Genomic DNA, 166148 nt, shown 5'->3' with positions numbered 1-166148 from the left:
ATAGGCAAGATGTGGAAGTGGTGTGAGCCATTAAGCTAACTTGTACTAATTACCCGTGAGGCTTAACCATACAACGCCAAACGCGTTTTATGTGATAGTGAAACACGCGAAGAAGTTAATATGACTAAAGTAGATATTACTTAGAAAGACTTAAAAAATATTATCAGATATTTTCCAAATTCAGTTAGTGCGCAGAAATACGTATTAACGCCCAAATTTGCTTGGTGACAATAGCGTTTTGGACCCACCTGACTCCATGCCGAACTCAGTAGTGAAACGAAACAGCGCCGATGATAGTGTAGCATTTGCTATGTGAAAGTAGGACATTACCAGGCTTCAAATTAAAGAAACCCGTTACAGCAATGTGACGGGTTTTTTGCTGTTTGGGATTTAGTAAATAGCCAAGAGTCCATGCCGAACTCAGTAGTGAAGTCAAAGCTTCGACCGATGATAGTGTAGCATTTGTTATGTGACTTTCTACCGCTGTGGGCACTAAGACATTACCAGGCTTCAAATTGTAGAGAGCCCGACTAGAAATAGTCGGGCTTTTTTACGTCTGCAGAAAAGTGAAATATGGGGGAGTAACGAACATTACATACTCGATTCTTCTCCAATTCATCTAAATGTACAAGTTGAGCGGAATAGCTCATTATTCCAGTACTAAAGTTAATAACCAAATTTAAGGGTATTTAAAATAGTCCGTAAGCTTGGGTTTCTTCACTTTCGGATTCTTCTATTTGGGTTGGTTTAAATATCACGCTTGGATCAATTAACACACTGTGCTTTTGTGAAAGCTTGATTAATCCTCGCATCATATTTTTAGTTTGTGGGTCTAGATCAAAACCAACCTCAGTGAGCTTATCCAGTGGCCTTATGTCTTCTTTTTTATAGTCGATATTGTCTTCGACTTTATCTACTAATAAACCAACATGTGGATTTAATCCGTCTTTGGTGGTGAAAACAATAATGGGTTTATAGTCTAAGGTTATTTGCTCTTTAGCTGATTCAAATAAACGCTCAAGCTGAATTAGACTATTACGCTTAATTTTGTCGAGCAGAGCTGATACTTGTTTATGATCACTTTGATTATGGGCTGCTATGGCTGCCTTTGCTGTCTCTAGTAATGATTGGAAAGGCTCGTCAAGCCGAGAGATTGTTAATTTTAAATCTTCATTGTCGGTGTTGAATTCTTTGTAAAACAAAACAAAATCTTGTAGTTCTGCGTCATTATTTGAAATAGAAGCCGAGCTATTTAATACGTTACTTTGAAGGGTATTAAACCAGTTTAATAGTTTGTCTTGCCATATTCTTAGTTGCTTTAGTACATGCGTATTACTTTGTTCAGTTGAGATATTATTTAAAATAATACCTAAATCAAAAACAGGTGTTGGTATATCCATATAATCTTTAACACCAATAAAGCTTTTATTATTGTTTGGTAAAGTTGTTAGATTATTGTCAAAGCGCTCAGTTAATAAAATGTCGAGTATCTTTAGTGAAATTGTTTTGCAGCCCACTTTAAAGTTTATTAATTCCATGCCTTTATCTTAATTTACCTATTAATGCTTTAAGGATAGAACAAATTAAATAAATAGCTTAAAGATGGATAAAATTTAACAGAGATAGGGCAACTAAAGGTTATTAGATGGTACTAGTGAGGTTTTTTATGGCACGTTTAAATTGATTCTCAAGCTGTTTTTTTCCTAATAAACCTAAGTGTTGAATCACTTTTTCATTACTTTCATTTTGAAGCACTAACTTTATTAACAGTTGTTTATCAGACTCTGTTAATTGAGATATACAAGAAGGTGACTGGTTCACTACCTGCCAAAGAGTCGCAGAGATACTAAATTGAGTGAAGTTACTTTTAGTGAGCAGCGCTAGTCGCTCGTGAGTCTCTAGGCTTATTAACTCGTCGCTAAACCCTTCAATTAAAATACTTACAAGTTGCCAATTTAGTGTTTTAAAGTGTGTTAAAAGAGCATAAAAAAAATCGTTTTTAAACTGCTTTTTCAAAGGTTGAATAATTGTACTTTTGTCACTTAAGCATTTAACCACAAGCGCCGAATGTTCAGCGGTGCTTTTATCGCGTTGATATCCCAGTTTTACAGTATCAAACCCTAGGTTTTGCCAAAAATTAAGTAACTGCGCTGTTGCCCCAAAGCTTGCACCAAGCCAACTACATTGGCTTTTTACCTGCGACTCGCAATAACTAAGTAGCTTTTTACCAAGTCCTATATTGTGGGAACTCGGATCAATTGCTATTCGTACAACGCGAGCGCTCAGTTGTGTTAAACAGTCATTATTAAAGCTAAGTTGTGAGAGTGCTTGCGCCATTAAATGTCCTTGCGGACGGCGCTCTCCACTTATAACCTGTAGGGCAAGGTCTTCACTCAAACCACCTTCTATGGCGATTAAGCATACGCCAACTAATTGATTATTAATTTTGCTAATAAATAGCCGTTGCGATGGCGCGTCTAGTAGTTGGCGTAAGTCGTTGACACTACTTTGATAGTGAGCCAGTGCAAGTAGGGCAATAACTTGTTGCAGTAAAGGCTCATTATTACCAAGGGACTGCTGTGTTATTTCACTATGAACTGGCTGCTCTAATTCATCACTACTTAACTCTATATATTGTGCATCGAGTGCTAGTAGTGTGCGAATGTGTTGCTCAAGAGGATCGTGTTTAGCAAAGCGCAGGGGCTCATCAAGCGTTACAACTTTAGAGGCTTTATAGTGTGCTTTAATATAGTTACTGAAGCGAATGGTATAACCCCTACCATTGCCTTCATACCCAACCAGAGTGCTTGCAAATACTATACGAGGGTAATGAGCTAGCATTTGTAGTAATAACGGAACAGGGATTGCTGCAGCTTCATCAACGAGTAGTAAATCGCACTCAGGTAGTGTGTTTAATAACGCGTCAGGTGCAACGTAGTGCAAGTTGGCGAGCTGTTTATGTTCAGCGTTGTATTGAAGGCTTAACTCTTGGGCTAAATGTTTAAAGCTGCTATGGGTCGCTTTAAATTGAGTGCTGCAAATAATTACTTTTTTATCAGTTAGTTCTGCCGCGGCTAAGCCAAGTGCTGCCGACTTACCTCTACCTCTATCGGCATTAATGAGTAAAGGCCTGTTGGCACGGCCGTTAGCTACTTTTACTATTAGCTCAATACAGTTTTGCTGTGGCTCATAATCAATTTTATTATGCATTACATAGCTAGCGTTATTACTAATACAGCCATTTTTTTCACTAAAGTGAAAAGCGGGCAACGGTTTAATAATAGTCGCGAAACGCTGATTAAATATGCTGTAGTTAATGCTCTGACCGTGTGATTGCACAGTACTTAATGCTGGATCTTGCCAAGAGGCTAAATCATTTAATTCGGGCAGTAATAAAAACAGCATACCGCCTGCTTTAACGGTGCCGGTAAGTGCTGCAAGTTTATCAGGGTGTAAACCACTAAAACCATCGTAAACAGCATGAGCAAATTCTTGCCCTAAAATTTGGTGAGTGCGAGTAGGCCAGTACGAATTTTTGATCGCGCACTGCTTTGATACAACAAGTGTATTGTTTTCATCTATTAATGAGTTAAGTAATTCATAACACCAAGCTGAGCTGCCAGTAATTAATACTAGCTGGCGATGATATGCGCCAGCTAGTTGTTGTTCTAACTCATTTAGGTGAGCTTTATACCGCTTGTAATCGTGCATAGGCCGTTACTAACCATTTACTGCCAAGGTCGTCAAAGTTTACTTGTACGCGAGATTGCGCGCCACTGCCTTCGTAATTAAGTACGGTACCAATACCAAATTTAGCATGTAAAACTCGTTGTCCTAAGTTAAAGCCACTGTCTTCAAATGCGGCATGACTAACTGATGCGCTAAAACGTCCGGCGGCAGGTGGGCGAGAAACCTGTGTTTTAATACGGATTTCTTCTACGCAGTCCTCAGGTATTTCGCGTAAAAAGCGTGATGGGCTATGGTATTTTTCTTGCCCGTATAAACGGCGACTCTCAGCATGGCTAATATATAACTTATCCATTGCTCGTGTCATGCCTACATAACAAAGGCGGCGCTCTTCTTCTAAGCGACCCGACTCTTCGTTGCTTTGCTGAGAAGGGAACATGCCTTCTTCTACGCCTACCATAAACACTAGCGGAAACTCTAAGCCTTTAGCTGAGTGAAGCGTCATCATTTGTACGGCGTCTTCGTGTTCTTCTGCTTGTCCTTCACCTGACTCAAGTGATGTATGCGCTAAAAAGCCTTGTAGTGGTGAGCTGTACTCTTCGTCTTCAGGCAGCTCATACTGATCACACGCACTAATTAGCTCTTCTAAGTTTTCTACGCGAGCACGGCCTTTTTCACCTTTTTCGGCTTGGTACATTGCCATCAAGCCTGAGGTTTGAATTGTGTACTTGGCTTGCTCATGCAAAGTTAGATCGCTAATTTTATCTTCTATTTGTTCAACGAGTTCTACAAACTTACTTACTGCACCAGAAGCACGACCAGATAAATGCTGTTGTTCTACAATTGCTTTTGCGGCATACCAAAGCGGTAACGATTCTGCTCGTGCACAATCGCGTATATGGCTCAATGTTTTATCGCCAATACCGCGTGCAGGCGTATTAATTACACGCTCAAACGCGGCATCGTCTTGACGATTACCTACTAGGCGTAAGTACGACAACGCATCTTTAATTTCTTGTCGTTCGAAGAATCGCATACCACCATAAATACGGTATTTTAAGCCTTCTTGTAGCATGGCCTCCTCGAGTACACGAGATTGCGCGTTACTACGGTATAAAATTGCGGCATCTTGTAGGGCATTACCTGCATTTAACCAGCTTCGTAGTTTGCTACTTACAAAGCGTGCTTCGTCTAATTCATTAAATGCTGCATAAATAGAAATTGGCTCGCCGTCGTTACCGTCGGTCCATAAGCTTTTACCCATACGCTCTGAGTTATTTTGAATTAATGCATTAGACGCTTTCAAAATAGTTGCTGTTGAACGGTAGTTTTGTTCAAGACGAATGGTTTCTGCGCTAAAGTCAGTTAAAAATCGTTTAATATTTTCGATTTTAGCACCGCGCCAACCGTAAATACTTTGGTCATCGTCGCCTACAATCATGATACTGCTTGTATCGCCTGCAAGTAACTTTAACCATGCATATTGAATGGTATTTGTATCTTGGAACTCGTCTACGAGCATATGTGCAAAGCGTTGCTGGTAATGACGTAGTAACGTAGGGTTATTTTTTAACACTTCGTAGCTGCGTAGTAATATTTCGGCAAAATCAACTAAGCCAGCTCTGTCACAGGCTTCTTGATAGGCGGCGTAAACACGCAGCATCATTTGCTCGTTAATATCGTATGCTTGAATATCTTTAGGGCGAAGTGCTTCATCTTTTTTGGCGCTAATGTACCAGCCAAATTGTTTAGCAGGCCATTTTTTATCATCGATATTCATCGATTTTAATAAGCGCTTGATCATCCGAAGTTGATCGTCAGAGTCTAAAATTTGAAAGGCTTCTGGTAGGTTAGCTTCACGATGATGAGCACGTAAAATACGATGCGACAAACCATGGAACGTACCAATCCACATACCACCTACAGGGGCTTTTAGTGTTTCTTCAACGCGGCTGCGCATTTCTTTAGCCGCTTTATTAGTAAAGGTTACGGCAAAAATACTGTAAGCAGATGCTTGCTCAACTTGCATAAGCCACGCAATACGATGAACTAACACTCGTGTTTTACCAGACCCAGCACCTGCTAATACCAGCATGTTTTGTAGTGGGGCTGCAACGGCATCGCGTTGTTTGTCATTTAAGCCATCGAGTAATTGTGAAACGTCCATCGTTACGCCTTTTTAATCAATATTGTGGGCAGTATAACAGGTGTTTTTGTTAGGCTAAATAAAATACTGTTTTTATAAACAGCTATTTATAAAATAGCCTTAAAAACGAGTAACTTGATAATTTTTTGAACAAACAAAAAAGCGTAAACGCACAATAAAAATTGCTAATTTGACCTAAAGTTAGCAAAATTTACTAACTCTCTAAATCTAGGGTAATTTAACTAATTGATTTGTAAGCTTTAATAAATTGGCATAGAGTGTGTAAGTAAATAATTATAAAATCAAATAAATACAGAGGTTAGTATGGCAGATCAAGGTTCTGGCGGTAACGTAATCGCAGCATTATGTAATATATTTTTTCCTGGTTTAGGGCAGTTAGTGCAAGGGCGTATTTTAGCGGCTATATTTTTTGCACTCGCTATTATAATAAGTTACGCACTAATTTATGTGCTTGTAGGTTTTGTACTAGTGCCTATTATTTACTTATGGTCGATTATTGACGCAGCGCGTTATAGATCGCGAAGTTAACGGCTTTAAAGTTGAGTAAAATAGCGCCCTTGTGGCGCTATTTTACTTTATATGTCCTGTGGTTTGCGGGCGTTTACGTATATAATTACGCAATTAAAGATTTACAGGCAAACCCTATGGAATATCAATTTATTCGCGACCCTATTAGTGGGCTACGTATTAAAATAAGTAGTGAACACGCTATTATTGGTCGCTGGCTAAACGAAGAAATAGGCAAAGACAAAGTAGCCATGGTGCTAGCGCTTATTGCATCGGTAAGTTCAAGCTATGAGCCGCTAACGCTAAAAGGCCAAGAAATAGATTTAATATTAACCAAAGATGAAGCACTGTTTGAAGCCCATGCGCTTCATCAAGACAGCGAAGACCTAATAGCGTATCAGGATGACGATTTAGCGCTTGAAGAAAATGGTTTAAGTAGTGGTTGTGGCTTTGAAGATTTCATTGATTTAATTGATTCATGGCATGAGTTTACGACGTCACGATAAACATAATTAGCACACTAATAAAAATATACAGCAATGCAAAATCAGCATTTTATCTGTATTATTCTGTTTATAAACTTATTCAAAGTAGAAAGTGAAAATGAGAAATATTGATTTAAAAATTATAGATAAGCGCCTAGGCACTGAATTCCCATTACCAAAATATGCAACAGAAGGTTCTGCTGGTATTGACCTTAGGGCTTGTATTGAAGCCGATCTAGTTTTAGAACCTGGGCAAGTTGAGCTAATTCCATCTGGTTTTGCTGTACATATGAAAGATAATGGTCTTGCCGCTACTATAATCCCTCGCTCAGGATCTGGTCATAAGCATGGCTTAGTCATGGGTAATTTAGTTGGGCTTATTGACTCAGATTATCAAGGGCAAATATTTATTTCTCTTTGGAATCGCAGTAATAAAACATATACAGTTGAAGTGGGTGAAAGAATAGCTCAGCTTGTGTTTGTACCGATTGTACAAGTAGGTTTTAACGTTGTTAACGAATTTGATGCGACTGAGCGTGGTGAAGGTGGTTTTGGTAGTTCAGGTAAAATTTAATTCGAAATATAGAGTAGCAGTTTACTTAGCTGCTACTTGATTTTATAAAAGTATTCGTGACTACCTTGCCTATATAGATTAGGAATGGATTGAACCAGTTCAAAACCTTTGGATTGTAATAGAGGCGATAGTTCACTTTGCCTTTCATTAGATACAGTAATAAATGTTTTATCTGAGTCTAATTGACTTATAGCTTTGTCCATTAGCTTCGAACCAATCCCCATATCTCTATATTCAGGAGCTACGTAAAAGGTTGAAATCTTTTTTTCATCTTCGTGTGTTTTTAATAGGGCGGCGCCTAAGATATGCTCACTATTGTAAGCAAGTAATATACTTCGAGTACCTAAGTCTATATTCCTTCTAACTTTAAAGTTAAGCCAAGAATCAAAATTTGGGTATAGTGTGCTAACATCACTTAAAAAGCTTCGTAATTTAGGGAAGTTTACACTTTCACAATTTTCAATAATGATGGTTGGTTTTATCACTACATTTACTTTATTCATTCGAAACTCCCCTTGTTTTATCTGTTGGCCTATCATCTTTAAACAACAAGTCATTTAAAGATCTTTGATTATAATTACTGCATATTACAGTCTTAGCACATGTTACAGGCTTTTCTACTTTTTGCCAAAAAAAGTTGACTGTTAACCCAGAAATAATACCGATTAGGGCCGATAAAAGCAGTATAGCAATTACTTGTTGTAATCTTATCGGCTTGCTAGAGAATTTCGAAAAAGCAGAGAAGTGATCGATGCCTTCATCATCTTTGTTGAACCAATGATAAATTAATAATGGGTTGCTATACACATTTACTTCATTATCAAGATCAAGATATTTGCTCCATAAATCATTTTCTAATATACGGCACCTTTTATAAGGAGAGTGAGACATCTTATGTTCAGCCCTGCTTTCCTGTATAAGAAAAAAGTGTATTTTTTTTATGTAGCTCGTGTCCTCAAGTTTCTTTCTTATACTAGGCGGTAGGTTTCTTGTTTCATTAACCCTAAAGTCAACTATTTCCATTACTTCGTGATCATTTGTTACTGATTTGAAAGATGGTTTTTCAATAGTCATAAAATTTTGTTTAGAGGATTTATTTAACTCAATCCTGAATCGAAAATACCCATCTCTTCCAGCTTCCAGTTTATTACTAAATAAAAGTATAGGAAAAGTAACAATGCATCCATCTGCTTCTTTTTTAATTTTTATACTCGTTTGTAGCTCAGTAAAAAATCTTATAGGCTGATCATTCTTCTTTGATGAAAAATCTATATCCTTGTAGCTCAAAGTTTCATTTGGACTTGTGGCTTTAATTGGGCAATTAAATACAGCAGATATTAATTCATCTGATTCGCAAACTCTTTTTCCTAACTCAAATTTGAACGGATGATCTTCATTGGTTGCTTCAAATGGAAAATAAAAAGATATAGAATCCAATTTAGTTGCATTTTCTAAGGATTTAATTTGTACGCCTATATCCAGATAACTAATAGGCTTATAGCCAAAAGAGTAAGGTTTTTTAGCCTTTAAAGACCAAAAATTAAAGTGGAGTTCTATATCATATTCTTTAGGTTGCGAATCATTAGATCCATCTAACCAAAAAGCAAGACTCTTTGCCAATTTGAGGTTCCTATGTTTTATCAAAGCAAAACGATTATATTAAGTATTAAACCTGTTTTTGTGCAAGAAATCTACAATAAAAACAAGTTGGTAGAATTAAGAAAGAAAATCGGTAAGAAATTTATATCAGGCAATAAAATAATTATTTATTCAACATCTCCGGTCAAAGCCATCACAGGACAGGCTTTAATAGCAAAGATAGAAAGAGTAAGTGTTGATAATATTATAGGTCAGCATTTAGAAAATGCATGTATAGATGAGAAAGCTTGCCGCGCATATTTTAACGGAAGTGATTTTGGTTTCTTAATTTGGTTAGAAGATGTATTTGAATTTGAAAATGCATTACCGTTATTAGAATTAAAAAGTATTAATTTTTTTGCGCCGCAATCGTTTGCTTATGCGAGTGACACCTTAATAAAAAAAGTGAACGAAAAATGCTTGTTATAGGTCTCTTTGGAATATCCGGTTCCGGTAAAAGTTATGTTACACAAAAAATCAATATTAACAATCTGGTATGTACTCGAGCTTCCTCATTACTGAGTGAAAAAAAGAGGCCAATTAATTTAGAGCTTTTAGACCGTTCAATTATCAATGATAATCAAGTTGCGTTATTAACTCTATTTAATGACTTCAAAGAGTTGCATAGTGGTTGCGATGTTTTGATTGAGTTGCACAATATTGTCGAGACTCTAAATGGCCATGAAGTATTACCTGAGTCTGTGATACATGGTTTGGAACTAGATGCAGCTATTTTTTATGAAGTTAGCCCAAAGCAGCTATTCACACAAAGAGAACTAGATACAAAAAAAATTAGAAAAAAAATAACTTTGAAAGAGTTATCACGATTACAAACACTATCAAAAAGCATATTTCTTAATACTTTTAGCAATACGAATACTAAAATAAAAGTTATCCAAGACAATTATTTGAGTGAATCTTTATTGTTTATCGAGGAGCTTAAGTATAATTTTTAAGAAGATAACGAGCATTTAGTTGAAGTAGTTAAAAGCCTTGATACAGAACATGCAGATTTTGCAAAGTTAGTATACCAAGGCCTTGAAGCGCGTTACCCAAAAATCTAGCCCACGTAAACTGCGTTAAATAATCTTACGATAGTCGGTAACACTCAGGTAATCGGCTATTTCGTTATGTGGTTGCTGGCTATCAGGGTTAGCAACTGCAAGTAAGTGCTCGATGCCGTATTCTCGTGCGGCATTTAATACCGGCACACTGTCATCTACAAACAAAGTGCGCTGCTTATTAAACGCTAAGTCTTTTTGTACTTGGTGCCACAAACTTTGTTGCTCTTTACTTACTCCATATTCATGAGTCGACACTACGCCATCTAGGTAGTTATCAATCGCTGTATGCTCAAATTTAAGCATGACACTCTCAGGGTGGGCGTTGGTAAGTAAAATTAACTCTTTGCCTGCTTTTTTAAGCTCAGTTAAAAAATGAGGTACGTCTTCGCGCATTTTAATTAAATGCTGAGACTCTCGTTTAAGCTCCATTATAGGCAAGCTTAATTGCTGCTCCCAATAATCTAAACAATACCACTGTATTTGACCGCTCACAGCTTGATAGCGTTTTAAAATATCTGCTTTAGCTGCATCTAGGCTAATGCCCCTTGCTAATGCGTGTTGCGCAGGAATAACGTTAAGCCAAAAATGACTGTCGTAATGTAAATCGAGTAATGTTCCATCCATGTCGAGCAAAACGGTATCGATTTTTGACCAATTTAACATAGGAATTTCAACTTATAAGGTTTATTATTGAACTAACTGCCATGATAGCAAATTAACGCCAATGACACAGAAAAAGCACCCAACACCACCACAAATCCTCAGTAACAATGTTGTTGCTAAAAGTCGCCTGTTTACTGTGGAGTCTTTAGAGTTAAAGTTTTCTAATAACGAAAAGCGCCAGTATGAGCGAATTCGCGGCGGTGGCCGGGGAGCAGTGATGATTGTTCCGTTAAGTGCAGATAATGAGTTACTACTTGTACGTGAATACTGTGCGGGCACAAACAATTACCAGTTAGGTTTTCCTAAAGGCTTAATCGATCCGGGCGAAACCCCAGAGCAAGCTGCTAACAGAGAGCTTAAAGAAGAAATTGGCTTTGGCGCTGAGTATTTTAAACCATTAAGAACAGTAACAATGGCGCCGAGTTACTTTAATGCCACAATGCATATTTTATTTGCTAAGCAATTATACCCTCAAACCCTTATTGGTGACGAACCTGAGCCGCTTGTTGTTGTTAAGTGGCCATTAACTCAGTGGCAGTCATTATTAGAGCAAGAAGATTTTACCGAAGCACGCAGTGTTGCAGCTTTGCTATTATTAGATAAGTATTTAGCGTCTGGAGCTGCCGATGAATAAATTAATCGAACCGTGTATTGAATTAGCTGAGCGTGCTGGCGATGCAATTATGGCCATTTATAAAAAAGGCGATATTGGCCAACAAGAGAAATCAGATAACACGCCTGTTACCAAAGCTGATTTAGCAGCAAATGACGTACTGGTTGCTGGATTAAAAGTCTTAGCGCCCGATATTCCTATTATGTCGGAAGAAACACCTATACCAGCACTCGCTGACAGACAAAACTGGCAGCGTTATTGGTTGCTCGATCCGATGGATGGTACAGGCGAATTTATTTTAGAAAGTGGCGACTTTGCAGTAAACATTGCATTGATTGAAAATAACCACCCAGTGCTAGGGGTTATTCATTGGCCTGCCAAAAGTGTGACTTATTTTGCTACAGCTAAAAATGGTGCTTTTAAACGTGAAAACTCAATTGATAAGCAAATATCTGTAGCGCCACCAGAGAACTTAACGCTTGCAGTGAGCCGCCGCCAAAAAATAGAAGCGGTGAGCCAGTATTTAAATAGTCAGTTTACAACGATTGCTGTTGGCTCCTGTTCTTTAAAAGCTTGTATCGTTGCAGAAGGCAAAGCAGATTGCTTTTTAAGAATTGGCCCAACGGGTGAGTGGGATACAGGTGCTTCGCAAGTTATTATTGAGGAAGCCGGTGGCTGTATTACCGATGCAGAATTTAACCCGTTAACGTACAACCAGCGCGAGAGTACTGAAAACCCTGACTTTATAGTAATGGGACATCCTGATTGGGAATGGCAAAAAATGATAAATCCACACCAAAGATTGAGCGCAGAATAGCGCTTTGGTTGCTTTTTGTTCACTTGAACAACATTAAGTAGTTTAAGCCTTGCATTATATGTTTATTCCTATATAGTAGCGCTCTCTTCAAGGCAGGCTCGTAAATATTACGAAAATGTTTTAAAGAAATTACAGGCGCGGGATGGAGCAGTCTGGTAGCTCGTCGGGCTCATAACCCGAAGGTCGTCGGTTCAAATCCGGCTCCCGCAACCAATATTTTTATTGAAATTTGGTGCAATAGGTAGTTTTAAAAGGTCGTCGGTTCACTCTTCACCTTCACAACTCCCGCAACCAATTTCCTTAGGGATTGAGGTTACTGTAAACTCTAACTTAAGAGGTTAAATAAAGTAGTCGATAGACTTAAAATATACAGGCGCGGGATGGAGCAGTCTGGTAGCTCGTCGGGCTCATAACCCGAAGGTCGTCGGTTCAAATCCGGCTCCCGCAACCAATTTTTTATAAAGATTTAGTGCAGTAGGTAGCTTAAAAAGGTCGTCGGTTCACTTTCCACCTTCACAGCTCTCGCAATAAATTTTTAATTGGAAGCCAAGTTGTAATGTACGCAACTTAAAACAAGTCTACAAATTTCAGGCGCGGGATGGAGCAGTCTGGTAGCTCGTCGGGCTCATAACCCGAAGGTCGTCGGTTCAAATCCGGCTCCCGCAACCACTGAAATTAAATATCTAAAAAATTAGAACAAAATCGCACTCTTTATTGAGTGATTTTTTGCGTTTGGAGTTTAATAAATTATTATAAATTTAAATCCACTGTTACTGCGTAAAACACTTTGCACAAGTAAGCGAAGGTCGTCGGTTCGCTTTTTACAAACTCAAGCTCCCGCAGCCACTGAAATTAAATATCTAAAAAATTAAAACAAAATCGCACTCTTTATTGAGTGATTTTTTGCGTTTGGAGTTTAATAAATTATTATAAATTTAAATTCACTGTTACTGCGTAAAACACTTTGCACAAGTAAGCGAAGGTCGTCGGTTCGCTTTTTACAAACTCAAGCTCCCGCAGCCACTGAAATTAAATATCTAAAAAGTTAAAAAAAATCGCACTCTTTATTGAGTGATTTTTTGCGTCTGAAGTTTGGTAAAATTCTTTATATTCTGCTTTATTTAATGACTTTCCTCTAATACCTGTAGCCTTTAACAAATAAATTTTTTAAAAGAGAATTTTATGTTAAAACGGTTAAAATATTTTAAGTAACAATACACATGACAGAACTTTATCACTGGTTTGATTTAATAGGCATTGCGGTGTTTGCTGTATCGGGCACTTTATTAGCGTACGAGAAAAAAATGGATGGCTTTGGAGTCGTAGTTTTAGCTACGGTAACCGCAATTGGTGGTGGTACAGTACGAGACCTAATTTTAGACGCTCCTGTGTTTTGGTTACACGATCAAAGTTACTTTTTAGCCATACTCGCTTCAGTATTTGTTACAACACGCCTTATAAATAAGCAAAAGCCGATACCTCATTATATTTTACAAACAGCGGATGCGTTTGGCTTAGCTTTTTTTGCCGTAATGGGGGCGCAAAAAGCGCAACTTGCTGGTATGCCTGATATGACAGCGGTAATAATGGGTGTAATTACAGGCTGCTTTGGTGGATTAATTCGAGATGTACTTGCCCGTGAAATCCCTATGTTATTAAAAGGTGAGCTTTACGCTATTACCTGCATAGCGGGAGGCACTGTTTATACACTTAGTATTGGTATTTCGTTAGCAACCGAAGTGGCAATGATATTAGGTATGTTAATGACCTTATTACTTCGTTTAGCTGCAATAAAGTGGCAAATCACATTACACGTTTTTAAATATCCTGACTAAACTGGTGTAATCACACCATTTACTAGGATAAGGAATGTCTTTAGCTCGTATATTTTCTCGTGCCCAAGTGGGTATAAGCGCCCCTGAAGTTATTGTAGAAGTTCACCTAGGAAATGGTTTACCCGCTTTTCATATTGTAGGCCTGCCCGAAGCGTCAGTTAAAGAGTCGAAAGATAGAGTGCGTAGTGCGCTCGAAAACTCTCAATTTGGCTTCCCCGATCAACGAATAACCGTAAATTTAGCCCCTGCTGATTTGCCAAAAGATGGCGGGCGGTTTGATCTTGCAATTGCTGTGGGTATTTTAGTCGCCTCTGGACAGATAGTGTGTCCTGATATTCATAAATACGAGTTTTATGGTGAGCTTGCACTTAATGGTGAGGTGCGTGGTGTGAATGCTATTTTACCTTCGGTACTTGCTGCAAAAGAGCAAGATCGCTGCTGCTTTTTACCCTTTGCAAATGACAGTCTAGCAAGCCTAGTTAATGGCGTTAAACGCAAAGCCGTCAGTTCTATTCAAGAAGTGTGGGGGGACTTACTTAATCAACAACCCTTGCCATTAAATATAGAGTACCCCGACTGTACGCAAGCCCCTGACTTTTTGCTCGATTTAAGCGATGTGAAAGGTCAGCCAGGCGCAAAGCGAGTATTAGAAATCGCCGCAGCTGGCGGGCATAATTTACTTTTTTTAGGCCCCCCAGGCACTGGTAAATCAATGTTGGCCCAGCGAATGGCAACTATAATGCCTACTATGTCGGACGATGAAGCTATTTCGACTGCTGCGCTTTACTCTATTATTGGGCAATCTATAGATTTAACTAATTGGCGACAGCGGCCATTTCGTAACCCGCATCATACGTGCTCAGCGGTTGCTTTGGTTGGTGGCTCATCAAACCCTAAACCGGGTGAAATTTCATTGGCACATAATGGAGTGCTTTTCTTAGACGAATTACCAGAGTTTGAGCGTAAGGTGCTTGATTCACTGCGTGAGCCGATGGAGACTGGTACGGTTACTATTTCACGTGCAGCTAGGCAAATGGAGTTCCCAGCGCAGTTTCAGCTTATAACCGCATTAAACCCAAGTCCAACAGGGAGCCATACTGATAAGCGAGCAACTCCCGATCAAGTTATGCGTTATTTATCGCGCGTGTCGGGGCCTTTTATTGACCGTATTGATTTACAAATAGAGCTTCCTCGGTTAACGAGTGTTGAATTACAAAGCACTCAGCCGGAGGAAAGTAGCGCTGAGGTTAGAGTAAGAGTTGAAGCGGCTTATTACCTACAGTTAAAACGCCAAGGTAAGGTTAATGCGAGGCTTAATAATAAAGAAATGAGTGTGCACTGCGTATTAGCGCCTGCAGAGTTGCAGTTCTTAGCCAGAGCAAGCGAGAAGCTGTCTTTATCGCCACGTTCTTATCATCGAGTGATAAAAGTGGCGCGTACTATTAGTGATTTAAAAGGCGCTGAAAATATTAGTTTAAATGAGCTTAAAGAGGCACTTAATTACCGTGCTTTTGAGCGCCTTATTGCGCAATTGACTAAGTATTAAATAGAAAGCATATAACCTTTACCGCGTACGGTAACAATGCGTTTCTGATCTTTTTCGTCATTTAACTTTTTACGTAAACGACCAATAAGTACATCAACAGTGCGATCATTTGGGCTCCAATCTGGCTGGCCTATTTCTTCTGATATTTTTTCGCGGGAAGTTGCTTTACCTGCATTACTAATTAAACAAATCAGCACTTTATGCTCGGCTTCAGTTAAGCGTGATTCAACGCCCGCAGCAGTAATTAATGTGCGGTTATCGGGATGAAGCTTAAAGTCAGCATACTCTATAAACTCTTCGCTTTCGTCGTCTTCTAGGTTAACGGCAACACGCTTATAGAGCGCGCGCATGCGTAGCTCCAACTCAAGTAAATCGACGGGCTTACAAATATAGTCGTCAGCACCTTGAGCAAGACCAGCAATACGATCGGCTTGGGAGTCACGACTCGATAATACAATAACGCCAATATCGGTCAGTGTGTTTAATTCTTTTGCGAGCTGAAGACCATCGCGCTTAGGTAAAACAATGTCAATTATGGCTAATGATATAGCACCGCGCAGGTTTACTCGCTGCTTTACAATGCTAAGTGCATCAGCGCCAGTGGGGTCTACCTCTATTGTAAATTCGGTATCTGCAAAGTGATTTTGGATGCGTTTAACGAGTAGTTCATCGTCTTCAACCAATAAAACATTAATAGCCATAGTACTTTATTTTGAATGCTTATAGCCTTATATGGTAGCACCATTAGGTAAATGCTGAGAAGGGTGTTTAGTCGTTTTAGGTAACTTAATATTTCAAAAGAGAGAAAGGCGTTATGAGAGGATGAGATTAGCACCTTTAAACTAATTCAAAGGTGCTAAATAATTAATACTGCTATTAATAAACCTGTATTAAGTCGTTATTTTTAAGGTCCAGGCTCAGTCATTTTTATACATGGAGTCCCACCATTGAGGCTCGTCTTTTAGTTTTTTATCAAAATATGCGAGCATGGTGTTCCACCAATTAAATCGTTTATCGCGTGCAAAAATTTGGTGGTCGGCGCCTTTGTATTCTATTAACTCTACATCTTTATTAAGCAGTTTAAGCGCAGTGTACATTGTTAAGCTCTCGCCAACAGGTACATTGGTATCGCTATCACCATGAAGAAGTAGCATAGGTGTTGTTACTTTGTCGGCATGAAATACAGGACTATGTTGGCTGTACAGCTCAGAGTTATTCCACGGGAAGCTATTTTTTGATGCTTCGCCAGAATATAAGTAACCCCACCAACCTTCACCCCAATACGAGGTAATATTAGAAATACCCGCATGAGCTATTGAAGCACTAAATATATCGGTTTTAGTTGCTAATAACATGGTCATGAAGCCACCGTACGATGCCCCTAAGTTACCTACTTTTTTACTATCAACATAGTCGTATTTCTTTAAAAAGGCTTGCGTGCCTTCGATAATATCGTCTGCAGTGTAGTCGCCCCAGGCATTAACATGCTGCGCTGAAAACTTTTGTCCAAACCCTGTTGCGCCAGTAGGTTGTACTACATAAACAACGTAGCCATTTTCTGCCCATAAGTTAAACGGGTAACGACCTGTAAAACCACGCGTAACTGGTGAAGTGCCGCCGTAATAATACACGAGCGCCGGGTGCTTTTTAGTTTTATCTAAATTGCTAGGAATATAAACGCGGCCAGTTATTTCAACCCCATGTTTATTTTTAAAATTAAACTCTTCTAATGTAGGGAGTCGTGTATTTGCATAGCTACTTGGTTTTGAATCCCATATTAAATCTATTTTATTTTTACTTACGTTAAGGCGCTTTAGTTGTTGTGGCGCTAAAGCGTTAGTGCCACTTAATAAAATTTCGGTATTACGGTCGTGCGAGTAACTAAATTTTTCAACAATATCCAATCCTGTATTTAACTTTTTAAAGCGCTGTTTACTTAAATCAAATAGGTAAAGTGGTTGAGTGTCTTGCTCTGTTACTTTAATGAGCGCATCGCCGTTTTCTAAAACGTGCAGTTGGCCAATAGCAGAATCGAATTGTTTACTAAGTGCTTTTACGTTTTTACCGCCTTCAGTAAGTAGGTAAAGTTGCCCGTCGTAGTTATTAGCAAGCATTGCTTTTGGTAGAGCTCTACCTGCGCCATTTTTAAAGTCAGGGCCTGCAACTACATAAGTATCTTTATTTGCGTATTTGGCTAAATTAAACGTTTTGAATTTACCAAGCGATGAAAGCTTGTTTGATTTTAAATCGAGTTCGACTAACTCTGTTTCAGGGTGGGTTGATGCTTGCATTGCCATTACTGGGCGGCTCATTAATATTTTGCCACGGTTACTATTTGAATCTTCAAGGCTGTAAGAAAGAGGACCTTGGCTAAGTGCTTTTGTTAAACCACTTTTAGTATCAAGCATATAAATTTGGCTGGTGGTACGTGCATACGACCAGCGATCTTGTAGACCTTTATAGTGCTTGGTTAAGCTGTTAGTGCTCTCAGGTGATTTAGACCAGCTAAACAAAAGACTGGTGTCGTTATAAAAGGTAAAGCCATTGGCTCCTTCTAAATCGTTTGCTAATGTTTTTATTGAGAAGTTTTTACGGTTAAGTTGTTTAAGCTCACCATTTAACAAATACACTAAATATTGGTTATCTGGACTCCAAATAATGTTACTTGGTTGGCCTGCTTCGAAGCGATAAAGCGTTTGATTATCTGCATCTTTAAGTACAGTAACGGTATTTGCTTGGTTTTGTGTTTTATCGCTATAAGTGCGCGTGGTAGTAACGTACTGCTTGGCATTAGGTGCGAGTGATAATTGGCTAATTGTAGGGGCGTCAAACAGTTGTTTTGCAGATAAACGTTTTGTTTGTGAAGTGCTAAGCGTAATTTTATCAACCTCGCTTTTAGGTGCAAAATCAAGCGTTACGTCGCGCCAATTAGCTACTTGCTGAGCTACTATTAAAACAGTGTGAGTACTGTTATTCAAAGCTAGCTTATAGCTATTTTTATCGCCAGTTTGTAGTTCACCATTAATAAATAACTGACCTTGCTCGAGCCCTTTTAAGGTAAGCGTACCTTGTGTGAAGCGGGTTGTTTCAATATTAAATTTTAGTGCTTGTAACCCACCTAGAGTAAGTGCATTAATTTTATTAAATGGTTGCCAATTTTGTTTTTTCCCAAATACAGAAAAGCTCTCTGAGTCTGCTTGTAATTGCGGTAATAGGTTGTTAATAATGGTCTCACCGTGAGGTGTTTGAAAAGGCTTTAACTGCATGTCTTCGGCAAGTGGGCCGATAAATTGAATTTTTGATTTATCCAATGGTGCTGCTATTGCTGCAAAGCTTAAGCTACTAAGCGTTAAAAGAGTTGCTGCGCGTTTGACTAGCTTATTTTGATGACACCAAGGTGCGCTAAATTTCATTATTGTGCCTATTATTATTGGAAGTTTGGTCAAATATAGCATGTATTGTTACTATGCTTACATACCGAATATAGAGGAGAGAAAGTGACTTTACTGATAGTTTATATGGTAGTGGCGATTGTGATATCGTTTTTATGTTCTGTGATGGAGGCTGTGCTATTAAGTATTTCGCCCAGTTATGTTGCATCACTTAGAAAAGAGCATCCTGAGCTTGCTAAACGGCTCGAAAAGCTTAAAAACAATATAGATCAGCCTTTAGCTGCTATTTTAACTTTAAATACAGTTGCTCACACTGCTGGTGCTGCCGGAGTGGGGGCACAAGCTGCCGTCGTATTTTCCGACGCAGCTGTGGGTATTGCATCAGCTATTATGACGTTACTTGTATTAATTCTTTCTGAAATTATTCCTAAAACATTAGGTGCTAATTACTGGCGAGCTTTAACGCCAAGTGTGACCTATTCATTACGCTTTTTAGTTATATCCTTAAAGCCTTTTGTTTGGTTTGCACAAAAGCTCACTAACCTGATGAGGCCAGAGCACAACGAAGCGTATTACATCCGTCAAGAAATAGAGGCTATGGCTGATATAGGCACTGAATCAGGGGCGCTTCATCAAGATGAGTCTGAAATAATTCGTAACCTATTGCACTTTAGACATGCAAAGTTATGCGATTTAATGACACCTCGTACGGTCATTTTTAAAGTTCATAAAGATTTGACTGTTAATCAGTATTTAAACGATCACGGCTCGTCATCATTTTCTCGTATATTGGTATTTGATAAAGACAGCGACGATATTGTAGGGTTTGTGCATAAAAACGATATTATGCTGGCATTTCACCGTTTAGGTACTGATTACAAAATTAGCAAATTGATTAAGCCCATTTATACGGTGCCAACCTCTCAGAATGTATCGTCATTACTGCAAACTCTTTTAACAAAGCGCACACATATATGCTTAGTTGTTGATGAGTACGGTGACGTACAAGGAATTGTAACGCTAGAGGATATGATTGAAGCTTTAATGGGATTAGAAATCGTAGATGAGCGTGACCAATCAACTAATATGCGAGCAGTAGCTAAGCAACGTTGGCACAAACGCTTAGCAAGTAGTGCGCATATAGTCAGTGAAGAAGATAAGCACACTCGGGGTGATAATTAGCTAACAGGCCCCGAGTAAATATTAGTACCGCTTTAAGCGGGGCTGCCATCAGTTCTTAGCCAATTTTTAGCCCAATCTATAAATTCATTTTTGGGTTTAGGAGAGCTATATAGAAAGCCTTGTATGGTTAAGTCTTTTTTATAGTGTTTTAGATAGGCAAGCTCTTCTGGTCGTTCAACACCCTCGGCTACTAAATCTAAATGCTCTTTGTTCGTGATATTAACCAATGAACTAACAATAACCTGAGAAAATAAGTCAGTTTCTATATTACTAATGAGGGAGCGATCTATTTTAATTTCAGTAAAGGGTAGGTTTCTGAGTTGGTTTATATTAGTAAAACCAACACCAAAGTCGTCAAGCGACACTCCAAAACCATGCATTCTTAATCTGTTTAATGTTTCAAGCTGTGCGAGGCTTGAGAGTGCATGCTGTTCTGTTATTTCAATAATAATGTTACTAGGAGTGAGTTGATTAAGCTCTAAAATTAGCAGTAATTTATCTGGACAATTTAGATCATCAAGTTGGATAGGTGATAAGTTAAATGCCATTTTAAAATCGTGACCGAGCTGTGCTTTTATATTTGAAAATTCGCTGGTGGCCTTTTCAAAAAGAGAGAATGTAATTTGATTAATTAAATTGTACTGCTCAGCAAGGCTAATAAAGCGATTTGGTAAAATAATGCTACCATCCTTACTTGATACAATCCGCGCCAGTATTTCAACACTCTCTATTTTATTATTAATCGCATTAACTTTAGGTTGATAAAAGGGTGTTACCTCATCATTTTTTAATGCCTTAATAAGTTCACTTTTTGAGATCAGGCTCTCTCTTAATAAAGTGTGACAATTTAATTTTGCTACTTTGGTAAGTAATTTTCTCATTTTGGATAGTTGAACAGGTTTTGGTATATTACCAATCAGGTGTGCGTTGTGTTGTTTTGCCAGATCAGCTGCTAGGCTAATTACTTTATGGTCCATTTCAGACACAATAATTATTCCGCCTTGATAATTTAATGCTCCGAGATGTCGTATTAATTCCATTCCATCCATTTCAGGCATATTGAGATCGGTGAAAACAGCGTCAAAGCGGTTTATGTCATTGGCTACTTTTTCGAGTGCCTCGGCAGCACTTAAGCAGGTAACAACTTTTTCAGACATATCTAATTCACTGAGTATGGCTTCCATAATTATCAAAATTGCCTTTGAATCATCAACGACTAAAATATTTGGTACCATTTTCTTCATTGTTATCCCTTTCAAAATAAGGCGTATTATTACTATAAAAGTAGTAGTATTTTTTGCGTTTGTCAGTTTTAAATAATTTTATTTAAAAAGTTACTAACTACCGTTACTCGTGTTTTTTAGCCGATTCGGTATACTAACGCCATTGTTTTAAACGGTTTTAATTATGATAAGAATAGATCTTACTTTAGCTGAACAGCCTTTTTCATTTATGGTTTCAGGGCAAAAGATTGTACAAGTTTTTCATGCTCAACAAGCCATTACCTTTGATAATCCTCGTGAAAACTATTATCAATTTACTTACGACAACAAAGTAATAGGTATTGATACAGAGGCAGTGGAAGAGCAAAGCATTTCGCTATTTGTAGATGAGCAATTTGCAACACAACTTGCGTTACCTGCCCCGGTAAATGCAGCACCTAAAAAAGGCTTTTTAGGATTAGCAGCATTAGGTTTTAAGCTTTTTAAAAGTGCCAAGGTAATTAAAGTAGTGCTTGCAGGGGCTTCTGTTGCAGGCTATGCGTGGTTATTTAGTATCGAATTTGCACTAATGCTAATTGGTTGTTTGGTCGTACATGAGTACGGACATGTGCGCGCAATGAAATACTTTGGCATAAAAACCAAGGGCATTTACCTAATCCCATTTGTGGGTGGACTCGCTGTTAGTGACGATAAAATAACAACGCGTTGGCAAGATGTAGTTATATCACTAATGGGGCCTGCATTTGGTTTAATTACTTCTGTATTGGGCGTGGTTTTATATTATGCCACAGAGATGGAAATATTTGCCGGTGTGGCGGTGCTTAGTGCGTTATTAAATTTATTTAACTTGTTACCAATTTTACCGCTTGATGGTGGGCATGTATTAAAAAGTATCAGTTTTTCAATGCGTTCATGGATTGGTTTGAGCGTATGTTTACTCGGGGTACTATTTGGCTTATGGCTGAGTTACACATTTGGTTTGATGTTACTGGTATTCTTTTTGTTTGTCGGTGCGCTGGAGATTGTATTTGAATGGCGAGGCCGTCACTATTCACATTTGATGCCGCTAGATAAATATGGCCAAGGCTTTTCAGCTGTTATGTATGCAGTTGTAGTGGCTGGGCATGTAGCTGTAATGATGCATTTTGCGGATTCAGAGAACCCCATATTAAGCCTGCCGATGACCATTTTATCGAGTTGATAATCTACGATTAAAGAAATATCTCAGTAAGCTGTATACGTAGACAATACAAAAGGGTACCTATTGTCTACGTATAATTAAGCACTATCTTTAAACGGCTTTGTACTTCTTCAACGAGTAAGTCTGGCTGAAACTTAGATAAGAATGCATTACACCCTACTTTTTCTACCATAGCTTCGTTAAAACTACCACTTAAGGAAGTATTAAGGACGACATAGAGATTTTTAAGCCTGCTATCATTACGTATTTCATGGGTTAAGCGATAGCCATCCATTGAAGGCATTTCAGCATCTGTAATTACCATTAAGAGCTCTTTTTCGACATCCCGCCCTTCATCAGCCCAGCCTCTAAGCATGTTAAGAGCTTCTAAGCCATTACTTGCAGGCACAATCTCAATGCCCAGTTGTGACAGCGTATCGCTTACTTGTTTACGTGCAGTGGGTGAGTCATCGGCGTGAAGTATTTTACGTCCTGCAAACTCATTGACGATACCTTGATCAAGTACTCCCTCTGAAATATCTACTTCATATTCAACTATTTCGGCAAGCACTTTTTCTACATCAATAATTTCAACGAGCTGTTCTTGGCCATCGCGCTTTATTTTAGTGAGGGCTGTTAAGTAATGATTTTTACCAACAGAGCTAGGCGGAGGCATAATATCTGACCATGTCATATTGACGATTTGATCAACTTTGCCAATTAAAAAGCCTTGTACGCTTCTATTGTATTCAGTAATAACTAAGTTACAGTCTTCGGCGCATTTTACTGCGGACATAGAAATAGCCTGCCGTAAATCGATTACAGGTATAGATTCACCTCTAATATTCGCAACTCCGGTTATTTTGGAATGAGAATGGGGAATTTTGCTTAAATGTGGCAATTTTACCACTTCCTTTATTTTAAACACATTGAGTGCAAATAAATGCCGGCTATGTAAATAAAACAGTAACAACTCTAAGCGGTTTTCACCAACCAACTGAGTACGTTGATCAACCGAAGCTAAAACACCAACCATAATGAACTTATCTAATCTAATTATTTTATAACTATAGTCTACTATTTTTTAACTTCATAGCTCAGTTATTATTTTTCGATTACAGCTAGTTGTTGCTATGGTGGTATAATTTGCAGTACCGTACTACAGAGTAATTTTACTAATCTATTAGCAATAACTATGCATCATATTTTTAAACGTTTTATCGTGTTATTACGCAGTCATATAGAGCAAGTGAGTTGGCAATCTGTTGCGATTGTTACCTTTATGCATATTATTATTACGTGGTGCTTATTAGTGATCGCAAATGAAAAAGCCTTGATACCCCCAAGTACTTTTTTTTACTATTACGTAATAACAACATCAACGGTAGGTTATGGTGATTTTAGCCCAACGACAGAACTTGGCCGTTGGGTGGTAGCATTAGTACAGATCCCATTTGGTTTAGCTTTATTTGGTGTCCTGCTTGGAAAAACAGGGCAAACAGTTACTTATTTAATTAGGCGCGCTATGACTGGTGATAAAAGTTTTGCACACAGTATTAACCATATTATTATTTTTGGTTGGCACGACACTCGTACAAAAAAGATGATTGATTACATTTTGGCTGACAGGAAGCGAACTGACCGCCGTATTTTACTCGCGGTAACAGAGCAAATGGATCACCCTTTTTTAACTAACGAACATGTTGATTTTGCACATCTAACCAGTTTTACAAATTTATCCGAACTTGAGCGTGTTGCAATAAGTCGTGCCGATAAAGTCATTATTGATGGGCAAGATGACGATCAAACATTTACTACTGCACTGCGTATAAGCCGTTTAGTTAAGGATGATTGCCATATCAGTGCTCATTTCTTAGATGAGACAAAAATAGATATGCTGTTAGAGCATTGTCAAAATGTAGAGTGTAGCAGTGCTAAATCGGCAGAAATACTTGTACGTTCAATGCAAGATCCAGGTTCTAGCCGTGTACAAGAGGAGCTGCTTTCTACACTCCATGGTGATACGCAATTTAGTTTGGCAATACCTAAAGACTGTAAAGATATGGAATTTGGCACTTTGTTTCATCATTTTAAGCTTGAACATGATGCAATATTATTAGGCGTTGCACACAATTTGAGTGCGCAAAATATGGATTTAAACCCACCGCTTGATTACAAAGTAAGTGAAGGTGATATTTTGCACTACATATCTGTAGAGCGAGTATTAAGTAGTGAAGTTGATTGGACAAGTTTGGAACGATAGTTAGCGTACCCAAGGCGATGAAAAAGGCTCTTTTATCAGTGTCGTGACTTTTTGTGACACAGGTTACTTCTTTGCTTTGGATTGCGCCTAAAGACCGAAAGAATAAAGCTAAGTGCTAACCATCTTCACTATTTGCAGCCAGTCATATTCTGTGACTGGCATAACAGATAATCGCCCTGCTTTTTTTAGTGCTAACTCAGTAATTGAATCATTCGCTTTTATATCTTTAAGACTCACCAATTTTTTTAGATGGCTTTGATAGGTTACTTCAACGACAACCCAACGAGGATTTTCGCTGGTGGCTTTAGCATCGTAATAATCACTACTTAAATCAAATTGAGTGGGATCTGGGTAGGCTTCTTTTGTAACTATAGCAATACCCGCTACACCCACTTGTTTACAGCTTGAATGATAAATCATCACCAAGTCGCCAATTTTAACGCCATCACGCATAAAGTTCCGCGCTTGGTAATTACGTACGCCTTCCCAAAGCGTGGTTTGTTTTGGAGCGTTTTTTAAATCATCTAATGAAAACGCATCGGGTTCAGTTTTAAAAAGCCAGTAAGCCATAACAGTATTCCTAACATATATTTACTTCCCACTATTGTATAGTATCATTTGAATATCAGGGTAATGAGGAAGAAATGATGAGCCAAGTATTAGATGATTTATTGTCGTTGTTAACACTTGAAGAAATTGAGCAAGGTTTATATCGAGGACAAAGCCAAGATTTAGGCTTTGGTGCTGTGTTTGGCGGTCAAGTTATGGGGCAGGCGCTTTCTGCTGCCAAAGAAACTCTACCTGAAGGGCGAATAGTTCATTCATTACATTCTTACTTTTTACGCCCAGGCGATCCGGCTAAACCCATTGTTTATGATGTTGAAACTATTCGAGATGGGAAGAGTTTTAGTACACGCCGAGTAAAAGCGATTCAGTACGGTAAGCCTATTTTTTATATGACTGCGTCGTTTCAGGGTGAAGAAAATGGTTTGTCGCATCAAGCGACGATGCCTGATGTTCCCGCACCTGAAGAACTACGTTCATCGCTTGAGTTTTACCAAGATAACGCTTCACACATTCCTGAAGTCATCCGTAATAAGTTTACCCGTGAAATGCCAATTGAAATGCGACCTGTGACATTTCATAACCCGTTTAAGCCAGAAGTTATGGAGCCAGTAAAACATATTTGGTTTAAAGCCAATGGTGAAATGCCGGACGATCAGCGTATCCATAATTACTTATTAGCGTATGCGTCTGATTTTGAGTTTTTACCAACTGCATTACAACCTCATGGTGTATCGTTTATGCAGCCAAATATGCAAGTAGCTACTATTGATCATGCAATGTGGTTTCATCGCCCATTTAGAATGGATGATTGGATTTTGTATTCAATTGATAGCCCAAGTGCGAGCAATGGTTGTGGTTTAGTACGTGGGCAGTTTTTTGATCGCCAAGGCAATTTGGTTGCCTCAACAATGCAAGAAGGGGTTATGCGCCAGCGCTAACCCCTTCTGTAAATGCATTGCTAGTTACACTGGTCTTGTACTATATCGCTGATTGACTGCCAGACGCGTGCTGGCAGTAATGTTTTAAGGTGTGCGTAGGTTTCACATAGCTGTGTGCTACCTACTAAGCCCTCATCACCTTCTGTTATTAATGACTCTCCACGCAAGTTATCGATAAAGCTAACAAGTACTTTTTTGTCAAAAAACTCAGGTGTTTTAATGCCATGCAGTGTGCCTAAACGTTGCGCGAGCACTTGGCTTTCTCTTTCAAGTTCTGCTTTTTCAATGCCATCACTTGTTTGAATAAAACCAATTACAATAGCGTATCGTTGCAGAGTGAAGCTAAGTGCTCGTCCAAGCATTTCAAGCTTAGCTAGGCAGTCATTACTGTTCGTTATATGAATGTTATCGCCATCAAACTCAATTAAATTTTGATCAGCAAAGTTAGCTAAAATTCGTGTTATATAGTTTTCATCAAGAGGCTGTAAGTACCACTCTTTAGCAAATAGCGGATAAAATGTTTTTACAAGTTGCTGGCATTGAGTAATCGTAGTGCTGTGTTGTTTAAATAGGTGCAGTGCAATTAAACTTGGTACTGCGAATAAGTGCAAAATATTGTTTCTATAGTAATTAAATAAGACTTTTTCTTTATCACTAATTGTGATTATTTCACCAAATTCATCACTAATAACTTCAAACTTATTAAGCTTTAATGCATGTGTTAGTAATTGCTCTGGTGTTTCGTCAGGCGCTGTTACTTTATCGCTATAACTGGCATCGCGTTGTAAGCGTAGGTAAAAATCAAGTTGTGCTAAAAGTTTTGGCTTACTCAATGCTTGTTTATCGTTAACGAGTAAAATCATCGCCAATAAGTTAACAGCATTAAGTGCTGCTGCATTATTAATTTTAATCATTACTTGATCAGCAAGTTGAGTTACTTGTGTGCCTAACCATTGTGGCTTTTGTACATCGGTAGGATGTATTGAATCACGCCAATCGGGTTGGTTGTCGTTTAAATACTGATTAATTGAAATTGGATCACCAAAGTTTAGATAACCACGACCATAGTTTTTAAGGTTTTTAATCGCCTTAAAAATACCGAAAATAGATTCTCCTTTTTTATCTTTACCATCCAGCTCTTTAAGGTAAGTGTTTATTTCCATTACATGCTCGTAGCCAATGTACACCGGCACGATAGATATCGGACGGTCTATTCCGCGAAGCATCGCTTGTAAGGTCATTGAAAGCATACCTGTTTTAGGCGGAAGTAAGCGCCCAGTTCGGCTTCGACCGCCCTCCGTGTAAAACTTAACAGAGTAACCTTTAATAAACAGTTGGCTTAAATACTCTTTGAAGATGGCAGAATAAAGCTTATTACCTGCAAATGAGCGACGAATAAAAAATGCCCCCGAGCGTCTAAATATCCCGCCGGCAGGGAAAAAGTTAAGATTGATACCTGCAGCTATATGTGGCGGTACTAAGCCTAAATGATATATTGAGTAAGTAAGGAGCAAGTAGTCCATATGACTGCGATGACAAGGCATGTAGATTATTTCATGGCCTTTATTAGTCAATTCATGAAGTTGTTCTGTGTGTTTAATATTAATACCGTTATAAAGCTTATTCCACAACCACGTTAAAAATCGCTCAGCTACACGTATCATTGCTTCAGAATAATTAGCGGCTATTTCGTCAAGTAACTTGAGTGCATTTTGACGAGCTTCAGTTTGGCTAATATTTTTAGCTTTAGCTTCATCTAGGATTGCTTTTTTAATTGTAGGGGACGCTAATAAAGAATTAAATAATTGTTCACGAGATGGCATTTTTGGGCCAGTAGCTGCGAGCTTTTGACGTTTAAAGTGAACGCGAGCGACACGCAGTAATTTGTGTGGTAACTCACTTACATCGGCTTTCTCGTTTACCAAAAGCGATAAGTCGAGAGGTTGACTAAAGCGAATAAAGTTATCACGTCCTGAAAACAACACGACAAAAAACTTTCTAAACCAACTAGGTGTTACCGAGTGTGTAATTAATGTGCGTAAACCTGGTTTTTCTTTACCCGGATCGCGGCCCCATAAAATTGTAACAGGTACAACTTGTACGTTCTGTTGACCACTATTAATTAAGTGTTCAATAATTTGCTTACCTTGAGCTAAAGCATTTGTTGGTTTAGCTTTGTCGCCAAATAATGGTGGTGGATTTTTGATTCCAATAAAACGATCTAAATGCTGAGAGCCTAATACTTGCTCTTCAATTGGGCTTGGCAAACCATGTTTTTTACATACATGTGTGAGTGCCGCTAAATCAAATCGTGAATTTAAACGCACTATATAAAATGTAGGGTATTCTGGGTTTAGATCATACTGCTCAATGGGGTTCTCTGGCAGCACTTTACTTCGTACTAGTAAGCGGCTAAATCCAGCAGACAAAACATTTAAACAATAATTAAAAATACGCATCGACTCACCATATTGAGAGTATTAAAGGCAAAATTAGCGCAATAGGATACCATAATATCTAAAAATCCTTTAGTTTGCGCTATTGAGTAGTTAACTTATTAATTGACTAATAGTAGAGGTGTTAGTTCAAGTATAGCCAGTGAGTATGTACGGGCGCTTATTTAATCAAATTAGTGGTCATTGTATTGTTTCTAAATAGTTGTTGCATTTATCACCAATACCTCTATAATACGCAGGCTTTCAAAATTCCCTAGGGAACTAGAAAGGATAAATTAAGCTTGGATTTCAAGCTAATAAACAGGAGTTCCGATTTGGAACTCAACGTAGATATAATCAAACAGCCGACATCTTAAGTTTTAAGATTGTTTCGGTCGTTTTTTTATGCTCTTTTAAATGCTCTTTATATTGAGGTTAAGAATGTCAAATCAACGCATTCGTATTCGCCTAAAAGCTTTTGACCACCGTTTGATTGACCAATCAACGGCAGAAATCGTGGAAACTGCGAAACGCACTGGCGCACAAGTACGTGGTCCAATCCCACTACCTACACGCTTTGAACGTTTTACTGTACTAACTTCACCGCACGTTAATAAAGATGCGCGTGATCAGTACGAGATCCGCACCCATAAACGTCTGATAGACATCGTAGAACCAACTGACAAGACTGTAGACGCGCTTATGCGTTTAGATCTTGCTGCTGGTGTTGATGTTCAAATCAGCCTGGGTTAATCGAAAGATTAGAGAGGTTTTAGGAAAATGGCATTAGGTCTAGTCGGTCGTAAAGTGGGTATGACACGAATCTTCACTGAAGATGGTGTATCTATCCCTGTGACAGTTATTGAAGCGACACCTAACCGCATTGCTCAGATCAAATCTGACGCAACAGACGGTTATAACGCGCTTCAAGTAACCGCAGGCACTAAAAAAGCAAGTCGTGTAAACAAAGCTAAAGCGGGTCATTTCGCTAAAGCTGGTGTTGAAGCGGGTCGCGGTCTGTGGGAATTCCGCCTTAACGGTGGTGAAGGCGATTTTGAAGTAGGCGCAGAGCTTACTGTTGAATTATTCAACGAAATCAACAAGGTTGACGTAACCGGTACTTCTAAAGGTAAAGGTTTCCAAGGTGGTGTTAAGCGCTGGAATTTCAGCATGCAAGACGCTACACATGGTAACTCTCTATCTCACCGTGCTCCTGGTTCAATCGGTCAAAACCAATCACCTGGTAAGGTGTTTAAAGGTAAGAAAATGGCCGGTCATATGGGTGCTGAGCGTGTAACGACTCAAAACTTAGAACTAGTTCGCGTTGACGCTGAGCGTAATTTGCTTTTAGTTAAGGGTGCAGTACCTGGAGCTATTGGCGGTGACGTTATCGTTAAACCAGCTGTTAAAGCATAAGTCCTGGAGATTTAGTGATGGAATTAGCAATTAAAGACGCTTCTGGCGGTCTTGAAGTTTCTGAAGCTACTTTTGGACGTGAGTTTAACGAAGCATTAGTACACCAAGTAGTTGTTGCATACGCAGCAGGTGCTCGTCAAGGTACTCGTGCTCAGAAGACACGTTCTGAAGTAAGCGGTGGTGGTAAAAAACCATGGGCTCAAAAAGGTACTGGCCGTGCACGTGCCGGTACAATCCGTAGCCCAATTTGGCGTTCAGGTGGCGTTAGCTTTGCAGCTAAACCACAAGACCACAGCCAAAAAGTAAACCGTAAAATGTACCGTGGTGCGATTAAAAGCATCTTATCTGAATTAGTTCGTCAAGAGCGTTTAATCGTTGTTGAAAGTTTTGCTCTAGCAGCACCAAAAACTAAAGAACTAGTTGCTAAGCTTAAAGAACTTGAGCTTAAAGATGTTCTTATCGTGACTGAAGAAGTAGATGAAAATCTTTTCTTATCGGCACGTAACCTTTATAAGGTTGACACGCGTGATGTAGCTGGTATCGATCCTGTAAGCTTAATTGCTTTCGATAAGGTACTTATTACAGCCGCTGCTGTTAAGCAACTTGAGGAGGCGCTAGCATGATTCGCGAAGAACGTCTTTTAAAAGTGATCCTTGCTCCACATATCTCTGAAAAAAGCACTATTGCTGCTGAAGAAAACAACACTATTGTTTTCAAAGTAGTAAATGACGCAACTAAAGCTGAAATTAAAGTAGCAGTTGAGAAGCTTTTTGAAGTAGAAGTAACTGGTGTTCGCACACTTAACGTTAAGGGTAAAACAAAACGTACTGGCGCACGTTTCGGTCGTCGTAGCGACTGGAAGAAAGCTTACGTTACTCTTAAAGAAGGCAGCGAGCTAGACTTTGTCGGCGGCGCCGAGTAATAAGGGGATAGAATTATGGCACTTCAAAAGTGTAAGCCTACTTCTGCGGGCCGTCGTCACCTAGTTAAAGTGGTTAACCCAGATCTACATAAGGGTAAGCCATACGCACCACTTTTAGAGAAAAACTCTAAATCAGGTGGTCGTAATAACAATGGTCGTATTACGGTTCGTCATATCGGTGGTGGTCATAAACAACATTACCGTTTAATCGATTTTAAACGTACTAAAGATGGCATTCCAGCCACTGTTGAACGTTTAGAATACGATCCAAATCGTAGCGCAAACATCGCTCTTGTATTATATGCAGACGGTGAGCGTCGTTACATTATCGCACCAAAAGGCTTAAAAGCTGGCGATGCAATCCAGTCTGGTGTTGATGCACCAATCAAACCTGGTAATGCATTACCAATGCGTAATATGCCTGTAGGTTCGACTGTTCACAACGTAGAATTAAAACCAGGTAAAGGTGCTCAAATCGCACGTTCTGCTGGTGCATACGTTCAAATCCTTGCTCGTGATGGTCAGTATGTAACATTACGTCTTCGTTCAGGCGAAGTTCGTAAAGTTGAATCTGATTGTCGTGCGACTCTAGGTGAAGTAGGCAATGCTGAGCATATGCTTCGTTCACTTGGTAAAGCAGGAGCAAATCGCTGGCGTGGTATTCGTCCGACAGTTCGTGGTGTTGCCATGAACCCGGTAGATCACCCACACGGTGGTGGTGAAGGTCGTACATCTGGTGGTCGTCATCCTGTGTCTCCATGGGGTAAACCGACTAAAGGTGCGAAGACGCGTAAGAACAAGCGTACGGATAAATTTATAGTACGTCGTCGTACTAAGTAATATTGAGGAATAGCCATGCCACGCTCTCTCAAGAAGGGTCCTTTTATAGACCTACACTTGCTGAAGAAGGTAGAGAAAGCTTTGGAAAGCGGTGAGAAAAAGCCAATTAAAACTTGGAGCCGTCGTTCAATGATCATACCTAACATGATCGGATTGACCATTGCTGTCCATAATGGTCGCCAGCACGTACCAGTTTTCGTTTCTGACGAAATGATCGGTCACAAACTAGGTGAATTTGCACCAACTCGCACTTACCGTGGCCATGCTGCGGATAAGAAAGCGAAGAAACGATAAGAGGGGAAGATAAATGCAAGCATTAGCTAAACATAAATTCGCCTCTGGTTCGGCGCAAAAAGCACGTCTAGTTGCAGATCAGATCCGCGGGTTACCTGTCGATCGCGCACTAGAAATCCTGGCGTACAGCCCTAAGAAAGCCGCTGTATTAGTTAAGAAAGTACTTGAGTCTGCTATTGCTAACGCAGAGCATAACGAAGGTGCTGACATTGATGAGCTTCGCATAACAACGATCTTTGTGGACGATGGTCCTACAATGAAGCGTATTATGCCTCGTGCTAAAGGACGCGCAGACCGCATCCTTAAGCGTACAAGCCATATCACTGTTATGGTTTCAGATAGCTAGGAGTATAAGTAATGGGACAAAAAGTTCATCCTACTGGTATTCGCCTAGGTATATCTAAACCTTGGGTTTCTACCTGGTACGCGAGTTCAAAAGATTTCTCTGCACAGCTTTTTGGCGATCACAAAGTTCGTACATTCCTTACTAAGGAATTGAAAACGGCTTCTGTGTCTAAAATCGTTATTGAGCGTCCAGCAAAATCAATCCGTGTAACAATCCATACGGCTCGTCCGGGTGTTGTTATCGGTAAAAAAGGCGAAGACGTAGAAAAATTACGTCAAGCGGTAACTAAAATCGCTGGTGTACCTGCTCAGATTAATATCTCTGAAGTACGTAAACCAGAACTAGATGCACAACTAGTAGCAGACGGCATTGCCTCTCAACTAGAACGTCGTGTTATGTTCCGTCGCGCTATGAAGCGTTCGGTACAAAATGCAATGCGCATCGGTTCTAAAGGGATTAAAGTTGAAGTTAGCGGTCGTCTTGGCGGCGCTGAAATCGCACGTTCAGAATGGTATCGTGAAGGTCGTGTACCTCTACATACTCTTCGTGCTGATATCGATTACGCAACTTCTGAAGCCTTAACCACTTATGGTATCATTGGTGTTAAAGTTTGGATCTTCAAAGGCGAAGTTATTGGTGGTTTACCACTAGTACAAGAGCAAGAGAAGCCAGCTAAACGCGCACCAAAGAAAGCCAAGAAAAGTGCTAAGTAGAGGTAGCGAGTAATGTTACAGCCAAAACGTACAAAATTCCGTAAAATGCACAAAGGCCGCAACCGCGGTTTAGCGCAAAACGGTAACAAAGTAAGCTTCGGTACTTTCGGATTGAAAGCAACTGGCCGTGGCCGTATGACTGCTCGTCAAATCGAAGCAGCTCGTCGTGCTATGACGCGTCACGTGAAACGTCAAGGTAAAATCTGGATTCGTGTCTTCCCTGACAAACCGATTACAGAAAAACCTCTTGAAGTTCGTATGGGTAAAGGTAAAGGTTCTGTTGAATATTGGGTTGCTGAAATTCAGCCTGGTAAAGTACTTTACGAAATGGAAGGTGTTTCAGAAGAGCTTGCTCGTGAAGCGTTTGACCTTGCTGCTCGTAAACTGCCATTCAAAACAACTTTCGTAACTCGGACGGTAATGTGATGAAAGCTAGCGAACTAAAAGACAAAAGCGTAGAAGAGCTTAATGCTGAACTTCTAGGACTACTTCGTGAGCAATTTAATATGCGCATGCAAGCTAGCACTGGTCAGTTGGCTCAGACACACACGCTAAGAACAGTACGCCGCGATATCGCGCGTGTAAAAACAGTTATTAACCAGAAGGCAGGTCAATAATGAGCGATAAAATTCGTACTCTTCAAGGCCGTGTAATCAGCGACAAGATGGAAAAATCTTTCACTATCGCTATCGCACGTTACGTGAAGCACCCAATCTATGGGAAATTCATTAAACGTACGACTAAGTTACACGTACATGACGAAAATAACACAGCAAAAGCGGGTGACGTAGTTACTATCCGTGAATGCGCACCAATTTCTAAGAATAAATCTTGGACTTTAGTAGACGTTATTTCTAGTCCAAAACTAGCTTAATTTTTTAATTAAATCAGTTTTGTAAAAAAGCCCCGGCATTAGCTGGGGCTTTTTGTGTTTAAGGCACTGTCAATTTTAAAAGTCATAATTCCAACTGGCATAAATCTTTGAGCAATTTAACGAGTTAAATTACGACTATAACGTCGTTAAAATTTTTATTTAGAACAACTAGATAAAATTTTTGCCTAGTTCTTGCTTAATTTTCTTAACGTTAAATAGACCCCATATATAAGTAGATTGGTATAATCTGGGTCGAATAATTACGAAATCTGAAACTAAAAGAGTGTCGCGAATCGTAAAGCATTGAGTTGTTCGCATCATATAAAGAACGTCACGAATAGATATTAAATGTAGTTAAAATATTCGTAATTGATTTTATACTTTCTTTTTTAGAAAAAGCTTATATAGAAGCAGACTTATTAATAGTGTGACAAAAACATATAACGGGGAATACCAATAAAATACGATTTTCTAATCGGCCAGCATTTCGTTGCTCTCTATATATTTTCGCCTTGCCTAAAGCTGAAAATTCAACCTCGAAAGATAAACACGCTCTAGTTTTTATATAAGTTAACCTAAACTCTGGATAATAAATTTATCTCGAGCAGCTACTTTCAGCGCTAACTGCGTTGAATTTACCTACAATAGGCAGCTATTGGCGCGTAAATTCGTCTTGTTTTCACTGAAAATCTCTAGCTAGAGAAATAAATTTAAATATCACCATGATTCAATACGTTAGTAAATCTCTTAACCAGAGTTCAGGTTAAGTTATTTAAAGTGCTTTACCTCAACTTAACTTGAGCTTTTATGATGTGTTTTTTATTTTAGTAATAAGTGATATGTATACCATTCAAAGTTATTTATTAAGCTTAGGGATTACTCAATACCAGCCATCTATCGAGCAGATACAAAATATTGTGAAATTAGTTCAGCACTCTTTTAAATCACCGAATATATTTACGATAAACGCTCTAGATTGGGCTAATAACAATAAGCGAAAACCATTTACGAGTGCTGAACTTACGTTGCTTTCAGGACTGTTGGTTAACGTTGGTTATAAGTTATCAATGTACTCAGCTAAGCAAGTTGTTGTAGTGCATAATCGGCAAAGTCTACTTATTACTTTTGGGAAAAGCGGTTTTAGTACTAAGGATGGCAGTAATGTGGTCTTTCAATAGTGGGTAATAAAAAAGCCTCAGAAAATGCTGAGGCTCTTACTTTATTTATTCGCTATTACCAAATCATCTCTACAAATTCAGGATGGTCGATATATGGATTACGATTACCTTGAAATTCATAAGCGGCTTGGTTGCGATCTAGCTCCATTTGGCTCACAGGATCACTGTTATGCCAGTTGAGCAGCATGGCTACAACCCAGCTTTCAAATACTTGGTTGCGTGAACCGTTAAGTACTGCGTTGCTTGAGGTAGTTATATTTTGCCAAGAGCCAATTACATTTTCGTAGCGTGTTGCCATATAAAAATAAGCGCGTGCAAAGTCACCTTTAAATTCATCAATTGGCTCAAATACAGTACCTGAGTAATTTAATGAGCTTGTAGCTGAACCTAATTTGCTGCCGTTAGTGGATGTAAATGAAGCACTTGATACTTCACCAAATGGATAGTTACTACGCTTTGAGTTTACATAACCATCGGTTGCGTAAATATGGTGAACATCTGAGTTCATAGGTTCAATAGTGCCGCCAAACCAACTTTTCGGAAATGAATGCTCACGGTTGTAACAGCCGCCTTCTCCACTATAGTTACCGCACTGATCGCTCACGGCTGTATAGTTATAGCTGTCTGAACCGTTTGGCTTTTCGCTATACATATCTAAAATACTATTATCGTTTTCAAAGTATTTATCACGTGCTGATGAATCATAAAAATTCCAAATCGCCGAATAACCCTGTGCATTATGATCTTTAGTAATATTATAAAGCTCAGTTTTCAACGCATAGCCAGTTAAGCCCTGTGTCGTTACATAATAACCAGTGGGTGTTGGATTAGTTCCGCCAGAGCCATTACCAGGTTCTGTACCAGAATTTCCTAACTCAAAAGCTGAGCTGTCTGTATTGCTAAAGCTCGCACCGCTGGCAAGAGTGATAGAGCCTTGCTTAAGTGTATAGCTACCATTACCAGTAGAGCAACACATGCCATCACCATAACTATCACTAATTACAAGCGTGTATGCCCCATCAGTTAAGCATATTTGTTCATCATACTGAGTGTTTGACTCATAACCACCACCGTTAGCAATTGAACTACCTTGACTATTATTAATAGACCAACTTGTTTCGCTGCCATAATTATCGGTATTAAGCGTTAGGGTAAGGCTATTGTCAGAACAGCTTGTTGATGAGCCACCATCGCTATTTGGTAAAAAATTATCTACGTAGACAATTTCGCTACCGTCAAATCCACTAACATCATAAAAACGCAGACCCACGTTAATTGTTTTGCTGCTACTTGCTGTGTAGCTATGGCTGATTTTTTGCCATTGATTCGTTTGCGCCTCATTTGAATAGCCTTGGTAACCATCGACATACAAACGGGCTTTAATTTTACCTTCCGTATGGTAAATATCAGCAGAAAAATCGTAAATTTGACCTGCTTCAACAGCAATTTGCTGTAGTAAATCCGTGTTACTTTGCGAACCAGTTGTTACATTTACAGCAGCAGAGCTACTATCGCTTTTCACTGTGCTAGTTGAGCGTGATAAGTTAATACCGCTATCTATAGTAGTCCATGATGCAGGTGTATTTCCTGACCACTGTTCAAAGCTACCATTAGCTACATTGGCCATTACTGGCAGTGAGCCGAGTAATAAAGCCGTACTAAGTAGTTTGTTTTTATATGTCCCGTATGACATGAGTATTCCTATTTTTTATTTTGAATGGAGAATATACCTTATATTAGTTTGGTTACAAAATTGTTAATTTAAAATTCGATAAAAAGCAATAATAAGTCTTTAATCTGTTTTTGAAGGTAATTTTATAAATTAATAACTAAATGGAATATCAAAGCAGATTCTATTCTTTTTTTATCTATGCAGACCCCGTTATCCTACATACTTAGAAAACCTCAACAGATACACTCTGGATGAGGTAAAACTCATTTTTTAACAATACATAAAGTGTATTGTGTTTAATTTTCAGGGTTATGGGGAATCGATTCATGTTGTTAGGTCAACTAAATGCTGCGGCAAGTCCGCTATCGCAAGAGCAAGTACAGAAGCTGCAAGGTTTAGTGGCTGAACTTAATCCAATTCAACAAGCGTGGGTAAGTGGTTACTTAGCTGCTAATGCTAATTCAGCTGCGCTAGGAGCTCCTATTTCAGGCGCACAGGCTAATGGCGATTCTGCAGCACTAACTATTTTATATGGTTCGCAAACGGGTAATGCAAAAGGTGTTGCTACCAAAATGAAAGAGCAGGCCGAATCACGAGGCCTAGCAGTTAAATTGGTTAGCATGTCTGATTACAAACCAACAGCCCTGAAAAAAGAAAAGTTTTTAACTATCGTTGTATCTACTTACGGCGAAGGTGAGCCACCAGAAGACGCAGAAACACTCCACGAATTTTTAGCCACTAAAAAAGCGCCAAAACTAGACGATGTAAAAATAGCGGTTATTGGTTTGGGTGATTCTAGCTATGAGTTTTTCTGTCAAACAGCAAAAGACTTTGAAGAGCGCTTAAATAAACTTGGTGCACAAACTATATATCAACGTGCTGATTTAGATGTAGATTACGAAGATGAAGCTGCAACATGGATCGCCGGTGCACTTGATGCATTTGAGCCAGATTTAAAAGCGCAGCAAGATGCCGCCGGCGGTCAAGCTTTAGCTATGCCTTTTGGTTCACCAACTACCGCTTCAAGCCAATATACAAAACAAAATCCATTTGAAGCAGAGCTTTTAACAGTTCAAAAAATTACCGGTCGCGACTCAACTAAAGATGTACGCCACGTTGAAATTTCACTTGAAGGTTCAGACATTACTTATACACCAGGTGATTCATTAGGTGTGTACTTTTTAAATGACGATGTATTAGTTGATGAAGTACTTACACTCACTCAAATAGATGCAGCAAGCATTGTAAAAGTAGGTGATGAAGAGCTAAGCGTACGCGGCGCACTTATTGAAAAACTAGAGCTGACTCAGTCATACCCAGGTTTTGTAGAAAAATACGCAACAGCAACAGGTACGCCTGAATTATTAAAGCTTGTGGAAGATAAAGCTGCAATGCGTGCGTATATTGAACCTCGCCAGATATTTGATGTAATTCGCCAAAATCCAGCAAAAATTGATGCGCAAACATTAGTCGATTGCCTACGTAAGCTGCAAGCTCGCTTGTACTCAATTGCATCTAGTCAAGCAGAGGTTGAAGACGAAGTGCATTTAACTCTAGGCTTAGTTGAGTTTGATGCGTTTGATAGTGAGCACTTAGGTGGTTGTTCGGGTTACTTAACTCGCCGAGCTGAAGAAGGCTGTAAAGTTAAAGTATTTAGCGAACATAACGATAACTTCCGCCTACCAACTAACGATGATACACCGGTGATCATGGTTGGCCCAGGTACGGGCATTGCGCCGTTCCGTGCATTTTTACAAGAGCGTGATGCGCGTGAAGCACAAGGTAAAAATTGGTTGTTTTTTGGTAACCCACATTTCACTCAAGACTTTTTATACCAAGTAGAAATACAGGGTTATTTAAAATCGGGCCTACTTAATAAAGTAGATGTTGCATTTAGCCGCGACCAAGCAGAAAAAGTATACGTGCAAGACAAGTTGCGCAGTAACAGTAAAGACGTGTTTGAATGGTTGGAAGCTGGCGCTCATTTTTACATTTGTGGTGATGCAAATCGCATGGCAAAAGATGTACACAGCGCCTTGGTCGATATCATCAAAGAAAACACAGGTAAGAGCGATGAAGACGCAGAGCAATACTTAAAAGATTTGCGTAGCGCAAACCGCTATCAGAAAGACGTGTATTAATCACGTTTCTTATTTTATTTAACAGCTAACAGCCGTCACTGTAACAAATTTAGGATTTAAAATGAGCGAACAAGATAAAAACGTAAAGCTTTCTGATAACGAGCGTTTGAAAAGAGAAAGTAACTTTTTACGTGGCACCATAGAACAAGATTTAAAAGACGAAATTACCGGTGGCTTTACCGCTGATAACTTTCAGCTAATACGTTTTCACGGTATGTACCAACAGGATGACCGTGATATACGTGGTGAGCGTGCTAAGCAAAAGCTAGAGCCGCTACATAATGTAATGTTACGTGCACGTATGCCTGGCGGTATTATTAAGCCAGAGCAGTGGTTAGCAATTGATAAGTTTGCTGATGAAAAAACAAGCTACGGCAGCATCCGTTTAACAACGCGTCAAACGTTTCAGTTTCATGGTGTGCTAAAGCCAAACATCAAAGGCATGCACCAAATGCTTGATAGCGTGGGCATAGACTCTATTGCTACCGCAGGTGATGTTAACCGTAATGTGCTTTGTACTACTAACCCAGTTGAGTCTGAGCTACATCAAGAGGCTTACGATTGGGCTACAAAGATTTCTGAACATTTATTACCAAAAACAAAAGCGTATGCCGAAATTTGGTTAAATGGCGAAAAAGCAGAAACCACAGAAGAGCCAATTTTAGGATCTAACTACTTACCGCGTAAATTCAAAACAACGGTAACTATTCCGCCTAATAACGAAGTTGATGTTCACGCTAACGATTTAAACTTTGTGGCTATCGCTGATAACGGCAAGCTTGTTGGTTTTAACGTATTAGTGGGCGGTGGCCTTGCCATGACGCACGGCGATACAGCAACTTATCCGCGTAAAGCCGATGACTTTGGTTTTATACCGCTAGAAGATACCTTAAAAATTGCAGAGCATGTTGTATCTGTGCAGCGCGATTGGGGTAATCGTTCAAATCGTAAAAATGCAAAAACTAAATACACATTAGACCGTGTTGGCGTTGATGTATTTAAAGCAGAAGTAGAAAAACGCTCAGGTGTTACGTTTGCACCAAGCCGCCCATTTGAGTTTACTCATCGTGGCGATCGTATTGGTTGGGTTGAAGGCATTGATGGTAAGCACCACTTAACATTATTTATTCAAAGTGGTCGTATTTTAGACTACCCAGACAAGCCGCTTAAAACAGGTTGTCGTAAAATCGCTGAAATTCACCAAGGTGACATGCGTATGACGGCAAACCAAAACCTAATTATTGCTGGCGTACCTGCAGATCAAAAAGCTGTGATTGAAGAGATTGCACGTAGCCATGGCCTGATTGACGACAAAGATTCGCAGCAGCGTAAAAATTCAATGGCGTGTGTTTCACTGCCAACGTGCCCACTTGCAATGGCCGAAGCAGAGCGTTACTTACCAAGCCTAGTAGAAAAAACTGAAGCATTACTTGCAAAGCACGGTATACCAGATGACAGCATTATTATGCGCGTTGTAGGTTGCCCGAACGGCTGTGGCCGCGCAATGCTTGCTGAAGCTGGTTTAGTAGGTAAAGGTCCTGGTAAGTACAACGTTTACTTAGGTGGTAATTTAGAAGGCACGCGTATTCCTAAATTGTACCTTGAGAACGTAGGCGAAGATGTTTACCTAGACGCATTCGATAAGCTAATTGGCCAGTGGGCTAAAGAGCGCAACGACGGTGAGTGTTTTGGTGACTTTGTTATTCGCAAAGGCATTGTTGCTGAAGTAAAAGTATCAGTAACCGATTTTCACGCTTAATTAAATACCAGCGCTAAGCGCTGGTGAGGTTTGGAATTTACCATGAGTGAATTTAAAAACATTTTACAGCTAGATAAACAAAGCCAAGCGGCTATGTTAGCTGATGCTAATGGTTTACTAGCAAATATGAGCGCAGAGCAGCGCGTTGCGTGGGCGCTTGATAACTTACCTGATACGGCCTTTTTATCATCTAGCTTTGGTATTCAAGCGGCGGTAATGCTGCATCTAATGACCTCACAGCGTCCTGATATTCCTGTTGTATTAACCGATACAGGTTATTTGTTTCCTGAAACGTATCAGTTTATTGAGCAAATGAGCGAGCGCTTATCACTTAATTTAAAGGTGTATAGAGCACAGCTTAGTCCTGCATGGCAGGAGGCTAAATTTGGTAAATTATGGGAGCAAGGCGAAGGTGGAATTAAGCAATATAATCAGCTTAATAAAGTAGAGCCAATGACCCGTGCGTTAAAAGAAATAGAAGCGGGTACTTGGTTTAGTGGCCTAAGACGCGATCAATCATCTACACGTGCAGATAAACAGTTTGTAGAAATTAGTCGTGGCACAGTTAAAGTGTACCCGATCATTGAATGGTCGAATCGCGATGTGTATCAGTATCTTACTAAGCATGACTTACCTTATCACCCATTATGGGAGCAAGGTTATGTGTCGATGGGAGATGTACACACTACGCGTAAATTAGAGCCGGGTATGACAGAAGAAGAAACTCGTTTCTTTGGTTTAAATCGTGAGTGTGGGTTACACATTGATGGCGATGGTATTTAACGCGGCACACGTATAGCTAAATCGAAAATAAAAATGCAGCTTCGGCTGCTTTTTTATTGTGAAAAAATTGCCGGATTAAGTATTTTTAATTAGACTCAAAGGATAAAGGATTAATTTAAAGCAGGAACGCTATGAAATACTTTGCCTATTTAGCAATATCAATCATGACTATTGCGCTCATATCTTTATTTTATTTAAAAAAGCCCGATGGTAAAACATGGCTTTCAGTGTCATCAATGAGTGACAAGTCGCATCATATTAAAGAAAAAATAGCGACGCTCACCGGTAATACATTTGATAATGCTGTACATAACGTAAAGCAAGCAAGCGAAAAAATAGTGAGCTCTACAGCCTCAAATAGTAAAATTTTTAAATGGCAAGATGACACAGGTCAATGGCATTTTTCAGACACGCCAAATCCGCATGCAAAAAGCATTGAGGTTAAACTCAATCCAAAAGATATTACAGTTATTGCCGCAGAAGATACGTCTATTTTAAATAACACTCCAAAAGTATCAAGTATGTCAGCAGCATCAGAAACAATAAGTATTTTAGATCCTGATTCTGTTCAAAAGTTATTTGAAGATGCAGGGAGCGTACAAGATAAACTTGAAAAACGTAACAAAGAAATTAATAGCTTAAGCGGTCTATAATAAAGCTAAGGTTTTTATAGGCACGTCGCGATAACGTTTCTCGGCTTCCATGAATAATATGGTTAAATATATCTTTGTCGAAGTGGCAATAGTACCCCTATAGCAATATATGCAGCCGCGACCATTATCCCCTTAATATCATGCTCAACAGTAAAGTAGCTCGATACAATTAATGTATGGCCAGTCACAAAAAGGCCTCCCTTTATTAAAAGGGAGGCCTTTGTTATTTTTAAAACATACTTTGCTTAATCGAGCATATTACGCAGTACATATTGTAAAATGCCGCCGTGTTTGTAGTAATCCCACTCTTTAGGGGTATCAATACGTACATCGGCACTTAAGCTAACTTTTTTACCTTCAGCATTGGTTGCAATAACGGTGACTTCATCGGTTTTATCATACAAGCCATCAATATCAAATTGCTCTTGCCCTGTTAGCCCATGTGACTCGTAGCTTTCACCTTCTTTAAATTGCAGCGGTAATACACCCATACCAATTAAGTTAGAGCGATGAATTCGCTCGTAGCTTTGCGCTACAACCGCTTTGACGCCTAATAAAAGAGAACCTTTAGCTGCCCAGTCGCGAGATGATCCCGTACCGTACTCTTTACCGGCCAAAATAATTAACGGAGTTCCGTTTTTTTGATACTCCATAGCTGCATCATAAATACTTGCTAAGTCATTTTCTGGCTGGGTACGTGTTACACCGCCTTCAGTTCCCGGTGCTAATAAGTTTTTAAGGCGAACGTTGGCGAAAGTACCGCGCATCATTACTTCGTGATTACCACGGCGTGAACCGTACGAGTTAAACTGGCCTTTATCTACGCCGTTTTCTTGCAGGTATAAACCTGCTGGCGCGTCAGCTTTAATAGCGCCCGCCGGAGAAATATGGTCAGTGGTTACTGAATCCCCAAGCTTAGCTAGACAGCGCGCACCTTCAATCGTCGGAATGCCCGGTGGTTCTACTTTCATGCCATCAAAAAAGGGTGCTTTTTTAATGTAGGTTGATGCATCGTCCCAATCATAAAGTTTACCATCAGGTATTTGAATTTGCTGCCAGCGGCTGTCACCTTCATAAACGTTAGCGTAGCTTCTTGCGAACATTTCTTTAGTCACTGTTTCTTTAACTAAGTCACTAACCTCTTTAACGCTTGGCCAAATGTTTTTAAGGTAAATATCGTTGCCGTTAGGATCTTGCGCGAGAGGTTCGTTATATACGTCAATATCTGTTCTACCTGCAATAGCGTACGCTACAACAAGCGGAGGAGACGCTAAAAAGTTCATCTTAACGTCTTGGTGAATACGCCCTTCAAAGTTACGGTTACCTGATAAAATAGAGCTGACCACTAGTTTATGTTTTTGAATCGCGTCTGATATTTCAGTTGCAAGTGGCCCTGAATTACCAATACACGTCGTACAGCCATAGCCTACTAAATTAAAGCCTAGACTTTCTAGGTCACCCATCAAGCCTGCTTTTTCTAAGTAGTCGGTAACTACTTTAGAGCCAGGTGCAAGGGATGTTTTAACCCAAGGTTTTACATTAATACCTAATTGCTTCGCTTTTTTAGCGACCAAACCTGCGGCTAAAATTACACTCGGGTTCGAGGTGTTAGTACAACTGGTTATAGCGGCAATAACACATGCGCCATCGTTTAGCTCAAACTCTTGCCCTTTAAATTTAACTTTAGCGGCGCCCATAAATTGCGCTTCATCAACAGGTTCATCGGGGTTTGTTGCCGGGCCTTCACTTTCGATACGAGCCTGTTCTTCATCACTTTTATCACGACGAGCCATACGCTCATCTTGAAAGCCTTTTAAATGCTCGCTAATAACTTTGCCAGCCTCATTTAAGGCAATTCTGTCTTGAGGACGTTTAGGTCCTGCAAGGCTTGGTACAACATCATCTAATTTAAGCTCGAGTGTGTCGGTGTAATTTGCTTCATCACCGTCGTTACGCCATAAGCCTTGGTGCTTAGCGTAATCTTCAATGAGTTTAAGTTGCTTCTCATCGCGGTTTGTTAAGCGAAGATAGTTAATAGTTTCATCATCAATCGGAAAAATACCACACGTAGCGCCGTACTCTGGTGCCATGTTAGCTATGGTTGCTCTATCAGCGAGTGGTAAATCGGCAAGACCGTCGCCATAAAACTCGACAAATTTACCCACTACACCATGATTACGTAATATCTCTGTTACTGTTAATACTAAATCAGTTGCGGTGGTCCCTTCAGGTAGGCGGCCGCTTAGCTTCATACCCACTACTTGTGGGATGAGTAAGCTAATTGGCTGCCCAAGCATTGCTGCTTCGGCTTCAATACCGCCTACACCCCAACCAAGCACACCTAAGCCATTAATCATGGTGGTGTGAGAGTCAGTCCCTACAAGCGTATCTGGGTAAGCGAATTTTTTGCCGTCGCGCTCTTCATTAAAAACAACGCGCGCTAAATATTCTAGGTTTACTTGGTGAACAATACCGGTTGCGGGTGGCACTACTTTTAAATTATCAAAAGCGGTTTGCCCCCAACGCAAAAATTCGTAACGTTCTTTATTTCGGTCGTATTCAAGCTTTGCATTTAAATCAAAAGCACCCTCGTTACCATAGCCATCTACCTGTACCGAATGGTCAATAACCAGTTCAGCAGGCGATAACGGATTTATTTTTGCAGGATCCCCACCTAGCTTTTCCATTGCGTCACGCATCGCGGCTAAATCTACAATAGCGGGTACGCCGGTAAAGTCTTGCATAACAACACGGGCGGGAGTAAAGGCAACTTCTGATGCAGGCTTTGCTTGAGGATCCCAATTGAGAAGGGCTTGAATGTCTTGTTCTTTAATGTTTGCGCCATCTTCGTTACGAAGGAGGTTTTCGAGTAATACTTTTAAGGAAAAGGGCAATCGTTTTGCTTTGTCACCAAGTCCTTTTAGAGAATGAATATGGTATTGCTCACCATTAATTGTGAGCTGATGTTGGGTGTCGAAACTATTATTCATTATTTGCCCCTTTATGAATTATAAAAATATTTTGAAGAGTGACCTCTGTAGTGCTTGAGTTGCAAAGTACATACCAGCGTAAAAAACCATACTTAGAGAACGAAATTTATACAGTTACCAAGATAGAGATGATGCTGAAAACTTTATTTTCAAGGATGATTTAAAAGAGGGAGGGGGGCCAAACGTTATTCGGCCCATACTGATACCTACTTGATTAAAAAAATGATCATTTTATCGCATTAAATAGCGCACTCACTGCGTTAAAAATTATTTTTATAGAACAACTATATATCGTAATTTCGCCTCGTGATTACGCTATTTTCTTAGCGTTATAATAGCCCACTAATTTAATGCAATTGGTATAATTACTGTAACCAGCCTTGTTGCGTAACTTTAACACTAACACAAAGTAAAACCGGCCAAAAGTGCCTCTTAATACGGCAATAGTAAATGTAATGATTAACTAAATAGGAATGTTAGAATGCGCAGCTTGTTGATTTATAGTTGGTTTAATTATCATCTTGGGAGTCATTATCTACATAAAAATACAATAACGCCAAGTAAGTTCCATACGAGTTAATGCCTATACAGCAGGTTTAAACCAATGTTGGGATGTATTGACAGGCATGTAACCACCTTATTTTTATTATTTACTAACACGCCCTAGGTTATTGAAGAGTAAAAAGGCCAACTATATAAGTTGGCCTTTTTATATAAAAAGAGGGGGTTTTAAATACTTAACCAAATGAAATAGGACGACGTCCTGTTTTGTCATCTACTTTTGGCTTTTTAGTTCGCTTACGCTTACTTTTAGCAGGCTGAACTGTTGGTTGAGAGACCGCCGGCTTTGGTTCAGTGTGAGTTTGTACAGCAGGTTTTTCTGCAGGGATTGCATCCGCACTTAGTGATAGTTGAAAAAACTCACCATCAAACTCTAACACATCACCACTGTATAATTTTTTCCGTTTAATTGTACAAATTTCATGGTTAACACCCACATAGCCTTCAGTTATTAGGTTTTTAGCTTGGCCGCCACCTTCAACTAAGTTTAGTACTTTTAATAATTTACAGAGCTCAATCGGCTCTTCTTCTAATTCTATTTCTATGTATTCTTCGTTCATATTTGCTCTCGGTGGGGTAACGCACAAGCTTTAGTATAAAGGCTTGCAGCTACTTTTGCACCAAAGCAAGTGACTTTAGCTAATTGTAATAGGTAAATAGTTATGAAAGTTTTTATGTATTTTGTCTGTCTTTAAAAAAACTGAAGCAATTGAAGGTTAAGCTCTGCAGCAGTTAATTTTACGTATGGCCTGCTAATTGCTAAAACTTTGGCGGAATAAATATTTTTCATTAAATGGAGTAGGAAATGGGCGTAAGATTAGCAATGAAAAAAGAGCTAATGGGATTAGATAATTCAGGTATGTTAACTGCTGACGATGTTAGAGAGCACCTTGCTAATTCTGTAAAAAAGCAAGCTGATCAAGATGAGCGCGGTTTTTCTGTAATTTCAAAATTCAATGATACCCATAGCCGTTTAGTTAGTGGTGATGCCACGAGAAAAACAAAACTTGAATTTGAACGTCATCGTTTGTTTAAAGAAGTTTTATATACTCGCAAAAGTGTTGATGCTTGGTTAGATAGCCAAACAAATTAAATTGCCATAAATAGTTACCTTTAATAGACTACAATTGTAATCAAAAAGGGGTAACTATGAAAAATGGAATTTTAATATGTGTGTTGGCATCACTATTAGCTGCGTGCCAACAACCTACCGTGTATGTATTTAGTGAAAACTTGCAAGATGAACAGCGCAATCAGCTCGATGCTGCGCTAAAAGCACAATCGCTCCCTTATGAATATGTTGAGCTGGCAATTCCATCAGAGTTTAGTGAAGCCACATTACTCTTATCAAGCGATAAAATTTACCCAAAAGAGACTGAGAAGTTAGCTACTATTATGCAGGGGCTAGGTTACGAGCCACAAGTTAACTATACAACGCGTTCAAATCATTTTTATGGTGATGGCAATATAGGCTTTTATCTAAAAAATGCAGTGGCGGGTACAACCTTTGTTATGCCTAAAAAGTTACGAACAACTCAATGTAGCGAAGACAAGTACAATGATTTAGCGGTCAAATTTGCAAATGAACATGTTGAATTTACACTACCAAGTGGCGCAATAGTTAGGCTGAGTTGGGAGTATTTATATGGTTACGTTGTCATTTATTACAAAAATTATTCGCAAACATACAGTCACTCACGACCACTTATAAATACGCCCTTTGGCGCCAAACCATCCGATACTTACAGGTTTACAGCTCACGTTAATAACCCCAACTGGCTTGATTGCTCACTACAAATTGTTTATATGGACTGAGTGATAGAGTTAACCGTGGGTTTCTATATGCTCACTTAGTTTTGCAATTCGTTCGCTCATGCCCTCGATAATACGGTCTTTAATTTTTTCACGTATAACATTAGGTAAACGAGTCAATGCTTCAGGAGTTATAGCGAGTACGATAGTGTCGCTTTTAGCTTGGGCATTGGTACTTCTTTGTCTGTTACCAATAAAGGCGCCTTCACCTATAAATTCACCGGGCTCAATAGTACCTAGTTCTAATAAGTGATTATGCTTAAAGACTAAAAGGGCGCCACTTAGTACAATGTATAAATGTTTGTCGTTATCAAACTGCTTAAATAAAAATTGCTGTTGGTTAACTAAATACAACAGGCCAAACGATTCTAATAATATTTGACGTTCGTTGAGCGTAAACTCTTTAAAAAAGTGTAGCCTGTTTATAATTTCCATTTGTTTGAATAATGGAATATGTTCGATTAGCTTCATCAATAACCAAATTTGTTAGACACGTTTAATTAGCTAATATTGCGCTCTTTTAACTTACGGGTCAACGTGTTGCGTCCCCAGCCAATTTTTATAGCTGCATCTTGTTTATGGCCAGAACAATTGGCGAGAGCTGTTTTTATTAGCCGAGTTTCTAGTTGTGCTTGAATATCGGGCCAAATATTTTCTTTGCCTTGTTTAAGTTCGTGGTTAAGCCATTGTTGAAATGCATCAAGCCAATCACCTTCCTCTTGAATTGGCGAGGCATCAAGGATCTCAGGTGGTAAATCTTGTTCTGTAACAAGTTCACCTGGCGCCATCACAGTAAGCCAACGACACGTATTTTCGAGCTGACGTACATTACCGGGCCAATTAAAGAGTTTAAGCTGCTCTGTTGCTTTAGGGCTGAGTACTTTGCTTTCTACTTGTAAGTCTTTAGCGCTTTTGTGCAAAAAATGTTGCGACAAGCGATCAATATCTTCAGTGCGCTCCCGAAGAGCTGGCAAGCGTAGGCGTACTACGTTTAAACGATGAAATAAATCATCCCTAAATTTACCTTGTTTAACTAAGTCTTCCAGATTTTGATGCGTAGCTGCAATAATGCGTACATCCACCTTTATGCTTTGATGCCCGCCCACACGATAAAATTCACCATCGGCAAGCACGCGCAATAAACGTGTTTGCACATCAAGAGGCATATCACCAATTTCATCTAAAAAAAGCGTGCCGCCATTGGCTTGTTCAAAACGCCCTTTACGCACACTATCAGCGCCCGTAAATGCGCCTTTTTCGTGGCCAAATAATTCTGACTCAACAAGTTCTTTTGGAATTGCGGCCATGTTAAGTGCAATAAATTGATTTTCTTTACGTGGACTATGATTATGCAAGGCGCTGGCGACCAGTTCTTTACCTGTGCCAGACTCACCATTTATTAATACACTCATGCTAGAGGCTGACAGTTTACCTATTGCTCTAAATACCTCTTGCATAGCGGGTGCTTCACCAATTATGTGTGCACTTTTAGGTGGGGCCTGCTTACGTTTAGTTTTTTTTGTAGAGTTTGCTCTAAATGCACTTTCAACAAGAGCAACCGCTTCGTTTAAATCAAACGGTTTAGCTAAATACTCAAAAGCACCTTTTTGAAAGGCATTAACGGCCGAATCTAAATCTGAGTGCGCGGTCATTATAATAACCGGTAGCCCAGGGTTTTGCTCTGCAATAAGCTCAAGTAAAGCCATGCCATCCATGCCAGGCATTTTTACATCAGACACCAAAACAGCTGGTTGGCTAAACTTTAATGCACTTAATACATCTTGCGCATTAGCAAAGCTTTCCGTGTTAAACCCTGCTCGGGTAAGTGCCTTTTCAAGTACAAAGCGAATTGAGGCATCATCATCTACAAGCCAAACTGTTTTCATGCAAACTCCAAACATTAATCTGCAAAGGGCAGATAGATATTAAATTCAGTATGTCCAGGCCAGCTATCACATTCAATATAGCCGTCATGCTGATCAATAAGCGTTTGCGCAATAGAAAGTCCAAGTCCTGAACCACCTTCTTTATTGGTGATCATCGGGTAGAACAATGTTTCGCGTATGCTGTGGTCAATGCCTGGTCCGTTATCAGATATTTGGATCAACAAGGCTTTTTTAGGTGCTTTACCTGGGCGACGATGTTGATGGTTTATGCGGGTTTTTATTTTTATTTCACCGCCATCTACAAGCGCCTGTTGGGCATTTCGAACAATGTTTAATACGACTTGTTGTATTTTGCCTTGGTCAATATATACATCAGGAATACTCGGGTCATAATCCTTCACTAAGCCAATATTAGAACAATTATCTAACGTACTTAGCCTGACAACCGACTCTAGGGTTTGATGAATATTGCCATAAGACTTTTGCGGTAGCTGATTTGGCCCTAAGAGCCTATCTACTAATTCGCGCAATCTATCTGCTTGCTCAATGATAAGCTCAGCGCATTGGTCTCTTTCTTGTTGATCAACTTCATACTGCAATAACTGCGCCGCTCCGCGAATTCCACCTAAAGGATTTTTAATTTCGTGCGCTAAGCCACGAATTAAGTTTCGTGCAGCTTGATATTGATGCATTTGGTTTGATGCTTGGTCGTGCTTTATTTCATCATCTGTTTGGCGCCATTCTAATAATATATATAACGTGTCTTTAAATTTAAGCTGTCTTGAGCTGACTGCTACCTTGGCATGACGAGAATCGCTAAAAACCACGTCAGCTCTATGTTGCTGGCAATCAACGCCATCAATTAATGAATACTGTTCAATACGTTTCAAGTCAATAGAATGGTAATTAAAAAGGCTATCGAAAGGTTGATCTAACAAGCGTTTAGTACCAAGGCCAAGTAACTCACTCGTACTGGTATTAGCATAAACAACAGTAAATTTTTTATCGAGCAACATGACCGCTGTTGTTTGGTTTTGCCAGATAGCGTCAAGCAGTTCTGGGCTGAAAATTTCATTATTAATCATAGTTGCACCATTTTAGTGCGCTAATATTTGCAGGCAATTAATATTAATAAAATGCACTGCTGCGCCTCAGTTTTAAACTTAAATTTAGTTCTTGAATGTTATACCAATCTGCTTAATTAAGTGAGCTATTTTGAGGTATGAAAACCGTGTCGATAACAGGGCAAAAAATTCGTTATTTAGTTGTTCTATATCAGAAATTTTTAACACAGTTAGCGTCAAGCTTAAGCCCTCAAATTGATCAAGTATTATTGCGGATTGGTATTAAGCCCTTTCTGCGCATAAAAAACACATAAGGTTGGCTCACGGCAATAATTTGGTTTTTATTATTCAACAGCTTTACTTGCAATGTATGTTCACCGCGTTCAACATCTTTTATAGCAAAGGTTGAATCATGACTAGCAGGGCCATGTGTTTGACCATCAACAAACAGCTGTATTATTAACCCACTTTCGAACCGTGGTGTTATACGGCTGGTAACATATACCGTGCCTGTATTTTCATGAATTGTCTGATTATGCTCTGGTGACAAAATAGCAATGTTAAACGCTGCTTCTTGGGGTTGAGGTTGGTTATTTAAAATATAAGTATTGGTCGCAGGCATTGTAAGGTGCTGACTTGTAAGCTTTACCTCCGTCGCGCCTTTATGCGGTGTATCTGAGAACACTAACACGCCATTTTTATCTTCCCAAGCGTATATTTTTTTTTCAGCAGCATAGCCATAATTACTTAATCCTAAAGTAATTGTTAGTAATAAAATGTAATTATTCACTCGGCGGTCCTGCGTTTTAGAGTAACTTTACTCTAGTGGAGATTGCTTTGATTTACCATTAAAAAAGCCCGCAGAGCAGCGGGCTTGAGAACACACATATTTTTTACAGCTTAATTAACAGCTGTAGTACATTTCAAACTCAACTGGGTGAGTTGTCATGTTAAGTTTTTCAACTTCTTTAGATTTAAGTGAGATATAAGCATCAATTAAATCATCAGTGAATACACCACCTTGAGTTAAGAATTCACGGTCTGCGCTAAGTGCAGATAGTGCTTCGTCAAGTGATGCTGCAACCGTTGGAATTTCTGCTGCTTCTTCAGCTGGTAAGTCGTATAAATCTTTATCCATAGCATCGCCAGGGTGGATCTTGTTTTTGATACCATCAAGGCCAGCCATAAGCATTGCTGAGAAAGCAAGGTATGGGTTAGCTGTTGGATCTGGGAAGCGTACTTCAATACGACGACCTTTTTCAGATGGAACCACTGGGATACGGATTGATGCAGAACGGTTACGTGCAGAGTATGCAAGCATAACTGGTGCTTCAAAACCTGGTACTAAACGTTTATACGAGTTAGTAGAGGCATTTGCAAAAGCATTGATTGCTTTAGCATGCTTAATGATGCCGCCAATGTAGTAAAGTGCATCTTCAGAAAGACCGCCGTACTTATCACCAGCAAAAAGGTTTACACCATCTTTAGCAAGTGACTGGTGACAATGCATACCAGAACCGTTATCACCAACAACTGGCTTAGGCATAAACGTTGCTGTTTTACCGTATAAGTGAGCCATGTTATGGATAACATATTTCATTTCTTGAATTTCATCCGCCTTTAATACCATTGTATTAAAGCGAGTAGCGATTTCGTTTTGACCTGCTGTTGCTACTTCGTGGTGATGTGCTTCTACTACTTGGCCCATTTCTTCTAGCACTAGACACGTAGCAGAACGCCAATCTTGGAAGTCATCAACTGGAGCAACTGGGAAGTAACCGCCTTTAACACCTGGACGGTGACCTGTGTTGCCATCTGCATATTCTTTATCTGAGTTCCAAGCAGCTTGCTTAGAATCAATTTTATACATAGAACCAGACATGTCTGATTTGTATTTAACATCATCAAATACGAAAAATTCTGGCTCTGGGCCAAATAACACAGTGTCTGCAATACCAGTTGAACGCATGTAATCTTCAGCACGCTTAGCAACTGAGCGTGGGTCACGTTCATAACCTTGAAGTGTTGAAGGTTCAACAACGTCACAACGAACAATTAGTGTTGTTTCTTCTGTGAAAGGGTCTAATTTGATAGAGTCTGCATCTGGTAATAAAACCATGTCTGACTCATTAATGCCTTTCCAACCAGCGATTGAAGAACCATCGAACATTTTACCGTCTTCGAAAAAATCTTCATCAACTTGATGATGAGGAATAGAAACATGTTGTTCTTTACCTTTAGTGTCAGTAAAGCGTAAATCAATGAACTTAACGTCATTTTCTTTAATAAAATCTAAAACCGATTGTGACATGTGTCCTCCAAGTGTGGGGTTTTGTTATTGCTGCATAATTGCTTTAGCACTTATTAAGCTGATTTTGTGCCATTTTTATAACTGCATGTTTATAAATTAAAAAAAATAAGTTGTTATAAAATCCAGCGTAGTGGTGCACTGATTTGGTGCGTAAAATATCCCTTTTGGTGCAATATTTACACGGTGCAATTTGCTGATAATTTAATCGCTTAAAATTAGCATAAACTAAATGCAAAAGAGTACCAAAAAGATCGGAAAAATAGCCAAAATGGCTGTTTTTCGAAAAAATATCGAAATTTAATTCATATAATTGTCATATATAAAACAGATACTTAGTGAAAGTATTGAGAAAGTTTTAAAATTTGTATTGGATAAACTTTCATCCATGTCATTAATGAGGGATAATATGCGCCCTTTTAAATCCTATGCTTGGACATCTCGTGAAAACGCAGATGAGTGCGTAGATCTTGCAGGATCATTGAGAATTTAATTTCTCTGAGTAAATATATGAGCATCGAAAAGTTAAGAAATATAGCGATTATCGCGCACGTTGACCACGGTAAAACAACACTGGTTGACAAACTACTTGAGCAATCAGGTACATTAGAAACACGCGGCGGTAACGAAGAGCGCGTGATGGACTCAAACGACATTGAGAAAGAACGTGGTATTACCATTTTGGCTAAAAACACAGCCATTTCTTGGAACGACTACCATATCAATATCGTAGATACTCCGGGACACGCCGATTTCGGTGGTGAAGTTGAACGCGTACTTTCGATGGCTGACTCAGTATTATTACTTGTTGATGCTCAAGAAGGTCCAATGCCACAAACGCGTTTCGTTACGCAAAAGGCATTCGCGCAAGGCTTAAAGCCAATCGTAGTTATCAATAAAATTGATAAGCCAGGTTCACGTCCTGATTGGGTTATGGATCAAATCTTTGATTTATTCGACAACCTTGGCGCAACTGACGAACAGTTAGACTTTAAAGTAATCTACGCTTCAGCAATCAACGGCTGGGCAACACTAGATTTAGACGAGCCATCAGAGAACATGGAACCTATGTTCAAGATGATCGTTGAAGAAGTATCACCACCGGATGCAGATCCTGAAGGTGACTTCCAAATGCAAATTTCTCAACTAGATTACAACTCTTATGTTGGTGTAGTTGGTATTGGTCGTATTAAACGTGGTTCTGTTGCTCCTAACCAACAAGTTACTATTATCAGTGCTGATGGCACTACACGTAATGGTAAAATTGGCGCAGTACAAAGCTACCTAGGTCTTGAACGTATCGAAACTGATAGAGCTTACGCTGGTAACATCGTAACTGTAACAGGTATTGGTGAGCTTAAGATTTCTGACACAGTTTGTTTCCCAGGAAACGTTGAAGCATTGCCACCACTAAGTGTTGATGAGCCAACTGTAACAATGACATTCTCTGTAAATAACTCACCTTTCTGTGGTAAAGAAGGTAAGTTTGTAACGTCACGTAATATCCGTGAGCGTTTAGACAAAGAATTAGTACACAACGTAGCACTTCGCGTTGAAGATACTGCTAGCCCAGATAGCTTCCGTGTTTCTGGCCGTGGTGAATTACACCTAGGTATCTTAATCGAAAACATGCGTCGTGAAGGTTACGAGCTTTCAGTTTCTCGTCCAGAAGTTATCTTACGTACTGTAGATGGCGTTCTAGAAGAACCGTTTGAAACAGTGACTATTGACTGTCAAGACGAGCATCAAGGTTCTGTTATGGAACAAGTTGGCCTACGTAAAGGTGAACTTACTAACATGACTCCAGATGGCAAAGGCCGTATGCGTTTAGACTTCATGATCCCTAGCCGTGGTTTAATTGGTTTCCAAACTGATTTCATGACGCTTACTTCGGGTTCTGGTCTTATGTACCATACGTTCGATCATTACGGTCCTCACAAAGGTGGCGACATCGGTGTTCGTAAGAACGGCGTAATGATTGCAAACGCAACTGGTAAAGCACTTACTAACGCATTATTCAACTTACAAGAGCGCGGCCGTTTATTCATCGGTCACGGTGTTGAAGTATACGAAGGTATGGTTATCGGTATTCATAACCGTGATAACGACCTTACAGTTAACGCCCTTAAAGGTAAGCAGTTAACTAACGTACGTGCATCTGGTACTGATGAAGCGCAAACGCTTTCTCCACACCTTAACTACTCACTTGAGCAAGCGCTTGAGTTCATCGATGATGACGAGCTAGTTGAAGTTACTCCACTAAATATTCGTATCCGTAAGAAACACCTTACAGAAAATGAACGTAAACGTGCGGGTCGTGCACCTAAGTCATAATCTATTAATTTAGAATAATGATTTTAAAAGCCGCTGTATTGAAAAATATAGCGGCTTTTTTGTGTTTGGAAATAAGAGTTCCATGAAATGAGCCGACAGATTTGAACAACACTGTTAGACAGAGCTGTGATAAAAGGTGTTAGGTTCTAGGTGTTTACAGTACATAGTTATATCTAATATGCTTTAGGTAGGTAATAAAAATTATTTTTCATGAGAAATAAACTAACATCGATCAATAATTTTAAACTAAGGAAAGTTCTATGGATAACGAAAATTATCGTGAAAAGTACTGTGATAAATTAAAAGAAGCAGGTGAACTTATTGAACAATATGTTGTTCCTATTTTCTATTTGAATAAGTTCGAACGTCCCGAAATGTTAGCAACGGGCTTTTTTTTAGAACACAATCGAAAAGTATATTTCATAACAGCATCTCATGTTATCGATAACCTTGATCCTACAGAAAGAAGTTTTGTTATTTCAATTAATACAAAAATGCTTTCATTATCATTAGCGGGAGCCAAGAGAACTGTGGCTCAAGAAAGTGAAAGGGCTGATAGTCAATTTGATTTAGCTGCAATTCCAATTAGTTATAAAGTTGATTACTACGAAGAATGCCAAAAATTAGCGATTCCTACCTCTAGAACAACTCTCAACAAAAATTTCTCAAAAGTAGATATGCAACTATTACAAGGCTTTCCATCTTCCAAGAACAAAACTGCAAAGCGCCTTAATAATAAGACTAAAAACTTTTCAGGCGTTTTATGGACATACTCGTTTAATTTTTTTCAAAACTGTAACTTTTCGAACTTCAATAAAGTGCCAGGCTCTCATTATCCTATCCACTGGAGTAAAAAAATTGAAGGTCAAAAGACATTACATCCCAAAGGGTGTAGTGGCGGCCCATACTGGTTTATCCCAAATAAAAATTTAATTAATGAGTATTATTTAGCTGGCGTATTTATTGAATATTTTGAAAAGTCAGAAATAGCTTTTGTAACAAAAATTGAGCACGTAATCGAACTAATAGAGCAATTTGATATATAAAAATTTTTGAATATTCAGGTAGTAGATGAAACCGTGGTTATTACGCGATTTAGAGCTTATTCTCTGTTTTCCTCTAAAAGCGCAGCGCCTCTTAACCTCTTTGTGAATAATTTACTTAAAGATTTTTTGCACAAGTAGAAGGGAATAATAAGTGAAAGATAGAGCTGAAACAGCCGATAACGCAAAGCCCCCGTGTTTGTTGGTGGGGTATTTTTTCGTTGGGTTTCGCTGCGCTCAACCCAACCTACTTAATTATTTATTGGTGTGGGTGGCTTACTTTTTAGGGAGTAGGGTGATTTTGCCAAATACATCTGCATCTATAAAGCCACGATTTCTGTCGCCATTTACTGGTTGTACTTCGTGTGAGCCCATAAAGTGCTCGCGCACGTCGCTGCCATCGTTATCGCAATACGCTAGCATAAAGCCGATTACTTGCTTTTCGCTAAGTGTAATAGGGGTGTTTTTAGCTCCTTCTTTATAATCATTAGGGTAGAGTTTTATTGCTACTTCCCAGGTAATATTAAAAGGCGCGGTGGTGTTGCGCTTCCAGTTACTCACTAGGTGGTCGGTATACAAATGGGCTTGTTTATCAGGTCCGTAATCGGCAGCTTGGTTATCAAGGCCAATGTGGTACGCCAAAGCGGTGTGATTAAATTGGTGGTTTCCACCGGATGCATCACTATCAATAAATACTTCAAGCGCATCGTCATCCCAATATTTATACGTTGGATCTGCGTGTGTATCTATTAAAACGTCATCCACAATATCGGCTTGTAGGTATAAATAGTTTTGATCCCACAATAAACGATAACGCCCTTTAAAGTCGGCATCGTTTGATGGCAGTGTGCCATCCATTAAATAAGGCATGTCGTGCCAAGTTGCTTTATTCCACGCATCTTCTGATACGCCATCAATAGTAATTGGGGTTGATGTATGCTCAACATCAGTGGCCATTGCTGGCGTGCTTAATAAAAAGCTTAAGGCGAGTGCTAATTTTTTCATTAATTTCTCAATCTTATTATGTATTTTTATTGATGTAACACCATCTTAAAGTAGCTAAGTGATTAGTTACAGTGAAATACTTTCGCCTTCGTTTAAAATATACAGCGGTGTTTTAGCATCCATTTTTTTAACCATGTGCAATAAGCGCAGCAAGGCTGAATGACTGCTGTGATCGCCCATTTTCCAACTTGAGTTACCGTACCCCCACGGTATCATTACTCTACAATTAAGCTCTTGTGCTGCGCTTAGTGCATCTTCTGGTGTGGTGTGGACGTAACGGTACCAGTTAGGATCGTCTTTACTGTAGTAAGAAGCGATTGGCATTAAGCAAATATCGATATCGCCGTATTTTTGCTGTATGTCTTTAAAATGTTTTGAGTAGCCAGTATCACCTGCAAAAAATAAAGTGCTACCGTTTTGTTCAAGTAACCAGCCATTCCATAGGTCTTTATCGTGATCTTCGTAAATAAAAGGCACTGAAATACGACTGCTAAAGTGATGTGCAGGTACGCCATGAATTGCTAAATCGTCAATACTCGTTTTTGCATACCAGGCCATTTCGCTAATGTTAAATCCACCTGTTGGGAAGTTATCAGCCATTCCCAGTGGCGTTAAGTAGCGTGGTTTGTTACCTATTTCTGCTATATCTGCTTTATTAAAATGATCATAATGAAGGTGAGAATATATAACGGCATCTAAATTAGTTAGTTCGCTGTTAGTTAGCCAGTCACCGGGCTTACGATAAAACCCTGAGGCAAGTTTAAAGGCTAAATCAACAGGGGAGTCGAACTGCTCTTTTACAGGATCAAACACCACTTGCTGCCCGTTTGGTGTGCTGATCATAAACCCTGCATGGCCAAGCCAGCGAACAGTGTATCCGGTATTTAATTTTGGAGTTACTTGCCCAGCAATATATTGGCAGTTTTCACTTCCTTCTTCACATTGCAAATGAGTGTTGCTTGGATAGCAGTCATTTTCACAACTAATAGGGTACGTTTTTTTGCCTGGGTATAGATTATGGTAGCGCCCTTCGCGCTCACCATCTTTATGTAGTGGTACTACAGTATCAGGCCCTGCGATTCTTTCTATGTGATTAGCAGTTCCGCAAGCGGTTAGTAAGCTAGAGATAGCTAAAAGAGTTAAGGTACTTATTTTCATTGTAGTTTTTTATTTTAATTCTAATTTTATGAAAGTGTACCAAAAACGTTAGATTAATAAGTGGTTAAAAAGTAACAAAAAGTAAAAATAAATAAGCCTGCGAAGTTGCAGGCTTATTTATTTTTGTTCGTTTGTTTGTAATATATTAGTTAGCCTGCGCTATTCATTTGTTCAATAAATTTGTTTGAATCGGCAATCGATTTGTTCATGTCGTTCATTAACACTTGTATGTCGCGTTTAAGGTTAGTGAACTCGCCTTTAATAGCCGATACCGCTTGTGCGTTTAAGTTATGCTTTAAATATAAAACATTATCGTGAAGCGACGTTAATACTGGCTCCATTTTACTCTCTGCGCTGCGCATCGAGCGTAATAGCTGTTCAAATTGACGCTTAGTCGCGGTTAGCTTTTTGCTGCTTTCACGCTTAAGTGATGCGCTTTTGTATTGCTCTAGCTCATCGCTCCACTCATCAAAAAGTGCTTCTGCTACGTCTTCTACTTTATTGATGTTAGTTGATACTTCGTTTGCGGCTTTTAAGCTCGACTCGTAATCGTCGTTTAATTGATTGTAAGTGTCTTGTAGTTCGCCACCATTAAAATCGATTAGAGTAGTTAAGCGCTCTAGTGCCGATTTAAATTCTTCTTGTGACTCTTGCTGCGAGTCTTTGGTTTCTTCTACGCGGTCAATTAGAATATCGCGTTTGTGAACACCCACTTTTTCCATCGCAGAATAATAAGCTGATTGGCAGCCAGTTAAAGTAAGTGTTAGTACAAGCATTGAAACACTAAGTAATGTTTGTTTTTTCATCTGAATTCCTGTTTACGCGTGTTAGTGCTGTAAATTATGGCGCTGATTGTTATTATAATCAAAACCACATAAGCACAAGTCAATTGTATGAATGATAAGCTCTCCAATTACAAACAGCAAGTTAAGACCTTTATACGCCAGCAGCCAAGTTGGTGGATGCAGTATTTTAATCGCTGTATAGATGATCAAATAACGGTTAATGCCGGCTATTTAGCCTATGTTACGTTACTTTCTTTGATACCGCTTATTGCGGTGGGTGTTGCTATATTTTCAGCTTTTCCGGGCTTTGAATCTACTCGCATGGAAATTGAGAGCTTTTTGTTTACCAACTTTGTCCCTACCTCTACCGATGTTATTAGAGAGCATATTAGCTCCTTTGCCGGTAACGCTAATCAAATGACGGCAGTAGGTATTGGTTTTTTAGCTGCAATAGCCTTACTGTTAATACGTAATGTGGATGCCACGCTAAACCGCATTTGGCGAATAAAGAAAAAGCGCCCAATGATGATTTCCTTTGCAGTATATTGGATGGTTTTGAGCTTAGGGCCTATGTTACTTGGTGCCAGCATTGGTGTTACCTCTTATATTGTATCTTTGGTATCGTTTGCTGATCAGGGTATTCCTGGGTTTAGCGGGTTTTTGTTAAAGCTATTGCCGTATGGTATTTCGATGGTGGGCTTTATTATGCTCTACACCTTAGTGCCTAATACGCGCGTATCGTTTAAAGCGGCGATACCGGGAGCATTATTTGCGGCACTTTTGTTTGAGCTAACTAAAAAAGGGTTTGCACTTTATATTAGCCATTTTCCTTCATACGAAGTGATTTATGGTGCAGTGGCGACGATTCCTATTTTGTTTGTTTGGGTGTATTTATCGTGGGTTGTTGTTTTGCTTGGCGCTGAATTTACAGCATGTATTAGCCCAGATGAAATACCAGAAACACCAGAAATTGAGTTTGAAGATGACAAGCCAACAGTAAAGGACACAGTTTAAATGCAAGGGTTAATACAGCGCGTAAAGCATGCCAAGGTAGAAATTAATAATCAAGTTGTAGGCGAAATTAGCCAAGGTATCTTGTTGTTGCTGGGTGTTGAAAAACACGACTATACGCAAACGGCCGATAAGCTTTTACACAAAGTAAGTAACTATCGTATTTTTACTGACGAAAACGACAAAATGAACTTAAGCCTCAAAGATATTAAAGGTGAGTTGCTGGTGGTTTCGCAATTTACCTTAGCGGCTGATACTAAAAAGGGTATGCGCCCTAGTTTTTCATCTGCGGCAACGCCAAGCCAAGCTAATGAGCTTTACGAGTACTTTGTTGCTCAAGCTAAAGAGTTGGGGCTTACAATAGCCACCGGTGAGTTTGGTGCCGATATGCAAGTAAGCTTGTGTAACGATGGACCCGTTACGTTTAACTTATCTGTTTAAGTTTTTTGGTTACCACGACAATATGATTCACGTAGCCCGTAATTTTTTGCGGGCTGACTGTGCAGCCAAACACATCGAGTAATAGCTGCTTAAGTTGCTTTAATTGCGACTCATGTTGCGATAAAAAATTAATAAATAGCACACCGTTGTTATTTAAAGCCAAGTAGATTTTTTTATAAAATGCCTCTTCAAATAAAAATCGAGGTGCGTCTATTTGGCTAAATAAATCTAAGATAATCCAGTCAATATTTTGCGCACTTTTTAAAACCTGTTGTGCATCGGCGCATAGTAATTGATCATTTTTATTTGATGAAAAAAATTGAGTGTAGCAATCAATAATATCAGCGTTTTTTTCAACGGATGTTATGTGTGCTTTGGGGTATTTGTGTTGTAAATAATTACGAATAGCACCGCCGCCAAGGCCAAGTTCTAGCACCTTTTTTGGCGCGCTAAGAGCTTGCCATTGCTTACCTAAGCACAATAAATGTGGAAAAAGTAATAAACTCGGGTCATTTAAATCAATAACAGATTGGAGTGTGTCGTTAATGAGTAACCAGCGCAACTGCTCATGACCACGTATCTGAATGTGATCGCCACTGCATTTATGCCAATAGATTAACTGACCAATGCTGTGGCTATTCTCAATAAACTGATCGCTTAGCAAGCCCGTCAGCGAATTTATATAATTGATTTTTTCTATCATATTCTCAGCATAAACTAGCACCGTTAAATGGCAATGCCTTGTGTTATTAATTTTTAGATATTTTATGGCCATCACCAAAGTCGTATTTGCAGTTTTTTAAAGATGGAGTATGGTATTTACAATAAAAATACCAAGCGATTTAATTATTTGAGCTTTCTAGCTTGTAGATAATCAATATGATTAGTATAGCGCCGTAGCCTTTTTGATTTTTTATTTACGGCTTATATAACAACAGGAGTATGTATGTTTCAGGTAAGCACCCCACAAAGCAGCGAAGATTGGCAAGCGTATTACCAATTGCGCTGGCAGGTATTACGCGCGCCTTGGGGCGAGCCGCGTGGCTCTGAGCAAGATGATATGGAGCAAGATTCTGAGCATCGCTTTATAAAAAATAAAGAAGGTGAAGTGCTAGGCGTAGCACGTTTGCACTTTAACAATCATGAACAGGCACAAGTGCGTTACATGGCCGTTGCTGAAGGGAATCGTAATCAACATATTGGTAGTCGTTTATTACATGAGCTTGAAAAAATAGCATGGACGCAAAATGCTGATGAACTGGTTTTATTTGCTCGCGAACGTGCGCTTGAGTTTTATAAACGCCACGGTTACGAACTAAAAGAAAAAGCACATTTAGCGTATGGCGATGTACAGCATTTTAAAATGGTAAAGCAAAAGCCGTGTGAGCCAGGTTGGTTTCGTCACCCTAATTGGACGCAGGTACTACAAAATACGTGGCGGGAGTCTATTCCAATTAGTGACGCGATGGGCATTAAGGTAGAAAGCTACACCGATTGGCAATTTACAACCAGCGCCGACCTAGACGCTAACTTAAACCTACATAACACTATGTTTGCAGGTTCTATTTATAGCTTGGCCACGCTAACAGGTTGGGGCGCTACGTACTTAGCACTCAAAGAAGCTGGGCTTGAAGGTAATATTGTATTAGCCGATGCTAACATTAAGTACTTAAAGCCGCTTACTACCGACCCACGAGGGTGTGTAGATTTGCAAGCCTGCAAAGGTAAGTTGAGCGATTTAGAAACCGAAGGTAAAGCAAGCTATGTTGTGCCTGTTACTATTTATGATGGTGATAATATAGTTGCGGAGTTTGAAGGGCAGTTTGTAGTAAAAAAATAACTGTTTAGTTGTTCAAAACATTAAAAAGCCAAGCAATGCTTGGCTTTTTAATGCGTAAAACTTAGGGAAGTATTACAGCAGATCGGTTAATAATATACCTACACCAATACGTTCTATATCGGCATTATAGTCAATTAAGCTTTCGCCATAACCATTGAAGTATTGTGCATAACCACGAACTCGGCCCCATAATGGAAATGACCAGTCAAGCTGAATAGCACCACGATTGTCTGAATTTAAGTTATTACGCGACATAAAGCTAAATTCATGATCGTTAAGACGGTATGCACCGCTAAATTCAAAATAGCCCATGTATTTGTATATGTCTGGATTATCGTCGCCTTTAGCTTCTAAAACGTTGTCTTTTTCGTCCTCGGCTATGCGATACCAAGGTTTAAAACTAAAAACAAACCCTTCATTTTCCCAAATGAAATCAGCGTAAATACGGTTCCATGAGCGTGAGTTGGGCTGGCTACGACCATTTGACTGATGTGAAATACCTAAAACAATTGCCATTTCATCGCCCCAAAGTACATTTTCTGGGTCGAGGTAGTTTATCCAAAAAACTTCAGGTTCGTAGTTCGTTTCACGAAATGGTGAGGAGATTTCTGAATTATATATTTGCCAATATGATTGCAGCGTAAAACCAAAAAATAATGCTTGGTCTTCATCTGAAAAATCATCGTACAAAGGTACTTTAATAGAAAGCTGGTACTTTGCCTCTAAGTTATCGAGCGGTTCACCATCATTATCATCAGTTAATTCGTCGAAGCCATCGAAAGGGCGATCATTGGGATGGGATACGTACGAAAGTGGTAAAATATAATTACGTTTATGTGGCGTAATAACATTACGATTTTTTTTACCCACTTCTTCACGTGCTTGGCGTTTATCAAGCGCGGTAAGTTGTTTGTTTTCTTCAAGAGCCGAACATTTTTTACGAAGATCGTCTAGAGTTTGTTTACCGTCTCCACCAATAACTTCGTTTAAAATACACTGTTTTACAAGGTTTATTTCGTTGTCTTGCTCGTTTGTAGCAACCTCTTCTTGTGCTAAGGTAGCTGTACTTATTAAGGCAGAAAGTGTGATCCAGTGGCGCCAGCTCATTGTAGTTCCTTTGTGAGTTTAAGTTATTGTATGCGTTAATTTAATTATAACGTCTTTTAACATATGTAACGGTGAACTTTTACTGAATTTTTTCTTATACTTCGTATTATACGTATTTGAGATAAACACAGATCAAAAGAAAAGCGGCCTGGGCCGCTTTCTAATGCAAATTAACTACTTTAGTTAATTTATACCAATTTTATTAAAAACATGATCATTCTAGCGTATTAAATAACTCACTAACTACGTTAAAAATTATTTATATAGAACAACTATGTACCATAATTTTAGCCTTGTTATTAAGCTATTTCCTTATCGCTATAATAGATCACTAATTTAATGCAATTGGTATTACTCTCACGCAATGAGAAGGGTGAGCTAAAGCTCGAATATGTTAGTAAAAAACTTATAAAGTTCGGTACCTTGGTTAACACTCGCTGAGGCAAAGTGCAAAATAGCAATTGCATCGCAATCAAGAGTGAGTGTTTGCAGTGGCTGCTCGCTTAAGTAGCGCTCCATGCGTAAAATATGTGCAATAGGCTCACCGGCTTTAATGTGCCCGCCAAGTGGGGCTATGTATTCAACCATACCGCCAATAGGGGCGTAATAAGCAAAGTAGTCATCTAAATTACATGCATAGCGAGTGATGTTAGCTGGCGTATGCGGTGCGTTTTGTAATACGCCTTTGTGATTTAAGTAACTTAAAATGCTGTTTGCATCGTTTAGTGCTTCTTTTAAGTCTATTTTTTCTTGGCTGCCTAGCTCTACCGTAAATGCTTCTACAGGTATTGATAATTCACGACCTTGCTCGCTAAGTGCATCACTTAAATGCCACCATGGGCAAAAGTTAGCTTCATCCATAGCGCCGTCAAAATCACTGGGGATAAGCAGTACATGTTCAATATTAAAGTAACGTGCGCTTTCGGTTGCATAGGTTGGGCAGTACAAATGCTTGCTGGAAATAGGACCAGTGTGTAAATCGAGTACTATATCAGCCTGATGAGCGAGTTTTTGTAAGTTAAGCGCAATGCGTTTACCCGTATTGAGTAAATAAGCAGGGCCGTTAAGTTTGCTGTCTACTTCGTCAATAAGCGCCTTTTTGAAGTTACTTTTTAATGTAGCGTCGTCATACTGAGTATGATTTTGCGCAAACTGTGTCACTAAATTTTTATTGTAATGATACATGCGATTCCAATTAGTGCCCGTAATCGGATCGAACCTGCCAAGGGTAAACTCGCCAGATTTTTGATTACAACCAATCGGATTTGCATAAGGTACAAGGGTAATATCGCCATTAAGATTAAGGTGTTTTAATTGCTCAAGCAGCTGAAAAATAACTGCGTTACCTTGCACTTCAGCGCCATGCATATTGGCCTGAATGTAAACACTAGGCCCTGTACCATCGCCTTTTAAACGATACACAGGAACTGTAAGCGGTAAGCCGTTTGCAACCTCCCCTACTACAATGTTCTCTTGGCTGATGTGTGTTGTATTACTCATGCTTATTACCTTAAATAGTGGCTGGCATTTTCGGCTTGGCGAACGCAGGTAAGTTTACCGTTTTGCAATGTGTACTCGCCAGCTAGCTCATGGCATAAAAAATACGGCATACTTTCGGTAAAGCCGTAAGCACCGCATTGGCTAAACACTAGCCAGTCGTGCTCATTTAAATCGCTTGGCAGGTTATGCTCACCTAGACAATCAAGCGCTGTACAAAGCGGGCCGTATAAAGTGACCGCTTGAGTTTTAGCACTGGATTCACGCAGTAACGCAGCAGGAAAATCTTGACTGGTAACAGCAGGGCGTAATAAGTGGTTTATACCGCCGCTTAAAATTACTTGTTCTTGATTATAGTTTTGTTTGCGCTCTACTACTGGGTTTGCGTAATGACCGCATTCGCCCACGGCATAGCGACCAAGTTCCATCCATAATTCTTCTACACCCGCATCATTTTTAATTTTAGCGAGCGCAGCAATTAAGTCATCCCAATCAAGCGTTGCTTCATTTTGTGTATAAGGAATACCTAAGCCGCCGCCTAAATCGAGAATTTTAAGGCTAATATTTAAATCGCTGGCAAGTTGACTAAGTGGTGCAATCATTTGTGACCACAAATCGCTTAGTTTTTGCGTGCTAAGCATGTTGCCCCACTGAAAAATATGTAAGCCGTCAAACTTAAGTGCAGGGTAGTTGGTTACATTGAGTGCTTGCCACTCATCACAACCCAAACCAAATGGTGTGAGGCTGTCGCCGCCCAGTGGGTTTTTTTCACCTTCAGGCCAGCGTAATTGTACACGCAGTAATACTTGTAACTGTGTATTTTGTAATTGTGCTTGTTGGTTTAACCAACGTACTTGATTGAGACTTTCGGCTACGAATATACGCACGCCGCGCTCAATAAAGTGTTTAATTTGTTTAGGGCTTTTTGCAGGCCCTGTGTTGAGCACGCGCTGCGAGCTAATACCTTGTGCGAGTACTTGCTCAAGCTCACCTTTACTTGCTACGTCAAAATTAAAGCCAGCGCTGTCTAAGCTTTGAATTATTTTAGACAGTGGATTTGCTTTTACCGCGTACCATAGTTTTACATCGGTTTGCGCCACTAAACGCGCAAGATGCGTGTTTAGTTGATCTAGGTCGTAAACAAAAAAAGGTGTATCAAGTTGTTGTGTAATAGTATTTACAGCGGTTTTGATAGGCGTGCTCAAAAAGCTCATTATCGTAAAACCTCTTCAAGCAATAACGATGCATCGCTTTTCTCGTCGCGGTATTTAACTATTAACGCACACGACATGCTTAAGCCTTGCTCGCGCGCCCATTCGTTTGACGCAGGGCGAGAGCCCGGTATTACAATGGCGTATTCAGGGATTGGCTCGCCTTTATCAAGTTGGCGCTCGTTTACGCAATCGTATACTGGAATAGTTGCTGATAAACGTACGCCAGGGGCAAGTACTGCGCCTTTTTTAATGACTACGCCTTCAACAATAATGCAGCCCGCACCAATAAAGGCGTCGTCTTCAACCACTACTGGGCTTGCACCAATTGGCTCAAGTACACCACCAAGCTGAACTGCAGCACTTAAATGTACGTTTTTACCTACTTGTGCACACGAGCCAACTAATGCGTGGCTATCTACCATTGTGCCTTCGTCGATATATGCACCAATGTTTACATACGCTGGTGGCATAATAATCGTGCCTTTAGCCACATAAGCACCACGGCGAACACTTGAGCCACCCGGCACCATTCGCACGCCATCTTCAGTATTAAATTCTTGCGGAGCTAAGTTATGTTTATCAACAAAACCACCTGTAAACTCAGTATTAGTGCCATTTTTAAAGGCTTCTAAAATACCTTTTTTTACTTCTATGTTAGCTTGCCATTGGCCGCTTTCGTTTTGTGATGCTGCGCGTACAGCGCCCGATTCTAAATTATTTAATAGTTCTAACCAGCTCATTATAAAAACCTGTATTTAATGCCAAGATAAAATGGTGTTGTTTGCAGTTGTGATGCAATCGGTTTGAGTTAACTCAAGATGTGTTAAAGGTGGACGAAGTTGCGGGCTGCTTAAGCGGCCTTGCAAATGCATCAGTACCTTTACGGGAATAGGGTTTGCGACAGCAAATAGGCTATTAATAGCGCTTGACCACTGGGCAAATAAATTAGGGTGTTGACCACTTAAACAGCGTTTAACAAACTCGTGAGTTTGTTCAGGCCATGCGTTTGCAGCTACCGACACTAATCCTTTTGCACCGGCTTGTGCAAAATAAGGCATTAGCGCATCGTCGCCACTAAAAATAGCTAAATTAGGGGCCGCTTGGCGGTAAGCTTCAAACTGAGCAATACTGCCGCTCGCTTCTTTTAACGCCCATAAATTTTTATTGTTTTGTAAGTTTTGAATTGTTGCCGCTGGGATGCTAACAGCGCTTCGACCCGGTACGTTATAAAGCATACATGGGTGAGCGCTTGCATTAAGTAGGCTTTCAAACCAATGAGTTTGACCTATAGCACCAGGCTTTGCATAAAGCGGTGAGCCAAGTAAAAAGCTATGAATTGGTAGTGTATTACAGTAATTAACCCACTCAATTTGTTGCTTTAAGTTACTACCGCCCACAGCAACCATGAGTGGTACTGTTGGTTTTAGCTGGCATACGTGTTCAACAATGGCTTGTTGCTCTTTTAGCGTTAGTGCTAAACCTTCGCCCGTACTGCCAAGTAGCAAAATACCGTTATGTGCCGCTTCTTGATCGCTAACCAGCTTAGTTAACGTGTTGTAGTCAACATCGCCGTGTTGATCAAATGGCGTAACGAGCGCGGTCCACAGTGAGTAGTCGTTTAAATTGAAGTTGTTGATCATCTCTCACGAACTTATAATTTGTACCAACTTTATTAAAAACGTGATCATTTTAGCGATAACTAATTTAATGCAATTGGTATTATTCGAAGAGTTAAAAAGCTTTATGGAAGGAGCCGCATTAACGTCGTTCGAACTAATAATTCGAAGAGCGAATGGGCTTAAAATAATAGGGCGCACGGCCTTAATATTTAAGACCAGAAGCTCTCCACCAAACTAACAAGCTGCTTTTTATAAGCAGCTATTGGTGACAGTCGCTAGGGTTCAACCTAGTCGCCCGAAATAAACACCTCGCAAAAGTGGTTACTTCTCGGCGTTAATTCCCCTCACGTATGCTTACTGGAGTTTGCGCTCCTAACATACGCTACCTGAATAACGCACCTCTTCTAGCCCTTTGCACCTGTTTGTAGGGTAAAACTTACAAACCTGTGCAATTTAAATAGGGTAATTACGGCAATTAAAGCATTTTAGCCGTCTAGGTGTCAAGCGACTAAATACAGATTAATTCATCGAAAAGAGGGGTGGTTACGTATTAGGTGCTTTTCTCGTACACTAGCAATATAAGTAGTGAGGTATTTAATTAGTATGGAAAAATTTAGCGATATTTATAAGCGAGCGGTAGAGCGAAAAGGCTCTGAAAAAATGCTGAAGTTATTACTTGCAAAACCGCTATCTAAAAAACAACTAAGCACGTTAAGTGACGACGATTGGCTTGAAGAATTTACTCGAAAAGTATTTCAAAGCGGCTTTTATTGGTCAGTCATAAATAATAAGTGGGCAGGCTTTAGAGAGGTTTTTTGGGATTTTAGCGTTGATAAGTTATTAATGATGCCACCCGATATGCTGGAACAAAAAGCAACGGATGAGCGCATTGTTCGTAACTATAAAAAAGTAAAAACAATTACCGAAAATGCTTACATGATCCACGAAATAGCAGGGGAACATGGCAGTTTTAGTCAGTTTGTCGCTAATTGGCCAACAGACGATATTATTGGTTTGTGGGCGTATTTAAAAAAACATGGTTCGCGTTTAGGCGGAAATACAGGGCCTTACGCGTTGCGAGCACTTGGTAAAGATACATTTTTACTATCACGCGATGTAGAGAATTATTTGCGTGCCCATAAAATTATAGACGGCGGCTTACAAACTAAAAAGTCACTAAATGCAGCCCAAGCTTTTTTTAACGAAATGCAAAAGCAAAGCGGCTTAAGTATGCAAGAGTTAAGCTTAATTGTTGCTTATGGCGTAGGTGACAACCGTGTTGGTATAAGTCAGCAATAATAGGAATTACCATGAAATTAGTGCCAAGATACACAGACATTGCGGAAAACTTCGCGATTGAAGATTTCCCTGCAAGTGTCGCCTCTCCTCAGTTATTGCTGTGGAACGAGAGTTTAGCAAAACAATTTAATATTAACGTTGCGGCTGATTTGCGTGCCAGCACTTTTAGCGGTAACGAAAAACAGGCGATTCCTGCAGTAGCACTTGGTTACTCTGGGCACCAATTTGGACATTTTTCACCACGCTTAGGCGATGGACGAGCGCACTTACTGGGCGCTATTAATGATGATAAAAACCAGTTGTGGGATATTCAACTAAAAGGCTCTGGTGCTACTCCTTACTCAAGAGGGGGAGATGGACGTTGTGCACTTGGTCCTGCTATTCGTGAATACGTAATGAGCGAGGCAATGCATGCGCTGGGAGTTAAAACCACACGCTGCTTAGCGGTTGTTGGCAGTGGCGAAACGGTTTACCGTAATCCGCCACAAGCAGGGGCTATCGTTACTCGCGTAGCAACGAGCCATATTCGTGTTGGTTCATTTCAATATTTAGCGACGCAAGGCGATGTTGAAGGGCTTAAAAATTTAGCCGATTTAGCTATAGAGCGACACTACCCAGAAATAACTGATACAGGTTCGCAGCGCTATTTAGCCTTTTTAGGCGCAGTGATTAAAAACCAAGTTAAGCTAATTGTGAGCTGGATGCGTGTTGGTTTTATTCACGGAGTAATGAATACAGATAATACGCTAGTAAGCGGAGAAACCATTGATTACGGCCCATGTGCCATGATGAACAGTTTTGATTTTGATACTGTATTTAGTTCTATTGATAAACAAGGCCGCTATGCATTTGGTAACCAGCCGAATATGGCTAACTGGAACTGTGCCCGTTTAGCTGAAAGTCTGATACCACTAATTCATGACGATGATGAGCAAGCTGTTTCGCTAATGACGCCACATATAAATAGCTTTGCTGAACAGTTTAATACTGAATTTACGGTTATGTGGGCAAAAAAGTTGGGCTTAGTCGGTATTGATGAAAACGATACAAAATTAGTTGCAGAATTGTTAACATTATTAAAAGTTCATGAACTCGATTACACCAATACCTTTGATGCATTAACTGAGTCGTTAAAACAGGAAGCGCTTATTCCTGAAGCATTAGCGCAATGGGCATGTAAATGGCAAAGCCGGGTTGATGGAAATAGTTATACAGTAATGCGAAAAGCGAACCCTCGAGTAATACCACGCAATCACATCATTGAATCAATTATTACTGACTACAGCGAAATGGGGTCAAGTGCGCTATTAAGTGATTTTTTAAAAGTACTGAGCAATCCTTATAATGAAGTGAATAAGCTTGTCGATTTTCAGACGCCTCCTAAAAGTGATCAGGGGTATCGTACTTTTTGCGGTACTTAACTATTAATTTTAGATGTAAGTTTATGATTATAAATATTCATTTTTCATTTTTAGAAGTGTTCATTGATTGAGCAAAATAAATTCTAGTGTTATCATCCATTTTATAAGGATAAGTAAGTTTTGCTGTGTATAAAAGTGCATTTAACTGAATTGTTCCTGTTTTTATCGCAGGCTATCGATTTATAAAAAAACCACAACTATAAATTATTTGCAGAGTAGGTAATATTTTTAATTTCACCTACAATGGGTGGTTGGATGTCGTTATAGATCATTAAAAAATTTATAAACTTTATTATTCGTTAAGTATTGATTAACAAAGGTTCGGTTAGTCTGTATAAAACAGATTGAGCTAGTATTGATTAGCTACAATTTTTAATTGTTAAAATGGGAAGAAAACAATGAAATTAAAATCACTTACAATCGCAATTGCGTTAGCTGCAACTAGCGTATCTACATTTGCTGCAGATAAAGAAGAAGGTTTCTACATTGGCGCATTTGGTGACTACTATGACGCATCTTGGAAAAACATGCGTGCCCAAGCTGGTCTTGATGTAAATGAATCAACTGGTTGGGGTGTTGAAGCTGGTTACCGTTTCAGTGATTACTGGAGCGCACGCCTAGAATATGCAGACATGGATTTTAATGCTTTTGATAAAGTTGCTGGCAACCGCAACAGTATTGATGGCGAGCGTTACGGTATTGATGCTCTTTATCATTTAAATGGCGGTCCTTTCTACGGTCTTTTCGGTATTAAAGAAATGGACGTAGTAGATGACAACACATTCTTAAATGCAGGTGTTGGTTACCAACATTTCATTACAGATGGTTTATTTGTAAATGCTGAAACAGCTGTATACCAAGGTCTTGACCGTGGTTACACAGATGTAGGCGCTAAAATTGGTATTAACTACTTATTTGGCCAAAACTCAGCACCAGTTGAGCCAGTAAAACCAGCTCCAGAAGTAGTTGAAGTTGCAGTTGCTCCTTCAGACAGCGACAATGATAATATTTTAGATGCTGACGATAGATGTCCAAACACGCCAATGACTGACGCAGTTGATGGCACTGGTTGTACTTTATATGAAGATAAAGAAGTAACTGTAAGCTTATTAGTGACTTTCCCTAATAATACATCAGCAGTATCTACTCAGTACTTAAATGATATCGAAAAAGTATCTGAGTTCTTAAAAGAGTACCCAGGTACAACAGTGCTTTTAGAAGGTCACACTTCAGCTGTAGGTAAAGCAACTTACAATAAATGGTTATCTAAAAAGCGTGCTGATGCTGTAGCTAAGCAACTTGTTGCTGATGGTATTGCTCAAGATCGCATTACTACAGTTGGTTTAGGTGAAGAGCGTCTTAAAAATGATGCAAACACTAAAGCTGCAAACGCAGAAAACCGTCGTGTAGAAGCGCATATCAAAACTATCAAAAACGTTAAAGTTTTACGTTAATTAAATAGTTTGTAATAGAAACCCAGCCAAGCGCTGGGTTTTTTTATGTCTGTAATAAATTAATATTGGTTAATGGTAATGATTATTACTTAACAAGTATTCATGGGAATAGTTTTTACTACAACCACTATTCATAGTATTTATAATCGGTATAATCAGTTGCGTAACTGGATGGATTTTCATCTATCCATAAAAGCTTTATAATTACGCGTTAGAATACTATAAGTATTGGGTAACTTATTTGCGCTTGAAGCGCTACCGGATACTTTCACGTCACCAAGAGGGCAATATTGTGCTACAAGAATATCGTAAACACGTAGAAGAACGTGCCGCGTTAGGTATCGTACCAGCGCCATTAGATGCTCAGCAAACTGCTGATCTTATTGAATTAATCAAAACTCCACCTGCAGGTGAAGAAGAATTCATTTTAGATTTGTTTATTCAGCGTATACCAGCGGGTGTTGACGATGCTGCTTATATTAAAGCGGGATTTTTAGCAGCTATAGCTAAAGGTGAAACTAATTCTCCACTTGTTTCTAAAGAAAAAGCGGCAGAATTATTAGGTACAATGTTGGGCGGTTACAATATCGCACCAATGATTGACCTACTTGATGACGAAACACTTGCACCAATCGTAGTTAAAGGCCTTTCAAATACATTACTTATGTTTGATGCGTTCTACGATGTTGAAGAAAAAGCAAAAGCGGGTAATACATTCGCTAAGCAAATTATTGAGTCTTGGGCAAATGCGCAATGGTTTACTAATAAGCCAGCTGTTGCTGAAAAGATCTCAGTTACTGTATTTAAAGTAACTGGCGAGACAAACACTGATGACTTATCACCAGCACCAGATGCATGGTCTCGTCCAGATATCCCACTTCATGCTTTAGCAATGCTAAAAATTGAACGTGATGGAATTACACCAGACAAGCCAGGCGAAGTAGGTCCAATCTCTCAGCTTGAAGAATTAAAAACTAAAGGCTTACCACTTGCATATGTAGGTGATGTTGTTGGTACTGGTTCTTCTCGTAAGTCTGCAACTAACTCTGTACTTTGGTTCATGGGCGATGATATCCCATTCGTACCAAATAAGCGTGTTGGCGGTGTATGTCTAGGTAATAAAATTGCTCCAATCTTCTTCAATACAATGGAAGATTCAGGTGCATTACCAATCGAATTAAATGTTGATGAGCTTAACATGGGTGAGCAAATCGATATTTACCCGTACGAAGGTGTTGTTAAGAGCCACGGTACTGACAAAGTAATCTCAACTTTTGAACTTAAATCTGATGTAATTTTAGATGAAGTTCGTGCTGGTGGTCGTATACCACTTATCATTGGTCGTGGTTTAACTGATAAAGCACGTACATCACTTGGCCTAGGTCCAACTGATGTATTTAAAGTACCAACAGTGACAGAAGTTTCTGAAAAAGGCTTCACACTAGCGCAAAAAATGGTTGGTAAAGCGTGTAACGTTCCAGGTATTCGCCCAGGCCAATATTGTGAACCTAAAATGACAACTGTTGGCTCGCAAGATACAACAGGTCCTATGACACGTGACGAACTTAAAGACTTAGCATGTTTAGGTTTTTCTGCAGATTTAACAATGCAGTCTTTCTGTCATACGTCGGCTTACCCTAAACCAATCGATGTAAACACTCACCATACGCTTCCTGATTTCATCATGAACCGTGGCGGTGTGTCACTTCGCCCAGGTGATGGTGTAATTCACTCATGGTTAAACCGTATGTTATTACCAGATACTGTAGGTACTGGTGGTGATTCACATACACGTTTCCCATTAGGTATTTCATTCCCAGCAGGTTCGGGTGCAGTAGCATTCGCAGCAGCTACAGGTGTTATGCCTCTTGATATGCCTGAGTCAATTTTGGTTCGCTTTAAAGGTGAAATGCAACCAGGTATCACTTTACGTGACCTTGTACATGCAATCCCTTACTTCGGTATTAAAGAAGGTTTATTAACAGTTGAGAAAAAAGGTAAAATTAACGAATTCTCTGGTCGTGTACTAGAAATTGAAGGCGTTGAACACCTAACTGTTGAGCAAGCGTTCGAACTATCAGATGCATCTGCAGAGCGTTCTGCAGCAGGTTGTGCGGTTAAACTTTCTAAAGAGTCTATCGCAGAATACCTAGAATCAAACATTGTTATGCTTAAATGGATGATCTCTGAAGGTTACGGCGATGTACGTACTATTGAGCGTCGTATTACTGCAATGCAAGATTGGTTAGCTAACCCAGAACTAATGGAAGCTGATGCTGATGCAGAGTACAAGCATGTACTTGAAATTGATTTAGCTGAGATTAAAGAGCCCGTTCTTTGTGCTCCAAATGACCCAGATGATGCGCGCTTACTATCTGACGTTACTGGCGAGAAAATCGACGAAGTGTTCATCGGTTCTTGTATGACTAACATCGGTCATTTCCGCGCAGCGGGTAAATTACTAGATGGCTTTAAAGGTCAGTTACCAACTCAACTTTGGGTTGCTCCACCAACTAAGATGGATAAAGACCAGCTTACTGAAGAGGGTTACTACGGTATCTTTGGACGTGTTGGTGCACGTATCGAAACACCAGGTTGTTCACTTTGTATGGGTAACCAAGCACGCGTTGCAGACAAAGCAACGGTTGTGTCTACCTCTACACGTAACTTCCCTAACCGTTTAGGTAATGGTGCAAACGTATTCTTAGCATCAGCAGAACTTGCTGCTGTAGCGGCTATCTTAGGTAAATTACCTACTCCAGCTGAGTACCAAGAGTATGCAGCGAAGATCAATGCAACGGCTGCAGATACTTACCGTTACTTGAACTTCCACCGTATGCCTGCTTACACTAAAAAAGCAGACAAGGTTATTATTCAACAAGCTGTATAATTTTTAAAGTTTGTTTAAAAACCCGCTTCGGCGGGTTTTTTATTGACTAAAATAAATATTAGATAGTTCATGCTTCTTTTTTTGTATTTTTGTATTAACTCTGGCCTTAAGTTGTTTTTAAGTTGAGTAATAAAGCAAAAAATCCTCTCAATATGCATTAAAATCCTCACCAATATTCTCATTATTTTAGGCGAGATTTTATGACAGCATTAAACAACCAGAATTTACTGCAACTACGTTTTATTAACCAAGTAAATATTGATTTGGTTAAGCCTTCTTTTGATAACCTGCCTGCAAATCCATATGCAGATGGTGCTTTTCGTAAACGTCGTTATTCAGTAGTTAAAATGCAAAATGGTGAAATAAAGTTACAAAAAACCAAAGCATTTGTTCAAGACGATTCAATTAATACTTTTCAGGGTAATGTAGAGCGTACTTACGAAAACCTAGAGCAAAGTTTACTTGAATCAGAGGGTATGAAAAATATCGTCAATGAGTTTCGCCAACTTACCGGTATTGATGAGCAGCGCGATATTGAAATTCATCAGTTCCGCATGCTTGCCATTGATAGCGATACACCTGCAGCGCCAGAAGGCGTTCATCAAGATGGTTTTGACCATGTATGTATATGCGGCGTATCTCACGAGAACTTAGAAGGTGGCGAACTGCTTGTATACGAAAACAAGCAAGCTGAGCCTTGTTTTAAAATGGAAATAAAAGACGGCATGTTTGCATTAATAAACGACCGTCAAGTGTGGCACAACGCAACACCGATGAACAAAATTGATGCTAGCAAACCAGGTTACCTGGATTGTTTTGTATTAACGTCTTAAGGAATAAGCATGAACATAACGCAATTACGTGAGCAGTTTCCAGCATTAATGCAAGACGTTGATGGTAAATCGCCAATATTTTTAGACGGACCAGGCGGCTCGCAGGTACCAACATCGGTGCTTACTGCGATGACTGCTTATTTAGGTCATTATAATTCGAACTTAGGTGGCGCGTTTTTTTCAAGTGATAAAACGGTTGAGTTGATGGCGAATGCGCGCCAAGCCGCCGCTGACTTACTTAATGCACCTAGCTCACAACAAATTGTGTTTGGTCCAAACATGACCAGCCTCACATTTAGCTTTAGCCGTGCAATTTCGCGTGATTGGCAGGCTGGCGATGAAATAATTGTAACTAACGCTGATCATTTCTCGAATGTATCGTCGTGGCAACAAGCCGCAGAAGATAAAGGTGTTGTTGTAAATACTGCGCTTATTAACGAAGCTGATTGCAGCTTAGATATGGCGCAGTTTGAAAGCTTATTAAACAGTAATACTAAGCTTGTTGCGGTAACGTATGCGTCAAATACCACAGGTTCAATTAATAATATTAAACGCATTGTAGAGCTTGCTCACAGCGTAGGCGCACTTGTTTATGTTGATGCAGTACATTACGCACCGCATGAACTTGTTGATGTACAAGCACTTGATTGCGACTTTTTAGCTTGCTCGGCGTATAAGTTTTTTGGTCCGCATTTGGGTATGGTTTACGGTAAAAAAGAGCATTTAGATGGGTTTACACCGTACAAAGTTGAGCCAGCTAAAGACATAGCACCAGGTCGCTGGGAAACCGGCACACAAAGCTTTGAAGCAATGGCTGGTTTTATCGCGGCTGTTGATTACATTGCGGCGATTAGTGAGCTTGATGATAGCCATTCACGCCGCGAAAAGTTAAGCATAGCTTTTGCTAAAACTAAACAGCACGAAATGGCGCTTAGCGAACACTTTTTAACGCGCTTAGTTAATTATCCACGCATTAATTTGTTTGGTATTGATGATTTTGATCGCCTTAATGAGCGTACACCTACCTTTGCGCTAACTTTCGAAGGGCTTGAGCCACGCGCAGTTTCAGAATTTTTAGGCAAACAGCATATTTGTGTGTGGGACGGTAACTTTTACGCGCAAGGTTTGTGTAAGCAGTTAGGTGTACTCGACAAAGGCGGTGTAGTGCGTATTGGTTGTATGCACTACAACACCATTGAAGAGCTAGATCAGTTGTTTAATTTATTTGATGAACTGCTCGGTTAAATAATACTGATTTTGGTGCGCTAACTCTTAGGCGCACCATATATTTGTTCTGCTCGATTAAACAGTACCCACGATGTTAAAATATACTTATCGTTTGATACTGGCTTATTGCCTCTATGAGTATGTGTAAAGTAGCCAGGTGCTATTACCATAGTGCCTTTTTTAGGGGCTATTTTACGGTTTTGATAATAAAACTCTGTTTCACCACCTTCTTCTACATCGTTTAAGTAAAACATAAATAGCAACACGCGATGTAATGCTTCATTGTGCTGTAGCTGCGGATAAACTTCACTGTGCCAGTAAGGGTAGCCACCTTTGTTTACTTCGTATTTTTGCGCTTGAATATTGCCAAGTCTAAAAATCTGCTGCACTAAAACGGGGAGTTGCGGCTTTCCTACTTCTTCAAAATTAGCATGAGTTAAATCAACTACTTCCCCCGTTTTTGGATGATATACCTTTAAACCAAACGCCCCAATCATCATAAAAATATGCTCTTCAACATACTTAAAAACATGCTGTGCAGTTGTTTGTTGTATATGTTTTAATTGCTGAGCATATTCGGGGTGATTATTTAAGTGTAGATCGTGGCTGTCTTTTTTCTTTAGATCGACACCGCCCGATGTCACCCCTTGTCTTACATGCGGGCTTTGCGCGAATGTGGTAATAAATTCATCGCAAAAATCATTGCTTAGCGCGTTATCGTATACGCGAATAAAGTCCGTCATGAGTAACCTTTATATAATTATTATTGGATTTTTATGTTTATTGAAAAAGTGATGCCGCGCTTTAGTGAAACTGATGCGCTCGGACATATTAACAATACCGTACTCCCGGTATGGTTTGAAGTTGCACGTGCACCTATTTTTAAGTTTTTTACGCCTGATTTAAATCCACATGATTGGAAGTTGATAATTGCCAAAGTTGAAGTGTCGTTTGTAGGCGAATTATTTTATGGCCACGAAGTAACAGTAAAAACCTCTGTAGAGCATATAGGCACTAGCTCTTTTACGCTTAGGCAAGAAGCATGGCAACATGATAAATGCTGCGCAATAGGTAAAGCCGTTATGGTGAGATACGATTTTATCGCAAAATCAAAGCAGGCCCTTAGTATTGACGAAAAAACAGCGCTTAATGAGCATATATGCCAAAGAAGCTGACCTTGAGGAGCCTATATTTTATATAACCTCCGGCGAAGCTTAATTATTGTAAATAAATAATGGCAGCTGTAAATTTTTATCGAGAAATTTTAACGTATTTAGATTGAGTTACAGGCTTCAGTTATATACTATTTATAATATATATTGTTGCGCCGTCATAACAGAAAATGTTAATTCGGTAATTTGATTGGAGAATACATGTGGTAGCTATTGCCAATAACCAGCTTTTACAAGTTATTCAGCTCAGTGATGGTAAAGATTTAACCGCTGAAATTTTGCCATTTGGTGCAATAATTAAAAGCATAAAGTTTAAAAAGCAAGAAATGACACTTTGCGTCGATGACCCTCAATACTATCTTGAAAACCCATTTTACCTTGGCGCTACAGTAGGTAGATACGCTAACCGTATTGCAAAGGGGCGTTTCAGCTTATCTGGTACGCAGTATCAATTAGAAACGAACAACGGCCCTAATAGCTTACATGGCGGTGTTAAAGGCTTTAATAAAGTACTTTGGCAAGTAACCAAACAAACTGAAAGTGAAGTTGAGCTTTATTATTGCTCGCCCGATGGTGAGCAAGGCTTCCCCGGTGAGTTACAGGTTTGGCAAACGATTAGTGCTAAAAATGGCGAGCTTGCATTACGCTTTAAAGCTACGACTAACAAAGAAACACTCGTTAATTTTACTAACCATTGTTATTTTAACCTTGATGGCAGCGAATCAATTAATGATCATTCTGTTCAAGTAAATACCAGTCACTACCTTCCCATCGATAAAACCAGCATCCCGCTTAATGAAGCGGCATTAGTGACAGGTACTTGTTTTGATTTTACTAAACCAAGTCAAGTTGGGGAGGCATTAAGCGCCATTCATCCTCAGCTAGAAGCTGGAAATGGCTTTGACCACTGCTATATTTTTAATGATGACAGCAGTTTAAAGACGATGGCTACATTAATCTCGCCACACACGAAGGTTAATTTAACGCTCAAAAGCACTCAGCCAGGTATGCAGTTATACACCGCTAACTTCGTCGGTGCGCCGTTTAAAGCACGACAAGCTTTGTGTTTTGAAGCGCAAAATTGGCCTGACGCGCCAAACCGTGAAAATTATCCAAAAGCTAATTTATTACCTGATGAAGTTTATGAGCAGGTTATTATTTACGCATTTTCGTAATTAACTCAATATGTTGATGTTAATTTAAAGAAAATAAAAAGAAAAAATACGGTAATAAATAACGCCCTACAATCAAGGAAAAGGTTGCACTCCAGCTTGATTTAAAGTATTTATAATATAAATAGTATTTGAAACTATTTGCACTACCACAACGACACAACGACTACACACAATCAGGAGTTTTTAAAAAATGATAATTAACAATAAGTTATCGTTCAACAAGAAAACCGCGATCAGTATTGCTATCACTGGCATATTGGCAAGCGGAAACGTTGCAGCTCAAGGCGCTGAAGGCGATACGCCTACAGTAGTAAATGAGGATGTTGAAGTTATCGCAGTAACGGGTATCCGCAGCAGCTTACGTTCATCAATGTTAGATAAAAAAGCATCTAATGTTGTTACAGACGGGATTAAAGCAGAAGATCTTGGTAAATTTCCTGATTTAAACGTCGCAGAATCTCTACAACGTATTACAGGTGTAGCAATTGACCGCAGTGGTGGTGAAGGACAAGCGGTAACTATTCGTGGTTTTGGTCCACAATTTAATACTGTACTTGTTAATGGTCGTCAAATTGCGACAGACAGTGCAGGTCGTGAATTTAATTTTGATGTATTAGCCGCAGATCAAATCACCGGTGCTGATATTTATAAAAGTAATACAGCAACGCTTCAAGAAGGCGGCATTGGTGGTACGGTTAACGTAACTACAGCACGTCCTTTTGATTTTGGTGGTTTACATATTTTAGGTTCAGTTAAAGGTATGTACGAAAGCCTTTCTGAAGAAGTATCCCCATCAACATCATTCTTAATAAGTAATACGTTTAACGATGATAAGCTAGGTGTGCTTTTTGCCATCACTAATCAACAACGTAAACTTCAAAATAACCAAATTTTAACGGCAGGTTGGCGCGGCGGCCAAACAATCTCTAATCCAACTGATGGTGTATTGTTTGAAAATGCCTATATTCCACGTAACTGGGACCAAGTTGTTGATGAGCAAGACCGTGAGCGTACAAATGCAAGTTTAGTACTGCAATATGCGCCATCTGACGATGTTACTATTACTGTTGATGGCATGATTTCAAAATTTGAAGTTGATTCAACAGTACGCGATTTAGCATCTTGGTTCGAACCAGACCGCGTAGGTAGCGCAACGATTGATCCAGAAACAGGCACGCTTTTAACTTTCTCTCAAGAAGTGGGTTTAGGTGCGCCAAGTGGCGACCCTGCAAGTGATTTTGTGTCGCACACTCGTAACTCTCGTGATGTAACTAACAAAGCATTTGGTATTAATGTTGACTGGCAAGTAAACGAGTCACTAAAAGCAAAGTTTGATGTATCTCGCTCAACAGCTGAAAACGACCGTGCAGGTACTGACCGTTTTAATGTTGTAGGTATTATTAATAGCTATAGCTTTGATGGTACAGGCAGTGTTCCTACTGTTCAGCATGACGGGTTTGAAAATGGTTCACTCCCAGATCCTAGCCTTGCGCGCCTTCACTACAATGAAGTCGGTCTTCAGTTTACAGATGAAGATGAAATTACTGAAGTAAAAGCCGATTTTGAATACGTGCCAGATAAAGGCCCTGTAGATCGAATCAACTTTGGTGCTTATCGCCAAGAGCGTGAAAAATCAAGTTTTCAAGTTTATGGTACTCAATGTCAATTTTGTGGTTATGGGACGCAAGCACCACTTGATGCAATTGATTTTGAAGCTTATACAGCGAGTAACTACTTCCCTGGTTTGATCGATACATTTTATAGCTACGATGGTGATAAAATGCTTGATTATTTAGCCGATCAAGGTTTCCCAGTAGAGCCAACATTACAAAATAACCGCTACACAATCAACGAAGACATCACCAGCCTATACATGGACTTTACGCTTGGTTTTGACCTTGCGGATATGCCTGTAACCGTTAACTTAGGTGCACGTTATTCTGAAACTGATATTGAAGTAGCTGCAATACAGAGCTTTATTAGTGATGTAATCCCAACGACGGATGCAACTTTGTTTGCTAACGTATTTGGTCCGGCTACAAGCATTGAACAAGGGACTAGCTACTCAAACTTACTACCATCTTTAAATGTTAAGTTAGAACTGCAAGACAATATGATTTTACGTTTTGCTACGTACGACAGTATTACTCGTCCAACGATGTCGCAGTTATCACCAGCGACTACGTTTAACGAGCCTCGTCGTCAAAACTTAACGGCAAATGGTGGCAACCCTGCTCTTAAGCCATTCCAATCAGAAAACTGGGATATTTCTTACGAGTGGTACTACAACGATGCTAACTTATTTAGCTTTGCAGTATTTAGTAAAGAAGTTGACGACTTCATTGTCACGCTAACAGGTGCAGAAACATTTGAAATGTCTGACCGTTCGGGTCCTGATTTTGCGTGTACTACATGTACAGACCAAGCTGATGATGAACTCAATGGTAGCTCAGAGGTATACACAGTAACTCGCCCTCAAAATGGTGAGTCAGCTAAAGTAACGGGCTATGAAGTTGGTGTGACGCACATATTTGATAATGGCTTTGGTATTATAGCCAATGCCACAGTCGTAGATAGTGACATTAGCGTAGGCGCAGACACCACACAAACATTTGCACTTGAAGGTTTAGGCGATTCGCAAAACTTAATATTGTTTTATGAGCAAGATAACTGGCAAGCACGTGTTGCATTTAACAACCGTGAAGGCTTTTTACGCTTAGTTGATAATGGCTTTAACGGTGAACCAGTGAACGTAGAAACTTACGGTCAGTGGGATATTAGTGCAAGCTACGATATTAACGAAAACTTCACTATTTTTGCAGAGGGCATCAATATTACTGAGGAAGAGTTAGTACAAACAGGTCGTTTTGCTAACCAAATCTATTCAGTAGAAGATAATGGCTCACGTTACGCGTTTGGTATTCGCGGATCGTTTTAATTAATGTTTGAGGCGAACTTCTCGCCTCTTGTTTCATTGCAGCACTTTGGTGCTAATACCAATTAGGTTAATTTAACAGTAATGTATATTAGTTAATCTAATTGGCTAAAATGGAACCACATTAAATCCAAATGCCCTACCGGGCATTTGTTGTATAAAACGTTATCAAAGATACTCAAAGAGTAGTCCATTATGAATAAAACAATAAAAACAATAAAAACAATAAAAACAATCGCAGTAATTGGTGGCGGCACAGCAGGATGGTTGAGCGCTGCAATTATAGCTTCGTATCACCAAGGTAAAAATGGTGATGGCTTAAAAGTGATGTTGGTTGAATCGTCAGATATTCCAACAATTGGTGTAGGTGAAGGTACCTGGCCCACGATGAAAAACACACTTCAGCAAATAGGTTTGCGTGAAGTTGATGTATTTAAAGCCTGTAACGCCACCTTTAAACAAGGCGGTAAATTTGTAAATTGGACGCACGGCAACAACGACTTTTACTACCATCCATTTACTGTACCGCTAGGCTACGGCCGCATAGATTTAGCCCCTTATTTAGATAATGTTGAAGATTTTGCACAGCAAACTAATTTTCAACATGATATTTGCGAAGCAAGCTTAGCCCCAAGAGGTATAGCGCAAGGTGAATATCAAGGTAACTGTAATTACGCTTATCACTTAGATGCCGGCGCTTTTGCAGAAATGCTTAAACAGCATTGTAAAAGTAAGCCTGGCGTAGAGCATATTATTGGTACTGTTGATCAGGTAAAACTTGATGACGATGGTGCAATAAATGAGCTTACTCTAAAAGATCAAACCCGCATTATAAGCGCCGATTTATTTATAGACTGTACTGGTTTTTCATCATTGTTATTAGGCCAAGCGCTCAACGTACCGTTTAAAAAAATGGACCACGTGCTATTTAACGACAGCGCACTGGCGATGCAAGTCCCTTACGATGAAAACGATGACTCCTTAGCCAGCCATACCATAGCAACAGCGCAAAACGCTGGATGGATTTGGGATATAGGTTTAACGCATCGTCGTGGTGTAGGGCATGTATATTCAAGCAAATTTTTATCAGACGATGAAGCAGAGCAAAACTTACGAAACTATTTAGGCGATGCAGCAAATGGTTTAACTGCCCGTAAAATTAGCTTTGAGTCGGGCTACCGTGAGAAGTTTTGGCATAAAAACTGTGTTGCAGTGGGTATGTCAGCAGGGTTTGTAGAGCCGCTTGAAGCAACCGCTATTATGCTTGTTGAAATTTCAGCACGCTTTGTAGCAGAGCATATGCCAGCAGATACACAAGTAATGCCTATTGTAGCTAAACGCTTTAACGAGCAAATGAACTACCGCTGGCAGCGCATTATCGACTTTTTAAAGCTCCATTACATGCTAACCAAGCGCCCAGAACCTTACTGGCAAGCACATGTACATCCGGACACTATTCCACAAACCCTGCAAGAAGATTTACTGCTTTGGGGAAGCCGTGGCCCGCTTATTCAAGATTTTCATGGCGCATTAGAGTTATTCCCAGCCGCCAGCTACCAGTACGTTTTATATGGTATGGGCTTCAAACCAGACTTTACTAAACAGGCTTATTTGTATTCACAAGACGCGCAAGCCAAACAAATAATTGAACGTAACAGCCAGCTTACACAGCAGATGTTGCAAACTTTGCCGCCACACCGCGCTTATATTGAGCAGTGGTTAGCGGCTAACCCAGTTTAAGGATGTGTAACTATGGCTATTAGTGAACTAGTAAACACCAAACACCAAACATTAAAAATTAACCCTAATGCAGGTGTTGAATATGCAAAAACGCAGCATTTAGTTAATTTAAGAGCTAACGAAGTGGCAAAAGCTGCATGCGACTTACCTATATTTTTAGCGCGAAATGCGCAAAACGGCAGTTATACCGTATCGGGTTTAACAAGCTTTAGTGCTGGGCAAAGTTTATTGGTTAATAACAACCAGTGGCAGGCGCTTTACACACCGGTATGTATACAAACTCACCCTCTTTATTTAATGACCCGTGAAGCAAATAGCAGCGACTACTTTATTGCGATTGATGATCAAAGCTCAGCCGTAAATACGCAGCAAGGCGAGGCACTATTTGATGCTAAAGGTAAGCCAAGCTTATTTTTAAATTCGCAACAAAAGCTACTTGAGAGCGATTTAAAAAATGATTATCAAACGTATCAATTTACCCAAGAAGTAGCGCGCTTAGGGCTTATTAAAAACATAGATATTGTATTGCAGTTTGAACAAGGCGAAACCCAAACTATTCAAGGTTTGAGCACCGTTGATGAAGACAAACTGCAAACTTTAGATAGCGATACCGTTGCAAACTTACACAAGCAAGGTTACCTAAGTGTGCTTAACAGTATGCTTATTTCACTGTTTCAGTTAAATGCATTGGTAAAGCTGCACAACCAACGTCCCGAACTTATGCCTTTAAAGCAAATTAAGTTAGAACTAAGTCGAGATGCGCACGCGTTGTAGCGTGCACTTTTTTATTACACAGACATTGCGCGTAACGCGTAGGAGACACACACATGTCAGATAACATTTTACAGCTGGTGGTTTTTGTTTTTGTCACCGCTTTAATTGGTGGCCTTACTTATTGGAAATGCCGAGGCCAAAATCGTAATAACGGACAAAGCCAAACCAAAGAGTATTTTTTAGCGGGCGGTGGCCTTACTTGGATGTTTGTTGCAGGTTCAATAACACTTACTAACTTAAGTACCGACCAACTAGTAGGTATGAATGGTAACCAAATGGCTTTGCTTGTTTGGTGGGAGCTTGCGGCGATTATTGGCTTAATTATTTTAGCTAAGGTCTTCATTCCTGTTTATTATAAATACAACTGTACTACCACCACAGAGCTTTTAGAAAAGCGCTATAACAACAAACATATTCGCGCTGTTATTGGGGGATTATTCTTTTTAGGTAATGCACTTATTTATATGCCAGCGGTTATTTATTCTGGCGCGCTATTTATGCAAACCATGTTTAAGGTTGATATTCCGCTAATGTATATTGCCACCGCATTTGCCATTATTGGTGCTATTTATGCGTTTTTTGGTGGTCTACGTGCAGTTGCAGTGTCTGATACTTACAACGGTTTACTGGTACTGGGTATGGCTGTTTTAGTGGTGTTTTTAGCACTAAATGCGATTAATTATGACTTTACGGGTATTCCTGAGGAGCGCTTAACACTCATAGGCGATGCTGATTCACCTATTCCATGGCCAACACTTTTAACCGGTATGATCTTTATTCAAATGTATTACTGGGGTACTAATCAAACAATTACACAACGAGCCATGGCTGCTCCTAATGTTAAAGAAGCACAAAAAGGTATATTTGCCGCAGCGGGAATTCGTTTTTTAATCGTCCCTGCAATTGTGGTATTACCGGGTATTATTTCGTTTAAACTTTACGGCGATATTGGCGACGCTGCTTATGGTCGAATTGTAGGTGATGTAATGCCAGCATGGTTAACCGGTGTGTTTGCAGCGGCAATGGCGGCGGCAGTGCTGTCTACTTACAACAGTTTATTAAATTCAGCTACAGCACTATACGTGTGTGACATTCACGAAGCTTACTTTAATAAAGAGCCAAGTGTTGTAAAGCTAAGTGGTTACGTAACATTGCTACTAACAAGCTTAACACTGGTACTTGTACCAATTTACCAGCAAGCCGACAGTATTATTAACTTGCTACAGCAATTAAATGGCTTATTAAGTATGCCTATATTCTCAATTTTTGTAGTGGGCTTATTATTTAAAAATGTTGATGCACGTGCAGGTATTGCAGCAGTAATTTTAGGTGTTGTAATGTACGGCATGCTTACGTTTGCAAACTCACCACTACATACTGACATTCATTACATTCACTTAATGCCAATTACACTGATTGTATGTGTAGCTTTTGCATTGATAGTAAATAAAGTGGTATTTGGTTTGAATGCGCAGTGGGCAGGTAAAACACCGGCACTTGATGACGCAGGACAAGTACAAGTACAAAAATAGATTGTAAATAGTTTAAGCTGACAAAATCGGTCATGGGGCAACTCTGGCCGATTTTTTATATATATTAAAAGCAATAACAGAGCTTTAAAGTGAGAGTTGGTTTAATACTCTTTATTACAGTGGTACTTCCAGTGAGTTTATCTGACTATTTGCGATGTAAAGACTATCAAAATCTAATTTGTATGATATATACTATTATTATTGGGTGTCACCATCTGATAGATTGTGGCTCAAGCAAAGAGATACATTTAGTAAATAGTGTAGCTTACTAATTTTCGTTATATTTATAACTCACACAATGAACAAGAGGATAGGAAAATCATGGCCGACACTAAATCATTTTATCGATTAGACAGTGTAAACAGCACCGTTATTTTCGACTGCCAGAGCAAAACACCGGCGTTACTGTACTTTGGTAAACGCCTATCTGAGCAAACAACAGAAACAATGCTTACTCAGCTTGCTACCCGTCAAGAAGTAAAATGTGCCGTGGTTGAAGAAGCGCCTATTTCTCTATCTCCTTTATTAGGCGAAGGCTTTACTGGCGCGCCAGGGCTTGAGCTAGTAAATGACTCAATCGCATGGTCAGTTGGGCCAGAGCTTCAAGAAGTGCGTCAGCCTTCAAGTGCGACTGTTGAGTTTGTAAGTGTAGATAAGCTTCGTGGTATTGAAGTCGTGCACAGCATTACGCTTGACAACAACAGTGACGTACTAAGTGCACATACTGTATTAACTAATTTAGGTGACTCACCACTGGGCGTTAATTTTTGCGCCGCGCCAACATTTCAATTGCCAGATAGCGTAAGCAAAATAGTGAGCTTTGAAGGTCGTTGGTCAAACGAATTCCAGCGTCAATCTGTTGATTTAGTGCTTGGGAGCTTTGTACGTGAAAACCGTAAAGGCAAAACATCACACGATGTATTTCCTGGTTTATTAGTGCATAACGAAAATACAGGCGAGCAACACGGCGAATGTTACGGCTTTCATTTAGGTTGGAGCGGTAACAATAAACTACGCGCAGAACTTTTAGCTGAAGGTCGTCGTTATGTACAAATGGGTGAGCTATTACTTCCTGGTGAGCTTACGCTTGCTAAAGGTCAAACGTATCAAAGCCCGAGCATTTATGGCTCGTTTTCAAGTGAAGGTTTTAGCGCGCTTTCTCGTAATTTCCATCGTTTTGTTAAAGCTAATTTACTTAGCCAAGCACAACGCGAAAAAACGCGCCCTGTGCATTACAACACATGGGAAGGTATTTACTTTGATCACGACGTAGACACGCTTAAGCAACTAGCCGACAAAGTAGCGCCGTTAGGTATTGAGCGTTTTGTACTTGATGATGGTTGGTTTAAAGGCCGCCGTGGCGACAATGCAGGCTTAGGTGATTGGACAGTAGATTACAAAATTTACCCAGATGGTTTATCGCCAGTTATAGATCATGTTAATAGCTTAGGTATGGAGTTTGGTATTTGGTTTGAACCAGAAATGGTTAACCCAGATAGCGATTTATACCGCGCGCATCCAGATTGGGTTTTAGGCTCTCAAAACAACGAACAGTTAAGCTTTAGAAATCAGCTTGTGCTTGATTTAACGCGCTCTGAGGTTGTTGAGTACTTATACAAAGCGATTGACGATATTTTAGTTGAATACCCAACTATTAAGTACATTAAATGGGATATGAACCGCGATATTAACCATGCGGGTAATTTTGATGGCAAGCCTGCTGTGCATCAGCAAACATTAGCACTTTATCGTTTAATTGATCGTATTAAAGGTGCGCACCCAGGGCTTGAAATAGAAAGCTGTTCGTCAGGTGGTGCACGTGTAGATTACGGCGTACTTGCACACACAGACCGTGTATGGACGTCAGATTCAAACGATGCGCTTGATCGCCTTGAAATACAGCGTGGATGTTCGTTCTTTTTCCCATCGTCGGTAATGGGTGCACACGTAGGCCCACGTGATTGTCATATCACAGGGCGTAATGTGAGCATTGAAATGCGTGCTGCGGTATCAATGTTTGGCCACATGGGCATTGAAATGGACCCACGTGAGCTGACCGATCACGAATACAATACACTCAAAGCGGCAATAGTACTTCATAAAGAGCATCGGGAGTTTATTCATAGCGCCGATTTATACCGCCTTGATAGCGACGATTTATCAATTAACTTTGGTTTAATCGATGAGCAAAAAACAAAAGCGTTATTTGCCTATAATAGCGTTCGCGAAACACCGCGTACAGCGCCTAATAAATTACGCTTTGTTGGCCTAGATACCGATGCACAATATACACTTAATTTAGTGTGGCCGGTAAAATTTGAAGAGTATCGCCCATCTTCTATTGCTGTGGTAAATGGTCAAACATTTACAGGTGAAGCGTTAATGCAGTTTGGCTTACAAATGCCAATTTCATTCCCGCAAACATCGCTTATTTTTGAACTTACAAAAGCGTAATTTTAAATATGGGCAGCAAAAAGGGAGCTAATTAGCTCCCTTTTTTAATCTGTCAAAAATAACTTTTTACTACACCAGCTTTGATTCGATAAGCTCAAGCGCTTCTTCTAAAATAGTTTCTACTGCTTTTTTAGCCAGCTCTGGGTTACGTGATTTTATGGTATTTAAAATGTCTGCATGCTTTGCTACATCAGCACCGGGTACACCTTTAATATGGTTAGTGTAGCGAATACTTACACGTAATGCGGTGCTAATAAACTCAGTCAATTGTACAAAAAATCGATTGTTGCTGGCCACTAATATACTGGTATGAAAGGCAATATCAGCTTCGAGAGGATCATCTAATCCTTCATCGGCATCGGCCATACGCGCTAATGCATTATCTATTTCAACGAGTTGTTCAGCAGTTGCATTCACCGCTGCAAGCGCTGCAGCTTGAGGCTCAAGTGCTACACGGACTTGGGTAAATTCTTTTAATAAAGAAAGTGACGGTTTGCTGCTTAAAATCCAACGCAGTACGTCGGTATCAAACATGTTCCAGCTACTTTCAGGTAATACACGAATACCCTGCTTAGGACGCGACGAAATTAATCCTTTAGCAGAGAGCATTTTTACCGCTTCGCGAGTGGCGCTACGGCTCACATCGTATTTTATACATAAGTCAGCTTCCGACGGCAGACCTTCACTTACAGGGTACACGCCACGCACAATAGCAAAACCCAAATCATGGGTTAGTTGGTGTGTTAAGTTTTGACGAGGTTGGCTTTTCATTGTGCGAGTTTCCGAGTTCATATTGCTAGATTATATATCATATATCATATTAATGTACGTAAGGATATGGTATAAACTTTTTATTAGTTAAGTATTTTAACACAGTAATAACAATTTGGTTTGGCCCTTTATGTTGTAAGTATCAGTTTATAAAGGGTTTAAATAAGATTTTATATGTGCTGTATGGAGAGTTGAATTTGAACACCCTCGCTCAATATCATAGTCTTTCTGGTAAAGTTATTTTTATTACTGGTGGTGCATCAGGCATCGGTAGAGCAATGGTCGAATCATTTACTAAGCAAAATGCCAAAGTTGCTTTTATCGATATAGATGACGATGCTGCGCAGGCGCTCATTAACAATCTCCCACAAGCTAACTTATGGTACAGGCAAGTTGATGTAACTGATTCCCATGCTCTGCAGCAATCATTAGTTGATGCGTGTGCTGCCCTTGGTAGCGTCAATGTACTGGTCAATAACGTAGCAAACGATCGCCGTCAACCTAGCGAAGACGTTACAGTGCAAGACTGGGATCAGTGTCTGCAAATTAATTTAAATCCAGCCTTTTTTGCTTCCCAAGTCGCTATGTCATTTATGCAGCGAGAAGGGGCGGGCAGTATTATAAACTTTAGTTCTATCAATGCCATAATGGGCCAACCGCAAATGGCCGGTTACGTTACCGCTAAAGCAGGTCTTATAGGCATGACTAAGGCACTTGCTCGTGATTATGGCGAGTTTGGTATTCGCGTAAATGCTATTTTACCTGGGTGGGTGGCTACCGACCGTCAATTAGCAAGCTGGTTTACAGAGGCTGAGCAAGTAAAATGGATGGAAGCTATGGCGCTTAAAAAGCTAGTTTCACCTGAGGATGTTGCTAATTTAGCGATGTTTTTAGCGGCAGATGAAAGCAGTATGATTACCGGGCAGGGCATTAAAATTGACGGTGGGAGACTTTAAAGTTTGACTACTTCATCTCTTTTTATAGCCGTTGATTGGGGTACCAGTCATTTACGTGCTTATTTGTGCCGCGTTAACGCAAAACAACCGCTTACATTACTTGAACAACGTGATGGGCCTGGTGTTGTAAAAGTTAATCAAGACTTTGAGCAAACGCTTCTTAGTGCTATCGAGCCTTGGAGTCAGCAGTATGGCTGCGTACCTGTATATATAGCAGGGCAAATCACATCAAGCATAGGTTGGTACGAAACGCCCTATTTAGAGTGCCCTATAAACCCTGAGAGTTTGCTCGATGCTGCTATTAGCTTTAATTGTGCAGGGCATACTATTAAAGCGTTGCCGGGTACTAAATGTACCCTACAAAATTCTTTATTTGATGTAATGCGCGGTGAAGAGCTGCAAATTTTAGGGTTTTTAAAACAAAACCCAGAGTATCAACAGGGTAAAATATTACTGTGTTTACCAGGTACACATACTAAGTGGGTACTTATAAACCATGGTGAAATAATCTGCTTTAAAACCGCAATGACTGGCGAGTTATACGATTTACTGTGCCATCAAAGTGTATTGATACCCAGTGACTGTGAAGAGGGCGACTTTGATTGGAAAGCATTTGCTCAAGGGTGCAAACTCACGCTTGACAGTGATAGTGGTAATTTAGCGCATGGTATTTTTAGTGTGCGTACTCGTCAGCTTTCAAAGGAGTTAACACCTGTACAAGCTAAAGCGTATTTATCGGGTGTGTTAATTGGCAGTGACGTACGAGCAGCACGCCATGCCAGTGAGTGGCAGTTGCAAAGTAATACACAAGTTGTGGTAGTGGGAACCAAACAGCTTAATAAATGTTTTTCTACGGCACTTAACCAAATAGGCGTTAAATGTGTTGAGTTTGACATTAAAATGGCTACGTTGAGCGGTTTTAATTTTTTATATCAATCAGCTTAATTAAGTGAGCGATTTTGAAGTAAGAAAATCGGGTCGATAACAAGGTGAGAATTTCGTTATTTAGTTGTTCTATATCAGAAATTATTCACATAGTTAGCGCCAGGTTTAAGCCCTCAAATTGACCAAGTGTTATTGCGGATTGGTATTATATAACCGAGAAAATTAAACCCCTTCATAATGATTAAATTATAAAGGGGTTTCGTAGAAAGCTTTTAGGGCTATTGCAGCCAATTTCTTTAGCGGTTATTAAGCAATTTTGGCCGCTTTGCTTTGTTCAATATAATTATTAAGGGTGGTAGTTTGGGTTTCACTAAAGCGCAGTCCTAACTTTGTGCGGCGCCATAATATGTTATATGCGTTTTGTGCCCACTCTTCATTTAATAAAAAATCGACCTCTGCTGCAAATAAGTTATGCCCAAAATCTTGACCTAAATCGCTTAGTTGTTTTGCATCACCCAAAATATTTATAGTGCGCGTACCATAGGTGCGTACAAAGCGATTTAGCAGTATTTGTGGTAACCAATTATAGGTTGTTTGTAATTGCGCTTTAAGTGCTTCTACAGAGCTAAAATCGCCACCTGGTAACGCACTATGTTTAGTCCAAGCTTCACTCATTTGCGGGTAAAAGTCTTCAAGTTTGTTAACCGCAGCTTCGGCAAGTTTGCGGTAAGTTGTAATTTTTCCGCCAAACACACTCAGTAGAGGTGTTTGTTTAGCATCACTCGAAAGCTCTAGTTTATAATCGCGAGTAACGGCTTGTGCATTAACTGATTCGTCATCAAGTAATGGACGTACACCTGAAAAAGTATGCACAATATCTTGGCGTTTAATCGGAGTTTTAAAGTAGCTATTAGTAATCTCAATAAGGTAATCGATTTCTTCTTCACTAATTTTAACGTCTTGTGCCTCACCTTTGTGCTCAACATCAGTCGTGCCAATAAGTGAGTAATCATCTTCAAACGGAATAACAAACACAATACGCTGATCTTTATTTTGTAAAATATAAGCTTGCGGTTCGTTATGAATGCGTGGCACGACAATGTGGCTACCTTTTACAAGGCGAATATTTTGTGGTGATTTTTCTTCGAGTGCTTCATCAAAAAGCTTAGCAACCCAAGGACCCGCTGCATTTACTATGCCTTTAGCAGCAATACTATAATGCGATTTTGTACTTTGTTGCTCAAGCGTTACTTGCCATTTATCTTGCTCACGATGCGCTTTGACACATTTAGTTTGTGTGGCAATTACTGCGCCTTTTTGCTGCGCTGCAAGGGCGTTTAAAATAACTAAGCGAGAGTCATCAACCCAGCCATCAGCGTATTCAAAACCTTTAGTAATTGAAGGTTCTAGTACGCTATGCTCGCCAAATTTAATGCTCTTCGATGCAGGTAACGTAACTCGTTTTGCTAGGTTGTCATACATAAATAAGCCAATGCGGATCATCCATGCAGGGCGTAAATGCTTTTGATGGGGTAATCTAAACGTAAGTGGCCACATAATGTGAGGGGCATTTTTTAGCAGCACTTCTCGCTCGGCTAAGGCTTCTTTTACTAATCTAAATTCGTAGTGCTCAAGGTAGCGCAGACCACCGTGGATCAGCTTGGAGCTGTTTGAAGACGTTGCAGAAGCTAGATCTGACTGTTCGCACAAAAGTACTTTAAGTCCTCTACCAGCAGCATCTGCTGCTATGCCTGTGCCGTTTACGCCGCCACCGATGACTAGTAAGTCATATTCGTTATCTGCTAATTTCACCGAGCACCCTTCTATTTATAATATAAATAATACATAAAGCATCATAAAGCTGCTGTTTTCATTTGACAATAGAAAACCCAATTTTTTATTTGTTAATTTTGACTCGAATCCACTTTCAATTTGGAGCAGTAAAGTGTGCCTTTTAAATCGAGCATTTAGCTAAGTTAAAAAAGACAAAGTGACTAAAGTATTAGCCTTAGCCACTTAGTATTTACTGCGGGCAATTTTTATTTGTTAAGCACACTTGAGCTACACAGTGCTGCCATTTTGCATATAAATCATTACGCTCATCGGCACTCATAGTTGGCTCAAAACGACGGTCACATGTCCACATTTTCGATAACTGCTCAGTTGATTCGTAAACGCCGGTTTGTAAGCCTGCTAAATAAGCGACCCCTAAAGAGGTGGTTTCGGTCACCGTTGGACGCTCTACTGTTGCACCTAAAATGTTTGATAGGAAGGTCATAACCCAATTGTTTTTTACCATGCCGCCATCTACACGAAGCACACTTGGCCGAAGGCCATCACGCTCCATCGCTTTTTGTAAATCTTTGGTTTGATAACCTACTGATTGCAAAGCAGCCGCAACAATAGTGCTAATTCCTGAGTCGCGTGTAAGACCTAAAATAGCGCCACGTGCATTTGGGTCCCAATAAGGTGCACCTAAACCCGTAAACGAAGGCACTAAAAATACACCATGATCGAGGGGGACATCTTTAACCATCGATTCACTTTCGCCAGCATGACTAAGTAGTTTTAAGCCTTCCACAATCCACTGCATAGTCGCGCCAGCCATAAAGATACTGCCTTCAATGGCGTAAGTTGGTTTGCCGTTTAGTCTATAGGCAACAGTAGTCAGTAAGCGGTTTTCTGAGGTAAGTGCTTTTTCGCCGGTGTTAAGCATTAAAAAGCAGCCAGTGCCATATGTACTTTTTGCCATGCCTTGCTCAAAACATGCATGACCAACAAGGGCTGCCTGTTGATCACCAGCAATACCGCATACACGAATTGGTGCACCAAAAATATCAGCGCTCGTTGAGCCAAATTCGTCAGCTGAGTCCATTACTTCTGGCAGCATAGATTCTGGAATATCGAATAACTCTAGAAGCTCTTGATCCCACTGCTGGGTATGAATATTAAATAACATAGTACGGGATGCATTCGTTGCATCAGTGCGATGTTCTTTACCACCTGTTAGTTGCCAAAGTAGGTAAGTGTCAACCGTACCAAAAGCCAGTTCGCCAGCGAGGGCTTGTTCGCGTGCGCCTTCAACATTATCTAAAATCCAACGAACTTTAGTGGCTGAAAAATAAGGGTCAAGTAGCAAGCCTGTTTTTTCGCTAATAGTTTGGCAAAGTTCATCGGTAGTAAGGCTTTCGCAATAGTCACTAGTGCGTCTATCTTGCCAAACAATCGCGTTATAAATCGTTTTGCCTGTTTTTTTGTTCCATACTAGGGTGGTTTCGCGTTGGTTAGTGATACCTATAGCGATAATTTCTTCAGGCTTTACATCTTGTTTAGCGAGTACTTCGCGACTAGTGCTAAGCACTGTTTGCCAAATATCGTTAGGATCGTGCTCAACCCAGCCGTTCTGTGGAAAATGCTGAGGAAATTCTTGCTGTGCTGTACCAAAAACGTCTGCATCTTTTGTAAACAAGATGGCACGAGAGCTTGTGGTTCCTTGATCAATTGAGAGTATGTATTTGGACATATTTATTAATATTATTTATCTTATATATAGCTAGATTGCCTTTAACGTTAGCTAATGGCAATGGTTTTTCTTAAAATATCTTACTAAAAAGTAAACTCGCCTGTTTTTATTGATAACTTTTAAAAAGCAGGGCGTTTTACTTTGAGTAAATTTTAAGTGCGAGCGCGACTATTTAAGAGATACAGTCGCTTTTAGTGAGTTATTTAACTTGAAATCTGACGGACTATTGCAAGTAAATTCAACGCAGTTAACGCTGAACATAGCTGCTTGAGATAGATTTATTATCCAGAGCTCAGTTACTTAACGTGTGGTTTAGCTTGCTGCCAATCCATACCAGTGGAAAAGCGATTATCAAATCCGTGCCACTGTGGTAGTGGCTTACCATCAACAACAGCTTGGTCGCCGTTTTGTGGTAAATCTAAGTATTTACACTCACTGGCTATACCTTTTACGTGGCAATCCATCATAGCAAGCACAAAGTGTTTATTGATTTCGTTTAGTGTGCGCATAGACCACGATGGCTCGTAGTAATGGCCTATATCTAACTCACTGCTGCTTTGTGCAATAGCAGGGGCTGGGTGTGGTGCAATATTATGGCGCGCATTTTTGTAAGTAAGCATGTACTTATCTTCGCTGCCTGTTTGGTTATAAAGGTTTTTAATGCCTTCATAGCCTGAAATATCATCTAAGTTACCGGCTATATAAAGCGAAGGTACTTTAATATTTGCCATTGCTTTGGCATCAAATATAGCGTGCTGTCCGCCCCACGGTGCAAAGGCAACCATGGCTTTTATACGTGGGTCTACTTTTGGGTTTTGGTATTGTCCACCAGCGCAGCTGTTGAGTAGTTGCTGTACTTGTTTAATTTGAGCTGGGTCTTTTATACCCGTAAACATGGCCGTAGTTTGCTCATTAAAAGCGTAACAACCACCTATCGTATTTACCGCGCCATAGCCACCCATTGAGTAACCAATTACACCAGCGCTTTTGTTATCTACTTGCTTACTTGCAAAGTTATTTTGCTCGTTGAAGTAATTAATAACAAACTGCTGATCGCGAGAGCGATTTATAAGCGTACTGAAAAAGCCTGAGAACGGCGCATTTTTAAAATCAACATCTGCGTTAGTTGAATCAGTATGATCAATCGCTACAACTATGTAACCGTGCGACGCTAAGTGCTCGCCTAAGTAGTACATAATTGTACGGTAACCGGTATAACCGTGCGAAAGCACAATGACAGGGTAGTGCTCTTTACTATTAATGGCGACATCACGCATTGCATCGGCTTGCAGAGTAAACTCTTTACCTGAGCGAGTTTGATCGGTGTAGCTGCTAAGTGGTGCTTTTGCTGTATTTGCAGCCGGATACCACACTTCTACTTTTAAAGGACGATCTTTTTGACCTTGTGTAGCGGGATCAAATTGCGCAGGGTTAACTAAACCAAGTGTTTGCACACCTACATTGTAGCTACCTTTAGCTGCAAGTTCTGGCAGTACTTCGCTAGTGATTGGCGGGTATAGCCGCTCTGGTTTATTAGATTCAGCAACAGCTACACTGGCAGATAAACTGCACGTAGCAAGTAATATAGCTTTTGAAAGCGCCTTGAGTGTGTGTGTCATTGTGTGTCCTTGTTGTGTATTTTTATTTTTTAATTAGTCAGTTCAGCCGACTCGACGGCATTGCTATATTGCAACTGCCATTGTGCTCGTAAGGTATCCATTATGTTCATAACTCGTAAGCTAGTACCGAGGGGCAACACGCTGCTTTGGGTTTGTTTTTGTAATATACACTGCGTGACATGTGCAATTTCAAACTTAAAGTTTTCATTGTCGCTAAAGTTGTATTCAAAGTACTGAGGGTCTTGGTCGTTTGTGTGTAGCTCTAGCGTTTGTGCACCTACAAACTGAGGGATTCGAATATAGCCAAGCTCACCATTAATACATGCTTCTGTTGGGCCATTTTGTTGCAGTGCGCTGGCAAGAGATGCAAATTGCCCGTTACCGTAATCAACTATAGCAGTGCTTCGCTCATCAACACCGGTTGTGCTTTTATGTACAAAGGATTTGATGTGTTCAGGGGCTTTATTAAATACCACATCAGCAATCGAAATAGGATAAATACCTAAATCGAGTAGGGCGCCACCCGCTGTTACAGGGGTCATTAATCGGTGAGTGTCGGCAAAGCTGCCAGGTAAACTAAAGTTGGCATTAACACTGTGCACATTACCAATAACACCTTCACTTAGGAGCTGTTGTAATTTTACTATGGCTGGTAAAAATCGCATCCAAACGCCTTCCATTAAAAAGCAGTTTTGTTGTTTTGCAAGCTCAGTGAGACTTTGCAACTGCTTAGCATTAACGGTAATTGGTTTTTCGCTAAGCACGTGCTTATTATGTTTTAAGCATTGGGCGATAGTTTTAAAGTGTTGATCGTGCGTATTGGCAATATAAATAGCATCTATATTTGGGCATTGCATAAGAGCTTGATAGCTCTCATAGCCTTGAATATTGTACGGTGTGGCAAATTCTTTAGCGCGCTGCATACTCGTTGATGCCGCGCCAATAAGCTGTGCATCACTACAATGTGCAATGCTTTTAGCAAAGGTGTGAGCTATATTGCCACACCCAATAATTCCCCAATTAACCTTTGCCATGCTTATTCCTTAAATTTATTTAAAAAGACGTAATTTGTAATCCTGAACCCGCTGAACATACGTAAATATCAGCATTTAAGCTAAAACGCTCAAAGTAATGCTTTTCTACCGCTGCTTTAATTAATGGTACTTCAGCATCACGACACAAACATACAATTGCGCCACCAAAACCACCCCCTGTCATACGTACTGCGCCGCGCTCGCCCATCGCTTCTTTACAAATTTCTACTAGGCCATCGGTTGCCGGTACGGTTACTTCAAAATCGTGTTTAAGTGATTGGTGCGATGCTGCCATTAGCGTGCGAAGTGCATCCATATCGTTATTTTGCAGTGCAGTAGTTGCTGCAATTACACGATCGTTTTCGCTAATTACGTGGTGTGCACGTTTATATTCGTTTTCGCTTAATGTCGCTTTTACTGCTTGCAGGCCAGTCATGGTTGCTTGGCGAAGTGTTTCTACACCCATTTTTACAGCAGCTTGTTCGCAGTCAATACGGCGCTGGTTGTATTCGCTATCAACTAATTTACGCGGGTAGTTTGAATTAACAATAACAATGTTTAAATCATCTGGTACTTTTACCGCCGTAGTCGCTAAGTTTTCGCAGTCAATTAAAAGTGCGTGACCATTCTCGCCTTTAGCCGAAATAAGCTGATCCATAATACCGCATTGGCAATGCATAAAGTCGTTTTCGGCTTCTTGGCCAAATAACGCAATTTTCTCTGGTGGTAAACCAAGCTGTGCAATATGGTTAAACATACCGCCAACAGCAACTTCGAGTGCAGCCGATGACGACAAGCCACTGCCTTGCGGCAAATTACTATCAATAAGTAGGTCAGCGCCACGTAATGTATGGCCTGCTCGTTTAAGTACAAAAGCCACCGCGCGAATGTAGTTACCCCATTGCGACTGGCCTTCAGTGATTTCTTTATCAACGCTAAAGCGGTCTTGCTCGCCTGGGTAATTTAAAGAGCGCACAGTGATAATATTATCGTCGCGCTGTTTAAACATAACTTGGGTACGAAATGCTAACGAACACGGTAAAACAAAGCCATCGTTGTAATCAGTAAATTCACCAATTAGATTTACACGCCCAGGGGCGGCAGCAATACCTTGTGCAGGCGCGCCATACAGTGACAAAAATTGTTGTTGGAATTCGTTAAGCTTCATCTATGTGTCCTGCTGTATCTTTATAATGTGTGGTACTGGCTGCTTTTAAAATAGAAGCGGCGGTTTCTGCGCTTAAATCGCGTTGGCTTTCGCCTAGCATTTCGTAGCCTACCATGTGTTTTTTAACGGTAGCAGATCGAAGTAGCGGCGGATAAAAATGTGCATGTAAGCGCCAGTGCTGCTCATCAGAGCCTCTATTGGCTGGTGCATTGTGCCAACCCATTGAATAGGGGAAGCTGCAATTAAATACGTTGTCGTATTTAGTGGTTAATACTTTAAGAGCCTGAGCTAAAGAGTCGGTTTGTGCATCGTTTAGCTGGCTAAAGTTTTGAATGTTATCTTTAGTTACTAGCATTGTTTCAAACGGCCATGCAGCCCAAAATGGCACAACCACAAGCCAGTGCTCGTTTTCAAATACTACACGAGTTTGATCTGCTTGCTCTTTTTGCGCGTAATCGGCAAGCAAGGCTGTGCCATGCTTTTCATAATAGGCGAGCTGCTGGTTATCTTCGGCTTCAATTTCCGTTGATAAATGCGAATGCGCCCATACTTGACCGTGAGGATGAGGTTGCGAACAACCCATGATCTCGCCTTTATTCTCAAAAACTTGTACGCATTCGTACTGCTGTGCAAGCTCTGTGTAATTTTGTTTCCAAGTTTTTACTACTTCGTGCAATGCATTTTGGCTAAGCTCTGGTAGTGTTTTATTGTGCTCTGGAGAAAAACAAATTACGCGGCATTCGCCACTGGCTTCGTCGGCAATAAATAAATCGCTGTCTGATTCTAAGCCTTGTAATTGCTCGCTGGCATTAGGTGTGAGTGCGCCAAAGTCATTTCTAAATACATGGGTGTATTTGTAATCTGGGTTACTGTCGCCATTTGCACGGGTGTTGCCAGGACAAAGTGGGCAGCTGTCATCGTGTTTTGGTAATACGTTTTCGTTAACAGCTTCTGTTGCGCCTAACCATGGGCGATTATTACGATGTGGTGACACTAATACCCAACGACCCGTTAGCGGATTTTTACGTCTGTGAGTACTTTCTAATAAAGTCATATTAACTCTCCAACCCACTTGGGTAATTAGTTTGCCAGCGCCATGTGTCGTTTGTCATGTCGCTAAGTGTTAGTTCTGCGTGCCAGTTAAGTGTGTTTTGCGCTTTTGTGGCATTGGCGTAATTACAGGCAATATCACCTGCTCGGCGCGGCGTAATTTGATAAGGAATATCTTTATTGGCTGATGCGCTAAATGCTTTGATCATATCAAGCACAGAATAACCTTGCCCTGTGCCTAAGTTATAAGCATGAAAAGCGGTGTCTGTTTTGTGCTGCATAAATGCCGCAACATGACCCTTAGCTAAATCTAAAACGTGAATATAGTCGCGCACGCCGGTGCCATCTTCGGTGTCGTAGTCGTCACCAAAAATATTTACCACGTCGCGCTTACCTACTGCAGTTTGGGCAATAAATGGCATTAAGTTATTAGGAATACCATTAGGACTTTCGCCTAGTAAACCGCTTGGGTGTGCACCTACTGGGTTAAAGTAACGAAGCGCAATCCCCATAAATTGACTGTTGGCATTACATACGTCTTGCATGGCTTGCTCAACCATGACTTTAGTCCAACCATAGGGGTTAGTTGCGCGTATAGGATGCTTTTCGTCAATAGGGAGGTAGTCTGGCTCGCCGTACACAGTAGCCGATGAGCTAAATATAATATGGTTAACGCCTGCCTCTTGCATGCTCTGTAACATGCTTAATGTGCCCGACACATTATTTTGATAATAACGCAGCGGTTGCTCAGTTGATTCGCCAACGGCTTTTAAAGCTGCAAAGTGAAAAACAGCTTCGGCTTTAGTATGTTTTAGAGCGAGTTTAAATTGTTGCTCGTCTTGAATGTCACCCAAAATAAACTCAAACCGAGTACCTGTAATCTTTTCGAGTTGGTCAAGTACCCGCGCACTTGCATTAGATAAGTTATCATAAATAACAGGTGTAATACCTGCTTCATGCAATGCAATGCATGTGTGGCTACCTATGTAACCCATGCCGCCAGTAACTAAAACTTTCATGTTATTTCTCGAAAAGCATATTTATATGATAAATACTACTATTAAGGAGGTGTAAAAACAATAGTAATGATCTGAGCTAAATTCAAATAAAAGAATAAAAAACATTCGCTCATTAGCTCTTAGCATTATCAATTAATTATATAAAGTGATTCAACTGTGCGGCTAATTATCAGTGTTGTGCAAGGGTGTTACGATAGCTACATAATTTACTTTAAGATTGTAGTTAGGCTTTTTACTACCTTAACGCTGCACTGAGAGGGCATACACATGAAAAAAATCATTTTAATCACCGGTGCAACAGACGGCATTGGTTTAGAGACGGCAAAAATGTTACTGGCCCAAGGTCACACTGTATTACTGCATGGTCGTAATATAGAAAAGCTTAATAATGTACAGTCAATGTTAAACGAGCATTACCCGCAGGCAAGTACTCAAAGCTATGTGGCCGATTTAAGCGAAATGTCACAGGTACATTATTTGGCAGAGCAGATAAGCGCAGATCATAAACAAATTGACGTACTTATTAATAACGCTGGTGTATTCAAGCTTGAAAACGTAACAACACCTGATGGCCTTGATGCGCGTTTTGCCGTAAATACATTTGCACCTTATTTACTGACTAAATTACTGTTACCACTATTAAATAAAAATGCGCGTGTAGTTAACGTGTCATCGGCCGCGCAATCAAGCGTTAACCTTGATGCATTTATTGGTAATAAGGCGCTTTCGGATGGTGACGCTTATGCACAAAGTAAGTTAGCTATTACGATGTGGTCGCGCTATCTAGGACTTAAATTAAAAGAGGTAGGCCCGTTAGTTGTATCAGTAAATCCAAAATCGTTACTGGGTAGCAAAATGGTTAAAGATGCATACGGATTAGACGGTGGAGATCTAAAATTAGGAGCTGATATTTTTTATCGTGCTGCGCTTAGCGATGAATTTAACAACGCCACAGGTTTGTATTTTGATAACGATGCTGAGCATTTTGCACCGCCACATATAGATGCATTAAACGAGACTAAAAACCAACAACTAGTTGATACATTAGATAGTGTTTTAGCACAGCTTAAATTAGGTGAATTATAATCAATACACCTATTACGTGGACTGTTGAGGGCGCAATTAAAGCAGGCAAAAAAGATCAGTTTTTAGTGATCATGGAGCAACTAATAGCCGCAGCAAAAAAAGAAGCGGGTACCATAATGTACGAATGGACGCTAAGCGAAGATGAGTCAAGCGTGCATATATACGAGCGTTATAGAAATGAGGATGCAGCTAAAGCCCATTTAGCACAGTGGGAGACTAATGGACCACTGTTCTTAGATGTTGTTGATATTACTAAAATAACCGTATTTAGCGCGCTTAATGACAACTTTAAAGCCGCTTTTACAGGCCCTGCTACTGTGTTTATGAATCCAGTGGGTGGTTTTGTAAAGTAATATAGATTTTTGATTGAAGACGAGTAAAGAGTTCACTGTTTACAGCGAACTCTTTTTTACTTTTTAGTGTTGTTCGGCTTGAAGTAAACGCTGGTATAGCCAATCTTTTAATTCTGAGCGAACATGCTTTAATTGATGCATTTGTTCATCGCTAATTGGCGCATCTTTAAGCTCCAATACTCTTATTTCTTTGTCTAACTTATCGTATTGTGTTGCCTTTTCGGCAAATTCAGAATCGTCAGTATTGAGTGTTGCAATGGCATTTAAATGATCTGGAAAGTCGTTTGTTAATGAGTGGTCTTCGCCTAACATATTCGCTCCTTAATAGGATATAAATGAGCTCACAAGTAAGTGAGTTGTTTAAGTGAATTATTACCTTCACATAATACACTGGGGTTTAAACAATCATAAATCAACCATTGCCAACTTAATTTGATATAGCGCAAACAACCGCTTTTACTTTTTAGCAGTTATTGTTTTTTCTAATAAGGGACTTCACCAAAGCAGGCAATAAAATGATCGATAAACGCACGTACTTTAGCGGTCAATAATTTATGGCTGGGGTATACAGCTGAAATAGTCGTATTAACTACTCGTGAAAAGCTTAGGGCTTGATATTATTGCTCAAGATGCGAGGAAGTAGAATAACCACAGAAGTTAAGCGACTATGAGTGGAATCAAACTTAAGTAACCTGAACTCTGGGCAATAAATCTATCTTGAGCTGCTATTTTAGTTAAAAGAGCAAGTTTTTAACGCTTTTTGCTAATTTATGTTGGTTAATTAATAGTGGTAGAATGCAGCGCTTAGTACCACTTGTGTGAAGTAGTGGTCAATAATTTATAAGGTCTGTTGTGTAATGCTGTTGATGATCGACAACTACGATTCGTTTACTTACAACTTAGTGCAATATTTTCAGCGTTTAGATCAAGACGTTTTAGTAAAACGTAATGACGAGCTAAGCATTGCACAAATAAAACAGTTAAACCCGAAACACATCGTGTTATCGCCGGGTCCTTGCTCACCTAACGAAGCTGGTATATCGTTAAGCGTGGTTGAGCAGCTAAAAGGGCAATACCCAATTTTAGGCATTTGTTTGGGACACCAAACCATCGCACAAGCTTTGGGTGGTGATGTCATTCGTGCTAAAAAAATTATGCACGGTAAAACATCGCCCATCGTTCATACCAATAAAGGTGTATTTAAAGGTTTAGCCAACCCATTAACGGTATGTCGTTATCACTCTTTAGTCGTTAAAGCACAAACACTGCCTAAAGAGCTTGAAGTAACCGCGTGGAGTCAAACCGAATTAGGTGAATTTGACGAAATTATGGGGTTACTCCATAAAGAGTTAGCGATAGAGGGAGTGCAGTTTCATCCTGAAGCTATTTTAACTGAACAAGGATTAGCACTGCTTGATAACTTTTTAATGCGCTTCTAATTTTTAATACCGATACTTATTTTATATTTACTAATGAATGGATGTTATGACTGAACTTGTAGCGCAACAACGAACAGCTAAAATACTTGACCAACGAGCACATGATTTATTGCTTGGTCATAGCTTTGCGCATCAGCAAATTGGTTTTATTCATACATTAGAAATAGAATATGGCGAGCCAATGAAGCAACGTACGTTGCTTCAAGTTGAGGTCGCAGCACAACATAAACGTCAGCAGAGCAGTACTGCGCATCATAAGTATCGAGCTCAGGCGAGTGAAGTACTTCACAAAGCAATAGAAACAGCTATTTTTAAGCAACTAAGCGACATGGATGCCGTAATCCTAAATACGTTAGGGATTGAAGATGGTATTGCAACTATTCTTGATCTTTTAGCGGTTAAGTCTGCAACTGTAGGGCGGCTAGAGCCTCTAGTAAACGATTTAAGCTGGCTTGGGCGTGAGTTAGTCACACTCGTTAATTTACCTTACTATCGAAAACAGCGTAGTAAAAACACCTCAGTAAAAGTAGATAGCCCCGCGCTTGCTCTGCGCTACATTGGCCTTGATAATTTACAGTTAGTCATACCTACTTTTGCAGTACGTCATTGGATGCCACACAGTACTGAACCATTTTCACTGCTAAAGCGCAGGCTACGTGATAGTGCAATGGCTAATGCGATTGCAGCACAAAAAATAGCGCTAATTAACAATGTAAACGATATTCATGCATTTACCCTTGGTATGCTTTTAGATGTAGGGCGAATCGCATTAGTGCGTTTATATTTAAAAACTTTTGAGCAAGTATGGCAACGTAAAGTACAAATAGCGCGCCAAGAGCAGCGCAAAGACTTGCACACTGCGTTATTAGAATTAAAACCCGACCCGCTTTTTTTAACTACGTTACTTAATAACCAATCTTTAGCTATCAGCGCTAAAGTTATTGAGAAGATGAAATTTAAGTATTTGCCGTTTCAAGGGGTCATGCAGCAGTTGGTTAATGGAGTCGATAAGGGCGATACAATGTTACCTTTAACCGAGGTAATGTTAAAAGCGCGTTGTTACTCTCAATATCTAAATTTAAAAGAACACCAGCTTATTGAATCTGATGAAACAACAGCATGGTTTTCGTACTTTAAGTTCACTAAAACGGAACTAAAAACCCTCGAAACAAGTAATTTTACCAATCTAGCTATTCAAATTGACTAAAAACTTAAAATTTTTGTTAATTTTTTAGCGACTAATCATTCATTCTCACTCTATTGTTATATTGCATATTTAACACTTAAAGTGTGTGCGCCTCAGTGCTCATGCGGTTAGTTGTCTAAAAATGAGCATAATTGACTATGCAAATAGTTATTCACTATCTATGAAATAATATCTTTAGCCCTTTATTTTAAAGGGATACATGAAAGTTTTTAACGAGACAGATTTAAGTAATTCTGAAATAATGTGCGTCTGAAAATTGAACCACAAAGCAATTTTGCGCAATTATCAGGTTACTGATCTTGCCTATAAAGTTGGTTACAAATAGTAACCAAACACCTATTTTGATGTTTTGTGTTGCTCACAATTAAGAGGAAATAAAATGACAGTCAATCGCGAATTATTTGATCACGTAATGGTTCCTAACTACGCACCTTCAAGCGTAATTCCTGTTCGAGGCGAAGGCTCTCGCGTATGGGATCAACAAGGTCGAGAGTTTATCGACTTTGCTGGTGGTATTGCCGTTAACTGTCTTGGCCATTGCCACCCTGCATTAGTAGGCGCATTAAAAGAGCAAGGCGAAAAAATCTGGCATCTATCAAATGTAATGACCAATGAGCCGGCACTTCGCCTAGCTAAAAAAATGGTTGATGCGACATTTGCTGAAAAAGTTTACTTTGCTAACTCTGGCGCAGAAGCAAACGAAGCCGCGCTTAAATTAGCGCGTCGTTTTGCACTTGATAAGTTTGGCGCAGAAAAATCACAAATCATCGCGTTCAACAAAGGTTTCCACGGTCGCACATTCTTTACCGTAACTGTTGGCGGCCAAGCGGCATATTCTGATGGTTTTGGTCCTAAGCCAGGCGACATTGTACATTGTGATTACAACGACCTAGCTGCTTTTGAAGCGCTTATCAGCGACAAAACATGTGCCGTAATGATGGAACCTCTACAAGGTGAAGGCGGTATTGTTTCACCAACTGATGAGTTTGCTCAAGGCGTTCGTGATTTATGTACTAAACATAACGCACTGCTTATTTTTGATGAAGTTCAAACAGGCGTTGGCCGTACTGGCGATTTATACGCATACCAAGGCTTAAACGTAGTACCTGATATTTTAACTACCGCTAAAGCACTTGGCGGCGGTTTCCCTATTGGCGCTATGATCACAACAACTGAAATTGCACAGCACCTTAAAGTAGGCACACATGGTTCTACTTATGGCGGTAACCCGCTTGCGTGTGCTGTTGCAGAAGCTGCATTTGATACGGTAAATACGCCTGAAGTACTTGCTGGCGTAAAAGCAAAAGCCGCATTATTTAATGAACTACTTAGCGCGGTTAACGAAAAATACAACGTATTTAGCGAAATCCGTGGCCAAGGTTTATTAATTGGTGCAGTAGTGAACGAGAAATACAAAGGTCGTGCAAAAGAGTTTTTAGTGGCAGGTACTGAGCAAGGTCTTATGTCATTAGTTGCTGGTGCGGATGTAGTACGTTTCACTCCATCTTTAGTAATTCCTGAAGCGGACATTCGCGAAGGTATGGCGCGCTTTGAAAAAGCAGTAGCAAGCGTAGTAAACGCATAAGCGACTTAAGCCAACCAATTAAGGGCAAGCACCGCTTGCCCTGCAATTCCTATTTACCGTTATTTATAAGGGAGCAAGCGGACTCATGATGATCCTTCGCCCAATCCAGCAAAATGATTATTCAGCATTACTGAAAATTGCCCACGAATCAGGGCATGGTTTTACGTCTTTGCCATTAAACGAAGAACTATTGCAAAAAAAGATTGACCATTCAGTAAGCTCTTTTGCTAAACAAACGTCACAACCTGGTGACGAAGGCTACCTGTTTGTTCTTGAAGATAGCGAAACCGGTGACGTTGTAGGTACGTCTGCAATTGAAGCTGCGGTAGGGCTTGATGATGCATTTTATCATTATCACTTAAGTAAAGTGATTCACTCTTCGCGTACATTAAACGTCTACAAAGCCGTTGATATTTTAACGCTATGTAATGACTACACAGGTGCTACAGAGCTTTGCACATTGTTTTTAAAAGATGGCTATCGTAAAAATTGTAACGGTAAACTACTTTCAAAAGCGCGCTTTATGTTTATAAAACAGCATCAAGAGCGTTTTGCACAAACAGTGATCGCAGAAATGCGCGGTGTGTCTGACGAAAACGGCAGTAGCCCTTTTTGGCAGTGGCTTGAAGAGCACTTTTTCTCAATGGATTTTCCAACAGCCGATTACTTAACAGGTATTGGCCAAAAGGTTTTCATTGCTGAATTAATGCCTAAATACCCAATTTACGTAAACTTGCTAAGTAAAGATGCGCAAGCCGTAATAGGTAAAGTACACGACAACACTCGCCCAGCAATCGAGTTATTAAAAAGCGAAGGCTTTACGTTTAATGGCTACGTAGATATTTTTGACGGCGGCCCAACGGTTGAAGCCAAAGTAGATAACATTGCGACGATTCGTAATGCAAATCACTTTAACGTTGAAATTGGCGAAATGACTGGCGACACCATGGTGTTACTAGCGAACGAAAAGCTTGAAGATTTTAGAGCAACTGTTGCGCCAATGACATTTGACGAGCGCGCAAAAAGCCTTATTTTATCGCAAGAAATAGCAGATGCATTGCATTTGCAAGCTGGCGATATTGTTAGTGCAACCACGATTTAATTTAGGAGAAAGTATATGACTCATCCTGCACAATTTATAAATGGTCAATGGTCACAAGGCCAAGGCACAGAATTTAATTCGCTAAACCCTGCAAATAACGACGTTATTTGGCAGGCATCATCAGCAACTGCGGCGCAAGTAGATACCGCAGTAAATGCAGCGCGCGAAGCGTTTTACGCATGGGCTGATAAAAGCTTTACTGAGCGTTTAGAAATAATTAAAGCATTCGCAGCGCAATTAAAAGAAAACAGCGAAGAGCTCGCTATTACTATCGCACAAGAAACTGGTAAGCCACTGTGGGAAACGCGCACAGAAGCGGGTGCTATGGTTGGTAAAATTGCCATTTCTGAAAAAGCATTTTTAGAGCGCACTGGCGACGTAGAAAACGCAATGCCACTTGGCCGTGCGATGATTCGTCATAAGCCACATGGGGTTGTAGCCGTATTTGGTCCGTATAACTTTCCGGGTCACTTACCTAATGGCCACATTGTGCCAGCACTTTTAGCAGGTAACACGGTTGTATTTAAACCGTCTGAACTTACTCCTAAGGTTGCTGAGCTTACGCTTAAACTGTGGGAAAAAGCAGGCTTACCAGCTGGTGTAATTAACTTAGTTCAAGGTGAAGTAGAAACGGGTAAAGCCCTTGCTGCTCACAAAGGGATTGATGGCTTGTTTTTTACGGGTTCTTCGCGTACTGGTCATATTTTACATGAACAGTTTGCGGGTCAACCGGGTAAAATTTTAGCGCTAGAAATGGGTGGTAATAACCCACTTATTATTACTGACGTTGAAGACACTAAAGCGGTTGTTCACGATATTATTCAATCAGCGTTTATCTCAAGCGGCCAGCGTTGTACATGTGCACGTAAATTGTTTTTACCTAAAGGTAGCAAAGGCGATGCAATTTTAGAGCGCCTTATCACTGCAACTAAAGCGATTAAAGTAGGCAACTACGATGATGCAGAGCAGCCATTTATGGGCTCTATGATCTCATCAGCGGCAGCAGCAGGCATGGTTAAAGCGCAAAACGAGCTTGTTGAGCTTGGCGCTCAAGTATTAGTAGAACTTGAGCACACAGCCAATACCGGTTTTGTAACACCGGGCATTATTGAGTGTACAAACATTAGTGACTTCCCAGATGAAGAGCATTTTGGACCACTTTTAAAAGTATTCCGCTTTGACGACTTTGACCAAGCAATTGATAAAGCAAACGATACAACCTTTGGTTTATCTGCTGGTTTATTAAGTGATAGTGCAGCAGATTATGACCACTTTTTACGTCGTATTCGTGCCGGCATTGTTAACTGGAACCGCCCAATTACTGGCGCATCAAGCGCAGCACCATTTGGTGGTATTGGCGCATCGGGCAATCACAGAGCAAGCGCGTATTACGCTGCTGATTACTGTGCATACCCAGTTGCTTCAGTTGAGCTTGAAAAAGTAGCGATGCCAGCAACGCTAAGTCCAGGTTTAAAAATAGATTAAGTACTACTTAATAACTACAAAAGCAGCTTCGGCTGCTTTTTTTGTATTGCTATCGTGCAAAGCTAGTAATTCGCGTCGCTTTCTGATTAAATCATGGCAATTAATTATTTTAAGGTGGTATAAAAAATGGTTTTAGATAGGCAAGGGTACGATGATTTGATCATGTATCTAACTCAAAATTTAGCATTGTTTGAGAAGCCAGGCGAGATAAAACCAGGTGCCCCAACAGTAATGGAATTAATTGAAGACGTCATTGCGCAAAATGTTATGCTTATTTGTGAGCAGCACACAGAGCTTAATACAGAGCAGCGTAGCTTAATTGTACGCGAAGTTGACGGCATAGTTTACGATTTAGAAGAAGTCCTCAGTAGTATCACCACACAGCCTGTCACGGTTGAGCAGCATGCATTTATAGATGAATTTGCTGGTTTAGTTAAAAACTTATTCGATAATGCAGTCTCGCAACAGTATTAATCAATTGCTTATATAGCCGCCTAGTACATTTTCATTTGCAACTGCGGCTAAGTTGCTTACAATCAAGAAAATATTTTTTTGAGATAAGCACATGCAAGCAAATGTAAAATGGGTTGAGGGCGATACGTTTATCGGCCGTTCTAATTCTAACCACAATGTAGTGTTTGATGGCGGTAGCGATAGTGCCGCGCCAAGCCCTATGGAAATGGTTTTAATGTCGGTTGGCTGTTGTTCATCAGTCGATGTTGTCAGTATTTTAAAAAAAGCCAAACAAGATTTTTCAGACGTGCAAGTACAACTTACTTCAGAGCGTGCCGAAACAGCCCCACGCGTATTTACTAAAATCAACTTACACTTTGTTGTTAAAGGTAATAATGTGTCTGAAAAACACCTTGCACGCGCCGTTTCCCTCTCTGCTGAAAAGTATTGTTCGGTTGCATTAATGCTTGATAAAACAGTAGAAATTACGCATAGCCACGAAGTTGTGCAAGATCAAGCAAAATAACGCTTTTTCCATAAGGAAAATTCGTATAAAATCCGCGAACTTTTCATTCTGCAGGTGCAGAGTTCACTAATTTATAGGTTGGTTTATTATGAACAAACCCTTCGATAAACTTAAACTTCATGGCTTTAACAATTTAACCAAAAGTTTAAGCTTTAGTATTTACGATATTTGCTACGCAAAGACCGAGCAACAACGTAAAGAATATATTGAATATATCGATGAGCAGTATAGTGCAGATAGACTAACCGACATTTTAGGTGAAGTTGTTGATATAATTGGCGCTAACATTTTAAATGTAGCGCGCCAAGACTATGAACCACAAGGCGCTAGTGTAACTATTTTGGTTTCAGAAGAACCAGTAGAAGAGCAGCAAAATTACGATGCTGACGAAGCGCCAGGTCCATTACCTGATTCAGTTGTTGCGCACCTAGATAAAAGCCATATTTGTGTACACACATACCCAGAAGCTCACCCTGATGATGGTATTTGTACATTCCGTGCTGATATTGAAGTGTCTACTTGTGGCATTATTTCACCACTTAAAGCGTTAAACTTCTTAATTCATAGCCTTGAGTCAGACGTGGTAACAATTGACTACCGCGTTCGTGGTTTTACCCGCGACATAAATGGCGTTAAGCACTACATTGATCATGCTATTAGCTCGATTCAAAACTTCATGACAGAAGATACTAAAGAAGCGTACCAAATGATGGACGTGAACGTGTATCAAGAAAACCTGTTCCATACCAAAATGATGTTAAAAGAAACCGACTTAAATACCTATTTATTCGGCCTTTCTACGGCAGATTTATCAGAGGGCGAAGAAGACGAAATTCGCTCAAAACTGACCCGTGAAATGCAAGAAATATTCTATGGCCGTAACCTGCCAGATACAGAATAATAGCAACGAATTAAATTAAAAATGGCGCTCAGTGAGCGCCATTTTTTTTGCTTTATTTTACAAGCAATAATTGTGTTTGTCGGCCATTTAAATACCAGACACCGCTTTTATCAAAAATAGCGTCCTCTTCTAGCATTATTCTTATTTCTTTGTTCCACTGTTTTATAAACACCGCATTGTTGAGCTCAATAGAGTAAGCCGTATTTAAATGCAGCGGATAGTCACCATCTCCCGGTACACCTTGCTGAGAATCCCACATACCTAATGTAGTACCAGCAGCGTGACCATGATAGCCAAGAGGATGAGTATAAATAGTGGGCTTTAATCCCTGAGCAATAGCGGTTTTTCGTGCTGCAGCTAACACTTCATTACCTGTTTTTCCTACCGCAAATTGATTGGTAAATATATCTTGTAGTTTATTACCGCTTTTTAGTGCTTCAACTAAGTAATTAGGCGCACTCGTTTCGTTTTCTTTGAGCACATACGCATGCTGCTGCGTGTCGGTATTTAAGCGTAAATAAGTAATACCAAAATCGACATGAAGTAAATCGCCGGCTTGTATAACGTTATCATCGTAGCCATTGGTAAAGCTTTCTTCATGATTAAACGACTTCGCATCGGCGCGCTGAATAGCAACGCTTGGGTGAAACCATGTTTGTAGTTTTAGCTCTTTTACGCGCTCTCTAAACCACCATACCAAGTCATCGCTAGTTGTTTTACCCACCGTAATTGTTTTACCCGAAAACCCCTCTGCAATAATATGATGGGCAATAGCCACAATGTGTTTATACATTTCAACTTCTTCAGGAATGCGTTGCTCTAACCACGCGACAGCAAGCGGCTCTGCAGAAATTATTTTATTGTGATAATTGGCGGGCAAGTTAGCCATTAAGGTTTTGTAATCGCCTAGCACAAGGCCATCGGCATGTGCCCAGTCGGTAGAAGTATTAAGCGCAATGTTACGAGGTTTGTATTGCTCAATAAGCGTATTGAGTGCCTGCCACTGGCTAGGTTGTGTTTGCTTATCCCAACCTTTTTTAAATACATTACCTATTTTATAAGGTGCAATAGCGTAAGCATCAACCCCACCTTGTTTATTAAGTGCAAATAGCAAAATAGTGGTGCGTCTGGCTGAAAGCCATGTTGCAGGCAGCATTGTTTTTAATATTGGATCTTCATTGTATTCGCGGCTTATAAGAAGCCACATATCAGTGTTGTGCTGCTTCATTAACGAGGGCATTAAGGTGTTAACCCTAAGCTCAGTTATTTTATTAATAAACGCAGCGCGCTCTTTCATTGATAAAATTGTTGGGGGTCCTGAAGCTTGAACTAAAGGGCTTACAAATAGTGTTGCGAGCAAACATGCGCTTATTAGTAATAATTTATTGTATTGCATAGTTGGGCTATTTTTAGGCTAATTTATACTTAACATGCCAGAACCCACACTATAAAAAAATAATTTGAGACAAACCGTACAAACAAAAAAGCCCAGCTAATTAACTTAGCTGGGCTTTTGTGTATATAGCGTATTAATTAATCATGCTGTAAATAAGTGCAAATACAGCAAGTGAGCCAACCGCTAATATAAATAGCGTGCTTAAACGGTTACGGTATTTATGAAGTGCAGGCACTTTATAAACTGCAATCATTGGCATGATGAATAAAATCATCGCAATGATAGGGCCCGATAACTGATCCATCATATCTAAAATACTTGGGTTTTTAACAGCGCAAAACCAAATAGCTAAAAACATAATTAGCACACCAATTTTATCGGCCGCTTTTTCGCTTAAGCTTGTTTGTTTAGTTACTAAACCTGTAAAGCTTTCACGTGCCCCTAAAAAGTGACCCAAAAACGACGATGTAATAGCAATAAAGGCAACAAGCGGCCCAAGTGTGGCAATAAACGAGTTATCAGTAATGTTAGCAAGATAGGACAGAACCGATACGTTAGCCGCTTTAGCAGCGGCCATTTGCTCGCCTGTAAGCGACAGCACGCAAGAGAACACAAATAACAGTACAAAGGTAATAAGTAGTAAGCTAGTGCGCTTTAAAATCGCCTCTGCCTTGCTTGTTGCTTGGTTACCGTAATGGCCGCGTTGCACGTTTACAAAGCTTGAGATAGCCGCTGCGTGGCTAAACGAAAATACAATAATAGGAATCGATAACCACAACGTTTTACCAAAGCTGCCCATTTCAGGCATGCTCATATCGGGCACTTGCCAGCTTGGGATTAAATAAAGTGATAAAAACAATAATATACCCACAAGCGGATAAACTAAGATAGCAAAGGCACGTAGCATTAAGCGCTCGCCGCCCATCATTAAGCTAATCATACCTGCAACTAATACACCCGAAAGTAATACGCGAGAAGGTGATTCCATCCCCATTTGATTAACCATAAAGCTATCCACAGTATTGGTTAAGCCCACACCGTAAATAAGCAAAATTGGGAATATAGATAAAAAGTACAACAAAGAAATTAATCGACCTGCAGTCACACCAAAGTGCTCTTCAACTACATCGGTAAAGTCGGCATCTTTATTTTTCGATGAAAGTACAAAGCGTGCTAAGCCTCGGTGGGCACAAAAGGTCATTGGGAATGCTAAACACGCCATAATAATTAATGGCCAAAAACCGCCAATACCAATATTAATAGGTAAAAATAAAATACCCGCACCAACGGCCGTGCCAAATAGACTTAGCGTCCATTGTGTATCGTGTTGGTTCCATTTTGAGGTAGAAGAGTGTGTGTTATTTATTGGTGCATTTGAAAGCGTTGCACCTTGAGGTGTTGTCATGTGTGTGCTCATCCATTATTTGTAATAATAATTGCGCCGAAGAATATAGTTTTTGACTAAATTTTTCATGTTTTGAGCTGGTTTTAGAATGAATTAGTTGTAGTGGTTTAGTGACTAACTGTCATGAATATGAAACAGCGATTTAAAAGTGAGCAATGTATAAAGTAATAATTATACAATGTGTTGTTTATTTGAACGAAGTAACTGCTGTCAGGTTTTTTTGTATGAAACAAAGTTTTTTATACGCTGCAGATATTACATAATTTATCGCGATAAGAGCTTTAGCTTATTAGAGCGTGTTGATCTTTGGTCGTTGAATTTTCAACAGCATGTTTGCATGTAAGCCAACAAGGTAACGCAGGAGCTGTTACCGAGCTGGCTATGTTATAAATCTCGCGCCGGGATTAAATTTCCCCTAGATAGAACAAACTTTAATCTTGAGAGGTCACAGACCTTAACTAATAGCAAAAGATGATTTTTCATTTGAACTGCAAAGGTTACTTTTATTTACTTCTTTAGGCACTCGTTTTGAAGCCAGTTTTACGTAAAAAGCAGGCAATACAAAAAGAGTAAAAAGGGTTCCTATAAGCATTCCTGCTACTAATATAATGCCAATACTATTTCGGGCTTCAGCCCCAGCTCCAGATACCATTAATAATGGGAAGTGCCCAAGAACAGTGGCAGCAGTGGTCATTAAAATAGGCCTTAATCTAGTTGATGCAGATTCAATTACGGCTTCTATGCGGCTTTTACCTTGCTCTTGTAGGTGATTTGCAAATTCGACAATTAAGATACCGTTTTTTGCAATCAGACCAATGAGTGTGATTAAACCGATTTGAGAATAAATATTGATAGTCGTTAATTCAAAATACGACAGCATCAACGCGCCAGCCATTGCCAAAGGTACACTCCCAATTAACACAACTAGAGGGTCTCGAAAGCTATTAAATTGGATACTAAGCAGTAAGTAAACAATGACCAGTGAAATTAGCATAACGCCTAATAAACTATTACCTTGTTGTCTTATTTGTCTAGACTCTCCGGCATAATCAACAGTGTATGAAGGGGGGAGTAATTCTTTTGCGGCATTTTCTAATGCTGAAAGTGCCTCTTCTTTTGTGGAATTAGGTAATACGGCTCCAAATATGCGAAAGGCATTTTGCTGTCCAAAGCTATTTAATTGTCTAGGAACTGTTGCCCATTTAACTTCAGCTATTGCAGATAATGGCACGCTGGTTCCATTAATTGATTTAATGTTTAAGCTTAGTAGTTTTCCAGGATCTGACTTTACATTTCGGTCAATAACAGGGATTACCTGATAAGCTTTTCCTTGCGCATCAAATCGATTAACGTAGTTATTTGATAAAAGAACACTCAGTTGCTGATTGACATAAGCGAGATCCATTCCTAAATCGGCAATTTTATCGCGCTTTAATTGTAATTGTATTTGGGGTAAATCGATTTTTAAATCAGTGTCTGCGTATAAAAAGTGCCCACTAGCAAATGCTTTACCTATAAGTTGCCCCGCATAGCTTTGCATTATTTCAAAACTATCGCTGGACTTAACGACCATTTCTACATCGAATTGGCCCGCAGTAGGAAGTGGCGCTGGAAGAATGGGCAACGGGTTGACTCCAGGGGTTTTAGCCAAGCGTCCATAAATCTCAGGAAGAATTGATTTAGTAGTGTAATCTCGTTCGCTAGCACTTATAAATTCAATACCGCCAAAAGCACTATTGGTAAAAATGTTCTGCCACATTTGAGTTGTGCCGGGTATTTCTAATAAGCTATCAACCATGCCACGAATGTTATCTTCATTATAAGTTAACGATGACTCAGGGGGGGATTGTACAAGTACAAATATGCTGCTTTGATCCTCAACTGGCGCAAGCTCTTTTTGTGCACCTTGGTAAAATGGTATTATCATAAGGCTTAACGCAATTGCAGCGACAATCACTTGATTTCGCCACGACAATAAAAGAGTAAGTAACAATGCATATTTATTTCTTAGCTGATCAAATACCCAGTTTACTTTTTTTGTTAATTTAGTTTCTTGCCCTTCAGCAGGGATAACATACGCGCTCATTATTGGTGAAAGTGTGAGGGCAACAATGCCTGATATAAGCACTGATATTGCTAGGGTAAAAGCAAATTCTTTAAATAATACGCCGGTAAGTCCAGACAGAAAGCCAATCGGTAAATACACCATTGTTAGTGTGAGAGTCATTGATACAATTGGTACAAACAGCTCTTTGGAGCTTGTGAGCGCAGCGTCAATTTTAGATTTTCCTGCACGAATATGACGTGAAACATTTTCTACAACAACAATCGCATCATCAACCACCAAGCCAACAGAGAGAACAATAGCGAGCACGGTTAGTAAGTTTAACGAAAAACCGACGACATACATTGCGGCAATAGCACCTAATATTGAAATAGGAATAGTCACTAAAGGTACCGCTGAGCTTCTAAATGAACCCATCATAAAGAGAACAACAACGCCTACTAGAATAACCGTCTCAATAAGTGTTTTAAAAATCTCATTTAATGCATCGCGCATATATAAAGTACCATCATAGGCATAACCAATGCTGATACCATCCGGTAAAGTCTTATTAATTTTATCGGTTAATGCGTAAAGTGCGTCACCAACTTCAATTTCATTTGCACCTGGCTGCGGCCAAACTGAAATATAAACAGTATCATGCTGATTTAAGCGAGCACTTACCGTTGGCTGCTCAGAGCCAAGTTCAATATGGGCTACATCTCTCAGATATATAACATCATTATCTATACGTTTTACAATTAACTGCTTAAATTCATCGATACTTTTCAATTGTGTATTAGCGACCAGATCAATTTTTTGTTTATTAGTTTCTATATAACCTAGCGTAGCTATTGTATTATTTGCAGCCAACGCGGAGTAAATATCGTCAGCGCTAAGATCAAATGCTTCTAACTTTGCAGAATTTAAATGCACGCGCATCGCAGGCGTTCTACTGCCTTCAATTGCGACTCTTTGAACACCCTCAATATCTGTAATTATAGGAGTCACTTGCCTTGATAAAAAGTCGGTTAGTTGTGTAAGTGATTCGCCCTGATGCTCTATATTTAAATAAAATAGCGCATGAGGTCGATCGGTGCGCTTAACGCTAACAATGGGATCCTCAGTATCATTCGGGAGCATATATTTAACTTGGCTAAGACGAGCAGTAAGCTGTGATAAAGCCCGAGTACTATCTTCGTTTAAATTTAAGTAAGCTGTTACAGTGCTATTCCCTGCAATTGTGACTGATTCAACATAATCAACACCTGGAACCGTAGCAGAAATACGTTCAATTGGTTCTGTAATAAAACCTTTAACTGTTTCAGCTGATGCGCCTACGTAGTTAGTTGAAATAACTAAAGATGAACTTTCAATTTTTGGAAACTGTAGCACAGTCACCTTAAGCACTGACCAAATCCCAGCAATACAAATAATGGCGGATAAAACGATTGCAAGTGTTGGTTGTGTTATGAATCGATCCATAAAATGATTGTTTTTCATAATGATACCTTAGGAGATAACGTATCTTCCATAGCTACAGTACGCTCTGAATTAAGCAAGTATGCTCTTAAACCGTCACGCAATTTAAATGCTCCATGACTTGCGATTAATGCGCCTGAGGTTAAGCCATTGGTGATCATAACGAGATCCCCAATACGTTCGCCTAATTCAACTTGTGTACGCTTAGCGTATGTTTTTCCTTCCTCGTCTTTATTTAATAAATATACATAGTTCCCTAATTTGCCTTTAATAACTGCTAAATATGGGATCGCAACAACCTCTTTTTTGTTGCCAATAGGTACCTTAATTTTAACGAGTTGATTTGAATTTAGTTTAGTATTTCCTAATGTAATTTTTGCACGGTATTTCAGCTGTCTTGAGTGTTTTGACATTTCTGGTGCAACAGAAGCTACTTGTGCAATTATTTCTGTCTGTGTGTCATCAAGTAGCGTTAATACTACCGGCGTATTAATTGCTAGCTCTGTATAGGTTTGCGGGAGAGAAAAATCGACCCACATATATTTTTCAATACCAATGAGCTGAGTTAGATTTGTATTAGCAGGTAAAAACTGACCGACTTGCAAGTCATGTATACCAACGCGGGCTGTAAATGGTGCTGTAATCACTTTTTTAGCAATTTTAGCTGAGAGTAGGTTTATTTCTGCTTGGTATTGAGCAAGTAAAGCCGTTGATTCATCTAATTGCTGAGCGCTCAATTTATTTGAATTATAAAGGCTTTTATATCTCTTTACGGTGGTGTTTTGTAGTTCAAAGCGTGATTTAGCTATTTGCAGTTGTGCTTTTTCCTCCTCGTGTTCTATTTCGAGTAACGTATCACCTGCATAAGTAATACCGCCAGATTGCAAATAGAGTTTTGTAACTTTACCTGCTGATTCATTAATTAACGATAATGTTTTAGGGGCTTTTACGATACCGCTAATATCTATATGTGACTGATGAGCAACTTTTTCTACATACATAGCTTCGACATTAGCCGATTGTTCATTGCCTATATTGCTGCGCGCATCAATGATGTTACTTTTAACTGCAAAGCTGCCCGCTATTAAAATTGCTAGTATGCCTGTCGTTGTAATCCATGGAATGAAATTCATAATTAGCTCCTTGTGTGCATCTAGTAGGTAATATGCTTGGGTGAAGTTTGTTTATGTAAAGTATCTTTATATAAAGATATATAATTAAAAAAATTTGTCAATAAACTTCACCCATTATTTTTACGCTACTTCTCTTTTATTACTAGATTGCTTTGCATGGGCAACAGCTAAATGCCCTGCAACACGCGCTGTATTGATCAAAACGGCACTGTTAGCTTTAGCTGAACGCCCTTTAGTTACTTCATCAATTGCTTTCATAATGTACTTAGTGACTTTATTTCCACTGATCCCTTGCGCTTGAGCCGAGCTAATTGCCGCGTTGATAGCATCATTAACATCATCACTATCAATGGCATCTTCGAGCTTAGTGGGTGTTGTAATTAATACACTGCGCTTATTATCAAGCAGCCATTGGGTTTCAATTATGTCGGCTAAAATAGATGCATCATCTATCCGTTGTGGTGCTTTATAGCCACTTGAGCGACAGTAAAATGCAGGGAAATCATCAAATTGATAAGATATAATAGGAACATTGTGGGTCTCTAAGTATTCAAGTGTTAAACCTAGATCGAGTATGTTTTTTGCACCAGCACATACAACGGCAACCCGTGAACGTGTAAATTGCATAAGATCTGAAGAAATATCCATCGTATTGTTTGCTCCTCTATGAACGCCACCAATGCCGGCAGATGCAAAAAAGCATATTCCTGCTAACTCAGCTGCAATAATAGATGAGGCAACGGTGGTTGCACCCAATTGCTTAGTCGCTAATACAACGGGTAAGTCACGCGTGCTGACTTTAGGTATATTTGCGGTTGTTGCAAATAACTCAATCTCACTTTCATCCATGCCAATTAGTAATTTACCATTAGCGACTCCAATGGTTGCAGGGATTGCCCCCGATTCACGAACTGCTGCTTCTACTTGTAACGCGGTGTGTTTATTTTCAGGGTAATCTAAGCCATGCGTTATAACATTAGACTCAAGCGCCACGACCGCAAGCCCTAACTCAAGAGCCCGTTTAATTTCAGGCTTAATAACAAGATTTATCTTTGTATTGTTCATTTTATTTCTCCTCTAATAACTTGGTTTTTTAATTAATTTATATTTTTGCTGAATAATATGTTTGTTATAAACACGTTGTCGCCAATTTTTCGGTTGCTCTGCATGCAGTGCGATTGAAATAAAGTCGTTATTGCATTTAAACTCTTTACTTATCAGTGCCGAAATTTTTTTCACGAGCCTATTCTTGGTGGAACTGGATACGTGAGAATCAAAATAATGTATGTTGATATGCGGCATATTGCGTCCTTACGCTATTAATAATGAACGATAGCTCTCGTAAGAACCTTGAGATTGCACAATGCTATTAAACAGCTCATCAACACCTTGATGTTTTAATAATGCGTAATGATCTGCTTGTAAGTGTTGTGTTATCGCTTCTTTTTCGTTGTACTCAGGAATGTTTTCAATAAATGAATAATCATCTCCTTGTGCTTTAAATATCACTTTTGGTGCTTTTACTTGGCGTTCAAGCAACTCTGTGAATGTATATTTAAACTCATAAGTGCGCATTACTACTTCTATGATTTTACTGACAACATCTCGATTCAAAGTGCGATGATTCATACATACAAAGTCAATAAACTGTTGTTTATTAGTCACTGTCGATAAACATTGTTCTAATACCGGGCCTTGTATTTTTTGAAAGAACACTGAAAATAAAATGGTGACAAATGCAGGAGAAGTAAAACAAGGTGTCTGCTCTTTTTGTGAATACTGAGGTAGATTAGGTGAGCCTGGTGCAATGAGATAAAGTGCTTCCACGGTCTCGCCACTTGCTTCAAGTTGATGCGCCACTTCAAATGCAACACGCGCCCCAAAAGAGTATCCCCATAACGTATAAGGACCCGTTGGTTGCTCATTTTTGATTAGCTTGATATCGGCTTCTGCCATTTCTTGTATTGTATCGTAAGGAATTTCGTCAGAATTAAGGCCATGCGCTTGCACCGCAATAAACGTCGCTTCATCGGCCACTTTTTCAGCTAAAGGTTTTAAGCTCATTGGATACCCACCTAAACCAGGCCAGCAGAAAATTCGCGATTTTTGTGTAGAGTTATTTAAATTAATCAACCGACTATGTGAGCTGTTATCGTTTTGCTTTATATAAAGAGCAAGTGCTTCAATCGTGGGGGCTTGAAAGATAGCTTGCATTGGGATACTAATGCTCAACTCTTTATTTAAAGTATTCATAAATGTAACGGCTGTTAAAGAGTTTCCACCACTTTCAAAAAAATTATCTTGGACTGATACTTTGTCCCATTTCATAACATGGAGCCAAATATCAGCTATTTTCTCTTCTAATTTATTTCGAGGCTCAATGTAGGCTGCCTTATTTTCAATATTATTAAGTTTCTCTGAATTTTTTAGAGCGAGATAATCGACTTTCCCATTCGCTGTTTGTGGAAACTCAGCAAAAGTTATAATTTTATTAGGTACCATATAGCTAGGTAGCGAATTTTGTAAATCATGATTCAATATTTCAAGGGGGCCACGCATATGTATAGCGTCTTCTTTCATACCTTCACTGCGTTTTTGCTCATCTGTAATTTTTCCACCAATGCAAAAATAAAATGGTTTCATTGTACAATTCGCATCAGATAAAATTTCTTCAATACGATTGGCTGAAGGTAAATTATTACCAGATTTTGAGCTATAACCAGAAGACATTAAACCTATGTTTAAGTCGTTCATTTGTAACTGCTGTAACTTACGACCTAAATCAATGTAGTGTCGCCAAGCCGTTGTAGAATGATTAAGTAAAGAAATACCAAAAGAAGCTCTATCATAGACTTGCTGATTAATGGCAATCACTTTTTTCTTTTCAATTAGCTGATCAGAAAGGGGTGTCAGCTGATTATCTTGAACGGTGTATTGTCCTGAATTTAAACCATCTACATTTTGAATTTGCACTAAGGTCTCAACATTTGAAAGCGAGTCAGTTTCGCTATGTTGGCTAATATCAAAACTTCCTAAGTAGGCGTCATCTTCGTGAACAGCTAAGTAATCTTGGTATTCATTGTCAAAACTAGCAGCGCCAATTGAAAGGCCAAACTGAGGTAAAATATGATCAAATAAGCCAAGCATATGGCCTGTTTCCATTTCTAAAACTTCTAATATATTATTTTGATATACAGGTTCTATAGCTGATTGTTTACCTAAAAAATGGCAAGTTAATTTAACCGTGCTTACAGGCGCTAATGAGCGTACAAGATGCAGGGTATGTAGTTCAGGGTGATAATAATAAATACCCGATTTTAAATTAAATAAATTATGTATTTCTAAAAATAACTGCGTAGCATACAGGGCGCCTGGAGATGCATAGCCATACTTGGGCAGTAAGCGTTGCTTGCTTTTAAACTGGCCAAAATATCTCATGATTTGACCAAATTCATCATATTCTAATGCGCTGACAGGGCGTGTAGGGATCTCTGATTTTTGTTTTTTGAGTAAGTTAAGTATTTCTTGCTCACACACATTTCCACCATCAAAGTAACGATAAGTTTTACGAGCAAAAACAGTTTCAGTTTGCTCTTTTGATGCATTTTTATTTGGTAAATTAAATACGGGTAAGTTTAACAGCGCTTGTGGTTGTCTAAATCCAGCATTAGAGAGTTGTGCTTTAACTTGTAATTTACTTTTTTTAGATTGATGGTGTTCACTCTGCTTGCCTTGATCCATTAAAGCGGCTTCACGATGATTTAATTCAATGCATGCAATAAGATTTTGAAAACCGGTACGCTGGTCATTTTTTACAACCATTGCGGCATTTTTTATCCAATCATGCTTTTCAATGGCAAGTCTAATTTCATCAAGCTCTACACGGTAACCACGTAATTTAATTTGATTATCGGCGCGACCTAAAAAGTGTGTGTTACCTTCTTTATCACGTTTTACAATATCACCACTGCGATAGAGCGTATTATGCATAGGCTCGCTATTGTGAGGATTAGATATAAATCTTTCGAGCGTTGTATCGTTACGGTTTAAATAACCTCTAGCAACCTGCACACCACTAATATAAAGCTCACCAGATTCACCCTCATCAACTAAGTTTAACTGTTCATCAAGTATATAGTAGTGAGTATTGGCTACAGGCTTACCAATGGTAATTGCATCAAACGCTTGCTCTAAAGTATGAGGCGTTACTTTATGGCTGGATGAATTTATTGTGCATTCTGTTGGCCCATATAAATTGATTAGATCTTTTTCAGGCAGTGTTTCAAAAAATTGTAAGGCGAGCTGTTTAGTAAGCGTTTCACCCCCACTGAACACGTGAGACAATGAGTTGCACAATTGAATACAAGGCGAATCAAGCAAGGCTTGTAAAAGGGTAGGAACACATTGCAAAACGGTCACTTGTTTTTCAATGATTAAATCAATAAGTGCAAGCGGATCGCGATACATTCCTACTTCACTTGTAACAACACAAATACCGATTGCATTAGCTAAAATCTCCCATTGGGCTGCATCAAAGCTAAAAGGCGTTTTTTGTACAATACGAGTTGATTGGCTAAAGCTATGCTCTTCTTTTAGCCACAGAAGCTGATTAACAATACTGCTATGTTCAATGATGACGCCTTTGGGATCACCTGTGCTTCCAGAGGTGTAAATCATATAAGCAAGGCTATCTTGTGATAGTGGCGCATAATATGACGTATTATCATCAACATCATCTATTGAAATTACAGTGATGTCGCTGCTAACCAATGCAGTAATTTGCTCTTTTAAATGTGCTTGAGTTAAAACTAAACGCGCTTTAGAGTCTTTTAGCATATAGCTAATACGTTTTTCAGGGTATTCAGGAGACAGTGGAAGGTATCCGCATCCTGCATAAATAGCTCCCCACACACCAAAAATTAAGTCAGGCGATGGATCGACAAACAAACCAACATATTCACCTTGCTTAGCACCATGCTGATGAAGTAAAGAGGCAATGTTAGCTGATTTTTTATCCAGCATTTTATAGCTCCAATCTCCTTGGTTACTAATTACTGCAGTTTCATCAGGTGTTTCAATAATTTGCTTTTGAATTAAATCAAACAATGTTCGAGTATCACTTTCTCCTAAAAAAGATATCTGATCTTGCTCAAGGTTTTCGGTTCGATTTAGTTGGTTATGTAGTTTCATTTCTATGCCTATTCCTTTATTTAAAATTTTATAGATGACTAATTTTTGAATTGCCTTGTTAAAAATGAGTACTACACATAACTCTCATGTAACAAAGTTAGGTAAAAGATAATACATACAATCTTAATGTCAAGTATCTTTGTGTAAAGATACTTGTTGTGATGAGTCTTGTCGTAGAGGTTGTTGTGAGTTATATTGGTTTATCAATTTAAATTAGAGTAGTAGATATGATGAAAAATGATCTTGTTGACGTCGTTATGGCCCAGTGGAATAAAGAAAGACCTGATTTAGACCCTTCGCCTATGGGAGTTATGGGCCGACTCGTTCGTACCGATGCAATGTTTAGCAAAGAATTACAAACTGTATTTGGCCGTTTTGGCCTCAATGGTGGCGAATTTGATGTATTAGCGACAATTAGGCGTTCAGGAAAACCGTTTACATTGAGTCCAAATCAACTATTGCAGACATTAATGCTAACCTCAGGCTCAATGACAAACCGTATCGATAAACTAGAAGCTAAAGACTTGGTTGCACGCAGCTCCGATCCTAACGACCGTCGAGGCGTTATGGTGTCTTTAACAGAGAAAGGTTTTCAATTGATTGATCAGGTTGTAGAGGAGCATATCGCAAAAGGGCAGTCTTTATTGTCACCTTTAGATAAGTCGGAGCAGCAACAACTCGCAGTATTACTTAAAAAATTACTTTTAGGCCTTTCTAACTCTACTTATAAATAAGGCCTGTTGTCCTTTCAGGAGCAAAATTTGTTCTATCTAGGGCGTGTTGAACTTTGTGGATTAAAATTTGTTCAATCGAGGAGCGAGGTTTGTAACTTGGTAGCTTTGGTAACGCTCCTGCATCACCTTACTAACTTATCTTTATGTAAGAATAAGTAAATTCGCGCAAAGCTTCCGCGCCCTACTCACGGCTTTTATTTACATCCATGTAGCAGCAAAAAGTAAATCGCCCCTAGGACGAACCTAAGGGCTACGGATGTTTGGCATTTACGCTGCATTATCAACTGCTTATGGTGAATAATCACACGACATAAACTCTGCCTCGCCTAACTACCAAACCTACAGCTGCAAAATTAATCACGAAAGCTCAACACGCTCTAATATAGATTCACTTTGTTTCTCAGATAGCGATGCACTTTTATCTACCATTGTAGGATAATCGGTATAACCGGTTTCGTCGCCACCATAAAACGTATCGGGATCTACATTATTAAAAGAAGCATTTAACTTAGTACGCTCTACCAAATCAGGGTTTGCTAAAAAGAGTGCCCCTAATGCCACACCATCGCATAAATTTTCATTTAACACATCTGATGCAATAGCAGGGGTTACAGGGCCATCTTGCCAAGATTTGTGAGGGTTTAATATAAGCTTACCTAACCATTGGTTACGGATCTGCTGGGTGTGCTCACGGTTAGCCGCTTCCATAATATGCAAATACGCCAGATCAGTTGGCAACTGACTAATAAGAGTTTGGTAGAGCACTTCACTGTCTTGTTCAATAATGTCATTGTAAGTATTGTCGGGAGAAATACGAATACCGACTCTTTTAGCACCAATAGCTTGTGTAACAGCCGCCACTACTTTTAGCGTAAATCTTAAACGGTTTTTGACGCTACCACCAAATAGATCGGCTCTATTATTTGTATTGCTTGCCATAAATTGGTGAAGTAAAAAACCATTTCCTGCGTGTATTTCTACCCCATCAAAACCTGCCTGAATCGCTAATTCAGCTGATTTTGCGAAGTCTTCAATGGTTGCTGTAATTTCATCTAATGTCATTTCTTTTGGTGTAGGGTAGCTCTTTGGCCCTGTTGGTGTAAAAGCGTCTCCGGTAGCTTTAATTGCTGAAGGCGCTATTGATTGATGAGCACTGGGGTATAATTCAGGATGCCCAATACGACCAGAATGCATCAATTGGGCTACAATTTTGCCTCCCCTTTTATGTACTGCTTCAGTAATGGGCTGCCAGCTTTTCACATGTTGTAAATTATGTAGTCCTGGGGAATTCATAAAACCTTGACCAACTTGGTTAGGTTGAATACCTTCAGAAATAATTAACCCAGCTGTTGCTCTTTGAGCATAATAGGTTGCCATAAGAGGCGTTGCTAATCCTTCAGCTGTTGCCCTGTTTCTACTCATTGGTGCCATTACAAAGCGATTGCTTGCGTTGATTTTCCCAAAACGAGCTTCTGTAAATAAGTTGTCCATGTTTACTTCCTTTAACTAGTTTTTTTGTTTAATGATGGTTCCAGATTAAAATTGGAACTTGATTTTTTAAACAGCTGTACTTGAGATATAACAATGGCTAATACAATAATGACAGCGCCTAATGTTTGACTCATCGTTAGCCTTTGCGAAAGAATAAAATAACCCAATAATGTTGCTGAGATTGGGCTTGCAAACGATATAAAAGACACCGTAACAACTGGCAGTTTTTCAATAGCTTTAAACCAAACTATATAAGCGAACAAGGCTCCAATGATACTTAAGTAGGAATAACCAATTATATTGTCCACTGTTAGGTTACTAGGTAAGCCTTCTTGTACTAATCCAATCGGGAGTAAAAATAATCCACCTACAACGAGTTGCCAGCCTGTAAAAGTATATAAATTAACGTCAGCAGGCTTGCCCCATTTTTTTGTTAATACTATTCCCGTGGCCATTGAAGCGGCACCAATTAAACCTGCAATAACACCTTGAACAGGTAAATTCATATTTGGTTCTAAGACCAACATCGCGACTCCAACAGCCGCAATTGCACAAGCAATAAATTGCCTTAAATTAAGGGTATCTTTAAAGAGTAGCGCACCAAGTATCATGACTATGATAGGTTGGCACGACATAACAAGTGCAGCTACACCACCGGGTAATAGATAGGCTGCTACAAATAAACAGTAAAAAAAGCCACCAATATTAAGTATGCCAAGCACGATAGAACGCACCCACCAGATGCCTTTAGGTAGCTTTCGACCAATCAGTACTAATAAAATACCAGCAGGTAAAGCACGAAGTGTTGACGCCATTAAAGGCATATCTGGCGGTAACAGCTCGGTCGTTACTATGTATGTACTGCCCCAAATTGTTGGGGCAATCATAGCAACTAACATCCAAAGTATTAGTTGTTTATTTGTCATACGGCCCCCACATCGGTCGTACCGAAGTAGCGATCTCCGAAGTCGCCAATTCCAGGTATCATAAATGCGTTTCCATTTAGATACTCTTCAATTGAAGACGTGACTATTTGAATTTTCTTAAATTGCTGAGTAACTTTTTGAATCCCCTCAGGGGAGCACAAAAGATTAACAAAAATGATATTTTCTTCTAAAACACCAGCATCTATAAGCACCTGAATAGCACAAATTGCAGAGCCGCCTGTCGCCAACATAGGTTCGAATATCAGCACGCGACATTTAGCGATATGATCCGGAAGTTTTGAATAATAAAGAGTTGGCAATTTTGTGACGACATCGCGTTGTATTAAAATTTTTCCAATGGGAATTTTTAAGTCAATATGACGCAGCTCATTTTCCATACTTTCACCAGCACGAACCACAGAAACGGCACATATTGGATCTGCAAACTGCTTGCCTTTGTATGTTTCTCCCACGGGAGTAGTTACATCGAGATCTTTAAATGGTACTAATTCTAAGCTTTTTTCAATCAGCAGACGAAACACTTGATCAGCATAAAAAATGAATTGGCTTTTACTAGCTACCTTGTCACGCATTTTTGCATGCAGGTATTTTAGTCTATTTGTTTGCGGTAACTCGATCACACTACTTGAGAGTATTTGTGAGTCTTCTTTATATATTTGAATAACTTGATTTGCATTCATAATGCTCTCCCTATTTGAGTCTGCCAGATTAGGGGTGTTAATCTGGCAGTGAATTATATTAAGCATTGATCTCCGAAAATGCTTTTTCAGCTTCGCGAATGAATTTCTTCACCTTAGCGGCATCTTTTCTGCCGTCGCTACCTTCTAATCCCGTATGTGAATCAACTGCGGCTGGTTTAACCTTATAGATTGCATCAGCTACATTTTCAGGCGTTAAACCGCCAGCCATCATTAGAGGTTTTGGAGATCGTCTAACAAGTTCAGCGCTTACGTCCCAGTTATGCGTTAAACCAGTAGCGCCTTTAGCACCCGTTTTAGGGTTAAACGTATCAGTGATAAACATGTCAACAAAGTCAGCCATGGTATCAACAATTTCTAACAGCTCTTCAGCATTGTCTTCTTTCACAACAAGGCTTTTTAATAAGAAAAGATCAGGGCGCAGCTCTCTAAGCTTTTTCATTTCTGCCACACTAATATCACCGTGTAGTTGAACTGCTTTTACACCTAGCTCACTGCAATAACCGCTCACTTCTTCAGCATCTACCATATAGCTAATCAACACACCGGCTTGAGGCTCACTTAAGCCTTTAATAATGCTCATTGCATCTGTTTCAGAAATATCATCTTTTCCAGAAGGTAAGCGCAAAGGAAAGCCAAGCCACTCAATGCCAGACTCCAGCATTAGATTTGCTTCTTCTCGGTCGATAATGCCAGCTACTTGAATAATGTTTTTCATAATGTTCTCCAATTTAAAGTTAAAGGGTTGTAAAGAATCTCGACGTAAAGATATGTAAGAATTAACTTTGTGTCAAGTATCTTTATGTGAAGATATTAAATTAATATACGTTTAGCTGTTTCATAGAGTTGCTGAAGACTGATATTTTTATATCGTAATTATTTAAAAAGTTAACATAAGCAATAGTTTAAGTGGGTTTTTGAAGTGGTGCAGGGCGATTGGAAGCTTACTAAAAAATAATTTTCGGCCTTAAAAAAACTTAACGTATTGAGCGTAAGTCTTAAATAAAAACAATATTTAGGCATTTAAAAAATTATATGGTGTGGGTATGGTTATCAAAACGTTAAGTTAACGAGGTCGTAAACGCGGACAAGAACAGTTGGCTTTGTCCGTGCCCCACCAAATTATTTTTAGCTGGTACAATGGCATTTGTATAACTATGTGCAGCAAGGGAGTATATGGAAAAGCAAGAAATAATAAGATTCATTAAGGATATACAATGTAAGTTTCCAGATGTGATCCCGCTAATGGATAAACACGAAAGTTGGGCGCTTACTTTTCGCATGGAAGAGTTTGCAAACTTAACAACTTTTGCATTCAACGAAAATAAAGTCACTAATGCTCTAAAGCACTTGTCATATATGAGTCTAAAATTAGACTCTGCAAGTCCTGCTGAACTTGAGTACATAGACACTTATTACGTTGAGCACTTATTTTGCAAGGCTACTCCCATTGGAATTGAAATAGGTTGGCCACTTGTTCCTGACAAACTTAAAAAACTGTATTTAGATTTTCACGGGCAAGCGCCTAAAATACGTTGAGAATAGAAGCGAGTCGTTTTTATTTAAAAATCAAAATCTGCTCCGAAAAGTTGTTAAGTAGGAGCTATTGATCTGAACTTCATGAGAGATTTTTATTAAACTCCGTTATACTTCTTGCAATTGAATATGCCAAATGAAGTAAATAGGCCGCTAACTGCAATGAGTACAGAAATTCTTTTCCATACTATTTTTCCACACGAAGCCAGTAAAACATGGGTTGTATTTGTCCATGGAGCCGGTGGTAGTTCGGCAATCTGGTTTCGTCAGCTTAAAGCGTATAAAAAAGAATATAATGTGTTGTTGCTTGATCTTCGCGGTCACGGCAAATCGAATAATCTACTACAAAACTTTGTTGATAATAATTATTCATTTAATAATGTCTCTAAAGACATCATAGATGTGTTAGATCATAACAATATTACCAGCGCACACTTTGTTGGTATTTCATTGGGCACAATTCTTATTCGAAATATTGCTGAAATTGCGCCGCAATATGTTTCTAGCATGGTGCTAGGTGGAGCGGTTACTCGTTTTAATACTCGCAGTAATACATTGGTTTATTTAGGTAATACTTTTAAACACTTCCTGCCTTATATGTGGTTGTATCGCTTATTTGCTTTTATTATGATGCCGAAAAAGCGTCATAAAGAATCTCGACTTTTGTTTGTTCGTGAAGCAAAGCGCTTGTGCCAAAAAGAGTTTATAAAATGGTTTAAATTAGCCATGGATGTAAATCCTTTAATGCAATATTTCAAAGAAAAAGACATTGATATTCCCATTCTGTACATTATGGGTAAGGAGGATCATATGTTCCTTGGCCCTGTTAAAGAAATGGTTAAGCGCCATAAAAATAGCGTACTGCAAACTATTCACCATTGTGGCCATGTCTGTAATGTGGAACGTCCTGACTTATTCAATCAGCACTCGCTTGCTTTTATCGCCCAGCAAAATCGTTAAGGGTTGTTGCTTTTAAAAAGCTTTCAGTTAATGGTAGGTAATTAGAAAAAATTTATAACAGCCATCATGAGTAAACTGGAGCAGATTTTTCTTTTGACTTTCGTCCTAAACTAAAAACAAGATCCGAAGGATAATACCCGCAACCAATAGGCCTGAAAGCAATACGCGAGAAGGCGATTCCATCCCCATTTGAATAACCATAAAGCTATCAATAGTATTGGTTAAGCCACACCGTAAATAAGCAAAATTGGGAATATAGATAAAAATCACAACAAGGAAATTAACCGATCTGCAGTTACATCAAAGTGCTCTTCAACTACGTCGGTAAAGTCGTATCTTTATTTTTCGACGAAAGTACAAAACGCGATAACTCTCGGTGGGCACAAAAGGTCATAGGGAATGCTAAACACGCCAAAATAATTAACGGCCAAAAACCGCCAATGCCAATATTAATAGGTAAAAATAAAGTACCCGCACCAATGGCCGTGCCAAATAGACTTAGCGTCCATTGTATATCGTGCTGGTTCTATTTTGAGGTAAAAGAGTGTGTTATTTATTGATGTATTTGAAAGCGTTACACCTTGAGGTGTTATCATGTGTGTGCTCATCCATTATTAATAATAATTGCGCGCAATAATATAACTTTTAACGTAGTTTTCATGCTTAGTTGCTTAGTTGCTTAGTTGCTAAGTGTAATGAAAATGAAACGATGTTTGAAAAGTGAACTGTAGTGGGGGTTGTAATAGTAATAAGCTTAGGCTTTATGCTCTTGCTTATTACTATTATTGGAAATTATTAGCTTTTAATCTACTGCCGAAAGGGCTTTTTGAGCAATTCGATTAACCATTTTAAGTGTTTTTTCGAATACCCACTTAATAAACTCGGCAGATAACTCCTTTATTTTAGTTCTAGCATAACCAGCAAAGGCCAGCATACATGCAAGTAATCCATTTATAGGGCCTGTTAAATCTACAGTATGAAAATTATTATTAGCTAAAATCATCGCAATTTTGTCGTATAAGCTTAAGCCGTTTGCAGTGCCTGATTGTAGTGCGTTTAAAGTGCCAAGTTTTGCTTGACGTAACACAGTCATAAGGGCTTCACTTAAGCGATTCATCCAATATATTGAAGGCTGTACTTGAGTGGCATGAGTAATATCTAAGGTAACGCGTTTAAATGGGTTAAATGTCACTCTTTTATTGATACTATCCCAAGATTGCTTTTGTGAGTTTCGGGTATAGTATTTCATCAAATGATGCCAAGGAGCTATAATTTGATTGTTATCCATTTTATATTCAGGAGCGTTGTAAGGAGCTTGCATGAATGGCCAGAATGGAACCATAGGCACAACATCTCCACCATTAACGCAACGGAAAATGTTTTTGGGCTCCAACGCATTTGTTGTGCTTAATGCAAAGTTTGTTAAGCCTACTTTTGGGGCTCCAAAAGTATATAATTTAACGTCTGAACTAAAACGTCGTTTTGCCCAGTCAGCTACTAATGAGGCAACTGCGCCGCCCAGACTATGACCAACACAGTGAACTGTAGCATTAGGCTTTAATTCACGTAATAAAGGGGCTAATTGTAATTTCAAAGTTTCAAACAAAGTGTTAAACCCTGCGTGTACACTATGCCCACCGTCACATACACTTATATTAGCTCTACAGTCAGTAGATGCATCGTATATTGATGCAGTCCCGCGTATGGCAAGTACTAAATCGTTTTTAAATGGGTTCATGCGACCAGCTGGAGAGGTGCCTTTGCCAACGAGTACAAACCCTGTTTGATGACTTGTAGCATGAGCAATTGCTCCGCCAGAGGTTCCTTTTATCGGACCGTTGGATAAATCAAAGGAAAAAATATTTTCTAAATAGTTTGATGCAATAACTGTGTATCGACCTCTTCGGTCTGGTTTTTTTATATCATAAGAAATTTTAGCAAGTTCAGCGCATAAAATGGGTGATAATGTTGCCACGGTAAATCCTTTTAATTTTGTTTTTCCCAACGAGCAATACTTTTAATGAAGTGCTCATCCAATGAATCTTCAGGGTTTATAAGGTGATGTTTGGTTTCATCATTTGTTAAATCGGCATTTAAATTTTTAAGAAGTCTTTTAAATTCTTTAGGTGTTTTTAGTCCATGCTGAAACCCAATCCACAGATTAAAAATCTTGCCATCTTTTTCTAAGTCTATAATTATTCTAACTACAGGCTCATGAAAAATACTACCAGGTTTGCGAGAGGTTAAAGATTTTTCTGGGAAAGAGAAATAGCCTTCGCTATTAGTATATACACTGTCTAGCTCTTCATCATCATAGGTCAAGCTACGTTCAACGAGCTGATTTGCTAGTGGAATCCCATTGTTTAAAAGTTGACCTGTTACTTCTGGGCAAAGCTCAACTTTATATTTAATTAGACCAAGCATTCGACATCCCTTGTTGATAATTAATAATCCATATTTTGATGATTATCCATAAACAGGATAAAACATCAATGTGTTATTCCATATCATTTAGTTTACCCAGCGACAAATACTATGTGTACCGCTGGGTGCTTCTGAATCAATGATTTGATATTTTATTTCTTTAGTACTTAAATCTGCATTTGAATTCTTTAGCTTTTTTGTAATCCAATTGGGGTTTTAAGTGCAAGTTGAAATCCAAACCACAAAGTATGCTGATAACTTTCAAAGTGAGTCACTATTACGACTCTGATCATTGGATCATAAAATATACTGCCAGGCTTGCGTGATTTAATTGATTTAGCGGAAAATGAGTAAAAACCGAGCTCATCAGTATAGGCTTCATCTATCTCTTTATCTTCTAATGTTAAGCCTCTTTGGATAAGTTGGTTTGCTACTGGTTTACCGTTTAGCATAAGTTGTCCTTTAACTTCCGGACATAGCTCTACTGTATAGCGAATTAATCCGTGCATTTATTATTCCTTGTATAAAATCCATGTATTTATCTTTATCTATAAATAATGTGAAACGTTGATATACGGTATTATTCAATCTAAGAACAAAAATTATCATGGATAGCACTGACTGTTCAAATCGACAAATATAAGGTATACACTGGCAAGGTAACGTATTGATAAGGATATTAAGTTGTCGCAAGTTAAAACTCTCCCCATTACAGCCACACGCTGGCTTTCTCTTTTATTGTGCGCAATTACCGCCGCAACAATTACTGTATTTTTAAGCAAAGTTGGTTTTGTACAAAAGGCATATTTAAGTTGGAGCGCTATTTTAAATGCGAATCCAATCCTACATTACAGCTGTGCATTTTTAGCGGGTATTGGCATAAAGCTCCTGCTTGATAAGTTTTATATATCGCACCCCAAACGCAGTATTGGATTTAACTGGCGATATCCGCCAGTGACAATTGCAGTGTGGTTATCAGTAGCAGGCTTACTTGTTTATCTTTTTGTGAATACGGAATATAGAACGTATTTTCTTGACGATGATCTACTTCTTTCTAGTTTGAAGTATTTACATATCACTCTCTTTTCATCTGCATTATTTGTTTTGTTTCAAGAGACCAAAGAGAAAGCCAAAAAGTTGGGTGACAAGTCATGGTTCATCTTATTCATTATTTTAGTAACACTCTTGCTTGCATCAGGTTGTTACCATACACCATGGCCGATTATCATTACATTTATCCTATTGTACTGTTTTGCGGTTATTTTAAGATTGCTCGCTAACAGCGAAGTAAAAAAAACGTACAACGAAAGCAGCTCTGTTGGAGTTAATTTAGGTGATGATTTTAAGGATCTAGATGATTTCAGAGAGTGGTTCAAAGATGACTCAACTATTAAAAGTAAAGAAAAGTTAGAGCCCGACCTACAGGTGTATGCAAAGCGTATCACCGAGCGACTGCGTAACGGAGGTGATGATTATGAAGAAGACTTGGCGCAGCACATAGCGCTATGTGGACCATACGGTTGCGGAAAAAGTAGCATTGTTGCAGCAATAGCAAGCGAGCTTAAAAAGCCTAAACAGGTAAAGTTGGAGTCATCTGATAAAGAAAAGCTAACAGTAAAACAACAAAACAAGATTTATTGGATACACAGTGATATATCAACATGGGGAGCAGCCAGCGGCAGTGTTGCTCATGTGGTGATCAGTAACATTATTGATGATATAAGCCAGTATATTGATATGTGTGCTTTCCGTGCGCTTCCTAAACACTATACCGAAGCCCTAAAATCAGGTGGTAGTGCATTTCAGTTTGTATCTACCTTGCTCGCAGGCCCTGTTGATATCGAAGAAAGTTTTAAAAAACTCAATGGAGTATTAGAGGAAACTAATCATAAATTATTGATCACCCTGCAAGACGTTGACCGTGGTACTGATGAAGAAAGTGAAAAGCGGCTAAACGATATCGCTGCGCTTTTAGATAGATTGAAAAATGAAGCTTTAAGTCATATCAACTTTATCGTCGCTATGGGAAATGAAAAAGACGTTGCTGCCGAAGTGATCTCAAAAGCGACTGATTATAGGGAAGATATTGCTGCTTTGGACTGTTTTGATTATCTGAATCAATATACTAAGCTCTGCCTGGAAAATGCGTTAAAGCCTAATAAATATAGAAAAATTGAAAGTTATAAAATAATTGGTCACTGGGGTTTGGTAAAGCTAGATGAACAATGCAAAGGGCAGCGTGATAGCTTATCATCTGAATTGAAAAAACTTGAAATATCTACTAGCTATATTGATAGCCATTTAAACTCATTCCGAGTTTTAAAGAAAGTTTTACGTAGAGTGGAGCAAGCTTGGCAACCTGAAAAATTGATGGGGGAAGTTAATTTTATTTCATTGATGATGGTGGCCGCTTTTAGAGAAGTTTACCCCGTTCAGTATTCCAGATATCAAAAGTTAGCAACAAAAGAAAATCAACTATTACATAGATGGTCTGCTCCCAAAAGTCTTGAGTTAAAAATAATAGAGATTTGCAAAAGTAATGATGGTGTTCAAGATGAACAACTAAAGCAATATGTAGGGCATATGCTGAGTATTGACTGGGGTAAGAGTGACGAAGCAAATGCCACAGTTAATCCAAAATTCAACTACTTGCAATCCGTTGGCTGTACAAATAACGCTGTAAATTATTTAGATCGAATTCAACGAGAGGGTTTATCAAGAAAGGAAAAACTCTATGCTACAGAATTAAGTGATCAAATTTTGATTGCAAAAGTAGTTGAGCTAAGAGAGTCGGCTGAAATTCTAGAGTTTTTAGATAAATGGTTTGGACTGGAGCGTGAGTATCGTTTAGGTCTAGAGCGGTTCTTTTTTATACCCGATTGCTGTGATGACCTAACCAAGGGATTATCAGGTTTTTTTGAGGGTCAGAACGATAAAAGAAAGTTAAAATTCAAAAATTTCAGTGAAAATTGTGATATTGAACTTAGTATAGCTTGGCTAATTGCAGAATGTTTAACGTTAGGCAATTCACATGAAGTTTTTAGCTTCTTTTTTATCAGGATCAAGAGTGACGACCAAAGAGCTTCAAACGAAGATCGGGATATATTCTACCTACTAGTTGTTGAAATACTGGGTTTATTACCCAGCACTTCAGAACCAGAGAATATAATGATATTTTTTAGGGAACTAAATAAGGTTGAAAATGAAAAAGCCCACATGTTTTTCTGCCTGTTTTTAATTTCTGCGACAAAGGAAGGGGAGAGAGATTATGATTGTGCTAATAAATGCTTTGAGTTTGACATATCTAATATTAGGGTAGCAGACCAGAAACTAAATGTCTTATTGGGCATTGATTCCAATAAATCGTTAGCAATATCGGTAGATGCAGGTATTGAATTTGATAATGCTGAAAGGTTGAATAAAGAAATAAAAGATATATTCAAATAAAGCACGCGCATGATCTCCATAGCTATCCCCACGGAATACAGAGTTGTAGTCACGGTGCAGCTCTTTTGTAGGTCTGGCTTTAGCCCGACAAAATGACGGGATAAATCCCGACCTACAAATAACTTAACGCTGAGCTGCTTTTGAATTAACAGCTAACAGTTCTGGCTCTTACTCTTCTATCGCACTCACAATAAAATACGGATTTAAGTATTCATCTTTGGTGTTATAAATAAGCGGGCTGCCATCAAGTTGGGTGACTTTAGCACCGGCTATTTCGGCGATGGCATGGCCTGCTCCTGTATCCCATTCACAGGTTGGGCCTAAGCGGGGGTAAATATCAGCGCTGCCTTCGGCGACTAAACACAGTTTTAGTGAGCTGCCTTTAGACACCATTTCAACCTCATCAAAGCGTTTCACAAACTCGGCTAAATCGGGTGATGGGTGAGAGCGGCTGCCTACAACACGAATTAACCCTTTGTTAGGTTTGGTAGTTACCTTAAGCTCAATTCGCTCATCGCCTTTATCTTTAAATGCGCCAATGGCTTCGGCAGCTAAGTACGATACGCCAAGGGCGGGTGCATCAACTACGGCTAAAATAGGAATGCCGTTTTTGATTAGGGCGATGTTTACGGTAAATTCACCGTTCTTTTTAATAAATTCTTTAGTGCCGTCGATTGGATCAACTAACCAGTAGCTTTTCCACGTTTGGCGTATATCCCAGCTTATGTCGGCGTTTTCTTCACTGAGTATTGGAATATCAGGTGTGAGCTGTTGAAGCCCTGCCACAATCAGTTTATGAGCTGCTAAATCGGCGTCGGTTACGGGGCTTTCATCGGCTTTGTACTCAACGTTAAAATCCTTTTCGTAAATTCCCATTATCGCTTGGCCTGCTTTGCGGGCAAGGATGAGGGTTTCTTCTAGCAGTTCGGTTTGATTCATGGGGTTAACCTATATTATGTGCTTTTGTTTTAGATACGTTATCAGTTGTGTAACCGATTGGTCTAGGGTGTTTTTACTTGTATCTAAAATTATTTCTGGATTGTTTGGCACTTCGTAGTTTGAATCGATACCAGTGAAGTGTTTTATCTCTCCAGCGCGGGCTTTTTTGTATAAGCCTTTTGGATCGCGGCTTTCGCATACATCCAGTGGGGTATCGATAAATACTTCGATAAATTCGCCGTCATCTACTAAGCTGCGCACCATGTCACGTTCTGCTCTAAAAGGCGATATAAACGCAGTAAGTACTAACAAGCCAGCGTCGGTCATTAGTTTTGCAGTTTCGCCCACGCGGCGTATGTTTTCAATGCGGTCTTCGTCGCTAAAGCCTAGATCTTTACACAAACCGTGGCGTACGTTGTCGCCATCGAGCAGGTAAGTGTGCGTACCTTGCTGATTAAGCGCCGCTTCTAGTGCGTTTGCTACGGTACTTTTGCCAGAGCCTGAAAAGCCGGTAAACCATAAAATAGCGGGCTTATGTTTTTTTTGCTCACTACGCTGTGCTTTTGTCGTTGCGTAGTTATGCCAAACTATATTTTCATCCATAGTGAGAGTCTCTTATGCTGTGAGCGCAGGTATTAAAACGGAAATACCAGCGGGATCAAGGTTAATACCGTGATTGAATAAATAATAGAAAGGGGTAAGCCCATCACTATGTAATCTTTTAAGCGATAGTTACCCGCGCTATAAACCATTAGATTAGTTTGATACCCAAATGGCGATATAAAGCTGGCTGATGCGCCAAAGGCAACTGCCATAATAAACGGTAGCGGGTCTACATTAAAACCAACCGCGAGCGAGTAAGCAACAGGGAACGACAAGGCAGCTGCTGCGTTATTAGTAATAAGCTCGGTAAATAATACGGTCATTAAAAATATGGCTATAAACGCGCCGTACGGGCCAAAATCCCCAAGTACCATAAACATGGCGTCGGATATTTGCCCGGCAAGTCCGGTGCCTATCATTAACTTAGCAAGGCCAATGGCGCTGCCTACTACCACTAATAACTCGATAGGAAAACGGCGTTTTACTTCGTTAAGTTTTATTGTGCCACTGAGCATTAAGCCAATCAGTAATACTAATAAGCCTTTAACCAGCGGCACTATGCCAATAATGCTTAAACCCAGTACTGCGGCAAAGCACAGTAGCACAATATTTGATTGTTTAGGCGCAAGGTGGGCTTGTAAGTCAAACCCTGAAATATACACAAATTCGCGCTTTAAATTAGGCAAGCTGTAAAAGTTTTTGCCTGGTGCGAGTATAAGTGAGTCGCCAGCTTGTAATTGCACTTGCCCAAGGCCGCCTTGTAAGCGGTCGTGCCCACGGCGAATAGCAATAACGGCTGCATGAAACTGCTCTCTAAAGCGGGCTTCTTTTACGGTTTTGCCAATAAATTTTGAAGATTGACTTACGACTACTTCTACTAAGTGTTCTATGTCTTTTTGATGATTTTCGTGCACTACTTTTAGGCCGTCGAAACGGGTAAGTAATGGCACCGATTTTATGTCACCTACAAACAGCAGCACGTCGTCTTTTTGAATAATTTGCTGTGGAGTGACTGCGCAAATGCGGCTCCCGTCGCGAATGATTTCAGCAAGGAATAAGTCTTTTAAATCACGCAGGCCGTTTTCTTCTACGGTTTGGCCTATTAATTTTGAGCTTGCTTGTACTTTACCTTCTAGGTAAAAAGGCACTACTTCTTGGTCGCTTTTACCGTTGTCGGGTAAGTATTTAAGCATTACTAAAATGGTAATTAGGCCTACGCTTAACGCGCCTAAACCCACTAAGGTAAAGTCAAAAAAGCCCAGCGGTTCCATGCCCGCATCAACAGCAAAGCCATTAACGATTAAGTTGGTTGATGTACCAATAAGCGTAATAGTGCCGCCCAAAATAGCAGTGTACGACAGCGGTAATAATAGCTTTGAAGGGGAGTGATTAGGATTGTCTTTTATCGCGGTAATAAGCGATGCAACAACGGCAGTATTGTTAGTAAACGACGATAAAAAGGCGGTTGATAACCCCAGTTTTGTTACCGACTTTACTAAACTACCTTTGGATAGCGATTGCGCTAACTTTTGAATTAGGGTGGTTTTTTCTATTGCGGTCGACACTAACACCAACAGTACTAAGGTGATAAGCGACGGGTTAGCATAATTAATTAACATGCTTTCAAGATCAATTAATCCGGTTAAATAACTAGTACCAATGGCACTTACAAATAACCATGCTGGATTAATACGGGTGCCAAAAAGGCACCCGACTAAGGTAAGCATAATGCCTGTTAAAACGAGCTGTTCTACCATGCTTTTAAATTCCTAACAGGCTAAAGTTAACTTATAACTTAGAAATATCAAGCGCTTGCCAATGCGGAAAATGCTTGCGTACTAAGCTGTTAAATTCAATTTCAAATTCGCTAAAGTTACTTTGCTGTGCTTGGCTTTGCAGTACTTGCTCAATCATACCCGCAGCAACTGTTAGGTTTGATAAGCGATCGATTAATATAAACGAGCCTGTTTCGTGATTGCTGTGGTACTCGTCTGCCAAAATAGTTTCGGTTAGTTCAAGTGTTACAATCGCAATTTCGTTTAACTGTAATGAGTCGCTAGTGCCGTGCTCAAGCGTGTTCACATCAATTGTGTAATCAATTTTTGTAACAATAGCTGAGGTGTTTTTGCTGCCTAGTTTTAGGTTATAGCTTTTACCTAATACTAATGGCGATTCATGCATCCACACAATTTTAGCTTGCAGCTGGTTGGTAACCACGGCCGTTGAGTTTGCAGGAACGATTACATCCCCTCGGCTAATATCAATTTCGTTATTTAGGGTAACGGTAATTGCTTGGCCAGCTTCGGCGCTGTCTAGGTTGCCATCAAAGGTAACAATTTCTTTAATGCTTGATGTTTTACCCGACGGTAATACTTTTACAGCATCGCCTACGTGCATCTTGCCCGATGTAAGTGTGCCCTGAAAACCACGGAAGTTTAAGTTAGGACGCACAACATATTGCACCGGTAGGCGCGCTTCAAAGCCTGTATCTGTTTCGGCTGCTGGCGAATCTTCTAGTAATTCTAGTAGCGGCTTGTCGGTGTAATACGGTGTATGTGCAGAGCGTGTTACTACGTTGTCGCCTTTAAGCGCCGACATAGGCACAAACTTAATGTTTGATACGTTAAGTTGCTCAGCAAATTTAAGGTAATCGGCCTTAATTTTTTCATACACGGTTTCGTCAAAATCAACGATATCCATTTTATTAACGGCAACAACAAACTGCTTAATGCCCAGCGAGTCACAAATAAAGCTGTGGCGCTTGGTTTGTACTTGCACACCGTAACGCGCATCAACCAAAATAATGGCGACATCACTTGTTGATGCACCCGTTACCATGTTGCGTGTGTATTGCTCGTGCCCAGGTGTGTCGGCAATAATAAATTTACGCTTAGCCGTTGAAAAGTAACGGTACGCTACGTCAATGGTAATGCCTTGCTCGCGCTCAGCTTGTAGGCCATCAACTAATAATGCAAGGTCAAGATCTTCACCTGCATTACCTACTTTTTCGTTATCTTTATGAAGGGCTGCTAGCTGATCTTCATAAATTTGGTGGCTGTCGTGCAGTAGGCGGCCAATCAATGTTGATTTACCGTCATCTACGCTGCCACAAGTAAGCATGCGTAATAAGCTTTTGTCTTGTTGGCGTGCTAGGTAGGCGTCTATGCCTATTTCTTTTACTTCGTTAAATGTATCGTTATTTTGGCTAGACATTAAAAATACCCCTCACGTTTTTTCTTCTCCATTGAGCCGGCTGAATCATGGTCAATAACACGACCTTCACGTTCAGATGACGTAGATAGCAGCATTTCTTCGATGATTTCGGTTAAAGTACTTGCTGTTGACTCAACTGCACCGGTAAGTGGGTAGCAGCCTAATGTACGAAAACGTACAGATTTCATTTGCGGTACTTCACCTTCATTAAGTGGCATACGCTCATCGTCAACCATAATTAGGGTGCCATCGCGCTCAACAACAGGGCGCTCTTTTGCTAGGTAAAGCGGTACCATGTCGATGTTTTCTTGGTAAATGTATTGCCAAATATCAAGCTCAGTCCAGTTAGACAACGGGAAAACACGAATGCTTTCGCCCGGATTAACTTGGCTGTTATAGGTGTTCCAAAGCTCAGGACGTTGGTTTTTAGGATCCCAGCGATGGTGCTTATCGCGGAACGAGTAAACACGCTCTTTTGCGCGTGATTTTTCTTCGTCGCGGCGTGCGCCACCAAATGCAGCATCAAAACCATATTTGTTAAGTGCTTGCTTTAAGCCTTGGGTTTTCATTATGTCGGTATGTTTACCCGAGCCATGCGTAAACGGGCCTACACCCATTTCAATGCCTTCTGGATTTTTGTGTACCAGTAGATCAAAGCCGTATTCTTTAGCTATACGGTCGCGAAACTCAATCATTTCACGAAACTTCCAATTGGTGTCTACGTGTAATAACGGAAACGGAATTTTTGCAGGGTAAAATGCTTTACGCGCTAAGTGCAAAAGTACCGACGAATCTTTACCAATAGAGTAAAGCATTACTGGGTTCTCAAACTCAGCGGCGACTTCGCGCATGATTTTGATACTTTCAGCTTCAAGTTGCTGAAGGTGAGTTAAAGCCATTGTTAGTCGTCCTACTAAAATGATTAAAAGTTACAAATTTAAAATTCGGTTATGTATTTGATACATCTGTTAGCGGCTGTGCAAAGCTGCTTGTTTGCTCGTTTTCCCCAAACCAGGCTAGTTGCGAGTGCAGGGCGGCTACTTCGCCAATAATGAGTAGCGCAGGCGATATAATGCTGTTGCGCTGGATTAAGTCGGCAAGTTCGCCTAATTGGCCTGTTACTACACGCTGATTTTTACGTGTACCGTTTTCGATAATGGCAACAGGGGTGTCGGCTTTGCGACCATGCTTTAAAAGCTCGCTTTGTATGTGCGGCGATTTAATTACGCCCATGTAAATAGCAAGCGTTTGATTTGCTTTTGCCAGCGATTGCCAATCAAGTTCTTGACCGTCTTTTTTACAGTGGCCAGTTACAAATTGAATGGCTTGTGCGTGGTCACGATGCGTTAGCGGAATACCCGCATACGCACTACAACCTGCAGCGGCTGTAATACCCGGTACAATTTGATAATTTACGTTGTTAGCAGCTAGTACTTGTACTTCCTCGCCACCACGACCATAAATAAACGGATCGCCACCTTTAATGCGGCACACTTTTTTGCCTTGTTTAGCAAGGTCGACCAGCATTTGGTTGGTGTCATCTTGAACAACACTATGATCGCCTAAACGTTTGCCTACACAAATAAGGTCAGCATCACGACGCACTAATTCCATAATTTCGTCAGAGACTAAAAAGTCGTATACAACCACATCGGCTTGTTGCATAAGTTGCAGTGCTTTAAGTGTTAAAAGCTCTGGATCGCCAGGGCCTGCACCGACTACATATACTTCGCCTTCAGGTTCTGCTTTAGCATCTAGCATTTGCTCTAGTTGCTGCTGTGCGGCTTGGGTATCGCCGGTTTGTACTTTACTCACGACAGATGAGTCGAACACGCCTTCCCAAAATTGGCGGCGGTCTGAAAAATGCTTAAAGCGTTTTTTTACTTTGCCTCTAAAGCCACCGACAAGTGTTGCAAGTGGGCCAATATGATGCGGAATAAGGGTTTCGAGCTTTTCGCGTAAGCGACGTGCAAGTACCGGCGCTGTGCCTGCACTTGATATAGCTATCGTAATTGGGTCGCGATCAACAATGGATGGAAATATAAACGTACATTTAGGTTGGTCATCAACCACGTTTACAAATACATTGCGGGCATTGGCAAGTTCAAATACGTTGTTGTTTACTTCATCGCGGTCGGTTGCTGCAATAACAAGCATTTTGCCATCAAGGTGCGATTCATCAAAATAAGCATCAATAAGCGTTACTTCATTATTATGTGCATGCTCTTTTAGTTCGTCGCAAAACCAAGGTGCTACTAAAGTAACGCTTGCTCTCGCTTTTAAAAACGCGCGACATTTGCGTAATGCGACCTCTCCACCGCCAACAACCAATACTGGTTTGTTGTCGAGTTTGGTAAAGATAGGTAAATACTGCACGTTAATAAGACCCCTAAACAAATTCAAATATAAGAAAACGCTTTATTCTGATGAGCAGAATATAGCGGCTATCAATAAGTAAAAAATAATTAAAACCAAGTTGATATAACCAAAAGTTATAATAGGTGGGCTTTTTAGGCCTAAGAGTTAGTTAACAAGGGATTACGACGAGTTACAAGTAAAATAATCAGCTTATAGTGTTTGGTTATGAGCTATAGCGAGTTTGATTTAATTTGTTAATATGGGGGTATATTAAATTTTGTACTTATACCAATTGCATTAAATTAGTGATCTATTATAGCGACGAGAAAATAGCTCAATAACAAGGCTAAAATTATGATACATAGTTGTTCTATATAAATAATTTTTAACGTCGTTAGTGAGTTATTTAATACGCTAAAATGATCATGTTTTTAATAAAATTGGTATTACATAGGCAAGGGAGTCTACATGGCACAACAACAAAAAGAAGCTGCATTAGCAGTAGCACTGATGGATTTAACAAGCTTAAATACCAGCGATACAACTACAGACATTCAAGCGCTTGTTAATAGTATAAATCCGACGTTGGGCACGCCTGCCGCCGTATGTGTTTATAGCGACTTTGTTGATGATGCAAAAATAGCACTCGCAGCACGTGAGCTTAACCATGTAAAAGTGGCAACAGTCACTAACTTCCCAACGGGTGATGCACCAATAAGTGATGTAATTAACGAAACACTTATTGCAATAGAGCGCGGTGCTGATGAGATTGACTTGGTTATTCCTTATAAAAAGTTAATCGCGGGCGATGCTCAAGCAGTACTTAGTTATGTAAGTGAAAGTAAAAAAGCGTGTGGGTCGCGCGCCCAGCTAAAAGTAATAATAGAAAGCGGCGAGCTAAAAACTGACGCGCTTATTACTCAAGCCACAGAGCTTGCAATTGAAGGCGGTGCTGATTTTGTAAAAACCAGTACGGGTAAAGTCGCTGTAAATGCCACGCTTGAATCAACAAAAATTATGCTCAGTGCAATTAAAAATACTGGTAAGCATGTTGGCTTTAAAGCCGCCGGTGGTGTTAAAACAGTGGTAGATGCCAGTGATTATTTAGCACTTGCACGCGTAATAATGGGGGATGATTACCTGCAAGCAAAGACATTTAGGTTTGGTGCTTCAAGCTTACTGAATGATGTTTACAAGGTGTTGAATGAAACGCAGCAGTGATGAGGAAAAGCGTCAGTTAGAGCATGATGCGGCTAAATTGTTTTTACGCTGTTATGAGCAACAGCAAGGCATTCATATGCGTAATATTTGGCATAATGAGCCGAATAAACCTGACGTTAGTTGTTATCAAGAGAATGAACAGCTTGATATAGAAATTGCTCATCTATATGCCAGCGAAACAGAAGCGATGGCTGTTTTAGGACGCCCGCTGTCAATGCAAATGCAACGAGATTTGGCAGACGTGGCACAAAAGCCAAGTGAACACAGATTGCGGGCTGCATTAGAGCGGTTGCTGAAACAAAAAGCGAAAAAACGTTACTATTCAGAGCGTACTTGGCTTGTTATTCGTAACGCGAGTACTATTTGGCGCAAAGCTGACTTTGAAGCCGTGATCGATGACCTTAACTTTCCAAGAACCTATCAATTTGAGCAAATTTGGTTAGTGTGTGATTTTTATCGTGGTGAGTTATTACGTGTGGATGAAAAACGGCCTATATAACAGCCGTTTTCAATTTTAAGCTTAAAGCTAATACTGATTAATTAAATTTAAACATGTTGCTTATACTTTCGAGGCTAGATTTGTTCGTTTTGGCAATACAACCACTGTCATCAAGTGACTTTTTGGTTGTTTCATCAGCTAAACCGGTTACTTTGAGTTTTTTGTCTTGCTGATACTCACGAAGCGCGATAACTGTTTTACGATCGTATTCAACATCTTGTGTTTCAAACTCTTCATAGTCAGGCTGATTTCTTAGGTAGCCCAAACAAACTAAGCTTAGGCGTGACATTGCTAAATCCATTTTCTCATAATGCGGCATTCTATGAGTGGGTACATCAACTGTTACAGCGCTCTTGCTGGCTGCTTTTGCGCGTTTAGTAGCTGGTGGCGGCGCAGTGTAACCCGGTGCTAACGTGTTGTTACTGTTATAGCGATAGTAGGTATCTGGAATTTTAGTTTCTAAAAACTCAACTGCTTTAATAATAACTTCACGCAGGGCTTTTTCTTTAGGGGTATCTGACCATCCACTAATATTGCCACCAACGAGTGCGCCACCAAAATTGGTTGCAGCGCCTGTGAAATCAAAATCTTTACTACCCCCTTCAACACTCGTTGCAGCTAAAATGCGTGATGTGCGAGTATCTATAAGGCGTAGATCAATTGCTATATGTGAACCCGAAAAACCGGCAGATACAGAGCTAAATACATCACCGATAAAGCCGCCACTGCCAACACTTGCACCAGAGCTATCGTCATCAAATTCTGTTACCGCAGCAATCACGACTATTTCAGCACCTTCAATCTCGCCATAAGCAGCACCCGATAAAGCGCTAACGCGACCTGAGGCTGCTAGGTCTTGTTCTGATAAAACAGCATCAAGCGCTTGGCGCTCTAAAACAATAAAGCGGTTTGTTGATACTAGAGCCGTAGTTAATTGATCAGCCATACCGTCGCCTATTTCTTTGCGCCACCATTTTGAGTTGTTAGATTTATCGGTAAAGCGTGCAACAGCAATACGAGCTTTAGGGCCATTGTATTGTTCTTGTGCAACTGCATTTATGTCTGGTGAGTTTTGACCTGAAGTGACATTTGTAGAGGTGCTTTGACAAGCGCTCAGAGTGGTCGTTAATAGTGCCGTTAATAATAGTTTTTGTGGTGCTTTTAACATATGACTGTCCTTAATTAATATGCTTAAAGAAAATGTTGTGCATTTCCTTCAATATTTATATTCATGTTAATTTAGTTAAATCAGTAGGTTAAAAATAGTACTGGTGCGAAATATTTAGTCACACAGGCGAAATTTATGAGGATTTTTCACGAAACTGTTTTGGGGACATGTTATATTTTGATTTAAAGCAGCGGGCAAAGTAGCTTTGTGAATTAAAGCCAACTTGCTGTGCTACTAAACCAATCGCAAGCTCACTATTTTTTAAAAGCTCTTGTGCAAATTCTAAGCGAATGTTTCGAATGTAATCGCTTGGTGTTAGGTTGTACAAGGCTTTCATTTTTAATTGTAAAGCGCGAGGGCTAAGATAAAGCGCAGCTGCAAATTCTTCCACGTTAAACGCTTCGTCTTGATAATGCTCTTTTACTGTCGTTTTTACACGCTCGGTAAATACATAATCTTTACTTTGCGCCATTTGTGGGTCGAGCTCGATTGTTTGTGATAAAGCAGGTAGTTGTTGTTTTAAATTTTGATTGAGTACTTCTCTAATCGTTAATAATCCTTGAACGCGGCTTAATAACAGCTGTGGTTCGAAGGGTTTACTTAAATAATCATCAGCAAGTAAGTCCAGGCCCTTTAATTTGCTGCGCGTATCAGCCTTTGCTGAAAGTAATAACACCGGAATATGGCTAATAGCCGTGTCGCTGCGCAGTGCTTTAATAAACTGATAGCCATCCATAATAGGCATCATTACATCACTTATTACCAAGTCAGGCATTTCGCTTTTACATAAAGCTAAACCTAGCTCTCCGTTAACGGCGTTTATACATACGAAGTTGCTAATAAAGAGTGACGTTAGTAAATCACGCATTTCATCGTTGTCTTCGATAATAAGAATTTTATTGTTTTTTACTGCACATAAATTATTGCTTTTAGATACAGCAAGAGCAGTAAGGTCAGAGGTTTCGTCTACTTGAGTTATTGGGAGTGAAATAGTGAAGCAACTTCCTTTGTTTAATTCACTTTTAAGTTCAATGGTTCCTTCATATTGCTCAACTAGCTGCTTTATAAGTGCTAAGCCAATACCGCTACCGCTTTGATTACTCGTATCTATGCGTGTAAATCGTTGGAAAACTGCCTCGAGGTGCTTTTTATCTATACCAACACCAGTGTCTGAGACTATGATGGTTAATATTTGTTTTTGAGTTAATAGCTGAAGTAATACTTTACCTCCGTTCGGGGTGTATTTTTGGGCGTTACTTAATAAGTTACTGATAATAGAAACTGTATGATTTGGCTCTAATTCAATGAGAATATTTTTTTGCGTTAAATCTTCAAGCTCGAACGTAATATTTTTTTGTTTAAATAAAGGAGTGAAATCTTCGATTAATTGTTCAACTACCGGATTTATAGCATAGGGTGTTACGTGTTTCACTGCAGTGCTTGGGCGCTGACTGAGCTGCAAAAGTTGGTTTATTTGATCCAATAGCTTATGGCTATTACGTTGAATCATCGCTAGTTTTTGTTGGGTGTCTGAATCTTTATGACTTTTTAGTAAACTATCAAGTGGCGCTAATATTAAGCTCAATGGTGTTTTAAGTTCATGGCTAACGTTATCTAATAGCTGGGTTTTTAAGCTGCTAAGTTCTCTCTCTTTTAAGTTTGCTTGCTCTGCAACTTTAGCTCTATACCTTGCTGTTATAATTAACCACATTATAAATAATACGATAATGATGTAAGTGACATAAGCAACATTGTTCTTCCACCAAGGTGGAGTAACCGTAAGCGCAACCATCGTTTTATCATCACTCCATTGGCCGTATTGGTCTTTAACTTTTACAATAAAGTGATAGCTTCCTGCGGGAAGTTGAGAATAACTAACTTGCCTCTGGTTTTTGTTTGCGTATAAAAACTGCTTATCTAACCCAGCTAACTTGTAAGCATATTGGTATTGAGAAGGGGGCTCTGCACTGTTTAAAGCAGAAAACTTAAAACCGATAACACCATCTTCTTCTTTAAAAAAGAGTCTGTCTGTATAGCTTATAAGCTTAGCCGCTTGAGTATTGGTTTTTATATATTGCTGCGTCGCGACTGACTGGTTATAAATAAGTAAGTCTGTAATAACGGGTTCTGGAGGTTTGGTTGCTAGAGTTAGTTTTAACGGATCAAATTGATTAAAACCATTAATACCACCAAAAAATAGCTCGCCGTCATTCGCTTGAAAAGCGGCGCCTAAAATAAAAGAATGGTGCTGTATACCGTTTGCGGGTAAAAAATGCTGCATTTGTTGAGTTTGAGGAGCGTAACGGGTTAACCCCTGATTACTGCTTAGCCACAAGTAACCGCTGCTGTCTTGTTTAATTGCAAAAATATTATCGTTAAGCAAGCCATCGAACTCTGTAATGTTTATTACTTTGTTTGTTTGGATATTTAACTTATTTAGCCCGCCAAAAGTACCTACCCATAAAGTGTTTTTATCTTGTAAATGCAAGGATGTAACCATGTCATGCGTTAAACTATTAGGCTTTTTAAGATCGCTTTGGTAATGGGTGAAAGTTTCATCATTTAAAGAAAATTTATTTAATCCTACGCGGGTTCCAGCCCATATCGCGTTGTTCTCACCGTCATAAGTAATACTAAAAACAGTATTATTTGAGATGCTATTTTTATCTGCGCTGTATTTAAAGTGTGTAACTTGCAATGTATTGGGATTAAATCGCGTTAATCCTTCATTACTGCCCAGCCACAAATTACCAATATGGTCGCCCTCGATTGCATAAATACGGTTACTGCTGAGTTGGTGACTTTGCATAGTAAAAGCTGAAAAGCTATCATTAACTGGGTTATAAAGCAGTAAACCACCTCCATACGTGCCTACCCATATGCGCTTATTGGCATCTTCATAAAGACTAAATATATTGTTATTAGTTAGGCCAATATTGTGGTTTTTATCTGCTTTATAGTGTTTAAATCCTGTGTCAGTTTGTTTGTTAAGTCCGTCGCGCGTGCCCACCCAGAGTATGTTGTTACTATCTTTGAGTATTGCTCTTACAAAGTCATTCGAAATCGAAGCCGAGTTATTGCTTTGATGCTTTTGATGACCAAACTGAATCTGTCTTTTATCATAGCGATGTAACCCATAACCATCTGTACCAATCCAAATAATCCCTTTAGGGTCTTGGTAAAGTGACAATAAGTGGTCGTTAGCTAAGCCATGCTTTAAATTTGGAGAGTAAGTAAGTTGCTGAAACTGTTTACTTAATAAAATATCTTTAGTTTGATAATAAAGACCATGGCCATAAGTGCTTACCCATAGGTTTTTTTCATCATCAATAAGCATATCAGTTACCCAAACATTTTTGAGTTGCTCAAAGTTATAAAATGCGAGTGTGTTTAAGTCAAAAACACTTAGACCAGTTTTGCCTCCTATAATAAATTTGTCGTTTGGTGCTTTTTTTAATTGCCAGAGCTGTTTAGGGCTATTAGGTATGTATGTGAACTGATTTGTTTTTGAATCGAACTTAATAAGCCCAATATTACTTGCTAACCAAAGGTTTTTTTTATCATCAAAAAGCATATCTTTAAAAACAACATTTAATTGATTTGTGCTCTGATAAGAAAATAACTCGGTAGTACCTGTTTTTGTATTTAACCGAGTAAGTTGCCCTTTATCGTGACCAATCCAAATTGTTTCTGGGGAGTTAGAGGTTATTGTTGAAATGCGTTGGTTTGTAATAGAGGGGGTTGAATACTGGTTAAAAACACTAAAACTTCCTGTTTCAGTATTTAATAAGTTGAGGCCGTTACTTGTCGTCGCAAACCAAAGTTGGCCGTTTTCTAAATTCAGGCAGTCTGTAATCCAATTCCCCGAAATACTCGATTGTGAAGGATTGAATTTATAGTGTTTAAATTCATATCCATCGAATCGGTTTAAGCCGCCTTGGGTCGAAAACCAATGAAACCCCTTTTCATCAGTGGTACTGCAGGTGATTGAATTTTGAGATAAACCTTGTTCATTTGTATATGTATCTAAGTACAGTGGTAGGGCGAGCGAGCTAGTATGAAATAATAATAAAAGGCTGATGACTTTATATTTTATGATTGTTTTAATTGCTTTCACAGACTTCCTATCTCTTGTGAATCCCTTAGGGCGTGTTGACCTTTGTGGATTGAAATTTGTTCAATCTAGGGGCGATTTAGTCGCGGCGCGAGTTTTGTAGCCTAGTGGGCTAAGTAAAAACCGAGTATCTGGTCAATCATAAACTGCTTTTTAATCAATGTTAAGATTGATTTTTCAATGCAATGTTGAGATTTTGCATTGTGGGTATCTTTTAGGCTTGTGTTAATGAACTGCGTAAGTATAATAGGCATCCACTTTGCAGGGGCGTAGTTCCAATTGGTAGAACAGCGGTCTCCAAAACCGATGGTTGGGAGTTCGAGTCTCTCCGCCCCTGCCAGTTTTACTTGTGATTGAGTAGTCTGAGATTAAAAACCGGTTTAAATTAAGTCTGTTTTTAAGTTTAGATTTTAATGGATTAACCCTGCCGTAGTGTAGGGTTGTTGTGTCTGTAGTTAAGGTAATAATATTATGAGCACGAATGTAGAAACACCATCAAGTGCGATGGAGTCAGTAAAGTGGTTAGTAGCAATCGCGCTACTTGCAGGCGCAGTTGTTGGTAATCATATGTATGCAGATCAATCTGTATTACTACGTGCTATCGGCGTTGTTGTTGCAATAGCGGCCGGATTAGCAATTGCCTCACAAACATTTAAGGGACGTAACTTTCTTGCTTTCGCTAAAGAAGCTCGAATTGAAGTACGCAAAGTTATTTGGCCAACTCGCCAAGAAACTACCCACACGACATTAATTGTAATGGTTGCAACAGTGATTATGGCACTTATCCTTTGGGGATTAGATGGCATTTTATTCCGCGCTGTTGGCTTTTTAACTGGATTGGAGATCTGATCCCATGTCGGATGAGAACGAGAACAAAGAAATTAAATTACGTTGGTACGTAGTACAGGCTTTTTCTGGTTACGAAAAGCGTGTAGCACAAACGTTAATTGAACATATCAAAATTGAAGGTCTTGAAGCGAGCTTTGGTGAGATATTAGTACCAACTGAAGAAGTTGTTGAGATGCGTGCTGGTCAAAAGCGTAAGTCTGAGCGTAAATTCTTCCCAGGTTATGTATTAGTACAAATGGATATGAACGACGCAAGCTGGCACTTAGTGAACAGCACTGAACGCGTAATGGGCTTTATTGGTGGAACGTCTGATCGTCCTGCTCCTATCAGCCCTAAAGAAGCAGAACGCATTCTTAATCGTTTACAAGAAAATGCTGAAGCACCTAAACCTGCTACATTATTTGAACCAGGTGAAGTTGTACGCGTTACAGATGGACCATTTGCAGACTTCAGTGGTGTAGTTGAAGAAGTTGACTACGAAAAAAGCCGCGTAAAAGTATCTGTACTTATTTTTGGTCGTTCTACGCCAGTTGAGCTTGAATTTGGTCAAGTTGAACAAGATAAGTAATTGATTAAAAAAGCTTCGCCACTATTTTTTTAAATTTTGGCACGAAGCTTGAAAAAGGCCGCTGATTATCTTATAATCAGCGGCCTTTTTGTATTAAGGTAAAATTTATTTTTACTGTGCAAAAAGTACGAAACCAATTTTTAAACTGGGAAGCCGTTAGAGTACGCGTCCTCGCGCGCACAAGGCTGAGACCCACCAAATGAGGTATTTATAATGGCTAAAAAAGTTGAAGCTCTAATCAAGCTACAAGTTGCCGCTGGTATGGCTAATCCTAGTCCTCCAGTAGGTCCTGCACTAGGTCAACACGGTGTAAACATCATGGAATTCTGTAAAGCGTTTAACGCACGTACAGAGTCTATCGAAAAAGGCGCTCCAGTTCCTGTAGTGATCTCTGTTTACGGTGACCGTTCATTTACGTTCGACATGAAAACGCCACCTGCTGCTTACTTACTTAAGAAAGCTGCTGGTATCAAGTCAGGCTCAGGCCGTCCTAACACTGATAAAGTAGGCACAGTAACTCGTGCTCAACTTGAAGAGATCGTTGAGACAAAACGAACTGACCTTACAGCTGCCGATATGGACGCAGCGGTTCGCACTATCGCAGGTTCTGCGCGTGCGATGGGCTTGAACGTAGAGGACTAAGAAATGGCTAAATTAACTAAACGTATGCGTACTATCCGCGAAAAAGTGGAAGTAACTAAAGATTACGAAATCAATGAAGCAGTTGCTCTTTTAAAAGAGTTAGCGACAGCTAAATTCGTAGAAAGTGTTGACGTTGCCGTTAACCTTGGTATCGATGCTCGTAAATCTGATCAAAACGTTCGTGGTGCTACTGTACTACCTAACGGTACTGGTCGCGACGTTCGTGTTGCTGTATTCACACAAGGCGCTAACGCAGAAGCTGCGAAAGAAGCTGGTGCTGAATTAGTAGGCATGGAAGATCTTGCTGAGCTAGTTAAAAAAGGCGAGATGAACTTTGACGTTGTTGTTGCATCACCAGACGCTATGCGTGTTGTTGGTCAACTAGGTCAAATCTTAGGCCCACGTGGTCTAATGCCAAACCCTAAAACTGGTACTGTAACGCCTAACGTTGCAGAAGCAGTTAAAAATGCTAAAGCTGGTCAAGTACGTTACCGTAATGACAAGAATGGTATCATCCATACTACTATTGGTAAGGTTGATTTCACAGCTGAGCAACTTCAACAAAACCTTGAGTCACTAATTGTTGCACTTAAGAAGGCTAAGCCTTCTCAAGCTAAAGGTGTTTACTTGAAAAAAGTAACTATCTCTACAACAATGGGCGCAGGTGTTTCTGTTGACCAAAGCACTTTAACTACAACTGTAGCTTAATTTAGTGTTTACATGGCGTGAAATTTGTACTATAATTTCGCGCCATTTTGTTGATTAATTTATTAGTCGGCAAAGTAAAGAATTCGGGTTGAAGTCCATAATTTCGTTAAGCCTTAGGGTTTAACGATAAATTGGGCTTCCGTCCAAGACCGTAGGTGGCTCCGGCCTTAATATTCACCTACGTAGACGGTGTAGACCCCAGATAGATTTTTCCTAATCCTTCTGGCTCTCGCCGTAAAAAGCATCTCTACTTTGTTTGGTAGGGAAGAGTAAAACAGGGGAATCCGATAATCGGTATCCCCATTAAACCAGGAGTAACACCCATGGCTTTAAATCTTCAAGGCAAAAAAGCAATAGTTGCTGAAGTCAACGAAGCAGCCAATGGTGCTCTATCTGCAGTTGTTGCAGATTCTCGTGGTGTAACAGTTGGCGCAATTACTGCCCTTCGTAAAGAAGCTCGTGCAAACGGTGTTTGGATGAAAGTTGTCCGTAACACTTTAGCAAAACGTGCTCTTGAAGGAACAGATTTTGAGTGTCTTTCTGATTCATTTGTTGGTCCAAGCTTAATCGCTTTCTCATCAGAGCACCCAGGTGCTGCTGCGCGTATCTTTTCAGATTTCGCGAAAAAGAATGAGAAATTCGAGATAAAAACGGCCGCTTTTGAAGGAAATGTTGTTAATGCAGCAATGCTTGCTACATTACCTACATACGATGAAGCTGTTGCACGCTTAATGAGTGCTATGAAAGAAGCGTCTGCTGGCAAATTGTGTAAAACAATTGAAGCAGTACGTCTACAGAAAGAAGAGCAAGCTGCTTAATTTTAAGCTGTTTAATCACTTTCGGTGTAAAATTTATTTGGACGTAATGTCCGTTAATTATTAGGAAATTTGTAATGTCTGTATCTAAAGACCAAATCCTTGACGCAATTGCTGAAATGTCAGTAATGGACGTTGTTGCTCTTATCGAAGCAATGGAAGAAAAATTCGGCGTAACAGCTGCAGCTGCAATGGTAGCTGGTCCAGCTGCTGAAGCTGCTGAAGAGAAAACAGAATTTGACGTAATCCTTACTGGCGCTGGCGCTAATAAGGTTTCTGCAATCAAAGCTGTTCGTAGCGCAACTGGCCTTGGCCTTAAAGAAGCGAAAGCTCTTGTTGAAGCTGCTCCTACACCTGTTAAAGAAGGTGTATCTAAAGAAGAAGCTGAAGCACTTGCAAAAGATCTTACTGAAGCTGGTGCTGAAGTTGAGGTTAAGTAATTTAGCTTTTGCTAAGTTCGCTGCCTGAGAAATCAGGCAAGGGCTGGTGATTATTTAATCACCGGCCTTTTTGCGCTATAGAGTGATCCACTCTTTTAGTTCAAATAAAATCTGATTTTTTCTTTACTTTCAACGCTTTATAGTTTGCTAGTGTTAAAGTGGGATCTAATTAGAACAACAGTTAAATGTTGTAAAAATCTTGGCATAGCTGCCAGTTAAGTCTGTTCTTACAAGAACAGGTCGGGTCAAAGATCAGCAAGCTGAGGAACCCCATGGCTTACTCTTATTCTGAAAAGAAACGTATCCGTAAGGATTTTGGTAAACGTCCACAAGTTTTGGATATACCTTTTTTACTGTCTACACAGTTAGAATCGTTTAAAAAATTCTTAGTGCCGGACGCTGATGGCGATCATGGTTTGGAAGCTGCCTTCCGTTCTGTGTTCCCTATTAAAAGCTACTCGGGAAATTCTGAGCTTCAATACGTAAGTTATCGTATTGGTGAGCCAGTTTTCGATGTAAAAGAATGTCAAATTCGCGGTGTGACTTATTCTGCTCCACTTCGCGTGAAACTGCGTCTTGTTGTTATGGACAAAGAAGCTCCAGGCACAGTTAAAGACATTAAAGAGCAAGAAGTTTACATGGGCGAAATTCCGCTCATGACCGATACCGGTACCTTTGTAATCAATGGTACAGAGCGTGTTATCGTTTCTCAGCTACACCGTAGCCCTGGTGTATTCTTTGATAACGACCGCGGTAAAACTCATTCATCAGGTAAAGTATTATATAACGCACGCGTTATTCCTTACCGTGGTTCATGGTTAGACTTCGAATTTGATGCAAAAGATAACTTATATGTACGTATTGACCGTCGTCGTAAATTACCGGCGTCTATCATCCTACGTGCACTTGAGTACTCTAGTGAAGAAATCCTAGAAATCTTCTTCGACAACACGACGTTTGAAGTAGCTGACGGTAAAGTTCTTATGGAACTTGTGCCTTCGCGTTTACGTGGTGAAACTGCCGCTTTTGATATCAAGAGCGAAGACGGTGAAGTATTTGTTGAAAGCGGTCGTCGTGTTACGGCTCGCCACATCAAGAGCATCGAGAAGAAAGGCATTAACCGCCTAGAAGTACCTCATGAGTACATTATTGGCCGTATTATAGCTAAAAACTACGTTGACGAGTCAACGGGTGAAGTTATAGCAAGCGCGAATGATGAACTAACTCTTGAGCTAATGGCTGAATTGGTTAAAGCTGGTTACACTAAAATTGATACGTTATATATCAATGAAGTGGACAGCGGTGCTTACATGTCAAATACATTGAATATTGACTCTTCAAGCAGCCGTTTAGAAGCACTAGTAGAAATTTATCGCATGATGCGCCCAGGCGAGCCACCGACGAAAGACGCGGCTGAAGCCTTATTCCAGAACTTATTCTTCTCTGAAGAACGTTATGACTTATCTACTGTAGGTCGTATGAAGTTCAATAGCCGTGTTGGTTACGATACAGACACAGGCCCAGGCACATTAAGCAAAGAAGACATCGTGTCTGTTATGAAAGTATTAATTGCTATTCGTAACGGTCAAGGCGATGTTGATGATATCGATCACTTAGGCAACCGTCGTATACGTAGTGTTGGCGAAATGGCTGAGAACCAATTCCGTGTTGGTCTAGTACGTGTAGAGCGTGCTGTACGTGAGCGTTTAAGCTTAGGTGACCTTGACGCAATAATGCCACAAGATCTTATTAACGCTAAGCCTATTTCGGCTGCTGTTAAAGAGTTCTTCGGCTCGTCTCAGTTATCACAGTTTATGGACCAAAATAACCCACTATCAGAAGTTACGCACAAACGTCGTATTTCTGCATTAGGTCCGGGCGGTCTAACTCGTGAACGTGCAGGCTTTGAAGTACGTGACGTTCACGTAACTCACTATGGTCGCGTATGTCCAATCGAGACTCCTGAGGGTCCAAACATCGGTCTAATTAACTCATTGTCTACGTACGCACGTACAAATGACTACGGTTTCTTAGAAACACCTTACCGTAAAGTGGTAGACGGTGTTGTAACTGATGAAGTTGATTACCTATCAGCCATTGAAGAAGGTCAGTTTGTTATCGCACAGGCGAATTCAAACTTAACTGAAACCAATGAGTTTGTAGATGAACTTATTCCATGTCGTCACAAAGGTGAATCTACCTTTATGGGTCGTATGGATCAGCAATATATGGATGTATCACCACAACAGGTGATCTCTGTAGCGGCAGCACTTATCCCGTTCCTAGAACACGATGATGCTAACCGTGCATTGATGGGTTCAAACATGCAACGTCAAGCAGTACCAACATTGAAAGCGGATAAGCCGTTAGTAGGTACAGGTATTGAGTTAACACTAGCGAAAGATTCTGGTGTTACTATCGTTGCAAAACGTGGTGGTGAAGTAATGTATGCTGACGCAAGTCGCATCGTTGTAAACGTACATGAAGAAGAACGCGTTCCTGGCGAAGCGGGCATCGACATCTACAACTTAACCAAATACACACGTTCTAACCAAAATACATGTATTAACCAAAAACCAACTTGTATGGTTGGCGAACCGGTTACTCGTGGTGACGTGTTAGCAGATGGTCCTTCGACTGACTTAGGTGACTTAGCCCTTGGTCAAAACCTTCGCGTGGCATTCATGCCATGGAACGGTTATAACTTCGAGGATTCAATCTTACTATCAGAGCGCGTAGTTGAAGAAGATCGTCTAACGACTATCCATATTCAAGAACTACAGTGTGTTGCCCGTGATACTAAATTAGGTCCTGAAGAGATCACTGCAGATATCCCGAACGTGGGTGAATCTGCACTAGGCAAGCTTGATGAATCAGGTGTTGTTTATATTGGTGCTGAAGTTAAAGGCGGCGATATTCTAGTAGGTAAAGTGACTCCTAAAGGCGAGACACAGCTGACACCTGAAGAGAAGCTTCTACGAGCTATCTTCGGCGAAAAAGCGTCTGACGTTAAAGACAGCTCTTTACGTGTACCAAATTCTGTAACTGGTACTGTAATTGACGTACAAGTCTTCACCCGTGATGGTGTTGAAAAAGACAAACGTGCGTTAGAAGTTGAAGATATGCAGCTTCGCGAAGCGAAGAAAGACTTCAACGAAGAGTTCCGTATTTTAGAAGCTGGCGTTTTAGGACGTGCTCGCAAGTTACTTGTTGATGCAGGCTTCGAAGAAGAGAAACTAACGTCACTGAATGCTGAAAAACTACTTACTCAAAGCCTTGCACAAGAAGACAAGCAGGCTGAACTTGAGCAACTAGCTGCACAGTACGATGAGCTTAAAGCTGAATACGATAAAAAGTTTGAAAATAAACGTCGTAAAATTACCCAAGGTGATGACTTAGCACCAGGCGTACTTAAGATTGTTAAAGTATACCTTGCTGTTAAACGTCGTATTCAACCAGGTGATAAAATGGCGGGTCGTCATGGTAACAAAGGTGTTATCTCGACTATCGTACCAGTAGAAGATATGCCTTACGATGATAAAGGTCGTACGGTAGATATCGTATTGAATCCACTAGGTGTACCATCACGTATGAACATCGGTCAGATCCTTGAAACACATATGGGTCTAGCTGCACGTGGTATCGGTGAACGTATTGAAGAAATGATGAAAGAGCAACGTGAGCTTCATGAGCTACGTGAATTCATCAAGCAAGCCTACGAAATTGGTGAATCTCGCCAAGTAGTAGATATTGCTAGCTTCACTGATGACGAAATTCGTCGTCTAGCTGAAAACTTAAAAGGTGGTTTACCAATTGCTACTCCTGCATTTGATGGCGCGAAAGAAAGCGAAATCAAAGACATGCTTGAGCTTGGTGGATATCCTCGAAGTGGTCAGGTTACACTTTATGATGGCCGTACTGGCGATCAGTTTGAACGTCAAGTAACTGTAGGTTACATGTACATGCTTAAACTTAACCACTTGGTTGATGATAAGATGCACGCACGTTCTACTGGTTCTTACAGCCTTGTTACTCAGCAGCCGCTGGGTGGTAAAGCACAGTTCGGTGGCCAGCGTTTTGGTGAGATGGAAGTATGGGCACTTGAAGCTTACGGTGCTGCTTACACTCTACAAGAAATGCTAACAGTGAAATCGGATGACGTGAACGGTCGTACTAAGATGTATAAAAACATCGTTGATGGTAACCATAAAATGGAACCAGGTATGCCAGAATCGTTCAACGTATTGTTGAAAGAAATCCGCTCACTGGGTATCAACATCGAGTTGGAAGAAAATTAAGCCAATTAGGTGCTGCAGTTAACGCTGCAGCATCTGTTACGGCTGAATAGAATGTAGGGACGAGATTACCCGTCCTCAAGATTAACTCCGACAGGAGAGCTAAGGTGAAAGACTTACTTAAGTTTCTGAAGCAACAAAATAAGACCGAAGAATTCGATGCAATTCGCATTGGTCTTGCTTCACCAGACATGGTTCGTTCATGGTCATACGGTGAAGTAAAGAAACCTGAGACTATTAACTACCGTACTTTCAAGCCTGAGCGCGATGGCTTATTCTGTGCCCGTATTTTCGGCCCAGTGAAAGATTATGAGTGTTTATGTGGTAAATATAAACGCCTTAAACACCGTGGTGTGATCTGTGAGAAGTGTGGCGTTGAAGTTACACTAACTAAAGTGCGACGCGATCGTATGGGTCATATTGACCTTGCGAGCCCAGTTGCACATATATGGTTTTTAAAATCATTACCGTCACGTATTGGCTTAATGCTAGATATGACGCTTCGTGATATTGAACGTGTTCTTTACTTCGAATCATTCGTAGTGACTGAGCCTGGTATGACAACGCTTGAGCGTGGTCAACTATTAGGTGAAGAAGAATACCTAGATGCACTAGAAGAGCACGGTGATGAGTTTGAAGCGAAGATGGGTGCTGAAGCAGTTTTAGACTTGCTTCGTGAACTTGATCTTGCTCAATTAATTGCTGAGATGCGTGAAGAGTTACCAACAATTAACTCTGAAACTAAGCGTAAAAAAATCACTAAACGTCTTAAGTTAATGGAATCGTTCCACCAATCAGGTAATAACCCTGAGTGGATGATCATGACAGTACTTCCAGTATTGCCACCTGATCTACGTCCATTAGTACCATTAGACGGTGGTCGTTTTGCGACATCTGATCTAAATGACCTTTACCGTCGTGTTATTAACCGTAATAACCGTCTTAAACGTCTACTAGATTTAGCAGCACCAGACATTATTGTACGCAACGAAAAACGTATGTTACAAGAAGCGGTAGATGCGCTACTTGATAACGGTCGTCGTGGTCGTGCAATTACAGGTTCTAACAAACGTCCTCTTAAATCTCTTGCTGATATGATCAAGGGTAAGCAAGGTCGTTTCCGTCAGAACTTACTTGGTAAGCGTGTAGATTATTCAGGCCGTTCTGTAATTACAGTAGGTCCTACACTTAAGCTTCACCAATGTGGTCTTCCTAAGAAGATGGCACTTGAGCTATTCAAACCATTCATCTATGGCAAACTAGAGCGTCGCGGCATGGCTACGACGATCAAAGCAGCTAAGAAAATGGTAGAACGTGAAGTTCCGGAAGTATGGGATGTACTTGACGAAGTAATTCGTGAACATCCGGTATTACTTAACCGTGCACCAACACTTCACCGTTTGGGTATCCAAGCGTTTGAGCCTGTGCTTATCGAAGGTAAAGCGATTCATTTGCATCCATTAGTATGTGCGGCGTACAACGCCGATTTCGATGGTGACCAAATGGCGGTACACGTACCGTTAACAATCGAAGCGCAGCTTGAAGCTCGTGCATTGATGATGTCAACAAACAACATTCTATCTCCTGCGAATGGTGAGCCAATCATCGTTCCTTCACAGGATGTTGTATTGGGTCTTTATTACATGACTCGTGACCGCATTAACGCTAAAGGCGAAGGCGCGATATTTAAAGATCCAAAAGAAGCAGAAAAAGCATACCGCAGTGGCAATGCAGACCTTCACGCAATCGTGAAAGTACGTATTAGCCAATCAGTTAAAAACGAAGATGGTGTAGTAGAAGATACTATTACTGTTATCGATACAACTGTCGGTCGTGCAATTTTGTCTCTAATTTTACCAACTGGTATGCCGTTTGCGTCAATCAATCAGCCGCTTGGTAAAAAGCAGATTTCTAGCTTATTGAATGAGTGTTACCGTCGTCTAGGCCTTAAAGACACTGTTGTGTTTGCTGACCAAGTTATGTACACCGGTTTCCATTATGCAATGAAGTCAGGTGTTTCTATCGGTATTGATGACTTAGTTATCCCACCGGTTAAAGCACAGATAATTGAATCAGCTGAAGCTGAAGTTACTGAAATCAACCAACAATTCCAATCAGGTCTTGTAACGGCTGGTGAAAAGTACAACAAAGTTATCGATATCTGGTCACGTGTTAACGAAAACTTATCACGTGAAATGATGTCTAACTTGTCGAAAGACACAGTTATCAATGCAAAGGGTGAAGAAGTAGAGCAACCGTCATTTAACTCAGTGTTTATGATGGCCGACTCAGGTGCTCGTGGTAGTGCTGCACAGATTCGTCAGTTGGCGGGTATGCGTGGTCTAATGGCACGTCCAGATGGTTCAATCATCGAGACTCCAATCACAGCTAACTTCCGTGAAGGTCTAAACGTACTTCAGTACTTCATCTCAACGCATGGTGCGCGTAAAGGTCTTGCCGATACAGCACTTAAAACAGCAAACTCGGGTTACCTAACGCGTCGTCTAGTAGACGTTGCACAAGATTTGGTAATCAATGAAGATGACTGTGGCACAGAAGATGGCTTAACAATGAAACCGCTTATTGAAGGTGGTGATGTTGTAGAAGCGCTTCGCGAACGTGTTTTAGGTCGTGTTGTTGCTGAAGATATTGTAATTCCAGGTACTAATACAGTGCTTGTTGAACGTAATATCATGCTAGACGAAAAACTGTGTGATCTTTTAGAAGAACATTCAGTAGATGAAGTTCGCGTACGTTCTGTTATCACTTGTGATAATGACTTTGGTGTTTGTGCTAACTGTTACGGTCGTGACCTAGCACGTGGTCATATCATCAACGCTGGTGAATCAGTAGGTGTTATCGCAGCACAGTCAATCGGTGAGCCAGGTACACAGCTTACGATGCGTACCTTCCACATCGGTGGTGCAGCATCTAGAGCGTCTGCAGAAAATAATGTACAAGTTAAAACTAACGGTACGTTAAAACTGCATAACTCTAAATATGTATTAAATACAGACGATAAGATTGTTATTACTTCGCGTTCAACGGAAATTACTATCATCGATAGTCATGGCCGTGAGAAAGAGCGTTATAAAGTACCTTACGGTGCGGTATTAACAGTTAAAGATAATGCAGAAGTTCAAGGTAACGACATCGTTGCTACTTGGGACCCGCATAGTCACCCAATCGTTCTTGAGCATAAATCAAAAGTATCGTTCAGCGATATTGATGACTCAAATACTGAAGCACAGACTGATGAACTAACTGGTTTAACCCGTGTAGTTGTTAAAGACCTTGCTAAAGTAAATACGAAAGAACCAAAGCTTATCATCGAAAGTGAAGAGCGCGGCTTGCAAGAAACACGTCTTCCTTCATTCACAACGATTGAAGTAATTGACGGCGTTACAGCAAACCCAGGTGACGTGTTAGCACGTATTCCGCAAGAAGGTTCGAAAACTCGTGATATCACGGGTGGTCTACCACGCGTAGCCGACTTATTTGAAGCTCGTAAGCCAAAAGATCCAGCTATATTAGCTGAAGTAACTGGTACAATTAGCTTCGGTAAAGAGACTAAAGGTAAGAAGCGTTTAGTTATTACTCCACCAGAAGGTGATCATTACGAAGAAATGATTCACAAGTGGCGTCAACTTAACGTGTTTGAAGGTGAGCAAGTGTCTAAAGGTGAAGTTATCGCCGATGGTCCTGAATCACCACATGACATCTTACGCTTACGTGGTGTGACTCATGTTGCTAACTACATCGTTAACGAAGTGCAAGAGGTTTACCGTTTGCAAGGCGTTAAGATCAATGACAAGCACATTGAAACAATTATCCGTCAAATGTTACGTAAATGTACCATTATACACGGTGGTGATACTGACTTCTTAGCTGGTGAACAAATCGAAGTGGCGCGCGTTAATATCGCAAACCGTGACCTTGAAAAACAAGGTAAGATCCCAGCTAAGTTTGAAATCCAATTAATGGGTATCACAAAAGCATCACTAGCAACAGAATCTTTCATCTCTGCAGCGTCTTTCCAAGAGACAACACGTGTTCTTACAGATGCGGCAGTGAATGGTAAGAGCGATGAGCTTCGCGGTCTTAAAGAAAACGTAATTGTGGGTCGTTTGATCCCAGCCGGTACCGGTTTTGCGTATCATCAAGAACGTATGGCTCGCCGTAAACAAAGCAAAGTAGTCGTAGAAGAGCAAACAGTAAGTGCAGAAGAGGCAACTCAAGCACTTACAGACGCTCTAAATGCTGATTTGTCTGGAAATCAATAAACTGTTCTTAATCAATAGATTAAGTAATCGTAAGGCAGTTATATGCTGTCTTGCGATTAGTTTAGGTTGACAGGTTAAACTTTGCTCATTAAAATTCCGCCACCCATTTACTTGTGTGCTTAATGCAGGCTCGTAAATAAAGGGCGGATTTTTTATTTTTTTCAGTAGTAATTTTAATTTCAGGAGCTATTTAAATGGCAACTATTAACCAGCTAGTGCGTAAGCCACGCCGTAGCAAGGTTACGAAAAGTAACTCAGCTGCACTAAAAGCGTGTCCGCAAAAGCGCGGTGTATGTACTCGCGTATATACAACTACACCTAAGAAACCAAACTCGGCGTTACGTAAAGTAGCACGTGTACGTTTAACTAACGGTTTCGAAGTAACTTCATACATTGGCGGTGAAGGTCATAACCTTCAAGAGCATAGTGTAATCCTAATCCGTGGTGGTCGTGTTAAAGATTTACCAGGTGTGCGTTTTCACACTGTTCGTGGTGCACTTGACTGTGCAGGCGTTAGCGATCGTCGTCAAGCTCGTTCTAAATACGGTGCAAAACGCCCTAAAGGGTAATTGTATTCCGTTAGTAAGGCCAAGCACTAAATATTTATAATTATTGTTTTGGGTGATTGACTCGAAAGAGCAAACCTGAATAAACCGGAGATACAAAATGCCTAGAAGACGCGTAATCGGTCAACGTAAAATTCTTCCAGATCCTAAGTTCGGATCGGAACTTCTTGCTAAATTCGTTAACATCGTGATGTTAGACGGCAAGAAATCTACTGCTGAAAAAATTGTTTATGGTGCGCTAGACGTGGCTGCTGAGAAATCAGGCAAGTCGCACCTAGAAATCTTTGAAACTGCACTTGATAACATCCGCCCACAGGTAGAGGTTAAATCTCGCCGTGTTGGTGGTTCAACTTATCAAGTACCAGTTGAAGTACGTCCAGTTCGTCGTAACGCATTAGGTATGCGTTGGTTAGTAGACGCTGCACGTAAGCGTGGCGAAAAATCTATGGGCTTACGTTTAGCTCAAGAAATCGTTGACGCTTCTGATAATAAAGGCACTGCGGTTAAGAAACGTGAAGACGTTCACCGTATGGCTGAAGCGAATAAAGCATTCGCTCATTACCGTTGGTAATCTGTCTTTAACCTTTAAGAGGATCATATGGCACGTACAACTCCACTTGAGCGCTATCGTAATATAGGTATTGTTGCTCACGTAGATGCAGGCAAAACCACCACAACAGAACGTGTTCTGTTCTACACGGGTCTTTCTCATAAGATCGGTGAAGTACATGATGGCGCTGCAACTATGGATTGGATGGAGCAGGAACAAGAGCGTGGTATCACAATCACTTCTGCTGCAACAACGTGTTTTTGGAAAGGGATGGATGCTCAATTTGACGCCCATCGTATCAATATTATTGATACTCCAGGACACGTAGATTTCACTATCGAAGTAGAGCGTTCTTTACGCGTACTAGATGGTGCGGTAGTTGTTCTTTGTGCTTCATCTGGTGTACAGCCGCAAACTGAGACAGTTTGGCGTCAAGCGAACAAATACGAAGTTCCGAGAATGATCTTCGTAAATAAAATGGATCGCACGGGCGCTGACTTCTTAGCTGTGGTTAGCCAGGTGAAATCTCGTCTTGGAGCAACGCCTGTTCCAATTCAGTTGCCTGTAGGCGCTGAGGACGACTTTAAAGGTGTTATTGACCTTATAAAAATGAAAGTGATTAACTGGAACGAAGCGGACCAGGGTATGACTTTCTCTTATGAGGCAATACCGGCAGAGCTTCTGGAATTGGCTGAAGAATGGCGCTCTCATTTAGTTGAAAGCGCTGCTGAAGCCTCAGAAGAACTAATGGATAAATACTTAGAAGGTGAAGAGTTAAGTGAAGCAGAAATTAAAAATGCTTTACGTCAACGAACATTAGCTAATGAGATTGTTCCAGTTACTTGTGGTAGCGCATTTAAAAACAAAGGCGTTCAAGCTGTGCTTGATGGCGTTGTTGAATATATGCCGTCACCAGAACAAGTGAAACAAATCCAAGGTATCTTAGAAAATGGTACTGAGGAAGAGCGTCCGGCTAATGATAAAGCGCCGTTTGCTGCACTCGCTTTTAAGATTGCAACAGACCCGTTTGTTGGGACTTTGACCTTTTTCCGTGTTTACTCTGGTACTGTTAAACAGGGTGACACGGTATATAATCCAGTAAAAAGTAAGCGTGAGCGACTTGGCCGTATCGTACAGATGCATTCAAACTCTCGTGAAGAGATCAAAGAAGTTTTCGCAGGCGACATCGCGGCAGCTATTGGTCTTAAAGACGTAACAACAGGTGAAACACTGTGTGATCCGAATTCTATTATTACGCTTGAGCGTATGGAATTCCCTGAACCAGTAATCTCTATTGCGGTTGAGCCTCGCACTATAGCTGACCAAGATAAGATGGGTATCGCGCTAGGAAAACTAGCTGCTGAAGACCCTTCTTTTCGCGTACAAACTGACGAAGAATCAGGCCAGGTTATAATCTCTGGCATGGGTGAACTTCACCTAGATATCATCGTCGACCGTATGAAACGTGAATTCAGTGTTGAATGTAACGTTGGTAAGCCGCAGGTCTCATACCGAGAAGCTATTCGTTCAACTGTTGAAGTTGAAGGGAAGTTTATACGTCAGTCAGGTGGTCGTGGCCAATATGGACACGTTTGGATTAAACTTGAACCGATGGATATCACGGATGATGAGTCACCAATTTACGAGTTCGTTAACGAAACCGTAGGTGGTTCTGTTCCTAAAGAGTTCGTCCCTGCGGTAGACAAAGGTATCCAAGAGCAAATGTCTCAAGGTGTACTGGCAGGCTACCCATTACTTGGCGTTAAAGCGACTTTATATGATGGTTCATTCCATGATGTAGATTCGAATGAAATGGCATTTAAAATAGCAGGTTCACTGGCAATGAGAGATGGGGCGCTTAAAGCTAACCCTGTACTTTTAGAACCAGTAATGAAGGTTGAAGTACTCACTCCTGATTCAAATATGGGTGATGTAGTTGGCGACTTAAACCGTCGTCGCGGCATAATCGAAGGCATGGAAGATGCATTAGGTGGGCTTAAGCAAATTAATGCGCAAGTTCCTCTTTCTGAAATGTTTGGTTATGCGACTGCTTTACGATCTGCAACTCAGGGCCGTGCCTCATACTCTATGGAGTTTGTGAAGTACGCTGAAGCCTCTAAAAATGTTGCAGATACAATAATTTCAGCTCGCGCTGTTATATAATTTTAGCTTGTCTGGCTCAATAGTGAGTCAGGCTTTAATTTCTTTATTAGGAATTTTTTAAGATGGCAAAAGAAAAGTTTGAACGCGTAAAACCGCACGTAAACGTTGGTACAATCGGCCACGTTGACCACGGTAAAACTACACTAACTGCAGCAAT

General features: G+C 39.9%; 140 protein-coding genes, 4 tRNA genes, 1 rRNA gene, 2 pseudogenes and 1 riboswitch. Of the genes and pseudogenes, 85 read left to right on the top strand and 62 right to left on the bottom strand.

The features are described 5' to 3' along the window. The first annotated feature begins 220 nt into the window (after positions 1–220). Positions 221–335: ribosomal RNA gene (gene rrf / locus DC53_RS11990) — 5S ribosomal RNA — on the top strand. Positions 336–689: 354 nt separating this feature from the next. Here the strand turns inward: rrf and DC53_RS11995 are convergent. From DC53_RS11995 to uvrD, 3 genes are all read right to left on the bottom strand, one after another. Further along, a complete protein-coding gene (locus DC53_RS11995; RefSeq protein ID WP_008139408.1) occupies positions 690–1538 on the bottom strand; it encodes a hypothetical protein in 849 nt (282 codons plus the stop codon). Positions 1539–1641: 103 nt separating this feature from the next. Next, a complete protein-coding gene (locus DC53_RS12000; RefSeq protein WP_033029306.1) occupies positions 1642–3711 on the bottom strand; it encodes a tRNA(Met) cytidine acetyltransferase TmcA domain-containing protein in 2070 nt (689 codons plus the stop codon). After that, positions 3689–5854, bottom strand: a complete 2166-nt coding sequence (gene uvrD / locus DC53_RS12005; RefSeq protein WP_002963007.1) for a DNA helicase II — start codon at positions 5852–5854, stop codon at positions 3689–3691. Before uvrD ends, DC53_RS12000 begins: the two co-directional genes overlap by 23 nt. 303 nt (positions 5855–6157) lie before the next feature. Between uvrD and DC53_RS12010 the strand changes: the two genes are divergently transcribed. The 3 genes from DC53_RS12010 (at position 6158) to dut (ending at position 7420) form a co-directional block, all read left to right on the top strand. After that, entirely contained in the window at positions 6158–6382 is a 225-nt protein-coding gene (locus DC53_RS12010) for a hypothetical protein (protein WP_002963009.1), read from the top strand. A 116-nt stretch (positions 6383–6498) separates the two neighbouring features. Next, a complete protein-coding gene (locus DC53_RS12015; protein WP_024590551.1) occupies positions 6499–6867 on the top strand; it encodes a YacL family protein in 369 nt (122 codons plus the stop codon). A gap of 97 nt (positions 6868–6964) precedes the next feature. Beyond that, a complete protein-coding gene (gene dut, locus DC53_RS12020; RefSeq protein WP_033029304.1) occupies positions 6965–7420 on the top strand; it encodes a dUTP diphosphatase in 456 nt (151 codons plus the stop codon). 32 nt (positions 7421–7452) lie between these two features. Here dut and DC53_RS21375 read toward each other — a convergent pair whose 3' ends face one another. Together DC53_RS21375 and DC53_RS12025 are read right to left on the bottom strand one after the other, a co-directional pair. Then, positions 7453–7923: a GNAT family N-acetyltransferase gene (locus DC53_RS21375; RefSeq protein ID WP_050484130.1), complete on the bottom strand. Its 471-nt coding sequence runs from the start codon at positions 7921–7923 to the stop codon at positions 7453–7455. Beyond that, entirely contained in the window at positions 7916–9040 is a 1125-nt protein-coding gene (locus DC53_RS12025) for a hypothetical protein (protein ID WP_033029301.1), read from the bottom strand. The genes DC53_RS21375 and DC53_RS12025 overlap by 8 nt, the downstream gene beginning before the upstream one ends. A gap of 12 nt (positions 9041–9052) precedes the next feature. Between DC53_RS12025 and DC53_RS12030 the strand changes: the two genes are divergently transcribed. The 3 genes and pseudogenes from DC53_RS12030 to DC53_RS22565 form a co-directional block, all read left to right on the top strand. After that, a complete protein-coding gene (locus tag DC53_RS12030; RefSeq protein ID WP_033029299.1) occupies positions 9053–9487 on the top strand; it encodes an ASCH domain-containing protein in 435 nt (144 codons plus the stop codon). After that, a complete protein-coding gene (locus tag DC53_RS12035) occupies positions 9475–10014 on the top strand; it encodes an AAA family ATPase (RefSeq protein WP_033029297.1) in 540 nt (179 codons plus the stop codon). Before DC53_RS12030 ends, DC53_RS12035 begins: the two co-directional genes overlap by 13 nt. Next, positions 10015–10122 (top strand): annotated as a pseudogene (locus DC53_RS22565) (dUTP diphosphatase); the annotation flags it as partial. It lies immediately after the preceding gene. A gap of 15 nt (positions 10123–10137) precedes the next feature. On the opposite strand, the gene yrfG reads toward DC53_RS22565, so the two are convergent. Next, the gene (gene yrfG / locus DC53_RS12040) at positions 10138–10785 is read right to left on the bottom strand and encodes a GMP/IMP nucleotidase (protein ID WP_033029295.1); all 648 of its coding nucleotides are present in this window, start codon (positions 10783–10785) and stop codon (positions 10138–10140) included. 61 nt (positions 10786–10846) lie between these two features. On the opposite strand from yrfG, the gene nudE reads away from it, so the two are divergent. From nudE to DC53_RS12075, 7 genes are all read left to right on the top strand, one after another. Next, the gene (gene nudE, locus DC53_RS12045) at positions 10847–11419 is read left to right on the top strand and encodes an ADP compounds hydrolase NudE (RefSeq protein WP_033029292.1); all 573 of its coding nucleotides are present in this window, start codon (positions 10847–10849) and stop codon (positions 11417–11419) included. Further along, positions 11412–12215 (top strand): 3'(2'),5'-bisphosphate nucleotidase CysQ, encoded by an 804-nt coding sequence (gene cysQ, locus DC53_RS12050; RefSeq protein WP_033029289.1) that lies wholly within the window; start codon positions 11412–11414, stop codon positions 12213–12215. Before nudE ends, cysQ (DC53_RS12050) begins: the two co-directional genes overlap by 8 nt. Positions 12216–12351: 136 nt before the next feature. After that, positions 12352–12428 (top strand) — tRNA-Met (locus tag DC53_RS12055). A gap of 161 nt (positions 12429–12589) precedes the next feature. Further along, positions 12590–12666: transfer RNA gene (locus DC53_RS12060), tRNA-Met, on the top strand. Positions 12667–12807: 141 nt separating this feature from the next. Next, positions 12808–12884: transfer RNA gene (locus DC53_RS12065), tRNA-Met, on the top strand. A gap of 551 nt (positions 12885–13435) precedes the next feature. Further along, positions 13436–14050 carry a trimeric intracellular cation channel family protein gene (locus DC53_RS12070; protein ID WP_007376180.1) on the top strand — a complete coding sequence of 205 codons (615 nt, stop codon included), beginning with the start codon at positions 13436–13438 and terminating at the stop codon, positions 14048–14050. Positions 14051–14084: 34 nt separating this feature from the next. Then, positions 14085–15596 carry a YifB family Mg chelatase-like AAA ATPase gene (locus DC53_RS12075; protein WP_033029287.1) on the top strand — a complete coding sequence of 504 codons (1512 nt, stop codon included), beginning with the start codon at positions 14085–14087 and terminating at the stop codon, positions 15594–15596. Here the strand turns inward: DC53_RS12075 and DC53_RS12080 are convergent. Together DC53_RS12080 and DC53_RS12085 are read right to left on the bottom strand one after the other, a co-directional pair. Beyond that, positions 15593–16297 carry a response regulator transcription factor gene (locus DC53_RS12080; RefSeq protein ID WP_033029285.1) on the bottom strand — a complete coding sequence of 235 codons (705 nt, stop codon included), beginning with the start codon at positions 16295–16297 and terminating at the stop codon, positions 15593–15595. The genes DC53_RS12075 and DC53_RS12080 overlap by 4 nt on opposite strands. Positions 16298–16513: 216 nt before the next feature. Then, positions 16514–19009, bottom strand: coding sequence for an alpha/beta hydrolase family protein (locus DC53_RS12085; RefSeq protein WP_033029283.1), 2496 nt, complete (start codon positions 19007–19009; stop codon positions 16514–16516). Positions 19010–19093: 84 nt separating this feature from the next. Between DC53_RS12085 and DC53_RS12090 the strand changes: the two genes are divergently transcribed. After that, positions 19094–20170, top strand: coding sequence for a hemolysin family protein (locus DC53_RS12090; protein WP_033029281.1), 1077 nt, complete (start codon positions 19094–19096; stop codon positions 20168–20170). A 32-nt stretch (positions 20171–20202) separates the two neighbouring features. Here the strand turns inward: DC53_RS12090 and DC53_RS12095 are convergent, their stop codons facing one another. After that, positions 20203–21414, bottom strand: coding sequence for an EAL domain-containing response regulator (locus DC53_RS12095; protein WP_033029279.1), 1212 nt, complete (start codon positions 21412–21414; stop codon positions 20203–20205). Positions 21415–21577: 163 nt separating this feature from the next. Between DC53_RS12095 and DC53_RS12100 the strand changes: the two genes are divergently transcribed. Continuing rightward, positions 21578–22594 (top strand): metalloprotease, encoded by a 1017-nt coding sequence (locus DC53_RS12100; RefSeq protein WP_007376186.1) that lies wholly within the window; start codon positions 21578–21580, stop codon positions 22592–22594. A gap of 67 nt (positions 22595–22661) precedes the next feature. Here DC53_RS12100 and DC53_RS12105 read toward each other — a convergent pair whose 3' ends face one another. Further along, entirely contained in the window at positions 22662–23609 is a 948-nt protein-coding gene (locus DC53_RS12105) for a chemotaxis protein CheV (protein WP_033029277.1), read from the bottom strand. 159 nt (positions 23610–23768) lie between these two features. On the opposite strand from DC53_RS12105, the gene DC53_RS12110 reads away from it, so the two are divergent. Further along, positions 23769–24836 carry a potassium channel family protein gene (locus tag DC53_RS12110; RefSeq protein ID WP_033029275.1) on the top strand — a complete coding sequence of 356 codons (1068 nt, stop codon included), beginning with the start codon at positions 23769–23771 and terminating at the stop codon, positions 24834–24836. 108 nt (positions 24837–24944) lie between these two features. Here the strand turns inward: DC53_RS12110 and DC53_RS12115 are convergent, their stop codons facing one another. Beyond that, positions 24945–25406, bottom strand: coding sequence for an EVE domain-containing protein (locus DC53_RS12115; protein WP_033029273.1), 462 nt, complete (start codon positions 25404–25406; stop codon positions 24945–24947). A 77-nt stretch (positions 25407–25483) separates the two neighbouring features. Here DC53_RS12115 and tesB point away from each other — a divergent pair, with 77 nt between their 5' ends. Further along, entirely contained in the window at positions 25484–26341 is an 858-nt protein-coding gene (gene tesB / locus DC53_RS12120; protein ID WP_002957902.1) for an acyl-CoA thioesterase II, read from the top strand. Between the two features lie 20 nt (positions 26342–26361). Here tesB and plsB read toward each other — a convergent pair whose 3' ends face one another. After that, positions 26362–28800 carry a glycerol-3-phosphate 1-O-acyltransferase PlsB gene (gene plsB / locus DC53_RS12125; protein WP_033029271.1) on the bottom strand — a complete coding sequence of 813 codons (2439 nt, stop codon included), beginning with the start codon at positions 28798–28800 and terminating at the stop codon, positions 26362–26364. A gap of 417 nt (positions 28801–29217) precedes the next feature. Between plsB and rpsJ the strand changes: the two genes are divergently transcribed. The 12 genes from rpsJ (at position 29218) to DC53_RS22130 (ending at position 35359) form a co-directional block, all read left to right on the top strand. Beyond that, on the top strand, positions 29218–29529 hold the full coding sequence (gene rpsJ, locus DC53_RS12130; RefSeq protein WP_002957900.1) for a 30S ribosomal protein S10: 312 nt from the start codon (positions 29218–29220) through the stop codon (positions 29527–29529). Positions 29530–29556: 27 nt separating this feature from the next. Next, entirely contained in the window at positions 29557–30192 is a 636-nt protein-coding gene (rplC, locus tag DC53_RS12135) for a 50S ribosomal protein L3 (RefSeq protein WP_002957898.1), read from the top strand. 17 nt (positions 30193–30209) lie between these two features. Beyond that, positions 30210–30815, top strand: a complete 606-nt coding sequence (rplD, locus tag DC53_RS12140; protein ID WP_002957897.1) for a 50S ribosomal protein L4 — start codon at positions 30210–30212, stop codon at positions 30813–30815. After that, a complete protein-coding gene (rplW, locus tag DC53_RS12145) occupies positions 30812–31114 on the top strand; it encodes a 50S ribosomal protein L23 (protein WP_002957896.1) in 303 nt (100 codons plus the stop codon). The genes rplD and rplW overlap by 4 nt, the downstream gene beginning before the upstream one ends. A 15-nt stretch (positions 31115–31129) precedes the next feature. After that, positions 31130–31954, top strand: a complete 825-nt coding sequence (gene rplB, locus DC53_RS12150; protein WP_007376192.1) for a 50S ribosomal protein L2 — start codon at positions 31130–31132, stop codon at positions 31952–31954. 15 nt (positions 31955–31969) lie between these two features. Further along, the gene (gene rpsS, locus DC53_RS12155; RefSeq protein WP_004588689.1) at positions 31970–32248 is read left to right on the top strand and encodes a 30S ribosomal protein S19; all 279 of its coding nucleotides are present in this window, start codon (positions 31970–31972) and stop codon (positions 32246–32248) included. A gap of 13 nt (positions 32249–32261) precedes the next feature. Further along, positions 32262–32594, top strand: a complete 333-nt coding sequence (rplV, locus tag DC53_RS12160) for a 50S ribosomal protein L22 (RefSeq protein WP_002957892.1) — start codon at positions 32262–32264, stop codon at positions 32592–32594. A gap of 11 nt (positions 32595–32605) precedes the next feature. Continuing rightward, a complete protein-coding gene (gene rpsC / locus DC53_RS12165; RefSeq protein ID WP_002957891.1) occupies positions 32606–33307 on the top strand; it encodes a 30S ribosomal protein S3 in 702 nt (233 codons plus the stop codon). Between the two features lie 12 nt (positions 33308–33319). After that, positions 33320–33733 (top strand): 50S ribosomal protein L16, encoded by a 414-nt coding sequence (rplP, locus tag DC53_RS12170; protein WP_002957890.1) that lies wholly within the window; start codon positions 33320–33322, stop codon positions 33731–33733. Then, complete coding sequence (gene rpmC / locus DC53_RS12175; RefSeq protein ID WP_002957889.1) at positions 33733–33924, top strand: 50S ribosomal protein L29; 192 nt, start codon at positions 33733–33735, stop codon at positions 33922–33924. The genes rplP and rpmC overlap by 1 nt, the downstream gene beginning before the upstream one ends. Beyond that, positions 33924–34181: a 30S ribosomal protein S17 gene (gene rpsQ / locus DC53_RS12180; RefSeq protein WP_007376193.1), complete on the top strand. Its 258-nt coding sequence runs from the start codon at positions 33924–33926 to the stop codon at positions 34179–34181. Before rpmC ends, rpsQ begins: the two co-directional genes overlap by 1 nt. 839 nt (positions 34182–35020) lie before the next feature. Beyond that, a complete protein-coding gene (locus tag DC53_RS22130) occupies positions 35021–35359 on the top strand; it encodes a hypothetical protein (protein WP_167331235.1) in 339 nt (112 codons plus the stop codon). A 55-nt stretch (positions 35360–35414) separates the two neighbouring features. On the opposite strand, the gene DC53_RS12190 is transcribed toward DC53_RS22130, so the two are convergent. Further along, positions 35415–37052: an endonuclease gene (locus tag DC53_RS12190; protein WP_033029267.1), complete on the bottom strand. Its 1638-nt coding sequence runs from the start codon at positions 37050–37052 to the stop codon at positions 35415–35417. Positions 37053–37357: 305 nt separating this feature from the next. Here DC53_RS12190 and DC53_RS12195 point away from each other — a divergent pair, with 305 nt between their 5' ends. The 4 genes from DC53_RS12195 (at position 37358) to DC53_RS12210 (ending at position 42367) form a co-directional block, all read left to right on the top strand. After that, positions 37358–39172: an assimilatory sulfite reductase (NADPH) flavoprotein subunit gene (locus DC53_RS12195; protein ID WP_033029265.1), complete on the top strand. Its 1815-nt coding sequence runs from the start codon at positions 37358–37360 to the stop codon at positions 39170–39172. A 61-nt stretch (positions 39173–39233) separates the two neighbouring features. Further along, positions 39234–40931 (top strand): assimilatory sulfite reductase (NADPH) hemoprotein subunit, encoded by a 1698-nt coding sequence (cysI, locus tag DC53_RS12200; protein ID WP_033029263.1) that lies wholly within the window; start codon positions 39234–39236, stop codon positions 40929–40931. 42 nt (positions 40932–40973) lie between these two features. Then, positions 40974–41714 carry a phosphoadenylyl-sulfate reductase gene (locus DC53_RS12205; RefSeq protein WP_033029261.1) on the top strand — a complete coding sequence of 247 codons (741 nt, stop codon included), beginning with the start codon at positions 40974–40976 and terminating at the stop codon, positions 41712–41714. Positions 41715–41845: 131 nt separating this feature from the next. Continuing rightward, positions 41846–42367 carry a DUF4124 domain-containing protein gene (locus tag DC53_RS12210; RefSeq protein ID WP_007376199.1) on the top strand — a complete coding sequence of 174 codons (522 nt, stop codon included), beginning with the start codon at positions 41846–41848 and terminating at the stop codon, positions 42365–42367. 245 nt (positions 42368–42612) lie between these two features. Here the strand turns inward: DC53_RS12210 and acnA are convergent, their stop codons facing one another. Both acnA and DC53_RS12220 read right to left on the bottom strand, forming a co-directional pair. After that, positions 42613–45357: an aconitate hydratase AcnA gene (acnA, locus tag DC53_RS12215; protein WP_033029259.1), complete on the bottom strand. Its 2745-nt coding sequence runs from the start codon at positions 45355–45357 to the stop codon at positions 42613–42615. A gap of 737 nt (positions 45358–46094) precedes the next feature. Beyond that, positions 46095–46478: an RNA-binding S4 domain-containing protein gene (locus tag DC53_RS12220; RefSeq protein ID WP_008133330.1), complete on the bottom strand. Its 384-nt coding sequence runs from the start codon at positions 46476–46478 to the stop codon at positions 46095–46097. 245 nt (positions 46479–46723) lie between these two features. On the opposite strand from DC53_RS12220, the gene DC53_RS12225 reads away from it, so the two are divergent. Then, positions 46724–47011, top strand: a complete 288-nt coding sequence (locus tag DC53_RS12225) for a hypothetical protein (protein WP_007582180.1) — start codon at positions 46724–46726, stop codon at positions 47009–47011. A gap of 56 nt (positions 47012–47067) precedes the next feature. Further along, a complete protein-coding gene (locus tag DC53_RS12230; RefSeq protein WP_033029256.1) occupies positions 47068–47733 on the top strand; it encodes a hypothetical protein in 666 nt (221 codons plus the stop codon). 9 nt (positions 47734–47742) lie between these two features. Here DC53_RS12230 and DC53_RS12235 read toward each other — a convergent pair whose 3' ends face one another. The 5 genes from DC53_RS12235 to glnA form a co-directional block, all read right to left on the bottom strand. Then, the gene (locus DC53_RS12235; RefSeq protein ID WP_008133336.1) at positions 47743–48201 is read right to left on the bottom strand and encodes a Crp/Fnr family transcriptional regulator; all 459 of its coding nucleotides are present in this window, start codon (positions 48199–48201) and stop codon (positions 47743–47745) included. A gap of 29 nt (positions 48202–48230) precedes the next feature. Beyond that, positions 48231–49616: a nitrogen regulation protein NR(I) gene (ntrC, locus tag DC53_RS12240; protein WP_008133337.1), complete on the bottom strand. Its 1386-nt coding sequence runs from the start codon at positions 49614–49616 to the stop codon at positions 48231–48233. A gap of 14 nt (positions 49617–49630) precedes the next feature. Continuing rightward, a complete protein-coding gene (glnL, locus tag DC53_RS12245; protein WP_008133339.1) occupies positions 49631–50701 on the bottom strand; it encodes a nitrogen regulation protein NR(II) in 1071 nt (356 codons plus the stop codon). Between the two features lie 238 nt (positions 50702–50939). Then, a complete protein-coding gene (locus DC53_RS12250; RefSeq protein WP_033029254.1) occupies positions 50940–51470 on the bottom strand; it encodes a DUF4124 domain-containing protein in 531 nt (176 codons plus the stop codon). A 114-nt stretch (positions 51471–51584) separates the two neighbouring features. Further along, entirely contained in the window at positions 51585–52991 is a 1407-nt protein-coding gene (gene glnA, locus DC53_RS12255; protein ID WP_007376208.1) for a glutamate--ammonia ligase, read from the bottom strand. A gap of 507 nt (positions 52992–53498) precedes the next feature. Between glnA and typA the strand changes: the two genes are divergently transcribed. Together typA and DC53_RS12270 are read left to right on the top strand one after the other, a co-directional pair. Next, a complete protein-coding gene (gene typA / locus DC53_RS12265; protein WP_007376210.1) occupies positions 53499–55322 on the top strand; it encodes a translational GTPase TypA in 1824 nt (607 codons plus the stop codon). A gap of 260 nt (positions 55323–55582) precedes the next feature. Continuing rightward, a complete protein-coding gene (locus DC53_RS12270) occupies positions 55583–56368 on the top strand; it encodes a hypothetical protein (protein ID WP_033029250.1) in 786 nt (261 codons plus the stop codon). 273 nt (positions 56369–56641) lie between these two features. Here the strand turns inward: DC53_RS12270 and DC53_RS12275 are convergent, their stop codons facing one another. The 3 genes from DC53_RS12275 to DC53_RS12285 all read right to left on the bottom strand — a co-directional run bounded on the left by DC53_RS12275 (position 56642) and on the right by DC53_RS12285 (position 59334). Further along, entirely contained in the window at positions 56642–57370 is a 729-nt protein-coding gene (locus tag DC53_RS12275) for a CBM9 family sugar-binding protein (RefSeq protein WP_033029248.1), read from the bottom strand. Between the two features lie 66 nt (positions 57371–57436). After that, positions 57437–58528: an MBL fold metallo-hydrolase gene (locus tag DC53_RS12280; RefSeq protein ID WP_033029246.1), complete on the bottom strand. Its 1092-nt coding sequence runs from the start codon at positions 58526–58528 to the stop codon at positions 57437–57439. A gap of 149 nt (positions 58529–58677) precedes the next feature. After that, entirely contained in the window at positions 58678–59334 is a 657-nt protein-coding gene (locus tag DC53_RS12285; RefSeq protein ID WP_033029244.1) for a DUF2959 domain-containing protein, read from the bottom strand. 87 nt (positions 59335–59421) lie between these two features. On the opposite strand from DC53_RS12285, the gene DC53_RS12290 reads away from it, so the two are divergent. Further along, on the top strand, positions 59422–60327 hold the full coding sequence (locus DC53_RS12290; RefSeq protein ID WP_008133351.1) for a virulence factor BrkB family protein: 906 nt from the start codon (positions 59422–59424) through the stop codon (positions 60325–60327). Then, positions 60328–60765 carry a D-aminoacyl-tRNA deacylase gene (gene dtd, locus DC53_RS12295; protein WP_033029242.1) on the top strand — a complete coding sequence of 146 codons (438 nt, stop codon included), beginning with the start codon at positions 60328–60330 and terminating at the stop codon, positions 60763–60765. Here dtd and DC53_RS12300 read toward each other — a convergent pair. Beyond that, positions 60749–61468, bottom strand: a complete 720-nt coding sequence (locus DC53_RS12300; protein ID WP_033029240.1) for a spermidine synthase — start codon at positions 61466–61468, stop codon at positions 60749–60751. The genes dtd and DC53_RS12300 overlap by 17 nt on opposite strands. A gap of 243 nt (positions 61469–61711) precedes the next feature. Here DC53_RS12300 and DC53_RS12305 point away from each other — a divergent pair, with 243 nt between their 5' ends. Beyond that, the gene (locus DC53_RS12305; protein ID WP_007376219.1) at positions 61712–62605 is read left to right on the top strand and encodes a bifunctional GNAT family N-acetyltransferase/hotdog fold thioesterase; all 894 of its coding nucleotides are present in this window, start codon (positions 61712–61714) and stop codon (positions 62603–62605) included. A gap of 72 nt (positions 62606–62677) precedes the next feature. On the opposite strand, the gene DC53_RS12310 is transcribed toward DC53_RS12305, so the two are convergent. The 5 genes from DC53_RS12310 to dapA form a co-directional block, all read right to left on the bottom strand. Further along, positions 62678–63712: a phospholipase A gene (locus DC53_RS12310; RefSeq protein ID WP_033029237.1), complete on the bottom strand. Its 1035-nt coding sequence runs from the start codon at positions 63710–63712 to the stop codon at positions 62678–62680. Positions 63713–64090: 378 nt separating this feature from the next. Then, positions 64091–65212, bottom strand: a complete 1122-nt coding sequence (locus DC53_RS12315; protein ID WP_033029234.1) for a succinylglutamate desuccinylase/aspartoacylase family protein — start codon at positions 65210–65212, stop codon at positions 64091–64093. Between the two features lie 5 nt (positions 65213–65217). Beyond that, positions 65218–66423 carry a PLP-dependent decarboxylase gene (locus DC53_RS12320; protein ID WP_033029231.1) on the bottom strand — a complete coding sequence of 402 codons (1206 nt, stop codon included), beginning with the start codon at positions 66421–66423 and terminating at the stop codon, positions 65218–65220. Continuing rightward, entirely contained in the window at positions 66423–67163 is a 741-nt protein-coding gene (locus DC53_RS12325; RefSeq protein ID WP_033029229.1) for a 2,3,4,5-tetrahydropyridine-2,6-dicarboxylate N-succinyltransferase, read from the bottom strand. Before DC53_RS12325 ends, DC53_RS12320 begins: the two co-directional genes overlap by 1 nt. A gap of 15 nt (positions 67164–67178) precedes the next feature. Further along, positions 67179–68063 (bottom strand): 4-hydroxy-tetrahydrodipicolinate synthase, encoded by an 885-nt coding sequence (dapA, locus tag DC53_RS12330; protein WP_033029227.1) that lies wholly within the window; start codon positions 68061–68063, stop codon positions 67179–67181. 190 nt (positions 68064–68253) lie between these two features. After that, a riboswitch (Lysine riboswitch) is annotated at positions 68254–68454 on the bottom strand. 191 nt (positions 68455–68645) lie between these two features. On the opposite strand from dapA, the gene DC53_RS12335 reads away from it, so the two are divergent. The 6 genes from DC53_RS12335 to DC53_RS12355 all read left to right on the top strand — a co-directional run bounded on the left by DC53_RS12335 (position 68646) and on the right by DC53_RS12355 (position 77184). Further along, entirely contained in the window at positions 68646–69341 is a 696-nt protein-coding gene (locus tag DC53_RS12335) for a DNA-3-methyladenine glycosylase I (RefSeq protein WP_033029225.1), read from the top strand. An 11-nt stretch (positions 69342–69352) separates the two neighbouring features. Next, positions 69353–70762: a protein adenylyltransferase SelO gene (locus DC53_RS12340; protein ID WP_033029223.1), complete on the top strand. Its 1410-nt coding sequence runs from the start codon at positions 69353–69355 to the stop codon at positions 70760–70762. Positions 70763–71160: 398 nt separating this feature from the next. Further along, positions 71161–72216, top strand: coding sequence for an OmpA family protein (locus DC53_RS12345; RefSeq protein WP_007376227.1), 1056 nt, complete (start codon positions 71161–71163; stop codon positions 72214–72216). A gap of 292 nt (positions 72217–72508) precedes the next feature. Then, positions 72509–75106 carry a bifunctional aconitate hydratase 2/2-methylisocitrate dehydratase gene (gene acnB / locus DC53_RS12350; protein ID WP_033029220.1) on the top strand — a complete coding sequence of 866 codons (2598 nt, stop codon included), beginning with the start codon at positions 72509–72511 and terminating at the stop codon, positions 75104–75106. 200 nt (positions 75107–75306) lie between these two features. Then, the gene (locus DC53_RS0120470; protein ID WP_007376232.1) at positions 75307–75939 is read left to right on the top strand and encodes a 2OG-Fe dioxygenase family protein; all 633 of its coding nucleotides are present in this window, start codon (positions 75307–75309) and stop codon (positions 75937–75939) included. A gap of 9 nt (positions 75940–75948) precedes the next feature. Continuing rightward, on the top strand, positions 75949–77184 hold the full coding sequence (locus DC53_RS12355; RefSeq protein ID WP_033029218.1) for a cysteine desulfurase-like protein: 1236 nt from the start codon (positions 75949–75951) through the stop codon (positions 77182–77184). A 20-nt stretch (positions 77185–77204) separates the two neighbouring features. On the opposite strand, the gene DC53_RS12360 is transcribed toward DC53_RS12355, so the two are convergent. Beyond that, entirely contained in the window at positions 77205–77909 is a 705-nt protein-coding gene (locus DC53_RS12360; protein WP_033029215.1) for a 2OG-Fe(II) oxygenase, read from the bottom strand. A 33-nt stretch (positions 77910–77942) separates the two neighbouring features. On the opposite strand from DC53_RS12360, the gene DC53_RS12365 reads away from it, so the two are divergent. The 7 genes from DC53_RS12365 to DC53_RS12395 all read left to right on the top strand — a co-directional run bounded on the left by DC53_RS12365 (position 77943) and on the right by DC53_RS12395 (position 88948). After that, a complete protein-coding gene (locus DC53_RS12365; protein WP_033029213.1) occupies positions 77943–78341 on the top strand; it encodes an acyl-CoA thioesterase in 399 nt (132 codons plus the stop codon). 200 nt (positions 78342–78541) lie between these two features. Beyond that, a complete protein-coding gene (locus DC53_RS12370; RefSeq protein ID WP_033029211.1) occupies positions 78542–79513 on the top strand; it encodes an aldose epimerase family protein in 972 nt (323 codons plus the stop codon). 190 nt (positions 79514–79703) lie between these two features. Continuing rightward, positions 79704–82451 carry a TonB-dependent receptor gene (locus DC53_RS12375; RefSeq protein WP_033029209.1) on the top strand — a complete coding sequence of 916 codons (2748 nt, stop codon included), beginning with the start codon at positions 79704–79706 and terminating at the stop codon, positions 82449–82451. A gap of 192 nt (positions 82452–82643) precedes the next feature. Then, positions 82644–84188 (top strand): tryptophan halogenase family protein, encoded by a 1545-nt coding sequence (locus DC53_RS12380; protein ID WP_033029208.1) that lies wholly within the window; start codon positions 82644–82646, stop codon positions 84186–84188. Between the two features lie 12 nt (positions 84189–84200). Beyond that, positions 84201–84962 (top strand): SapC family protein, encoded by a 762-nt coding sequence (locus tag DC53_RS12385; protein ID WP_033029205.1) that lies wholly within the window; start codon positions 84201–84203, stop codon positions 84960–84962. Between the two features lie 53 nt (positions 84963–85015). Beyond that, positions 85016–86494: an SLC5 family protein gene (locus DC53_RS12390; protein ID WP_033029203.1), complete on the top strand. Its 1479-nt coding sequence runs from the start codon at positions 85016–85018 to the stop codon at positions 86492–86494. A 321-nt stretch (positions 86495–86815) separates the two neighbouring features. Further along, positions 86816–88948 carry an alpha-galactosidase gene (locus DC53_RS12395; RefSeq protein WP_033029201.1) on the top strand — a complete coding sequence of 711 codons (2133 nt, stop codon included), beginning with the start codon at positions 86816–86818 and terminating at the stop codon, positions 88946–88948. Between the two features lie 69 nt (positions 88949–89017). Here DC53_RS12395 and DC53_RS12400 read toward each other — a convergent pair whose 3' ends face one another. After that, entirely contained in the window at positions 89018–89719 is a 702-nt protein-coding gene (locus DC53_RS12400; RefSeq protein ID WP_007376246.1) for a FadR/GntR family transcriptional regulator, read from the bottom strand. A gap of 197 nt (positions 89720–89916) precedes the next feature. Between DC53_RS12400 and DC53_RS12405 the strand changes: the two genes are divergently transcribed. Both DC53_RS12405 and DC53_RS12410 read left to right on the top strand, forming a co-directional pair. Further along, on the top strand, positions 89917–90675 hold the full coding sequence (locus tag DC53_RS12405) for an SDR family NAD(P)-dependent oxidoreductase (protein WP_007376247.1): 759 nt from the start codon (positions 89917–89919) through the stop codon (positions 90673–90675). A 3-nt stretch (positions 90676–90678) separates the two neighbouring features. Beyond that, positions 90679–91620, top strand: coding sequence for a 2-dehydro-3-deoxygalactonokinase (locus tag DC53_RS12410; protein WP_033029198.1), 942 nt, complete (start codon positions 90679–90681; stop codon positions 91618–91620). 246 nt (positions 91621–91866) lie between these two features. Here the strand turns inward: DC53_RS12410 and glpD are convergent, their stop codons facing one another. The 7 genes from glpD to galE form a co-directional block, all read right to left on the bottom strand. Continuing rightward, the gene (glpD, locus tag DC53_RS12415) at positions 91867–93372 is read right to left on the bottom strand and encodes a glycerol-3-phosphate dehydrogenase (protein ID WP_008133395.1); all 1506 of its coding nucleotides are present in this window, start codon (positions 93370–93372) and stop codon (positions 91867–91869) included. 211 nt (positions 93373–93583) lie between these two features. Further along, complete coding sequence (glpK, locus tag DC53_RS12420; protein WP_033014813.1) at positions 93584–95083, bottom strand: glycerol kinase GlpK; 1500 nt, start codon at positions 95081–95083, stop codon at positions 93584–93586. A 296-nt stretch (positions 95084–95379) separates the two neighbouring features. Beyond that, entirely contained in the window at positions 95380–96702 is a 1323-nt protein-coding gene (locus DC53_RS12425; RefSeq protein WP_033029196.1) for an alpha/beta hydrolase family protein, read from the bottom strand. 29 nt (positions 96703–96731) lie between these two features. After that, positions 96732–97736, bottom strand: coding sequence for a Gfo/Idh/MocA family protein (locus tag DC53_RS12430; protein WP_033029194.1), 1005 nt, complete (start codon positions 97734–97736; stop codon positions 96732–96734). Positions 97737–97755: 19 nt separating this feature from the next. Next, positions 97756–98904, bottom strand: a complete 1149-nt coding sequence (gene galK, locus DC53_RS12435; RefSeq protein WP_033029192.1) for a galactokinase — start codon at positions 98902–98904, stop codon at positions 97756–97758. Continuing rightward, complete coding sequence (locus tag DC53_RS12440) at positions 98894–99958, bottom strand: UDP-glucose--hexose-1-phosphate uridylyltransferase (RefSeq protein ID WP_033029189.1); 1065 nt, start codon at positions 99956–99958, stop codon at positions 98894–98896. The genes galK and DC53_RS12440 overlap by 11 nt, the downstream gene beginning before the upstream one ends. Before the next feature lies 1 nt (position 99959). Beyond that, the gene (gene galE, locus DC53_RS12445) at positions 99960–100973 is read right to left on the bottom strand and encodes a UDP-glucose 4-epimerase GalE (protein ID WP_033029187.1); all 1014 of its coding nucleotides are present in this window, start codon (positions 100971–100973) and stop codon (positions 99960–99962) included. A 267-nt stretch (positions 100974–101240) separates the two neighbouring features. Between galE and DC53_RS12450 the strand changes: the two genes are divergently transcribed. Further along, on the top strand, positions 101241–102059 hold the full coding sequence (locus DC53_RS12450) for an SDR family NAD(P)-dependent oxidoreductase (RefSeq protein WP_033029185.1): 819 nt from the start codon (positions 101241–101243) through the stop codon (positions 102057–102059). Next, complete coding sequence (locus tag DC53_RS12455) at positions 102053–102412, top strand: putative quinol monooxygenase (protein ID WP_338109279.1); 360 nt, start codon at positions 102053–102055, stop codon at positions 102410–102412. Before DC53_RS12450 ends, DC53_RS12455 begins: the two co-directional genes overlap by 7 nt. Positions 102413–102475: 63 nt before the next feature. Here the strand turns inward: DC53_RS12455 and DC53_RS12460 are convergent, their stop codons facing one another. Beyond that, complete coding sequence (locus tag DC53_RS12460; protein ID WP_007376258.1) at positions 102476–102724, bottom strand: HP1242/YdcH family protein; 249 nt, start codon at positions 102722–102724, stop codon at positions 102476–102478. 545 nt (positions 102725–103269) lie between these two features. On the opposite strand from DC53_RS12460, the gene DC53_RS12465 reads away from it, so the two are divergent. From DC53_RS12465 to speD, 8 genes are all read left to right on the top strand, one after another. Further along, on the top strand, positions 103270–103851 hold the full coding sequence (locus DC53_RS12465; RefSeq protein ID WP_007376259.1) for an anthranilate synthase component II: 582 nt from the start codon (positions 103270–103272) through the stop codon (positions 103849–103851). Between the two features lie 46 nt (positions 103852–103897). Beyond that, on the top strand, positions 103898–105058 hold the full coding sequence (locus DC53_RS12470; RefSeq protein WP_033029181.1) for an HDOD domain-containing protein: 1161 nt from the start codon (positions 103898–103900) through the stop codon (positions 105056–105058). 379 nt (positions 105059–105437) lie between these two features. Continuing rightward, the gene (locus DC53_RS12475) at positions 105438–106643 is read left to right on the top strand and encodes an aspartate aminotransferase family protein (RefSeq protein WP_033029179.1); all 1206 of its coding nucleotides are present in this window, start codon (positions 105438–105440) and stop codon (positions 106641–106643) included. 85 nt (positions 106644–106728) lie between these two features. Next, entirely contained in the window at positions 106729–107745 is a 1017-nt protein-coding gene (gene astA / locus DC53_RS12480; protein WP_008133413.1) for an arginine N-succinyltransferase, read from the top strand. A 15-nt stretch (positions 107746–107760) separates the two neighbouring features. Further along, the gene (astD, locus tag DC53_RS12485) at positions 107761–109230 is read left to right on the top strand and encodes a succinylglutamate-semialdehyde dehydrogenase (RefSeq protein ID WP_033029176.1); all 1470 of its coding nucleotides are present in this window, start codon (positions 107761–107763) and stop codon (positions 109228–109230) included. A gap of 126 nt (positions 109231–109356) precedes the next feature. After that, a complete protein-coding gene (locus tag DC53_RS12490; protein ID WP_007376264.1) occupies positions 109357–109704 on the top strand; it encodes a DUF3802 family protein in 348 nt (115 codons plus the stop codon). 91 nt (positions 109705–109795) lie between these two features. Then, positions 109796–110209, top strand: a complete 414-nt coding sequence (locus DC53_RS12495; RefSeq protein ID WP_008133415.1) for an OsmC family protein — start codon at positions 109796–109798, stop codon at positions 110207–110209. 88 nt (positions 110210–110297) lie between these two features. Then, the gene (gene speD, locus DC53_RS12500) at positions 110298–111110 is read left to right on the top strand and encodes an adenosylmethionine decarboxylase (RefSeq protein ID WP_007376266.1); all 813 of its coding nucleotides are present in this window, start codon (positions 110298–110300) and stop codon (positions 111108–111110) included. Between the two features lie 52 nt (positions 111111–111162). Here speD and DC53_RS12505 read toward each other — a convergent pair whose 3' ends face one another. From DC53_RS12505 to DC53_RS12530, 7 genes are all read right to left on the bottom strand, one after another. Continuing rightward, the gene (locus DC53_RS12505) at positions 111163–112506 is read right to left on the bottom strand and encodes a M24 family metallopeptidase (RefSeq protein ID WP_033029174.1); all 1344 of its coding nucleotides are present in this window, start codon (positions 112504–112506) and stop codon (positions 111163–111165) included. Positions 112507–112639: 133 nt separating this feature from the next. After that, a complete protein-coding gene (locus DC53_RS12510; RefSeq protein WP_033029172.1) occupies positions 112640–113911 on the bottom strand; it encodes an aromatic amino acid transport family protein in 1272 nt (423 codons plus the stop codon). A gap of 454 nt (positions 113912–114365) precedes the next feature. Further along, positions 114366–117458 carry an efflux RND transporter permease subunit gene (locus DC53_RS12515; protein WP_033029170.1) on the bottom strand — a complete coding sequence of 1031 codons (3093 nt, stop codon included), beginning with the start codon at positions 117456–117458 and terminating at the stop codon, positions 114366–114368. Further along, entirely contained in the window at positions 117455–118570 is a 1116-nt protein-coding gene (locus tag DC53_RS12520; protein ID WP_007376271.1) for an efflux RND transporter periplasmic adaptor subunit, read from the bottom strand. Before DC53_RS12520 ends, DC53_RS12515 begins: the two co-directional genes overlap by 4 nt. 120 nt (positions 118571–118690) lie before the next feature. After that, positions 118691–119635, bottom strand: a complete 945-nt coding sequence (locus tag DC53_RS12525; RefSeq protein WP_007376272.1) for a pseudouridine-5'-phosphate glycosidase — start codon at positions 119633–119635, stop codon at positions 118691–118693. Positions 119636–119647: 12 nt separating this feature from the next. Continuing rightward, positions 119648–119809 (bottom strand): tautomerase family protein, encoded by a 162-nt coding sequence (locus tag DC53_RS21975; RefSeq protein ID WP_007376273.1) that lies wholly within the window; start codon positions 119807–119809, stop codon positions 119648–119650. A gap of 72 nt (positions 119810–119881) precedes the next feature. Beyond that, positions 119882–123760, bottom strand: coding sequence for an amino acid adenylation domain-containing protein (locus tag DC53_RS12530; RefSeq protein WP_033029167.1), 3879 nt, complete (start codon positions 123758–123760; stop codon positions 119882–119884). A gap of 227 nt (positions 123761–123987) precedes the next feature. Between DC53_RS12530 and DC53_RS12535 the strand changes: the two genes are divergently transcribed. After that, on the top strand, positions 123988–124494 hold the full coding sequence (locus tag DC53_RS12535) for a MarR family winged helix-turn-helix transcriptional regulator (protein WP_204247242.1): 507 nt from the start codon (positions 123988–123990) through the stop codon (positions 124492–124494). A 357-nt stretch (positions 124495–124851) separates the two neighbouring features. Here DC53_RS12535 and DC53_RS12540 read toward each other — a convergent pair whose 3' ends face one another. Genes DC53_RS12540 through DC53_RS12555 form a run of 4 tightly spaced genes read right to left on the bottom strand, consistent with a single transcriptional unit; the run spans position 124852 to position 128348 of the window. Next, complete coding sequence (locus tag DC53_RS12540) at positions 124852–125985, bottom strand: alkene reductase (protein ID WP_033029165.1); 1134 nt, start codon at positions 125983–125985, stop codon at positions 124852–124854. A gap of 11 nt (positions 125986–125996) precedes the next feature. Then, positions 125997–126911: an EamA family transporter gene (locus DC53_RS12545; RefSeq protein ID WP_008133428.1), complete on the bottom strand. Its 915-nt coding sequence runs from the start codon at positions 126909–126911 to the stop codon at positions 125997–125999. After that, positions 126908–127612 carry a uracil phosphoribosyltransferase gene (upp, locus tag DC53_RS12550; RefSeq protein WP_232224803.1) on the bottom strand — a complete coding sequence of 235 codons (705 nt, stop codon included), beginning with the start codon at positions 127610–127612 and terminating at the stop codon, positions 126908–126910. The genes DC53_RS12545 and upp overlap by 4 nt, the downstream gene beginning before the upstream one ends. A gap of 58 nt (positions 127613–127670) precedes the next feature. After that, entirely contained in the window at positions 127671–128348 is a 678-nt protein-coding gene (locus DC53_RS12555) for a phosphoribosylanthranilate isomerase (RefSeq protein WP_008133429.1), read from the bottom strand. A 458-nt stretch (positions 128349–128806) separates the two neighbouring features. On the opposite strand from DC53_RS12555, the gene DC53_RS12560 reads away from it, so the two are divergent. Continuing rightward, on the top strand, positions 128807–129169 hold the full coding sequence (locus DC53_RS12560; RefSeq protein WP_007376280.1) for a DUF7674 family protein: 363 nt from the start codon (positions 128807–128809) through the stop codon (positions 129167–129169). A gap of 159 nt (positions 129170–129328) precedes the next feature. Further along, positions 129329–130126: an alpha/beta fold hydrolase gene (locus tag DC53_RS12565; RefSeq protein ID WP_033014826.1), complete on the top strand. Its 798-nt coding sequence runs from the start codon at positions 129329–129331 to the stop codon at positions 130124–130126. Between the two features lie 129 nt (positions 130127–130255). Here the strand turns inward: DC53_RS12565 and DC53_RS22560 are convergent. The 4 genes and pseudogenes from DC53_RS22560 to DC53_RS21370 form a co-directional block, all read right to left on the bottom strand. After that, positions 130256–130722 (bottom strand): annotated as a pseudogene (locus DC53_RS22560) (aromatic amino acid transport family protein); the annotation flags it as partial. A 206-nt stretch (positions 130723–130928) separates the two neighbouring features. Continuing rightward, positions 130929–132101, bottom strand: a complete 1173-nt coding sequence (locus DC53_RS12575) for a lipase family protein (protein WP_033029311.1) — start codon at positions 132099–132101, stop codon at positions 130929–130931. Positions 132102–132112: 11 nt separating this feature from the next. Then, positions 132113–132550 (bottom strand): DUF6795 domain-containing protein, encoded by a 438-nt coding sequence (locus DC53_RS12580; protein WP_033029161.1) that lies wholly within the window; start codon positions 132548–132550, stop codon positions 132113–132115. 188 nt (positions 132551–132738) lie between these two features. Then, a complete protein-coding gene (locus tag DC53_RS21370; RefSeq protein WP_050484129.1) occupies positions 132739–133059 on the bottom strand; it encodes a DUF6795 domain-containing protein in 321 nt (106 codons plus the stop codon). A 175-nt stretch (positions 133060–133234) separates the two neighbouring features. Between DC53_RS21370 and DC53_RS12585 the strand changes: the two genes are divergently transcribed. Further along, positions 133235–135997, top strand: coding sequence for a P-loop NTPase fold protein (locus DC53_RS12585; RefSeq protein WP_033029159.1), 2763 nt, complete (start codon positions 133235–133237; stop codon positions 135995–135997). A 168-nt stretch (positions 135998–136165) separates the two neighbouring features. On the opposite strand, the gene cysQ (DC53_RS12590) is transcribed toward DC53_RS12585, so the two are convergent. The 6 genes from cysQ (DC53_RS12590) to cysG are packed head-to-tail and all read right to left on the bottom strand — an operon-like array spanning position 136166 to position 143128. Further along, positions 136166–136936, bottom strand: coding sequence for a 3'(2'),5'-bisphosphate nucleotidase CysQ (gene cysQ / locus DC53_RS12590; protein ID WP_033029157.1), 771 nt, complete (start codon positions 136934–136936; stop codon positions 136166–136168). Between the two features lie 9 nt (positions 136937–136945). Then, on the bottom strand, positions 136946–137539 hold the full coding sequence (cysC, locus tag DC53_RS12595; protein ID WP_033029155.1) for an adenylyl-sulfate kinase: 594 nt from the start codon (positions 137537–137539) through the stop codon (positions 136946–136948). A gap of 32 nt (positions 137540–137571) precedes the next feature. Continuing rightward, entirely contained in the window at positions 137572–139296 is a 1725-nt protein-coding gene (locus DC53_RS12600; RefSeq protein ID WP_033029153.1) for an SLC13 family permease, read from the bottom strand. A gap of 31 nt (positions 139297–139327) precedes the next feature. Continuing rightward, entirely contained in the window at positions 139328–140752 is a 1425-nt protein-coding gene (gene cysN, locus DC53_RS12605) for a sulfate adenylyltransferase subunit CysN (protein WP_033029151.1), read from the bottom strand. Further along, a complete protein-coding gene (gene cysD, locus DC53_RS12610) occupies positions 140752–141651 on the bottom strand; it encodes a sulfate adenylyltransferase subunit CysD (RefSeq protein WP_033029149.1) in 900 nt (299 codons plus the stop codon). Before cysD ends, cysN begins: the two co-directional genes overlap by 1 nt. A gap of 49 nt (positions 141652–141700) precedes the next feature. Then, entirely contained in the window at positions 141701–143128 is a 1428-nt protein-coding gene (cysG, locus tag DC53_RS12615) for a siroheme synthase CysG (RefSeq protein ID WP_033029147.1), read from the bottom strand. Between the two features lie 450 nt (positions 143129–143578). Here cysG and deoC point away from each other — a divergent pair, with 450 nt between their 5' ends. Both deoC and DC53_RS12625 read left to right on the top strand, forming a co-directional pair. Next, positions 143579–144331, top strand: a complete 753-nt coding sequence (deoC, locus tag DC53_RS12620) for a deoxyribose-phosphate aldolase (RefSeq protein WP_033029145.1) — start codon at positions 143579–143581, stop codon at positions 144329–144331. Continuing rightward, positions 144315–144830 carry a hypothetical protein gene (locus DC53_RS12625; RefSeq protein WP_033029142.1) on the top strand — a complete coding sequence of 172 codons (516 nt, stop codon included), beginning with the start codon at positions 144315–144317 and terminating at the stop codon, positions 144828–144830. Before deoC ends, DC53_RS12625 begins: the two co-directional genes overlap by 17 nt. 37 nt (positions 144831–144867) lie before the next feature. On the opposite strand, the gene DC53_RS12630 is transcribed toward DC53_RS12625, so the two are convergent. After that, complete coding sequence (locus DC53_RS12630; RefSeq protein WP_033029139.1) at positions 144868–145998, bottom strand: CsgG/HfaB family protein; 1131 nt, start codon at positions 145996–145998, stop codon at positions 144868–144870. A gap of 133 nt (positions 145999–146131) precedes the next feature. Then, positions 146132–150115, bottom strand: a complete 3984-nt coding sequence (locus DC53_RS12635; RefSeq protein ID WP_033029137.1) for a hybrid sensor histidine kinase/response regulator transcription factor — start codon at positions 150113–150115, stop codon at positions 146132–146134. A 260-nt stretch (positions 150116–150375) separates the two neighbouring features. Between DC53_RS12635 and DC53_RS12640 the strand changes: the two genes are divergently transcribed. The 13 genes from DC53_RS12640 to DC53_RS21655 all read left to right on the top strand — a co-directional run. Beyond that, a tRNA-Trp gene (locus DC53_RS12640) sits at positions 150376–150452 on the top strand. A 131-nt stretch (positions 150453–150583) separates the two neighbouring features. After that, positions 150584–150961, top strand: coding sequence for a preprotein translocase subunit SecE (gene secE, locus DC53_RS12645; protein WP_002958877.1), 378 nt, complete (start codon positions 150584–150586; stop codon positions 150959–150961). A gap of 4 nt (positions 150962–150965) precedes the next feature. Next, positions 150966–151529 carry a transcription termination/antitermination protein NusG gene (gene nusG, locus DC53_RS12650; RefSeq protein WP_007378450.1) on the top strand — a complete coding sequence of 188 codons (564 nt, stop codon included), beginning with the start codon at positions 150966–150968 and terminating at the stop codon, positions 151527–151529. A 213-nt stretch (positions 151530–151742) separates the two neighbouring features. Then, positions 151743–152171, top strand: a complete 429-nt coding sequence (rplK, locus tag DC53_RS12655) for a 50S ribosomal protein L11 (RefSeq protein WP_002958879.1) — start codon at positions 151743–151745, stop codon at positions 152169–152171. Between the two features lie 3 nt (positions 152172–152174). Beyond that, entirely contained in the window at positions 152175–152879 is a 705-nt protein-coding gene (gene rplA, locus DC53_RS12660) for a 50S ribosomal protein L1 (protein WP_007378451.1), read from the top strand. A gap of 323 nt (positions 152880–153202) precedes the next feature. After that, positions 153203–153697: a 50S ribosomal protein L10 gene (gene rplJ, locus DC53_RS12665; protein WP_007378452.1), complete on the top strand. Its 495-nt coding sequence runs from the start codon at positions 153203–153205 to the stop codon at positions 153695–153697. Between the two features lie 74 nt (positions 153698–153771). Next, positions 153772–154134 carry a 50S ribosomal protein L7/L12 gene (gene rplL / locus DC53_RS12670; RefSeq protein WP_002958882.1) on the top strand — a complete coding sequence of 121 codons (363 nt, stop codon included), beginning with the start codon at positions 153772–153774 and terminating at the stop codon, positions 154132–154134. Positions 154135–154406: 272 nt separating this feature from the next. Then, positions 154407–158432, top strand: coding sequence for a DNA-directed RNA polymerase subunit beta (gene rpoB, locus DC53_RS12675; RefSeq protein WP_033029134.1), 4026 nt, complete (start codon positions 154407–154409; stop codon positions 158430–158432). Positions 158433–158536: 104 nt separating this feature from the next. After that, entirely contained in the window at positions 158537–162712 is a 4176-nt protein-coding gene (rpoC, locus tag DC53_RS12680; protein ID WP_008133458.1) for a DNA-directed RNA polymerase subunit beta', read from the top strand. Positions 162713–162906: 194 nt separating this feature from the next. Continuing rightward, complete coding sequence (rpsL, locus tag DC53_RS12685) at positions 162907–163281, top strand: 30S ribosomal protein S12 (protein WP_002958885.1); 375 nt, start codon at positions 162907–162909, stop codon at positions 163279–163281. A gap of 97 nt (positions 163282–163378) precedes the next feature. Then, positions 163379–163849 carry a 30S ribosomal protein S7 gene (rpsG, locus tag DC53_RS12690; protein WP_010555004.1) on the top strand — a complete coding sequence of 157 codons (471 nt, stop codon included), beginning with the start codon at positions 163379–163381 and terminating at the stop codon, positions 163847–163849. Positions 163850–163876: 27 nt separating this feature from the next. Next, on the top strand, positions 163877–165991 hold the full coding sequence (gene fusA / locus DC53_RS12695; RefSeq protein ID WP_007378455.1) for an elongation factor G: 2115 nt from the start codon (positions 163877–163879) through the stop codon (positions 165989–165991). Positions 165992–166053: 62 nt separating this feature from the next. Then, the coding region (locus DC53_RS21655; protein WP_021032652.1) for a GTP-binding protein at positions 166054–166148 on the top strand (95 nt) is incomplete at its 3' end.

Origin of the sequence: Pseudoalteromonas fuliginea (genome assembly GCF_000690055.1) — a bacterium.
GTDB lineage: Bacteria > Pseudomonadota > Gammaproteobacteria > Enterobacterales > Alteromonadaceae > Pseudoalteromonas > Pseudoalteromonas fuliginea.
This window is presented reverse-complemented; position numbering and strand designations above follow the sequence as displayed.

Bases quoted from the DNA above. Each gene is read 5' to 3' on its own strand.
- DC53_RS11995 (WP_008139408.1), bottom strand. From the start codon at position 1,538: ATGGAATTAATAAACTTTAAAGTGGGCTGCAAAACAATTTCACTAAAG.
- DC53_RS12000 (WP_033029306.1), bottom strand. From the start codon at position 3,711: ATGCACGATTACAAGCGGTATAAAGCTCACCTAAATGAGTTAGAACAA.
- uvrD (WP_002963007.1), bottom strand. From the start codon at position 5,854: ATGGACGTTTCACAATTACTCGATGGCTTAAATGACAAACAACGCGAT.
- DC53_RS12010 (WP_002963009.1), top strand. From the start codon at position 6,158: ATGGCAGATCAAGGTTCTGGCGGTAACGTAATCGCAGCATTATGTAAT.
- DC53_RS12015 (WP_024590551.1), top strand. From the start codon at position 6,499: ATGGAATATCAATTTATTCGCGACCCTATTAGTGGGCTACGTATTAAA.
- dut (WP_033029304.1), top strand. From the start codon at position 6,965: ATGAGAAATATTGATTTAAAAATTATAGATAAGCGCCTAGGCACTGAA.
- DC53_RS21375 (WP_050484130.1), bottom strand. From the start codon at position 7,923: ATGAATAAAGTAAATGTAGTGATAAAACCAACCATCATTATTGAAAAT.
- DC53_RS12030 (WP_033029299.1), top strand. From the start codon at position 9,053: ATGTTTTATCAAAGCAAAACGATTATATTAAGTATTAAACCTGTTTTT.
- DC53_RS12035 (WP_033029297.1), top strand. From the start codon at position 9,475: ATGCTTGTTATAGGTCTCTTTGGAATATCCGGTTCCGGTAAAAGTTAT.
- yrfG (WP_033029295.1), bottom strand. From the start codon at position 10,785: ATGTTAAATTGGTCAAAAATCGATACCGTTTTGCTCGACATGGATGGA.
- nudE (WP_033029292.1), top strand. From the start codon at position 10,847: ATGACACAGAAAAAGCACCCAACACCACCACAAATCCTCAGTAACAAT.
- cysQ (WP_033029289.1), top strand. From the start codon at position 11,412: ATGAATAAATTAATCGAACCGTGTATTGAATTAGCTGAGCGTGCTGGC.
- DC53_RS12070 (WP_007376180.1), top strand. From the start codon at position 13,436: ATGACAGAACTTTATCACTGGTTTGATTTAATAGGCATTGCGGTGTTT.
- DC53_RS12075 (WP_033029287.1), top strand. From the start codon at position 14,085: ATGTCTTTAGCTCGTATATTTTCTCGTGCCCAAGTGGGTATAAGCGCC.
- DC53_RS12080 (WP_033029285.1), bottom strand. From the start codon at position 16,297: ATGGCTATTAATGTTTTATTGGTTGAAGACGATGAACTACTCGTTAAA.
- DC53_RS12085 (WP_033029283.1), bottom strand. From the start codon at position 19,009: ATGAAATTTAGCGCACCTTGGTGTCATCAAAATAAGCTAGTCAAACGC.
- DC53_RS12095 (WP_033029279.1), bottom strand. From the start codon at position 21,414: ATGAAGAAAATGGTACCAAATATTTTAGTCGTTGATGATTCAAAGGCA.
- DC53_RS12100 (WP_007376186.1), top strand. From the start codon at position 21,578: ATGATAAGAATAGATCTTACTTTAGCTGAACAGCCTTTTTCATTTATG.
- DC53_RS12105 (WP_033029277.1), bottom strand. From the start codon at position 23,609: ATGGTTGGTGTTTTAGCTTCGGTTGATCAACGTACTCAGTTGGTTGGT.
- DC53_RS12110 (WP_033029275.1), top strand. From the start codon at position 23,769: ATGCATCATATTTTTAAACGTTTTATCGTGTTATTACGCAGTCATATA.
- DC53_RS12115 (WP_033029273.1), bottom strand. From the start codon at position 25,406: ATGGCTTACTGGCTTTTTAAAACTGAACCCGATGCGTTTTCATTAGAT.
- tesB (WP_002957902.1), top strand. From the start codon at position 25,484: ATGAGCCAAGTATTAGATGATTTATTGTCGTTGTTAACACTTGAAGAA.
- plsB (WP_033029271.1), bottom strand. From the start codon at position 28,800: ATGCGTATTTTTAATTATTGTTTAAATGTTTTGTCTGCTGGATTTAGC.
- rpsJ (WP_002957900.1), top strand. From the start codon at position 29,218: ATGTCAAATCAACGCATTCGTATTCGCCTAAAAGCTTTTGACCACCGT.
- rplC (WP_002957898.1), top strand. From the start codon at position 29,557: ATGGCATTAGGTCTAGTCGGTCGTAAAGTGGGTATGACACGAATCTTC.
- rplD (WP_002957897.1), top strand. From the start codon at position 30,210: ATGGAATTAGCAATTAAAGACGCTTCTGGCGGTCTTGAAGTTTCTGAA.
- rplW (WP_002957896.1), top strand. From the start codon at position 30,812: ATGATTCGCGAAGAACGTCTTTTAAAAGTGATCCTTGCTCCACATATC.
- rplB (WP_007376192.1), top strand. From the start codon at position 31,130: ATGGCACTTCAAAAGTGTAAGCCTACTTCTGCGGGCCGTCGTCACCTA.
- rpsS (WP_004588689.1), top strand. From the start codon at position 31,970: ATGCCACGCTCTCTCAAGAAGGGTCCTTTTATAGACCTACACTTGCTG.
- rplV (WP_002957892.1), top strand. From the start codon at position 32,262: ATGCAAGCATTAGCTAAACATAAATTCGCCTCTGGTTCGGCGCAAAAA.
- rpsC (WP_002957891.1), top strand. From the start codon at position 32,606: ATGGGACAAAAAGTTCATCCTACTGGTATTCGCCTAGGTATATCTAAA.
- rplP (WP_002957890.1), top strand. From the start codon at position 33,320: ATGTTACAGCCAAAACGTACAAAATTCCGTAAAATGCACAAAGGCCGC.
- rpmC (WP_002957889.1), top strand. From the start codon at position 33,733: ATGAAAGCTAGCGAACTAAAAGACAAAAGCGTAGAAGAGCTTAATGCT.
- rpsQ (WP_007376193.1), top strand. From the start codon at position 33,924: ATGAGCGATAAAATTCGTACTCTTCAAGGCCGTGTAATCAGCGACAAG.
- DC53_RS22130 (WP_167331235.1), top strand. From the start codon at position 35,021: ATGTATACCATTCAAAGTTATTTATTAAGCTTAGGGATTACTCAATAC.
- DC53_RS12190 (WP_033029267.1), bottom strand. From the start codon at position 37,052: ATGTCATACGGGACATATAAAAACAAACTACTTAGTACGGCTTTATTA.
- DC53_RS12195 (WP_033029265.1), top strand. From the start codon at position 37,358: ATGTTGTTAGGTCAACTAAATGCTGCGGCAAGTCCGCTATCGCAAGAG.
- cysI (WP_033029263.1), top strand. From the start codon at position 39,234: ATGAGCGAACAAGATAAAAACGTAAAGCTTTCTGATAACGAGCGTTTG.
- DC53_RS12205 (WP_033029261.1), top strand. From the start codon at position 40,974: ATGAGTGAATTTAAAAACATTTTACAGCTAGATAAACAAAGCCAAGCG.
- DC53_RS12210 (WP_007376199.1), top strand. From the start codon at position 41,846: ATGAAATACTTTGCCTATTTAGCAATATCAATCATGACTATTGCGCTC.
- acnA (WP_033029259.1), bottom strand. From the start codon at position 45,357: ATGAATAATAGTTTCGACACCCAACATCAGCTCACAATTAATGGTGAG.
- DC53_RS12220 (WP_008133330.1), bottom strand. From the start codon at position 46,478: ATGAACGAAGAATACATAGAAATAGAATTAGAAGAAGAGCCGATTGAG.
- DC53_RS12225 (WP_007582180.1), top strand. From the start codon at position 46,724: ATGGGCGTAAGATTAGCAATGAAAAAAGAGCTAATGGGATTAGATAAT.
- DC53_RS12230 (WP_033029256.1), top strand. From the start codon at position 47,068: ATGAAAAATGGAATTTTAATATGTGTGTTGGCATCACTATTAGCTGCG.
- DC53_RS12235 (WP_008133336.1), bottom strand. From the start codon at position 48,201: ATGAAGCTAATCGAACATATTCCATTATTCAAACAAATGGAAATTATA.
- ntrC (WP_008133337.1), bottom strand. From the start codon at position 49,616: ATGAAAACAGTTTGGCTTGTAGATGATGATGCCTCAATTCGCTTTGTA.
- glnL (WP_008133339.1), bottom strand. From the start codon at position 50,701: ATGATTAATAATGAAATTTTCAGCCCAGAACTGCTTGACGCTATCTGG.
- glnA (WP_007376208.1), bottom strand. From the start codon at position 52,991: ATGTCACAATCGGTTTTAGATTTTATTAAAGAAAATGACGTTAAGTTC.
- typA (WP_007376210.1), top strand. From the start codon at position 53,499: ATGAGCATCGAAAAGTTAAGAAATATAGCGATTATCGCGCACGTTGAC.
- DC53_RS12270 (WP_033029250.1), top strand. From the start codon at position 55,583: ATGGATAACGAAAATTATCGTGAAAAGTACTGTGATAAATTAAAAGAA.
- DC53_RS12275 (WP_033029248.1), bottom strand. From the start codon at position 57,370: ATGAAAAAATTAGCACTCGCCTTAAGCTTTTTATTAAGCACGCCAGCA.
- DC53_RS12280 (WP_033029246.1), bottom strand. From the start codon at position 58,528: ATGAAAATAAGTACCTTAACTCTTTTAGCTATCTCTAGCTTACTAACC.
- DC53_RS12285 (WP_033029244.1), bottom strand. From the start codon at position 59,334: ATGAAAAAACAAACATTACTTAGTGTTTCAATGCTTGTACTAACACTT.
- DC53_RS12290 (WP_008133351.1), top strand. From the start codon at position 59,422: ATGAATGATAAGCTCTCCAATTACAAACAGCAAGTTAAGACCTTTATA.
- dtd (WP_033029242.1), top strand. From the start codon at position 60,328: ATGCAAGGGTTAATACAGCGCGTAAAGCATGCCAAGGTAGAAATTAAT.
- DC53_RS12300 (WP_033029240.1), bottom strand. From the start codon at position 61,468: ATGATAGAAAAAATCAATTATATAAATTCGCTGACGGGCTTGCTAAGC.
- DC53_RS12305 (WP_007376219.1), top strand. From the start codon at position 61,712: ATGTTTCAGGTAAGCACCCCACAAAGCAGCGAAGATTGGCAAGCGTAT.
- DC53_RS12310 (WP_033029237.1), bottom strand. From the start codon at position 63,712: ATGAGCTGGCGCCACTGGATCACACTTTCTGCCTTAATAAGTACAGCT.
- DC53_RS12315 (WP_033029234.1), bottom strand. From the start codon at position 65,212: ATGAGTAATACAACACACATCAGCCAAGAGAACATTGTAGTAGGGGAG.
- DC53_RS12320 (WP_033029231.1), bottom strand. From the start codon at position 66,423: ATGAGCTTTTTGAGCACGCCTATCAAAACCGCTGTAAATACTATTACA.
- DC53_RS12325 (WP_033029229.1), bottom strand. From the start codon at position 67,163: ATGAGCTGGTTAGAACTATTAAATAATTTAGAATCGGGCGCTGTACGC.
- dapA (WP_033029227.1), bottom strand. From the start codon at position 68,063: ATGATCAACAACTTCAATTTAAACGACTACTCACTGTGGACCGCGCTC.
- DC53_RS12335 (WP_033029225.1), top strand. From the start codon at position 68,646: ATGGAAAAATTTAGCGATATTTATAAGCGAGCGGTAGAGCGAAAAGGC.
- DC53_RS12340 (WP_033029223.1), top strand. From the start codon at position 69,353: ATGAAATTAGTGCCAAGATACACAGACATTGCGGAAAACTTCGCGATT.
- DC53_RS12345 (WP_007376227.1), top strand. From the start codon at position 71,161: ATGAAATTAAAATCACTTACAATCGCAATTGCGTTAGCTGCAACTAGC.
- DC53_RS0120470 (WP_007376232.1), top strand. From the start codon at position 75,307: ATGACAGCATTAAACAACCAGAATTTACTGCAACTACGTTTTATTAAC.
- DC53_RS12355 (WP_033029218.1), top strand. From the start codon at position 75,949: ATGAACATAACGCAATTACGTGAGCAGTTTCCAGCATTAATGCAAGAC.
- DC53_RS12360 (WP_033029215.1), bottom strand. From the start codon at position 77,909: ATGACGGACTTTATTCGCGTATACGATAACGCGCTAAGCAATGATTTT.
- DC53_RS12365 (WP_033029213.1), top strand. From the start codon at position 77,943: ATGTTTATTGAAAAAGTGATGCCGCGCTTTAGTGAAACTGATGCGCTC.
- DC53_RS12375 (WP_033029209.1), top strand. From the start codon at position 79,704: ATGATAATTAACAATAAGTTATCGTTCAACAAGAAAACCGCGATCAGT.
- DC53_RS12380 (WP_033029208.1), top strand. From the start codon at position 82,644: ATGAATAAAACAATAAAAACAATAAAAACAATAAAAACAATCGCAGTA.
- DC53_RS12385 (WP_033029205.1), top strand. From the start codon at position 84,201: ATGGCTATTAGTGAACTAGTAAACACCAAACACCAAACATTAAAAATT.
- DC53_RS12390 (WP_033029203.1), top strand. From the start codon at position 85,016: ATGTCAGATAACATTTTACAGCTGGTGGTTTTTGTTTTTGTCACCGCT.
- DC53_RS12395 (WP_033029201.1), top strand. From the start codon at position 86,816: ATGGCCGACACTAAATCATTTTATCGATTAGACAGTGTAAACAGCACC.
- DC53_RS12400 (WP_007376246.1), bottom strand. From the start codon at position 89,719: ATGAAAAGCCAACCTCGTCAAAACTTAACACACCAACTAACCCATGAT.
- glpK (WP_033014813.1), bottom strand. From the start codon at position 95,083: ATGTCCAAATACATACTCTCAATTGATCAAGGAACCACAAGCTCTCGT.
- DC53_RS12425 (WP_033029196.1), bottom strand. From the start codon at position 96,702: ATGACACACACACTCAAGGCGCTTTCAAAAGCTATATTACTTGCTACG.
- DC53_RS12430 (WP_033029194.1), bottom strand. From the start codon at position 97,736: ATGGCAAAGGTTAATTGGGGAATTATTGGGTGTGGCAATATAGCTCAC.
- galK (WP_033029192.1), bottom strand. From the start codon at position 98,904: ATGAAGCTTAACGAATTCCAACAACAATTTTTGTCACTGTATGGCGCG.
- DC53_RS12440 (WP_033029189.1), bottom strand. From the start codon at position 99,958: ATGACTTTATTAGAAAGTACTCACAGACGTAAAAATCCGCTAACGGGT.
- galE (WP_033029187.1), bottom strand. From the start codon at position 100,973: ATGAAAGTTTTAGTTACTGGCGGCATGGGTTACATAGGTAGCCACACA.
- DC53_RS12450 (WP_033029185.1), top strand. From the start codon at position 101,241: ATGAAAAAAATCATTTTAATCACCGGTGCAACAGACGGCATTGGTTTA.
- DC53_RS12460 (WP_007376258.1), bottom strand. From the start codon at position 102,724: ATGTTAGGCGAAGACCACTCATTAACAAACGACTTTCCAGATCATTTA.
- DC53_RS12465 (WP_007376259.1), top strand. From the start codon at position 103,270: ATGCTGTTGATGATCGACAACTACGATTCGTTTACTTACAACTTAGTG.
- DC53_RS12470 (WP_033029181.1), top strand. From the start codon at position 103,898: ATGACTGAACTTGTAGCGCAACAACGAACAGCTAAAATACTTGACCAA.
- DC53_RS12475 (WP_033029179.1), top strand. From the start codon at position 105,438: ATGACAGTCAATCGCGAATTATTTGATCACGTAATGGTTCCTAACTAC.
- astA (WP_008133413.1), top strand. From the start codon at position 106,729: ATGATGATCCTTCGCCCAATCCAGCAAAATGATTATTCAGCATTACTG.
- astD (WP_033029176.1), top strand. From the start codon at position 107,761: ATGACTCATCCTGCACAATTTATAAATGGTCAATGGTCACAAGGCCAA.
- DC53_RS12490 (WP_007376264.1), top strand. From the start codon at position 109,357: ATGGTTTTAGATAGGCAAGGGTACGATGATTTGATCATGTATCTAACT.
- DC53_RS12495 (WP_008133415.1), top strand. From the start codon at position 109,796: ATGCAAGCAAATGTAAAATGGGTTGAGGGCGATACGTTTATCGGCCGT.
- speD (WP_007376266.1), top strand. From the start codon at position 110,298: ATGAACAAACCCTTCGATAAACTTAAACTTCATGGCTTTAACAATTTA.
- DC53_RS12505 (WP_033029174.1), bottom strand. From the start codon at position 112,506: ATGCAATACAATAAATTATTACTAATAAGCGCATGTTTGCTCGCAACA.
- DC53_RS12510 (WP_033029172.1), bottom strand. From the start codon at position 113,911: ATGACAACACCTCAAGGTGCAACGCTTTCAAATGCACCAATAAATAAC.
- DC53_RS12515 (WP_033029170.1), bottom strand. From the start codon at position 117,458: ATGAAAAACAATCATTTTATGGATCGATTCATAACACAACCAACACTT.
- DC53_RS12520 (WP_007376271.1), bottom strand. From the start codon at position 118,570: ATGAATTTCATTCCATGGATTACAACGACAGGCATACTAGCAATTTTA.
- DC53_RS12525 (WP_007376272.1), bottom strand. From the start codon at position 119,635: ATGAACAATACAAAGATAAATCTTGTTATTAAGCCTGAAATTAAACGG.
- DC53_RS12530 (WP_033029167.1), bottom strand. From the start codon at position 123,760: ATGAAACTACATAACCAACTAAATCGAACCGAAAACCTTGAGCAAGAT.
- DC53_RS12535 (WP_204247242.1), top strand. From the start codon at position 123,988: ATGATGAAAAATGATCTTGTTGACGTCGTTATGGCCCAGTGGAATAAA.
- DC53_RS12540 (WP_033029165.1), bottom strand. From the start codon at position 125,985: ATGGACAACTTATTTACAGAAGCTCGTTTTGGGAAAATCAACGCAAGC.
- DC53_RS12545 (WP_008133428.1), bottom strand. From the start codon at position 126,911: ATGACAAATAAACAACTAATACTTTGGATGTTAGTTGCTATGATTGCC.
- upp (WP_232224803.1), bottom strand. From the start codon at position 127,612: ATGAATGCAAATCAAGTTATTCAAATATATAAAGAAGACTCACAAATA.
- DC53_RS12555 (WP_008133429.1), bottom strand. From the start codon at position 128,348: ATGAAAAACATTATTCAAGTAGCTGGCATTATCGACCGAGAAGAAGCA.
- DC53_RS12560 (WP_007376280.1), top strand. From the start codon at position 128,807: ATGGAAAAGCAAGAAATAATAAGATTCATTAAGGATATACAATGTAAG.
- DC53_RS12565 (WP_033014826.1), top strand. From the start codon at position 129,329: ATGAGTACAGAAATTCTTTTCCATACTATTTTTCCACACGAAGCCAGT.
- DC53_RS12580 (WP_033029161.1), bottom strand. From the start codon at position 132,550: ATGCTTGGTCTAATTAAATATAAAGTTGAGCTTTGCCCAGAAGTAACA.
- DC53_RS21370 (WP_050484129.1), bottom strand. From the start codon at position 133,059: ATGCACGGATTAATTCGCTATACAGTAGAGCTATGTCCGGAAGTTAAA.
- cysQ (WP_033029157.1), bottom strand. From the start codon at position 136,936: ATGAATCAAACCGAACTGCTAGAAGAAACCCTCATCCTTGCCCGCAAA.
- cysC (WP_033029155.1), bottom strand. From the start codon at position 137,539: ATGGATGAAAATATAGTTTGGCATAACTACGCAACGACAAAAGCACAG.
- DC53_RS12600 (WP_033029153.1), bottom strand. From the start codon at position 139,296: ATGGTAGAACAGCTCGTTTTAACAGGCATTATGCTTACCTTAGTCGGG.
- cysN (WP_033029151.1), bottom strand. From the start codon at position 140,752: ATGTCTAGCCAAAATAACGATACATTTAACGAAGTAAAAGAAATAGGC.
- cysD (WP_033029149.1), bottom strand. From the start codon at position 141,651: ATGGCTTTAACTCACCTTCAGCAACTTGAAGCTGAAAGTATCAAAATC.
- deoC (WP_033029145.1), top strand. From the start codon at position 143,579: ATGGCACAACAACAAAAAGAAGCTGCATTAGCAGTAGCACTGATGGAT.
- DC53_RS12625 (WP_033029142.1), top strand. From the start codon at position 144,315: ATGAAACGCAGCAGTGATGAGGAAAAGCGTCAGTTAGAGCATGATGCG.
- DC53_RS12630 (WP_033029139.1), bottom strand. From the start codon at position 145,998: ATGTTAAAAGCACCACAAAAACTATTATTAACGGCACTATTAACGACC.
- secE (WP_002958877.1), top strand. From the start codon at position 150,584: ATGAGCACGAATGTAGAAACACCATCAAGTGCGATGGAGTCAGTAAAG.
- nusG (WP_007378450.1), top strand. From the start codon at position 150,966: ATGTCGGATGAGAACGAGAACAAAGAAATTAAATTACGTTGGTACGTA.
- rplK (WP_002958879.1), top strand. From the start codon at position 151,743: ATGGCTAAAAAAGTTGAAGCTCTAATCAAGCTACAAGTTGCCGCTGGT.
- rplA (WP_007378451.1), top strand. From the start codon at position 152,175: ATGGCTAAATTAACTAAACGTATGCGTACTATCCGCGAAAAAGTGGAA.
- rplJ (WP_007378452.1), top strand. From the start codon at position 153,203: ATGGCTTTAAATCTTCAAGGCAAAAAAGCAATAGTTGCTGAAGTCAAC.
- rplL (WP_002958882.1), top strand. From the start codon at position 153,772: ATGTCTGTATCTAAAGACCAAATCCTTGACGCAATTGCTGAAATGTCA.
- rpoB (WP_033029134.1), top strand. From the start codon at position 154,407: ATGGCTTACTCTTATTCTGAAAAGAAACGTATCCGTAAGGATTTTGGT.
- rpsL (WP_002958885.1), top strand. From the start codon at position 162,907: ATGGCAACTATTAACCAGCTAGTGCGTAAGCCACGCCGTAGCAAGGTT.
- rpsG (WP_010555004.1), top strand. From the start codon at position 163,379: ATGCCTAGAAGACGCGTAATCGGTCAACGTAAAATTCTTCCAGATCCT.
- fusA (WP_007378455.1), top strand. From the start codon at position 163,877: ATGGCACGTACAACTCCACTTGAGCGCTATCGTAATATAGGTATTGTT.